200 protein-coding genes and 5 pseudogenes (2 of these 205 cut by a window edge) are annotated in these 230,686 nt (G+C 62.2%); 94 read left to right on the top strand and 111 right to left on the bottom strand.

What is annotated here, in order from left to right:
• From ACFPN2_RS31320 to ACFPN2_RS31310, 3 genes are all read right to left on the bottom strand, one after another.
• Window positions 1-324, bottom strand: the beginning of a protein-coding gene (locus tag ACFPN2_RS31320; protein ID WP_380604072.1) for a response regulator transcription factor. The gene continues 339 nt to the left of window position 1, outside the view; 324 of the gene's 663 nt are visible here — the first part of the coding sequence; it begins with the start codon at window positions 322-324; its stop codon lies off the left edge, out of view.
• 1 nt (window position 325) lies between these two features.
• The gene (locus tag ACFPN2_RS31315; protein WP_380604070.1) at window positions 326-1,216 is read right to left on the bottom strand and encodes a sensor histidine kinase; all 891 of its coding nucleotides are present in this window, start codon (window positions 1,214-1,216) and stop codon (window positions 326-328) included.
• Between the two features lie 135 nt (window positions 1,217-1,351).
• On the bottom strand, window positions 1,352-1,936 hold the full coding sequence (locus tag ACFPN2_RS31310; protein ID WP_380604068.1) for a hypothetical protein: 585 nt from the start codon (window positions 1,934-1,936) through the stop codon (window positions 1,352-1,354).
• 233 nt (window positions 1,937-2,169) lie between these two features.
• On the opposite strand from ACFPN2_RS31310, the gene ACFPN2_RS31305 reads away from it, so the two are divergent.
• Entirely contained in the window at window positions 2,170-2,568 is a 399-nt protein-coding gene (locus ACFPN2_RS31305; protein WP_380604066.1) for a hypothetical protein, read from the top strand.
• Here ACFPN2_RS31305 and ACFPN2_RS31300 read toward each other — a convergent pair whose 3' ends face one another.
• The 8 genes from ACFPN2_RS31300 to ACFPN2_RS31265 all read right to left on the bottom strand — a co-directional run bounded on the left by ACFPN2_RS31300 (window position 2,569) and on the right by ACFPN2_RS31265 (window position 8,688).
• Window positions 2,569-3,555, bottom strand: a complete 987-nt coding sequence (locus ACFPN2_RS31300; protein ID WP_380604064.1) for a formylglycine-generating enzyme family protein — start codon at window positions 3,553-3,555, stop codon at window positions 2,569-2,571.
• A gap of 3 nt (window positions 3,556-3,558) precedes the next feature.
• Complete coding sequence (locus ACFPN2_RS31295; protein WP_380604062.1) at window positions 3,559-4,554, bottom strand: HAD family hydrolase; 996 nt, start codon at window positions 4,552-4,554, stop codon at window positions 3,559-3,561.
• Between the two features lie 9 nt (window positions 4,555-4,563).
• Window positions 4,564-4,932 carry a DUF1622 domain-containing protein gene (locus ACFPN2_RS31290; RefSeq protein ID WP_380604060.1) on the bottom strand — a complete coding sequence of 123 codons (369 nt, stop codon included), beginning with the start codon at window positions 4,930-4,932 and terminating at the stop codon, window positions 4,564-4,566.
• A gap of 23 nt (window positions 4,933-4,955) precedes the next feature.
• Window positions 4,956-6,509: an arylsulfatase gene (locus ACFPN2_RS31285; RefSeq protein ID WP_380604058.1), complete on the bottom strand. Its 1,554-nt coding sequence runs from the start codon at window positions 6,507-6,509 to the stop codon at window positions 4,956-4,958.
• Between the two features lie 22 nt (window positions 6,510-6,531).
• Complete coding sequence (locus ACFPN2_RS31280; protein ID WP_380604056.1) at window positions 6,532-6,993, bottom strand: YidH family protein; 462 nt, start codon at window positions 6,991-6,993, stop codon at window positions 6,532-6,534.
• Window positions 6,990-7,418: a hypothetical protein gene (locus ACFPN2_RS31275; protein ID WP_380604054.1), complete on the bottom strand. Its 429-nt coding sequence runs from the start codon at window positions 7,416-7,418 to the stop codon at window positions 6,990-6,992. The genes ACFPN2_RS31280 and ACFPN2_RS31275 overlap by 4 nt, the downstream gene beginning before the upstream one ends.
• An 80-nt stretch (window positions 7,419-7,498) precedes the next feature.
• Complete coding sequence (locus ACFPN2_RS31270) at window positions 7,499-7,915, bottom strand: class D sortase (protein ID WP_380604052.1); 417 nt, start codon at window positions 7,913-7,915, stop codon at window positions 7,499-7,501.
• Window positions 7,912-8,688 carry a TonB-dependent receptor gene (locus tag ACFPN2_RS31265; protein WP_380604050.1) on the bottom strand — a complete coding sequence of 259 codons (777 nt, stop codon included), beginning with the start codon at window positions 8,686-8,688 and terminating at the stop codon, window positions 7,912-7,914. Before ACFPN2_RS31265 ends, ACFPN2_RS31270 begins: the two co-directional genes overlap by 4 nt.
• A gap of 100 nt (window positions 8,689-8,788) precedes the next feature.
• Between ACFPN2_RS31265 and ACFPN2_RS31260 the strand changes: the two genes are divergently transcribed.
• Window positions 8,789-9,682: an esterase/lipase family protein gene (locus ACFPN2_RS31260; RefSeq protein ID WP_380604048.1), complete on the top strand. Its 894-nt coding sequence runs from the start codon at window positions 8,789-8,791 to the stop codon at window positions 9,680-9,682.
• Window positions 9,679-11,046 carry a metal-dependent hydrolase family protein gene (locus ACFPN2_RS31255; RefSeq protein ID WP_380604046.1) on the top strand — a complete coding sequence of 456 codons (1,368 nt, stop codon included), beginning with the start codon at window positions 9,679-9,681 and terminating at the stop codon, window positions 11,044-11,046. The genes ACFPN2_RS31260 and ACFPN2_RS31255 overlap by 4 nt, the downstream gene beginning before the upstream one ends.
• Here the strand turns inward: ACFPN2_RS31255 and ACFPN2_RS31250 are convergent.
• Window positions 11,018-11,479, bottom strand: coding sequence for a winged helix-turn-helix transcriptional regulator (locus ACFPN2_RS31250; RefSeq protein WP_129777937.1), 462 nt, complete (start codon window positions 11,477-11,479; stop codon window positions 11,018-11,020). The genes ACFPN2_RS31255 and ACFPN2_RS31250 overlap by 29 nt on opposite strands.
• 230 nt (window positions 11,480-11,709) lie before the next feature.
• On the opposite strand from ACFPN2_RS31250, the gene ACFPN2_RS31245 reads away from it, so the two are divergent.
• The 5 genes from ACFPN2_RS31245 (at window position 11,710) to ACFPN2_RS31225 (ending at window position 15,728) form a co-directional block, all read left to right on the top strand.
• Window positions 11,710-13,011 (top strand): D-amino acid dehydrogenase, encoded by a 1,302-nt coding sequence (locus ACFPN2_RS31245; protein ID WP_380604044.1) that lies wholly within the window; start codon window positions 11,710-11,712, stop codon window positions 13,009-13,011.
• Window positions 13,008-14,117, top strand: a complete 1,110-nt coding sequence (gene alr / locus ACFPN2_RS31240) for an alanine racemase (protein WP_380604042.1) — start codon at window positions 13,008-13,010, stop codon at window positions 14,115-14,117. The genes ACFPN2_RS31245 and alr overlap by 4 nt, the downstream gene beginning before the upstream one ends.
• A 110-nt stretch (window positions 14,118-14,227) precedes the next feature.
• Entirely contained in the window at window positions 14,228-14,542 is a 315-nt protein-coding gene (gene sugE, locus ACFPN2_RS31235) for a quaternary ammonium compound efflux SMR transporter SugE (RefSeq protein ID WP_380604040.1), read from the top strand.
• Between the two features lie 15 nt (window positions 14,543-14,557).
• On the top strand, window positions 14,558-15,433 hold the full coding sequence (gene phhA / locus ACFPN2_RS31230; RefSeq protein WP_380604038.1) for a phenylalanine 4-monooxygenase: 876 nt from the start codon (window positions 14,558-14,560) through the stop codon (window positions 15,431-15,433).
• 7 nt (window positions 15,434-15,440) lie between these two features.
• Window positions 15,441-15,728: a 4a-hydroxytetrahydrobiopterin dehydratase gene (locus ACFPN2_RS31225; RefSeq protein ID WP_380604036.1), complete on the top strand. Its 288-nt coding sequence runs from the start codon at window positions 15,441-15,443 to the stop codon at window positions 15,726-15,728.
• On the opposite strand, the gene ACFPN2_RS31220 is transcribed toward ACFPN2_RS31225, so the two are convergent.
• From ACFPN2_RS31220 to ACFPN2_RS31210, 3 genes are all read right to left on the bottom strand, one after another.
• A complete protein-coding gene (locus tag ACFPN2_RS31220) occupies window positions 15,729-17,351 on the bottom strand; it encodes a phytoene desaturase family protein (protein ID WP_380604034.1) in 1,623 nt (540 codons plus the stop codon).
• Entirely contained in the window at window positions 17,335-18,483 is a 1,149-nt protein-coding gene (locus ACFPN2_RS31215; RefSeq protein WP_380604032.1) for an aromatic ring-hydroxylating oxygenase subunit alpha, read from the bottom strand. The genes ACFPN2_RS31220 and ACFPN2_RS31215 overlap by 17 nt, the downstream gene beginning before the upstream one ends.
• Before the next feature lie 72 nt (window positions 18,484-18,555).
• On the bottom strand, window positions 18,556-19,092 hold the full coding sequence (locus ACFPN2_RS31210; protein ID WP_380604030.1) for a TFIIB-type zinc ribbon-containing protein: 537 nt from the start codon (window positions 19,090-19,092) through the stop codon (window positions 18,556-18,558).
• Between the two features lie 145 nt (window positions 19,093-19,237).
• Here ACFPN2_RS31210 and ACFPN2_RS31205 point away from each other — a divergent pair, with 145 nt between their 5' ends.
• Entirely contained in the window at window positions 19,238-20,392 is a 1,155-nt protein-coding gene (locus ACFPN2_RS31205; protein WP_380604028.1) for a type IV pilus twitching motility protein PilT, read from the top strand.
• A gap of 106 nt (window positions 20,393-20,498) precedes the next feature.
• Here the strand turns inward: ACFPN2_RS31205 and ACFPN2_RS31200 are convergent, their stop codons facing one another.
• On the bottom strand, window positions 20,499-21,494 hold the full coding sequence (locus ACFPN2_RS31200) for an MBL fold metallo-hydrolase (RefSeq protein WP_380604026.1): 996 nt from the start codon (window positions 21,492-21,494) through the stop codon (window positions 20,499-20,501).
• A gap of 149 nt (window positions 21,495-21,643) precedes the next feature.
• Window positions 21,644-22,486 (bottom strand): hypothetical protein, encoded by an 843-nt coding sequence (locus ACFPN2_RS31195; RefSeq protein WP_380604024.1) that lies wholly within the window; start codon window positions 22,484-22,486, stop codon window positions 21,644-21,646.
• Between the two features lie 172 nt (window positions 22,487-22,658).
• Here ACFPN2_RS31195 and ACFPN2_RS31190 point away from each other — a divergent pair, with 172 nt between their 5' ends.
• From ACFPN2_RS31190 to ACFPN2_RS31165, 6 genes are all read left to right on the top strand, one after another.
• Window positions 22,659-23,333: a class D sortase gene (locus ACFPN2_RS31190; RefSeq protein WP_380604022.1), complete on the top strand. Its 675-nt coding sequence runs from the start codon at window positions 22,659-22,661 to the stop codon at window positions 23,331-23,333.
• Window positions 23,334-23,360: 27 nt separating this feature from the next.
• Window positions 23,361-23,960: a hypothetical protein gene (locus ACFPN2_RS31185; protein ID WP_380604020.1), complete on the top strand. Its 600-nt coding sequence runs from the start codon at window positions 23,361-23,363 to the stop codon at window positions 23,958-23,960.
• Between the two features lie 20 nt (window positions 23,961-23,980).
• Window positions 23,981-24,541 (top strand): hypothetical protein, encoded by a 561-nt coding sequence (locus ACFPN2_RS31180; RefSeq protein ID WP_380604018.1) that lies wholly within the window; start codon window positions 23,981-23,983, stop codon window positions 24,539-24,541.
• Window positions 24,542-24,806: 265 nt separating this feature from the next.
• Window positions 24,807-25,529, top strand: a complete 723-nt coding sequence (locus ACFPN2_RS31175) for a response regulator transcription factor (protein WP_380604017.1) — start codon at window positions 24,807-24,809, stop codon at window positions 25,527-25,529.
• A gap of 90 nt (window positions 25,530-25,619) precedes the next feature.
• A complete protein-coding gene (locus tag ACFPN2_RS31170) occupies window positions 25,620-27,080 on the top strand; it encodes a DcaP family trimeric outer membrane transporter (protein ID WP_380604015.1) in 1,461 nt (486 codons plus the stop codon).
• A 12-nt stretch (window positions 27,081-27,092) separates the two neighbouring features.
• Entirely contained in the window at window positions 27,093-28,079 is a 987-nt protein-coding gene (locus ACFPN2_RS31165) for an asparaginase (RefSeq protein ID WP_380604013.1), read from the top strand.
• Here the strand turns inward: ACFPN2_RS31165 and ACFPN2_RS31160 are convergent.
• The gene (locus tag ACFPN2_RS31160) at window positions 27,988-28,941 is read right to left on the bottom strand and encodes a YihY/virulence factor BrkB family protein (protein ID WP_380604011.1); all 954 of its coding nucleotides are present in this window, start codon (window positions 28,939-28,941) and stop codon (window positions 27,988-27,990) included. The two genes, ACFPN2_RS31165 and ACFPN2_RS31160, sit on opposite strands and share 92 nt — an antisense overlap.
• Before the next feature lie 117 nt (window positions 28,942-29,058).
• Here ACFPN2_RS31160 and ACFPN2_RS31155 point away from each other — a divergent pair, with 117 nt between their 5' ends.
• Together ACFPN2_RS31155 and ACFPN2_RS31150 are read left to right on the top strand one after the other, a co-directional pair.
• A complete protein-coding gene (locus tag ACFPN2_RS31155; RefSeq protein ID WP_380604009.1) occupies window positions 29,059-30,522 on the top strand; it encodes an aspartate ammonia-lyase in 1,464 nt (487 codons plus the stop codon).
• Between the two features lie 23 nt (window positions 30,523-30,545).
• Window positions 30,546-31,682, top strand: a complete 1,137-nt coding sequence (locus ACFPN2_RS31150) for a baeRF3 domain-containing protein (protein ID WP_380604007.1) — start codon at window positions 30,546-30,548, stop codon at window positions 31,680-31,682.
• Between the two features lies 1 nt (window position 31,683).
• Here the strand turns inward: ACFPN2_RS31150 and ACFPN2_RS31145 are convergent, their stop codons facing one another.
• Together ACFPN2_RS31145 and ACFPN2_RS31140 are read right to left on the bottom strand one after the other, a co-directional pair.
• Window positions 31,684-33,252, bottom strand: a complete 1,569-nt coding sequence (locus ACFPN2_RS31145; RefSeq protein ID WP_380604005.1) for an MFS transporter — start codon at window positions 33,250-33,252, stop codon at window positions 31,684-31,686.
• Window positions 33,249-34,934 carry an MFS transporter gene (locus tag ACFPN2_RS31140; protein ID WP_380604003.1) on the bottom strand — a complete coding sequence of 562 codons (1,686 nt, stop codon included), beginning with the start codon at window positions 34,932-34,934 and terminating at the stop codon, window positions 33,249-33,251. The genes ACFPN2_RS31145 and ACFPN2_RS31140 overlap by 4 nt, the downstream gene beginning before the upstream one ends.
• Before the next feature lie 111 nt (window positions 34,935-35,045).
• On the opposite strand from ACFPN2_RS31140, the gene ACFPN2_RS31135 reads away from it, so the two are divergent.
• The 6 genes from ACFPN2_RS31135 to ACFPN2_RS31110 all read left to right on the top strand — a co-directional run bounded on the left by ACFPN2_RS31135 (window position 35,046) and on the right by ACFPN2_RS31110 (window position 42,931).
• On the top strand, window positions 35,046-35,537 hold the full coding sequence (locus tag ACFPN2_RS31135; protein WP_380604001.1) for a DUF1269 domain-containing protein: 492 nt from the start codon (window positions 35,046-35,048) through the stop codon (window positions 35,535-35,537).
• Between the two features lie 45 nt (window positions 35,538-35,582).
• The gene (locus ACFPN2_RS31130; RefSeq protein WP_380603999.1) at window positions 35,583-37,184 is read left to right on the top strand and encodes an AbgT family transporter; all 1,602 of its coding nucleotides are present in this window, start codon (window positions 35,583-35,585) and stop codon (window positions 37,182-37,184) included.
• A gap of 98 nt (window positions 37,185-37,282) precedes the next feature.
• The gene (locus tag ACFPN2_RS31125; RefSeq protein WP_380606702.1) at window positions 37,283-38,788 is read left to right on the top strand and encodes a leucyl aminopeptidase; all 1,506 of its coding nucleotides are present in this window, start codon (window positions 37,283-37,285) and stop codon (window positions 38,786-38,788) included.
• 3 nt (window positions 38,789-38,791) lie between these two features.
• Window positions 38,792-39,796, top strand: a complete 1,005-nt coding sequence (locus ACFPN2_RS31120; RefSeq protein ID WP_380603997.1) for an Lnb N-terminal periplasmic domain-containing protein — start codon at window positions 38,792-38,794, stop codon at window positions 39,794-39,796.
• 85 nt (window positions 39,797-39,881) lie between these two features.
• Window positions 39,882-42,026, top strand: coding sequence for a hypothetical protein (locus ACFPN2_RS31115; protein WP_380603995.1), 2,145 nt, complete (start codon window positions 39,882-39,884; stop codon window positions 42,024-42,026).
• Window positions 42,027-42,124: 98 nt separating this feature from the next.
• Window positions 42,125-42,931 (top strand): hypothetical protein, encoded by an 807-nt coding sequence (locus ACFPN2_RS31110; RefSeq protein WP_380603993.1) that lies wholly within the window; start codon window positions 42,125-42,127, stop codon window positions 42,929-42,931.
• Here the strand turns inward: ACFPN2_RS31110 and ACFPN2_RS31105 are convergent.
• On the bottom strand, window positions 42,928-44,157 hold the full coding sequence (locus ACFPN2_RS31105) for a mechanosensitive ion channel family protein (RefSeq protein ID WP_380603991.1): 1,230 nt from the start codon (window positions 44,155-44,157) through the stop codon (window positions 42,928-42,930). The two genes, ACFPN2_RS31110 and ACFPN2_RS31105, sit on opposite strands and share 4 nt — an antisense overlap.
• A 7-nt stretch (window positions 44,158-44,164) precedes the next feature.
• The gene (locus ACFPN2_RS31100; protein WP_380606700.1) at window positions 44,165-45,037 is read right to left on the bottom strand and encodes a sensor histidine kinase; all 873 of its coding nucleotides are present in this window, start codon (window positions 45,035-45,037) and stop codon (window positions 44,165-44,167) included.
• 124 nt (window positions 45,038-45,161) lie between these two features.
• On the opposite strand from ACFPN2_RS31100, the gene ACFPN2_RS31095 reads away from it, so the two are divergent.
• Window positions 45,162-45,941 (top strand): EAL domain-containing protein, encoded by a 780-nt coding sequence (locus ACFPN2_RS31095; RefSeq protein WP_380603989.1) that lies wholly within the window; start codon window positions 45,162-45,164, stop codon window positions 45,939-45,941.
• 6 nt (window positions 45,942-45,947) lie between these two features.
• Here ACFPN2_RS31095 and ACFPN2_RS31090 read toward each other — a convergent pair whose 3' ends face one another.
• The 4 genes and pseudogenes from ACFPN2_RS31090 to ACFPN2_RS31075 all read right to left on the bottom strand — a co-directional run.
• Entirely contained in the window at window positions 45,948-46,403 is a 456-nt protein-coding gene (locus ACFPN2_RS31090) for a response regulator (RefSeq protein ID WP_380603987.1), read from the bottom strand.
• A 159-nt stretch (window positions 46,404-46,562) separates the two neighbouring features.
• A complete protein-coding gene (locus ACFPN2_RS31085) occupies window positions 46,563-49,028 on the bottom strand; it encodes an ATP-binding protein (RefSeq protein WP_380603985.1) in 2,466 nt (821 codons plus the stop codon).
• Between the two features lie 48 nt (window positions 49,029-49,076).
• Window positions 49,077-49,400 (bottom strand): annotated as a pseudogene (locus tag ACFPN2_RS31080) (sensor histidine kinase); the annotation flags it as partial.
• 108 nt (window positions 49,401-49,508) lie between these two features.
• Window positions 49,509-50,144: pseudogene (locus tag ACFPN2_RS31075) on the bottom strand (histidine kinase dimerization/phosphoacceptor domain -containing protein); the annotation flags it as partial.
• 340 nt (window positions 50,145-50,484) lie between these two features.
• On the opposite strand from ACFPN2_RS31075, the gene ACFPN2_RS31070 reads away from it, so the two are divergent.
• From ACFPN2_RS31070 to ACFPN2_RS31060, 3 genes are all read left to right on the top strand, one after another.
• On the top strand, window positions 50,485-52,167 hold the full coding sequence (locus ACFPN2_RS31070) for an ATP-binding protein (RefSeq protein ID WP_380603983.1): 1,683 nt from the start codon (window positions 50,485-50,487) through the stop codon (window positions 52,165-52,167).
• A gap of 160 nt (window positions 52,168-52,327) precedes the next feature.
• Window positions 52,328-56,245, top strand: coding sequence for a M48 family metalloprotease (locus tag ACFPN2_RS31065; RefSeq protein WP_380603981.1), 3,918 nt, complete (start codon window positions 52,328-52,330; stop codon window positions 56,243-56,245).
• 113 nt (window positions 56,246-56,358) lie between these two features.
• A complete protein-coding gene (locus ACFPN2_RS31060) occupies window positions 56,359-56,835 on the top strand; it encodes a chemotaxis protein CheW (RefSeq protein WP_380603980.1) in 477 nt (158 codons plus the stop codon).
• 9 nt (window positions 56,836-56,844) lie between these two features.
• On the opposite strand, the gene ACFPN2_RS31055 is transcribed toward ACFPN2_RS31060, so the two are convergent.
• Complete coding sequence (locus ACFPN2_RS31055; RefSeq protein ID WP_380603979.1) at window positions 56,845-57,489, bottom strand: DsbA family oxidoreductase; 645 nt, start codon at window positions 57,487-57,489, stop codon at window positions 56,845-56,847.
• A gap of 109 nt (window positions 57,490-57,598) precedes the next feature.
• Here ACFPN2_RS31055 and ACFPN2_RS31050 point away from each other — a divergent pair, with 109 nt between their 5' ends.
• Entirely contained in the window at window positions 57,599-58,222 is a 624-nt protein-coding gene (locus ACFPN2_RS31050; protein WP_380603977.1) for a WD40/YVTN/BNR-like repeat-containing protein, read from the top strand.
• Window positions 58,223-58,361: 139 nt separating this feature from the next.
• Here the strand turns inward: ACFPN2_RS31050 and ACFPN2_RS31045 are convergent, their stop codons facing one another.
• The 4 genes from ACFPN2_RS31045 to ku (ACFPN2_RS31030) all read right to left on the bottom strand — a co-directional run bounded on the left by ACFPN2_RS31045 (window position 58,362) and on the right by ku (ACFPN2_RS31030) (window position 61,772).
• Window positions 58,362-59,216: an LLM class F420-dependent oxidoreductase gene (locus ACFPN2_RS31045; RefSeq protein ID WP_380603975.1), complete on the bottom strand. Its 855-nt coding sequence runs from the start codon at window positions 59,214-59,216 to the stop codon at window positions 58,362-58,364.
• A 97-nt stretch (window positions 59,217-59,313) separates the two neighbouring features.
• Window positions 59,314-59,856 carry a thioredoxin family protein gene (locus tag ACFPN2_RS31040; protein ID WP_380603973.1) on the bottom strand — a complete coding sequence of 181 codons (543 nt, stop codon included), beginning with the start codon at window positions 59,854-59,856 and terminating at the stop codon, window positions 59,314-59,316.
• 136 nt (window positions 59,857-59,992) lie between these two features.
• Window positions 59,993-60,997 carry a non-homologous end joining protein Ku gene (gene ku, locus ACFPN2_RS31035; protein WP_380603971.1) on the bottom strand — a complete coding sequence of 335 codons (1,005 nt, stop codon included), beginning with the start codon at window positions 60,995-60,997 and terminating at the stop codon, window positions 59,993-59,995.
• On the bottom strand, window positions 60,990-61,772 hold the full coding sequence (ku, locus tag ACFPN2_RS31030) for a non-homologous end joining protein Ku (RefSeq protein WP_380603969.1): 783 nt from the start codon (window positions 61,770-61,772) through the stop codon (window positions 60,990-60,992). Before ku (ACFPN2_RS31030) ends, ku (ACFPN2_RS31035) begins: the two co-directional genes overlap by 8 nt.
• A 413-nt stretch (window positions 61,773-62,185) precedes the next feature.
• On the opposite strand from ku (ACFPN2_RS31030), the gene ACFPN2_RS31025 reads away from it, so the two are divergent.
• The 7 genes and pseudogenes from ACFPN2_RS31025 (at window position 62,186) to ACFPN2_RS30995 (ending at window position 69,309) form a co-directional block, all read left to right on the top strand.
• Entirely contained in the window at window positions 62,186-63,241 is a 1,056-nt protein-coding gene (locus ACFPN2_RS31025; protein WP_380603967.1) for an aldo/keto reductase, read from the top strand.
• Window positions 63,238-64,375, top strand: a pseudogene (locus ACFPN2_RS31020) (amidohydrolase family protein). The gene ACFPN2_RS31025 and the pseudogene ACFPN2_RS31020 overlap by 4 nt, the downstream one beginning before the upstream one ends.
• Window positions 64,372-65,574, top strand: a complete 1,203-nt coding sequence (locus ACFPN2_RS31015; protein ID WP_380603965.1) for a UxaA family hydrolase — start codon at window positions 64,372-64,374, stop codon at window positions 65,572-65,574. Before ACFPN2_RS31020 ends, ACFPN2_RS31015 begins: the two are co-directional and overlap by 4 nt.
• A gap of 15 nt (window positions 65,575-65,589) precedes the next feature.
• The gene (locus ACFPN2_RS31010; protein ID WP_380603963.1) at window positions 65,590-66,324 is read left to right on the top strand and encodes an SDR family oxidoreductase; all 735 of its coding nucleotides are present in this window, start codon (window positions 65,590-65,592) and stop codon (window positions 66,322-66,324) included.
• Between the two features lie 9 nt (window positions 66,325-66,333).
• The gene (locus tag ACFPN2_RS31005; protein WP_380603961.1) at window positions 66,334-67,179 is read left to right on the top strand and encodes a fumarylacetoacetate hydrolase family protein; all 846 of its coding nucleotides are present in this window, start codon (window positions 66,334-66,336) and stop codon (window positions 67,177-67,179) included.
• 24 nt (window positions 67,180-67,203) lie between these two features.
• Window positions 67,204-68,499 carry an L-fucose:H+ symporter permease gene (gene fucP / locus ACFPN2_RS31000; RefSeq protein ID WP_380603959.1) on the top strand — a complete coding sequence of 432 codons (1,296 nt, stop codon included), beginning with the start codon at window positions 67,204-67,206 and terminating at the stop codon, window positions 68,497-68,499.
• Between the two features lie 45 nt (window positions 68,500-68,544).
• Window positions 68,545-69,309: an IclR family transcriptional regulator gene (locus ACFPN2_RS30995; RefSeq protein ID WP_380603957.1), complete on the top strand. Its 765-nt coding sequence runs from the start codon at window positions 68,545-68,547 to the stop codon at window positions 69,307-69,309.
• Here ACFPN2_RS30995 and ACFPN2_RS30990 read toward each other — a convergent pair.
• Both ACFPN2_RS30990 and ACFPN2_RS30985 read right to left on the bottom strand, forming a co-directional pair.
• Window positions 69,296-71,767 carry a glycoside hydrolase family 95 protein gene (locus ACFPN2_RS30990; protein ID WP_380603955.1) on the bottom strand — a complete coding sequence of 824 codons (2,472 nt, stop codon included), beginning with the start codon at window positions 71,765-71,767 and terminating at the stop codon, window positions 69,296-69,298. The genes ACFPN2_RS30995 and ACFPN2_RS30990 overlap by 14 nt on opposite strands.
• Window positions 71,768-71,847: 80 nt before the next feature.
• Window positions 71,848-73,245: an aminotransferase-like domain-containing protein gene (locus tag ACFPN2_RS30985; RefSeq protein ID WP_380603953.1), complete on the bottom strand. Its 1,398-nt coding sequence runs from the start codon at window positions 73,243-73,245 to the stop codon at window positions 71,848-71,850.
• A gap of 68 nt (window positions 73,246-73,313) precedes the next feature.
• On the opposite strand from ACFPN2_RS30985, the gene ACFPN2_RS30980 reads away from it, so the two are divergent.
• Window positions 73,314-74,231: a DMT family transporter gene (locus tag ACFPN2_RS30980; protein ID WP_380603951.1), complete on the top strand. Its 918-nt coding sequence runs from the start codon at window positions 73,314-73,316 to the stop codon at window positions 74,229-74,231.
• 14 nt (window positions 74,232-74,245) lie between these two features.
• Here ACFPN2_RS30980 and ACFPN2_RS30975 read toward each other — a convergent pair.
• From ACFPN2_RS30975 to ACFPN2_RS30965, 3 genes and pseudogenes are all read right to left on the bottom strand, one after another.
• Window positions 74,246-78,145 (bottom strand): annotated as a pseudogene (locus ACFPN2_RS30975) (two-component regulator propeller domain-containing protein); the annotation flags it as partial.
• Between the two features lie 119 nt (window positions 78,146-78,264).
• A complete protein-coding gene (locus tag ACFPN2_RS30970) occupies window positions 78,265-80,115 on the bottom strand; it encodes a S8 family peptidase (RefSeq protein WP_380603949.1) in 1,851 nt (616 codons plus the stop codon).
• Between the two features lie 113 nt (window positions 80,116-80,228).
• Window positions 80,229-81,137, bottom strand: coding sequence for a response regulator (locus ACFPN2_RS30965; RefSeq protein WP_380603947.1), 909 nt, complete (start codon window positions 81,135-81,137; stop codon window positions 80,229-80,231).
• Window positions 81,138-81,219: 82 nt separating this feature from the next.
• Here ACFPN2_RS30965 and ACFPN2_RS30960 point away from each other — a divergent pair, with 82 nt between their 5' ends.
• Window positions 81,220-81,612: an Hpt domain-containing protein gene (locus ACFPN2_RS30960; RefSeq protein WP_380603945.1), complete on the top strand. Its 393-nt coding sequence runs from the start codon at window positions 81,220-81,222 to the stop codon at window positions 81,610-81,612.
• A gap of 42 nt (window positions 81,613-81,654) precedes the next feature.
• On the opposite strand, the gene ACFPN2_RS30955 is transcribed toward ACFPN2_RS30960, so the two are convergent.
• From ACFPN2_RS30955 to ACFPN2_RS30945, 3 genes are all read right to left on the bottom strand, one after another.
• Window positions 81,655-82,404 carry a response regulator gene (locus ACFPN2_RS30955; RefSeq protein WP_380603943.1) on the bottom strand — a complete coding sequence of 250 codons (750 nt, stop codon included), beginning with the start codon at window positions 82,402-82,404 and terminating at the stop codon, window positions 81,655-81,657.
• Window positions 82,405-82,512: 108 nt separating this feature from the next.
• Window positions 82,513-83,157 (bottom strand): Vgb family protein, encoded by a 645-nt coding sequence (locus ACFPN2_RS30950; RefSeq protein WP_380603941.1) that lies wholly within the window; start codon window positions 83,155-83,157, stop codon window positions 82,513-82,515.
• A 9-nt stretch (window positions 83,158-83,166) separates the two neighbouring features.
• Window positions 83,167-84,387, bottom strand: a complete 1,221-nt coding sequence (locus tag ACFPN2_RS30945) for a helix-turn-helix domain-containing protein (protein ID WP_380603939.1) — start codon at window positions 84,385-84,387, stop codon at window positions 83,167-83,169.
• A gap of 89 nt (window positions 84,388-84,476) precedes the next feature.
• On the opposite strand from ACFPN2_RS30945, the gene ACFPN2_RS30940 reads away from it, so the two are divergent.
• From ACFPN2_RS30940 to ACFPN2_RS30930, 3 genes are all read left to right on the top strand, one after another.
• Complete coding sequence (locus ACFPN2_RS30940; RefSeq protein WP_380603937.1) at window positions 84,477-85,250, top strand: DUF899 domain-containing protein; 774 nt, start codon at window positions 84,477-84,479, stop codon at window positions 85,248-85,250.
• Window positions 85,251-85,253: 3 nt separating this feature from the next.
• Window positions 85,254-86,030, top strand: a complete 777-nt coding sequence (locus ACFPN2_RS30935) for a DUF2182 domain-containing protein (protein ID WP_380603935.1) — start codon at window positions 85,254-85,256, stop codon at window positions 86,028-86,030.
• 67 nt (window positions 86,031-86,097) lie between these two features.
• Entirely contained in the window at window positions 86,098-86,724 is a 627-nt protein-coding gene (locus ACFPN2_RS30930) for a glutathione S-transferase family protein (RefSeq protein ID WP_380603933.1), read from the top strand.
• A 2-nt stretch (window positions 86,725-86,726) separates the two neighbouring features.
• Here ACFPN2_RS30930 and ACFPN2_RS30925 read toward each other — a convergent pair whose 3' ends face one another.
• The 3 genes from ACFPN2_RS30925 to ACFPN2_RS30915 all read right to left on the bottom strand — a co-directional run bounded on the left by ACFPN2_RS30925 (window position 86,727) and on the right by ACFPN2_RS30915 (window position 91,021).
• Window positions 86,727-87,467, bottom strand: coding sequence for an SDR family oxidoreductase (locus ACFPN2_RS30925; RefSeq protein ID WP_380603931.1), 741 nt, complete (start codon window positions 87,465-87,467; stop codon window positions 86,727-86,729).
• A gap of 95 nt (window positions 87,468-87,562) precedes the next feature.
• The gene (locus ACFPN2_RS30920) at window positions 87,563-89,653 is read right to left on the bottom strand and encodes a TonB-dependent receptor plug domain-containing protein (RefSeq protein ID WP_380603929.1); all 2,091 of its coding nucleotides are present in this window, start codon (window positions 89,651-89,653) and stop codon (window positions 87,563-87,565) included.
• Between the two features lie 189 nt (window positions 89,654-89,842).
• Entirely contained in the window at window positions 89,843-91,021 is a 1,179-nt protein-coding gene (locus tag ACFPN2_RS30915; RefSeq protein ID WP_380603927.1) for an acyltransferase family protein, read from the bottom strand.
• Window positions 91,022-91,158: 137 nt separating this feature from the next.
• Between ACFPN2_RS30915 and bla the strand changes: the two genes are divergently transcribed.
• The gene (gene bla, locus ACFPN2_RS30910) at window positions 91,159-92,046 is read left to right on the top strand and encodes a subclass B3 metallo-beta-lactamase (RefSeq protein WP_380603924.1); all 888 of its coding nucleotides are present in this window, start codon (window positions 91,159-91,161) and stop codon (window positions 92,044-92,046) included.
• A gap of 78 nt (window positions 92,047-92,124) precedes the next feature.
• Here bla and ACFPN2_RS30905 read toward each other — a convergent pair whose 3' ends face one another.
• Entirely contained in the window at window positions 92,125-92,568 is a 444-nt protein-coding gene (locus ACFPN2_RS30905) for a helix-turn-helix domain-containing protein (protein ID WP_380603922.1), read from the bottom strand.
• Between the two features lie 71 nt (window positions 92,569-92,639).
• On the opposite strand from ACFPN2_RS30905, the gene ACFPN2_RS30900 reads away from it, so the two are divergent.
• The gene (locus tag ACFPN2_RS30900; RefSeq protein ID WP_380603920.1) at window positions 92,640-93,494 is read left to right on the top strand and encodes a class I SAM-dependent methyltransferase; all 855 of its coding nucleotides are present in this window, start codon (window positions 92,640-92,642) and stop codon (window positions 93,492-93,494) included.
• Between the two features lie 125 nt (window positions 93,495-93,619).
• A complete protein-coding gene (locus ACFPN2_RS30895) occupies window positions 93,620-94,039 on the top strand; it encodes an ExbD/TolR family protein (RefSeq protein ID WP_380603918.1) in 420 nt (139 codons plus the stop codon).
• Window positions 94,040-94,042: 3 nt separating this feature from the next.
• On the opposite strand, the gene ACFPN2_RS30890 is transcribed toward ACFPN2_RS30895, so the two are convergent.
• Window positions 94,043-94,423, bottom strand: coding sequence for a VOC family protein (locus ACFPN2_RS30890; RefSeq protein WP_380603916.1), 381 nt, complete (start codon window positions 94,421-94,423; stop codon window positions 94,043-94,045).
• A 275-nt stretch (window positions 94,424-94,698) separates the two neighbouring features.
• Between ACFPN2_RS30890 and ACFPN2_RS30885 the strand changes: the two genes are divergently transcribed.
• Window positions 94,699-96,912, top strand: coding sequence for a TonB-dependent receptor (locus ACFPN2_RS30885; RefSeq protein WP_380603914.1), 2,214 nt, complete (start codon window positions 94,699-94,701; stop codon window positions 96,910-96,912).
• A gap of 53 nt (window positions 96,913-96,965) precedes the next feature.
• Here the strand turns inward: ACFPN2_RS30885 and ACFPN2_RS30880 are convergent, their stop codons facing one another.
• Window positions 96,966-97,442 (bottom strand): Lrp/AsnC family transcriptional regulator, encoded by a 477-nt coding sequence (locus tag ACFPN2_RS30880; protein WP_129777873.1) that lies wholly within the window; start codon window positions 97,440-97,442, stop codon window positions 96,966-96,968.
• A gap of 128 nt (window positions 97,443-97,570) precedes the next feature.
• On the opposite strand from ACFPN2_RS30880, the gene ACFPN2_RS30875 reads away from it, so the two are divergent.
• Complete coding sequence (locus tag ACFPN2_RS30875; protein WP_380603911.1) at window positions 97,571-98,701, top strand: pyridoxal phosphate-dependent aminotransferase; 1,131 nt, start codon at window positions 97,571-97,573, stop codon at window positions 98,699-98,701.
• The gene (locus ACFPN2_RS30870) at window positions 98,694-100,049 is read left to right on the top strand and encodes an MFS transporter (protein WP_380603909.1); all 1,356 of its coding nucleotides are present in this window, start codon (window positions 98,694-98,696) and stop codon (window positions 100,047-100,049) included. The genes ACFPN2_RS30875 and ACFPN2_RS30870 overlap by 8 nt, the downstream gene beginning before the upstream one ends.
• A 44-nt stretch (window positions 100,050-100,093) precedes the next feature.
• On the opposite strand, the gene ACFPN2_RS30865 is transcribed toward ACFPN2_RS30870, so the two are convergent.
• The 4 genes from ACFPN2_RS30865 to ACFPN2_RS30850 all read right to left on the bottom strand — a co-directional run bounded on the left by ACFPN2_RS30865 (window position 100,094) and on the right by ACFPN2_RS30850 (window position 105,076).
• Window positions 100,094-101,284, bottom strand: coding sequence for an amino acid aminotransferase (locus ACFPN2_RS30865; protein ID WP_380603907.1), 1,191 nt, complete (start codon window positions 101,282-101,284; stop codon window positions 100,094-100,096).
• A gap of 76 nt (window positions 101,285-101,360) precedes the next feature.
• Window positions 101,361-103,235, bottom strand: coding sequence for a LamG-like jellyroll fold domain-containing protein (locus ACFPN2_RS30860; RefSeq protein ID WP_380603905.1), 1,875 nt, complete (start codon window positions 103,233-103,235; stop codon window positions 101,361-101,363).
• 107 nt (window positions 103,236-103,342) lie between these two features.
• On the bottom strand, window positions 103,343-104,443 hold the full coding sequence (locus tag ACFPN2_RS30855) for an HPP family protein (protein WP_380606698.1): 1,101 nt from the start codon (window positions 104,441-104,443) through the stop codon (window positions 103,343-103,345).
• A 156-nt stretch (window positions 104,444-104,599) separates the two neighbouring features.
• On the bottom strand, window positions 104,600-105,076 hold the full coding sequence (locus tag ACFPN2_RS30850) for a cytochrome P460 family protein (protein ID WP_380603903.1): 477 nt from the start codon (window positions 105,074-105,076) through the stop codon (window positions 104,600-104,602).
• A 106-nt stretch (window positions 105,077-105,182) separates the two neighbouring features.
• Between ACFPN2_RS30850 and ACFPN2_RS30845 the strand changes: the two genes are divergently transcribed.
• Window positions 105,183-105,506 carry a winged helix-turn-helix transcriptional regulator gene (locus ACFPN2_RS30845; protein WP_380603901.1) on the top strand — a complete coding sequence of 108 codons (324 nt, stop codon included), beginning with the start codon at window positions 105,183-105,185 and terminating at the stop codon, window positions 105,504-105,506.
• Between the two features lies 1 nt (window position 105,507).
• Here ACFPN2_RS30845 and ACFPN2_RS30840 read toward each other — a convergent pair whose 3' ends face one another.
• Together ACFPN2_RS30840 and ACFPN2_RS30835 are read right to left on the bottom strand one after the other, a co-directional pair.
• Window positions 105,508-107,070: a sodium/sugar symporter gene (locus ACFPN2_RS30840; protein WP_380603899.1), complete on the bottom strand. Its 1,563-nt coding sequence runs from the start codon at window positions 107,068-107,070 to the stop codon at window positions 105,508-105,510.
• A gap of 59 nt (window positions 107,071-107,129) precedes the next feature.
• On the bottom strand, window positions 107,130-108,056 hold the full coding sequence (locus tag ACFPN2_RS30835; protein ID WP_380603897.1) for a Gfo/Idh/MocA family protein: 927 nt from the start codon (window positions 108,054-108,056) through the stop codon (window positions 107,130-107,132).
• A gap of 166 nt (window positions 108,057-108,222) precedes the next feature.
• Here ACFPN2_RS30835 and ACFPN2_RS30830 point away from each other — a divergent pair, with 166 nt between their 5' ends.
• Genes ACFPN2_RS30830 through ACFPN2_RS30820 form a run of 3 tightly spaced genes read left to right on the top strand, consistent with a single transcriptional unit; the run spans window position 108,223 to window position 112,374 of the window.
• The gene (locus ACFPN2_RS30830; RefSeq protein ID WP_380603895.1) at window positions 108,223-110,028 is read left to right on the top strand and encodes an IlvD/Edd family dehydratase; all 1,806 of its coding nucleotides are present in this window, start codon (window positions 108,223-108,225) and stop codon (window positions 110,026-110,028) included.
• Window positions 110,029-110,071: 43 nt separating this feature from the next.
• The gene (locus tag ACFPN2_RS30825) at window positions 110,072-111,229 is read left to right on the top strand and encodes an aldose epimerase family protein (RefSeq protein WP_380603893.1); all 1,158 of its coding nucleotides are present in this window, start codon (window positions 110,072-110,074) and stop codon (window positions 111,227-111,229) included.
• Window positions 111,226-112,374 carry an endo-1,4-beta-xylanase gene (locus tag ACFPN2_RS30820; protein ID WP_380603891.1) on the top strand — a complete coding sequence of 383 codons (1,149 nt, stop codon included), beginning with the start codon at window positions 111,226-111,228 and terminating at the stop codon, window positions 112,372-112,374. The genes ACFPN2_RS30825 and ACFPN2_RS30820 overlap by 4 nt, the downstream gene beginning before the upstream one ends.
• Window positions 112,375-112,423: 49 nt before the next feature.
• Here the strand turns inward: ACFPN2_RS30820 and ACFPN2_RS30815 are convergent, their stop codons facing one another.
• Window positions 112,424-113,170, bottom strand: a complete 747-nt coding sequence (locus ACFPN2_RS30815) for a FadR/GntR family transcriptional regulator (RefSeq protein WP_380606696.1) — start codon at window positions 113,168-113,170, stop codon at window positions 112,424-112,426.
• A gap of 130 nt (window positions 113,171-113,300) precedes the next feature.
• The gene (locus tag ACFPN2_RS30810; RefSeq protein WP_380603889.1) at window positions 113,301-114,938 is read right to left on the bottom strand and encodes a catalase; all 1,638 of its coding nucleotides are present in this window, start codon (window positions 114,936-114,938) and stop codon (window positions 113,301-113,303) included.
• Between the two features lie 136 nt (window positions 114,939-115,074).
• Here ACFPN2_RS30810 and ACFPN2_RS30805 point away from each other — a divergent pair, with 136 nt between their 5' ends.
• From ACFPN2_RS30805 to ACFPN2_RS30790, 4 genes are all read left to right on the top strand, one after another.
• Window positions 115,075-115,614, top strand: a complete 540-nt coding sequence (locus tag ACFPN2_RS30805) for an SRPBCC family protein (protein WP_380603887.1) — start codon at window positions 115,075-115,077, stop codon at window positions 115,612-115,614.
• A 107-nt stretch (window positions 115,615-115,721) separates the two neighbouring features.
• The gene (locus ACFPN2_RS30800) at window positions 115,722-117,773 is read left to right on the top strand and encodes a methyl-accepting chemotaxis protein (RefSeq protein WP_380603885.1); all 2,052 of its coding nucleotides are present in this window, start codon (window positions 115,722-115,724) and stop codon (window positions 117,771-117,773) included.
• Window positions 117,774-117,823: 50 nt separating this feature from the next.
• Window positions 117,824-118,591 (top strand): metallophosphoesterase, encoded by a 768-nt coding sequence (locus tag ACFPN2_RS30795; RefSeq protein ID WP_380603883.1) that lies wholly within the window; start codon window positions 117,824-117,826, stop codon window positions 118,589-118,591.
• Window positions 118,588-119,400, top strand: a complete 813-nt coding sequence (locus ACFPN2_RS30790) for a 4'-phosphopantetheinyl transferase family protein (RefSeq protein WP_380603881.1) — start codon at window positions 118,588-118,590, stop codon at window positions 119,398-119,400. Before ACFPN2_RS30795 ends, ACFPN2_RS30790 begins: the two co-directional genes overlap by 4 nt.
• On the opposite strand, the gene ACFPN2_RS30785 is transcribed toward ACFPN2_RS30790, so the two are convergent.
• The 13 genes from ACFPN2_RS30785 to ACFPN2_RS30725 all read right to left on the bottom strand — a co-directional run bounded on the left by ACFPN2_RS30785 (window position 119,381) and on the right by ACFPN2_RS30725 (window position 131,013).
• On the bottom strand, window positions 119,381-120,346 hold the full coding sequence (locus ACFPN2_RS30785) for a type II secretion system F family protein (protein WP_380603879.1): 966 nt from the start codon (window positions 120,344-120,346) through the stop codon (window positions 119,381-119,383). The genes ACFPN2_RS30790 and ACFPN2_RS30785 overlap by 20 nt on opposite strands.
• A gap of 9 nt (window positions 120,347-120,355) precedes the next feature.
• On the bottom strand, window positions 120,356-121,330 hold the full coding sequence (locus tag ACFPN2_RS30780; RefSeq protein WP_380603877.1) for a type II secretion system F family protein: 975 nt from the start codon (window positions 121,328-121,330) through the stop codon (window positions 120,356-120,358).
• 3 nt (window positions 121,331-121,333) lie between these two features.
• Window positions 121,334-122,635 carry a CpaF family protein gene (locus ACFPN2_RS30775; RefSeq protein ID WP_380606694.1) on the bottom strand — a complete coding sequence of 434 codons (1,302 nt, stop codon included), beginning with the start codon at window positions 122,633-122,635 and terminating at the stop codon, window positions 121,334-121,336.
• Window positions 122,636-122,703: 68 nt separating this feature from the next.
• The gene (locus ACFPN2_RS30770) at window positions 122,704-123,897 is read right to left on the bottom strand and encodes a CpaE/TadZ family protein (RefSeq protein ID WP_380603875.1); all 1,194 of its coding nucleotides are present in this window, start codon (window positions 123,895-123,897) and stop codon (window positions 122,704-122,706) included.
• A gap of 3 nt (window positions 123,898-123,900) precedes the next feature.
• Window positions 123,901-124,380 (bottom strand): TadE/TadG family type IV pilus assembly protein, encoded by a 480-nt coding sequence (locus ACFPN2_RS30765; protein WP_380606692.1) that lies wholly within the window; start codon window positions 124,378-124,380, stop codon window positions 123,901-123,903.
• Window positions 124,380-124,862: a TadE/TadG family type IV pilus assembly protein gene (locus tag ACFPN2_RS30760; RefSeq protein ID WP_380603873.1), complete on the bottom strand. Its 483-nt coding sequence runs from the start codon at window positions 124,860-124,862 to the stop codon at window positions 124,380-124,382. Before ACFPN2_RS30760 ends, ACFPN2_RS30765 begins: the two co-directional genes overlap by 1 nt.
• Window positions 124,859-126,133: a pilus assembly protein TadG-related protein gene (locus tag ACFPN2_RS30755; RefSeq protein ID WP_380603871.1), complete on the bottom strand. Its 1,275-nt coding sequence runs from the start codon at window positions 126,131-126,133 to the stop codon at window positions 124,859-124,861. Before ACFPN2_RS30755 ends, ACFPN2_RS30760 begins: the two co-directional genes overlap by 4 nt.
• 36 nt (window positions 126,134-126,169) lie before the next feature.
• The gene (locus ACFPN2_RS30750; RefSeq protein ID WP_380603869.1) at window positions 126,170-126,448 is read right to left on the bottom strand and encodes a hypothetical protein; all 279 of its coding nucleotides are present in this window, start codon (window positions 126,446-126,448) and stop codon (window positions 126,170-126,172) included.
• Window positions 126,449-126,480: 32 nt separating this feature from the next.
• A complete protein-coding gene (locus ACFPN2_RS30745; protein ID WP_380603867.1) occupies window positions 126,481-128,022 on the bottom strand; it encodes a type II and III secretion system protein family protein in 1,542 nt (513 codons plus the stop codon).
• Window positions 128,023-128,079: 57 nt separating this feature from the next.
• Window positions 128,080-128,874 carry a Flp pilus assembly protein CpaB gene (cpaB, locus tag ACFPN2_RS30740; protein ID WP_380603865.1) on the bottom strand — a complete coding sequence of 265 codons (795 nt, stop codon included), beginning with the start codon at window positions 128,872-128,874 and terminating at the stop codon, window positions 128,080-128,082.
• Complete coding sequence (locus tag ACFPN2_RS30735; protein ID WP_380603863.1) at window positions 128,874-130,217, bottom strand: AAA family ATPase; 1,344 nt, start codon at window positions 130,215-130,217, stop codon at window positions 128,874-128,876. The genes cpaB and ACFPN2_RS30735 overlap by 1 nt, the downstream gene beginning before the upstream one ends.
• Window positions 130,218-130,244: 27 nt before the next feature.
• On the bottom strand, window positions 130,245-130,769 hold the full coding sequence (locus tag ACFPN2_RS30730; protein WP_380603861.1) for an A24 family peptidase: 525 nt from the start codon (window positions 130,767-130,769) through the stop codon (window positions 130,245-130,247).
• Window positions 130,770-130,836: 67 nt separating this feature from the next.
• A complete protein-coding gene (locus ACFPN2_RS30725) occupies window positions 130,837-131,013 on the bottom strand; it encodes a Flp family type IVb pilin (protein WP_380603859.1) in 177 nt (58 codons plus the stop codon).
• 429 nt (window positions 131,014-131,442) lie between these two features.
• On the opposite strand from ACFPN2_RS30725, the gene ACFPN2_RS30720 reads away from it, so the two are divergent.
• Window positions 131,443-132,156 carry a helix-turn-helix domain-containing protein gene (locus ACFPN2_RS30720; RefSeq protein ID WP_380603857.1) on the top strand — a complete coding sequence of 238 codons (714 nt, stop codon included), beginning with the start codon at window positions 131,443-131,445 and terminating at the stop codon, window positions 132,154-132,156.
• A 44-nt stretch (window positions 132,157-132,200) separates the two neighbouring features.
• On the opposite strand, the gene ACFPN2_RS30715 is transcribed toward ACFPN2_RS30720, so the two are convergent.
• The gene (locus ACFPN2_RS30715; RefSeq protein ID WP_380603855.1) at window positions 132,201-133,181 is read right to left on the bottom strand and encodes an alpha/beta fold hydrolase; all 981 of its coding nucleotides are present in this window, start codon (window positions 133,179-133,181) and stop codon (window positions 132,201-132,203) included.
• Window positions 133,182-133,308: 127 nt separating this feature from the next.
• Between ACFPN2_RS30715 and ACFPN2_RS30710 the strand changes: the two genes are divergently transcribed.
• Window positions 133,309-133,902 (top strand): CGNR zinc finger domain-containing protein, encoded by a 594-nt coding sequence (locus tag ACFPN2_RS30710; protein ID WP_380603853.1) that lies wholly within the window; start codon window positions 133,309-133,311, stop codon window positions 133,900-133,902.
• Here the strand turns inward: ACFPN2_RS30710 and ACFPN2_RS30705 are convergent, their stop codons facing one another.
• Entirely contained in the window at window positions 133,903-134,766 is an 864-nt protein-coding gene (locus ACFPN2_RS30705; RefSeq protein WP_380603851.1) for a DUF4349 domain-containing protein, read from the bottom strand.
• Between the two features lie 239 nt (window positions 134,767-135,005).
• On the opposite strand from ACFPN2_RS30705, the gene ACFPN2_RS30700 reads away from it, so the two are divergent.
• A complete protein-coding gene (locus tag ACFPN2_RS30700; protein WP_380603849.1) occupies window positions 135,006-137,378 on the top strand; it encodes a DUF6351 family protein in 2,373 nt (790 codons plus the stop codon).
• 54 nt (window positions 137,379-137,432) lie between these two features.
• On the opposite strand, the gene ACFPN2_RS30695 is transcribed toward ACFPN2_RS30700, so the two are convergent.
• On the bottom strand, window positions 137,433-138,452 hold the full coding sequence (locus ACFPN2_RS30695; protein ID WP_380603847.1) for a zinc-dependent alcohol dehydrogenase family protein: 1,020 nt from the start codon (window positions 138,450-138,452) through the stop codon (window positions 137,433-137,435).
• A gap of 137 nt (window positions 138,453-138,589) precedes the next feature.
• On the opposite strand from ACFPN2_RS30695, the gene ACFPN2_RS30690 reads away from it, so the two are divergent.
• The gene (locus ACFPN2_RS30690; RefSeq protein ID WP_380603845.1) at window positions 138,590-139,495 is read left to right on the top strand and encodes a LysR substrate-binding domain-containing protein; all 906 of its coding nucleotides are present in this window, start codon (window positions 138,590-138,592) and stop codon (window positions 139,493-139,495) included.
• 19 nt (window positions 139,496-139,514) lie between these two features.
• Entirely contained in the window at window positions 139,515-140,123 is a 609-nt protein-coding gene (locus tag ACFPN2_RS30685; RefSeq protein WP_380603843.1) for a putative quinol monooxygenase, read from the top strand.
• A gap of 2 nt (window positions 140,124-140,125) precedes the next feature.
• Here the strand turns inward: ACFPN2_RS30685 and ACFPN2_RS30680 are convergent, their stop codons facing one another.
• On the bottom strand, window positions 140,126-142,609 hold the full coding sequence (locus ACFPN2_RS30680) for a PQQ-dependent sugar dehydrogenase (protein ID WP_380603841.1): 2,484 nt from the start codon (window positions 142,607-142,609) through the stop codon (window positions 140,126-140,128).
• Window positions 142,610-142,872: 263 nt separating this feature from the next.
• On the opposite strand from ACFPN2_RS30680, the gene cls reads away from it, so the two are divergent.
• Window positions 142,873-144,150 (top strand): cardiolipin synthase, encoded by a 1,278-nt coding sequence (gene cls, locus ACFPN2_RS30675; RefSeq protein ID WP_380603839.1) that lies wholly within the window; start codon window positions 142,873-142,875, stop codon window positions 144,148-144,150.
• Here the strand turns inward: cls and ACFPN2_RS30670 are convergent.
• The 13 genes from ACFPN2_RS30670 to ACFPN2_RS30610 all read right to left on the bottom strand — a co-directional run bounded on the left by ACFPN2_RS30670 (window position 144,138) and on the right by ACFPN2_RS30610 (window position 159,705).
• Complete coding sequence (locus tag ACFPN2_RS30670) at window positions 144,138-145,160, bottom strand: ribonuclease Z (RefSeq protein WP_380603837.1); 1,023 nt, start codon at window positions 145,158-145,160, stop codon at window positions 144,138-144,140. The two genes, cls and ACFPN2_RS30670, sit on opposite strands and share 13 nt — an antisense overlap.
• 43 nt (window positions 145,161-145,203) lie before the next feature.
• Window positions 145,204-147,030 carry a monovalent cation:proton antiporter-2 (CPA2) family protein gene (locus tag ACFPN2_RS30665; RefSeq protein ID WP_380603835.1) on the bottom strand — a complete coding sequence of 609 codons (1,827 nt, stop codon included), beginning with the start codon at window positions 147,028-147,030 and terminating at the stop codon, window positions 145,204-145,206.
• A 199-nt stretch (window positions 147,031-147,229) separates the two neighbouring features.
• A complete protein-coding gene (locus ACFPN2_RS30660; protein ID WP_380603833.1) occupies window positions 147,230-149,329 on the bottom strand; it encodes a putative bifunctional diguanylate cyclase/phosphodiesterase in 2,100 nt (699 codons plus the stop codon).
• On the bottom strand, window positions 149,326-150,132 hold the full coding sequence (locus tag ACFPN2_RS30655) for a hypothetical protein (RefSeq protein WP_380603831.1): 807 nt from the start codon (window positions 150,130-150,132) through the stop codon (window positions 149,326-149,328). Before ACFPN2_RS30655 ends, ACFPN2_RS30660 begins: the two co-directional genes overlap by 4 nt.
• Entirely contained in the window at window positions 150,129-151,544 is a 1,416-nt protein-coding gene (locus ACFPN2_RS30650; RefSeq protein WP_380603829.1) for a nitrogen regulation protein NR(II), read from the bottom strand. The genes ACFPN2_RS30655 and ACFPN2_RS30650 overlap by 4 nt, the downstream gene beginning before the upstream one ends.
• Window positions 151,541-152,794 (bottom strand): right-handed parallel beta-helix repeat-containing protein, encoded by a 1,254-nt coding sequence (locus ACFPN2_RS30645; protein ID WP_380603827.1) that lies wholly within the window; start codon window positions 152,792-152,794, stop codon window positions 151,541-151,543. The genes ACFPN2_RS30650 and ACFPN2_RS30645 overlap by 4 nt, the downstream gene beginning before the upstream one ends.
• Window positions 152,784-153,605 carry an SAM-dependent methyltransferase gene (locus ACFPN2_RS30640; protein ID WP_380603825.1) on the bottom strand — a complete coding sequence of 274 codons (822 nt, stop codon included), beginning with the start codon at window positions 153,603-153,605 and terminating at the stop codon, window positions 152,784-152,786. Before ACFPN2_RS30640 ends, ACFPN2_RS30645 begins: the two co-directional genes overlap by 11 nt.
• Window positions 153,602-155,044: a glycosyltransferase family 2 protein gene (locus ACFPN2_RS30635; RefSeq protein ID WP_380603823.1), complete on the bottom strand. Its 1,443-nt coding sequence runs from the start codon at window positions 155,042-155,044 to the stop codon at window positions 153,602-153,604. The genes ACFPN2_RS30640 and ACFPN2_RS30635 overlap by 4 nt, the downstream gene beginning before the upstream one ends.
• On the bottom strand, window positions 155,041-156,642 hold the full coding sequence (locus tag ACFPN2_RS30630) for a B12-binding domain-containing radical SAM protein (protein ID WP_380603821.1): 1,602 nt from the start codon (window positions 156,640-156,642) through the stop codon (window positions 155,041-155,043). The genes ACFPN2_RS30635 and ACFPN2_RS30630 overlap by 4 nt, the downstream gene beginning before the upstream one ends.
• A gap of 147 nt (window positions 156,643-156,789) precedes the next feature.
• A complete protein-coding gene (locus ACFPN2_RS30625) occupies window positions 156,790-158,001 on the bottom strand; it encodes a tetratricopeptide repeat protein (RefSeq protein WP_380603819.1) in 1,212 nt (403 codons plus the stop codon).
• Between the two features lie 31 nt (window positions 158,002-158,032).
• Window positions 158,033-158,431, bottom strand: coding sequence for a hypothetical protein (locus tag ACFPN2_RS30620; protein ID WP_380603817.1), 399 nt, complete (start codon window positions 158,429-158,431; stop codon window positions 158,033-158,035).
• Window positions 158,432-158,520: 89 nt separating this feature from the next.
• Window positions 158,521-159,057 (bottom strand): hypothetical protein, encoded by a 537-nt coding sequence (locus tag ACFPN2_RS30615; protein ID WP_380603815.1) that lies wholly within the window; start codon window positions 159,055-159,057, stop codon window positions 158,521-158,523.
• A gap of 42 nt (window positions 159,058-159,099) precedes the next feature.
• Window positions 159,100-159,705 (bottom strand): RNA polymerase sigma factor, encoded by a 606-nt coding sequence (locus ACFPN2_RS30610; RefSeq protein ID WP_380603813.1) that lies wholly within the window; start codon window positions 159,703-159,705, stop codon window positions 159,100-159,102.
• Between the two features lie 118 nt (window positions 159,706-159,823).
• On the opposite strand from ACFPN2_RS30610, the gene ACFPN2_RS30605 reads away from it, so the two are divergent.
• Complete coding sequence (locus ACFPN2_RS30605) at window positions 159,824-160,792, top strand: DUF4382 domain-containing protein (protein ID WP_380603811.1); 969 nt, start codon at window positions 159,824-159,826, stop codon at window positions 160,790-160,792.
• Between the two features lie 101 nt (window positions 160,793-160,893).
• Here the strand turns inward: ACFPN2_RS30605 and ACFPN2_RS30600 are convergent, their stop codons facing one another.
• The gene (locus ACFPN2_RS30600; protein ID WP_380603809.1) at window positions 160,894-161,496 is read right to left on the bottom strand and encodes a type 1 glutamine amidotransferase domain-containing protein; all 603 of its coding nucleotides are present in this window, start codon (window positions 161,494-161,496) and stop codon (window positions 160,894-160,896) included.
• Between the two features lie 181 nt (window positions 161,497-161,677).
• Between ACFPN2_RS30600 and ACFPN2_RS30595 the strand changes: the two genes are divergently transcribed.
• Complete coding sequence (locus tag ACFPN2_RS30595) at window positions 161,678-162,265, top strand: peroxiredoxin (protein ID WP_380603807.1); 588 nt, start codon at window positions 161,678-161,680, stop codon at window positions 162,263-162,265.
• A 92-nt stretch (window positions 162,266-162,357) separates the two neighbouring features.
• On the opposite strand, the gene ACFPN2_RS30590 is transcribed toward ACFPN2_RS30595, so the two are convergent.
• The 12 genes and pseudogenes from ACFPN2_RS30590 to ACFPN2_RS30535 all read right to left on the bottom strand — a co-directional run bounded on the left by ACFPN2_RS30590 (window position 162,358) and on the right by ACFPN2_RS30535 (window position 173,404).
• A complete protein-coding gene (locus ACFPN2_RS30590) occupies window positions 162,358-162,534 on the bottom strand; it encodes a hypothetical protein (protein ID WP_380603805.1) in 177 nt (58 codons plus the stop codon).
• Window positions 162,535-162,552: 18 nt separating this feature from the next.
• A complete protein-coding gene (locus tag ACFPN2_RS30585) occupies window positions 162,553-162,882 on the bottom strand; it encodes a hypothetical protein (protein ID WP_380603803.1) in 330 nt (109 codons plus the stop codon).
• 7 nt (window positions 162,883-162,889) lie between these two features.
• Entirely contained in the window at window positions 162,890-163,510 is a 621-nt protein-coding gene (locus ACFPN2_RS30580; protein ID WP_380603801.1) for a helix-turn-helix domain-containing protein, read from the bottom strand.
• A gap of 3 nt (window positions 163,511-163,513) precedes the next feature.
• Window positions 163,514-163,699 carry a hypothetical protein gene (locus ACFPN2_RS30575; protein ID WP_380603799.1) on the bottom strand — a complete coding sequence of 62 codons (186 nt, stop codon included), beginning with the start codon at window positions 163,697-163,699 and terminating at the stop codon, window positions 163,514-163,516.
• A 211-nt stretch (window positions 163,700-163,910) separates the two neighbouring features.
• On the bottom strand, window positions 163,911-164,351 hold the full coding sequence (locus tag ACFPN2_RS30570; protein WP_380603797.1) for a DUF2780 domain-containing protein: 441 nt from the start codon (window positions 164,349-164,351) through the stop codon (window positions 163,911-163,913).
• Complete coding sequence (locus ACFPN2_RS30565; protein ID WP_380603795.1) at window positions 164,348-165,286, bottom strand: DUF2950 domain-containing protein; 939 nt, start codon at window positions 165,284-165,286, stop codon at window positions 164,348-164,350. Before ACFPN2_RS30565 ends, ACFPN2_RS30570 begins: the two co-directional genes overlap by 4 nt.
• Entirely contained in the window at window positions 165,283-166,782 is a 1,500-nt protein-coding gene (locus ACFPN2_RS30560) for a DUF3300 domain-containing protein (RefSeq protein ID WP_380603793.1), read from the bottom strand. Before ACFPN2_RS30560 ends, ACFPN2_RS30565 begins: the two co-directional genes overlap by 4 nt.
• Window positions 166,783-166,835: 53 nt before the next feature.
• Window positions 166,836-167,828 (bottom strand): isopenicillin N synthase family dioxygenase, encoded by a 993-nt coding sequence (locus ACFPN2_RS30555; RefSeq protein ID WP_380603791.1) that lies wholly within the window; start codon window positions 167,826-167,828, stop codon window positions 166,836-166,838.
• 5 nt (window positions 167,829-167,833) lie between these two features.
• Window positions 167,834-168,375: pseudogene (locus ACFPN2_RS30550) on the bottom strand (pyridoxal-phosphate dependent enzyme).
• A gap of 464 nt (window positions 168,376-168,839) precedes the next feature.
• Entirely contained in the window at window positions 168,840-171,365 is a 2,526-nt protein-coding gene (locus ACFPN2_RS30545) for a TonB-dependent receptor (RefSeq protein ID WP_380603789.1), read from the bottom strand.
• A gap of 63 nt (window positions 171,366-171,428) precedes the next feature.
• Window positions 171,429-172,061, bottom strand: coding sequence for a response regulator (locus ACFPN2_RS30540; protein WP_380603787.1), 633 nt, complete (start codon window positions 172,059-172,061; stop codon window positions 171,429-171,431).
• On the bottom strand, window positions 172,058-173,404 hold the full coding sequence (locus ACFPN2_RS30535) for an ATP-binding protein (RefSeq protein WP_380603785.1): 1,347 nt from the start codon (window positions 173,402-173,404) through the stop codon (window positions 172,058-172,060). Before ACFPN2_RS30535 ends, ACFPN2_RS30540 begins: the two co-directional genes overlap by 4 nt.
• 155 nt (window positions 173,405-173,559) lie before the next feature.
• Between ACFPN2_RS30535 and pqqA the strand changes: the two genes are divergently transcribed.
• The 5 genes from pqqA to pqqE are packed head-to-tail and all read left to right on the top strand — an operon-like array spanning window position 173,560 to window position 176,683.
• Entirely contained in the window at window positions 173,560-173,634 is a 75-nt protein-coding gene (gene pqqA, locus ACFPN2_RS30530) for a pyrroloquinoline quinone precursor peptide PqqA (RefSeq protein ID WP_129645968.1), read from the top strand.
• 52 nt (window positions 173,635-173,686) lie between these two features.
• Window positions 173,687-174,592 carry a pyrroloquinoline quinone biosynthesis protein PqqB gene (pqqB, locus tag ACFPN2_RS30525; RefSeq protein WP_380603783.1) on the top strand — a complete coding sequence of 302 codons (906 nt, stop codon included), beginning with the start codon at window positions 173,687-173,689 and terminating at the stop codon, window positions 174,590-174,592.
• Entirely contained in the window at window positions 174,589-175,290 is a 702-nt protein-coding gene (pqqC, locus tag ACFPN2_RS30520) for a pyrroloquinoline-quinone synthase PqqC (protein ID WP_380603781.1), read from the top strand. The genes pqqB and pqqC overlap by 4 nt, the downstream gene beginning before the upstream one ends.
• Window positions 175,287-175,559, top strand: coding sequence for a pyrroloquinoline quinone biosynthesis peptide chaperone PqqD (pqqD, locus tag ACFPN2_RS30515; protein WP_380603779.1), 273 nt, complete (start codon window positions 175,287-175,289; stop codon window positions 175,557-175,559). The genes pqqC and pqqD overlap by 4 nt, the downstream gene beginning before the upstream one ends.
• Complete coding sequence (gene pqqE / locus ACFPN2_RS30510; RefSeq protein WP_380603777.1) at window positions 175,556-176,683, top strand: pyrroloquinoline quinone biosynthesis protein PqqE; 1,128 nt, start codon at window positions 175,556-175,558, stop codon at window positions 176,681-176,683. The genes pqqD and pqqE overlap by 4 nt, the downstream gene beginning before the upstream one ends.
• On the opposite strand, the gene ACFPN2_RS30505 is transcribed toward pqqE, so the two are convergent.
• The 5 genes from ACFPN2_RS30505 to ACFPN2_RS30485 all read right to left on the bottom strand — a co-directional run bounded on the left by ACFPN2_RS30505 (window position 176,680) and on the right by ACFPN2_RS30485 (window position 187,058).
• A complete protein-coding gene (locus tag ACFPN2_RS30505) occupies window positions 176,680-178,113 on the bottom strand; it encodes an efflux transporter outer membrane subunit (protein WP_380603775.1) in 1,434 nt (477 codons plus the stop codon). The genes pqqE and ACFPN2_RS30505 overlap by 4 nt on opposite strands.
• Window positions 178,106-181,258, bottom strand: coding sequence for a multidrug efflux RND transporter permease subunit (locus tag ACFPN2_RS30500; protein WP_380603773.1), 3,153 nt, complete (start codon window positions 181,256-181,258; stop codon window positions 178,106-178,108). The genes ACFPN2_RS30505 and ACFPN2_RS30500 overlap by 8 nt, the downstream gene beginning before the upstream one ends.
• A gap of 3 nt (window positions 181,259-181,261) precedes the next feature.
• Entirely contained in the window at window positions 181,262-182,314 is a 1,053-nt protein-coding gene (locus ACFPN2_RS30495; protein WP_380603771.1) for an efflux RND transporter periplasmic adaptor subunit, read from the bottom strand.
• A gap of 229 nt (window positions 182,315-182,543) precedes the next feature.
• Complete coding sequence (locus ACFPN2_RS30490) at window positions 182,544-185,039, bottom strand: TonB-dependent receptor (RefSeq protein ID WP_380603769.1); 2,496 nt, start codon at window positions 185,037-185,039, stop codon at window positions 182,544-182,546.
• 36 nt (window positions 185,040-185,075) lie between these two features.
• Entirely contained in the window at window positions 185,076-187,058 is a 1,983-nt protein-coding gene (locus ACFPN2_RS30485; RefSeq protein WP_380603767.1) for a sigma-54-dependent Fis family transcriptional regulator, read from the bottom strand.
• 216 nt (window positions 187,059-187,274) lie between these two features.
• Here ACFPN2_RS30485 and ACFPN2_RS30480 point away from each other — a divergent pair, with 216 nt between their 5' ends.
• Window positions 187,275-188,345 (top strand): cytochrome D1 domain-containing protein, encoded by a 1,071-nt coding sequence (locus ACFPN2_RS30480; RefSeq protein WP_380603765.1) that lies wholly within the window; start codon window positions 187,275-187,277, stop codon window positions 188,343-188,345.
• Window positions 188,346-188,350: 5 nt separating this feature from the next.
• Here the strand turns inward: ACFPN2_RS30480 and ACFPN2_RS30475 are convergent, their stop codons facing one another.
• Window positions 188,351-188,737: a hypothetical protein gene (locus ACFPN2_RS30475; protein ID WP_380603763.1), complete on the bottom strand. Its 387-nt coding sequence runs from the start codon at window positions 188,735-188,737 to the stop codon at window positions 188,351-188,353.
• A 105-nt stretch (window positions 188,738-188,842) separates the two neighbouring features.
• Between ACFPN2_RS30475 and ACFPN2_RS30470 the strand changes: the two genes are divergently transcribed.
• The 5 genes from ACFPN2_RS30470 to gfa are packed head-to-tail and all read left to right on the top strand — an operon-like array spanning window position 188,843 to window position 193,689.
• Window positions 188,843-190,669 (top strand): methanol/ethanol family PQQ-dependent dehydrogenase, encoded by a 1,827-nt coding sequence (locus ACFPN2_RS30470; RefSeq protein ID WP_380603761.1) that lies wholly within the window; start codon window positions 188,843-188,845, stop codon window positions 190,667-190,669.
• An 11-nt stretch (window positions 190,670-190,680) separates the two neighbouring features.
• Window positions 190,681-191,100 (top strand): c-type cytochrome, encoded by a 420-nt coding sequence (locus ACFPN2_RS30465; protein ID WP_380603759.1) that lies wholly within the window; start codon window positions 190,681-190,683, stop codon window positions 191,098-191,100.
• Window positions 191,060-191,959, top strand: a complete 900-nt coding sequence (locus tag ACFPN2_RS30460; RefSeq protein ID WP_380603757.1) for a substrate-binding domain-containing protein — start codon at window positions 191,060-191,062, stop codon at window positions 191,957-191,959. Before ACFPN2_RS30465 ends, ACFPN2_RS30460 begins: the two co-directional genes overlap by 41 nt.
• An 18-nt stretch (window positions 191,960-191,977) precedes the next feature.
• The gene (locus tag ACFPN2_RS30455) at window positions 191,978-193,087 is read left to right on the top strand and encodes an S-(hydroxymethyl)glutathione dehydrogenase/class III alcohol dehydrogenase (protein ID WP_380603754.1); all 1,110 of its coding nucleotides are present in this window, start codon (window positions 191,978-191,980) and stop codon (window positions 193,085-193,087) included.
• A gap of 26 nt (window positions 193,088-193,113) precedes the next feature.
• The gene (gene gfa / locus ACFPN2_RS30450) at window positions 193,114-193,689 is read left to right on the top strand and encodes an S-(hydroxymethyl)glutathione synthase (RefSeq protein ID WP_380603752.1); all 576 of its coding nucleotides are present in this window, start codon (window positions 193,114-193,116) and stop codon (window positions 193,687-193,689) included.
• 66 nt (window positions 193,690-193,755) lie between these two features.
• Here the strand turns inward: gfa and ACFPN2_RS30445 are convergent, their stop codons facing one another.
• From ACFPN2_RS30445 to ACFPN2_RS30425, 5 genes are all read right to left on the bottom strand, one after another.
• Window positions 193,756-196,578, bottom strand: a complete 2,823-nt coding sequence (locus ACFPN2_RS30445) for a CARDB domain-containing protein (protein WP_380603750.1) — start codon at window positions 196,576-196,578, stop codon at window positions 193,756-193,758.
• A 99-nt stretch (window positions 196,579-196,677) separates the two neighbouring features.
• A complete protein-coding gene (locus ACFPN2_RS30440; RefSeq protein WP_380603748.1) occupies window positions 196,678-197,688 on the bottom strand; it encodes a YihY/virulence factor BrkB family protein in 1,011 nt (336 codons plus the stop codon).
• A 73-nt stretch (window positions 197,689-197,761) separates the two neighbouring features.
• Window positions 197,762-199,165 (bottom strand): glycosyltransferase family 39 protein, encoded by a 1,404-nt coding sequence (locus ACFPN2_RS30435; protein ID WP_380603746.1) that lies wholly within the window; start codon window positions 199,163-199,165, stop codon window positions 197,762-197,764.
• A complete protein-coding gene (locus ACFPN2_RS30430) occupies window positions 199,137-199,916 on the bottom strand; it encodes a D-alanyl-D-alanine carboxypeptidase family protein (RefSeq protein ID WP_380603744.1) in 780 nt (259 codons plus the stop codon). The genes ACFPN2_RS30435 and ACFPN2_RS30430 overlap by 29 nt, the downstream gene beginning before the upstream one ends.
• Before the next feature lie 55 nt (window positions 199,917-199,971).
• On the bottom strand, window positions 199,972-201,018 hold the full coding sequence (locus ACFPN2_RS30425) for a DUF3617 domain-containing protein (protein WP_380603742.1): 1,047 nt from the start codon (window positions 201,016-201,018) through the stop codon (window positions 199,972-199,974).
• 185 nt (window positions 201,019-201,203) lie between these two features.
• Here ACFPN2_RS30425 and ACFPN2_RS30420 point away from each other — a divergent pair, with 185 nt between their 5' ends.
• From ACFPN2_RS30420 to ACFPN2_RS30390, 7 genes are all read left to right on the top strand, one after another.
• Window positions 201,204-201,557, top strand: coding sequence for a DUF1428 domain-containing protein (locus ACFPN2_RS30420; RefSeq protein ID WP_380603740.1), 354 nt, complete (start codon window positions 201,204-201,206; stop codon window positions 201,555-201,557).
• A gap of 35 nt (window positions 201,558-201,592) precedes the next feature.
• The gene (locus tag ACFPN2_RS30415; protein WP_380603738.1) at window positions 201,593-201,877 is read left to right on the top strand and encodes a DUF2277 domain-containing protein; all 285 of its coding nucleotides are present in this window, start codon (window positions 201,593-201,595) and stop codon (window positions 201,875-201,877) included.
• 234 nt (window positions 201,878-202,111) lie between these two features.
• Complete coding sequence (locus tag ACFPN2_RS30410) at window positions 202,112-203,722, top strand: GH35 family beta-galactosidase (protein ID WP_380603736.1); 1,611 nt, start codon at window positions 202,112-202,114, stop codon at window positions 203,720-203,722.
• A 97-nt stretch (window positions 203,723-203,819) separates the two neighbouring features.
• Window positions 203,820-206,720: a TonB-dependent receptor gene (locus ACFPN2_RS30405; RefSeq protein WP_380603734.1), complete on the top strand. Its 2,901-nt coding sequence runs from the start codon at window positions 203,820-203,822 to the stop codon at window positions 206,718-206,720.
• 50 nt (window positions 206,721-206,770) lie between these two features.
• Window positions 206,771-208,438, top strand: a complete 1,668-nt coding sequence (locus tag ACFPN2_RS30400; RefSeq protein ID WP_380603732.1) for a glycoside hydrolase family 43 protein — start codon at window positions 206,771-206,773, stop codon at window positions 208,436-208,438.
• Window positions 208,439-208,511: 73 nt separating this feature from the next.
• On the top strand, window positions 208,512-209,273 hold the full coding sequence (locus ACFPN2_RS30395; RefSeq protein WP_380603730.1) for a DNA-formamidopyrimidine glycosylase family protein: 762 nt from the start codon (window positions 208,512-208,514) through the stop codon (window positions 209,271-209,273).
• 90 nt (window positions 209,274-209,363) lie between these two features.
• Complete coding sequence (locus ACFPN2_RS30390; protein WP_380603728.1) at window positions 209,364-211,259, top strand: SurA N-terminal domain-containing protein; 1,896 nt, start codon at window positions 209,364-209,366, stop codon at window positions 211,257-211,259.
• A gap of 192 nt (window positions 211,260-211,451) precedes the next feature.
• Here ACFPN2_RS30390 and ACFPN2_RS30385 read toward each other — a convergent pair whose 3' ends face one another.
• The 3 genes from ACFPN2_RS30385 to gloB all read right to left on the bottom strand — a co-directional run bounded on the left by ACFPN2_RS30385 (window position 211,452) and on the right by gloB (window position 214,944).
• A complete protein-coding gene (locus ACFPN2_RS30385) occupies window positions 211,452-212,240 on the bottom strand; it encodes an enoyl-ACP reductase FabI (protein WP_380603726.1) in 789 nt (262 codons plus the stop codon).
• 49 nt (window positions 212,241-212,289) lie between these two features.
• Window positions 212,290-213,981: a LysM peptidoglycan-binding domain-containing protein gene (locus ACFPN2_RS30380; RefSeq protein ID WP_380603725.1), complete on the bottom strand. Its 1,692-nt coding sequence runs from the start codon at window positions 213,979-213,981 to the stop codon at window positions 212,290-212,292.
• 183 nt (window positions 213,982-214,164) lie between these two features.
• Entirely contained in the window at window positions 214,165-214,944 is a 780-nt protein-coding gene (gene gloB / locus ACFPN2_RS30375; RefSeq protein ID WP_380603723.1) for a hydroxyacylglutathione hydrolase, read from the bottom strand.
• A 120-nt stretch (window positions 214,945-215,064) separates the two neighbouring features.
• Between gloB and ACFPN2_RS30370 the strand changes: the two genes are divergently transcribed.
• The 6 genes from ACFPN2_RS30370 (at window position 215,065) to tviB (ending at window position 221,181) form a co-directional block, all read left to right on the top strand.
• Window positions 215,065-215,814 (top strand): class I SAM-dependent methyltransferase, encoded by a 750-nt coding sequence (locus tag ACFPN2_RS30370; protein WP_380603721.1) that lies wholly within the window; start codon window positions 215,065-215,067, stop codon window positions 215,812-215,814.
• Between the two features lie 20 nt (window positions 215,815-215,834).
• Window positions 215,835-216,287 carry a ribonuclease HI gene (gene rnhA / locus ACFPN2_RS30365; protein WP_380603719.1) on the top strand — a complete coding sequence of 151 codons (453 nt, stop codon included), beginning with the start codon at window positions 215,835-215,837 and terminating at the stop codon, window positions 216,285-216,287.
• 81 nt (window positions 216,288-216,368) lie between these two features.
• Window positions 216,369-217,493, top strand: a complete 1,125-nt coding sequence (locus ACFPN2_RS30360) for a DegT/DnrJ/EryC1/StrS family aminotransferase (RefSeq protein ID WP_380606690.1) — start codon at window positions 216,369-216,371, stop codon at window positions 217,491-217,493.
• A gap of 6 nt (window positions 217,494-217,499) precedes the next feature.
• Window positions 217,500-218,273, top strand: a complete 774-nt coding sequence (dnaQ, locus tag ACFPN2_RS30355) for a DNA polymerase III subunit epsilon (protein ID WP_380603717.1) — start codon at window positions 217,500-217,502, stop codon at window positions 218,271-218,273.
• Window positions 218,274-218,286: 13 nt separating this feature from the next.
• Complete coding sequence (gene nhaB, locus ACFPN2_RS30350) at window positions 218,287-219,786, top strand: sodium/proton antiporter NhaB (RefSeq protein WP_380603715.1); 1,500 nt, start codon at window positions 218,287-218,289, stop codon at window positions 219,784-219,786.
• A gap of 111 nt (window positions 219,787-219,897) precedes the next feature.
• Complete coding sequence (gene tviB / locus ACFPN2_RS30345) at window positions 219,898-221,181, top strand: Vi polysaccharide biosynthesis UDP-N-acetylglucosamine C-6 dehydrogenase TviB (RefSeq protein WP_380603713.1); 1,284 nt, start codon at window positions 219,898-219,900, stop codon at window positions 221,179-221,181.
• An 8-nt stretch (window positions 221,182-221,189) separates the two neighbouring features.
• Here the strand turns inward: tviB and ACFPN2_RS30340 are convergent, their stop codons facing one another.
• Complete coding sequence (locus ACFPN2_RS30340; RefSeq protein WP_380603712.1) at window positions 221,190-221,588, bottom strand: four helix bundle protein; 399 nt, start codon at window positions 221,586-221,588, stop codon at window positions 221,190-221,192.
• A gap of 103 nt (window positions 221,589-221,691) precedes the next feature.
• On the opposite strand from ACFPN2_RS30340, the gene ACFPN2_RS30335 reads away from it, so the two are divergent.
• The 8 genes from ACFPN2_RS30335 to ACFPN2_RS30300 all read left to right on the top strand — a co-directional run.
• Window positions 221,692-222,699, top strand: coding sequence for an NAD-dependent epimerase (locus ACFPN2_RS30335; protein WP_380603710.1), 1,008 nt, complete (start codon window positions 221,692-221,694; stop codon window positions 222,697-222,699).
• Between the two features lie 111 nt (window positions 222,700-222,810).
• Entirely contained in the window at window positions 222,811-224,457 is a 1,647-nt protein-coding gene (gene pgi, locus ACFPN2_RS30330; RefSeq protein ID WP_380603708.1) for a glucose-6-phosphate isomerase, read from the top strand.
• A gap of 27 nt (window positions 224,458-224,484) precedes the next feature.
• Window positions 224,485-225,570, top strand: coding sequence for a GDP-mannose 4,6-dehydratase (gene gmd, locus ACFPN2_RS30325; RefSeq protein WP_380603706.1), 1,086 nt, complete (start codon window positions 224,485-224,487; stop codon window positions 225,568-225,570).
• Window positions 225,563-226,507, top strand: a complete 945-nt coding sequence (gene fcl, locus ACFPN2_RS30320; protein ID WP_380603704.1) for a GDP-L-fucose synthase — start codon at window positions 225,563-225,565, stop codon at window positions 226,505-226,507. Before gmd ends, fcl begins: the two co-directional genes overlap by 8 nt.
• Before the next feature lie 73 nt (window positions 226,508-226,580).
• Window positions 226,581-229,508: a polysaccharide biosynthesis/export family protein gene (locus tag ACFPN2_RS30315; protein ID WP_380603702.1), complete on the top strand. Its 2,928-nt coding sequence runs from the start codon at window positions 226,581-226,583 to the stop codon at window positions 229,506-229,508.
• 104 nt (window positions 229,509-229,612) lie between these two features.
• On the top strand, window positions 229,613-230,131 hold the full coding sequence (locus ACFPN2_RS30310) for a transcription termination/antitermination NusG family protein (RefSeq protein WP_380603700.1): 519 nt from the start codon (window positions 229,613-229,615) through the stop codon (window positions 230,129-230,131).
• A complete protein-coding gene (locus ACFPN2_RS30305; protein WP_380603698.1) occupies window positions 230,128-230,475 on the top strand; it encodes a MarR family EPS-associated transcriptional regulator in 348 nt (115 codons plus the stop codon). The genes ACFPN2_RS30310 and ACFPN2_RS30305 overlap by 4 nt, the downstream gene beginning before the upstream one ends.
• A gap of 139 nt (window positions 230,476-230,614) precedes the next feature.
• On the top strand, window positions 230,615-230,686 hold the start of the coding sequence (locus ACFPN2_RS30300; RefSeq protein WP_380603696.1) for a Wzz/FepE/Etk N-terminal domain-containing protein. 756 nt of this gene lie beyond the right edge of the window; the window shows 72 of its 828 coding nt (coding positions 1-72); the start codon lies at window positions 230,615-230,617; the stop codon falls past the right edge of the window.

The raw sequence follows: 230,686 nt of genomic DNA, 5'->3' as shown, positions 1-230,686 counted from the left end.
CGAGTCCATGGCGCCGGCCTTCATGGCCTGCACAGTGGCGGGAATGTCATTGAACGCCGTAACGAAAATCACGGGCGGCGCGTGTCTCTGATTGGCGAGCGAGGCGAGCAATTCCAGCCCGCTCGGTCCCGGCATCAGCATGTCGAGCACGATACAGCTCGGACAGTCGGGATGATCGACCAATAGGTAATCGCCGACACTCCGGCAGGGCACGGGAGACATTCCCGCGGTGCTGAGCAGTCGAGTGAGACTGCCGCGGAAACTGTCGTCATCGTCGACGATATAAATACGGTGCTCGCAGGCGGGTGGCTCGTACAGCTGCATATCAACCTCCAGGGCTCGTCAGCTGGGGGATACCAACTCTGGCTATTCGTTGGCGTTGTGGTAGCGGCAATCTAAGCGCGAAGACCGAACCGCCGCCGCGGGCGCGTTCGGCCCAGATCGTGCCGCCGTGGGCCTGCACGATCGAGCGGGCAATGGACAGCCCGAGTCCCATGCCGCCTTCCTTGGTGGTGAAGAACGATTCGAACAGACGACCGGCGTGTGCCGGATCGATGCCATGACCGTTGTCTCGAACGGTGATTTCCACCGCCGAGCCGGCGCGCAAGCGGGTGCGCACATACAGACAGCGGGCCGGCGGCGGCGTCTTGATCATTGCATCCATGCCGTTGACCAGCAGATTCAGCAGCACCTGTTGCATATGAACCGGATCGGCGGCCACCGGCGGCAGATCGGGCTCGAGCTCGGCGCGGAGCTGCACCAGTCGCCGGCCGGCATCGGCCCGAACCAGCATCACTGCGCTGCTCACGAGGGCGTTGATGTCCATGGGCTCGAGCTTCAGCTCGCGCTTACGCAACAGGGCGCGTAGGCGATTGACCACTTCGTTGGCCCGCAGATCGTCGCGTTTGATATCGGCGAGGATCGGGCTGAGCGATTCCGCATCCGCGCGGCCCGCGGATTGCTTGAGAATCAGCTCGGCCGTTTCGACATTGTTGAGAATGGCGCTGAGCGGCTGGGCGATCTCGTGCGCGATGGACGCCGTCAGCTCGCCGGCGAGCGCGAGGCGGGCGTTATGCGTCACTTCGGCGCCCAGATTGTCCGCGTGGCGCTGCGGATTGCCGTGCCGATCGTAGGCGAGGATGATCGCAACCAGCGCCAGCTGTGCGAGCAGGACGATTCCAATCAGATAGGCGTAGCTGAGAAAGTCACCCGTCATGAGCGGCTAACGTCCAAGGGCCAGGGTTGGAAGAATTAAAATTGCATGGCCCACCCCGGCGGGCCAGTTGGACCAAGGGCCAACTAGAGTGCGACGCGGCCAGCCGGCCCGATTGCTACAGAGGAAACTGCAGATTCAGCCCGGCGTATATCTGAAATTCGGGCAGGCCGTCGCCATCGTGCGCGACCGTCCACTGCGGCTCGACGAAGAAGTCGCTGTCGCCGACGAACGAGTGTTGCCAGGTGATGAGTCCGCCCACGAGTCCCACTGTCTCGGACTCACTACGAGCGCGGCGAGGCCCGCTTGCCATTTGCCGGTGCCTGTTTCATCCCGGCCGGCGGTGGGCGCGGTGAGTTGCGGTCCCAAGCCCAGTTCGAACTGCCCGCGCTTGGTCAGCAGGATGTCGAAAAGATTCAGATCGCCGACGTCGGTCTTTTGCTCCAGCGGGGGCAGATCCGGCGACGTGACGATCGGCAAGGTCGCCCGCAGGAGCTGCGGCCTGCCGAAAAGCTTGTGAGGCACGGCGGCGCGTAACAAAGCGCTGTTGCTATCGGCATCGCCGGCGCCGTAGTAACTATCGATGTAATAGTTCTGCAGGTTGAGGCCCAGCGCCGGTTGCAGCGGATTATTCGCTGCATTCATTTCTTCGTTGGATTGCGCGAACGAGGTGGAGCTGGTGGCGATACAGAGTAACCACAGGGGAGCAGATCCAGCCTTCATTTTGTTCCTTCCAAAAAATCGCGCCGCCGGTGCGCTTCGGGCGAAGTGCGAGCCGGCGGCGTTGAGGCCAGGAGATGCGCTATAGCACGGGGAGTCAGCGCCACGGCCTCCAGGGGGACGAGACAGCGCCATCATCGCGTTTTGAAGCGCGGCAGCAATAAGTGCGAAGGGCGCATGCCCGGGCCCGATACTCGCACTGGCTTCATTCCCACACGTGTAACAGAGTTTCTTATATGAGATATCTCACGCGCGCTCTGCTTGGAACGATCGTCGCCGTAGCCATGCCCGGTGCGGTCTCGGCGTTGCCCACCGATATTCTCGGTAACAGTCCGTTACTGCATATGAGCGATGCCGATAAGAAACTGCAGTACGACGCCGTGATGGAGGTGCTCAGGAGCAGCGATGCTCGCGCCGTGCGCGAATGGAAGAACGATAAGACGGGCTTCACCGGTCGGGTCGAGGCGCAGGGTGATATGACTTCGTCGGAAGGCTTGCAGTGCCGGCGCTTGCAGCTGCGAACTCAAGTGCGAGGCCTGCAGAGTCAGTTTGCATTCCCGTTCTGCAAAGATCCCAAAGGTCAGTGGTTCATTGCGTCGGGCATGAAGTTCAGCGACGACGCGGCCCCGCGTTGATCAGGCGATCTCGCGGGCCGCCGGCTCGCTCGCGACGCTGTGAGTCGACAACTTTCTCACGACGCAACGGAAGCCGATGTGACAGGTCGACGAGTCGATGGGCTGCGCGTGACGTGCGGCCGGACGATAGCGTCGACAATAGTTCGGCGCGCACAGGAACGAGCCGCCCTTGAGGACTTTGCGGGGAATCATGATGTGCGGCTGGCAAGGATCGTAGCTTCCGCGTTCCAGCCCGCCGCGAGGGTTCTGAGGAATACAGCACGGCTTGGTCGCGTCTGGCGGATGGTTCGCGGCAAACCAATCATCGGTCCATTCCCAGACGTTACCTATCATGTCGTAGATGCCGTACGGATTGGGCGGAAAGGCTTTCACAGGAGAAGTGCGTGGATACCCGTCGGTGGCGAGATTCTGATAAGGGAACTCGCCTTGCCAGGTGTTGGCGAGATGATGATTGCGAGGCGTGAGCTCGTCGCCCCACGCGAATTCCGCGCCCGCCAGCCCGCCGCGAGCGGCGAACTCCCATTCCGCTTCCGTCGGCAGTTCTTTGCCGCGCCAACGAGCGTATGCGAGCGCGTCCTGATAGGTGACGTGCACGACGGGATGATCGCTCAAGTGACGATTGGACGCGGCGCGTCCGTAAGGGCTACGCCAGTTCGCACCGAACTTGAAGCGCCACCACGCCTGCCAGTTGCGCAGGTCGACCCGATGTTTGGGCGGCGTGAATACCAGCGAGCCGGGCTTCAACATGTGAGGCAGCGCGCCGGGATACATTTTCGGATCGGGCGGCAGCTCCGCCTGAGTGACGTAGCCGGTAGCGTCGACGAATTCGCGGAACTGCCGGTTGGTCACGGGCGTGACATCGATCCAGAAGCCGTCGACGGTGACGTGATGCGCGGGCGCTTCTTCGGGGTAGTGGCGGTCCGACCCCATGAGATAAGTGCCGCCCCGAACGAATACCATACCCCTCAACGCAGTCACCACGGTCATGCGTTACTCTCCGTTATCGGCGAAGATGCGTCGCCAATCGTGTTTCATATCGATGATGAGCCAGCGTTGCCGTTGCGCCTCATCGAGCGCCTTGTCGAGCTTGCCGACTTGCGAGTCGCGGTCGTAGGCGTACTCGCGATCGGTGTCGGTGTGATGGACCAATGCGACGAAGCGCGGTCCCGCGCCACCGGCCGTCCATTGCAACATCTGCAGATCGCCATCCGAGTTGCCGACGGCGAGGATGGGACGGCGACCGATGAATCGATCGATCCCCGACGGCTTGCCCGGCCCGTCGTCGATGAAGTCGATCTGCGGCTCTTTGATCAGCGCCGGCTTGCCGTTCGTGCCCACGGCGACGAACTTGGTGACGGCCGATGAGCCGATGACTTGTTCGGGAGGTATGCCGTACACCTGTTCGGCGAACACCCGCATGAACTCCACGCCGCCGCCCGAAACGATGAATGTTTTAAAGTCCTGACTGCGCAAGTAGTCGAGCAGCTCCAGCATCGGCTGATAGGCCAGCTCGGTGTAGGGCCGCTCGAATCGCGGATGTTTGGCGGTGGCCAGCCACGAGCCGACGATGGTGTCGAAATCCTCGGTGGTGATCCCGCTGTGCGAGGCGGCGATGACCTGCAGCAACCCTTTCTGGCCCGATGCGACCAACGCTCGAGTGTCGCCGCTCAACACGTCCTTGAACGGCGCGGTGCTGCGCCACTCGGGATGCACGGACGACAATGTCTTCACGCGGTCGAGTGCAAACGCGAACTGAAAATAGATCGGCTGCTCGGCCCACAAGGTACCGTCATTGTCGAACACCGCGATCCGCTCTCGAGGCGCGACGTAGTCGGCGCTGTCTTCGCGAGAGATGCGCGCGACAAATTCGACGATGGCTCTTTTGCTGACGCCGTCTTCCCACGAAGGTAGTGGTTCGGCAGAGGCGACTGCCGCCGCGGCAATCAGCGGCGCCACCAGCAATGTTCGAGTAGAGGCGTGATGCACGAGATCACCTCAAGGTTGTATCGACGCGGCCTCGGCGCGAGCGGCATCCCGCTCGCGGACTTCGGCGATATCGCGCTCGAGGAAATAATTCAGGAACGTGCGGATCGCGGCAATTGCGCCCAGCCGGCCGACCGCATCCCAGCTCTCCACGACGGTCGACTCGATGATGTCGGCGGCGAGCTGGAAGGTCAGTCCCGCCACCAGCCAGCGCGCGTACCCGATCCAGATCAGCCGCCGCTCGTGACCGGCCATCGGCGAACGCATGACGCGAAGCATGGCGACGAACGCGTTGGCGGTGCCGATCAGAACGATCAGCACCGCAATCGCATCGATGACGCTCACTGCGACGTGGGTTGCCTCTATCAACCAGGTCTTCACGTTGGCGCACGCTCGGGCCCCGGCTAATCGCCGCTGGGCACTTCGCGCATCTTCGACAGTGCCTGATCGACGGTGAAGCTGCCGGGCCGTTGCGCTGGCGGGAAGTCCTTGAAGGTCTCGGAGAACTTCGCCGCCGCAGCCTGCGCCGCGTATAGAAAGTAAGCGTTGTGAAGCATCCAGTCGTAGTAGCTGTTCGAGGTGATGTCGGCGCGCTCGAACGGGTCGGTGCGCAGGTTGAAAAACTTCGGCAGCCGCAACCGGGTGAATGGCTCGGCCCACACCTGCAACGTGCCGTGACAGCGCTGCTCCATGAACACGATCTTCCAATTGTCGTAGCGCAGGCCGAGCACGTCGCCGTCATCGCTGAAATAGAAAAAGAAGTTGCGCGGACTCTTCGGCTGCTCGCCGGTGAGATAGGGCAGCAGGTTCATGCCGTCAATGTGATTCTTGTACTCGCGCCCGATGGCCTGGTAACCGGCCTTGAGCTTGGTGACGACCTCGGTGTCGCCGGCCATCGCGAGGAACGTGGGCAGCCAGTCGTGATGCTGGACAATTTCATTGGAGATCGAGCCGGCCTTGATCTTGCCCGGCCAGCGCACCAGCATCGGCACACGGAACGCGCCTTCCCAATTGGTGTTCTTCTCGCTACGGAACGGGGTCATGGCGCCGTCGGGCCAGGAGTTCATGTGCGGCCCGTTGTCGGTGGAGTACATCACGAACGTGTTCTCGGCGATGCCGAGCTCATCGAGCAGATCGAGCAGCTGACCGACATGGCGGTCGTGATCGATCATGGTGTCGTGATACGGGGACTGCCAGCGGCCAGCCTGGCCCAGGCTTTCTTTCCTGGTGTGAGTGAACAGATGCATGTGGGTTGTGTTGACCCAGGCGAAGAACGGCGTGCCGGCCTTGGTCTGGCGCGTAATGAAATCCTTCGCGGCCGCGACGAATTCGTCGTCGCAGGTTTCCATGCGCTTCTTGGTCAGCGGTCCAGTGTCCTCGATCTTCTGCTTGCCGACGCGGCCCCAGCGGGGCTCCTCGGTGGCATCGTCCTTGTCGGTCGCCCAGGAACGGATCACGCCGCGCGGGCCGAATTGTTTGCGGAAGTTGGGGAAGTCCTTCTCGTTGGGATAGTTCGCCATCTCCGGCTCTTCCTCGGCATTCAAGTGATACAGATTGCCGAAGAACTCATCGAAGCCGTGCGCGGTGGGCAAATGCCGGTTCAGGTCGCCCAGATGATTCTTGCCGAACTGACCGGTGGCGTAGCCCTGATTCTTCAACAGCGCCGCGATGGTCACGATGCTGTCGGGCATGCCGACTGGCGAGGCCGGAATGCCCACCTTCGACAGGCCCGTGCGGTACACGCTCTGCCCGGTGATGAACGATGAGCGGCCGGCCGTGCATGACTGTTCGCCATACGAGTCGGTGAACATCATGCCTTCGCGCGCCACACGATCGATGTTCGGCGTCTGATAGCCCATCAATCCGTGCGTGTAACAACTCAGATTGGCGATGCCGATGTCATCGCCCCAGATGACCAGGATGTTGGGCCGGTCGGATTGCTTGGCCTGACGTGCCATGGGTGCTCCTAGATTTGTTCGATCAACCAAAAGGCCCGACGCGAAACGTCATGCTCACGATCGCCGCGATGCCGAGGATCAGCAGCGCGATGGCGGTGAGCAGCGTGAGCGACACCGGGAAATGACTTTCCGCGTGCACCAGTCCTTCCTCTTTCATTTGCTTGCGCTCGTGGCGCAGGCCGAACATGAACTGCGCGTGGAACAGGATGCCCAGCGCCAGCATGCCGATGCCGATCCACACCAACGTGATGCCGAACGCGCGGGTCGAGTGCGCTGTGGCCACGACGTTGTTCTCGGCGAGCTTCTGAAAGAACTGGAAGATGGTGAAGCCGAAACTGATCAGCGACAGCGAGGTGCGGATGATGGACATGAGCGTTCGATCCGCGGCCATGCGCGTGCGTTGGAACGACATTCCCGTGCGACGCGACGACAGCTCGACCGAGATATCGTCCGATGTCGAAGGCGATGTGGTGATGGCCTTCATCGGTGCGCGGCTCTGTGATGAGCGTCGTGCCGGGACAGCCACCACCGCGACACTCTCGCGGCCGGTCCACGGATGATGAAGTAGGGCACGACGGCGAGGACCGCCGCGACGACGACTGCCTCGAGCGGATAAAACGCCTTCAACACGACGAACTGATAGATGGCATCCATCGCCAGTCCGAGCAGAAAGATTCTGCCGGTGGCCGACAGGCCTTCGTGCAAACGGGCGGCGCGTTCGCCGGGCTCGGTCCACAGCGCGAGAAAGTAGGGCGAGCGGCCGGTGCGCCCATCGACGATGCCGGCGCGGATCGCCGCGATGGCCGCCATCGTCGGCTGCAGCAGGAAACGAAACGCGAACGGACCGCTCGGTCGTGCGAGCAGGTCGTGCCAGAAGCGGGTGAAGGTTTCCTGCAGGAGATCGAGCATTGTGGAGGACCGAGCGCGCATGCTGTTCGGAACGAACATATGAAACCTCGATCCCCAGGCAGACCATACGCAGATGGTGGTCAGCGCTGTGCCCGGGCCAGCCGCACTTCGTCGTCCATCGCTGCGCGCGTGGCTCGTACGATGAATCGCTGCGGCGCCGAGCCGACGTAATAGAAGGGATAGCACGTCACCAATGTGATGGTCGGCTCATTCATCGGGCCGAGCACGCTCGTTTCCGAAGGATCGATGACGCGCGTGTTCACGATTTTGTAGGTGAGCGTGATCTCCGGCAGTTCCACCTGCAGGACTGCGCCGACTTTCACGTGACGAAGCGCTCGGAAGAAGCCGTCGCGATGGGCGGCGATGCGAGTCGGCGACCACGCGGACATGTCGACGACCTGATCGGCGACGGAGTCCTCGCCTGCTATTGCGTCGGGGCCAGCCCATGACACGACGGCGAGCAGCCAGATCGCGAGTTCGAGACGTCGTGTGTTCATGGGCCGAAGTTGTAGCGCAGCCCGAGCAGCGGGCCGGCGACCAGCATGTTGAACTTGAAACGCTCATCGCCCGAGCCGGTGCTGTAATCGGTGTCCAGGGCGCGATAGCCGAACACCAGTCCGAAATTCTCGGAAAGACTCCAGTCGGCGACGGCCAGCGCGCTCCAGGTCAAGTCGGAGCCGACGCCGAAGCCGCCGATGTCGGCGCGTGCAATCAGCGTCCACGCCTGCCCGAGCGGCCAGGCCGCGCGTGCACCGATGACGGGATCGAAGAAGCTCTTGGTTTTGTCCGCCGCGCCGCTGGTGCCGTCGGGCCGCTTGATGGAGAGATCGACCGACAACGATTGATAGCGTCCGCCCACAAACAATTCGTAGCGCTCGTCCAGGCGCCACGACCAGGCGAGCTCGACCATATCCTGTGTGACATCGAGATCGTAGAAGTTGCCGTTCTTCGCCGCCGCGTCCGCACTGAGTCCAGTGAACACCGCGTTGAGGGCGAGCGCAAAGCGGTCCGTCTCGCTGCGCACGGCCATCATGCCGGCCATGTCGAGATGATCGAACAATTCGCTGGCACTCACGCTGACATCGGTGCGGTTTCCATCCACCACCGTGTAGCCATCCATGTTCGCGCCCTGTGCGTAGATCGTGCCGGTGGTTCGCCACCCCTCGGCGTGTCCTGTTGCCGCGAACGCAGTGAGAACCAGAGCTAAGACGCCGATATGAAAGTGAGCTTGTCTCAAGACGGCCGCCGTCGCGATGTCCAGGGTGTTCATCGTGCGGGGCTGTGTCCATCGAAAAATCGGCATCGCGGGCGCAGCCCTGTGCCCTAGCTACGAATGGCTGATACGGGAGGATTGCCCTGATGTAGCGGCCATGCGCGGAGTTATCGCAGTGCTCATCAACGCGATCGTGCTGATGTTCACGGCGGGCTGTTCGCTCACGCCCGGGATTCGTGACGACGACATCAAAGGTCTGGAGAAGGTTCGTTTCCCACCCGCGTCGATCAAGCAAGGGATGTGGTCGCCCGATGAGTTCGAGCGCGCCGCGCGCGGCGGCATCTTTTTTCTGGATGCGCCGGTCGCCAGGCGCACGGCGGTGCTGTTCATCCACGGTTTCAACGGATCGCCGCTCGATTTCAAATTCCTGATCGCACATCTGGATCGCAGCCGCTTTCAGCCGTGCGTCTTTTTTTATGCCTCGGGCGCGAGCTTGAGTCAGAGCGGTCGCGATCTGTCCGCGGCCATCGGGGAAGTGCACCGTCGATATGATGTCGAGTCGGTGATCATCGTCGCGCACAGCATCGGCGGCTTGATCGCACGTGACGTGGTGCTGAATCAATCGGCGCATGCCGGCGTCGACATTCCGGTGTTGATTACGATGTCCGCCCCGTGGGGCGGAGTGCCCAGTGCCGGCATCGGCGTTCGCCTATCGCCGGTGGTTGTCGACTCCTGGCGCGACATTGCCGTCGGCAGTGCGTATCTGAATTCGCTGTTCGTCGATGCTGACGGAAGAGCCCGGCAGTTGCCGGCGGCGACTCGTCACTATTTGTTGTTCTCTTATCGCAAGAGCTGGTCGTCCTTCGGATTGTCGGGGGATGCCGTGACCAGTGTCGCCAGCCAACTGGACCGGACCGCACAAGAGCAGGCTTACCGGGTGTACGGCTTCGATGTTTCTCACTCGGAAATCCTTCGCAGTCGCGGCGTCGCCGACTTGCTCGACGAGGCGCTGCGTTCGACGTTACTCGCACGTGCCGAGGTCGCACCATGATGAAGTTCGTCCGCCACTGCCTCTGGATGTTGCTGGCTTTCATCTCGGCAAGCCACGCCGCATCGGAGCCTCCCGCGAGCCTCCTGTTCGAAAACGTTCGTGTGTTCGACGGCAAGTCATCGCGCGTGTCGGGCCCGACGAACGTGTTGATCGTCGGTCCGGTGATCAAAAGCATCTCGAGCGCGCCCATCGGGAACGTCGAGGCCGAGGGCAACGTGATGCGCATCGACGGCGGCGGTCGGGTGCTCATGCCCGGCCTCATCGATGCCCATTGGCACAGCATGTTTCTTGCGACCACGCCGCTAGTGGGACTGATGAGCGATGTCGGTTATCTGAACTTGCTCGCGGCGGCCCAGGCGAGGGCGACGTTGATGCGAGGCTTCACGACCGTCCGCGACATGGGCGGACCGGCGTTCTCATTGAAGCAGGCCATCGACGAAGGGTTCGCTGTCGGGCCGCGCATTTATCCCTCGGGTGCGATGATCTCGGTCACGAGCGGTCACGGCGACTTCCGACAGATGTATGAGATCCCGCGCACCATCGGCGGACCGCCGACTCGTATGGAACAGATCGGAGCCAGCGCGATTGCCGACACGCCGGATGAGGTGAGAATTCGCGTGCGTGAGCAACTGATGCAAGGCGCGTCACAGATCAAATTGACTGCGGGCGGCGGCGTCGCGTCACCTCACAGTCCGCTCGACGTGTCGACCTTCACGTTGCCCGAGTTGCGAGCGGCGGTCGAAGCGGCGGAGAACTGGGGCACGTATGTTGCAGTCCACGCGTACACGCCGCGAGCGATTCGAACCGCGCTCGATGCCGGTGTGAAATGTATCGACCATGGTCACCTGGCCGATGACGCCACCGCGAAGCTGATGGCCGAGAAGTCGGTGTGGTGGAGCTTGCAACCGTTTCTGAATGAGGGCCCGAGTCAATTTCCAGAAGGCTCGCAGGAGGCGGCCAAGAAGAAGGAAGTGGCGGAGGGCACCGACCGGGCGTATCAGCTGGCGAAGAAGTACAAGATCAAGACCGCCTGGGGCACGGACATTCTGTTTTCGCCCCAGCTCACGCAGCGACAGAATGCGATGTTGACGGTGATGACCCGCTGGTACACGCCCGCTGAAGTGCTGATCATGGCGACCAGCACCAACGCGCAATTGCTGGCGATGTCCGGCAAGCGCAATCCGTATCCAGGCAAACTGGGCGTCGTCGAAGAGGGCGCGCTCGCGGATCTGCTGTTGGTGGACGGCAATCCGCTCGAGGACATTCACTTGATCGACGACCCGGCGAAAAACCTGGTGGTCATCGTCAAGAACGGCGCGATCGCCAGGAACTCACTCACGCCTGCAAATAGAACGTCTCCTTGATCTCTTCCATGACCACATAGCTGCGCGACTGCGCGGACGAAGGCAACCGTTGCAGGATGTCTCCGAGCAGCGTGCGGTAGTTGTGCATGTCGGGGATGCGCGCCTTGATCAAATAATCGAAGTCGCCGGACACCAGATGACATTCCATGACGTCGGGAATGTTGTGCAGCTCGTTCTTGATCTTCTCGAACACCTCGTCCGATTTCACCGCCAGCTTGATCTCCAGGAACACCAGCAGATTCCGGCCGACGTCCTTGGGCGACAGACGCGCGTGGTAGCCGGTGATCACGCCGGTCCGTTCAAGGCGTCGGACGCGGTCGGCGCACGGGGTCGCCGACAGGCCGACTTGCTGGGCCAGATCGGTGATGGAGATGCGGCCGTCCCGCTGAAGAATGTCCAGAATCTTGCGGTCGATGCGGTCGAACTGTTGCATGTCAGGGGCGGATGACGGAGGGACAGGCCCCATAGATTACGTTCAGGTTTTGCCCGATGCCAGTGTTCTGGGCTGGGTTTCGGGGCGAGGGATAGTGAATTTCACTGGGTTGGCCGGTTTATGTCTGCCCAGGGCAGGGGAAACCGCTGCCAAACGCGCCACTTCGAAGGAAGTCACTGGCGGGGTGTCCATAGAATTGCTGACGCGTTCGACGGATGGATGGAGAGTTCATGCGCGTAGTGGTTCTGGGTGGTGGCGTCATCGGCGTGGCAAGTGCGTGGTATCTCGCGCGTCGGGGTGCCCAGGTCACGGTGATCGATCGGCAGATGTCGGTGGCGGCGGAGACCAGCTTCGCGAATGCCGGCCAGGTCTCGCCCGGTTATTCGACGCCGTGGGCGGCGCCCGGCATTCCGCTCAAAGCGCTGAAGTGGATGTTCCAGAAACACGCGCCGCTGTCGATCAGCCTCGACGGCAGTCTGCATCAGTTGAAGTGGATGGCGCAGATGTTGGTCAACTGCTCGCCCGAGCGTTACGACATCAATAAGGAGCGCATGCTCCGCCTCGCCGAATACAGCCGCGATTGTTTGCGAACCCTGCGCGCCGAAACCGGCATTCAATATGAGCAGCGCACCGGCGGCACGCTGCAGTTGTTCCGTACCCGCAAGCAGTTCGAAGCCGCGCGTCAGGACATCCGCGTGCTCGAACGTTGCAATGTTCCCTACGAATTGCTCGAAGAGCACCAGCTGGCTTCCGCTGAGCCGGCGCTTGCGCATGTGAAAGGCAAGCTCACCGGTGGTCTGCGGTTGCCGAATGACGAGACGGGCGATTGCAATCTGTTCACCAAGCGTCTGGCGGAAGCCGCGGAGAAGCTGGGTGTGACGTTCCGTTTCGGGGCGCATGTGACTGCGATCGATTCGAGCAACGGGCGTATTACCGGCGTGCGCCTCGGCGAAGAGCGCATCACGGCGGATGCTTACGTTCTGGCGTGCGGCAGCTACTCGCGCAAGCTGGCGTTGCCGCTCGACATCGATCTGCCGGTGTATCCGGTGAAGGGATACTCGCTGACGCTGCCCATCGTGAATGAGTCCTCGGCGCCGGTGTCGACGGTGCTCGATGAGACTTACAAAGTCGCCGTGACCCGCTTCGACGATCGCATTCGGGTCGGCGGCATGGCTGAGCTGTCGGGCTTCGATCTGCAGCTGTTGCCGCAGCGTCGTCAGACGCTCGAGCTGGTGGTCAACGATTTGTACGGTGGCGCGGGCGATTTGCAGAAGGGCGAGTTCTGGACCGGCCTGCGACCGATGACTCCGGACAGCACGCCCATCGTCGGCGCGAGCGAGTACCGCAATCTGTTCATCAACACCGGCCACGGCACGCTCGGCTGGACGATGGCGTGCGGCTCGGGACAGCTCATTGCCGATCTCGTGACCGGCTATCGGCCGGCGATTCGCACCGACGGTCTCGACGTGTCGCGCTATCAGAAGGTGAGCTCACCTCGGCCGCGACTGGTCACGGGTGAGGAGACGGCGTGACGCGTCCGACCCGTGTTCGAATCGATTTGGCGGCGCTTCGAAACAACTACCTCTACGCACGCGGCGTGCACGGCGGTCGTGCGCTCGCGGTGCTCAAGGCCAACGCTTATGGCCATGGCGCATTGGCGTCGGCGCATTCGCTTGCATCGGTCGCTGACGGATTTGCCGTTGCGTTCCTCGATGAAGCGTGTGTGTTGCGCGAAGGCGGGGTTCGTAATCCCATCCTCGTGCTGGAAGGGTGTTTCAACGCGTCCGAGCTGAAGATCGCCAATGAGCTGGATCTTTGGGTGGTCGTGCATCAGGAAGAGCAGATCCGTCTGATCGAGGAGAGCAAGACCGGGGCGCGCTTCAACGTCTGGTTGAAGATCGATACCGGGATGAGCCGGGCGGGCTTTCGTCGCAGCGACGCCGCGCCTGCGTATCAACGGTTGATGAGCACGGGCAAGGTCAGCTCGATCACGTTGATGACCCACTTCGCGCGTGCCGATGAGCCGGGTGAGCCGATGACGGCGCAGCAGATCGAAGCGTTCGACGCGGCGACCGCGATGCTCCGAGGCGAACGAAGCTTGTGTAATTCGGCCGGTTTGCTGGCCTGGCCGTCGGCTCGTCGCGATTGGGCGCGGCCGGGATTGATGTTGTACGGTGCGACGACGCATGGGCTCGATGTGCCCGAGCTGCGGCCGGTCATGACGTTTGAAAGCCGCGTGTTCAATGTTCGCACGCTCGAAGCTGGCGAGCCGCTGGGCTACGGTGCGACGTTCGTCGCTTCTCAACGCACGCGCGTCGGACTGGTGTGTGCCGGTTATGCCGATGGATATCCGCAGACCGCAGCGACGGGAACGCCGATTGCGGTGGATGGTCAGGCGACGACGTTGATCGGTCGAGTCTCGATGGATATGTTGACCGTCGATCTCACTGACTTGCCGGATGCCGGCGTCGGCAGCTCTGTCGAGTTGTGGGGACCGCGCGTTCCTGTGGCGGCGGTCGCCAAGGGCGCAAGTCGCAGTCCTTACGAATTGCTGTGCTCGGTGAAGCGTGCGCCGCTGGTGCACGAGAACGCCGGACAGGGCAGTGGCGAGCTGCTGCGGATGACGGGAACTCGCTGAGCGACTGCGGTCTAATGCTCATGCCGGGAGGGACGACCCTCCCGCGCTTTTTACTCTTCCGGGGACGACCCCTCTAACAGCGCCAACGCCGGCGCACCCCGGAGGTAGTCATGGCATGGGTTCTTCTCGTGATCGCCGGTCTGTTCGAGATCGGCTGGGCCATTGGCCTGAAATACACCCACGGCTTTTCGCGCCTGTGGCCGACCGTCGGCACGGTCACCGCGATGATCATCAGCATCACTCTGCTGGGCTGGGCGATGCGCTCGCTGCCGGTGGGGACGGCTTATGCCGTGTGGACCGGAATTGGTGCAGTCGGCACCGTACTTCTGGGCATTGTGCTGTTCGGCGAAGCAATGACAATGGCGCGGCTGACCTGTGTCGCCCTCATTGTGACGGGCATCCTGGGTCTGAAACTGACCTCGTGAGCTAATACCCGCACTATGGCAGACGCATCACTTCAGCGGCCCGAGGGCACGGCTGAGGACTGGACGATCCCACAGGATTGGGATCGTTACAGTCCCGCGGAGCATGCCATGTGGGATCACCTGTTCGAGCGGCAGGCCGGCATGCTGCCTGCCCGCGTGGTGCCCGAATTCATGGAAGGGCTGAAGGTGCTGCGCATGACGCGGCCCGGCATCCCGCATTTCGATGAGCTGTCCGAGCGGTTGATGAAAGCCACGGGCTGGCAGGTGGTCGCCGTGCCCGGGCTGGTGCCGGAAAGCGTGTTCTTCGACCATCTCGCCAATCGACGCTTCGTCGCGGGCCGGTTCATTCGCACGCCCGAGCAGCGCGACTATCTGCAAGAGCCGGACATCTTCCACGATGTGTTCGGTCACGTGCCGTTGCTCGCCAATCCGGTGTTCGCCGATTACATGCAAGCCTATGGAAAGGGCGGGTTGCGGGCGCACGGCTTTGGATCGCTCGATTCGCTGGCGCGCTTGTATTGGTACACGGTTGAGTTCGGTCTGATCCGTCAGGGCGACGCGCTCAAGCTGTATGGCGCGGGCATCGTTTCCTCGTACGGCGAATCGATCTTTGCCCTCGACGATCCGTCGCCGAATCGACTCGGCTTCGATCTCGAGCGCGTGATGCGGACTCACTATCGCATCGACGATTATCAGCAGACGTATTTCGTGATCGACAGCTTCGAGGATCTGCTGCGTCAAACGGTCGAGACCGATTTCGCACCGCTGTACCCGCGCCTCAGGAACGAGCCGGAGCTGGCGACCGACGCGGTCCTGCCGAGCGACCGTGTTTACACTCACGGCACACAGGCGCATGCTCGCGCTAAGTCAGCCAGATCAGCGAGCAGGTAAGAACGTCATGGTGGCACCTCTGACGACCGAGCAGCGCACCGACGCGCTTGCTTCGTTACCCCATTGGATTTATGACGCCCATCGCCGGGCGTTCTATCGGCGCATCCTCCTGAAAGATTTCTCGGCGGCGATCGGGTTGATGATGCGGGTGGCGCTCGAAGCGGAGAAGGCCGACCACCATCCCGAGTGGACCAATGTTTATAACAAGCTCGACATCTGGCTCACCACCCACGACGCCGGCGACGTGAGCGAGCGCGATGTGAACCTGGCGAAGGTGATCGACGCGCTGGTCTGATCAGCTCACCCGCCGCACCACTTTCCGGCGGAAGTCGCTGATGATTTCGTGAGCGGAGTTGTGTCCGGGCGCACCCGTGACACCGCCGCCGGGATGAGTCCCGGACCCACACATATATAAGCCGGGCAACGGGCCGCGATAGTTGCCGTGACCGAGCATCGGCCGGGCCGAGAACATCTGATCCAGACTCAGCTGGCCGTGAAAGATGTCGCCGCCGATCAGGCCGAACGTTCGTTCCAGATCGAGCGGGCTGTTGATCTGCCGGCCGAGCACAGCCGCTTTGAAGTTCGGTGCGTACGCGTTGACGGTCTCGATCATCAGATCCGCGACTTTGTCCCGATGCGTGTCCCAGGACTCGCCGTTCGGCAAGGTCGGCGCGACGTGCTGGCAGAACATGCTCGCGACGTGTTGGCCGGCAGGGGCGAGGCTGTTGTCGAGCGTCGAGGGAATCAGGATCTCGACGATCGGTTGTTTCGACCAGCCCTGCGTGCGCGCATCGAAGTAGGCGCGTTCCATATATCCAAGCGTCGGCGCGACGATGATGCCCGCGGTGTGATGAGGCGCGCGTTCCTTGCCGGGCAGGCAAGTAAAGTCCGGGAGCTCGGACAGCGCGACGTTCATGCGGAACGTGCCCGAGCCGCAGCGCCATTGGCTGATGCGCTGGCGGAATTCGGTCGGTAGCGCGGCCGCATCGATCAGGCTCGTGTACAGCAACTTGGGATTCAAGTTCGACACGACGGCGGCCGCGCGGAATGTTTCTCCCGATTCGGTGACGGCGCCGACAGCCTTGCCGTTCTCGACGATGATCTCGCGCACGCCGGCGTTGACGCGGATGTCTACGCCGCGACTGGCTGCCGATTTCGCCATCGCTTGCGTGATCGCGCCCATGCCGCCGATGGCGTGACCCCAGGCGCCTTTCTTGCCATTCACTTCGCCGAACACGTGATGTAACAACACGTAAGCCGAGCCGGGCGAGTAGGGGCTGGCGTAGTTGCCCACGACGCCATCGAAACCGTAGACGGCTTTGATCGGCGCGCTTTCGAACCAGCCGTCGAGATAGTCGCCGGCCGAGGTGACGAACAGGCTGAGCAGTTCCTGCCGCATGTTCATGTCGAGCTTGCTGAAACGTTTGCCGAGGGCGGCGGCATGCACCAACTGCGGCAACGCTGCCCGCCAGCCGCCGTCGACCACATTGGGCGGCGTTTGCAGGACCAGATCGCGCAACAGATCGGCGATGATGTCGAGTCGGTCGCCGTAGGCGTCGAGCCGATCCGCATCCTTTTGCGAGAACTTCGCGACTTCACGCTTGGTGCGGTCGCCGCCCGTCGCGAGGTAACGTCCGTCTTCGGTCGGCAAGAAGTTGGACACCTCGCGCTCGACGACACGAAGGCCGTGTGCGTGCAGATCCAGATCCCGAATGACTTTCGGATTGAGCAGCGACACCGTGTACGACGCGACGGAATTGCGGAAGCCCGGATGAAACACCTCAGTCACTGCCGCGCCACCGACCACGTGACGGCGCTCGAGCACCGTGACTTTCAGTCCTGCCGCGGCGAGATACGCAGCGCAGACGAGTCCGTTGTGGCCACCGCCGACGATCAGAACATCAGACTTTGCGGGCACTGCGGCTCTCCGGAATCATTTCATGCATGCGACGCGTGAAGTTGCGCAGACACACTTCGCCTTCACTCAACGGCCCGACGGTGTAGCTGCTCGACTCCATGCCGGCCTGCACGCGCGCGATGAGGGTCGTATCTTCTTTGTTGACTTGACGGTTGATGCGCCAGTTCAGATAACGCGCGGCGCGCATCTCGCGTCGGTTGTCGGGATGCACGTAGGCGATCTCGCGGATCATGGTCTCGGTCGGTGAGACTGGAATGAACTGCATGAAATCGATCTGGTCGGGATAGATGTCGAACGCGACGTTCGGCCACAGCTTGAAGTAAGTCCACAGCCGTTGCCGCTCCGGCGGCAGATGCTCAACCTGAGGCAGCAGTTGCTGATAACGCCGCTCGGACCAGTTGCTGCTCGGCTTGTCTTGCAGAACGCCCCACATCTTATCGACCCAGGGCTGCGCTTCGATGCCATAGCTGTTGCCGAACAGTCTCGACAAGCCGGGATGCGCGACATCGATGTGCATGCCGTCGGAATAATTGTCCGCGACGTTTTTCCAGTTCACGGTGCGCGGGCGAAGTGTGACCCGTCCTTGAGGCACGAGCTCCTCGAGGCGATAGGCGGCCAGCTCATGAGCATAGGGAGCGAGCATTTCGCGCACGCTTGGCAGACCGGGCTCCAGGCGCACGAAAATGAAGCCCATGAAGATTTCCTGCTCCAGCGGCACCAGACCGTGCAGCTCCGGCTTCAGATCGCGAAACGTTTCCCGGTGCGGGACGCCGATCAGCCGGCCGTCGAGCGAGTAGGTCCACGCGTGATAGGGACAGGTGATGCGCCCTCCGCAGTGACCCTTCGGCCCGTCGAGCAGTCGCGACGCCCGGTGACGGCACACATTGTGGAAGCTGCGGATCTCACCGTCGCGGCCGCGGACCGAGACGATGGATTCGCCGAGCATATCGAAGCTGTGATAGTCGCCGGGATTCGGCATATCGCTGCCGTGACACACCAGCTGCCAGCTGGTGCGAAAAATCGTGCGCTTCTCCAGCTCGAAGAAGTCGGGATCGCGATAAATCCAGGCCGGCAGCCCCACCGCCGGATCGGCGGTGGATTGCGATGAAACGGGTCGGGCAGCGGCGGACATGGCGCCATCCTCAGACCGGGAAGATGCCGCCAGCATTGCCTCACTGGCGGCGGATGTCCAGCCTGACGAAAGTCAGTCGCGATACAGATAAGTGAGAATCGTGCTCTTCGCCGGATGATCCTTGAGCCATTCGCGAATCGTCTCGACCTTGGTCGCATCGGCCGCGCCCAGGTCCCGGCGCAGGATTTCCTGCCGGGTGCGCTCGCTGTTTTCGCTGCGGATTTTGCGCTGCCAAGTGTCGCTGAATACCGCGGGCAACTTGTCGCTCAGATGCAGCTGTTCGAGCAACTGCCACTCGCCGCCGTCGAGCCAGGCTTCGTCGCAGAGCGAGCACACATCCAGGCGGTTGGCGACGGTGCCGGTCAGCCGATATTTGGTCATGATCCGCTCGCACTTCGGGCAGCGCAGGGCGTTGGTCGAATCCGCCGGCAATTCCGAGACCGTGGCGGGCTCGCTGGCCTCCGACGAGGGCTTGTGCTGCTCGGCCCAATGTCGGTAGTACAGCAACGCAACCAACGATCCCTTGCAGTTGTCACAGCCCATCGAGGGCAACAGGTCCTCGATCATCGTGGGCCGCAGCTCGGGCGTTTTGCATACAGGACACTTCATTCAGCTTCTCCGCGCGAGGAACGGCGCGAATGATACGACCTGACGGCGCTACAATCGACCTGGATCGCAGCGATCGCGCTCAATCCGACCAGCCCGGACGGCAGCGGTCTCGCGGAGCCGGAACAGCATTGATGGAGAGACGCCAATGATCCTCGCCGAATGGGTGTTGAAGGCGCGGGCGCTCGGTGCGAGCGACGTGCATGTGCAGGCGGGAACGCCAGTCGTGGTGCGGGTCAGGGGAGAGTTGTCCACGATCAGTGAAGTGTTGCCAGCGGCGCGAGTGGCCGAGATGGGCAGAGAACTGCTCAATAACGAACAGTGGGAGCAGTTTCGCTCGCGGGGCTCAGCGGATCTGTCGATCAACGTTGCCGGCACGCGCTGTCGGCTGAATCTGTTTCAGACCATTCGCGGCGTGGCGTTGGCGGTGCGCTTGCTCACATCGTCAACGAACACGTTGAAGGGTTGCAACCTGCATCCGGATCTCGCCAAGCTCACCGAAGCGCAGACCGGGCTGGTGATTGTTTCTGGACCGACCGGTTGCGGCAAGTCCACGACGCTGGCGGCGCTGATCGAAGAGGTCAATGCGTCGCGCGCGAAAAACATCATCACGCTCGAAAGCCCCATCGAATATCTGTACACGAACAATCGCTCGTTCATTCGTCAGCGCGAAGTGCCGACGCATTCGCCGAGTTATGAGCAGGCGATCGTCGATGCCCTGCGCGAGAATCCAGATGTGCTGGTGATCGGCGAGATGCGCACGGCCGAGGCAATGAGACTCACATTGAATGCCGCCGAGACCGGCCATCTGGTGCTGGCCACGATGCATTCATCGACCTGCGCCGAAGCGCTCAATCGGATGTGCATGTCGTTCGCCGCCGAAATTCAGGGCAGCATTCGTGCGCAGATCGCGGACTGTCTGGTCGCGGTGGTGTGTCAACGTCTGGAATACCTGCAGGACTATCATCTGCGAGTGCCGCTGTGCGAAGTGCTGATGGCGAACTCGAATGCCAAAGGAACGATCCGCAGCGGCGCGTTCAGCCAGCTGGCCACGGTCATTCAGTCCGGTGGCGAGGATGGCATGTGGAGCTTCGACCGCTATCGTCGCTGGATGGAACAAAAGCGGGACTGGGTGATGCCGTCGCGGCAGATCGCGAATCCGTCGGCCGATGCCAGCATCGACACCACGCCACCGCCGCTTCCCGCGGCGAAGGCCAAAGCGGAAGCGCCCATCGACATCTCCATCGACGAGAGTGCCGACCTGGCCGAGCTGGCGCGCAAGATCGACGAGAAGATTCGCTGACGATCAGGGATCGACGTGCGATGCCAGCCTGAGCAGGTCGGAGCGGCTGCGTGCAGTGACGTTCAACTGCACGCAGCCCTCACTCGACTAACAAATGTTGATGGCGTTACAGCGTCTCGGCGACCCAGACGAAGCCGTCGCCGCGGCGCTCGAACTTGCCCAGGCCAGGGTAGGGGAAGTGCACAGCGTAGATGCGCTGGCCGCTCTCGGCGCTCTTGGTGAGCACGTCGATGCGATTCTTTTCTCCAGCCGCCGCATCGTTATCGAATGCGACCGTCCACTCAGGCTTCTGCACCGAGACGATGTAGTTGTGCAGAGAGTCGCCGATGTACAGCAGCGAGTCGGCGCCCGAGCTGATCAGATAACCGGAGTGACCCGGTGTGTGACCGTGCAGGTCGACAGCTTTGACGACCCCCGGCACCAGGTCCGCGCCCGGTGCGAACGCGTCGATCTTCGGCGTGAGCGCGGTGACCAGCGCGGCATAGTTGGTGGCACCGATGGCGGCGGCCTTTTCGGCGTTCAGTCCTTTCAGGAACTCCCAATCGGCGGCGCCCATATGAACGGTCGCGTTCGGAAATGCCAGCGCGCCTTCGGCATTCAACAGACCGCCGATGTGATCGCCATGCGGATGGGAGATGAAAATATCGGTGACGCTGGCCGCCTCGACGCCGGCATCCGCCAGCGACTTGCCGAGCTGACCGCCCGCCGGACCGAAGTTCGAGCCGGCACCGGTATCGAACAACAATACGCGCTCCGCGCTCTTCACCAGCAGCGGTTGAATCGACACGCTCAGCTTGTCTGCGGGCACACCGGCGGCCGTCAGCACGGCGGCGACGTCCTCGGGAGTTTTGCCAACGCCGAAGATTTTGTTGTCGTTCGGAAACTCGAACGCGCCGTCGCGAAGTGCCACGGCGGACAGCTGGCCGATGGTGAAGCTGCCAGCGGGCGCAGGCGCGGTCTGCGCCGGAGCGGCTGTTTCCTGCGTGGGCTCTTTGGGAGCCTCGGATTTCGGCGAGCACGCCGCGAGCGTCATGCAGACGGTCAGAGCGAGCGCAAGTGAGTTTGTTTTCATCGAGAACGCTTCAGTGAATGGGGGGCGCATCCTAGCATCGTCACAAATCGTTCACACGGTGCTTCCTATGATCGCGGCCTTCGGCTGGCACGGGACCTTCCAGTCCTGCATCTAATTTCATAATGAACGATGAGCGAGACCGCGTGGCGGTCCGGGTAGCCCGGGAAATACTCGAACGATTACTGTTGTTGTGGGGCGGACTCGGCTGGGGGCGGTTCCGCCGGCGCACCGCCGCCGTTCTTCTTCATCTTCTCCGGATCCGGCATGGGCAACAGCTTGCCCGTCGGCAGCAGCGCCTCGACATTCATCTGCGGGGGGATATGGGTCGACTCGCCTCGACCGCAGCTGGCGGTCCGGCGGGTGACTTTTACATCGAGCTTACGAAACAGCTGAGTGTTCATCTGCTCGAGCAGGTCGCAGTCCTCGGGTTGCAGCTTGACCGTGCGGGACGACAACGTCACTTCCTGCCGTTGCGCCTCGAACACAATCGGATCGTTCATCGCCGCTCCAGGATTGCGGGTGACGCGCGACACCAGCTCCCGGCGCGACTTGTCCTTCTCGATCTCCTTCAGCACCGCCGGCGTCATTTCCACTGGCATTTGCAGCTGAATGCGAATGTGCGCCGATTGCCGACGCTGGTTGGCGGAATTGCCAAAGGGGGACGAGTTGCGATTGAACGGGTCGTTGCGCTCGAACGGATCGCCGCGATTGAAGGGGTCGGAGCTGGCGCGCCCGGGCAGCGGATCCATCATGTCGTCATCGCCGATGACGTACGCATCGCAGTTGCGGACATCGACCTTGATGTCATCGCGGGCGCCGATCGCGACCAGGATGGCGGCGACGCGCTGCTGCAGCTCGTGACATGCCTGGAACTGCCGGGGCAGCTGGTAGTGAAAGGACAGCTCTTTGACTTTATAAACCGCTGTGACCGGCGGCGTATCGGCCAGTGCCGTGCCGGCGAGCATCACGGCTGCGGCTGACAGCAGTTTCAAGACAACCGTCGCATTCACTTTCGCCGTCATGGGGGCACTCTCCGCTGCTGACCTCATGCGATTTTCTGTCAGTCTAGGCCCGCTGCGGCGTCACGTCGAGCCGCCTCGCGAGCCAATCCTGCAATGGTGGACCTAGGGCTAATTGTCGCTCCTCCGGTCAGAGCCGACGCTGTTCGCCCCAGAAGCAATCAGAGCTTCGAACATGGAGCGAGCGAGCGCGAGTGGCGTGGCCAGGGTGATAGAGCGTGCGTGCTGGGCCCTGGCGTGCATGTTCATCGTCTTATATGTCGCGGCACGAACGGATGCGGCGATCAACGGCGGCGCCGACCTGGCCAAGGCGACCTCGCTGACTTCTGGCACACCGGCAACAACAGCGAATGTCACTCCGGCTGCACAGCTCGCCAGCACAGCGCCACCTGTCATCGCCGCCACGGATCCGCGGGGCTTGCTGGAGATCCCATCGCTCGGTTTGCGCGCTCCACTGTACTCGGACACGAGTGAGGTCAATCTCAATCGGGGTGCCGGCCTGATCCCCGGCATGGCCGGCCCGGGCGAGGGCGGCAATCTTGGAGTGGCGGCGCATCGCGACGGCACGTTCCGACCGCTGGAGAACATCCAGGTCGGGGCCACCATCGAGGTGCGCACTGCCGACTTTCATTACATCTATCACGTCACTTCGATCGTAGTTGTCGATCGCACCGACGCCGCGCTCCTGCGGCACACCGACGCACCCGCCATCACGCTGGTGACCTGTTACCCCTTCCGCTTCGTAGGGCCTGCGCCACGACGTTTCGTGGTGCGCGGCCTGCTCGATTCGACTCACGAGGCCGTCGCGCCCGTAACGCCGCCGCTTCGGGAGAAAACCGCGGCCATTTAAACCATCTGAAACAATTGGGAGAAGATCATGGGTATTCGTGTTCGCGTGACCTTGGGCGCGACTCTTGCGCTCGCCAGCGCTGCGGCGCTGGCGCAAAACCCGGCAGGGTGCGCCTCGGTGAAGTTCAGCGACGATGTGCTGGCCCGATTTCCACGGGCGCAGGAGGCTTGTCTCGATGTGATATCCCGAGGCGGCCAGGATTATGCGGTGTTCAACGCGCGCCTCTCGGAGGTGCGAGGGAACACCATGCGGGTGCGCTTCCAGCTTCCCGACGGCACGTTCGGCCCGACGCAATCGGTGACTCCGCCCCGCGATTTCCGCGTGCTCATCAACGGCACGCCGACGCGCGTCGCCGACCTGGCACCGAATCAGGAATTGAAAGCTTATGTGGAAGTCAGTCGGCCGGTGCTGGCACTGGAGCCGGCCGATACCGGACAACAGATGGTGATCGTGCCTCTGGTCGCGGAAGAGGCGGTGGAAGAAGAACGCGTGGCGGCGAACCCGGCGATGCCCGCCACCGCCGGACCGGCACCCATCTTCGCGACCTTCGGTGTGTTGCTGGCCTGCGCCGCGCTGAGCTTGCGAGCGGTGTTCCGCCTGCGTGCGCTCCGACGCTCGTTTAAATAATTCTATCGAGGAGTCGAATCATGATCAGGAACATTGTGGTTGTTTCTCTGGCCTGCGTGCCTTTGCTGGGATGGGCGGCTGAGCCGAAACAGGTCTCGCAGGAGAATGTCACCAAAGCGACCGCGACGGTGCAGTCCGTGGACCACGACACACGCTCGCTGGTGCTGCGCACGGCCGACGGAGTCGATACATTGATCGTAGCCGGGCCCGAAGTCCGCAACTTCGACCAGATCGAGGCGGGCGACACCATCCAGGCGACCTATAAAGAAGCGCTGCTGGCGCAAGTGTTGCCGAAAGGATCGGCGTCCAGCGAGCCGCGCACGTCCATCTCCAAGAGTCGATCCGAGCCCGGCGAAATGCCGGCAGCATCGGTGACGGCCTCGGTGTCCACCGACGTCGTCATCCAGTCCGTTGATCAGTCATTCGACACCGTGACCTTCAAGCGTGCCGACGGAATTGTCCGGACAGTGGCCGTAGAGGATCCGAAGGCCACCCAGTTCCTGCAGAAGCTCAAAGCGGGTGACGAAGTGCGTGTCACCTACACTGAAGCCACCGCGATCCAGCTCTCCAAAGCGGAGTGATGCTGCACAGTGGATGCGCGAGTGACCGGGACTTTGCCGATATATACAAATGGACACAGCGAAAATGAGTTTCGATTCGGCAAATCCCGATCTACTCGCGTAAGCCGCTGCCGCATGATCAGCGCGGAAGTCCTTGACTGCACAGGTTCGCCGCAACGTCGACGTGACAGGCAGGTTACAGGACCGCGCTCCGAGGATGTGGCCACGTTTTGGAGCGCGCGAAATACATCGAAATGTATCGTCGGGTGCACTAGCGGGAGTTTCAGTGAGCAGGACACCACCTACCGTGTTCATCGTCGATGACGATGCCGATGTGCGACGGGCTCTGGCTCGTCTGTTATGCGCGGCCCGATATGTCACGCGCTCGTTTGGATCCGCGGGCGAGTTTCTCGCGCATCACGATCCAACCGTGCCCGGCTGTCTGCTGCTCGATCTGGCCATGCCCGATAAGAGCGGCCTCGATGTACAGTCAACGCTGGCCGATTCCGACTGTCATCGTCCGATTATTTTCCTGAGCGGTCATGGCAGCATCGCCGAGAGCGTGATTGCCATGCGCGCCGGCGCGGTGAACTTTCTCACCAAGCCGGTGGAGAACGAAGAGTTGCTCGGCGCCGTCGAAGAAGCGATTCGCATGGATGAAGAGCAGCGGCGCGCGACCGGCTTGAAACAAATCGTGCAAGAGAGAATCGCGACACTCACGCCGCGCGAACGTGAAGTGCTCGCACACGTCGTCGAAGGTCGCATGAACAAACAAATCGCCGGCGACCTCGGCACCGTGCTGAAGACCATCAAAGTCCATCGCGCGCGAGTGATGCACAAGATGCGCGTGCGCTCGCTGGCTCAGCTGGTGAAATTGATCGCGGCATCGGGCGTGGTGCTGGATCGGCCGGAGCGCAACAGCGAGTTGCCGCACGATGTGAAATACAGCGGGCCGATGGCGCCCTCGGGCGGCAGTCACTCCATCGGCAGCGGAGTGGCGCATTGGTGAGTTAGATCGCCCTTGGTCCAATAGCGAATCCAGTTCGTGGGTGTAACGTCGTCCCGATAGAGACGATCGCGCCCCGCGACTGGATTGGACATGCAAAAGATACCGAAGACGATCGGTTTGTGCTTCTTTGTGCTGATCTGCGGCGCGAGCCCGCTCTCCGCCCAGGAAACAAGGACAACTCAGGAAGAAGCGATCCGTCAACTCAACGCCAGAATGGATGAGCTCAAGGCTCAGATGGCGAAGATTCAGGCCGAGCTCGACGCGATCCATCCGGAGAAGCTGCCCCAGCCCGGCTCGATCGTGAGCGCGCAACCGCCGTCGCCGGAAAAGCTGACTTCGCAGCAACAGGAAGAAGCGATCGGCGAAGCGACTCAACATCATCAGACGTTTGCGCAGGATGAGGAGGATGCGCCGCGCCTCTACAACGCGCCAACGGATCCCACGTATCCGGGATTCTTTCTTCTGCCAGGCACGCACACTCTGTTGCGGATCAACGGATCGGCGCGAGCCGATTTGATCTATGACCCGAGAATATCCACGATGGGCGACGGCTTTGTGCCCTCGACGATTCCGATCGCATCGGGCTCCGATCATTCGAATTTCAACGGCAGCATTCGGGGCAGCCGTTTCATGGCGGACTTTCGTATCCCGGTAGGCGAGAGCGGGTCCGCGAGAACTTTCGTTCAATACGATTTCTTCGGTCCCAACGGGACGACCGCACCCCGGCTGCGTCATTTCTATGCTCAGCTGAACAATGTTCTGGTCGGCCAGACATTCACCAACTTCATGGATCCCGATGCGTTCGGCGACGAGCTGGACAACCAGGGAGTCAACGCGGCGGTCAGCGTGCGTTTGCCACAGGCCCGATACAGCTTCGGACTGGGCGGGGGCTTAAGCGCTTCTGTCTCTGTCGAGGATCCGGACTCCTCCATTGATTTCTCGATCGACGGCTCACCGGTCACGCCGCTCACGGCCTCGCCGGACGTCACACTCAAACTTAGAAACGAATGGGACCTCGGGCATCTGCAGCTGGCGAGTGTCTTCAGAGACCTCGGGGTGGAGTTGCCGGACGGAGCGCGCAAGTCGACCTTTGGCTGGGGCGTGAACGCGACTGGCGGGATCGAAGTCTTCGGCCGCGATTCCATTGTCCTGGGAGTTGCTTATGGCCATGGCATCGCACGCTATGTGGGCGACACCGCGGGCTTGGGACTGGATGCAGCTCCCGAATCGCTGACAGACCTATCTTTGAAAGCGCTGCCGCTCACGGCAGCGTATGGCAGTTATCAGCATTACTGGAATCCGAGGATGCGATCGAGCCTGACGGTCGGTCATGTGAACGTGGATAACACAAGTTTCCAGCTGCCCGACACCTATCACAAGAGTACTTACTCAGGCCTCAATCTGATCTGGAATCCGATCGGCAGTCTGGATGTGGGCGCGGAGTTCGTCTACGGCTGGGTGGAGGATAAGAGCGGGGCAAAGGCCGATGCCCCGCGTTTTCGAATCACCGCGAGGTACAACTTCGTGAAGTTGCACCCGACGGAGGAATAGGAGCGCGCAGCCATGGCGAGAGTGCACATTCTGGCGACCGGCGGCACCATTGCGGGACGAGGCGCGACGGATACCTCGTCTGCATATCGTCCAGGCTCGGTCATGATCGAACAGCTGATCGACAGCGTGCCGGGGCTGGCATCGCTGGCTGAAGTGACGGGCGAGCAGTTCGCACAGATCAGCAGTCAGGATATGAACGAGCTGCTGTGGCGCGGGCTCGCGAATCGGATCAATGAGCTCTTCGAGGGCGACGCGGCGGACGGTGTCGTCGTTACGCATGGCACCGATACCGCCGAAGAGACCGGCTACTTCCTGCATCTCACGGTGACATCGGAACGACCCGTCGTGCTCACCGGCTCGATGCGTCCCGCGACTTCATTGAGCGCGGATGGACCGCTCAATTTATATAACGCGGTCTCGGTCGCGGCGGACCGCGATGCACGCAATCGCGGAGTGATGCTGGCGATCAACGACGATTTGCACAGTGCGCGCGATGTGACGAAGTCGAGCACGACGGATGTGCAGACGTTCATATCGCCTGGACCGGGATTGCTGGGCACGGCGCGACTGGGGCGCATTCGTTACTTCCGTCGTCCGGTGCGACGGCATACGACTCAGTCGGGCTTTTCGGCGGACGGCGAGCGTCGCATGCCCCGAGTCGACGTCTTGTTCTCACACGCCGGCATGCACGCCGATTTGGTGCGCGCGAGTGTGTCGCTTGGCGCACGCGGGATCGTGATCGCTGGCGTGGGCAACGGCAATGTGCCGGGGCCCGTGGTGAATTCGCTGGCAGAGGCAGTGAAATCCGGCGTGATCGTGGTCCGCGCCACTCGTGTTGGCAGCGGCGATGTCGAGCGAGGCGTCGAGCTCAACGATGACGATCTCGGCTTCGTGGTCGCCGATCAGCTCAGTCCGCAGAAGAGCCGGATACTGCTGCAGCTGTGCCTCGCTCACGAGCTGGATCGCAAGGCAGTGCAGGACGCGTTCTATCAATACTAGTCCGGGCCAGATGAGTCACCTTGCTGAGCTCGGCGCCGAAGAACAGCATCTTGCTGATGGCGTGCACCCATAACATCACGATCAGAATGCCGCCGATGGCGCCGTAGGCGCTCCACTTCCTGGCGGCATGGGCGGCATACACCGACAGGACTTCGGCACCGAAGATCCAGGTGAGCCCCAGCAGGATCGCCGTCAACCGGACATCAGTCCAACTCAGCTGTTCGGGCGGCAGCGCTCGCAACAGCAATGCGAATGTGAGCGGCGCAATGACGAGCGAGCCGAGCAGAGGCAGCAGCCAGCTCAACGTATCTCCAAGCAACGGCACTTCGCCTGGCAGCGCTGCGAGCCATTGCAAGGTGCCGATGATCGCGAGCAACGCCAACAGCAGGGCGCCACCGCCGCACATGATGCCGAAGGCGATGACGCGCTCCGTGACTTTCATCTGTATGGCACGAAGCAACGAGCCGGACGCAAGCGGCGGCGCTCGTTTCCAGATTGCACGGAAGGTCATGCGAAGGTGAGCGAACAGGGCCGAGGAGGTGAGCAACAATCCGACGAGGCCGATGAGTGTGGCGAGGATCGAGCCGCGTTGCAGGTGTTCGGACACTTGCTCGACGGCGACGCGCAAGTCGGCACCGAACGCGATCTCGACTGTGTTGAGCAGTTGATGCTCCAGATCCGTCGCGAATGGCGACAGGCGCAACAGCCATCCCAACGCCGCCATCAACAGCACGAGCAACGGCACCAGCGACAGCAGCGCGTAGTAAACCATCGCACCGGCGAAGTAGTGCGCGTAGTCGCGTACGTACTCGCTGGCAGCTGCGCGAAGCAAGTTGGAATGGACAAACGTGGAGCGGCTCACCGCCCGCGACTCTGGGCGCGGAGCCCGAGGCGAACAGTTGGACCTTGGTCCTACGCTGGGCCCTTGGCAGGTGAGATAGGGTCCTCGCAAAAGGCAACGGACCACCGAGGGCGAACCATGAGCGATCCTCAAGCGGACGAGGCATTTCGCAGGAGTATCTGTACGCAGCCGCAGGGCAGCGGCCGCGTACGCGCGGAGATGGACAGCCTCGGCGAGAGAGAGGTGCCGGCCGATGCCTACTGGGGTGTGAATGTCTCGCGGGCGCTCGAGAATTTCGCTATCAGCGGTCGTCCGATCTCTGTGTACTCCGATTTCATTTATGGCTACGCGTGCGTCAAGCAGGCCGCGGCCCGGGCGAATGCGGATGTCGGCGCGCTCGAGCGATGGAAAGCGGAGTTGATCGATCGGGCCTGCAATGAGATCCGCGACGGCTCGCTGCGAGATCAATTCGTCGTCGACATCATGCAAGGCGGCGCCGGCACGTCGACCAACATGAACTTCAACGAAGTGATCGCGAATCGCGCGCTGGAGATGGGCGGGTACCCGAAAGGCGACTACCAGCGCATCGACCCGAACGACGACGTGAACTGTTCCCAGAGCACCAACGACACGTATCCGACCGCGTTGAAGGTCGGCTTGCATCTGGCGCTGGAGCGCTTGCAAGTCGAGCTGGTGTCGCTGGCGACGGCCTTCCATTCCAAGGGCACCGAGTTCTCCGGCATCGTGAAGATCGGCCGGACCCAACTGCAGGACGCGGCGCCCATGACCTTGGGTCAGGAGTTTCAAGCCTTCGCGATCGCGCTCGCCGAGGAATGCCTCGGCTTCGAGCATGTGATGAATCAGTTGTGCGAGATCAACCTCGGCGCGACCGCTATCGGCACGGGCATCGCGGCGCACGCGAAGTTCGGAGACGCGGCTCGACAGCACCTCGCCGAGATCACCGGCTACGGGCTGCGAACCTCGCCCGATTTGATCGAAGCCACGACCGACGTCGGGTGTTTCATGGATCTGTCCGGCGCATTGAAGAAGTGCGCCATGAAGCTCTCCAAGATCTGCAACGATCTGCGACTGCTGAGTTCCGGCCCGCAGGCAGGTTTCGGCGAGATTAAATTGCCGCCGCGTCAAGCGGGCTCGAGCATCATGCCGGGCAAGGTGAATCCGGTGATCCCCGAGGCGGTGAATCAAGTGGCCTTTGTCGTTGCCGGCGGCGATGTGACATTGACCATGGCGGCGGAGGCGGGACAGCTGCAGCTCAACGCGTTCGTGCCGGTCATGGCGCACGTACTGTTCGAGAACCTGAAATATTTGACAGCGGCGGTCACGACACTGCGCGAGCATTGCGTGATCGGCGTGCAAGCGAACGTGGGCCGGCTCGAGGAGAGCTCGCGCTCATTCGTCGGCGTGATCACCGCGCTGATTCCTTATATCGGCTACGAGCCCGCGGCGCGGCTGGCGAAACAAGCGTTGGCGGACGGCGGCGATATCGTCGACGTGGTCGTCGCCTCCGGGTTGTTGTCGCGCGAAGAGGTCTCGTCGTTGCTTACGGCCGAACGCCTGACGGGCGAGCAACGCAGACACTGAGCGCATCGTGAAGAGGGGGCGTCATGCGGCAATTCTCGACTCATCAATTACTCTCGTTACTGGACAAACATGGCCCACCCTGTATCTCGCTCTATCAGTTCACCCATCGGCATCACCCGGACAGCCTGCAAGACCCGATCCGCTATCGGAACCTGCTGCGAGAGATGGAAGGCTCATTGCTGCAGAAGTACGAGAAGCGCGACGTGCGCTCGCTGCTGGAGAAGTTCCAGCCGCTGAGCCACGACGGCGAGTTCTGGAATCATCGCACCGACGGCCTGGCGATGCTGGCCGCGCCCGATATGTTCGAGGTAATCGAGCTGCAGCGGCCGGTGCAGGAGAATCTGATCGTCGCCGACACGTTTTATCTGAAGCCGTTGCTGCGCATCTCGCAGTCGGCGGACCGCTATCAGATCTTGTGCCTGACCCGCGATCGGGCGCAGCTGTTCGAGGGCAATCGCGATGCGCTCGATCCGGTCGAGCTCATCGACACGCCGTCGAGCATCACCGAGGCGCTGGGTACCGAGCTGACCGATCAGCATCAATCGGTGCGCTCCGCGTCGGGTCAAACGCCCATCTATCACGGCGTCGGCCAGAAGAAGGAGGAGGTGGATGGCGATCGCGACCGCTTCTTCCGCGCGGTCGATCGGGGCGTGATGGAGCATCACTCCAAGCCGACCGGGCTGCCGTTGATGCTGGTGGCGTTGAAGGAATATCACACGCCCTTCCGTAACCTGAGCCGTAATCCGCATCTATTGAGCATGGGTGTGGACGTCGATCCCGGCGCTATCGGCCTGGATGATTTGCGTGCGCTCGCCTGGGAGCAGATGGAGCCGCTGTATCTCGAGCGCCTGGCACTGCTGGTGCGGGAATTTGAAGTCGCCAAGGCACGTGATCTCGGCTATGACGATCTCGCCGAGGTGGCGGGGGCGACGGTCGCGGGCCGCGTGCAGAACCTGCTCGTCGAGGCCGATCGGCAGATCCCGGGCCGCGTCAATCCTCAGACCGGCCAGATCGAGCGCGGCGTGCTGAGCGATCCCGAGGTCGGCGATGTTTTGAGCGATCTCGCGGGTATGGTGTTGCGAATGAAGGGCGAGGTCGTCATCGTGCCGAAGGAACGAATGCCGACCGACACCGGCGCCGCTGCGACCTGTCGCTTCTGAATTAGCGATCTCGTGCGTGCGGCAGGAAACCGACGAACGTCAGCCCGGCAAGCGCGAAGAACGACAGCTTGAGCGCGAACAGTCGTGCGTCCGTGTTGATCTGCACGGCATTCGCGATGTGCTCCGGTGTGAGCGCCGCTTGCTCCAACACCTGCTGCAACCGGTCGTTGCTGATGAAGGCTACGCGGTTCAAGTCGAGGTGAGCGCGGAGTTCAGTGCCGATGGCCGGATCGCTGGCCAGATGACGATTCACGTTGAGACTGAGGACGCCGATGACGAGCGCACCGGCGATGGCTGCTCCGACGGCCGCTGCAAAGTGACTGGTCGCCGAGCACAGCGGCTCGACATCTTCCGACACCTCCAGCGGGGCAACGGCCGCGAGCGTTTTGAAAAGCAACGTTGCCAGCGCGCCTTCGCCGAGACCTATGGCCGCGAGGCTGAGCACGACCGACGCGTCGCTCCAATCGTTGCGCACGATCGCTCCGAGTAACACGAGGCCCGTGCCCACCGCGAGAAACGCATATCGAGTGGCGTTCCGCATGGCCACGGGCGTGCCGAAGCGGCTGACGAACAAGGCGCCGACGAAGCTGGCAATGGTGAAGGGCACGAGTGCATAGGCGGTAGCCAGGCTGCTGCGCCCCTGCACGATCTCTATATACAAAGGAATGAGAAAGGTGACGCCGGAGCTGACCGCGGCGATGGTGAAGATCGACAGCAACATGGATCGTTGCATTGGCGTGTTCAGCAACTGCATCACGCCCAGGCAGCCGCCCACGTGTCGTCTGCCCATCCACACCAGCACCAGCTTGATGAGGGCCGCGCCGAGCAGCATGCCGATCAGCGCCGGCGAGAGACTGAGCAGACTGAACGGTGCGCCCGGACGCGCTCTCACCATGCCCCAGTTGGTGATGTTGTCGGTGGACAGACCGATGAGCAACATGGCGAGCCCGACGGCGGCGAGCCCCGCGATTTCCGTGCTGGTGATTTTCACATTGGGCAGCAAGCCTCGATCGTGTCGCAGATACAAACTACAGAAGTACACGCCGGCCGCCAGGACCAATAGCAGCATGAACGTGATACGCCAGTCATTCCAGGTTGCGATGGCGCCGGCAATCAGAAACGCCGGTGCCAGGCTCAGGCTGCGTGTCGCACTCAGGCGGCCGAGGGCGATGGCTCGCTGTTCTCCGGGATAGTGATTTGCAATCAATTGCACCGACGCGGGTGTCAGCACCGCCGCCGCGGCGCCGGCAATCATCTGTGCGAGCACCAGCACGCTTGCGTTGGGACTCCAGGCCATGGCGGCCATCGCGAGACCGAAGAGTGCAATCGACGCGCGAAAGATGCGACGCGCGCCGATGATGATGGCGAGACGGGTGCTGGCCAGAATGCTGGCCGCGACCACCAGTGAGTACATGATGATCGCGGTCTTCACCATCCCGGAACCCGTCTCGAACGCGGTGACGATGCCCTCGATGGAGATTTTCAAGGTCGCGATGTTGAAGACCAGCAACACTTGAGCGCTCGCCAGGATCGCCAGCGGCAGCCAATTGAAGCGTACCTTGTCGATCACGCGGGCGACGATGCGGTGGGATGGTGGTGCTCGTCCTTGACGCTGGACGCGCCGCGCTTCGTCGAATCGCGAACATAACCAGGCAGCGCACCGGCGGGGAAGAACGCCAGCAGCGCACAGCCTGCCAACGCAAAGAACGTCGCTTTCAATGCCAGCAGGCGCGCCTCGGTGTTGATACGAACGGCTTCGGCGACGTGCTCCGGGGCGGCGTCGGTGTCTGCGAGCACTCGCTCCAGTCGGGCATTGCTGACGAACGAGATGCTGTCCAGATCCACCTGCGCGGTGACTTCGTCGGGCAGTTCCGTCGTATGGACGAGCTCGTAGTGAACGCTGCCTTCGAGCAGACTGATCAGCAGCGTGGCCGCCAGAGCTGTGCCCACGGCCGTTGCGAGATTGTTGGTGATGCCGCGCACCGAGCCCACGTCAGCTGCCAGCTCTCTGGGGGAGGCCGTGACCAATACATTAAATAGGAGTGTGACCAATGCGCCTTCGCCGAAGCCCGCGACCGCCATGCCGAAGATCACCATCGAATGACTCCAGTCATTGCGAATCGTCGCGCCGAGCAGGGCCAGGCCGAGCGTCACCAATAGAAACGAATAGCGGCCGATGTGCGCGGGGCTGAGGCGTCCCTTCAGACGAACCACCATCACGGCCGCGATGAAACTGGCCACGGAGAACGGAATGACGCTCAGCGCGGTCTCGAAACTGCCGCGGCCTTGGACGACTTGAATATAGAGCGGGATCAAAAACGTGATGGCGGAGGCGAGCGCACTCACGATGAAAATCGAAAACATCGCGGCTCGCTCGGACGTGCCGGCGACCACTTCGAGCGCGACCAGCGAATCCTGTCCCAACTCGCGCCGCCGTCGCGACCAGGAGATGAACGCCTGCAATAGAAAGACACCGATCAGAACCATCAGCGGCGCGGGCGATAGATCGAGGATGGAGAAGGGCGCGTCGGGTCGCGCCAGCAAGGTGCCCCACGAGGAAAGATGGCTGGTGCCCAGGCTGATGAGCACGACGGCGGTGCCGGCCAGCGCCGCCCCGATCCAATCGATGTCGACGTGCATCGGTTTGCGCTCGGCGCTGAGTTTGTTACTGAATTGCAGCAGCGCGATGGCGAGCGCCGCCAACAATCCGAACATCGCTCGCCAGCCCACCCAGCCGGTCAGCGTTCCTGCGAGCAGGAACGCAAGCACGATGCCCATCGCCGGTGCGCCGCCGAGCCAACCGAGCGCCTTCGCCTGCTGATGTCCTCGATAGTTATCTGCGACCAGCACAACGAGGGTCGGTACCAGCATGGCTGCGGCCATGCCGGCGATGACCTGCGCGACGATCATCAATGTCACATCGAAGCTCGCCGCCATGACGACCATGCCGATGCCGAACAAGCCCACCGACGCGCGAAATACGCGACGCGATCCAATCAACTGTGCGACGCGCGCACCCGGCAATATCAGCGCGGCGACCACGAGTGCGTAAGTGACGATTGCGGTGCCGAGCGTCGTCGCCGCTGTCCCGAGACTGCGGGCGATGGCATCCATCGACACCTGCAAGGTCGAGATGTTGAAGATCATCATGATCTGCGCGAGCACGATCACGATCATCGGGGTCCACGAGGCGGCGCGGGTCCCGTCCTGAATGGAAGCGTCGATGTCGTCGGTGCCGGATGACGCGTGCATGCAAAAGCTTGATACCGCCAAGCGCGCTTGCGCTGCGTTGGGCCTTGGCCCAATAGACTGTTCACCGTCGCGCTTCGATGCTCCCCCGCGCCCCCACCAAGGAGACGCGCGATGAGCAAGCTGATAGCTGTTGTGTTCGACGACCCGACCACGGCGTTCGAGATGCGCACCTCGCTGTTGAAGATGCAGAAGGAGTATCTGATCGATCTGGAGGATTCGGTGGTCGTCACCAAGACCGAGTCCGGCAAGACCAAGCTCGATCAGGCCACCAGCCTGACCTCGGCGGGCGCTATCGGCGGCGGGTTCTGGGGCATGCTCATCGGCTTGATCTTTCTCAATCCTTTGCTGGGCGCGGCGATCGGCGCGACCGCCGGCGCGGTGACGGGCAAGTTCACCGACATCGGGCTCAACGATCAAATGATGAAAGAGATCGCTGCGTCCTTCAAACCCGGCTCGTCGGCGCTGTTCGTGCTGGTGCGTCGTGCGACTGTGGACAAAGTGGTGGCCGGGCTGAAGGAATTCGCCGGTAAGGGCAAGGTGTATCAGACCTCGCTGGATAAGGACACCGAACAGACGCTGCGCGATGCGCTCGAAGCTGCTTGATGGTTCGAGGTTCGCGCACGGCGCACGCGCGCCGTAGAGGTGGCTATGGCGAAGCGCTCTCACACATTGAGTCCCCACGATCTCGGGGACGTGCACGATGACCGGAATCATCGCCGCTCATCGCACCCGTCAGGCAAATCAGGATTCGAGCGGTTCCTCGACGTCGTCGAGCGGGTGGGCAACAAGGTGCCGCATCCGGTCGTCATCTTCGTCCTGTTGATCGCGCTGGTGATCGTGCTCTCGCACGTCTTCTACATGCTGGGTGCCAGCGCCACGTATCAATCCATCAATGCCGATACCGGCGAAGTCGAAGAGCTCACCACCACGGCGCAGAGCCTGCTGACCGCCGACGGCTTTCGTTTCATGTTCGAAGGCGTGGTGCAGAACTTCATGAACTTCAACGCCGTCGGCGTGATCATCGTCGCGATGCTCGGTGTCGGCGTGGCCGAGGAGTCCGGCCTGATCAAAGCGTTGATCCATAAGCTGGTGAACGTCGCGCCGCCGGCGGCGATGACGTACATCTTGGTGTTCATCGGCATCCTCTCCAGCATCGCCGCGGATGCTGGCTATCTGGTGCTGATTCCGCTCGCGGCGGCGGCGTTCCTTAGTCTCGGCAGGCATCCCCTCGCTGGCCTGGCCGCGTCATTCGCGGGCGTCGCCGCCGTTTTCACGGCCAACATTCTGATCAAGCCGTTGGACGGCATTCTCACCGGCATCACCAACGATGCCATTCATTTGCTCAATCCCAACTTGTCCATCGATCTCACCGCGAACTTCTGGTTCTCAGCGGCGTCGGTGCTGCTGCTGACCGTCGCGGTGGCGCTGATCACGGAGAAGATTGTCGAGCCGCGGCTCGGCGCATACACCAGCAACGAGACGGTGGTCGAACGTAGCGAGATGACGCCGGAGGAAACGCGGGGATTGCGTTACTCCGGGATCGCCATTTTCGTGGTGCTGGCAGTGTTCATGGCGCTGAGCTTGCCGAGCGGCGCGCCGTTGCGAAATCCAGATACCGGCGATCTCATTGGCGACTCGCCGTTCATGAATGGCTTGATCGTGTTCATCATGATTCTGTTTCTTGCCGCGGGCTGGGCCTATGGCAAGGGCGCTGGCACGATGAAGAGCACGGTCGATGTCGTCAATGCGATGGAGAAGGCGATCCGCAGTCTGGCGAGCCTGTTGTTTCTATTGTTCGTCATCAGTCAGTTTCTCGCGTTCTTCAACTACAGCAACATGGCGACGCTCGCCGCCGTGAATCTCGGCGACTGGCTGGAGGAGGCCGGTCTCGGTCCGCTCACGCTGCTGATCGGGTTCGTCGTGGTGGTCGCCGTGCTCGATCTGATCATGACGGGCGCCATTCCCAAGTGGGCCATCTTCGCCCCGGTGTTCGTGCCGCTGCTGATGCGGCTCAATGTGGATCCCGAAGCCGTGCTCGCGGCCTATCGCGTCGGTGATGCTCCATTCAATGCGGTGACGCCGCTCAATGCTTACTTCGCGCTGATCGTGACGTTCGCACAAAAGTACGACCCCAAGGCCGGCGTCGGCACGGTCATCGCCCTGATGCTGCCCTACGTGATCATCGTCTTCGTGTTGTGGATTCTGTTGCTCGCGGCCTGGCACTTGTTCGGGATTCCGTGGGGCCTGTGAATCGACGAGGAGGAGCTGAAATGTCCGCGACTGCAAAGGCGAACGGTTCATCGCATGCCAAACCGGCCGAGCTGGTGCGTCGGCGTGAGCCCTTACAGATGACCCTGCGGCCGGCTTCGCAAACCGGCAAGGGAGAGTTGCTGGTGCTCGGCGTGTATGCGGACGGCTCGTTGCCACGCGCGGCACAGTCATTCGACGCTGTGTTGGACGGGCGCTTGCAGGAGCTTGCGAAGCAAGCGGAGTTGCCGCCGAAGATCGGCGAGACGCTGCTGTTGTACTACGCCTCGGGAGATACGACTCGACGTGTGTTGCTGGTCAGCCTCGGTCCCCGAAACGAGTTCGACGGCAAGGCTTATCTGAACGCGCTCGCGGCGGTAGCGCGTGCGCTCGCCTCGAGCACGACTCGGAGTATCGATCTGCCGTTGCCCGATGTGGCCGACATGGATCGTTCGGATGCATGGTGCGTACAGCAGGCGAGTCGTGTCCTCGCGGACGGCTACTACAAGTTCGCGGCGCCGTTGCTGGCCTCGAAGGAAAACTCGAAGAACAGCACCGCGACGCCTCAGCTGTCGCTGTTGGTCGACGAGGATGTGACTCCTGAGCTCGAATATGCCGTGCGCAGCGGCCGGGCGATTGCCGAAGGCATGGCGCTCACCAAGGATTTAGGGAATCTGCCGGGTAACGTCTGCAATCCAGGGTATCTCGCAGATGCCGCCCGCGCCTTGGGTAAGGAATTTGGTTTTCCGGTCGAGGTGCTCGAGCGCGAGGACATGGCGAAGCTGGGCATGGAGTCCGCGCTGTCAGTCGGCCGCGCCTCCGATCAGCCGTGCCGGGTCATCGTGATGAAGTACTTCGGCAGCGAAGCGGAGGAAAAGCCCATCGTGCTGATCGGCAAGGGCGTGACGTTCGATACCGGCGGTGTCTCGCTCAAGCCGGGCGACGATCTGGACATGATGAAGTACGACATGTGTGGCGCGGCCAGCGTCTTCGGCGCGTTGAAGATGGTGGCGCGTCTGGCGCTACCGCTCAACGTGATCGGCATTGTCGGCGCGGTCGAGAACATGCCTGGCGGCAATGCGAGCCGTCCGGGCGATGTGGTCACGTCGATGTCCGGCCAGACCATCGAAATTTTGAACACGGACGCGGAGGGCCGATTGGTTCTGTGCGACGTGATGACTTACGCCGAACGATTCCAGCCCGCCTGCGTCATCGATATCGCAACGCTCACCGGTGCGTGTGTGATTGCGCTGGGCTCGCAGACCAGCGGTCTGTTCGCCAACGACGATGCGCTTGCCGACGAGTTGTATTCGTGCGGCACCGACACCGGCGATCGCGCGTGGCGCATGCCGCTGTGGGATGAGTATCAGGATCAGTTGAAGAGCAACTTCGCGGACATGAGCAACCTGGGCGGCCGCCCGGCAGGTGCGGTCACCGCCGCTTGTTTCCTGTCCCGCTTTGCGAAGGGCTATCGATGGGCGCATCTGGATATCGCCGGGACCGCATCGGTCGGCGGCGAGCGCAAGGGAGCGACCGGTCGGCCAGTGCCGTTGCTCTCGGCTTTCCTGTTGAAGCGCGCGGAGCATACGACGCCTGCCCAGAGATAGTCGGTGCTGCTTCGGACGCGATTGGCTCTGCGATGGCTCGCGCATGCGACCGGCCACCTGATCCAGGCGCTGCTGGTCATCTGGGCGGCGCTCGCCCTCTGGTTCTGGCCGACACAGTGGGTGGGTTTACGGCTCGCATTGGCGATCGCGTTCGCGGCTTTCGGGATCTGGGCGTTCTGGTTCACGCGCTCACGACGCGTGTGGCTCACCTTCGCGGCGCTCTACATGGTGGTGATCGTCGGCTGGAGCGCCATCAAGCCGAAGCTGGATCGCGACTGGCGGCCTGAAGTGGCGGTCCTGCCTCGGGCCGTGGTTTCGGGCGATCAGGTGCGCCTGCTCGGGGTCCGCGATTTCAAGTACCGCAGCACCGACGATTTCACACCGCGCTATCGGGAGCGCACGGTCTACCTGTCGCGTCTGACCGGCGTCGATTTCTATATCTCTTATTGGATGCCGGGCCCGATCGGCCACACCTTCCTGAGCTTCGTGTTCGACGACGCCGAGCCGATCAGCATTTCCATCGAGGCGCGGCCCGAGGCGCACGAGGGGTTCGCACCGGTCGGCTCGTTGTTCAAGCAGTTCGAGCTGATCTACGTGGTGGGCGAGGAGCGGGACATCGTCGGGGTGCGCACCAACTATCGTGCCGAGGATGTATATCTGTATCGAATCAGCACCACACCGGAGAATGCACGCCGCTTGTTTATGATCTATCTGGAGCGCATCAACGAGCTGGCGGAGCGGCCCGAGTTCTATCATTTGTTGAGCAACAACTGCACGCTCAACATCGTGCGCTATGCCAACAGCATCGGCCCGGGCTCGCGCTTCGACATTCGTCATTATCTGAACGGCCTGTTCGACAGCTACCTCTATCACCGTCAGCTGCTGGACAGCTCGTTACCCTTCGAAGAGCTGCGTCGCCAGGCCCACATCAACAAGGCGGCCCAGGCCGCGGACTCCGGCGAGGACTTTTCTCAGCGCATCCGCGCACAGCTCGGCAAACGAAGTTGAATGTTGGACCAAGGGTAAATTGCCGGTTCTCGCGCCTCGCGGCCAAAGTCGTCGCTCAACGCGGGAGCCAACGGGGAGAGCACCGATGACCGCAGAGCATGGCCGTCTGCGCGAGGCCAACGAACGAGGCGTGCCATGGCGCAAGTGGGGCCCGTACTTGCGTGACAGCGCCCGGCCTGGCACTCGGGCGCGTTCCGACAACGAAGCACCGGCGGTCGCGCCGGGTCAACTGCGCTCGTGGGCGTATGAATGCAGCGACGACGGCCCGGTAGGCATCTGCGACGAACAAATGCGGCTATGCTTCGCCATTGCCATTCGAAGCGGCGGCGACAGTAGCTTGCAGGAACGTCCACTCGCCGTACCGGTGCAGTATTCGAGACGTTGTACTCAGGCCGACAACCTGCCGACGCATTCTTATCTGCGTGCTCACTACAGATATCGCGAGCGGGAGCGGCCTTCGAGCCATCGTGAGACGGCGTGCTTCGATGTAATGGTCGAGTACGCGAAGTCGGGCCCCGAGGAGATCCTGATCCAGATTGAGATCAAGAACACCGGCTGTGAAACCGCGACCTTGCAGGTCTTGCCGCAACTCTGGTTCCGGCAGGACGCGGGGGCGCTCGTCGATCCGCGAATCGTGATCGAGCGCGCCGTCGGCCGGGCCGATGTGCCGTGTCTGGTCGCGCGCCATCCGGAATTGGGCGCTTACTATCTGCATTGTGAGCTGGCTGGCGCGTTCTTATTTACGGGCTGTACGCAGCCGGTGGATCTGAATCGCGGCGGCACGCGAGCCGCGGCTCACTATCTCGTGATCCTCGCGCCACGCGCGGTCCAGCGCGTTCGCATGTTGCTCACGTCGACGATACCGGCGGTCGGCAAGCCCTCGTTGGAAAAGCTCTTCGCCAGCTTGAAACAACACCGCCACGACGCGAACGAGTTCTTCTCCGTGATCACCTATGCCTGCGAGAGCCCGGTCGGGGCTTTCGACGTGCGGCGGGCCTTCTGCAATATGCTTTGGAACAAAGCCGTGTGGGTCTCGGCCGTCACAGGCTGGCTCTATGACCGGCGCTCGAACTCCGCCGTGCCGGGCGAAGTGCACGAACCGGCCGCGTTTCGCTTGAAGGTCGCTCAAGTGGTCGCGCCACCTCACAAGCGGGAATGTCCGCATCTGGAATCGCCCGCGTGGTTGTTGCACACACTGGCTTTGGCCTGTGTCGATGCGGATCTCGCCGCTCATCAGCTGCGCTTGCTGCTCAAGGGCGAGCTGAAGAATCGCAGTAATCGCCTCAGTCCCGTGCATCACGAGTGGCAGGCGCTCAAGCCGTGGGCGGCGCTATTGATGTATCGATTGCAGCGGCCGCGTCGCCCGAAAGATGCGCGTAGCGATTTGATCGAGAACTTTGAGGCCTTGTCGACGCAAACCGCCGGCGGCGGATGGGCGGCGATACGCGCGCAGAGCATGCTCGAGATGGCGTTGGAGCTGGCGGCTCACGACACGCGCTACGAGCAACGCGCGATCGAATGTTACGTGTCTTTGATCGCTGCCATCGCCGCTTTGGACTGTGAAGCGTCGATGCTCGACGGGCGGGCCGAAGAGCTCGACGAAGAGCCTGGCTTCCGGCTGATCATCAGCGATCGCATGCAGTTCCAGGTGTTGTCTTCGGTCGGCCTGCTTGCGCTGAGTGGCGCGGTGGCGTTCCGTGCGGGAGCGCTCGCGGGATTGCCGGGGTTCTGCGAGCAAGTGCGTTTCGTTCATCGCGAGCATGCGGATCGAATCTGCAAGCCCGAGCATTTGCGCGCCGTGCTGGATCGGCTCTTCGGCGGCGAGAACAACGCCGCCTGGGCAACGCTGCCCGCGGGCATGTTGCTGGTCCGGGCATTGTCACAGATCGAGGCATTGTATGGTTCCGCGATTCGAATCCGGTGTCCGCTGGCGGGCTCGATATTGAGTGCGGCGGAGCTGAGTCGCTGGATCGTTCATCAGCATGTCGCGGTCCGCGTGACGGCGGCCAATCGTCCCAAGCTGCTGGAATTCTGCGAATACGTCTATATGCGAGGCGCCGCGAACGCCGGACAGCACACCGGCTGGGCCGGCCGGGTCGCCGCGATGATTTGTGCTTCGTGGAATTATTCGCCCTTCGAGGACGGCGTCGAGCCGCCTGCGCTGATCGAACGCACGGGTACTCGAGAAGCCAGATCGCAACTGCCGAGCCTCCGGCTCACGCGGCGTTAGCCCAAGGTCCATCTTACGTTCGTAACCTGGCCGAGTAGCATCTTTTCGGGCCTGGCGTGTTGCGGGCGCGGCATTGTTCAAATCCTAAGGAGACCTGCATGAACTCTCTGGCACGATCGATCGTCGGCGCCGCGGTCACGGCCGCGGCCGTATATTTTCTGGATCCGGTGAACGGGCGCTCACGTCGCGTCCTGTTACAGGATCGGTGCAGGCGCGCGGCTCGACGCATCGATTGGAGCACTCGCGATCTGCGGCGGGGCGCATCCGAACGCTACTTTGCATCGCGCCCGAAGGCCACGTTCCGTCCGCACTCCGACAGGAAAGTGAGCAGGTCGGTGTGCGGTGCTGTCCGTCATTCGGTGTCGCATCCGGAATCCATCGACGTGGCGGTGGATCACGGACATGTAATTCTTCGCGGTCACCTACAACCGCAAGAGCATCAGCGGGTGCTCGACGAAGTGCGCCGTCAGCCCGGCGTGTTCATCGTGACCGATCATCTGAGCGAGCATCGCGGCAACGGTGAATATGCCGTCGACGAGGGACGCGCGTTCAGGTCGGCACGGGGTGCCAGCGGCTGGAGCATCACCGGTCGCGTGCTCGCGGGTTGCGCGGGCAGCGCGCTGGTGTTTTGGGGAATCCGCGAGCGCAAGGCGTTAGGTGAGTTCGGTTCGGCGATCGCCGAGGAATTTCAGCGCGCGATGGAACGAAATCTGCGCGAAGGTTTCGATGCCGATGACGCGAGCGATGCGGTCGATGCAGCCAAAGAAGGCGTCGGCGACGTCGCGGAAGCCGCAGGAAAAAAAGCCGAGGAGGGAATGGAGTGGGCCGAGTCGGCCAGCTCTGATGTCATCGAGGAGTATGCGCAGAAGCGGCGTCGCTCGAACGTGGCGGACGCGACTCACTAGACGGGTTCTGTATCCAGGCGCGACCTGGGTCGCGCTTTGGGTTCCATGCTCGGCTGTTGAAACACCCGCAGGCCGAACTCCGGAAGGATCGATAGCAAGTGCTCGAAGATCTCGGCCTGCACGGTTTCGTAGCGTTGCCAGTCGGTCGCGGTGTAACAGTAGACCTCGAGCGGTAACCCGCTCGGCGCAGGCTGCAGCTGCCGTACCTGGATCGGCATGTCCTGCCGGACATGGGGATGCGCTCGCAGATAAGCGCGCACATAGACACGAAACATTCCCGCATTGGTCGAGCGACGCACGTTGACTGGATCCAGGTCCGCCGCCATCACGAACTCCGCACGCTTGTGCGCCAGGTGTTCGTCGATGAGCGCGAAGCGGCGCAGTCCTTCCCATTCCTCGGCGCCGAGAAAATGAATCGAGGTTTGATCCAGCACCAGCGCACGCTGAATGAGTCGGGCGCCGGAGTCGAACATGCCGCGCCAGTTGCGAAAGCTTTCGCTGAACAGGCGCCAGGTGGGAATGGACGTGATGGAGTTGTCCATGTTCTGCACCTTCACCGTGTGCAGCGACAGGTCGATGGCGTGACCGTCGGCTTTCACTTGCGGCATCTCGATCCAGTCGCCGACGCGTAGCATGTCGTTGGCGGAGATCTGCAGGCCGGCGACGAACGACTGAATGGTGTCCTTGAAGATGAGCATCAACACCGCGGTCATCGCGCCCAGGCCCGACAGAATCAACAACGGGTCGCGATCGAACAGCGCCGCGGCGACGAAGATGGCGGCCACCAAGCCCACGATGATCTTACCGAGCTGCAGATAGCTCTTGATTGGATGTACGCGTGCTCGTTGCGGATCGTAGCGTTCATAGGCCGCGCCGATGGCTGTGAGCAGACTCATGATCGCGGTGGTGATGGCCAGCACCAGATAGATGCTCACGCCACGACGCAAGGCGGGAAGCACGGCGTTTGGAATGGACGGCAGCAGCGTGGAGCCGTAATAAACAACCAGCGCAGGCACCACTTGCGCCAGCCTGGGAATCACGCCCGGGCCCAGGATGGCATCGTCGAAGCGTGTCCCGGTCACGCGAGCTGCACGACTGAGGATACGAACCAGCAGCGTGCGCGTGATCAGATACGAGACGAGAACGGCGAGAATCAACAGCAAGATCTGCAGCGCCAGCCAGGCGATGGGATGATCCCGCACGCTGGCTAGCAGGTCCTCGAACATCGATGACTCAAGTGGTGACTGCGCGCTGCCGGTGTGCAGCGGTCTCGGTCTTCTGCGATAGCGGCACGGTAAAGATGAAAGCAGCGCCGCCTGAGGGGCGCGTCTCTGCCCAGAGATCTCCGCCATGCATGTGCACGATGGCTCGTGCCATCGACAAGCCCAGGCCCAATCGATCGCTCTTGGTGGTGTAGAACGAATCGAACAGCCGATCCGTGTGCGTGGGATCCACGCCGGGGCCATTGTCGAGCACGGCGATCCTCACGTTTTCATCGTCCTGCGCCTCGGTGCAGACCTGCAAGTGGCGCGACCTGGCAGGCGTGTCGTCCATCGCGTCGAGTGCGTTGTCGACCAGATTCAATAACACCTGCTGTAGATGTAAGCGATCGGCGGGAATGCGGGGCAAGCCAGGCTCGAGCGTGCTTTGAACCGCGACTTTGCGACGCATGGCATCCGGCAGCACGATCGACAGAACTTCCGCGGTCAGCTCGTTCACATCGACGCGCTCCAGGTGCAGCTCGTGCTTGCGCAGAGGCAAGCGCATGCTCTCGACAAATCTGTTGGCGCGCAGATCCTCCTTGCGCACATCGGCAAGAATGTCGCGAACGGCGGCCAGATCCGGTTCCTTGCGACTCAATATCAGCTGCGCGGTCTCGATGTCGGCAAGGATGGAGCTGAGCGGCTGCGTAACTTTGTGCGCGACCGACGCGGTGATCTCCGAGGCCAGCGCGAGACGGGCGACGTGGGCGATTTCCGTATAGTCGCGTCGTGCTTTGGTTCGCGTCGTACGATGACGTATCCAGCTCTGCACGCCGAGCACGATGAGGATGACGATCTGCACGGCCAGCAGAATCGCGAAGTACCTGTCCGCCTCAGAAAACATCTGCAAGCAGCTCCCTGGATCGCGGGTAGCTTTGGTAACAGGTAAAGCCGGTCGTCCGCATTGGCCCTAGTGCTCATGGCGTCGGCCGCGGCTCGAGGCTTACATTCGGCTCGCGGATCGCACAATGACGGAACGTGTAGTGAATGCGGACACGATAACAACCGAAGATGTGCGCGGCGCCATGGATCGAGGCGAGCTGTTCGTCGAATACCAACCTATTGTTTCGCTAGTGACGCGCCGGAGTGTCGGCGCGGAAGCGCTGGTGCGCTGGCGGCGCAATGACACGGTGTTGCCCGCGAGCAAATTCGTCACCCAGATCGAGAACACGCCGCTGTCGGGCCGACTCACTTACTGGGTCATCGAAACCATTGCACGAGAACTCGGCGATTGGCTGACCCGCCATTCCGATATTTATATCAGCATCAATGTGCCGCCCGAGATTCTCGGGCGTGGTGGCTTGGAGTACGCAGCTGTGCGCTCAGGACTACGCGCGCATGTGAGTCAGGTGTTACTCGAGATCACTGAGCGCGGCGTGCCGGATCAGCTGGGATTGAATGCGCTCAACATGATGGCCGAGCAGGGCGTGCGGCTGGCGCTGGACGATGTGTTTCTCACCGGTGCGAATCTGGCGGTGCTGTCGCGCGGTCGCTTCGAGGTGATCAAGATCGATCGCAAGCTCATCTCACAACTGGTCGAGCACGCACCGGAGCCCGCATGGCTGCCGGGATTGCGCTCGCTGCTACTTCATTCTCAGCTGCAGGTGATCGCCGAGGGCGTGGAGTCGCATTATCAGGCGGAAGTGTTGACGCAGGCGGGCGTGCAGATGGGGCAGGGATTTTTGTTTTCGGCGTCGCTCACCGCGCGAGCGCTGATGCAGTTCCAAGCACAGGATCACGCTTCGTAGTGCGTGTCAGTGCTTGCTTCGTTGTAACGCGTCCGTCAGCGCCCGTTCGAGATCTTCAGCGGCGCAGGGTTTTTCCAGAATCGTATGAAACAAAGAAATGGTTTCGTCGTCGCGGGGTGGAGTGGCGGTCAACGCAATGATGGGCGTATCGCCGAACTCCGGATGGCCGCGCAATAGTCGCGCGATGTCGACGCCGCTGTGCTCGGGCATGTGCAGGTCGGTGACCACCACGTCGGGACGGTGATCGGCGGTGAGCTCCAGCGCGGTTTCCCAATCGGACGCCTCGACGACGTCATAGGACAGCACGCGTAGCAGCCGGCCGAGGCTGTTGCGAATTCGCCGATCGTCGTCGATCAGGAGAACCACGCTCATCTGCGCTTCCGGAATCCGTCGCTCTTGCGCTCGGGCCTGTTCATCGGCCAATTCATCCAGGTACACCTTTCGAAGGCTGTTCTGATTCATTGAGCCAGGTCGTGCTCATCCCTCCGCAGCACATTCGCGAGACAACGTCTCAACTGCGGCAGTGTTCCAAAATGGGATGTACGCGTTATCGCGACTTGCCGCAACAACCTAGGGCCCGGCACGTAGAAAATATCGGAAATACGTTGTGATTATGTGAGATCAGTTCAGTCTTGCGCTGTACCGGTCGGTGTCGTCGCGACCCGACAGCATCACCTTGGAGCCGAGACTGTCTATTTGGAAGATCAAGGTGGCGCCAGCCCCGTCCGCATTGTTTTCGGCCCAGATGCGTCCGCCGTGCGCCTCGACGATGGAGCGGGCGATGGCCAGACCCAGCCCCATGCCTTGTGCTTTGCTGGTGAAAAAAGAATCGAACATTTTCGGCAACGTCGCCGGGTCGATCCCGCAGCCCCGATCCGCAACTTCCACCTGAATGCGCGTGGCGCCGACGCGGGCGGTCCGGATTGCGATTCGTCGGCACGCCTCGGGCTGGCCGGCCATGGCGTCCATGCCGTTCAGGATCAGGTTCAGCAATACCTGTTGTAGCCGGCCATAGTCGCCGAGCACGGTGGGCAACTCGCTGCATTGAGTTTCCAGCTGCACGTGGCGCTGCCGGGACTCGACCCGCATCAGCTTGACGACGTCCCGGATCACATCGTTCACGTCGATGGGATCGAGTCGCAACTCGTGATCGTGCAGCAGCTCGCGCAGCCGCGTGACCAGATCGCTCGCCCGGCGATTGTCGCGGCGGATGTCGTCGAAGATTTCCTGGAACTCGTCCTTGTCGTAGTTATCGCGATTCAGAAACAGCAGGCCGGCTTCGGCGTTGTAACGAATCGCGCCGAGCGGTTGATTGATTTCGTGCGCGATCGAGGCGGTGATCTGGCCGACCATGGCGAGGCGGGCGAAACGCTCCAGCGTGCGATTGGCTTCTTCCAGGTTCTTGCGATCGCTGCGATCGGTGATCGCCCCGATCATGCGGACCGCTTTGCCGTTCCGATCGCGAACGATGTAGGCACGGTGACGCACCCAACGCGGCGGACCGCCGCGCCCGATGTATAGATATTCGGCTTCCCAGGTCGTCGCCGAGCCGCGTAATGCCACTCGGCAGTCGCGAGCCACACGATCTCGATCGACCGGATGGACGCAGTTGCCCCACGTCTCGACACTCAAGTGTCGGACGCTCGGCGCACATTCGTTGCGCTCGCCGCCGGAGCTGGACCACAGCTCGCCGCGGACGATGTCCCATTCGTAAATCAGATCGCACGCGGCCCGCGCGATGAACGAAAGCCGCTCATCGTTCTGTCGCAAGGCCAGCTCCGCCCGGGCGAGCTCGGTGATGTCGCGGCCCGTGCCTTGAAATTCGACCAGCCGCTGCTCGGAATCGAAGATGGCCGTGTTGGTCCATTCGTGCCAGCCGGTGCGCCCGTCGGGCAGGGTTACCGGATGTTTCAGCATGAACGTGGGATTTTCCGGCGTGGCGCGACCGAGCGCCTGTCGCAATTCGCCGCGCGTGTCGCTGGGGACGAACTGCAGCCATTGCACCCCGAGCACTTTCTCTCTGGGCATGCCGAAGTAACGACAGATCGCCGCGTTGGCGAAGGTCAGCGTGGTGTCGGGCAGGCTGCGGCAGACGAAGTCGGTTTGACTGTCCACGATGGCGCGATAACGGGCGTCGCTTTCGGCGGCGGCCTGCGCCACGCGTCGGCGCTCTTCGACCACGATGGCGATCACCACCGCGATCAGTGTCATCACGATCAGGAATATTTGCAGATCGATGGTGGCCGCCTGCGGAGCATCGCGCAGGCGCACGCTATGAGGGATGTGCTCCGCCGAGCTTGCCAGGGTGGCGATGAGCGTGACCGCCATGGCGGCCGCGTCGACGCCGAAGCGCACCGATTGCCATAGCAAGGGAATGAAAAACAGATACAGCGCGGCGTGATGCTCGGCGTCGCTGATGAAAGTCAGCTGGAAACAAGCCAGCAGCGCGGCGGCGATCGTCAATGCCTCGACATATTGTTTCGGCGTGCGCTTTTGCAACCAGCCGGGTTGGGGCAGCAACGCCAGATAAATCCATGACGACCAGGTCAGGATTGCGAGCGCGCTGGCCACGGTGCCGGTTTGCCAGTGGGCGAGGGCCTGCTCGCGATTGCCGGCGATCCAGGCCAGCGCCACGCTCGGAGAGAAAATAGTCAACAGCGCCGGGCCGGCGATCACGCCCGTGACCACGTACAGCGAGAAGTCCTGCAAATTGTCGAAGGGACTGCGTTGCCCGAGCAACAGTCGCAACGCTGTGCCGATCGACGTGGAGAGACCGAGACTAAAGAGCGCCTGCCAGGCGAGCTGCCCGACCGGTAGACCGGTGCTCCAGTAGGCGATGAGGTGAGCAGGAAGCACGGCGGCGGCGAGCGCCCACCAGCGTTCGTAGGGAGTCACCATCAACAGTGCGATCAGCACGCCGTGTTGTGGAGACAGCACTGGCACAGCATCCGGCCCGCGCAGCGCCAGGTCCAGACTTGCGGCCAGGTAATAAAGCAGCCCGCATAACGGCGCCAGGATCGCCGCAGAGTCGCCGCGCAAAGCGGCGGCGCTTGCGTGGCTCGCAGTCCACGTCGCGATCCTGGTCAACGTTGGTCTCCCCTCGGACGTCGGTCGCCAACAGATCAATGCGCTCGATCAAATCACTCGCGTCAGATCGGCGGGCACGCTCCGGGCCAGATCCCGTGGCGCATCCTTGGGCATGCGCACGCGAAAATGCGCCCCCGGCGCGCGTGCTTCGATCTGCAGCTCGCCGCTCAGTTGCGCGATCAAGCCTTGAACGATCCTCATCCCCAGACCGGTTCCGCCGCGAGGATCGAAATCTTCGGGCAGCCCGCGGCCGTCATCGTCGACCTGTAACACCAGCTGGCGCTGTGAGCCGCTGACCGTGATGCGCACCGAACCTTTGTCGCCACTCGGGTAGGCGTGCTTCAAGGAGTTGGTGATCAACTCGGTCGTCATCAGCAACAGCGCCACGCCGCGATCCGTCGCCATGGTCAATCCCTGCGGACAGGAAATGCTCACGGCAATATGATCTTCCACGCCCAAGGCTGCAATGGCCTCGCGGGCAATCTCGGCCATCGACGGACACAATTCGAGTCGTTCGTTGCCCCGGCCATGCTGGAGCCGGCGATGGATGCACGCCACCGCCTGGATTCTGGACTGTGCTTGTTGCAATGAGGCGCGTACCGTTTCGTTACCGCTGTAGCGGGCCTGCAAAGCCAAGGCGCCGGCGATGCCCGCCAGATGATTCTTGACCCGATGGCTGGCCTCGACCATCAACAGTTCCTTGGAGGCGATCTCCTGTTGCAGCGAGCGCTCGGCCTGTTTGAGCTCGGTCACGTCGCGACAGACACAAAACATTTGTGAAGGTACGCCGCGCGCGTCGAAGATAGGGTTGGCGGCGATGTCCCACCAGCGGGGCAGGCCGCTGGCGGTCGGCCGGCAGGCCATGAAACGGCATTGATGTCCGGAGCGGGCCTCGTCAATGCTGTATTCGGCGAGGTCGTGATTTTCCGGCGACCACAGCTCCGACCACGATACGCGCTGCCGTGGCGGACGGCCATCCAGGCCCATCAGATAGGAGCCCGGCAGGTTCATGTAGACGATCATGCCCTGCATATCGACGACTGCGATGCAGTCGTGACTGTTCTCGAAAGCGTGCTCGATCACGCTCGCGTCGGGGGATAACGGAATGTCGGCCATGAGATGACCTGCCTCTTCGTCCGTGGGCGAATCGCAGCCGCTGTCGCAGCGGATCAGGGATAGGGGAGCCCGAGCCAATGGCGATTGCATGCTCATCCGCACCTCCTGCAGGTGAAGTCGCTCAGCCCAAGTTGCTCAGCATGGGAAGGGCACGATTAAATCGTGTCCGCTTGGCGCTGCATCTTGGCCCTAGGGCTAATTGTCTTGACGGGCGTGCGCGCCGGCTTGCAAAGGTGTCATCGACCATCGGTCAGCGAATCAGATATCTTGGCGGTCGCTCTGATCGGTCGCGCCGGCGACAACAATCATTTTGCTGAAATGTCGCAGCGAGGATCGCGGCTTGCATGATCGGACGGATGATTCCATTCGGCGCGATCCGCCGATGATCAATCAAGGCACGTGGGCCAGAATCGCTGTCGGGCCTGCGGTCACGGCGCTCGCGTATCTGTTGGGCGCGGCGCTCGGCGAAGCGCTGGCTTTTCCTTCGGCGCCGGTGTCGGCGTTGTGGGCACCGAATGCCATTCTGTTTGCTGCGTTGCTGTTGGCTCCGGTGAACCGCTGGTGGCTGTATCTCGCAGCGATCCTTCCTTGCCATGTCCTCGCTCAGATCTCCGACGCGCCGTTCTCGCAGATCGGCATTCAATATATCGTCAATAGCGCCGAGGCCATCATCAGCGCCGCGGCTTTGTTACAACTCGAAGCCGAACCGCGGCGACTCGGTCAGTTGAGCGCCATGACCAATCTGGTGCTGATCGGCGGCATCGGGGCGCCTTTCATCACCAGCGTTGCCATGGCAATGGCGTTCGTTCCGCTCGGACTGACCGACGATTTCTGGTTGACGGTCATCGCGCGCACCAGCACGAACACGTTCGCCACCATCACGCTGGTGCCGCTCATCGTTCACTTCGCCGAGCCGGCGGACCGCGGCTGGCGGATGCCGAAGCGGAGCGTGCTGCTCGAAACCTCTTGCATCGGCCTGTGCCTGGCGCTCGTCAGTGTCTATGTCTTCATCTGGCCCGGCGTCTACGACGAGCGGGCGCCGGCGCTATTGTATGCGCCGTTGCCGTTGCTGATCTGGGCGACGGTTCGTTACGAGATCGTCGGTGTGTGCGCCTCGGTGCTGCTGGTCGGTGCGTGCGCGACCTGGGGAGTGGTGCACGAGGTGGGGCCGTTCGTCGTGCACTCGCCGGTGCGTAACGCGCTCACCACCGTGTTGTTTCTAAACGTGATCTGTATTCCTTTGCTGATGCTGGCGGCGGTCCTGCAAGAACGCAAGGCCACCGTTGCCGAGGCTGCGCGCAGGGATCAGCAACTGGCCCATTTGTCGCGAGTGGCGACGTTAGGTGAGATTTCGGGCGCGGTGGCTCACGAGATCCGGCAGCCCCTGGCATCGATGCTGGCCAATGCCGAGGCCGCCGCAGCCCTGCTCCAGAGCGGCAAGGCCGATATGGCGAGCGTCAAGCCGATCGTCGCGGACATCATCGCAGACAATCGCCGGGCTGCGCAGGTCATCCGACGCATGCAGTCCATGCTTCGTTTCAGTCAGATGGACCGCAAGCCCGAGCAGTTGAACGATCTGGTGATGGAGACGCTGGCCTTGTCCCGAGGCGATCTGCATCGCCGGCAGGTGGTCGCCATCCAGAGCCTGGGCGACGACTTGCCGCGCGTGATGGCCGATCGGGTGCAGATTCAACAGGTGATTCTGAACCTGATCGTCAATGCCTGCGATGCCATGGAGGGCGTCGCGCCGGACCAGCGGCGCCTTTGGATCACCACGTCGGCGAATCCTCATCTCGGCGTCGAGCTGACGGTGCGCGACTCCGGGCCGGGGCTCGACGAGACCATGCTCCAGCGGATCTTCGATCCTTTCGTCAGCACCAAGTCCACCGGCCTCGGGCTGGGCCTCTCGATCTCACAGAAGATCATCGCCTCCCATGGCGGGCGGTTGTGGGCGGAGCGTAGCGACACAGGCGGCGCCATCTTCCGCCTCAGCTTGCCGGCGGCGACTCGTCCGAAGCGCTGAGCTGAACGCCGGGCCCCGATTTTTGCCGTAAACGCAGGCGTCGCCGGCCGGCGCGGCGACCTTTGTGAAGCCAATCATTCCCAATGCGGCGCCGCTCTGTTTCAATCCGCGCCGACGACGAAAGATAAATCGGGCGGGATATCAAATTGAGAGCGGCGTCATGACAACGGATCACGTCTACCCGGCAGGTCCCAGCTCCGTGCCTTCGGGCCTGACTCGCAGCACCCAGACCTATCGTCTACATGCCTGGCTCGCCATGGGCGGGCTGGCGCTGTTCGTGGCCTTGTATCTGGGCCTGACGGCCTGGTTCACCTGGACCGCCTATCGACTGATCGTCGGCATGACTCATGGCGGCGATGTCTTCATGGGCCTGGTGGCGGGCGCCTGCTCGGGGTTCCTGGCGATTTTCATGTGGAAGGCGTTGTTCTTCGTCCAGCACCGGCACGAGATCGACGACATCGAAGTGACCGCCGAAGAACAGCCGCGCCTGTTTGCATTCATCAACCGACTGGCGGACGAGGCGGGGGCGCCCCGGGCGCATCGCGTGTTTCTTTCGCCGCGGGTCAACGCGGCGGTGTTCTACGACCTGACCGTGCTCAATCTGCTGTTTCCTTCGCGCAAGAATCTGGAGATCGGTCTGGCGCTGGTCAACACGCTCACGCTCGGCGAGTTCAAGGCGGTGCTGGCGCATGAGTTCGGCCATTTCGCCCAGCGCAGTATGGCGGTGGGACGATGGGTGTACGTGGCCCAGCAGATCGCCGCTCATATCATTTCCAAGCGCGATGCCCTGGACAGTTTCCTGCGCGGCCTGTCCCGGTTCGATCTGCGCATCGCCTGGGTGGGCTGGCTGTTGTCGCTCATCATCTGGTCGATCCGTTCGATGATGGAAACGGTGTTTCGAGTCGTGTTGCTCGCGCAGCGGGCGTTGTCGCGTGAAATGGAATTGCAGGCGGACTTGGTGGCGGTGTCGCTCACCGGCAGCGACGCGTTGATTCATGCGCTCCATAAGCTGGGTGCCGCGGACGACGCGTGGAGCAGGGCGGTCGCGTTCGCCGACTCCGAGCTGCGAGAGAAGCGCCGCGTGACCGATCTGTTCGCTGTGCAGAAACATGTCACCAACAAGCTGCGGGACATCCTCGACAATCCCGCCTACGGCGAGGTCGATCCGCTGCCGGCGGCGAATCGCGAACAGCACCGGGTCTTCAAAACATCGCTCGGCCAGCCGCCGCGCATGTGGAGCACCCACCCGGAAAATTCCGAGCGCGAGCAGAACGCCAAGCGAACTTATATTGCCGCGACCATCGACGAGCGCAGCGCCTGGGAGTTGTTCGACGACGTGCCCGGGATGAAAGAGCGCATGACGGCGCATGTGTTCCGGTCCGCGACCGAAGCGCAGCCCGTGACCGTGGAGGAGTCGCTGGTCAAGCTGGATGAGAAATTCAACCGCGCTTACTACGATCGCTCCTATCGAGGCGCGTACCTCGGCCGCTCGCTCACCAACCACTCTCAGAACACCGGTGAGCTGTATGGCGTGACGTTGCGCGACGAGCACATCATCGCCGAGCTGGATTCCATCTATCCCGACACCCTGGCGAAACAGCTGGAACAGCTGCGCTCGCTCGAAGAAGAGCACGGCGCGCTGCGAGCGTTGAAGGACGGCTTTCTCACCGCGCCGGGCGGCATCATTCGCCATCGTGGTAAGGAATTGCGTCGCGCCGATCTACAGCAGGCCATCGATGAAACCCAGGAAGAGCTGGAGAAGGTGCGCACGGCGGTGCTGGCGCATGACAAGCGCTGCCGGAGCGTGCATCTGTCGGCGGCCAAGCAACTGGGCAACGGCTGGGAAGATTATCTGAAGGGATTGCTGGCCGTTCTGCATTACGCCGAGCACAACGAGGCGAACCTCGACGACGCGTACGGCGCGATGCGTAACGTGCTCTCCATCGTCACGGCCGACGGGCGCGTGTCCGGCAAGGAACGTCAGCGTCTGATCAATGCCTGTGCCGACGTTCATAACGCGCTTCGTCACATTTACGACGACGAAGGACAAAAGATCCAGCTCGACCGCACGCTGTTGCGTCGATTGAAAGTGGACCACTGGCAGGTGGCGCTCGGCGAATTCAAGCTGCCGCTGGCGGACGATAACAATCTGGGCGATTGGATCCAGGCCATCGACAGCTGGGTGGGAAGTGCGATGTCGGCGCTGTCCGCGCTCCGGCAGGCGGCGCTCGAGCAGTTGCTGCTGGTCGAGAGTCAGGTGGCGCGCTTCGTTCGAACCAAACTGCAGCCGGGCGCGGCGCCGGAAGCGAGTTTCATTCCTCCGCAATATCCAGTGTTCGTGCCCGGCCACAGCGAGCGGCCGCGACAGAAGAAGCTGGATTTGTGGGATCGTTTCCATGTCGCCGATGGTCTCGTGCCCACGCTGGCGCGATTGACCGTGGCCTGCGGCATCATCGCCGCCGTGCTCAGCGTCGGAACGACAGTGGGCTCGACCATCGTGAATATTTATAACGGCCTGGGCCGGACGGTCACGGTCGACGTCGGCGGCACTTCGACCCGTCTCACGCCGTTCTCGCATGCCAAGCTGACGGTGAGCGATAAGGAACACTACGCCATCAAGACCACGACCGATGGCGGTCAGGTGATCGAGCAGTTCGACGTGGATATTCCTTACGGCTCGCATCAGAGCGTTTACAACGTCGGCGGCGCCAGCATGCTGGTGGAATGGACTGCGACTTACGGCAGTGTCCGTGCGCCGGAGGAGCGCGTCGTCGGTCCGGTGCGCTGGACCACGTCGAATGCGAACTTCATTTTCGAAGAGCCGCCGGAGTCGATCAGCACCAGCCGCCATAGCGACGGCGGCACGCGCACGGTGATGGGCGCCTTCGGTCACGACAGTCCGTCGACGTTGCTTCGGGTCATGAAGGACGAGAAGCAGATTCAGAGCGTGGTCGCCATGCATGCGGTGTGGGACTCGAGCGATGCCCGTCATACCGTGGAATGGCTGGCAGCGGCGTCGCGCCTGCCGGGCTTCGATGAAACATTGCGGGCTCGACTGGCTTTGCAGCCGGGCGACGTGCTGACGATGCGAGCCGAGCAGGACTACTCGGGTGAAGATAAGCATGCCGCGGTCTGCGAGCGTCATCGTTCGATGGCGCAAGGGCAGCCCGCAAATGTCGATTTGCAGTATCTGGCCGCGCGCTGCCTGGATACGGAAGCGCAACGGAACCAGGCCTTCGCAGATCTGTTTGCAAAGTCGCCGGAGCACGGCTGGCTGGCGGCCGCCGTCGCTTACACTCATATGGACGAGAGTCATTGGCAGCAGGCCGCCGACATTTTCGACGTGGCGTTGAAGAAGATGGCGCCCGCGGTCAGCGAGCATGTCGCGATCGATTCGTTACGCGTGCGTCGTATGCTGAGTGCCGATGGCAACGTGCCGGTGGCCGGCCTCTGGAAACGCTCGCCGACGTTGCAGTATCTCGCTGCGCTCGAGACCGGCGGACAGCAGCTGCAGCCTGGCAACGAGAAGGCTTACTATCATTTGAGTCGCGGCGCTCCGAATCTCGCCGTCAGTGAATTGAAACATGCCGAGGAGCCCGACCGGCGCGTCCTGCGTCTGGCCGCTGCGTCCGATGGAGCGGATCCCGAAGTGATCGAAGCCGCGTTGGCATTGCCTGCCACTGAAGCTCAGGATGACGACACGATGCTGGTCTCACTGGCACTCGCGTTGAGAGAGCGTCGCAACCCAGATGCCTACATCGCCGCCTTCCGTGACAGCTCGACAGCGGGCGCTCAGCAAGCGTTGGATTTCATTTCCACGATTCGTCAGGGCGGCAGCGCCAAAGAGGCGGACCGGTTGCTGGAGGGCGTGGATTACAGACTGCGATCCCGCGCTTACGCCGCTGCCCTGGTGTTGATGGGCAAGCGTGCGCCGAAGGACTGGCGGACCAGCGCCACGCGTCTGCTGTTTGTCTTCGAGCGGCCGTACTTCGATTTATTGGACCGTCGCGGCCCGGCCCCGACCGAGGCTAACAGCGAGCCCGGTGTGGTCCGAACCCCGCCGCGGCTGGCGTACTAGCTCGATCGGACATCAGGCGGCGCCTGAATCGACGATCGCTGGCTCAAGTGGGTATCCGGCGTGACGATTTAGCTCCTTGTCAGAATGCGGGGACCACTGCGGAAAAACCAATCATGAGCTCTATCTTCAGTCCCGCGCCGGCGCAGATTCTCACATTTCATCTCGACCAGCAGGTGTTCGGGGTGGACATCCTGCGGGTTCGTGAGATTCGCGGCTGGACGCCGGTGACGGCGGTGCCGGAAACGCCGGCGCACATCCTGGGCGTTCTGAATCTGCGTGGCGCCATCGTTCCGGTGATCGATTTGCGCGTGCGTCTTGGGTTGCCGGCCGTGGCCGGTACCGCGACCACGGTCATCGTCGTGCTCACCGTCATCGGCAAGAACGGCCGCCGCGACTTCGGTCTGGTCGTCGATGCGGTGTCCGATGTGAGTCACTTGAGCGAGAAGGACATTCAGGAGACGCCGTCCGGGATCACCGTGTCCGATCGGAACTGCGTACCCGCGCTCGCCACGCTGGGCGAGCGCATGATTCTATTGCTCGACATCGACGGCATGCTGGCCGCCGACGAGGGAGTGGCCCTCGACGCGTAACGGTCGACGTTACTCGGTGGCGATCTTACGCAGCGCCTGTTCGAACACGGCGACCGGCTGACCGCCCTGGATCAAATATTTGTCGTTCACGATGACCGACGGTACGGCGCGAATCCCGAGTTGGCTGAACAGCTGCTCGCGTTGACGGACGTCGGCGGCATAACGATCCGATGCCAGAATGTCTCGCGCCTGTTGCGCATCGAGACCGACTCGCGAGGCGACGTCGATCAGCACTTCATGGTCGCTGGGATTGCGGCCGTCCGTGAAATACGCCTCGAACAAGGCGCGCTTCAATTCGAGCTGTCGACCTTCCAGCTCCGCCCAATGCAACAGTCGATGCGCATCGAAGGTGTTGTAGATCCGGCCGCGCTTTTCCATGTTGAACGTGAAGCCCAGCTCCGCGCCCCGCGCGCGAATGCCTTCGCGACTGGCGGCCATTTGCTCGGGCGTCGAGCCGTATTTCTTGCCGATGTGCTCGATTATGTCTTCGCCCTCGGGCGCCATCTGCGGATTCAACTCAAAGGGCTGGAAATGAATGTTGGCGGTCACGTCGGAACCGATCTGCGCGAGCGCCTGCTCGAGCGACTTCAGCCCGATCACGCACCACGGACAGGAGACATCGGACACGAAATCGATCTTGAGAGGGGCATTCATGTGAGCGGGTCCCGGGAAGTGAGCTGACATATTATCAATGAAGCCCCCAATGGGGCCGAAAGTCGACGCTACAAGGGTCTGTCTGTGGTCACTGTCCCACGCCCTGTGTATGCTCCGGCGGACAAATATTCAGCGGACGCCGGCAGGCGCGGAACATGGGAAGTTTCATCGAACCGCCTCGAACATCGTCTACATGGGCGCGGCGGGGCACTTCTACCGTTCGACCGACAGCGGTGCGTCGTGGCAACGGACCACTTCCGTCAGCGACAACAGCGCGATCGACGACATCGCCGTCGACCCGCTCAACTCCGGGCGGGTGTATGCGGCCACCGGCACCAGCGTCCTGGTCAGTCAGGACGGCGGTTTGACGTTCACCCCCGTGGCTCTGCCAAACCGCCAGGGCAGTGTGTGGCGGATCGACTGCGGCGTGGACGGCGCGATTTATGTTCCCGACGGCGCCAAGATGTATCGCAGTAACGACCAGGGCCGCACCTGGCAGGTCGCGGGCACGTTCCCGCAATCCAATGTGGATGCTTACTCGCTGGTTGCGGCGGATCCCGCCGATGCACGCGTGGTTTATGTATCGGTGCTCGGTCGCGGCGCTTTTGTGAGTCGCGATGCCGGCGCGAGCTGGCAGGCGCTGGATTCGGAGCCGCAGCTGTCGATGACCCTGCGCCGAGCAACGGTACGTTCACCGTGCAAGCATCGACAGCTGCCGCGGAAGCGGACGTGAATACCAATAACAACTCCGCAACGTCGCAGGTGAGTGTGTCACAGCCCAGCACGGGCGGTGGCGGAGGAGGCAGTGGTGGCTCGATGTCGCTGCTGATGTTGTTCGCGGTCGCCGCCCTTGGCAGGCGTCGGATCGCTATTCAGCCGGCATCGTAAAGGCGCTTCACCTCTGCGATGTAATCGATATGGGCGTCGATGTTATTGCCCAACCCTTTGTCCATCGACGGCACGCAACCGTGCGTGCCGCCGGCGTCACGCCAGATCTTGAGATGATCCGCCGCTTCGCGCGCGTCGCGAGCAAAGATGGTCAGTAGCTCACGACCATAGTTGTCTTCGGTGCGGCCGCAGGCCTGGAGATGATGTTTCACCCGCGACCATGCCTCGACCGCGTCGGGTCCATTGGCTGCGAAGATGAATCCATCGCCCAGACGCGCGCCTCGTGCATAGGCGGGCTCGGAATGTCCGCCGATCCAGAGCGGAATGGGGCGGCGCGGTCGAGGGTTGATGCCGGCTCGATCGATGCGGTCGAAGCGACCTTCGAAACTCACAATCGGGGTCTGCCAAAGCTGTCGGAGCAGGCCCAGCTGTTCCTCAAATCGAGGGGCGCGCGTGCCGAAGTCCTGGCCGAGCGCTTGATACTCGACGTAGTTCCAGCCGATGCCCACGCCGAGACGCAGCCGTTCGCGCGATAGCAGATCGACGTCCGCCGCCTGCTGTGCGACCAATGCCGTCTGACGTTGTGGAAGCACGAGCACGCCCGTGACGAACTCGAGGCGGTCCGTCACCCCGGCAGCGAAGCCAAACAACACGAACGGATCGTGAAATGTATGTTTGTCGGTGTAAGGGCCGGTCAGCTTGGGCTCACGATGTTCGTGCGGCGCTTTGACGACGTGATCGTACGCCATCAGATGCCGGTACCCCAGCTGCTCGGCCGCCGCGATGAACTTGCGAATCGCCGCCGGATCTCCAGCGACCTCCGTGGTGGGGTAGGACACGCCAACTCGCATCGAACGACTCCTGTACGGGCCAGTCGCCAGTTCTAGAGGCCGTCGCTCCGGCCGTCTTGATCTGGCGCGACCCGCGACAGGATTTTCAGCGCTTGGCGAGCAACTGCTGAATCTGCGCTTCCGTCTCGGCGTAGCTGCCTTCGCCGTAATGCCGATAGACCACGCGGCCCTGGCCATCGATCAGATACAGCGCCGGCCAGAACTGATTGCTGTAGGCATTCCAGGTTTCGTAGTCGTTGTCGAGCGCGATCGGATAGTCGAGGCCGAACTTCTCGACAGTCGCCTGCACGTTGGCCGGCACCTTCTCGTGCTCGTACTCGGGGGTGTGCACGCCGATGACCGTGAGGCCTTGATCGCGATAACGCTCATGCCATTCCTTGATGTGTGGCATGACGTGAATGCAGTTGATGCAATCACGGGTCCAGAACTCTACCAGCACGACGGAGCCGCGCAGTTGTGACAAGGTCAGCGGCTCGCTGTTGAGCCACTGTTTGATGCCTCTGAATTCCGGCGCCAGCGGTGCGGCGGATCGATTCATCGCCGGCGGAACGGGCTCCGCGCTCGAATCGCCGGCGGTGCAGGCCGCCGAGAGCAGGCACATGGACAAAGCGACGACTTGTTTCAACATGATTTGACCTCCGAGGAAGAACGCGTGCAGTGTTCATCCACGATGTAGTCAGGGCATGTCGTATCAACTCGCTCCTGTAAGCGTGGGTGTAGAGAGAGCTCGCCGATACATTGCGATACAAATCGCTCGGGCGAGCTCAGCTGCGCCGGGCTCGCTTCCGAGGTGCCTTGCGCTTTGCTTTGGCGGTCGATGATTTCTTCTTGGTTGCGGTCGAGCGGGCATCGCGTTGGGCGCGACGTTCCGCGAGATCGATGGGCGCGCTCGCTTCGGCTGTCCGCACGACGGCGCTCTTGGAAAGGCTTTTGCGAAGCACCTCCATCAGGTCGATAACCTTCGCGCCTTCGCCGCCCTCGGTATCTTCGGCGGCTTCCGCGCCCTTCGGGTGGATCACGTCGTCGTGCTCTTTCTGCTTGGATTCCACCAGCGACTGCAGTTCCTTGGCTTCCTGGTCCTGGAGCTCGGCGACATCGATTTCTTTGTGAGTGAGCGCTTCGATCTCCTTGGAGAATTGGGTCACCTTGGCCGCCGCCGGTTTCGAGTGTTTGGGCAGGCCGATCGACTCGGGGCTGCGAATCTCATCGGCATAGCGAAGCGTGTCGAGGCGCAGGACGCCATTGTCCGGAACGATGGCGACCAGATATTCATGACCGCGCATGACGAAGCTGCCAATCGCGACTCGTCCCGTGCGCTGCATGGTCTCCCCGAGCAGCACATAGGCTTTCGCGGATTTGCCGGCGGGCGCGAGGAAGTAGGGCTTCTGAAAGTACAGCGCCGGGACCTGCTCGATCGGCACGAAGCTGCGCAGCTCGATGTCCGCTGACATTTCCGGCGCCACTGACTCGAACTCTTTGTCGGTGATCACCACCATCTTGCCGTCGTCGGTTTCATAACCGCGCACCAGATCGTCATAGTTGAGCTTCTTGCCTTCCTTCGAGCAGTGATACTGCCGACCCAGCGCGTGTCCTTCGGTATCGACCAGTTTCATCGCGGTCTGGCGCGGGCGCACGGCGGTCAGCAGATCGACCGGAATGCTCACCAGGCCGAACGTGATGGTGCCGGACCAAAGCGAGCGCACGCGGGCGCCTGCGCTTTGCTCCTCGACTTGCGCTTCGGGTTCGCGTTTACGCTTGCGACTAGGCAACTTTCTTCTCCCGGGCGGCGGCAATGCTGGCCTTCAGGCTGTCGGCGAGACTGCCTTCGGGGCGTTTCTTCTTGACGGCCATCGGTTCGATCTTTTCGCCGCGCGCCTTGGCCTCGATCAGCTTGAACAGGCGCTCGCGATATTCGTTCTGCCACTGTTGCGGATCGAAATCCGCCTCGATGGACTTGACCAGCTGCTCCGCGAGCTTCAGCTCATTCGCTTGCGGCGTGGCTGATTTCGCGGGCTCGACGCCGGAGAAGCTTAGTACCTGTTCCGCACGGCGCAGGGTGGTCATGACCAGATAGCCGTCGAGCACGCTGATCGCGCCGAGGTAACGTTTCTTACGCATGACCCAGCGTGCGACGCCGATGACTTCTTTCCGGGACAGCGCTTCGCCAAACGCGAAGTAATCGTCGGTATGACCGTCGGGGCCGAGAAAGTAGGGGCGCTCGTACCACTGATCGCCAATCGCATCGGCAGGCACGAAGCGAAGCACCTCGATGTCGCGGGATTCCGGCGGCACCAGTTCTTCGAGCTCATCGGGTTGCAGGATCACGGCGGTGTTCGGGCCGACCGCGAACGCCTTGCGCATTTCTTCCCTCGGCACATCCTTGCCGGTGTCCTTGCGAACGATGTGCTGTTCGACGGGCGCATTGTCCTTCTCGTGGAGCAGGTGGAAACGCACGCTGCGATCTTCGATGGCGGAGAAGAATTTCACGCCGACGTTGTGCTTGCCGAGCTTGAGCTCGCCTTTCCAGATGGCTCTAGCCGCCATGGGTGTCTCCCGTTGTCGGCTCGGTACACGAGACACAAACCCAGCGGCCGTCGGAGTGGCGCCGTCGGCAATGGATGCAGGTCGTCGTTTCACACTCCGGGCAGCGAAACTCCATCTCATAGATATAGAGATGGCCGCAGCTCGGACACTCCTCGTCTCCCTCCATCAGCCACCAGGGAGTGGCGGGACCTGCGGCAGGCACTTTGGCTTTGGCCATGAAACTCCTCATCCAGTCGGCGTTCGCTGTAGGGAAACGAAGCAGCACCGTGCCTGTTCCAGGTTCGGGCAATTTCTGACACAAACCGGCAGCACTTCTTGTCGGAATAGAGCATGCGCCTGGGGGTCGCCGGTTCTATAGATAAAAGCAAAATCATATGTGAGAATATGGCCACAGTTGGCCAGGTTGCCCGTCGATGAGCGCGCATCACGCCCTGATTCAGAATGGCCTGCCGCGCCGTCCCCTCGGGCGCACCCGGCTGCAAGTGTCCGAGCTGGGGCTGGGGGCGGCGGCCCTGGGGAATTTGTACCGTCCGCTCTCGGATGCGGAAGCGGATCAGACGCTTGCCGCCGCGTTCGACGCAGGCATGAGCTACGTCGATTGCGCGCCGTATTACGGATTTGGCTTGTGCGAGCAGCGGGTTGGCGCGGGCTTGCGCGGGCGCGAAGGCATCGTGGTGTCTTCGAAGGTCGGTCGGCTGCTGGAACCCGCGCCGGAAGTCAGCGACGACTCGGAGCGCTTCGGCTTCCGTTCCGCCCTGCCGTTCACGCCGGTGTTCGACTATTCCTATGACGGCGTGATGCAGTCCTGGGAATCGAGCTTGCAACGGCTCGGTCTCGAGCGGATCGATGTTCTGTATGTGCACGACATCGGGCGGATGACGCATGGCTATCGTCATCCGGAGCGCATGTACCAGCTGATTCATGGCGGCGGGCTGCGTGCACTGACCAAATTGCGCGCCGAAGGCCAGGTCGATGCGATCGGCATCGGGGTCAATGAGATTCCGATCTGTCTGGAGTTGCTGGAGGAGATCGATCTCGACGTGATCCTGCTGGCCGGGCGTTACACATTGCTCGAGCAGAAGCCGCTCGACGCCTTGTTTCCTGAATGTGCGCGCCGCGGGACGTCGATCGTCATCGGCGGGCCTTATAACTCTGGAATTCTCGCGACCGGCACGCGGGGCCATGCCATCCCGCGGTTCAACTATGAGGTTGCCGCAACCGACGTGGTGTTTCGAGTGCGACGCCTGGAGCGCGTGTGTCGCGAGTTCAATGTGCCGCTGCCCGCCGCGGCATTGCAGTTTCCTTTGGCGCATCCTCAAGTCGCATCGGTCATTCCCGGGCTGGGCGGGCGCGAGCAGGTCGAGCAGACCCTGGCGTTCTACCGGACCCGAATTCCGGCCGAGTTCTGGCAAGAGCTGCGCTCGCAAAGTTTGATTCACGAGGCGGCGCCGGCGACAGACAAGGTATGACTGCAATCATCGACGCGCACGTTCATCTGTGGGATCCCGAAAGAGCCGACTACGGCTGGCTGACCCCGGCGCTGCCCGGGCTGTTTCGCCGCATCGACGAACAGGAGCTGTATTCGCATCTGACGCGCGCGGGCGTTGACGGAGCCGTGCTCGTGCAAGCGGCGCCCACCGCGGCGGAGTCGGATTATTTGTTATCGATCGCCGAGCGCACGGCGTGGATTCGGGGTGTGGTCGGTTGGGTGGACTTCGATGCGCCGGACGTTGAGCAACAGATTGCGAAACGAGCTGCGCACCCGAAGTTCCTCGGTGTGCGGCCCATGCTTCAGGACATCGGCGATGCCGATTGGATTCTCGATCCAGATCGCGGACGCGCGCTGAAGGCGCTCGCATCGCACGGGCTGGTGTTCGATGCGCTCATCAAGCCGGTTCATATGAGTCGCATCGAGAAGATCGCACGCCGGCATCCGGATCTGGCCATCGTGATCGACCACGCGGCGAAGCCAACCATTGGCCATTCGGTGGACCGCGCCTGGCGGGAAGGGCTGCGCGCATTGGCGTCGTGCCCAAACGTTACATGCAAGTTATCGGGCCTGCTGACCGAGCTGGCACCAGGCGTGAAACCGGCGGAGGTGCTGGAGTATGCCGAGGCGGTCCTGCAACTGTTCGGACCCTCCCGTGTTCTGGGGGAGCGACTGGCCGGTGCTGACGCTGGCATCGACCTATGAGCAATGGTACGCACTGACGCAACGAGCCTTGAGCTCGCTGTCCGAGACGGAGCGCAGTGCTGTGACAGGGGCCAACGCTACGCGTATCTATCAAATGAAGACTCATCAAGCTGCGCCCGCGATTCTCTTGCATCCGGATGACAACGTGCTCGTGTGTTGTCGGGCCGTGCGTGCCGGGGAGCAATTCAACATCAGCTCAGATGAAAGAGTTCACGTGCTTCAGGACACCGACCTCGGGCACAAACTGGCCCGGCGGGCCGTGGCGGCGGGCGAGAAAGTCATCAAATACGGCGCGCCGATCGGCTCGATGACGGCTGCTGTGCAGGCGGGAGGCTGGATTCATTTGCACAACATGAAGAGCGACTACATCAGCGCGCACACCCGCGCTGCGCGGGTGGATGCGACATGAGCTTTCAAGGCTATCTGCGTCAGGACGGGCGCAAAGGCATTCGCAACGTCGTCGCCGTTGCATATCTGGTCGAGTGCGCACACCACGTCGCGCGCCGCATCGTCGATCGTTGCGACGATCCCGACGTGCATTTGATTGGCTTTCCCGGCTGCTATCCCAACGAATATGCATTGTGCATGATGAAGGCGCTGACGACCCATCCCAACGTCGGCGCGGTGGTGTTGGTGTCGCTGGGCTGCGAGTCGTTCAATCGTGAAGCGCTGGCCGCGCATGTGGCGGCGAGCGATCGACCCGTCGAGACCATTGTGATTCAGAAAGCCGGCGGCACGCGGAGTGCGATAGACCGCGGCGTGGCGGCTGCCAAAGCGATGAAACAACAGATTGCGGACGCGGCCGTTCGAGTGCCGATGCAGCTGAGCGAGCTCGTGGTCGGCACGATCTGCGGCGGCTCCGATGGCACCAGTGGTATCACTGCAAATCCGGCTGTCGGCCGCGCATTCGATCGGTTGGTGACGGCCGGTGCGACCTGCATCTTCGAGGAAACTGGCGAGATGATCGGCTGCGAAGGCCCGATGGCGGTGCGAGCCAGTACGCCCGCAGTGGGCGAGGCCATCGTCGCCTCGATTGCCAAGGCCGAAACATATTATCGAGCCATGGGCTTCGGCAGCTTCGCGCCGGGCAACGCCGAGGGCGGGCTCAGCTCGCAGGAAGAGAAGTCGGCGGGGGCGTATGTGAAGTCGGGCTCGGCGCCCATCGTCGGGGTGATCAAGCCGGCCGAAATTCCCGAAGCGCCGGGCCTGTATTTGCTCGACGTGGTGCCCGATGGCCCACCGAAGTTTGGCTTTCCCAACATCTCGGACAACGCGGAGATCGTCGAGCTCATGGCGTGCGGCGCGCATCTCACGCTATTCACGACGGGGCGGGGCTCGGTGGTGGGGTCGGCGATTGCGCCCGTCATCAAAGTCACGGGCAATCCCGAGACCTACCGGCGCATGACCGAGGACATGGATGTAAATGCCGGCCGCATTCTGGAAGGCGTGAGCGACTTGGATGAAGTGGCCGATGAGATCGTTGCGCTGGTTGAGGCCGTCGCGGGCGGGCAGTTCACCAAGTCCGAGGACATGGGTCATCGCGAGTTCATTCTCACGTACAAGTCGTTCGAGCCCAGCGGCCCCGGCTGTTTCCCACGCACCGCCTGATCCTGGAGGGGGCTCATGTCGACACAGCGACTGACGGGCAAGACCGCTCTGATCACGGCGGCGGGTCAAGGCATCGGGCGCGCCATTGCGGAGATGTTCGCAAAGCAGGGTGCGTCGGTGATCGCGACCGACATCAACGAGCGCGCGTTGGCGGAATTGAAGGGATGTAGCACGCGACGGCTGGATGTGCGCAATCTCGCCGACATCGCAGCGGTCACCAAAGACGTGGGCGCCGTGGATGTGCTGGTCAATTGCGCCGGCATCGTGGCCAACGGCAGCATCCTCGACAGCACCGAGGAGGATTGGGCGACCTCGTTCGATATCAACGTCACATCGATGTTCCGGCTGATCCGCGCGACCCTGCCCGGCATGCTCGAGCGCGGCGGCGGCAGCGTCATCAACATCTCGTCGGTGGCCAGCTCCATCAAGGGCGTGCCGAACCGTTGCATCTATGGCGCGACCAAGGCGGCCATCATCGGGTTGACCAAGTCGGTCGCGGCTGATTTCATTTCGCGGGGGATTCGCTGTAACGCCATTTGCCCCGGCACCGTCGCGACGCCATCGCTGGACGCGCGATTGCGGGCGACGGGTGACTACGCCGCGGCGAAAGCAGCGTTCATTCAGCGGCAACCGATGGGCAGATTGGGCGAGGCCTGCGAAGTGGCGGCGCTGGCCGTGTATCTGGCATCGGATGAATCGGCATTCACGACCGGCCAATGTCACATCATCGACGGCGGCTGGACCAACTGAGCACAGGCTATGAAATTAGTTCGATATGGTCAGCCCGGCGCCGAGCGTCCTGGCATTCTGGATCGTGATGGCGCGATCCGCGATCTCAGCGGTGTCATCCGTGACATCGACGGCTCGGTGCTCACGCCTCAGCGGCTGAGCGAGTTGAAGAATGTGCAGGTCGACACGCTGCCTTTGGTTCAAGGGCCGGTTCGATTCGGTCCCTGCGTCGCGAGACCCGGCAAGTTTCTTTGCATCGGGCTGAACTTCGCCGATCACGCCGCCGAGACGGGCGCGGCCATTCCGAGCGAGCCCATCATTTTCATGAAGGCGACCAGTGCGCTGTCGGGACCGAACGACGCGGTTATACAGCCACGCAACTCCAAGAAGCTCGATTGGGAAGTGGAGCTTGCATTCGTGATCGGCACTGAGTGTCGCTATGTCGATGAAGCGGCCGGCGCGGCGGCGATCGCGGGCTACTTCGTCTGCAATGACGTGTCCGAGCGCGAGTTCCAGCTGGAGCGCGGCGGGCAATGGGACAAAGGCAAAGGCTGCGACAGCTTCGGCCCGATCGGCCCGTGGCTGGTGACGAGCGATGAGGTGGGCGACGTGAACAATCTGGCGATGTGGCTGGAGGTCAACGGTCACCGCTATCAGGACGGCTCGACGCGCACCATGATTTTCAAGCCGGCGTTTCTCGTGTCCTATTTGAGTCAGTTCATGAGTCTGCAGCCCGGCGACATCGTCACCACCGGCACGCCGCCGGGTGTGGGGTTGGGGCAGAAGCCGCCGGTGTATCTTAAGGTGGGCGATGAGATCCGCCTGGGGATCCAGGGTCTCGGCGAACAGCGCCAGAGGGTGATCGCCTTCGACTGATAAAAGTATCGCTTCGGGGGATGGATGAACAATAAGACAGGCACCGCGCTCGCGCCCTTGGTCCTCATCGTGACCCTGTTCTTTCTGTGGGGCGTGGCGAACAATTTGAACGACGTGCTGATGCCTCATCTGCGCAAGGCGTTCTTTCTGAGCGACTTCCAATCGAGCCTGGTGCAGTCGGCGTTCTATCTGGGCTATTTCTTTCTGGCGCTGCCGGCGGGCTGGGTGATTCAGCGCTACGGATACAAGGTCACCGTGCTGGTCGGGCTGGTGACCTTCGGCGTCGGGGCCCTGATGTTCTATCCCGCCGCCGAGCTGCTTCAGTACGGCTGGTTTCTGACGGCGTTGTTCGTGATCGCCGCGGGGCTGTCGTTCCTGGAAACATCGGCCAATCCTCTCATCACGGTGCTGGGCGATCCGGCGCGGGCCGAGCAACGATTGAATCTGGCGCAGGCGTTCAATCCGCTCGGCGCCATCACCGGCGTGCTGATCGGGCGCGAGTTCATTCTTTCGGGCGTCGAGCCGACGAAGGCCGAGCTGGCGGCGATGAGTCAGGCGCAGCTGGCTGCGTTTCAGACCGGCGAGGCGCAGTCGGTGCAGACGCCATATCTCATCGTTGCTGCCGTGGTCCTCTCGTGGGCGGCGCTGGTTGCGATCACGAAGTTTCCGCCTCAGGCACGAGCGCCGACACCGGACGATCCCGATCGACTCACGATGCGTCAGTCGATCGCCGAGTTGCTGACCCGCGGGCATTTCCTCTTTGGTGTCGTCGCTCAGTTCTTTTATGTGGGTGCGCAGGTCGGCGTGTGGAGTTTCATGATTCGTTATGCGCAGGCCGAGGTGCCGGGCATGGGCGAGAAAACGGCGGCGGGTTATCTGACCGCGTCGTTGGTGGGCTTCATGATCGGGCGCTTCGTCGGCACGGCGCTGATGAGTCGGTTCAGTCCGACGCGGCTCATGGCAATCTTTGCGACCATCAACATTTGTCTGACGCTCGTCGCTGTGTTCGTCGGCGGTCAGCTGGGGCTGTACGCGCTGGCGGCGACCAGTCTGTTCATGTCGATCATGTTCCCAACGATTTTCGCCAATTCGTTGCGCGAGCTGGGGCCGCTTACCAAGACGGCGTCGTCGTTCCTGGTCATGGCCATCATCGGTGGGGCAGTGCTCACCGCCGTGATGGGCGTGGTGTCGGACGCGAGTGGGATCAACTACGCCATCCTGGTACCGACGGTCTGTTTCATGGTGATCGGCGGGTTTGCATGGTCGGCCGGACGGCAGCCGGCTGGCGCGTTGCAGCCGATTCCTGCGCCAGTTCATTGATTCCCCGCTGACGCACCGGGCGACGGCTGTTTATAATCCGTCGCCATGGCTGCCCGCGAAGACGAAGAACGCAAATACAGCGCGCCCGCTCTGGAAAAGGGCCTGGACGTGCTCGAGCTGCTGGCTGCCCGCGGCACGCCGCTCACCATGTCGCAGATCGCCACGGAGCTCGGTCGCTCCGTCAGCGAGCTGTTTCGGATGGTGGATGCACTGGTTCATCGCGGTTACGTCACTCAATCCGAATCCGGCGAGGGCTTCGAGCTGACGAACAAGTTGTTCGCGCTCGGCGTCGCGCGTGCCCCGACCAAGAGCTTGCTCGAGGACGCGCTGCCCGAGATGAGGAAGCTCAGCCGTGTGATCGGGCAGTCTTGTCATCTCGCGGTCGTGAGCGAGGAGCAGATGGTCGTGGTGGCGCGCATCGAAGCGCCGGGCAATCAAGGCTTCTCGGTGCGGGTCGGTTACCGGCGGCCGCTGATCGATTCCACTTCCGGCCTGGTGCTGTATGCCTTTCAGCCCGAGGAGGTTCGGGCGGACTGGCGCACCCGGCTAGCGCCCACGGTCTCACAAAAGATCTGGAAGAGCTTCGACGAACGCGCCGCGCTGGCTCGCACGCAAAAGTATGTAAAGGCGGATAGCGATGTGACTCGTCACATCCTCGATCTGTCGGCGCCGGTGATGGGGGCCGACGGCGCGGCCGCCGCGCTCACGTGTCCATACATCGAAACGCCCATGGCGATCTCGGTGAAAGACACTATCGCGGCGATCCGGCACTCGGCCGGCGAGATCTCGAAGAAGATCAGCTCGAACTGAGCACTCCCTCACTCAGCCTGATCGTCTGGCTGCGCCCGGCCTTCATCGACACGGGCAACGACGAGTTGCCGCTTCGAAGTATCCAGCTGCCATCGCGGACTGCGCTCAGGCGACATTCCTGTAACGATCCGCCGCGCCAGTTCAAATCTACCCGCAGTCCGCCGCGGGCTCGCAAACCCGTGACGGAGCCTTGAGGCCATGCTTTGGGCAAGGCGGGGAGCAACCAGACTTCATCGTCGCCCTTCGGGGACTTGAGGCTTTGTAACAGCATCTCGGTCATGCCGCTGGTGCCGCCGAAGTTGCCGTCGATCTGGAAGGGGGGATGCGCGTCGAACAGATTCGGATACGTGCGCTCCGGTCCAAGTAGCAACTTGAGGACTTGATACGCGTGCTCGCCGTCGCGCAAGCGCGCCCAGAGATTCAGCCGCCAGCCGATGCCCCAGCCGGTGGCGTTGTCGCCGCGAATCTCCAACGACTTACGCACGGCTTGTGCCAGCTTCGGCGTGTAGTCGACGCTGATCTGACCGGACGGGTGCAGGCCGTAAAGATGCGACACGTGACGGTGGTGGATATCGGGGACCTGCGCGTCCCAATCCTCCAGCCATTCTTGCAGCTGTCCTTGCGCGCCGATCTGCTCGGGCGGCAGGCGTTTGCGAGTGGCTTCCAGCGATGCGACGAATTCCTGGTCCCGATTGAGGATGCCCGCGGCCTTCGCGGTATTCGCAAACAGATCCCGCAGAATCTGGTTGTCCATGGTGGGACCCGCGGCGATGGAAACATCGGGCCGATGATTGTTCTCCGGCGACATGGACGGGTTGGTGACCAGCCATTGGCCGTTGGGATGCTCGACCAGCGTGTCGAGGAAGAACTCGGCCGCCGATTTTAGAATCGGATACACCGATTCGAGATAGCGGACATCGCGGCTGTAGTCATAGCGATCCCACAAGTGCTGGCACAGCCACGCGCCGCCCATGGGCCACATGCCGTATTTGGCGCCGTCGATGGGGCCGGTCGCTCGCCATAGATCGGTGTTGTGATGAGTCACCCAGCCGCGTGCGCCATACATCGTCTTCGCTGTTCTCGCCCCTGTGACCGACAGGTCTTTCAACATCGCGATCAACGGCTCGACGCACTCGCCGAGATCGGTGGGCTCGGCCGGCCAGTAGTTCATCTCGGTGTTGATGTTGATGGTGTACTTGCTGCCCCAGGGCGGGTTCGACATGTCGTTCCAGATGCCCTGCAGATTCGCGGGTTGCGAGCCGGGCCGTGAGCTCGCGATCAACAGATAACGACCGTACTGATAGTAGAGCGCCGCGAGGGCCGGATCGTCGCCGGTCATCGACGTTCGCACTCGCTCGTCGGTGGGGCGATCGGCGGCGGCGGTCTGGCCCAGGTCGAGTTGGACGCGACGGAACAGGCGCCGATGATCGGTCTGATGGCGGCTGAGCAGTTCGTTGAAGGAACGAGCAGCGGCACGATCGAGCGAAGCTTTATTGAGCGCGGCGGGATCGCCGTCGACGCGTTGGTAGTCACGATAGCTGGTGGCCATGGCGATGAGCAGGATCACACTGTCGGCGCCACGAACGCTCACGCTCGATTCGTTCGATTGTTTCTTGCCACCGGTAACAATCAGACGCGCGCGTGCTTCGTAGGTCAGCGCGCCCGCGACTCCCAATTGAGCCGAGTTGCGACCTTGCATGATCAGGTCGCCATCGGGTAGCGCGCGTAATACCAGGCCGGCAGGCGCCGGCACGCTGTTGTCGAAACTGACGGACCCCGGGCCTCCACTCTGCTGCTTGCGTTCTTTCAACTTATCGCCGGGCGGATCGGCGGGGCGTGAGGGCACGGGCCAACGAAAAGTCACATCCACATCGACACTGCGGGGCTTGTCTGCGCCGAGGCGTAGCACGAGCACGTTGTCCGGTGCGCTCGCGAAGACCTCGCGTATATGCTTCACGCCGTTGCTCGTGAAGCGAGTCGTCGCGAGGGCGCCGTCGAGATTCAGATCGCGGCGATAGTCGGTTGCGGTCTCGATCCCCGGGAAGGTGAGCCGCAGATCGCCGACGCTTTGATACGACATCTGACGCCCGGGCTTCGCCATGACTCTGGCGTTCACGAGCTCGGTCGCCTTCGCATACTCGCCCGCGAAGACCAGCTTGCGAACTTCGGGCAACGCTTCACGCGCTTCGGGGTTCGCTGGATCGTAGGGACCGCCGCCCCAGAGCGTGTCTTCGTTCAGCTGCAATCGTTCTTGCCCGGTGCCGCCGAAGATCATGGCGCCGATGCGTCCATTGCCGATGGGTAAAGCTTCCACCCATTCCTGCGCGGTGCGCGTGTACCACAGAACGTTGCTGGCGTTGGGCGGCTGTGCGGGCGTGCTGGCCGAGTGAGCGAAGCGGGAGTTCAGCAGCGTCGTCGCGGCTGCCGCTTGTAATACCGTGCGTCGGCTGAGTCTCATGCGCAAACGTCCCTATGGATGGGGCGGCGCCTAGCAGACCACAGGTTATTCAGATGCGCAATAAATTTTATAAATGAAAGTCAGCTGAGGGCGCGACGGAGCGCGGCGTAGACCTTGTCGCCCTCCATCTGCGTGACATTGAATCTCACGAAGCCGGTGGCCGCGCCACTCACACTGAAAGCGTTGCCCGGTGCCAAGATGACGTTCTCCGCCAGTGCACGTCGGGCAACGTCGGCCGCATCGGCGCCGTCGGGCAGCTCGCACCAAAGAAACATTCCTCCGCCGGGCTCGGTCCAGGGCACGATGCCGAGCCTGGCGAGCTTGGTCTTCACGATCTGTCGTTGTTGCGCGAGACGCGTGCGGATGCGCTCGACGTGACGTCGATAGGAGCCGTCCACCAGCATCGACTCCACCAGCTCGGCATTGAGCGGACTCGAGGCCATGCCTGTGACCATGCGTAAATCGGCGAGGCCGCGGATCCAGTCGGAGCGGCAAGCGATGTAGCCACAGCGCACGGAAGCGGACAGCGTTTTCGAAAAACTACTGACACGCACGACTCGATCCAGGCCGTCGAAGGCTGCGAGCCGCGGTGAGGGTTGTTCCTCGAAGTCGCCGAAGATGTCGTCCTCGACGATCACGAGTCCGTGGGGCTCGGAGAGTTTCAACAACCGATGCGCGACCGGTGCGGTCAAGCTCGCGCCGGTCGGATTCTGCAGGCCCGAGTTGGTGATATAGATGCGCGGCCGATGCGCTTCCAACAGGGCAGCAAATACCGACAGGTCGGGACCGTTCGATGTGAACGGCACGCCAACGACATTCGCGCGGTGAGCGCGCAGCAGCGCCTTGAAGTTGAAGTAACAAGGATCGTCGACCAGTACGGTCTCGCCGGGCTCCAGCAGGAATCGACACACCAGATCGATGGCCTGCGTGCACGAGTCGGTGATCATCACCTGATCCGGCACGGCGTCCACACCTTGCTCCAGCAGTCGTCGCGTGATGAGTCCTCGCAGCGAGTCGGCACCGAGTGCCGGGCCATATTCAAACAGCGTCGGTCCAGAGCCGTCGCGAGCGGCGGAGCGCAGGGCTTTGCGCATCATCTCGTGCGGCATCCAGCTGTCCGGCAACCAGCCGCAACCGGGGCGCAAGCTTTCTTCGCCAGGTCGTAGCGACTGGCGCATGACCCACAGTGGATCGACGGTCGGATCGGTATCCGGGCTCAGCTCGGCGAGATTCAGCGGTGCGAGCGGCGCGGCCACATAGAAGCCCGAGCCGAGCCGGGGCTGCACGATGCCTTCGGCGACCAAGCGGCCGTAAGCCTCGACCACGGTGGACTTCGAAACTCCCATGGAATCGGCCATGGCGCGCACCGAGGGGATGCGGGCACCGGGCGTGTATTGGCGTCGATCGATGCGCGTCTGGATCAGGCGCATGACTTGACCGACGAGGGTGGGCTCTAACTGTTCGGGGGCTTCGACCATGACAGTTCACTTATATCGTACTGGACTGTCCTTGGCCATTGTCCGACGAGTTGGCCAAGATCCGGCCCATGAAAAATCGCGATCATGGGCTGACATTGGGATTGATTGGGGTGGTGATCTTCAGCGGCTCGCTGCCGGCGACGCGCGCCGCCGTCGCGGGATTCGAGCCGGTGTTCCTGACCGCCGCCCGAGCGCTGCTTGCGACATTGGGTGCCATCGTCGCGCTGGTCATGTTCGCGGATAACCGGCCGCGACGGAGTGAATTGCTGTCGTTGATGGTCGTCGCGGCGTCGGTCGTGGTTGGTTATCCACTGTTGAGCGGGATCGCGATGACCGAGATCAGCTCGGCGCGCGGCTTGCTGTTCACGGGGCTCCTTCCATTGTCCACAGCAACCTGGGCGGTGGTTCGTGGCGGCGAGCGTCCGCATCCCGCGTTCTGGTTGTTCGCCATTGCGGGTTCAGGGTTGCTCGCGACTTACGCGTTGATGAACGGCGGCGGCGAGGGCGTGTTCACTGCCGACAGTCTGATGCTGGTGGCGATCGTTGTTTGTGGGCTCGGTTATGCGGAAGGCGCGGTGCTCTCGCGGCGGCTCGGCGGTTGGCAAGTGATCTGCTGGGCGCTCGTGATTGCCGCGCCGGCCATGCTCGCGGTCGCGGCTTTTACCTGGCCCGCGGGATGGCCGAGCTTCGATTCGAGCGCGTGGCTCGGGCTCGGCTACATCGCGGTGTTCTCGATGCTGATCGGATTCTTCTTCTGGTATCGCGCGCTGGCGGTCGGTGGCTCGTCGCGCGTCGGGCAGCTTCAGTTGCTCCAGCCGCTGATCGGGATGGGATTGTCCGCCGCGCTCTTGGATGAGCGAGTGGCGTGGTCGCTGGTCGCCACGGCTATCGGTGTGCTCGGCTGCGTGGCCGGCGCGTCTCGACTGGGAATCCAGCGTGCCAGTGCCGCGCGTAACGTTGCACGGCTGAATGGCTTGCCGAGATAGTCATCCATGCCGGCGACGAGACAGGCTTCGCGAGCGGCGCTGGTGGTATCGGCGGTGAGCGCGATCACTGGAATGCGCGGGCCGCTGCCTTCGCGCCGGCGTAACTCGGTCGTCGCCGCGTAGCCGTCCATCACGGGCATTCGGCAATCCATCAACACCACGTCATAGCGTGTGCGAGCAAGCATCTCGAGCGCGTGACTGCCATCGTGCGCAGTATCGACTTCCAGTCCCAGTGCCTTGAGCATGCCCTCGGCGACATCTCTATTGAGAGATTGATCTTCGACGACGAGGACGCGGGCACCTTCCGGCAACACCAGCGGAGGCACGGGCTGCGACACCGTTGTAGATGTGTCGGGGGTTGTGTCGCCCGTGAGGGTTCGATGCAGCTGTGAAAGGCGCACAGGCTTTGTGATCTCGGCATCGAAGCACTGCAGATCCGCGCCTTCGGTCTGCGCGAGATTGACGAAGCTCGCGAGGCGGATGACGCGCGGTCGAACCGCCCGGTCCGCGACGACCGACTGCAGTTCACCTGCGACCGCGCAATCGAGCAGGGAATGATCGATGATCACGGCGTTGTAAGGCGTGGCGCGCAGCTCGCGTAACACTTCGGGCATGCTGCCCACATCGACCGGGTGCGCGCCCCACTGATCGAGTGCGTGCATGATGAGGCGACGAACCGCGGCGTTGTCGTCAGCGACGAGAATGCGCAAGCCGAGTAGATCCGTGGGCTGGGGGCGCTGCTCAGCGGTGGGATCGGCGAGTTGCAGCGTTAGATCGACACTGAATGTCGAGCCCACCCCGGGCGAGCTCACCAGTGACAGCTGACCGCCCATCAATTCCACGAGTTGTCGCGCGATGGCGAGGCCGAGGCCCGTGCCGCCGTAGCGACGCGTCGTCGACGCATCTTCTTGGACGAACTCTTCAAAGATGCGCGACTGATTCACGGGCTCGATGCCGATGCCGGTGTCGCTGACTTCGAGCTTCACGCGCAGCTTATCGCCTTGGATTTCGGGCGGCGTCACGCGCAATGTCACTTCACCGTGCTCGGTGAACTTCACGGCGTTGCCGCCGAGGTTGACGAGCACCTGACGCAGCCGGACGACGTCCGCGCGGACGCGAGGCACGGGGCGGGCAGGGGAGTCGCAGAGGAGCTCGATGTTCTTCCCCGACGCGCGGGCCGCGAGCATTTCCGCCGTTTGCTCCACCAGTTCGACCAGATCGCATTCGATGGGGGCGAGCTGCAGTCGCCCGGCCTCGAGCTTGGAAAAATCGAGCACGTCGTCCACGATGGCGAGCAGAGAATCGGCGGAACGGTGAATGCCTTCGCCGAAACGACGCTGCACGGGATCGAGATGAGTGTCGAGCAGCAGCTCGCTCATGCCGAGCACGCCATTCATCGGGGTGCGCAGCTCGTGATTCATGCGGGCGACGAAATCGCTTTTCGCGCGGCTCATCTCTTGTAGCTGATGATTGCGCTCCTCCAGTTCGTGCGTGCGGACACGCACCATCTGCTCCAGCTCGCGGTTGTAGTCGAGCTCACGTTGCCGCTTGATCCGTTGCAGGCGCCAGAGGAAGCCAAGGATCAGAAGCCCCGTCGCCGCGTAGATCATGCGCGCGGTCAGTGTGTTCCATGGCGCGGCGGCGACATGCACGGGAATGGTGAGGTCCTCCCGATTCCAAACGCCGTCGGCATTGGTCGCGCGCACTCGGAACACATAGTTGCCCGCGTCGAGGTTGGTATAAGTCGCCCGATGCATCCGTCCCGCTTGCACCCAGTCCGGATCGAAGCCCTCGAGCCGATAGAGGTAACGATTGTTGGTGGGAGAAACGAAATCCAGTGCCGCGAACTCGAACGTTACCAAGCGGTCATCGTGCTCCAGTGCGAGCGGCCGGTCCGACGAGGGCAGCTTCGCAAACGGCAGCTGTTGATTGAGAACCGCGACCGACGTGAGCGCGAGGCGCGGCGGCGGCGCGCTTGCCGATGAGATGTCGGGCTGAAAAGCGTTGAAGCCGCCGTTGCCGCCGAAGTACAGCGTACCGTCGCGGCCGCGGTAGTGCGCATTGAAGTTGAACTCGTCGGCCTGCAAGCCATGCGGCTCGCGGAGCAGTCGACTCTCGCCGGTGCTCGGATCCAGACGCACCAGGCCGTTGTTCGTGCTGAGCCAGAGGCCGCCTTGTTGGTCGGACTCGATGCCATACACCACCTGGCTCGGCATGTCTCCGAGCCGCGTGTCGCTCTGGAATCGAATCGCATCGGGTTGCTCGGAGCTTCCTATGACCCTATCGAGTCCGCCGCCCGCAGTGCCGACCCACACGTTGCCGTTCGGATCTACATGCAACGCATAGATGGTGTCGTCGCTCAGGCTGCTCGGATCGCGGTCGTTCCGACGGAACGCGTGGAAGCGGCCGGTGCCACGCTCCAGCAGGTTCAGACCGCCGCCGATGGTGCCGATCCAAAGATTGCCGCGCAGGTCCTCGGCGATGGCACTGGCGCGCGGGCTGCTGAGTGCGTTCTCGTCGGTGCTGTGAGGATAGCGAGTGAGTTTTCCGGTCGCGCGATCGATGCGCGCAATGCCGCCGCCAAATGTTCCTATCCATATATCGCCCCCGCGATCTTCATATAAGCTCATGACGCCGTCCGCTGGCAGCGTGGACGGATCGTCTGCGTTGTTACGATAGGAGCGCAGCGAGCGTCGCTGCGGATCCAACTGCGCCAGGCCGCCGCTCATCGTGCCGATCCACAGCGCTCCGTCGCGGTCGTACAGCAATGCCATCACGCTGTTGTCCGCGAGGCGCAGCGGGCCTTCGGACTCGCGCGTGAAGTGACGTTCGTGCCGTTCGCGAGTGTTGATCTCGACCAGACCGTCCCTCGTGCCAATCCAGACCGTGTCCTCGCCGTCGTCGGCGAAGCTATTCACGGCAGTGTTGTCGAACAGCCTGCTGCGATAGTGGCCGAGTGCCCAGCTCTGTGGACTCCAGTGACTGGCGCCGCCCGCGCGCGTGCCGACCCAGATCACGCCACTGCGATCCTGATACAACGACATCACATCGTCATCGCGCAGACTGTGCGGATTGTTCGCTTCGCTGCCATAGCGGACGAAGCTCTCGGACGTGCGATTGAACAGGTTGAGACCGTCGGAGGTCGCGACCCAAAGCCGACGCGCGTCGTCTTCCATGATCGCGCGCACTCGATCGTTGCTGAGCGAGCGCGGGTTGTTGGCGTCGTGGCGGAACGATGTGACTTTCTTTGTTTGCGGGTCGAGGCGGTACAAGCCGTTATCGAACGTTCCAATCCACAGCGCGCCAGCGTGATCTTCGATGATCGCGCGTACCCTCGCGCCGTCGAGCGCGCCGGCTTCCGCGACATTGTTGTTGAAGTCGTCGCTGCCCGGCTCGTAACGACTCAAGCCTTTGTCGGTGCCGATCCACAGGCGGCCGGCGCGATCGGAATAGAGTGCGAAGACCGCGTCGGCCGACAGCGAGCGCGGATTTCCTTCTATATGATGGAAGTGGCGTGCGCGGCCCGTTTGCGGATCGAGGATATCGAGACCGTGGCGCTCAGTCGCCGCCCACACCTGACCCTTCGCGTCGATGTGCAGCGTGCGAATTGCATCGCTAGCCAGAGAGTAGGGATCAGCGGGATCGTGTCGGAACTGTTGGAAGTGATCGTTGCGGCGGTCCCAGCGCGCGACACCGCCGCCGATCGTCGCGAGCCACAGATCTCCGCGCGCGTCTTCGGCAACCTTCCAGACATAGTCGCTCGCGAGACCGTTCTTATTGCCACGTTCGCGGCGGTATTCGCGAATCGAGTAACCGTCGTAACGGTCGAGGCCGCTCTCGGTTGCCAGCCACAGAAAGCCTTGCGAGTCCTGCAGGATGCTCATCACCGTGCTTTGCGACAGGCCGTCGCGCATGGTGAGGTGCTCGAAGTACATCGGACGCACTTCGGGCACGGGTGTTGCCGCCTGCGCGGTCATCACCGCGCAGGCGACCAGAGCAACCACCCACTTGTGACGCACGGTGATTCTGCTTGCTATTCCTGAGGCGCGGGCTCGATACCGGAGCTGCTCGGCGCGGAGGTGTTGCTCCAGGTGTAGCCGTTACTCCACGTATAGCCGTTGCTCCAGGTGTAACCGTTGCTCCAGGTGTAGCCATTGCTCCAGGTGTAGCCGCCGCTCCAGGTCACGCTGTCGTCGGAAGGCGGGCTGCCGTCCCACAACAGACCGTCGAGGGTCGTAGCGAGGCCGACCAGCAGTTGGCCGAGCAACGGCAGGCTGCCGAGCGGGCTCAACAAGGTCGTCAGCAGACCCATCGGCTCATCGACTTCCATGATGTAGAAGTTGCCGTTGGCATCCTGATTCGCGCGGCCGCCGTAGTGCTGGATGCCGGCGAGATCGGCCGCGACATTCAAGCCTTGGTTGGCGCAGTTCGATGCCGTGCTGTAGAGCGAATCCTGCGCGTTCACGAGGCCCGAGCCCTGTTGGAACACGGAGTAGGCGAGGTGCCCATCGGATCGCACGGCCGGGCGTGCGCCGTCCATGAGTCGGCATTTCACATTGTTGGGTGACAGCAGGGGATTTGCTTCGAGCATCAGCGCGACGACGCCGCTGGTGACCGCCGCTGCTTGCGATGTGCCCGACATGGTCATGTCCGGGTAACGAAGATCCAGCCACTGCGGGAACTGCTGCGCGAGTACGCCGTCGTTCGGCGCGTACGCGCGGATGTGACCGCCCATGGCGACGACTTCAGGCTTCACGAAGCCTTCGTACGTCGGACCTGCGGAAGAGAATGTCGCGAGCTTGTACTTGGCGGGTTCGTACGGATGATAGGCGTCAGTGACCGCGCCGACGGAAATGACATACGGGTTGTTGGCGGGCACGCCGATGGTCATCGGCGCCGGGCCCGCGTTGCCCGCGGCCACAACCACGACGATGCCCGAGCCCCACGCGGCCATCACGGCCTGATTGAGCGGATCGTCCCAATAGTGAGATTGCACCGGCGCGCTCAACGACAGGTTGATCACGCGAATGCCATACGCGAGCCGTTGGTTCATGGCCCACTGAATGCCGGCGATGACATCGAAGTAACGGCCCATGCCGTTGCGGTCGAGCACGCGCACCGAGACCAGATTCACGCCGGGCGCGACGCCTTGATATTTACCTGTCGAGGCAATGCCGCTGCTGGCGATGATGGACGAGATATGAGTGCCGTGGCCGTTGGGATCGTCGATGTCGCGGCTGTATTTGTTTAGCGATAGCAGCGGATACGCGCTCGGGTTCTCACGCGCAAGAATCACATCGTATTGAGCGAGCACGCGCGGATTGCGGCCCGACGATGACTGTTGCAGCGGGCCTTTCTCTTGCCACACGCCCGTGTCGAGCACGGCGACCGTGACACCGCGCCCTGTAATACCTCCAGTGTGCAGCGGGCTCGCGCCGACCTGCGTTGGATAATAGGTTTCGGGCAGAGCCGCGGCGGCGCTGGAAGTGACGGCTGCGTCGTCATAGACGCGCAGGCCAGCGACGGGGTCGGTCCACAGGGCGGCGAGCTCACGCTCGTCCAACTCTGCGCCCACCGCGCGGATGATCGTGAGATCTCCGGTGATGACGCCACCCGCGCGCGTCACGGCGCCGCGAGCCAACTCCGCGCTCGAAGCCTGCACGATATAACGTTGCCGAATGCCCACCGGTGCCTGCTGTTCCTTGGGCGCGGTTGCCAGACGCGTCACTGGCGCCGGTTGTGGAGCGGGATCGGACGTCCGAGGTGCGGCGGGAGCCGGCGTTTCGGATGTTTGTTCACGCGGTGCCAGTACAAACAAAGTGAGCGCAGCACCGAGTGCGCCAGCTCCCAGGAGCCAGCGCTTGCGCCGAACGATCTTCCCCATCGCGTCCTCCGTTTCTATGTCGGTCGTGATTTACGCGCCGGCCGTGTTTCTACCGAACACGCTTCACTACAACAAGCGAGACTTACATCAATCTGACGTATACGTCGCAATCGCTACGTACGCGGGGCAACCGCGGCCGCGAGCTCTTTGGCGACTTGTTCCAAATAATGTTCGAGTGCGGCGCGGCACTCGGACGCGAGCACGACAAAGTCGCGACGCGCGTCCATGGGATCGGGGTTGCGCAGGATGTGGCCCGCTTTAACCAGCTCTCGGATCCTGCGTAGTGCTGTTGTCGGCGAGATATGAGGCACGGAGATGCTCAATGCCGAAACGGAAATGCGCTGAGCGGTCTTATCCGCGCGCAGTAGCTCGAGCAGTAGATCCCACGCGACATCATCCAATTCACCGAGCGGTTCCAGCGCTTGACGGGGACGACGCAAGCGATCGAGACCGACGGTTGTGAGATCGCCGCGGCTTGCTTCAACTGGCTGCGCGGCCGGCTCGGTTTGCGGTTGTTTCCACACGCTGAGTGCCGCGGCCAGGGCTTCGGCTTGTTGTGCCAGCATCGCGGCCTGATCGGTCAACTGCATGGCTACGCGGCTTTGGTCCATGCGCTCGACCGCGTTTCGTACCGCATTTAGCAGCTCCTGCGGACGAACGGGTTTGACGAGGAAGTCGACCGCGCCGAGACGTAGCGCCTGAACCGCGAAGTCCACTTCGGGATACGCGGTGAGAAAGATGAAGCGGGGCACCGAGGCGGCGCCGTTGAGCGAGCCGAGGCTCTTCAGCAAACTGATGCCGTCCATTCCCGGCATGTGGATATCACTGATTGCCACCAGCACGTCGGGTGTCGTGCGCAGGATCGCGAGCGCTTCCTCGCCGCTCAGGGCCGTGCGGACGTCATAGCCTTCGGTCTGCAGAACCGAACGGACCCACAGCACCATCGAGGAATCGTTGTCGATGACCAGGACGCGGCTGTTCGCCGCATCTTCGTTAGTACGCATGCCAGAATGCGGTTTCATCCGTGGTCTCGTAACGTACCGGCCCACAGGTGGGCCGCGTGCAATGTAACCTATCCTGACCCGCGACTGTCACCACTTACATATGTCACATTCCGCAGACGCCCGGCCAGGTAGCGCCATCTCGAGCGACGTACTCGACGCCGCCGTGTTTCAGGATCTACTCGAAAGCCTCGGCGCGCCACTCGCGGTTGCCGCGATCTATCGTAAATTCATCGGTAATGCGGCCACTTTCATTCAAGAGCTACCCACCCAGGACGCCGCCGCGCGAGTCGAGACGATGCATACGTTGAAAGGTAGCGCGGCGATGCTCGGAGCGACCCGGCTGTCGACGCTAGCAGCTCAACGCCAGAAAGATTTACATGGTTCCCTCGTTCAGGTTGAAAGTGTCGCGCGCGAACTCGAAGAGGAGCTCGCGAAGTTTCGCTCGGTGGCGGCGGAACGTTTAATCGCCGCGGGCGTCACACTCGACCCTTGAGTCAGCGCCAATTTGACGCAGGTTGCGGCCCGCGTCGAGGCGTCAAAATTCTGTCGGCCCGATGCGAGTGGCTACGGCTTCCACCAGTGTGTCGTGGAAGGTGCCCTTGATGACGTAGTAGGTCGCGCCGGCGTCGAAGCCGCGCCATCGTTGCTGTACGTTGTCTTTATCGCAGGCGACCAGCACCGGCAGCCGCTTGAAGCGCGGGTCCTTCCTGATACGGCGGGTCAGCTGAATGCCATCCAGCAGCGGCATGTCGATATCCGTTAGAACGAGATCGATATTTCCACTCAGGACCGCGTACCAGGCTTCGAGGCCGTCGGCCGCGGTCACCACGTCGTAGCCGCGAAAGCGGAGCAGTTTCCGCTCGAGCTCGCGAGTCTCCATGCTGTCATCGACCACCAGCACTACCGGCTTGTGCTTATCGGGTCGGGTCTCGGTTCGCTCCGCAACCGTTGTCGACGGCGACAGGGGCGCAATGGGCGTGGTCCGCGGCAGCTTGGCCATCGAGTCGAGCAGGTCGACGGCCTGTAGCATCATTCCGATGAGCTGCTGTTGAAGCTCGATGTCGCCGCGCCGGACCGCGGCCAGGCACTCTTCCATCGAGCGCGCCAGCTCGGCGCCCGCTTCGAGTCCGACCATATGCGCGGTCGCCTCGAAGGAGCGCGCCGCCGAGGCGCACGCGTTGAGTTGATCGGGGGAGAGCGGATCGCGCGCCAGCGCGACCACGCAGTCGGTTAGCAGTTGAACTTGGGTCTGCGCCTGTACACGAAGCAGTTCGAGCATCACCATGGCTCTGTTTCTTTTGCAGCTTTCCAGCTAGGTGAGCTGGATTCTGCTTGCGCCATGGTGAGCGGCGGCGCTTTGTCTGCGCCAGTTTGGTGACGACTCCGAGTTTAGTTAAGCCGCATCCCGCTTCGGTCGGCGCACGGCGCGGACCTTGCCGCTCTTGCCGCCGCCACAGAAGAATTGATCCTTGCCGTTGGACTCGAGGCCCGAGACGCCGATGCCCGCCGGCATTTCGATACTCTCCAGCACCTGGCCGGTGCTCGGATCGAGGCGACGGAGCTCGCTTTCGTCGGCTTCCCAGGTCGCGTGCCATAGCTCGCCTTCGACCCACGTGACACCGGTGACGAAACGATTCGACTCGATAGTGCGCAGGACCGCGCCGTTCTCGGGATCGACTTGATAGATCTTCCGTTCGCGATAGTGGCCCACCCACAAGGTGCCCTCGGCCCACGCGAGTCCCGAGTCGCCGCCATTGCCGGGAGCGGGGATAATCGCGAGCACTCGACCGGTCTTAGGGTCAAGCTTCTGAATTTTATTTTCGGCGATCTGAAACAGATGTTTGCCGTCGAACGCGGTGCCGGCATGCGCGGCGACGTCGAGCGAGCGCACGGTCTTGCCGCTGGCCGGGTCCAGGGCATTCAACTTGTCGCCAGAGGCGAACCAGACTTGCTGGCCGTCATAGGTGACTCCGTGCACGCCATCGACACCCGGGAAGGGGCCATATTCACGAACGATGTGGGCTGAGGTGCGTTTCATGGGGTCATCCTAGTCGCTGGGGAGCGGAGCAGGGAGTAACAAGGTCGTCGCGAATCCGGGTACCGGCGGGGTCATCCAGCGACGCGCTCGGCCGCGGCCGAATGACTGCACTTTGCCGCTCGCCGACAGCGAATCGAGCGCGCGTTGAACGGTGCGTTGACTCGCGCCCAGTCCGAGCGCCAGTGCCGAGCTGGACCACGACTCGCCGTCGGCGAGCAGGGCCAGCACCGATGCATGTTCCTCTTCGACCGGACGCGCGAGCACGACGACATCGCGCGCGAGCTTGGGCTCCAACGAGAAGCCACGATCCGTCGCACTCACATTCGCGATGGATCGAAGCTTGGAACGAAGCCGTCCCATCTCGACGCGCAACCGCGCTCGATGCGACTCATCGGCGATCTTGGCTCGGAAGGCTCGCGCGATGAGCGCGCCTCTCGGAACATCGTCTGGCCACGCTTCAGCCAGGGCTCGTGCCAGCGTGAACAACACCGGGCGCGTCGCAAGCGGGATGGTCGAACGTCCGCTGCGAACGACATGACGACAGGCGTCGACCACGAGCGCCTTGGAAGCCAGCACTGTTTCAACTTCGTCGAGCAACAGCGGGCGCACTTCGCCGCGCGCGATCAATCGAGCTGCGGGCGTGTTCAACACTTGCGATGCGTTCTCGACCTCGGAGTGGAGCGCCGGAATCCTCGCATCTCGTGCGGCACGTCCGGCGCGAGTCAACGCGGCGCGAGCTGTTTTGGAATCGACGCGTTTCATCGCGATGCCTGCAACGATGAGCTCGTGTGCCGCTCTCAGCGCGGGCGGCATGGCGGCGAAGTTCAGATGAGCGAGCAGGCTCTCGGCCGCATCGACACGTCCGATCAGTAGCAAGCGACGGATTTCCAGATAGCGGGCGAGAGCGGCGTTGGCTGTGTCGCCGTGTTCTTCGAGGGTCACACGAGCCGCATCGAGTGCCTTCTGTGGCCAGTGCAAGTCGCGCGAGGCGAGCGCGATTTCGGCTTCGGCGACCGCGCATCGAGCGCGGGCCATTGTCTCTTTCGGGCCAAACGAGCGCGATGCGCTGCGCACCAGCGCCCGGGCTTTCACAAAATCTCCGAGCTGCGCCATGGCGATGCCTCGTAGGGCCAGGGCGGGCGCATCGTCACGTAGGGCCACGCGTTTCAACGCACCGAGTGGATCGCCCGCCGCGAGCGCCCGCGCGGCGGCGGTGATCATTGAATCCATCGGAATCCCGTCAAATTTGTCACTCCCACCGCCGGCGGCCGGGTGCTTACCCTGTTCAGCAGTGAAGCATACCAATGGAGCAAAGGCCCATGACCACCCATCCGACCGGAACGCGACAGGAATGGCTGACAGCCCGGCTGAATCTGCTCGAGGCGGAGAAGGAGCTCACGCGCCGCAGTGACGAGCTCGCGCGACAGCGCCAGGCGCTGCCCTGGGTGCGAATCGACAAGGATTATGCGTTCGAGACCGGTGCCGGCGCGGCCTCGCTCGCGGATCTGTTCCAGGGGCGCTCGCAGCTGCTCGTTTACCATTTCATGTTCGGCCCGGACTATCAGGCGGGCTGTCCGTCCTGCTCGATGATCGCCGATGGCTTCAACGGTTTCGCGGAGCACCTCGCCAATCACGACGTGATGTTGTGGGCCGTCAGTCGCGCGCCACTCGCCAAGTTGCAGGCGTTTCAACGTCGAATGGGTTGGACGTTTCCGTGGGCCTCGTCGGGGTCGTCGGATTTCAATCACGACTTCAATGTCTGGTTCACCGAGGAGGAACGTCAGCGGGAGGGCGCCATCGAATACAACTACGAGCGTCGGCCCGTGCCGCAGCCGGAAGTTCGGGACAATGGCGACGTGGCGGACAGATTCGCGCGCATGTGTGGCACCGACCGGCCCACCTATGTGCGCGATCTCCCCGGCATGAGCGCCTTCGTACGCGAGGACGAGGTCATTTATCACACGTACTCGGCGTATGCGCGTGGGCTGGATGCTCTGTGGGGCGCCTATCAATGGCTCGACCGCGCGCCAAAGGGACGCAACGAGAGCGGCGGCCTGTGGTGGCGTCATCGCGATCAATATCCGAAGGGTTGAGTCATGACGTCCGCACGAGCCTTCCATGGTGTGTCGGCGCTGCTGTTCCTCATCAGCGCGACGGTGACCGTTCTCTGGTGTGCGTCCATGGCATCGATGAGCCGAATGTCCATGCCCGGGGGCTGGACGATGTCGATGGCCTGGATGCGAATGCCCGGGCAGACGTGGACGGGCGCTGCTGTGTCGTTCGTCGGCATGTGGATGGTGATGATGGTGGCGATGATGCTGCCATCTCTGGTGCCGATGCTGACTCGATATCGATGTGCCGTTGCACGATCAGATGAAGCGCGCTTGGGTCGCCTGACCGCTCTGGTGGGTGCGGGCTATTTCTTCGTGTGGACGCTGCTGGGCCTGGTCGCGTTTCCTGTCGGCGTGATGGTGGCCTCGATCGAAATGCAGGTACCGTCGCTTGCGCGTGCCGTTCCCGCCGCCATCGGCGTGATTGTCATGGTCGCGGGCGCACTTCAGTTCACCGCTTGGAAAGCTCGTCATCTGGCGTGTTGTCGCCACTCGTCGAGTTGCGGTGGCTCGATACGGCCGGATGCTGCGACGGCCTGGCGACATGGCATCCGTCTTGGAATCCACTGCACGCACTGCTGTGCAGGTCTGACGGCAATTCTGCTGGTCGTCGGCGTGATGGATTTGCGGGCGATGGCGGCGGTGACGGTGGCGATCACGCTGGAACGGCTCGCGCCCGGCGGGCAGCGTGTCGCCCGGCTTATCGGTATCTTCTTGGTCGGTATCGGATCGTTGCTACTCACGCACGAGTTCTGCAATTAATGCGTCGCTGCCGTGTCTGTTTCGGTCGTTACGGTTCGTCCTTGGGATATCTTCCAGGAGAGGCGCCATGAAACTGTACGAGCTTGCACCGACCCGTTCGATTCGTGCCCGCTGGGCATTGCAGGAGCTGGACATCCCGTTCGAGTCCGTCGTCGTCAAACTCAACGAAGGCGCCGGGCAGACGCCGGAGTATCTGGCGATCAATCCGGCCGGCAAGGTGCCGACGCTGGTCGACGGCGATTTCGTGGTGACCGAGTCGGTCGCCATCGCGGTCTATCTGGCCGAGAAATATCCGCAGAAGGGCTTGCTGCCGACCGACCTGAAGCTGCGCACGCAGCTCAATCGTTGGATGTTGTTCGTGGTCACCGAGCTCGAGCAGCCGTTGTGGCGAATCGCGAAAAACTCATTCCTGTATCCGGAAGAGAAGCGCCAGGCCACGGACATCGAGCTTGCGAAAGAGGATTTTCGGGCCATGGCCCAGGTGCTCGAGAAGCACATGCGAGGTCGTGAGTATCTGGTCGGCGATCGCGTGAGCATCGGCGATTTCGTGACCGCATACACGCTCGATTGGGGCAACGAAATCGGCCTGCTCGATCAGTGCCCGACGCTGCTCGCTTATATGAAGCGGATGTATGACCGCCCGAAAGCGGCGATGCGCATCAAAGATGCAATGGCGAGCCTCAATGCGGCTTAGATTTAAAGCGTGCTGACGCCGCCGTCCACCAGCAGCTCGCCGCCCAGCATGAAACGAGACTCGTCGGAGGCCAGGAAGACCGCGGCCTTCGCGAGCTCCAGCGGCGTGCCCATGCGGCCGGCTGGGACCATTTTCCGAATCTGAGCGCGCAGGGTGTCTTGCTCCGGCCCGAGCTTGGTGAATGCCGATGTTTCAGTCGGCCCCGGCGTCAGGGCGTTGACTCGGATGCCGCGAGATTTGAGCTCGCCGGAGAGCGTGCGTGCCAGCGATAACAAGCCCGCCTTGCTGGCCGCATAAACGCTCGATTGTGGCAGGCCGATATGGGCGGCGACCGAGCTGCAAAGAACGATCGATGCGGGATTGGCGAAGAAGGGCAGCAACGCGCGGATCAGAAAGAACGGACCTTTGAGGTTCGTCGCCAGCAGTGCGTCGAACGCGGCTTCATCCCAATCTGCGAGCGACCGATGGGTCATGTCGGCGGCATTCACAAACAAAGCATCGAGCTGCGGCCAGTGCTCGCGCAACGTGGTCGCCACGGAATCCTGATGAGCGGCATCGCCCGCGTCGCTGCGAATCGTGAGAACTCTGCCGCCGAGCTCTTGCTTCGCGGCTTCGAGTCCTGACGTCGAGCGGCCAGTAATTGCGACGGTGGCGCCTTCACTTAGAAACTGGCGCGCAGCTTCCAAACCGATGCCGCCGGTGCCGCCAGTGATCAGCGCGTATTTGCCTTGAAGTCGTGACACGTCTTCGACTCTCCGCGGATGCTCGGAGAGTCAGTCTCACGCCAATGGCCCGGCCTTGTACAGTGGCGCCGGGCATTTCATTAGTCGAAGATTTGTTAGAACGACTTGCGGACTTGCAGCTGCACGAAGCGGAGCGCGTCGATGTGACGATCTTCGTGATAAAGGATGTCGCCGCTGGCGCGCGTGCCGTCATAAACCGTGCGCCAACGGCTCTTCGGACGGCCGGTGAAATTGTTGAACATCAGACGGACCACAGTGTCGGCCTTCGGGGTCCAGTCCCAATACAACCGCAGGAAATGATCCCAGTGATCGGTGCGGACTTCGGCGATCCGGAAGTAGGTCTCGCGCTTGCTATAGGAGTTCTCGAGCGACAGTGTCGAGCCGAGCGACGGGAACTCCTTCGTGATCAGCACGTCGCCGCCGACCGGCGCGTGCTTGGTGATGCGTCGTGACTCATGAGTGACTGGATCGTCGACCTTCGACCAGTTCCAGTCGCCATTGAAGCGGAGCAGGGTGCCCGACATGCCGATCCGTTCCAGCGGCAGCGATAAGCCGAACGTGATCTTTTCGCGCGTGCCGCTGCCGAGGTTGCCCGGAGCATCGAACTGACCGACCGGGACCAGATCGACCACGTCGCTGACCTTGGAATACATGTAGCTGAGCACGATGGCGCCGCTGCCCCAGAAACGATTTTCGATGCCCCCTTCGAATTCCCACGCATTCTCGGGGCGCAACTCGGCGTTGCCGCCGTTGATGGTGCCGGCATCGAGCGACGCTTGCGAGGCGAAGTCGCGGAATTCGAGTTGGCTGACCGTGCGTTCGACACGGCCGCGCAATTGAATGTCGGGGTTCAAATCGAACCGCACCGTCATGCGAGGCTTCGGGTAGCTCAACGTGCGCTTGGCCTGATGATCGCCGGACTGGCTGATCGTCGATCGCTCATAGCGCATGCCGATGTCGCTCGCGAGGCGTGGCGTGACTTTCCAACGCACGTCGACGTACGCCTCGCCACGACGCTCTTCGATCTTCACGTTGTCGGCGGGCAGCTCCACGGCCGCGCCGTTACGAGTGAGGCGGGCGTCCACCTCCAGAAAGTTGTAGGCGCCTTCGAGACCGCTCTCGACGGTCACGGCGGGCGAAGCGCGATAGGTGGCCGAGCTGCGCAGGATGGACTCGCCTCGAAAGGCCTCGTCCTCGGAGCGTTGCAGATTCACAGCGTCGATCGAATCGGCTGTGATGACCTTCTTTTCCAACGTCTGCAGCACCAGCATGCGACCGGTGAGCGCGTCACTGATCGAATGTTCGTAGTCGACGCCGGCTTCGCCTTGATCGAGGCTGATATCGGTGACGACGCGCGAGTCGAATGTCTGGGGTACCCCGGACCGTGGCGTGAGAATGTCGAACTGCTTGTTGTCCTGGCTGGTGCCGCCCACGTTGATACGTAGCAGGCCGGCGTCACCCTGGTATTCGGCCGCGCCGTTGGCCTGGAGTTGACGTTGACGCCAGTCAGTCTCGAAGTCGCTCGCGAGAATGATTTCCCGGTTGGCATTGCGACGGATCAGTTCGCCGGTGCCGGAGTCGCCGTATTTCTGCTCGTCGCGCAAGTTCAGCGTGCCGTTGAGCGAGAGCCGATCGATGTTGCTGGCCGACTCCAGTCGCAACCCGACGCCCGGCTCGTGATCGGTTGCGAACAGGCCCGTGACTTCGGCCGCGTGCGTGCTCATGTCGCCGCTGAGGCGCACGACGTTCGCGACCACCGATTGACCTTGCATGTTGATGCCAGGCGCGCCGCCGCGAATCACTTCGATGGCGGCGACACCGGCCACGGGAATGCGACGAAGCACATCTTCGAGCAGCACCGCCTTCGAGGTCGGACGCTGACCATCGATCAGCACGTTGCCCAGCGCGCCTGCGAATCCACGGACGGTCGTGTCGCCTGGCTCGAACGCGAAGCCCGGCAGACGCTTCACCATGTCCAGGGCCGTGGTCGGCTGGAACTCAGTGAAGAAGCTCGACTCGTAGCGAATGACGCCGGAGCCCGCATTCACCGGCACGGCGGGTGACTCTTCGGGATCGCTGGCTGTTATCGGCTCAGCTGCAAACGCCGCTGCAAAGGGAATGCACGCGACCAGTCCATAGCCGCCGCGGACGCGACGGGACCTGACGAGAGATGGAATATCCCGCATGCATGAATTCCGCTGTTTTGTGGTTATCGCGGCGGCTGCCAGAGGCCGCAGTAGTTAAACGGAATTTTAGGTAACGGCAGCGGAGAGGTTCATGCCATTCGCGCGCCAAACGACGGGCCGCTTGCAACGATCAAGCGGCCCAGGGCGGAGCAGTGGAAGAATGTCTGCGCGAGGCGATTTGCGCGACTTTTAGCCGGCGTCGCGCACGCCGGAGGTGCTGCTCGTGGACTGCCAGCGAGCGCGGAGGGTATCGAAGAGAGCTCGCGTCGATTTCTGGAGCGCCGGCTCCGGGACTTTGGAAATCCACCAGCTGAGCGCCAGCACGACCGCGATGGTGCCGGCCAGCGCCACTCGGGAGGGAATGCCCCATTCGATGAAGGCACCCAACAAGGCGCCGCCGGTCACGTTGTGGAGCAGATACAGCGGATAGGTCATCAAGCCCAGTCGTCGCAGGAGCTGCAAACACCAATCCGGCAACTGCTGTGCCCGTGCGTTGTTGGCGACGGCGATCCAGAAGAACAGCATCGCGCTCAGCCAGATCACACACGGCGTGAGCGGCGAAAAGGACAGGCCGGTCTTTTCCAGTTTCAGCACGCTCTCGCCGGCGATCTGCAAACAGCCTCCCATAGCGAACAGTACGAGCCAGGCGAGCTCGCCGCGCGAGGACTTCTTCGAGAAGTGCGACCAGAGCAGCACGCCGAACGCAAAGAACACGCCGTGCTGGATCAGCAGCAGCTGCGCGAACCTCGACCATTGCACCTGGCTGAACAGCTCGAACAGCTCGCTGTTCCGGTCTTGAGCGGCGAAGGTGTAGCCGATCCAGAACAGGGTGCTGATCAGCCCGATGCCGCACATGATGGGCTTGATCCAGCGTTGCCGGCTGGTCAGCAGCAACACGAACATCAGCGCGTAGAAACAAATCTCGACCCCGAGCGTCCAGTAGACGCTATCGATCCAGGCGCCTTTCGGGAAGAACGCGACGCTGCGGACGTACATCGCGAACAACGACAGCGGTCGGGTGCCGACATCGACCAGCAGCCAGGCCAGCAGGGCGATGGTGGCGCAGATCCAGACGCCCGGCACCAGTCGCGTGAACCGGCTCACGAAGAACTTATAGGCGGAGCTGCGCTCGGCCGAAACCACGATGACGAACCCGGAGATCACGAAAAAGATCTGCACGCCGGCCCAGCCGAACGGCGCGAGCGTGGTCCAGTCTTTGAAATTCGCCACGCCGTGCGAGGCGATCGCGACTTGCCCGGTGGGGAAGGCCCACGACCAGAAGGCCAGATGGAACACCATGACGATGCAAGCGGCAAAGAACCGCAGCAGGTCCAGTCCCGGGACGTATTGAGCTTGGTGGGCTTTCATCAGCTGAACGCGAAGATTAACAGCGCAGGCTCGCAGGCGCAGTTGTCGCGATCCGCGAACACTGGAGGCGCTGCCACAATTGATCACGATCGGCGCGCGTCACATCGCTAAGCTCGCCAGATCAAGGAGAAAATACCATGTCACGCGTCTGGATGTTCGGTCTCGCTGCTGCCTTGTCGCTGGTCGGCCATGTAAATGCTGCAGCGATCGAGTGCTCTCACTGCGAAGCCTGGAATAAGGAGCAAGCGCCGTTTCAGCTCTACGGCAACACTTATTATGTCGGGCCGCGGGGCTTGAGCTCGGTATTGCTCACGTCCCCGCAGGGACACGTGTTGATCGACGGCGCGTTGCCTCAGTCGGCGCCGTTGATTGCGAAGCATGTCGAGCAGCTGGGCTTCAAGATGACCGATGTGAAGGTCATCCTCAATTCACACACTCACTACGATCATGCGGGCGGCATCGCCGAGTTGCAGAAGCTGACCGGCGCGAGAGTGATTGCAAGCGACAAGGCCGCGCCGGTGTTGCGTGGTGGGCGCGTGGGGCCCGACGATCCGCAGGTCGGGCATTTGCTGCCGTTCCCCGCGGTTGCCAATGTCGTCGGGATTGGGCGCGGACAGTCGGTTGAGGTGGGGCCCTTGAAGTTGAGCCTGATCCACACGCCAGGGCACGCGCCGGGCGGCACGTCGTGGCGTTGGCAGTCGTGCGAAGCGGGTCGCTGCGTGAACATAGTGTACAGCGATAGCTTGAACGCGGTCTCGGACGATGCATTCAAATACAGCGGCGATCCGCGTTACCCCGCTGCGGCGAGCGATCTGACCTCGAGCATCCAGGCAATTAGCGCCGCGCCTTGCGATGTGCTGATCACGGCGCATCCGGAGCTGTCGGGCCTGTGGGACGTGATCGATGAGAACGGCAAGGGCGATCGAGCCAAGCTGATCGATGCGACGGCTTGCCAACGTTATGCCGAAGGCGCGAAGCAGAGACTCGGCCAGCGCCTGGCCAGCGAGAAGGGCGATAAGAAGTAGCGTTTGCTGCTGCCGGCGTGGAAGCACGGCGCCTCGCGTGTGCGAGGCTCACACGGGCGATTCAGAGTGATGCGGCTCTCAACGGCGCATTGGCGCGCGGCGGGTTCGTTTCTCGGGCTCGGGGTCCAGTCGGCCGGAGCCGGCCAGCTTCACCAAATGACGAAAGCGCGGACACTCCATGTGATGTCGCGCCTTGCAGGCCGCCGCGTGACGCAGGCCGTCGCGCATCGCGGTCAGGCGATGAATGACCTGATCCAGCTCTTCGGCCTTGGCCGTCAGCCGCGAACGGTCGATCTGGATCCCGCCGTTCGGCGAGAAGGTCTTGGCGATCTCCTGCAAGGAGAAGCCGGCCCAGCGGCCGAGCGCGATGATGGCCAGCTGCTCCAGCACTGTGGCTTCGAACAGGCGTCGCAGTCCGCGACGCCCTACCGAGTTAATCAGCCCTTCCTGCTCGTAATAACGCAGGGTCGAGGCGGGCACGCCGGAGCGTTGCGCCACTTGCGCGATGTCCAGGAGTTTCACACTTGACCTCAAGTCGACTTGAGCTTGTACAGTGGCATCCCATCGTAGAGCGACGCAAGCCGGGAGTCAGCATGAGCGAGACACGCGAGGTCAATCAGGATCAGGTGGCGCTGTGGAATGAGGCGTCCGGGCGCACCTGGGTGGAAATGCAACAGGTGCTCGATCGCATGCTTGCGCCGTTCGAGGTGCCATTGCTCGACGCGGCCTTTCCCGGGCAAGGCGGGCAGGTGCTCGATATCGGTTGCGGCGCCGGCGCGACGACGTTGGCGATGGCCCAACGATTGGGAGCGAGCGGGCGCTGTGTCGGTGCCGATATTTCCGAGCCCCTGCTCACTGCCGCGAAGGCTCGCGCCGCTGCCGAAGGAATCAACACGGCGATGTTTGTACAAGCGGACGCGCAGACCCATGCGTTCGATCCCCACAGCTTCGACGCAGTGATCTCCCGGTTCGGCGTGATGTTCTTCGACGACTCGGAAGCAGCGTTCAAGAACATCCGTCGCGCGGTGCGTCCCGGTGGGAAGCTCGCGTTCGTCGCATGGAGAAGCCCCGCACAGAATCCGTTTATGACGACGGCCAAGCGCGCGGCGGAACCGTTACTAACAAACATGCCGGCACCCGATCCCAACGCGCCCGGTCAGTTTGCATTCGCGGACGGCGATCGCGTCCGACGCATCCTGGAAGCGAGCGGCTGGAGCGATATCACCCTGGAGCGGCTGGATGTGGAGGGCACCGCCGACGAAGCGGAGTTGCTGGCCTATGTGACAAAACTCGGCCCGGTCGGGCTGGCCTTGAGAGAAATGAACGACGAGACGCTGCGAGCCCGCGTCACTGAAGTCGTGCACGCGGCCTTCCGGCCTTATATAAAGAACGGCGTCGCCCGTTTCGGGATGGCGACCTGGAGGGTGACGGCGACGAGCAAACAATAAGGGAACTTATATCGACCGGTATTAACAAAGGAAGTTCAGGTGGCTTCTACCGGCTTTACGCGCAGGCGCGCCGCGATACTTTGCAACAGCTTGAGTCGATAGCTTCCACAGAAAGGAGTTACGTCATGGCGATGAGCATTTCCGCGAGTGGTAACAACGAGCCGATGGTCGACATGAACACGACGCCGTTGATCGACGTCATGCTCGTGTTACTGATCATGTTCATCATCACGTTGCCGGTGATGACCAACAACATCAAGCTCGATATGCCGATATCCGACGGCGGCAGGACCCAGCCCGAGGTGATCAAGCTCGGCATCGAATCCGACGGTACGATTGTCTGGAACGGCACCGTCGTCGAGAGTCTGGCGCACTTGGAGCAGTTCTTCCGCGCCGAGGCGGCCAAGCCGAATCAGCCTGAGCTGCATGTCCGGCCCGACAAGCGCGCGAAGTACGATCAGGTGGCTCAGGTGCTCGGCAGCGCTCAGCGCAACGGCATGAAGCGCATCGGCTTCGAGGGCCAGGAGCAATATTTGAAAGAGTGATCGTTACTCGGCCGCGTTGATCACGGCCTCGATCCGATAACCATCGGGGTCGATGACGAACGCGGCGTAGTACTGCGGGCCGTAGTCGGGGCGCAGCCCCGGCTGCCCGTTGTCACGTCCGCCGTGTCGAAGCGCGGCGGCGTGAAACTGATCGACTTGATCGCGATGACTGGCGGCGAGCGCCAGATGAAAGCCCGGCCCGGGAATCGCGATCCCTTCGGTCACCAGTTTCAGCGCCAGCTTGTCGCCGCCACCGGGATAGCCATACCCGACCGCGGTGTCGTCGCTCCACACCCGCACGAACCCCAAGGACGCCAACACGGCGTCGTAGAAAGAAGCCGCACGCTCGAGATCCCGAACGGCGAAGGAAAGGTGGTGGAGCATGGCGGTCCTCAAAGTGGATTCGGGCGCAATCATTGGGATTTCCCCTAGGGCTGTCCAGAAATTTCGCCGAACCGAGGGTTCGCGTGAAAAATCCACGCGACTCTCCAGATTCCCGGCCAAGAAAGCACATTAAGAACAGCCGACCCGCTATAGAGTTTTTACGCGAATCGAGGCCCTGGCCTCGCGGGGGCGCCTCCAATTCCGGTCGGTGCCGAGTTCACTCTCAAATAAGGCGACGCCAAGGCATGCGTCAGCCGTCGGGGAATGCCAATCGTATGCGTGATCAATCGACTCTCTGGGCCAGCGGCGTTCTGTGCAGCCTCGCGATGACACCGGTCATGGCGCAGACGCAGACCGAACCTGCCGTCAACGATCTGGAGGAAGTGATCGTCACTGCGCAGAAGCGCTCCGAGCGTCTGCAGGACGTGCCGGTCGCGATCTCGGTGCTCGACGCCGGCAAGATGTCGGAGCAGGGCTCGGTCGAGTTGCGCGACTACTTCGCGCAAGTCCCGGGCTTGAGCATGAATGCCCGCGGCGCCGGTCGCACTCAGCTCATCCTTCGCGGTATCTCCACCGGCACGGGCGGTAACCCGACGGTCGGTATCAGCATCGGCGATTCGCCGTTCGGCTCGTCGAGCTCGCGCGGCGGTGGCGACTTCATGGTGCCGGATCTGGATCCGTCCGATCTTCAGCACATCGAAGTGTTGCGCGGTCCGCAGGGTACGCTCTACGGCGCGAGCAGCATGGGCGGCCTGGTCAAATATGTGATGGCCGAGCCCGACACCAACGAATACAGCTCGCGCGTGCAGGTCGATGGTTCCACCGTTGCTCACGGCGGCGAAGGCTACGGCGTGCGCGTCGGCACGAATCTCCCGATCATCTCCGACAAACTCGGCGTGAAGCTCAGCGCGTTCCAGCGTGAAGACGCGGGCTACATCGACAATACGCTGTCGGGCGCCAAAGACGTCAACGAAGCGCGCGTTCGCGGTGGTCGCGTGGCGGCGCTGTGGAATGTGACGGATAAGATCAAGGTGCAATCGTCCGCGTTGTTTCAGGACGCACGCGCCGGCGCGACTCCGAACGAAGACGTGACGTTCAACTACACGCCGCTCGCCCGCGAGTACACGCACGAGCGTCTGCCGCAGACCGACGGCTTCGAGGGCGACATTCGCTTCTTCGATACGACCGTGACCGCCGATCTGAATTGGGCGACCCTCGACTCGATCACCTCGTACGGCAAGATCAATCATGACGGTCCGCAGGACGTGACCGGCACGTTCGGTCAGTTCACTGCGATCTTCGCCGGCCGCCCCGGCCTCGGCGTGGTGATCGATAACAAGCTGCAGACCGAGAAGTTCTCGCAGGAATTCCGACTCGCGTCGCCGGAAGACGGTCGCGCGTTCGGCTGGTTGGTCGGCGCCTTCTACACCAAGGAAGACAGCGAAGGTTATCAGCGCCTGCGCATGGTCGATCCGCAGAGCGGCGACAATCTCGGCCTCGCGCCCTTGTACGACGGCACCACGCCGAGCACGTTCAAGGAGAAGGCCGTGTTCGCGAACCTTTCTTATAAGTTCACCGATCGCTTCGACGTACAGATTGGCGGTCGTTACAGCGAGAACGAAGAGAACTACAGCGAGCACATCACCGGTCCGCTCAACAACGGCGAGAGCCACGACAGCGGCGGTTCCGACGAGAACGTGTTCACGTACTCGTTCAATCCGCGCTATCGCATCAGCGATCACTTGATGTCGTACGTGCGCATTGCGTCGGGCTATCGCGCCGGCGGTCAGAATCAGCAGCTCGGCATCTCGACCACCACGATTCCGCCGACCTTCGGTTCCGACGAACTGGTCAGCTACGAGCTGGGCTTGAAGGGTGACTTCTTCTCGCGCGCCCTTACGATGGATATCGCGGCGTTCTACATCGACTGGAGCGACATTCAGTTGCGCCAGGTCGATCAGAGCACCGGCGAATCGTTCATCGCCAACGGCGGCGAGGCGAAGAGTCAGGGTGTGGAGTTGAGCTTCGTCTGGTCGATCCTCGACGGCCTGACTTTGAATGGTAACGGCGCGTACACCGATGCCGTGCTCACCGAGAACGCGCCGGAAGGCACGTACGGTTTGAGTGGCGATCGCCTGCCGTACTCGGCCGAGTGGACCGGTACCCTGTTCTTGACGCAGGAGTTCCCGGTGACCAGCAGCCTCGACGGCTTCGTCAGCGGCGGTGTCACTTACTTGGGCGATCGTCTCGCGCCGTTCAACGCTGCGGCCACGACGCCTCGCTTCGTGATGCCCAGCTACACGACGTTCGATCTGCGCGCCGGTGTGAGCTCGGGCGCGTGGGACCTGACGCTCTACGTCAAGAACCTGACCGACGAGAAGGGCTACTTGAGCGCCACTCCGCGTAACTCGACCACTGGGTTGAGTGCGTACGGTGTCGGTGTGATGCAGCCTCGCGCGATCGGCATGTCGCTCGCGATGAAGTTCTAACGGCAGGCCTACGTGCGGATCATCTGAGCGCAAGCCCGGATGATCCGCCGTACTCAGGCCGGGCGCGTGGTCGCGTAGACGGGCAGGGCAGAAGTGTTCTTCACGTCGTCGATCACGATGACCGACTTGAGCGTGCCGACGATCTCGACGCCCGACAGCTGACCGAGCAAATCCCGCAAGTGTTGCAGGTCACGCACATACGCTTTCAGCAGGAAGTCGCCGTCGCCGGTCACCATGCAGCACTCGAGAATCTCCGGCGCGTTGGTGACCAGCGTGTGGAATTCGGAGGCGACCTGCGAGTGCTGTTTGAGCGTGACGGTGATGTACACCTTCAAGCCCAGCCCGAGCGCTCGCGGATCGAGAATGGCGGCGAAGCGCTGAATCAAGCCGGTGTCGCGCAGATGTTTGACCCGTCGGGAGCACTGGGAGTGCGACAGAAAAACGCGCTCGGCCAGCTCGGCCATGGTCAGGTCGCCCTGCTTTTGCAGAGCTTCCAGAATGCGCACATCGAACGAATCCAACTCGACCATCGGGCTCACCTGGCCACACTGCCGGCGCGGCGGAACTGCCGTGTGAAAAATAGACGCTCTTTCGCGAGTATTTGCAAGCTTTTCGCGCGGGATTCAATATCCATGCGCGCTATTGATTTCCAAGTTTCATGGACACGTTGAACTCTCACGACTACTCCAAATGGTGCCGACGCATCGTCGAGGAGTCGCAGTCGCATGCCGACGCCAACCTGCTGTTCGACAGCTCGATCGCCGAGCCGACCGAGTTGTTGCGCGAACAGATCAATCGGTGCTTCGGCGGCGCGCTCACGTCGCGCTATCGCAGTACCTTTGGCAACGGCAATCCCTATGTGCTGGATTCGCTGGCGGCGCGTTATGGCGTGCCTCGCGACTCGATTACCTGCACGACGGGCGCGAGCAGTGGGCTCGCAATCATCTTCAATGCTTATGTCGAGCCGGGCAGTCACGTGATCGTGGAGCGGCCGTACTTCGATTTTTTGCCTGCGCTGGCGCTGAATCACGGGGCGCAAGTGAGCTTCATCGAGCGACGCGCGCCGGATTATTCAATCGACCCGGAAGAGCTTGAGGCGTTGATTCGTCCCAACACGCGGCTGATTGTACTCACGAACTTGAACAACCCCACCGGCGCTCATCTGACCGATGCGCAGTTGCGCAAGCTCGCGACCGTCGCAGAGCGCGCGGGAGTGAAGATTGTCGTCGATGAGGTGTACGGAGACTTCGTGAGTCTCGACACCGCCGCGAAACTCTCGCCGGCGTTCATCAGCGTCAACAGTCTGACCAAGGTCTATGGGCTGTTCTCGCTCAAGTGCGGGTGGATCATTGCCAGCGAAGAGGCAAGAGCCAGAATCAATGCGGTCTATGAGCGATTCGAGTTCGGGCTGTCGAAGGTGGCGCACACCGTCGCGGCCGTCGTGCTCGAGGATATGCGCCCGTTCGAGTCGCACTGGCGTGGGATCTTGTCGGCCTCGCAGCCGGTCGTGCTGATGCAGGCGGAGGCGTTGGCGCGTGCGGGCTTGTTGACGGGAGATGTGCCGGCGTTCGGTTGCATGTATTTTCCGCGCCTGACCTTCAACGTCGACGATGTCGCCCTGACCGACTGGCTCTGGCTGCATCACGACATCGCGGTCGCGCCCGGCAGCTACTTTGGCAGCCCGGGTCATCTGCGCATCGGCTTCGGTCGTAACGCACAGGATGTGGCCAACGGCATGGAACGGCTGCGCCTCGGTCTTCTTCAATATCGCGAGCTTCACAATGTCTGAGACAGCACAGCTCACGTGGACCGCCAAGCTCGGCTGGGCCTTCGGCCAGTCGGCCATCGCCAGTCACATGGCGATCATCAGCGTCTATCTGCTGTTCTTTCTCACTGAAGCGCATCACGTGCCGGCCGCGCTCGCCGGGGCGGTGCTGCTCATTCCTCGAATCTGGAACGTGGTCACTGATCCTCTGGTCGGCGCGATCTCGGATCGCACGCGCTCGCGCTGGGGGCGCCGCCGACCTTACTTGCTGTTCGGCTCGTTGCTGTGGGGCGCGGCGTTCATCGCGATGTTCTGTATGCCGCGATTCGATAGCCCCACGACCGCGGCCATGTTGTTCTGTGCGATGTTTCTAGCCGTGAACACGGGCGTGAGTTTGTATCACGTGCCGTACTCGGCGATGGCGCCCGAAATGGTCAGCGACTATCGCGGCCGGCTGTCACTCGTGGGCTACAAGGAAATGGCTGCGCGCATCGCGGTGCTGGCGGCGATCTCCATTGCACCGTTGCTGATTGCCGCTGCCCCCGATCAGCTGGCCGGGTATCGCTACGTTGGAATTGCGTTCGGTGGGCTGATCATGCTCAGCGGCCTCGTTGCTTTCGTGACCACGGCGAACGCGCCTTGTGTGGCGTTCGAGCCGCAGGCCATGTCGTTGCGGGATCAGTTACAAACATTGAAGCAGAACCGGCCGCTCGCGCAGTTGAGCATTGCGTACCTGATCGCGAACATTGCCGACGCGGCTTTCGCTGGCATGTTGATTTACTTCGTCACGGTCGTCGCGAAGCAAAGCCCGGCGGTGATGGGTGTGTTGTATCCGCTGGGCGCCGTGACGAGTGTGTTCATGACGCCAGTGTGGGCCAAGCTGGGTGCGCGCTTCGGCAAGCGTGAGGCTTGTATCGCCGCTTATATCGGGCTCGGCCTGTGCTGGCTCGCGCTGCTGGTGTTGCCGGCGGGACAGTGGTGGTTGTTGTATCCGCTGATGATCGTGTTCGGCTTCTTCAATGCCGGCGAACAGCTGTTGCCCAACGCGATGGTGCCGGATACGGTCGAATACGATGAGATGATCAGCGGTGCGCGCCGTGAAGGCACGATCTACGGAGCCTGGGTCTTCGTGCAGCAGACCGGCATGGCATTCGGCAGCTTCCTGGTCGGTGTGCTGCTGTCGACGATTGGATTTACCGGCGTGGAATCGGCAGATGAAGGCGTCGCGCAGGGCGTTCGCTATACCATTGCAGTGCTGCCGGCACTGTGCGTGTTTGTCGGCGTGCTGATTATCAGGCGCTATCCGTTGAGCGTCTCGGAGTTCGCACGGATTCAAACCATTTTGGTGGAACGGCGCGCCGCGAGTAACTAGAGATCTCGCTCCTCATTGCAAGGAGCGAGATCTTCGGACTGATCTCAGACGACGGCGCCGATCGCCTTGGCGATATAGTCGACTGATTCCAGACTGACGCCCGCGATGTTCATACGACCATCGCGTGTCATGTAGATATGATGCTGCGTGCGCAGAGCATCGGCCGCTTCAGGCGTTACGGGAATGGTCGAGAACATGCCACGCTGCTTCTCGATCACCGAAGCCATCTCGGCTCCGCAAGTCTTCGCCAGTGCAGCTGAGAGTGCGCGACGGAGGGTGAGCATGCGCTCGCGCATCGCGTTGACCTCGTTACGCCAATCTTCGCTGAGCTTCTCATCGCTCAGAATGCGAGCAACGATTGCCGCGCCGTGATCCGGCGGCATCGACCAGATACCCCGCGCGATCTTGCGAAGGTGGCTCGCGGCCGCGTTCGTCTGCGCGCTGGATTCGGTGAGCACCATGAGCGCGCCCACGCGTTCACGATACAAACCGAAGTTCTTCGAGCACGAGACAGCGATCAGCGCTTCGGGCACCGACGCCGCAACCAAACGTGCGCCTTCGGCGTCCGCGACAATGCCTTCGCCCAGGCCCTGATACGCGATATCGACGTACGGCACGAGGCGACGCTGCACCAGGACCTCGGTGATCTTGCGCCACTGATCCATCGACAGATCCGCACCCGTCGGGTTGTGACAGCAGCCGTGCAACAACACGACATCGCCGGCCGGCAGCGTGTTCAAGCGCTCCAGCATCGCATCGAACTTGACTGTGCCGGTGCGGGCCTCGAAGTAGGGATAGCGCTCGAGCTTCAGGCCGGCATTGCTCAGCAGCGGCACGTGATTGGCCCAGGTCGGATCGCTGACGTGCACGGTCGGACGATGGCTGCCGACCATCAGCAGCTCAGCGCCCAGACGCAAGGCACCGCAGCCGCCCGGTGCCTGCAGGGCACGCACACGACCGCTGGTCAGGGCTGGATGTTTGCTGCCCAGAACCAGTTCGACCATGAGCGCGTTGAACTGCTCGTTGCCGGCCGGGCCGGTGTAGGTCTTGGTCTGCTGGTCGGCGAGCACGGCCTGCTCGGCGGCGCGGACGGCGCGCAGCACCGGCGTTTTGCCGTGCTCGTCTTTATAAACACCGACACCCAGATCGATCTTCGTGGCGGCCGTATCGGCGCGAAAGGCCGCCATCAAGCCGAGGATGGGATCCTCGGGAAGCGCTTGCAGGTTCTCGAACAAGGGGGCAACTCCGTGATAAGCGGGCGGCGACTGGCGGTCGCGCCGGGTAAATATGACCCGCCTATCTTAAAGCCGCCTAGCGCCGCTTGTCTCCCAGCATGAATTCCCGGGCCTGCAGCGGGCGGTTGACGATGCGCACGTCGCCAATCCAGCCGTAGAACGAGTGCTCGACCGTGCGCCCATAGTGATTGGCGCCGATCATCCAATACTCGCCGGTGGTCAGCAGACCGTTGCCGATGCGCTGCGGATTGCGCTGGTCCAGCGAGCCGTTGATGTACATCAGGGTCTGCTTGCCATCGTTCACCAGCGCGACGTGATACCAGTTCAGCGTCGGCACCCGGAAGCTCCAGTTGGTGAGCAGGCCCGGATCGGTGAAGGTCGCGACCGCCCACTGAAATTCCCGACTCGGCGAGACGGTCAGCGTGGCGAGCGGTTCATCCGGATCGTCTTCAGTGCGACCGAGATCGCCGCCGCGGCCCATGCGCGACAGGACGCCCATCCACGCGTGCCGATCTTCGCAGCAGTACTCCGGCAGCTTCACGAACGCTTCGATGGTGTAGCCGTTCTTGAAGGTCATGCCATTGATGGGCGCGCCATCGACAGTGCGCAGATAAGCGCCGCCGAAGGAAGGATTGTTCTTGGAGCCATTCACGAACAGGCTGCCGCGACTCGGTTGCTGAGGATGAAACTCGCTGGTCCAGGTGAGATCGCTGGCCGTGCCGTTACGCAGTGTCACGCGAGTGAGATCGTTGCCACGACCGGAAAGATCGCGGGCCACGACTGCGCCTTCGGGCAGCGGGCTGCCGTTCTGTCCTTCAAAGCGCCAGTACGCCATCGTGCCGTCGATCAGCAAACGGTCGGGAGAGACTGGCGGCGTCGGCTTCACCGGACGCTCGGCGGCGAAACGTTCCTTGAAGTCGATTTCCATCGTGAACTTGTTTGCTGAATCCTCGAGACGGACTTCATCCTTCGCGAGCGGCGGCAGCGTGCCCTTGTGCGCGAGCCAGTAGGGCGAGAAGGTCTGCACGTCGACGGTGTTCGCGCGCAGATCGAATTCATACAGACGGATCATGCCGCTGCCGCTGAAGTAGCGATCCTGATAGTTCACCAGGTGCATATACACTTCGCGATCCGCCAGGTCCTTCATCGTCACCGCGCCTGCCGGCCAGTTGTGACCGTTCAGGGTCATGAAGATCTGGCTGTTGGCTTTGATCAGGCGATCCCACAGCGTCTGGCCGTAGCCCGACAGCACGGCGGCGTCGTTCACGGTCTGGCCGTTGGAGGAGGTGAGAATTTCGTGAGTCGCGATGATGGTGGGCACGCCGGAGAACTGCTGCAGCTTCGACTTGGCCCAGGCAATCGTGGCGTCGGAGGCGCGCCAGTCCAGGGCGAGCAGCAGGAATCGTTGATTGCCGCCGCTGAAGGTGTAGCAGTTGTTATAACCGTCATCGCTCGAGCCGCAGTAGGAGCGATTGCTGGCGGTGCGCGACGGGCCGAAGTAATCGAGATACGTGGTGTGGCCGCGCTGGTCGTCCCAGCCGCCGGGAATGTCGTGATTGCCGGCGACGACGCCGTACTGAATGTCGCTGCGGTCGAAGATCTTGAACACGTCGCTCGCTTGCGCCAGCTCGGTGTTGCCCCAGCGGGCGCTGCCGCCGTTGTTCACGATGTCGCCGAGGTGCACGGTGAACACGATGTTCTTTTCGCGGCTGTGCTCGACGATCCACTGCAGCGATTTCTCGACGACGGCGCGGTTGCCGCGGTCCTCGTCGAACAGATACTGCGTGTCAGGGATGACGGCGATGGTGAATTTGCCAGACGGGCCGCGCGAGCCGTCGTAGTCGTAGTCGCGGTCCTTGTCGCCAGCGTGAGCGGGCGCCAGTGTCTGGAGAACGACGGCTGCTGAAGCCAGCAGACGCAGAAAGAATGCGTTGGCAGATTTTAACGTCATCGCACGAGTCCACGAACCAGATTGCCGTGGATGCTCGCAAAGGAATATGACGAGACTGTTTTAAATGTCGGTCAAATCGACTCGTTCGTACGACACGCGGAGCACGTTCAGGGTCGAACGCCGCCCGAGCGATACAACGCACGCACGAAGTCCGACTGGGTGATGATTCCAGCCAGGCGATGGTTCCCGTCGATGACCGGGATGTGGTGATGGCCGTGCTCGGAGAAGATCGACATCAGCTCGCCGACCGACCGGTTCGCGCTGATGACTCGCACCTTGTGACACATGATCTGGCCGACGGCTTCGGGCTTGGTCGTGTGCGAGTTGCCGCTGCGCTTGATCAGAAGATTCAGTCGCTCGCGCATCCCATCGCTGCGGTCCACCTCGGCATGACGCATGAAGTCCGCGAGAGAGATGATGCCGATGATGCGTCGCTGCCGGTCGACCACCGGCAGGGCTTTCACCCGATGGCGGCGCATGAGCTCCCACGCGTCTTGCAGATCCGTGCCGTATTCGACGGTGAAGACGTCGCGCGTCATGATGTCTTCGCAGCGAAGCTCGCTCATGCGACGTTCCATGGCGTTCATTTCCGCCATGTGCAGGATGTCTTCCAGCTCGTCGCGGCTCACGTCCAGCACCTGGTTGTAACGTTTCAGGACGGCGTCGAGATCGGCGGAGCTGAAGCGGCTGGTGGGAACGTTGGTACGTTCGACCAGCTGACTGTGAGGATAACGGCGGCCAGTTGCAGTGTTGTAGATGATGCCGACGAGGACCAGCAGCACGCTGTTGACCAGCACGGGGAAGAACACGAAGTCCAGCGAGCTGGCATGCGTGAGCACGGCCAGTAGCGCGGCGGCGCCTCCAGGGGGATGCAAGCAACGAAGTGCAAACATCGCCACGATGGCTGCGGCGACCGCGACACCCGCGGCGAGCGCGGGATCATCGATGAGGTGCACACAAAGCACGCCCATCAATGCGGAGACGGTGTTGCCGCCGACGACGGACCAGGGTTGCGCGAGAGGACTGGCAGGAACTGCAAACACCAGCACCGCACTCGCGCCGAGCGGGGCGACCAACCAAACGGCTGTTGTATCGGCACAGAGGCGGCACAGGATCGCTGTGATCACGATGCCCAGCAGCGCTCCCACGATGGCGCGCCACCGCTCAGACGTGCCGACGATGAGCGGGGCGGGCCGGAAGCCTTTCAGCCAGGTCGAAACGCTTTCTTGCCAGGTCGGATTACGAGGGGTCGCGTCGGCGCGCGGCGGATCGAAAGGCTGCACAAATACCGGGGGGCGAGGACACAAAGGCCGCGCAATATACGGGCGCGCCCGGGCCCTGTCACGGATCGCCCGGGCATACCGTTATTCCCGATAGCTGCTGAACACGTACTCCTGCTGCTTCCGGGCAATATGACAGGTGAAGCAGGCGGTGGCCGCCTTGTCGCCGACGACTCGTTCGGTCTGACTGTCGCCCGCAAACCCTTCGAAGCCCCAGCCGCCGGTCGCGGCGTACTTCTTGGCGTCCCTGACCATGACGCCGACAACTTTGCGCTTACCTTCAGTGATCGCGGAGTCGGCCGTGTTGACGTCGAGCAGATCGAACACGATCACCGAGCCGTCGGGGAACTTACCCGTGCGATAGCCCGTCCGGGCTTTGTCGTTCGCATACAAGTGATGAATGCCGCCGAACGACGCATGCAACGGATGACCCGGCTGGATGACCATGGACTTGACGTGTTGCCACTGTCGGTAGCCTTGCGGATACGGGATGGCATCGGTCGCGGCGTCCACCGCGACGACGGCGGCGAAGAACAAGACGATAGCGATGGAGAGCTTCACGAAACACCTCGGTGCTGCAATGTCGGTGAAGGGCAGCGTAGGATGGGCGCGAAGCCCCGGGAAGCAGGCTCCAAACGGTGGCTTGGTTACTTTTTGGTGTACATCGATGCCAGCGTTGAAAAAGAAAATTACCAAGCCGCCCACAGCCGCTCGCATGGTCGAGGACATCATCGGCTGCAAATGGTCGCTGACGGTGTTATCGCTGGTTCGCTCCGGGGTGAAGCGGCCGGGCGCCATGCAGCGGCGAGTGGAAGGACTGACGGCGAAGGTGCTGAACGAGCGGCTGCGCAAGCTGCTGCGCTATGAAATCATCGAGCGGGAGGTGTTCGCCGAAGTGCCGCCGCGAGTGGAGTATCGATTGACCGAGTTCGGTAACCGCTTCGGCGCCGTGATCGATCAGATCACGGCGCTCGATGAGGAACGTTCCTGAATTACCACCACACCGTGTAGAGCGCGACCAGAATCGCGACCACGCCGAGCGAGCACACGTTGAAGCTCGGCGAGGTCTTGTAACTCACATCGGAAGTGTTGACCCGATTCGCCGCCGCCGTCGCCGGCTGCCACAGCGAGAATACGACGGCGAGGGCCAGCGCCAGCAGGAACACGACCATCATGCGATCCATGAAGGGCAGGCCAGGCCACAGCGTCTTGATCGCGATGGACAGTGCGAACGAGCCGACGGTCGCGGCGAGGGCGCCGGCTTCGGTGGCGCGCTTCCAGAACAGGCCGAGCATGAAGATCACGACGATGCCTGGCGTGAAGAAGCCGGTGTACTCCTGAATGTATTGGAACGCTTGATCGAAGCTGCCGAGCAGCGGACGCGCGGTCACGATTGCAAGCAGGATGGCGACCACGGCGGTGATGCGGCCGACGAGCACCAGCTGCTTCTCGGGCTTCGGCTGACCCATCTTGTTGTAGATATCCAGCGTGAAGATGGTCGCGATGGAATTGATCTTCGACGCCGTGGACGCAATGATCGCCGCAATCAGCGCCGCGAACACCAAACCGGCGATGCCCGTGGGCAACAGACGCATCATCGTCGGATACGCTTCATCGGGCTTGGCCAGCGTCGGCGCGAGAATGACGGCGGCGATGCCGGGCAGCACGATGATCACCGGCATGAGCAGCTTCAGGAAGGCCGCGAAGATCACGCCCTTCTGCGCTTCCGGCAAGCTCTTCGCCGCCAGGGCGCGCTGGATGATGTATTGATTGAAGCCCCAGTAGCTGAGGTTCGCGATCCACATGCCGCCGATCAGCACCGACAGGCCGGGCAGGTCTTTGTAATAGGGATGCGCGGCGTCGAGGATCATATGGAAATGACCGGGCGCGCGTTCCAGCAACGTGCCGAAGCCAGCCACCACGCCGTTGCCGCCGCTGATCTCATTCAGCGTCAGATACGAAACCAGCAGTCCGCCGAGGACGAGCAAGGTCACTTGTACGATGTCGGTCATGGCAACCGCACGCAAGCCGCCGCGCAGCTGATAAACGAGCGCGAACACGCCCAATCCCACCAGCGCCCAGGTCTGATCGACGCCTGCGACCTTGGCCACGGCGATCGAGCCCAGCCAGATGATGGAAGTGAGATTCACGAACACATACAGACCGAGCCAGAACACCGCCATCAAGGTGCGGATGCGCGTGCCATACCGCTGTTCCAGGAACTGCGGCATGGTGTAGATCTTGTTCTCCAGGAAAATCGGCAGGAACCATTTGCCGACGATCAGCAGGGTCAGCGCCGCCATCCATTCATAGGAGGCGATGGCCAGGCCGATCGCATAACCCGAGCCGGACATGCCGACGATCTGCTCAGCCGAGATGTTTGCGGCGATCAGCGAGGCGCCGATGGCCCACCAGGGCAGCGTCTTGGACGCCAGGAAGTATTCGGCGGAATCTTTTTCCTGGCCGCCTCGTTCGCGGGACACCCACTGAGCGAGGCCGAACAGGCCGATGGCATAAATGACAATGATGATCAGATCGAGCGTGGCTAGCTGCATGTCTTTATGTTCTCTATCCGTGTCCTCGGGGCCTGACGCGTTCGTTCAGCGAGGGCGCTTTAGAAATGGAAAGCGGCGCTTTGCTGGCGGTGGCCGAGCTTGAAGGCGTCCGCGACGAGTTGCAATGGTGTCGAGTCGACGTCGCTGTCGCCGGCCGCGATCAGCTCCGAGAACCGCCGGTAGAGTCGCGCGTATTCCTGGTCGGCGGCGGCGAGGTACGGCGTCTCATTGATGTATAGACGGCTGCCGCCATCGGACAGCCGCAGCGTTTCCTGGTCGGTGAGCACTTCGATATCCCAGCACGGCGTACCGGCATACAGAAAATCGAAGGAGGCATCGACGCGCGAGGACTGATGCGACATCGCGATCTCCGCCGCGATGGGCGATTCCCAGTTGCTGGGAAATTCCAGTGTCGCCGAGCGCATCGTCAACTGGCCGGGCAGGATGCGCGTCAGGATCGAGAGCGCATTGATGCCTGGATCGAACACGCCCATGCCGCCGGCCTGCAGAATCCAATGCTGGCCGGGATGCCAGACCCGGATGTCTTCCTTCCACGTGACTCGAACGCTTTCAATCGAGCGTTGACTCAACCACTCACGCGCCGGCTCGACGCCCGCGGCCTCGCGCGAATGCCAGGTCGTAAAAAGAGTGCGTCCGCATTGATGGGCGCGTTGCTCCAGATCGTTTACTTCCTCGACGGTTGCGGCCGGCGGCTTTTCCAGCATTACGTGAAGTCCGGCGTCGATCGCCTCGCGTGCGAGCTCGTGACGACAAGCCGGGGGTGTGCACAGGGACACGGCGTCTACTTGAATGCCCGACGCCAGCATCGACTTGATGTCAGCGAAGGTGGACACGTGGGTGAGGGGGCCGTCGCGATTCACCGCGGCCACGAGCTGGAACGCATCGCTGCGCGCGAGCGCCGGCAGGTGCTGGTCGCGCGCGATTTTACCTACCCCCACGAGCGCCAGTCGTATCGCTGATCCCACCGCTTGTTCCTCATCGGGCCGGATCGGTCAGCCCAAGGCGCTGGCATTTGCGGGCGCTTGCGGCTATCTTCGTCGCGGCAAAAGTGATTTATATGATATATAGGCTTTATAGACTGCGACACCGCCAATAGCAACAGCGGCGGCGCCTCAAGCCCAGGGGATTTGCATGATCGATGCTGCTCGAGAACGTCACGGCCGGAAATTGCGCTCACGGTCCTGGTTCGACAATCCGTCCAATCCGGACATGACCGCGCTCTATATAGAGAAGTACCTGAACTATGGCCTGTCCATCGAGGAGCTGCAGAGCGACCGGCCCATCATCGGCATCGCCCAGACCGGCAGCGACCTGACGCCCTGTAATCGCCAGCACCTGATCCTCGCCGAGCGCGTGAAGGCCGGCATCCGCGAAGCCGGCGGCATTCCGCTCGAGTTTCCGCTGCATCCGATTCAGGAGACCGGCAAGCGGCCGACCGCGGGCCTGGATCGCAATCTGGCGTATCTGAGCCTGGTCGAGACGCTGTTCGGCTATCCGCTCGACGGCGTGGTGCTGACCATTGGCTGCGACAAGACCACGCCGGCCTGCTTGATGGCGGCCGCGACCGTGAATCTGCCGGCCATCGCGTTGTCGGTGGGGCCAATGCTCAATGGCTTCTACGAAGGCAAGCGGGTCGGTTCGGGCACCATCGTGTGGAAAGCGCGCAGCATGCTCGCGGCGGGCGAGATCGACTATCAAGGCTTCGTGCGCCTGGTGGCGTCGTCGGCGCCGTCCACCGGCTTCTGCAACACCATGGGCACGGCGACGACCATGAACTCGCTGACCGAAGCGCTCGGCATGTCGCTGCCGGGATCGGCGGCGATTCCCGCGCCTTATCGCGATCGACAGGAATGTGCCTACCGCACGGGCCTGGCCGTTGTCGACCTGGTGAATCAGGACCGCAAGCCTTCGGACATACTTACGCGCGACGCGTTTCTAAATGCGATCCGCGTGAACTCGGCACTCGGCGGTTCGACCAATGCGCCCATTCATCTCAATGCCATCGCGCGTCATGTCGGTGTGGAGCTGACGCTCGAAGATTGGGAGAAGCACGGACGCGACGTGCCGCTGCTCGTGAATCTGCAGCCGGCCGGTGAATATCTGGGTGAGGATTTCTATCGCGCAGGCGGCGTGCCTGCGGTGGTGGGAGAGTTGCTGCGTCAGGGCCTGATCGCGGGCGACGCGTTGACGGTGAATGGCAAGACCATCGGCGAGAACTGCGGGACTGCCCGCATCCTCGATGAGCACGTCATTCGTCCTTATGCGAAGCCGCTGAAGCCCACGGCCGGCCTGACCGTGCTCAGAGGCAATCTGTTCGATTCGGCGATCATGAAGACCAGCGTGATCTCGCCAGACTTCCGTGCGCGCTATCTGTCCGATCCGAAGGATCCGGATGCGTTCGAAGGGAGGGTGGTCGTGTTCGACGGTCCCGAGGATTATCACTCGCGCATCGATGATCCCGCGCTCGGCATCGATGATCGCTCGATTCTCGTGATCCGCGGCACGGGCCCTATCGGTTATCCAGGTGGCGCGGAAGTCGTGAACATGCGGCCGCCCGCCGCGTTGATTCGCGCTGGCGTTGATGCGCTGCCTTGTATCGGCGATGGCCGTCAGTCAGGCACGTCGGGCTCGCCATCGATTCTCAATGCGTCGCCCGAAGCGGCGGTCGGCGGCGGTCTGTCGCTGCTGCGTACCGGCGATCGCGTGCGTATCGATCTGCGGCGTCGTGAAGTTCGTGTGTTGGTCGAGGATCAAGAGCTCGCGGCACGTCGCAAGGAAGTCGAGGCGGCGGGGCCGACGTATCCGAATTCACAAACGCCGTGGCAGGAAATCCATCGGTCGCTGACCGGGCAGTTCGAGACCGGCGCGGTGCTCGAGATGGCCGTGAAGTATCAGCGCCTGGCGCAGACCGTGGACAACCTGCGCGACAGTCACTAGTCACAACCGAGTCGATGGGGGCAGTTTGATGTCGAGACGTACGATGAGCGCGATGCTGACCAGCGTCGCGCCGCTCAGTCTGATGTGCGCCATGTCGCTGGCACCTGCGGTCACGCAGGCCGCCGACTATGCGCGAGCTTCGTTCGGCAAGCTTGCCGATGGTCGCGCAGTTGAAGCGATCACTTTGCGTAACGCCAAGGGCGTGCGAGCCGCGGTCATCAACTATGGCGCGGCGTTGCAATCGCTGGTGATGCCGGATCGCAATGGCACGTTGGCCGATGTGACCTTGGGATATGCCTCGCTCGATGGCTATCTCACCAAGCCGGAATATTTCGGCGGGACGGTGGGCCGATTTGCCAACCGGCTGGCGGACGGCAAGTTCACGCTGGACGGCAAGGTATATCAGACGCCGCGCAACGATCATGGCAACTCGCTGCATGGGGGCGAGCGCGGCTTCGACAAAGTGCTTTGGGAAGTCGTCGAAGTGAAGCGTGGCGATACGGCGTCGGTCCGCATGCGCTATGTCAGCAAGGATGGCGATCAGGGCTATCCGGGAACGCTGACCGTGTTCGCGACCTATTCGTTGAATGAAGCCAACGAGCTGCGCATGGAGTACACGGCGACCACCGATAAGCCGACCATTGCGAATATCACCAATCACGCTTACTGGAATCTGGCGGGCGAGGGTGCCGCTGTGGGAGCCATGGGACATGTGCTCACCATCCCGGCCGAGCACTACACGCCGGTGAACGACAAACTGATTCCGACGGGCGAGTTGCAGCCGGTCGCGGACACTGTGTTCGATTTCCGTTCGCCGAAGCCGATCGGTGCTCGTGTGCGTGAAGCGCGCGACCGGCAGATCGTGTTCGGCAAAGGCTACGATCACAACTTCATGATCGCTCGCGACGTGGCCAAGGAGCCGCGCTTGCTGGCGCGGGTCGAGGAGCCGACCACCGGTCGTGGCTTCGAGTTGTTGTCCAATCAGCCGGCGCTGCAGTTCTACTCGGGCAATTTCCTGGACGGCACCGTCATCGGCAAGTCCGGTCGGGCCTATCGCCAAGGCGATGCCCTGGTGCTCGAGCCGCAGTTGCCGCCGGATGTCCCCAATCAGCCGAAGCTGGGCTCGGCGCGGCTCGAGCCGGGCGCGACGTACCGGAACGTCATCGTCTATCGCTTGTTTGTAAACGGAGTCTCCCCATGATCAAACCCCGCTCCACCGCGCTCGTTGCCCTGATGCAGCTAGCGGTGCTGTTGTCGATCTCGTCCGCTGCCTCGGCGGCCGAACGATGGACGGAGCAGCAGGCGCATGAGTGGTACAACCGCCAGGCCTGGCTGGTCGGTGCCAATTACATTCCGGCCAATGCCATCAACCAGCTGGAAATGTGGCAGGCCGACAGCTTCGATCCGGCGACCATCGACAAGGAACTGGGCTGGGCGCAGTCCATCGGCATGAACACGATGCGCGTCTACTTGCACAATCTGCTGTGGGAACAGGACGCGAAGGGCTTCAAGCAGCGCATCGATGAGTTCCTCAAGATCGCGGCCAAGCACAACATCAAGCCCATTTTCGTGCTGTTCGACAGCTGCTGGGATCCGGAGCCGAAGCTCGGTCCGCAGCGTCCGCCGATTCCGGGCGTGCACAACCCGGGTTGGGTGCAGGCGCCTGGCCGTGCGCGATTGGAAGATGCGTCCGGTTATCCGAAGCTGCGCGAGTACGTGCAGGGTGTCGTCGGCGCGTTCGCGAAGGACTCGCGCATCCTGGCGTGGGATGTTTGGAACGAGCCGGATAACGACGGCGGCGGTAACTACAAGAAGCACGTCGACAAGCAGAAGTACGTCGAGCTGCTGCTGGGGCAGGTGTTCGACTGGGCCCGCTCGCAGAAGCCGACGCAGCCGTTGACCAGCGGCGTGTGGCATCACGAGGACTGGTCGTCGCTGGACAAGCTGAACCCGATCGAGAAGATCCAGATCACTCAGTCCGATGTGATTTCCTTCCACGACTACAGCTGGCCCGAAGTGTTCGAGCGTCGCGTGAAGCAGTTGCAGGCCTATGGTCGCCCGCTGCTGTGCACGGAATATATGGCGCGCGGTAACGGGTCGACGTTCGACAACTCACTGCCGCTCGGCAAGCGTTACAACGTCGCGATGGTCAACTGGGGCCTGGTCGACGGCAAGACGCAGACGCGCATGCCGTGGGATTCGTGGAAGAAGCCGTACACGCTGGAAGAGCCGACCATTTGGTTCCACGACGTGTTCCGTGCCGACGGCACGCCGTACCGTGCCGCTGAAACGGAGCTGATCAAGCGTCTCACCAGCTCGCCGCGCGAGGCCGCTGGCACTCGCTGATTTGGATGATCTCCCCGGAGGCGAGGCCAAGGAAGGCTTCGTCTCCGTTCTACTTCCGCTTCGGCTTGCCGTTCTTCGGCTCCGGCTCGACGGTATCGATGAGGTCGAGCACGTCGCTGACCAGCTTCTTCATGGCCGCTCGAGCCTTGTCCGGCTGACGCTTGATGATGGCCTGGGCCACGGCAGCATGATCCGGAATGCTGGCGGTGTGTCCCTTGATGCGGTTCGTGAATTGAATCGAGCTGCGTAGCGCGGTGGCCACGACATCCTGGAACTGCGCGAAGAAGGGATTCTTCGAGCCCTTCAATACTGCGACGTGAAACGCGATGTCGGCGTCGAGAATCTGATCGCCGCCGGTCTCGGCCGCTTTCATTCGCTCCAGACCGGCGTTGATCGCCGCCAGTTCGCTGTCATCGGCGAGCACGGCGGCTAGCGCGGCCGCTTCCGGTTCGATGGCGGCGCGCAGTTGATTGAATTGTCTGAGTAGCTCCAACGAGAACTTTCTATTCAACAACCAGCGCAGCACGTCGGTATCGAACAGATTCCACGACGAGCGCGGCTGCACGATGGTGCCCTGGCGGGGGCGGGCGCTGACCAGTCCCTTCGCGGTGAGCATCTTCACCGCTTCGCGCGTCACCGATCGGCTCACGCCATGTTGTTTCGCCAGTTCCGCTTCGGTGGGAAACGGACCGTCGTCATATTGGCCAGTGACGATCGCACGGCCCAGCGCGTCGAGCAGGCCATGGGTGAGGTTCCGGCCAAGGTTGAGCCGCAGCTCCGCAGGAGTGGTATCGATCACGGCGATGACTTGAATGTCCTATTCATCATATAAATGAACAGTACCATTCAGCGACGCCCGCTGCTACAGCGCGTCGACCGATCCCGCTCCGCGGAGCCGCAATACTCTGCGTATTTCGATCAAGCGGTCATCGGTGGCGCATATCCCGTCCGGTGCCGCCGCCTTTCTTGGCCGGCCGGGCCGCGACATTTGCTTCCGGGGTATCGTCCTCGGACGCGCCATCCGTGTACGTCGGGCCTTGCCGATCTTTGCCTGGCAGCGGCTTGCCACCGAGCGGCCGCAGCTCCTTGGCCTTTTCCAGATCGATGCCGGCGCCTTTGGCGACGCGCGTGCCGTAGTCCGGATCACAGTGCCAGAAGTGCCACACCATGCGCAGCTGGATGGCTTCCGGGCATTGCTTGAGATCGGTCGCGAGGTTGTTGATCAGATCGTCGCGCTCCCAGTCCTCGAACGAGCGATAGCGCTCGCCGGCCTGTTTGTAATCGTCGCCGGTCTTGGTGGTTTGATAGCGCCCCAGATGGCCTTCGACATATTGATGATAGTCCGGGCCCGTGACCGCGGCTTCGACCAGACCGCCCATGTTGCTCGGCTCGTAGTTGACGTGCGGGTTCTCGCCGCCGCCGTCGACGATATAAGCCATCTGACCGTCGCGTTGATTGGTCGTGGCGGCTTTCGCCGGCGCGTTCACCGGCAGTTGCAGATAGTTGGGGCCGACCCGATAGCGCTGCGTGTCCGAATAGGAGAGCGTGCGACCTTGTAACATCTTGTCGTCCGAGAAATCGATGCCGTCGACCAGCACGCCGGTGCCGAAGGCCGACTGCTCCGTGTCCGCGAACACGTTCGATGGATTGCGATCCAGCACCATCCGGCCGACCGGCAGCAATGGAAATTTATCTTCTGGCCAGCGCTTGGTGTCATCCAGCGGATCGAAGTCGAGCTCGGGATGCTCGCCGTCCGCCATGAGCTGCACGCACATCTCCCATTCGGGATAGTCCTTGCGCTCGATGGCGTCGTACAGATCGCGGGTCGCGTGCCCGACGTCTCTCGCCTGGATCTCGGCGGCTTGCTGGCTGGTGAGATTCACCACGCCGAGCTTGGGCTCGAACGAGAACTTGCACAGTACCGCCTTGCCGTTGGCATCGATGAGCTTGTATGTATTCACGCTGGAGCCTTGCATGTGGCGATAGTCGCCGGGAATGCCCCACGGGCTCTTCACCCAAGTGACCATGTGCAGCGCTTCGGGATGTAACGAGACGAAATCGTAGAAGCGCCACGGCTCCTGCCGGTTCGTCACCGGGTCGGGCTTGAACGCATGAATCATGTCCGGAAACTTGATGGCGTCGCGGATGAAAAACACTTTCAGATTGTTGCCGACCAGATCCCAGTTGCCGGCGACGGTCTTGAACTTGATGGCGAAGCCGCGCGGATCGCGCGCCGTCTCGGGCGATTCCTTGCCGCCGATCACGGTGGAGAAGCGGACGAACACCGGCGTCTTGATGCCGGTCTGTGTCAGCACTTTCGCACGCGTGTATTTGGACGCGGGTTCCTTGCCGATTTTTCCGTACGCCTCAAAATAGCCATGAGCACCTGTGCCGCGGGCATGCACGACGCGCTCGGGAATGCGTTCGCGATCGAAGTGCGTGATCTTCTCGATGAACTGATAGTTCTCGAGTGTCGCGGGTCCACGCTCGCCGACGGAGCGCAGACTCTGGTTGTCGGTGACTGGATGACCCTGACGGGTCGTCAGCGTGCGATGTTCGGCCATGAGAAGCTCCTTCGGTGAGCAGTGAGCGAGGGACGTCTCGTGGGAATCGCTGCTGGGCGGGCCCCGTTCCTTAGCCCTATCCGTAATGCCGACCGCTTCGTCAATGCGATATCCTGGGCGAAAGCGAGGGGACTGCGTGAACGATCAGCGATCGGCCGACGACGAAGACGAGCCGCGCGAGTACAGCTCGCCCGCGTGCTATCTGCATGAGTTCGAGTCCCACAACCGGATTGACTCTGCGTCCCGAGTCATTCGTGCGACTCCGGAGAAAATCTATCGCGCCCACCTGGACCCACAGGCACTGATGGCCTGGTTGCCGCCGGAGGGCATGACCGGGCGCGTCGAGCAATTCGAGCCACGCGTCGGCGGCACTTATCGAATGGTGCTCACTTATGAGCAACCGTCGACCGCGGCCAAGACCACCGAGAATTCCGACTTGGTGAAAGGACGGTTTGTCGAACTCGTGCCCGGCCGACTGATTGCGCAGATCGTCACATTCGATTCCGACGATGCGGCGTTCGCAGGTGAGATGAAGATCACATGGACCTTCATGCCGGTGCCCGAGGGCACGCGAGTGGAGGTTCGGTGCGAGAACGTGCCCAGCGGTATCCGCCCCGAAGATCACGCCGCCGGCCTTGCGTCATCACTGGCCAATCTGGCGAAATTTTGCGAATGAGTCGAATCCCCTAAAGGTCGAGCCCCCACGCGCCGTTATTTGGTGCGAGTGCCGAAGGCGGGCGCTCGTGCGCGGGTTTTTACCCGCGACCAATCAGGGGTTATCTCATGTCGGCTGCCAAGAAGATGAGCCTGCGCGCACGCATGCTGGGCGTCATCGTGTTGTTTGTTTTGACGGGGTTCGCGGTTACGGTCTCAGTGCTGACCTACCAGGCGAGCGACATGCAACGTCGCTCGGCACTCCAGTATGCGGGAGAGCTCGCCACCAGCCACTCGCGCAAAGTCGAGTCGGAGCTGGAGGCGGCGCTCAATGCGGCTCGTGGTGTCGCGCAGGCTTTGTCGGGTCTCAAGGCCGCCGGCCTGACCGATCGCGAACGTGCCGACGCCATTCTCAAGAGCGTGCTCGCCGACAATCCCAAGCTGCTCGGTGTATGGACCGGGTGGGAGCCGAACGCATTCGACGGCAAGGACGCGGAGTACGTCGGCAAGACCGGCACCGACGCGTCAGGTCGCTACGTTCCTTATTGGAACCGTGGCACCGGAACGATCAGTCTCGAAGCCCTGGTCGACTATGACAAGGACGGCGCCGGCGATTACTACCAGATCGCCAAGAAGAGCCGCGCGGAGTCCATCCTCGAGCCGTATGTTTATAGCGTCGGCGGCAAAGACGTGTTGATGACCAGTCTGGCCGTGCCGATCGTCGTCGGTGGCCAGCTCGTCGGTGTCGCCGGCGTCGACGTCGCGCTGTCTCAGTTGCAAGAATCCATCGGTGCCATTCGTGTTTACGACACAGGCTTCGCGAGCCTGTTCTCGAGCCGCGGCACTTACGTGAGCGATAAGGATGCGAAGAATGTCGGTCAGGCGCTCAGCTCCTCGACTGCGAAGGATGCGCTCGATGCCGTCACTGGCGGACACGCCCTGAGCCGCAGCGTGTTCAGCGATGCGCTGAAGACGCAGGTCACTCAGCTGTTCGTGCCGGTGAACATTGGCGAGGTGAAGGCGCCGTGGTCGTTCTCGATCACCGTTCCTGAAGATCGCATGCTCGCCGAAGTTCGTAAGCTGCGTAACGTCGCCATGCTGCTCGGATTGCTCAGCATCGCGCTCGTGTCGATTGGCATGGGATACATGTTGAATCGACTGGTCATTCGTCCGCTTGGCGGTGAGCCGCAACACGCGGCGGAAGTTGCCGGTCGGGTCGCGCAGGGTGATCTCACATTCCGCATCGATGTGGCGCATGGAGATAACAGCAGCTTGATGGCTGCATTGCGTGATATGCAGCGTCAGTTGAGCGGTATCGTCTCGGGTGTCCGGGACGGCGCGACGCAAGTGGCTGCGGCCAGCCGTCAGATCGCGCAGGGCAATGACGATCTGTCACGTCGCACTCAGGAACAGGCGTCCGCGCTGGAAGAGACCGCGGCCAGCATGGAAGAAATGACCTCCTCCGTGAAGCAGACGGCGGATAACGCGGCTCAAGCGAATCAGCTCGCGATCAACACGCGTCAGCTTGCCGATAACGGTGGCTCAGTGGTCGCCGATGCAGTCGCTGCGATGAGCGCCATCAACAGCGCGAGCAATCGTATCGGCGAGATCATCAGCGTGATCGACGAGATCGCGTTCCAAACCAACTTGCTCGCACTCAACGCGGCCGTCGAAGCCGCTCGCGCGGGCGAGATGGGGCGCGGCTTCGCCGTCGTCGCATCGGAAGTCCGCACGCTCGCACAGCGCAGTGCCAGCGCGGCGAAAGAAACAAAGGATCTGATCAACGACTCCGTCGCCAAGGTCGGCGCGGGCTGCGAGCTGGTCGATCGCACCGGCAAGGTGCTCGGGCAGATCGTCGACAGCGTCAAGAAACTCACCGACGTGGTGCACGAGATTTCCGCGGCGAGCACGGAGCAGGCCAGCGGCATCGAGCAGGTCGGTAACGCGATCGCTCAGCTCGACCGTAGTACGCAGGAGAATGCGGCATTGGTCGAGGAGAGCGCCGCCGCGGCGGAAACGCTCAGCCGGCAGTCGGCGGAGATGGTCCAGGCCGCCGCCGTGTTCAAGCTGGCGGACGACGGGCGTGCCCGGCATTCCATGAGCGATCATGACGGCGGCGCGCCTGTGCAGCCGTCGTGGCACGAGCGTCCGACGGAGCATTCGACCCGTATCGCCGCCTGACGACACTCGGGGGTGTCGACAGAGCCAGGGCCGTGGCCCATGCTCTGTCGATGGCCACCCGAGTCTTCGCCCTGTCGGATATTCACGTCGACTACGACGTTAATTTCCAATGGGTGCAGAACCTGTCGTGCGCCGATTATCGCGATGACATCCTGATCCTGGCCGGCGACCTCACTCACAAGCTGGCGCAGCTGGCGAGCTGCCTGAGCGAGTTCGCGACCCGCTTCGCGAAGGTGCTGTTCGTTCCGGGCAACCACGATGTGTGGGTGCTGGGCGAGGCCCCGGAGCGAACCTCGTTGCAGAAGTTTGCCGACGTGGCTGCAACGGTCGAGCGCAGCGGCGCGTCCATGCAGCCTCACCGGCAGAGCGACGTGCTATTCGCACCTTTGCTAAGCTGGTACGACTATTCGTTTGGCGAGCCCAGCGCCGACTTGTACGGCATATGGATGGACTTCCACGCCTGTCGTTGGCCTCGGGGCTTTGGGCCGAAGGACGTCGCGAAGCATTTCATGGATCAGAACCAGCGACTGTCAGCCGAGGGTGCGGCCAAGGTCATTACGTTCTCTCATTTCCTGCCGCGCATCGATCTGATCCCCGCGCACGTCTCGAGCCGCCATCGGCTGCTCGATCCCGTGCTCGGTAGCACACGAATCGAGCAACAGCTGCGGCACCTCGGATCGAGCATTCACGTATATGGCCACAGCCATATCAATCGCCGCATCGACATCGACGGTGTAACGTACATCAACAACGCTCTTGGCTATCCTGGCGAGGAACGCATCACCGCGCGCCAGCTCCTTTGCATCGACGAGCTATGACCCCATCGCACCGAGATCCCCTGGTCGCAAGTGAGCGCCACATCGATGTGTGGCTGGCTTATTACAACGACATCGCCGACCCGCGGCTGCACGAGGAATATCGCTCGCTGCTGACCGAAGAGGAGCGCGGCAAGGAGTTTCGTTTCTATTTCGCCGACGACCAGCGGCGCTATCTCGTCACTCGCGCCCTGGTTCGAACCGTGCTGTCGCGCTATTTGCACGTTCGCCCGACCGACTGGCGCTTCGCGAACAATCACTACGGCCGACCGGAGATCTCGAACCTGAGCCGCGACGAATGCGGCCTGCGCTTCAACATCTCCCACACCAAGGGGTTGATCGCGTTGGGCGTTACGCATGGCCGCGAATTGGGCGTGGACGTGGAGAACCTGCGAACTCGCGAAGTGTCCCTCGATATCGCCGATCGTTTCTTTGCCAAGCCCGAGGTGGATGAGCTCGCGACCGTACCCCCGGAGCGACAACAGGATCGCTTCTTCGAGTACTGGACGTTCAAGGAGTCCTACATCAAAGCGCGCGGTATGGGCCTGTCGATTCCACTCGGACAATTCAGCTTTCACTATCCGCACGAGCGGGCCGTGAATATCGCCATCGAGCCCGCGTTGGGCGATGACGCGAACCGGTGGAGCTTCTGGCAGTACCGGCCGACGGCGGACTATTTGATGGCGGTGTGCGCGGAGCGCCGGGTGGGCGGTGCGCCGTCGGTGAGGTTGAGGAGGGTGGTGCCGTTGGTGAGGGAAGAGGTGGTGGAGGTGGAGTTGCTGAAGACCTCAACTACTTCCCAATCTGACTGAACACCTCGATCAAGCCGATCACCGCCGGGCCGATGACTACCAGGAAGAAAGACGGAAATATGAACAGCACCAGGGGAAAGATCATCTTGGTGCCGATCTTTGCGGCCTGCTCCTCGGCAGCTTGAGTGCGCTTGTCACGAAACTCTTCCGAGTAAACCCGCAAGGCATCGGCGATGCTCGTACCGAAGCGCATCGTTTGCACCAGCAGAGCGGTCATGCCGCGAATGTCTTCCAGTCCAGTTCGCTCGGACAAGTTCTTGAGTGCTACACCGCGCTCGACGCCGGCGCGCATCTCCGCGTTCACCAGAGCAAGCTCGTCTCCTAGCGCCGGATGGCTTACCGCCAACTCGTCGGCGACTCGCGCCAATGCGGGGGCCAGGCCCAATCCGGATTCTACGCACACGACCAGCAGATCCAGGGCGTCGGGAAATGCCGCGCGCAATGCGCGCTGGCGATTGGCGACCTGTCGATCGAGCCACATGGAACAAGCGACCCAGCCCAGATAGCCCGCGGCTGCCGCGAACAGCATCAGTCGATTGGTAGTGATCCTTGGAAGCAGCGGCGATGCCAGCAGGACTGCCATCGGCAGGATCATGACCACCAGCGCCTTGACGCCGTAGTACAAGGTGCGCGCACTCGGGGAGCGATAGCCGGCATGAATGAGCAAACGTTCGACGCGCTGCCGCTCGCGATCCGAGCGGGGCGTGACGAACGCTGCGAAGCTGCTCAAGCTATCGGCCATCGTTGTCGCCGCTGACGGGCGTTCGTTGCTACCCGAGCCGAGCTGTCCGAGTCGACGTCGCACAGGATCGAGCAGCCCCAGGACGAATGCGGACAGCCCCATGCTCAGCGCGAAAGCGGCGGCAGCCGCCAGTGCCATGAACAGAATTCCGGCAGCGCCGCTGTCGCCGAGGAAGTCCTGCAAGGCAATCAGTATTGAGTCCATGGGAGGCTCCTAGACTTCGATGCGGACCAGGCGGCGAATCCAGAGAATGCCGATCGTGCCCATCACGATCGAGCAGGTGATCAGCTTCGGCCCCATCGCGTGCTGAGTCAGGTGGCCCATATATTCCGGATGGGTGATCCAGAGCACTCCAAACAGCACCAACGGGATCAACGATAGAATCCATCCCGATAATCGTCCTTCCGCGGATAGGGTTTTTACGCGACGTTGAAAGCGAAACCGGCCGCGAATCACGCTGCTGATTTTGGCGAGGTTCTCGGCGAGATTGCCGCCGGCCTCACGTTGCACGATCACGGCCGTGATCAGTGCCGTGACAGAAACACTAGGCACCCGCTGCAGCAGACCTAACAGTGCGCGGCGCGGATCGTTGCCGAAGCTGAGATCGGCGAACGTCAGCTCGAACTCGCGGGAAATGGGTTCCTCCATATCCTCAGCCACCAGCTTCAAACAATGACCGAAGGGATGTCCTGCTTTGAGCGCACGCTGAATCATGTCGATCGCGTCGGGCATCTGCTCTTCGAAGCGCGCCATGCGCTGCATACGCTGGCGCAAGACGATGAAGAATGGAGCGACCAAGCCGATGAAGCAGGTCGCGAGCGCCACGGGCCACAAGCGTGACATGAGCCAGCCGCCGAGCATGCCGACGATCGACAGGCAGATAGCGAGCAGGACGACGCGATAGGCTGGAGTGTCCCGTCCCGCTTGTTCGAGAATGCGAGCGAAACGTTCCATACCGGGCAAAGACTCGAGCATGCGCTCGAACGAGGACAGGTCGCGCAGGTACTTTTCCCGGAGCAGGGAGGTGAGCTCCGGTCCGCCCGACGCGTCGGCGAACCGTTGCAAGCGCGCCTGGATCCGCTTGCTCATCTTCCGGGATTCGCTGAACACCGGAACGATCGTTCCCTGGAACAGCAGCACGACGGTGAAGAACACCAGCAGAGCGAACAACCAGATGCCGTTGGACATGGGCTATCTCCGCATGAACGGCGAGGCGGCAGCCTCGGTTCGGAACAGATCGATCGGCAGCTCGATCCCACGGGCATGCACCTCGCGCAGGAAGGCGGGAACGATGCCTGTGGGTTTCAACTCACCGAGGACGTTGCCGTTGGCATCGACACCGCGGCGCTCGAACGCGAACAGCTCTGTCGAAGTGATGATGTCGCCCTCCATGCCATTGATCTCCTGCAAGCTGACCACGCGTCGCCGGCCGTCTTCCATTCGTTCGACTTGAATCACGATGTCGATGGCCGAGGCGATCTGCGAACGCAATGCTTTGGTCGGAAAACTGATGCCGGTCATCGATACCATGTTCTCGATTCGGCCCAGGGCGTCGCGCGGAGTGTTGGCATGAATGGTGGTCAGTGAGCCGTCGTGGCCGGTATTCATTGCCTGCAGCATGTCCATCGCTTCGCCACCGCGCACTTCGCCGAGCACGATCCGATCGGGCCGCATACGCAGGCTGTTTCTGACCAGATCGCGCTGAGTGACGGCGCCTCGGCCCTCGATGTTGGGCGGGCGTGTTTCCAGGCGCACGACGTGCGGTTGTTGTAACTGCAGCTCGGCGGAGTCTTCGATTGTGACGATACGATCGGTGTCCGGAATGAAACCCGACATGAGGTTGAGCAGCGTGGTTTTGCCCGCGCCCGTGCCGCCCGATACCACCACATTCAAGCGCGTCTTCACGATGGCATTCATCACCTGCGCCAGCGCCGATGTGAGGCTGCCGAGCCGGATCAGATCGTCGATGCTCAGCAACTCGACGGCGAATCGCCGGATCGACAACGTCGGCCCATCGATGGCCAAGGGCGGAATGATGGCATTGACGCGCGAGCCATCCTTCAGTCGTGCGTCCACCATGGGCGAGGACTCATCGATACGACGACCTACCGCCGACACGATGCGGTCGATGATGTTCAACAAATGAGCGTCATTGGTGAAGGTGATGTTGGTGAGCTCGAGCTTGCCGCGCCGCTCGATATAGACCTGACGGGCGCCGTTCACCAAAATGTCCGACACCGATTTATCGGCGAGCAGCGGCTCGAGCGGCCCGAGGCCGAGCACTTCGTCTTCGATGCGACGAATGATGCGTTGACGAGATGCAATGCTGAGCGGTGCGTGCTCTTCGGCGATGAGGTTTTCGCAGACGTCGCGAATCTGTCGTCGGGCGTCCTTGTCCTCGACGCCGCCCAGCAGCGACAGGTCGAGCACTTTGAGCAGGCGCTGATAAGTGATTTCCTTCCATTCCCGCTCGGCCGGCGACAGCGGTTGCATGCGATCGTCGACATCGACAGCTTCGCCTGCGGCGATCGGACGCTTGGCAGCGATATTGGACTCCGCGCTCATCGGGATCTCCCGGGTATCAAGCTGGAAAAGGTGCGCGCGATAACGCCGGAGCGCGGCTGAGCGGAGACGCCGCCCAAACGCGTTTCCAAAGTCATCACCGCGCGCGTAATCGAGGCGGTGCCGGCGTAGTCGAGCAGGGCCGTGCCGCTGTTGATGCATTCCGACACGGTCTTGAAGTCATTCGGGACCAGGGTCGGCGCATTGCAGGCCAGTGTTTTCTGTATGTCCTCGACGGTGACGTCAGAGCCCTTTTCGTGGCGATTGACGACGACGCACAGTTGATCCTTGACGACACCGACGTCCGAGCGCAGCCACTGGATGAGCCGCGTCGCGTCTCGCAAGGCGGTGACCGATTGCTGGAGCACGATGACGATCTGGGTGGCCCGCTGCATGACGGCCATCGTCACGGCGTCGACGCAGCGTGGCATGTCGACCACGACGTGCTCATGATTGCGCAGCGTTATTTCAAACAATTGCGTGACACCGGCGGCCGAGATGGTACCGGGGGCGAGTGGCTCGTCCGCGCCGTGGCTCAGTACGTTCAAGCCCGAAGCGTGTTTCGCGAAATAACCCTCCAGCGCGACTTCATCGAGCTGCCTCAGATTTTCCAGTGCCTGCGCGATGCCGCGCTTCGGATACAGATCCAGGTACAGCGGCGCTGCGCCGAATTGCAGATCGAGGTCGAGCAGGGCAGTGCGTTGTTTTGATTTCGCCGCCAGCACGTGCGCGACGTTACAAGCCAGCATCGTCGCGCCGCAGCCGCCTTTGGCATTCATGAATACTGAGACTCGGCCGGCTGTCGCCGGCGTTGGCCGACGGCGCTCCTCCTGAGCTCTGCGGACCGCCTGTAGCAGATCGTCTTTGTGAATCGGATCCGGAATGAGGTCTCGCGCACCGGCCTGCATCGCCAGGCGCATCACGTTCATGTCGCTGGCCGGGCCGACGACGATCAGGGCAGGTCTGCGGTCGGCCGGGCGAGCCGCGATGGCTTCCAGTTCTTCACGCCACAAGTGGCTCAGATGCAGGATGATCAGATCCGGCAGGGACTGCACGGCGTGCAGCGGGTCGACGTGGCCGTTGTTATTGAGTTGACGTGACGCACTGAAGTCCGCGGCTGCCAGCGTCTGCTCGAGATAATCGAGCAGGTCCTTGCGGCGCGAGACCAGCAGAATGTCGAGCGAATGGGGCATGCTTTACACCGCTGGGCAAGGAAGAAATGCTTGTTGCGTGGGCGAATAGCCGAGGCTTTCTCTCGGCAGCGTCGCGGTGAATGCCGGCAACACGAATTGAGGCATCACAAATGGAATGAGCAATTGCATCGTGTAGTTGGCGATGCTGACCCGCACGTACTGGATCTGGTTGTAGTTACCGGCTGGGTTGGCGATCGGCGTGCCCGCCTGGTTGAGGTACGACACGACGACATTGGCCGTCGTGAGGTTGGGAGCGATCCGACTGGTGCCGCCGGCGTTGGCGAATATCGCGACCTGAGCCGGTGCCGGATCGCCGACCGGACAGATCGCGGCGACTCTGGCGCCGCGCCGGGTACTTTCAGTCAGCGCATTGGCAATGAACAGCGCCCGTCCGAACTCGATGACGCCGAATATCACCATGAACAACACCGCGGCCACGATGGCGAACTCGACGCACGTGACACCTTGCTCAAGACGGCGCATCACAGGGCCCTCATGACGACGGTGGCGGCCAGCGTTCTGGAAAGATTGATGGGCTGGCCGAATCCGAAGGTCGGCAAAGTCGCACCCAGCATCGGCGTGTAGGTGTAGTTGGCTGCGACCGAAATGAAGCCGTTGCCGGCGTCTGTCACGGTGACATTGTTCACCGTCAGGCCGGGTAGCAGCGCTGTCCCTGTCCCGGCGATGTTGCCGGTGACCACCAGATTGCGTGTTTCGTTACGTCGCGCCGCGGTGATGTTCACGACTCGCGTGGTGCCGACCGACGCGTTGTTTACTACGTAGCGCGCTCCGTCCCGCACCGCTTTGACCAGCGTGTTGTACTGGAACAGGGCGCGACCGACCTCTGCTGTCGCGAGCATCAGGAAGAACAGAACCGGGGCGCAGATCGCGAACTCGACCGTTGCAATCCCGAGGTGCCTGCGGGCATTGGTGCGCGGGGTGTGCATGTGAGTTCCCGCCTTCATGAATCGCTGCTGTTGGGATCGTCGTAGAGCTGAATGATATGCGGGCCGTTGCCCGCGACCGGGCTCGGTCCCGGGGTGCCGTTCACCGAGCAGTCGGAGATGAACTGGCCGTATACGAACGAGTCGTTACCCTGTTGCTCCGCGGGCTGCAGCAGGAAGAAACATGCGAAGCCGAGCAACGGGACCGAGCCTTGACCATTGGTCGTGCCGGTGCAGTTGCCGACAGGCACCGCCAGCACGCGGCGCTCGAATGCGCCGGTCCCGCCTTCGTTGATGGGTTGGTAGTCGTAACTGGCGGGATTCATCAGGTCATGCAAGTAGTCTTGATAGTCATAGAGCAGCTGATTGATGTTTGCAGCGGTGACTTGCGTGTTGCCCTGATAAACGTTGTAGGTCTGGCCGGACTGGACCGCCCGCAATGCCGGGTTTTGGGCATCGACAATTACGTCGGGCGGATACGTCGACTCTGTGCCGTGCATCGGACCGTTGTACTGACCGAAACGTGTGTTGAGACCTTGTGCGACCGGACCGGCTTCGTTGCCCGTCTGCGTTTGAATGGTGCTGCCGCCAGTGATGCACGCGTCGTAGCTGCCCGCCATGTTTTCGCGAACGACCGCGGCGCCGGAACCGCCGAGCTGAATCAACTGGAAGTTGCCAGGCCCTACCGGAGATTGGCCACCGGGCGTGGATTTCTTGAGCACGACGGGGGCGTTGAGCGTGTAGCCCCACATGTTGGGTGCGGCGGCATTGCCACAGACCATCATGGGTGCGACGTTACATACGGTGCTGCCGACATTGAGGGTGCGTGGCCCGGCGACAGCGGTTGCGGCAACTGTCTTCTGAAAGATGCCGCCGATGCGTACCAGCCAAGCCGGCATCGTAAAGCCGGTCGCGCGCACTCGAACGTAGGGCCCTGACGGCGCGCCGGCTGCGAATGGCGGCAGCGTGGTCGAATATTCAATCGTGACTTGGAGACTGCCAGCGCCACCGCCGTAGGCAGTCGACAACTCACGATTGCCTGTCGCCGCCGCGTTGTTTCCAAATGCCTGCTGGGCCTCGGCCGTCGCGAGTGCTGTGTTCCCTGTGTCGTCGAGTGTCCTGGCGGCAGCGAGCGCGGCGGCATCCACCACGTTTTGCAGCCGCGTCTTGTTGAGGAAGACGTGCCCCATGTCGAGCGCCAATCCCGCTGTCAGGATCAACGCGCCCATGGCAATGGCGATGAGCACCGCGACCGCGCCTCGTTGAGCTGTGCGTGACTTGATTGACTGCATGACAAGCCTCACTGCGGGATTAGTGCCAGATCGCGATTAGCGCCTGCCGACTTCGAAGATCACCGGTTGCTTCACCTCCGTGTTGCCTTTAGCCACATCCTTGCGATAGACATCGAGCGCATTTTCGAGCCGGGCGCCGTCCGTTATCTGTGGCGCCAGCTCGGGCGGATTGCTGGCTGCGATTGGATCGAGCGTTTGTGCTTGCAACATCTGGTTGACGGAGCTGCCGTAGTCGGCGTCCGCTATTGGTGTGTCGGCGCAGCCTGCGATCGCAACGGAAGCAACGACGACGGCGGAGGGTTTGGAAATGTTCATGAGCGGTTCCTGACGAGTTGGCGATGTCGGGGTCACTTGCTCGGCGGCGCCGCCGGCTTGCTGCCTTCGATTTTTCCACCGAGGAAGAACTGGGCGCTGGTCGGATCGGTGACCGCGTCGGTCGGCAATTTGATCTGCGCCGGGGGAATCGGCTTAGCGAGTCGCGGCGTCACCAGGATCACCAGCTCGGTCTCGCCTTTCTGATAGCTCTGGCTGCGGAACAAGTAGCCGAGAATCGGGATGTCGCCGAGGCCCGGGAATTTGTTGATGGCCGAGCGCATGTTTTCATTCATCAGGCCAGCGATGCCGATGGTTTGACCGTCGCTCAACTCCACCGTCGACGCCGCACGTCGCTCGGTCAGCGAAGGAATGGTAAACACGGCCGACGTGCCGATCGGTCGCAGCGACACCGAGTTGCTGTTGTCCAGCTCGCTGACGCTGACATTGAGTTTCAGGTTGATGCGCGAGCGATCGACGATCAGCGGCATGAAAGACAGCTTCACGCCAAAGTCCTTGAACTCGATGCTGATCGAGCCGTTGTCCTGGGACACGGGAATCGGAAAGCTGCCGCCGGACAGGAACTGTGCGTCCTGTCCGGACAGCGTGGTGAGAGTCGGCTCGGCAAGGATCTTCGCCAGGCCGCGGGTTTGATAAGCATCCAGCACCACGTTGGCGAGAAAGTCGTTGCTCAGGAAGCTGGCAAACAGACCGGTGCTGTTGATCGCCGGCGTGTTCGGTGCGAATTCGTCGAACACCGGACCGATCGGATTGCCGTTGGCGTTGGTGCCGTTGCCGAAAATCGGGATGCGCACGTCGCCAGGCTGGAACAAGGCATCGGGGAAGGTCGCGCCGCCATTGACGCCGCCCACGACCCACTTGCCAGTGTTCTGGAGTGCGTTGAACTGCGCATTGAGGTTGCGGATGGCCTCGCGATTCACTTCCGCGATCCTCACTTGCAGCATCACTTGGTGAGAGCCACCGACAGTCATCAGATTGATCACCTCGCCGGACTTCTTGTCGGGCTGCTCGCCGCCCATGGCCGCCTGCTGTTTGAACATGATTTTTTCCTTGGCGGTGGCCATCTGCTCCAGATAGCCCTTGGCAACCTGCAAAGCGGCGTCCATCTTGGCCGCGCTCGACACCTGGCCCGACAGCACGATGTTTCGCTGCGCGCTCCACATATCGATGTTTTCACCGGGCAGCACCGCGGCGACTTGTTTCTTCAAGCTGTCCAGGTCGTGCGTGACTGTAATGTTGAGCGCGGCCACCAGCCGGTCTTCGCGATCCCACAACATCACGTTGGTGGCGCCCAGGTCCTTGCCGAGCACGTACAGACCGTCGTCACCCAGCAGCAGCACGTCGGCGATATCGGGGTTACCGATGGAAACTCGCTTGACGGGCCCCGGCAGGTCGACGATGCGGCTCTTATAGATAGGTAGGGAGAACGTGGTGCTGCGGGTGGCGCGGATGACCTGATCGGCCGCCTCCTGTGCCGGTGCCTGGACTGAGGCCGTGACGGCGGTCAAGCCGATCAGCAGTGCACAAACAGTCGATCTCGGGCTTGATTGACGCATATGAAGAAAGATCCGTTCCTGAAAGTGGAGTGAGTGACAGATTCAAAGGCGGCTCATTCAAGTGCGGGTCTCGCCGCTGTCGACCAGCGTGCCGCGGATGATCGTCACACCCGGGGCTTTCGGAGGCGGCGCACGACGCACCGGCTTGGCCACGGGCGGGGGCGGCGGAGGCTCAGGCGTTGCAGCGAGTTGCGGCCGGAGCTCATCCGTTGGGTTGCGCAATGTGAGCTGGATGCGACCTTCCTCTCGAGCGCGCACCAGAATCTCGGCCTCTTGCGGCGTCATCTCGAGCGTGACGGCGCGCACGACCACTGGCTCGTTCTTGTCCTGAGTCGATGTTTGATCGACCGCCAGCACATTGATGTTCATCAGAATGGTCTCGGTGGTGGCGCGGTCGTTGACCTTGCGGGCGGCGACCACATCGACTCGATTTCCAGGCAGAAGGAAACCTGCGACACCCACCACGTCATCGACGCGCACGGTGACGGCGCGCATGTCCGGTTTGATGAGCGCGGCCAGCGTGCTGCCGGCGCCGCTCTTGGTGAAACGTTCCTTCAGCAACACTTCGCCGTTGAGCACCTTTTGCGAGGCGATCAGGCCTTCGACTTCCTTGACGGTGCTGAAGTGATTGCCCAGTGCCGTGCCGGTAGGGACGGTGATGACTCTCACATGACGGCCTTCCATCACCGTGCCATAGGGCACTTCCATCGCTGCGACGACGACTGAGGATCCTGCGTCCGTAACGTTGCTGGCGTGGATGCGCTGTTCCACCCAATTCTTTGCCGACCATGCCGCCGCCGCTCCGAACACCAGCGACAGCATTACCATCAATGCGCCTCGACGCTTCATCATTACGATCTCCGCAGTTCTGCCTCGGTGTCACCGTTGGACCCTGGCGTGGTTACGAAATAGTTGTCCCAGGCCCACTGCAACGCTTCGGCGGTCAGACCGACCCAATCGTCCAGATAGATGGCACGGTCCAACGCCATGCCGATCAGATCGCGTGGATGGCAGGGAAGCAGGGGAGTGGCAGTCGGCTTGTAGAGCGCGTCGATTACGAACTGACACAACAGAGCGTCGTAGCGCACGCTCCGCGCCTCGCAGGCGCGCTGCCAGATCATGTGATATTGCCGGGGATTCAACGCATGGAAGCCGATCTTGTAACCAATCCGGCGCAGGAAGGCGTCATCGACCAGATCCCGCGGCTGCAGGTTCGTCGAGAACACCAGGATCACGTCGAACGGGGTGCGGAAATGCTGGCCGGTATTCATGCTCAGATAGTCGACGCCTTCTTCCATGGGAAGAATCCAGCGGTTCAACACCGTGGTGGGCGCTATGCGCTGGCGACCGAGATCATCGAGAATCAACATGCCGCCGTTCGCCTTGACCTGCAGCGGCGCACGATATTGTCGAGTCGCGGGATCGAACTGCACTTCGAGCATGTCGGCGGTCAGCTCGCCGCCGGTAATCACCAGCGGTCGTTGGCAAAGCACGTAACGCGGGTCGTGGCCGCGCGTCAGCATCACGACGGGTGAATTGTCCTGGGACTGACGATGCACGCTGGGGTCGAAGACACGGACTACGGTGTCGCCGATCGAGATGGCGTGCGGAATGAGACAGGTGTCGTCGAACAAGCGCGCCAGTCGCTGCGTAATGAATGTTTTGCCGGTGCCAGGCGCGCCATACACGAAGATCGCCTTGCCGGAATTCATCGCCGGTCCGAGGCGGTCCAGTAACGCAGGATCGAGGACCGTGTCCTCGAATGCGGCGATCATCCGCTCGCGCGTTACGTTGCGCCCTCGAACGGATTGAGCCAGAACGACCTGGTTGTAGTAATCCAGCGGCACTGGCGTGGGGCCGATGTAACCGCTGGCCATCAGCGAGGCCATCGCGGAGCCGCGACCGCGCTCGGTCAGCGCATAACCCAGTCCCTGGTTCTCGCCATGCTGAGCCCGAACTTCGATGCGACCTTCCTGGCGGAGAAAGCTGAGCAGCTCTTCCAGCAGACGACCCGATAGGGCAGTACGGCTGACCAGATCGCGCATCGACAGCACGCCGCCCTCGAACAGATGTTTCTCCACCAGGTCGCCGAGAAAGGCCGAGGTCAATCCCGTCGCCTCGATCGTCTGAGGACGAGGCGCGACGCGTGCCGCATCCTTGGTCAATTCATCGGTGGGCGGAGTCTTGTTGTACATGACTTTTTAGTTGTCCCGATCTGCAGCTCAGTGGCTCACGATCAACAGTGCGGCAGCGGTGCCGCAAGCAATGGCTACGCCATAGGGGAATCGCTCTGATTCCGTCGTCGCTGCCTGGCGCGAGGCACGCATGCTGGCGATGGGAGAGACGAACAGTCCCATCAGCCGATGCAATGTTGCGTTTGCCGTCATCGGTCTGAGCAACAGCACGGCCAGACCGAGCACCGCTCCGACAATCAGAGTCATGCCGACGGCGACCATGGTGGTGCGCATATCGAGGAAGAGGCCAACCGTGGCCATCGCTTTGACATCGCCTGCACCGAAGGCACGCAGCGCATAAAAGGGTAGAAACATGGCGAAGCCGACTGCGGCGCCGGCTAGACCGGTTAGCAGTCCGTCTTCGCTATGCATCCACATTTGAGAGCTGAGTGCGATGATTGCCGCGACCGCGCACAGGAGATTCGGAATGCGGTGCGTACGCCAGTCGACGATTGCGACGCAAATAACGAACAGGATCAGGGCGGTGTCGAGTTGGCTTTGGGTCGCGAGCATCTGGAAGTTTCCGAGCGGACGTGGTGGCGAGGAGAGCACCCGAGGGCGATGCTCTCCGGCGTTCCTGTTACCCGCCTACGGCAGTCACCAGTTCCTGGATGCGGTCGGCGACAGCACCACCCAAATCGGTGAACGCCTGGACCACAGCCAACCCAACCAGCCCGCCGGCGATCGCATATTCGACCGCGGTCAACCCTTCCTCTTCGCGAATGAAATCCATCACTGCCTGTTTCAGATTGATCATTGCTTGACTCCTCAACGTTGCGAACCACCCGAAACTTCGGGCCGGGTGCAGAGCCCTTCTTCCCCCGCTGCCGCGGTGAGCAGGACTCTCCGGTAAGTGCGTTGCGCGAGGCGCGGATGTTCTTGCGATTGGCCAGGACGTTTTTGCTGATACGAGCGGCTCGCGTGCTGGAATTCACAGTGTCTACGTGTTCGCCACACTGACTAATTGAGTCTCGATGCGGAATAAATGTGGCCAGCCGCAGGCGCTGAAAAGAAAGTGATCAAGATCACTAAAGGAATAATTCTCGGCGCGTAGTCTCGGGATCGTTCGTGTCTGCGGACTGTTTGGGAGGACAATCGGGTCATGCTGCTCTGGGTGGACAGGTGCTGCGGTGCGCGCGTATCGGCATCGGCAGAGGAATTTTCCCGCCATTGCCAGGTACGGCCCATGGATCAACAACATCTGTGGGCGGCGCTCTCGCTCGGCGGCGATGCGGATGTCATTTGTTTCGATTTCGAGCATCCGGACATGAGCTGTCTGAAGTTCATGACCGATACCAAGGCGCGCTTTCCGTCCGTGCCCATCATTATGTTGATGTCCCAACAGTCGGCGGACATGGTGCTGTGGGCGTTGCGGGCCCGGATCTTCGACGTTCTGTTAAAACCGCTGACGCCGCGCGACGTGCTGCGTTGTGTGGAGCGTCTTTCGCCGGTCCTGGAGGCGCGCCGGACTCAGCAGACGCGCGCCAACGCGACCGGGGCCGAGGCGATTCCGGATGAGGCTCGCTATCACGCCAAGCGCAATTCCCGGGGCAAGCTGGACAGCGTGCTGGGATATATAGAGAAGAACTATGCCCAGCCGATCAGCGAGCAGGAGGTGGCGAAGGAGTGCGGGCTGTCACCGTTCGAGTTCAGCCGTGCGTTCCGGGCCGCGCATGGCATCACGTTTCGGGACTATCTCGCCGAGTGTCGTCTGGTGCAATCCAAGCGGCTGCTGGGCATCTCGCAAGTTCCCGTGAGCGATGTGGCGGCCATGGCGGGATTCAATGATCCGTCCTATTTCGCTCGACTGTTTCGCAAACGAACCGGTATTTCGCCCAGCGCCTATCGCGCGTCGCTGCTGACCGCGCCGAAGGTCGTCGACGCTGAGGCGATTGGCTGACGAGCATGGACACTCATTCGAGAGTGTCCATGCAGATTGAAGCGTTACCGGCCCGACAGGTGTCGATTCAGGAAGCTCAACATCAACGACGCGATCTCCTGGCCCCGGTCCTCGAGCGCGAAATGACCTGAGTCGAGCAGGTGCAGCTCCGCTTTGGGTAAGTCGCGCAGATAGGCCTGGGCGCCTTCGGCGGGGAAGATCTTATCGTTGCGCCCCCACACGATCAGCGTTGGTGGCTGTCGATTCCGAAAGAATTCGTGGAATTTCGGATACAGCTCGACGTTGGTGCGGTAGTCGTAGAACAGATCCAGTTGGATTTCAGCGTTGCCCGGACGATCCAGCAGCGCCTGATCGACCAGCCAGGTCGTCGGGTCGACGCGCGAGGGATCTTTCACTCCATCCAGATATTGCTCGCGCGTGGCCGCCAGCGTCGTCGCTCCGCGCAGCGCCTCTCGATCGGCTTTCGAGCCGCTTGCCCAGTAGGCTTTGATGGGATTCCAGAACTCCTTCAGTCCCTCGGTATATGCGTTGCCGTTCTGGACGACCAGGGCGGTCACCCGCTCGGGATGTTTCAACGCGAGGCGATAGCCCACCGGTGCGCCGTAATCCATCACATAGAGCGCATACCGGTCGGCGCGCAGCTCGGTCAGGAGGCGATCGGTGAGATCGGCGAAGTGCGCGAAGGTGTATTCGAACTGGTCCCGCGGCGGGACCGCGCTGTGTCCGAAGCCCGGATAGTCCGGTGCGATGACCCGATACTTCCCGGCGAGCGCCGGAATCAAGTCGCGGTACATGTTCGACGAAGTCGGAAAGCCGTGGAGCAATACGATGGTCGGAGCGTTGGCGGGCCCAGCCTCGCGATAGAACAGTTCGACGCCGTCGATGCGCTTGGTGCGATAGCGCACGGTGTTTTCCGTAGTCGTTACGACGGAAGGCGGGTCGCTGACCTGGTCCGCGAACACGGGGCTGGTCGTGGCCAAGGCGAGGACGGCGGCCGCGATGGGTTTCAACAAAGGGTGGTTCATGGCGAATCTCTCTCGGGAAAAGGAGGGTGTAACCTTCATGCGCGCGGTTAATACGTTACGGACCGATGCCGTAACTTGTCAATACAGTTTTTAAAGGTTACTATGCCGCCGCGTTCATGAGGTGGATATGCAGCCCCTGTTCATTGGCAGCCATCTGGCGGCGGATTTTTTGAACACGGCGTTCGAGCCGTACGGCGAGCACGTCGAGGTCATTGGCGACGGCAAGGCGCTGCTGGAGTGGGTGCAGGCCGCCAGCGTGATGGATGCCGAGCAGTCGGCACGATTTGCGCGAAAGCTCGGCGTGAAAGGACTCGACGCGGCGGCCGCCGAGGTTAGAAAGCTGCGGGAGTGGGCGCGTGCGTGGCTGTCACGTTGGCGGACCGCACCCGGGCGCGACTACAGCGCCGAACTTCGACATCTCAACGAACTGTTGGAAGGTCTCAACGTCCGGCACGAAGTGACGCGGACGAAAGAAGGGCTGGAGCGCCTGACGCACTTCGAGATCGAGTCGGCGGATGAAATGCTCGCCGTCCTTGCGTCCGCGATCGGCGATCTCGTGACCGAAGAAGATCCCGGTCTGCTCAAGTCCTGCTCCGGCGACGGCTGCACGCTGTGGTTCCTCGATCGCACCAAAGCGCATCGGCGTATGTTTTGTAGTGCCGCCGGCTGCGGCAATCGTGCCAAAGTCGCTGCTTTCCGAGAGCGCCAGAGAGACCAGTAACTAAGCGGCTGGCTGCCGGCGCGCGAGCTTGCGACCGATCCATTGCCAGAACAGTCGCAAGAAGAACAGGCCGGGCAGGATCACGATCAGCCAGGGCAACAGCACTGCGAAGAAGCTAATCACCATGGCGACGGCTTCCCGGAAGTTGCTACCGAAGGAGCGGAGCGCATCCTTCACCGGACTCTGCTCGGACAGATAGGTCTGCCGCGGCAATGAGAGATTGATCGTCAGCAATTCGGTGTCGATACGACGGCGCAGGTTCGCCCGCTGCGTGCTCAATGAATCGAGCTGCGACTGCACGGTCGCCAGTTCCTTCGACACCGTGATGAGTTGCTCGATCTTGATGTCCTTGTTCTTCATGAACTCGGTGAGACGATCCCGATGCAGCGTCATCAGCGCGATCTGTCGCTCGGTGTCGGCGACAGGCTCCGCCAGATCTTCGGCACTGGTATTTCGTGAGGTGACCTCGCCGTCCTTGCTGGCCAGAGTAATGATCGGCTCGACGCCGTCAGGCGCCAGTCGCATACGAATGTGGCCGCTGGGCAGGTCCTGATTCGACTGCAATGTGACTTCCAGCACGGTGCAGTTCGAGGCGCGATCGGCATTGCATGCTGCTTCGATTTCCCGGACTCGAGCGGGCAGCACCTCGCGACTCGTTTCGATGGAGATCGAATGTTCGTATGCCAGCGTGCCAAGCTGACGGCCGCCCTGTGCGGCCGGTGCGAACTCGCTGATCAGGCGCGTCTCCATTGGAGCTGACGCGGGGCTCACGCCAGCCATTTCTTTGCTACAGCCAGAGATGAGCACCAGGCAGCAAGCCACGATGAACGATGAAAGGCCGAGTCGCGCGTTGTTATAGCTCATGATGCCTCGACGTTGCAGATCCCGCTGACGGGCCGATGATAATGGAACATCGGTACGCGTGAGCATGATCAATTGTGGCAACGTCAATGCGCTGTCAATGAAGCGTCAATGTTTTGTGATTGCAATCCCAAGAGGCCGGGAGTATTTCTAGATCACGCGCCATCGGGCTTAGATCACGGTGCGCGAAATCTACAAACCTCGGCCGCGGTTCGAGGGAAACATCAGACGGGGGATATTTCATGACGACGGATCATCGTCGATGGGTATGGGCAACGATTGCGTTGCTCGGCTCCGCGCTCAGTCAGGCTCACGATAGGGACGAGCACGATTGGGGCGGCAAGGGCAAATCGGTTGAGTTACGAGTGCTTTCCAGTCCAGCTCGATATGTTTCGGGCGGCGATGCCCGGATCGAGGTGCGCGTGCCGCCCGGCCTGCAGAACAAGGTCGAGCTGTATCTGAACGGCCGCCGTCTGCAGGCGGATCTCAAACCTGTTAGCAAGGACAGTGTACAAGGCGTGATCACCGGGCTCGCACCGGGTGAGAACCGGCTGGAGGCCTTGATCAAAGGGCGCTGGGAGCGCGACGCGCTCAAGCTGACCAACTATCCGATCACCGGCCCCATGTTTTCGGGGCCACAACAGTATCCGTTCGTTTGCACGACCACGCAGAGCGGCGTCGGTCAGCAGCCTGTTATCGAGACTGCGACGCCGCCGGGCACGCGCGTGTTCGACAGTGCCGGCAACGTCATTGGATACAGTCGCGATTGTTCGGTCCAGACCGTTGTTACTTATCTCTATCGCACGACGGGTAATGCGTGGGCCGCTCTGCCGGCCGATGGCAGGCGCCCGGCGGATCTGGCGCAAGTCACATTGCCCGATGGCCGCGTCGTCGACTTCATCGTGCGTCGTGAAATCGGCTCCATCAATCGGTTCCTCTACAGCTTCGCGATGCTCGCGCCGGCCGGCGAAAAGCCGGGCAAGCCCGACCTGAGTCGCTGGAACGGGCGTTTGCTCTATTGGTTCCAGGGCGGTGTCGCCATCGGTCATTCGCAAGGCACGGTCCACAGCGGCTCGCTGAACCCGGACATTCTGCGGCTCGGCTACGCCATCGCGCACTCGAGCGGCAATAACACCGGCACGCATTACAACCTGCAGCTGGCCGGCGAGACCATGATGATGACCAAGGAGCGCTTCATCGAGCGCTACGGCGTGCCGACCTACACCGTCGGCCTCGGCGGTTCGGGTGGTGCGATTCAACAATACATTCTCGGCCAGAATCAGCCCGGGCTGCTCGATGCGTTGCTGCCCGTGCAGTCCTATCCGGACATGGTGACGCAGACCATCCATGTCGGCGATTGCGAGCTGCTCGAGTACTACATGGATGCGACCGATCGCGCGAATCCGAAGTGGCGTGTCACCAAGAATCGCAGCTGGCTGGTCGGCATGAATGCGGAAGAAGGGTTCGACAAGGTGAACGACCCGCTGGCGCAACTGAAGGTCGCGCTCGGCTACAGCACGGCGCTCGGCACTACCGAATGCGTGCCGGCGTGGCGTGGGCTATCGCCGCTGGCGATGAACCCGTGGTACGGACAAGCGCCGAACCAACAGAACTTCGAGCCTCAGTCCGACATCGCCGCGATCCGTTGGACGCACTGGGATGATCTGCGGAATATCTATGGCGTCGATGAGACGGGCGCGGCGCGGCCGACGTGGGACAACGTCGGCGTGCAGTACGGCTTGCGCTCGTTGCAGGAGGGCAAGATCACGTTCGAGGAGTTCCTGAATCTGAATTGGAACATCGGTGGCTGGAAGCAGCCGAGCGAGATGGTGCAGGAAGGCTTTCCGTTCTTCGGCACCTCGGCGACCGAGATCAACAAAGCGCTCACCGTGCCGGGTTACTTCGACCCATGGAGTCGGCGCAATATGAATGTCAGCACCGATCCGGCAAAGCCGGCGCCGCGGACCAACGGCGACCTTCGCGCGGTTCGCAATGCTTATAAGTCAGGCATGGTGTTTCATGGACAGCTCGATCGGCCGACGATCGATCATCGTCAGTACATGGAGCGCGAGCTCGACATGCACAACGTGCATCAGAGCTTCGCCGTGCGTCAGCGCGTTCTGGAAAGAATGGGCAACAGCGACATGCTGGTGATCTGGTTCACCGACACGATGCCCGGCGTACCGAAGGCCAGCCAATCCCTGGAGGCCATCGGCGTGATGGAAGAATGGATGCGAAACATTCAGAAGAATCCGAGCAAGGGCATTCGTCGCAACCGGCCGGCACGCGCCGTCGATAGCTGCTTCGATGTCACGGGCAAGTTGATTTACGCGGGCGACGACGCTTGGAACGGCATCCTCGACGACAAACCCGCCGGTCCATGCACGCAACGCTTCCCGATCTACTCCACGTCGCGCATCGTCGCCGGTGCGCCCATCGAAGGCGGCATTTATAAGTGCGCGCTGAAGCCGGTGGACAAGGCGGTCAAGCAGGGCGTGTATGCGCCGTGGGCGCCGACGCCGGAGCAAGTCCAGAAATTGAAACTGATCTTCCCTGACGGCGTCTGCGATTACAGCCGGCCGGATCAGGGACGACCCTGGAAGAAGTGGGATTGACGAGCAGGTGAGGTGGGCGCCCTCTTTTCAGGAGGGCGCCACACTTTATCTGGTTCAGCTCGCGACTCGAATCACGAGCTTGCCGAAGTGCCGTCCGGCCTTCAGATGCTCGTAGGCCTGCGGGGCATCATCGAAGGTGAACTCGCGATCGACCACGGGGCGGATCTGAGTCGCTGCCATGAAGCGCAGCAGATCTTCGAGCATCACACGGCTGCCGACCATGAAGCCGCTCAGTCGAATGTAGTTGCGCAGTAGCGCGATTGGCTCGATCGGCGTGCCGCCGAAACCCGCAAGGCCGCCAATCACCGAGACCGTGCCACCCATGCGAGTGGCGATCAACGAGCGTGCTAATGTGCCAGTGCCGCCGACTTCGACGGTCAAATCGACGCCGCGTCCATCGGTCAGGCGCCGCGCCTCATCCTGCCACTCCGGCTGCTTGCGATAGTTGATAGTCGCATCGGCGCCCAACGCGCGGGCGCGTTCCAACTTCTCGTCGCTGGAAGACGTGATGATCGTTCGCAGTCCCGCGGCCTTTGCCAATTGCAGAGCGATGATGGACACGCCTCCCGTACCTTGTAACAGCACGGTTGCGCCTGGCTTCAGTCCGCCGTCGATGAAGAGCGCGTTCCACGCGGTCGTGCCCGCGCACGACAACGTCGCGGCCTCGGCGTAGCTGAGATATGAAGGAATGCGAACCACCGCGTCTTCGTGTGCGACGAACGATTCCGCCAGCGCGCCGTTGATGTGCGTTCCGAACGTGTGCGCCGTCTTGACGGGATCCGGTGCACCATCGATCCAGCCAGGGAAGTAGCTGTGGGTCACGCGATCGCCTGGTTTGAAGCGCGTGACACGAGCGCCCACCGCGACGACTTCGCCAGCGCCATCGCCCAGCGGCACCAGGGGCGCGTCTTTGAGATTGATGTAGTCACCGCGCGCAAACATCAGATCGCGGTAGTTGAGCGAAGCCGCGTGAGTCTTGATGAGTACTTCGTGGGGCGCGGGCACGGGGGTCGGAATCTCAGCGACCCGTAGGTTCGGGATCCCGTCACCGGGACGCAGTTGATAAGCCTTCATCGGATTTTCCTGGAGTGAGCGACGTAGCCGCCGTGAGTTGCTACGATATCGGAGCGTTTTCGTCCCCATTGCGGAGAAAGCGTCCTTGGATTGGTGCCTGCATGGCGCCAATGGGGTGAGTCTCGGGAGATCCGGTCGTGAACGAGCGGTTGAATGGCGTGGGTGTGTTCGTTGCCGTCGTGGAGGCAGGCAGCTTCGCGGTGGCCGCTCAGCGCCTCGGGGTCACACGCTCGGCGGTCGCGAAGACCATTGCGAGATTGGAGCGGCGTTTGAAGGTGCGGCTTTTCAATCGCACCACTCGCAAACAAAGTCTCACCGACGACGGGCACGCGTACTACGAGCGTTGCGTTCGCGCGCTCGCCGAGTTGGAAGCTGCCGAGGAATGTTTCGAAAGCGGCCGGACGGAGCCGGCGGGCAAGTTACGCGTGACGGTGCCGGTGTTGTTCGGGCGGCATTGTGTGGCGCCCATCCTGCGGGCCTTGGGCGAGCGTCATCCTGAGTTGCAACTGGAAATCAGTTTCAACGATCGCGTCGTGGATCTGGTGGAGGAAGGATTCGATCTGGCGGTCCGCGTCGGCCCGTTATCCGATAGTTCACAACTGGTGGCGCGCCGACTCGGAGTGCAACGCATGGGCATTTGCGCCGCGCCGGAATATCTCGTTCGCCACGGCCGCCCCGCGAATGCGAGCGAGTTGAACGGTCATCTGCGCATCGCCTATCTCAGCGCCGGGCGCGCGGCGGCGTGGCGAGTGTACGGCGATGACGGGGAAGAATTGTTGCCTCAGGTCAAAATCCGACTCGGCTTCGATGATTTACAAGCCATTGCGGATGCCGCGATCGCCGGGGCCGGGCTGGCCTGGTTGCCTTGCTGGATGATGAGCCCGGAGGTCAAAGCGGGACGACTCGAGGTGGTCGTGAGCGGCGATCGCCTGCCCGGGACGGAGATTCACGCCGTCTGGCCGCGCATGACCCACCTACCGTTGAAAGTGCGTGTAGCGGTGGACGCGCTGGTGAGCGAGATTCCCCACATGCTGGGTCGGTAAGCTGCGCTGGAGGTGCCTCATGGCCACCGGACTCCTGGTTCGATTGGACGCTCAAGCCGGCAAGGAGCGCGAGGTTGAGCAGTTTTTGAAGTCGGCGTTGCCCCTCGTGGAGGAGGAGATCGGCACTCGCTCCTGGTTCGCGGTGCGCTTCGGGAAGGGCGAATACGGCATCTTCGATACCTTCCTGGATGACGCGGCTCGCGATGAGCATCTGCTGGGCCCGGTCGCCATGGCCTTGCAGCAGAGTACTGACTTGTTCGACAGCGAGCCTCGGGTGCAGAGGATCGAGGTGCTGGCGGACAAGATGCCGGTGAATCCGACGCCGCAGGACACGAAAGGCCTGTTGCTCACGTTCAAGGCCAAGGCCGGTCATGAGATCGAGGTGGAGCAGTTCCTGCGCGAAGCCCGGCCGATGGTGATGGAAGAGCCGAACACGACGGCCTGGTTCGCCATCCGCACCGAAGACGGCGACTATGGCATCTTCGACGTCTTTCCCGACAACGGTGCGCGCTTCATCCACCTGATGGGCCATGTGCCGCGCGAGCTGGCGAAACATTCCATGTCGATGCTCGGCTCGGTGCCCGAGCTGCACATGGTGAACGTGCAAGCCGAGAAGCTCGGCGTCTGACCTCAGTTCGCACGGACCGCCACGTCGTCGAAGCCCGCTTCGATGACAGTCCCGCCGTTGCTGGTGCTGTCTGCGGCTTCGAATCGCAGCGTGATGGTCTGCCCGGCGAATCGCGACAGATTGATGGATTGCGAGCGCCACACTGCGCCGACGTTGCTCGATGTCGCCGCCTTCTGAAACAGAGTCACCGGCACGCCATCGGATCCGACCGCACGCACACGGAAGTAGTCGGCGCTGGTCGCCGTATCGATGTGAGCGAGGAAATATCTGAAGGTCAAGGTCACCGTCCGGCCCGAGGGCAGCGCAATCGACGGCGACTGCATCGACGTCAGACCCTCATCGATATCGTTAACGCCAGCGTTCACGCTCGCAGTCAGTCCGGTGATCATGCAAGCGACACCGCCGGCGCAGTTGTCTGGCTGCAAGGTCACGCTGTTCTGCGTGGTCGGTTGCGGATCGCCTCGTTGCCACAGCCCACTGGTCGCGGTATTGGCGCCAGGCGTGCGAACCCAGCCGCGTGCCGATTCGAAGTCATCCTCGAACAACGCGGACTGTCCGCCACTCTGCAGCGTCGCGGTGTACGTCGTATCGTCAGTCGGCGTCACGATGTCGTGCGATTGAGAGCCGCTGTCGGACCACGATCCGAACTGGTAAGTCACACCGCCCGAGACTTGCGGGCTGACCGCCCCGATCGTGCGAACGATGCCTTCCACGCCGGTGAAGGTATGCGGCGCGGTCACGGGTACGCCATCAAGCGTCAGTTGCGCATTGGGAATATTGCTGGTGAGCGTGACGACCGACGTGCGCGGGTGAATGTCCACGAAAGTCGTATCGGTCAGTCCTTCAGAATCGCGCACGGTCAGGATGAGACGGTAGAAAACGTTCGCTGACGTTTCACCGCGATCGGCAATCGTAAACGACCCGTTCGCGATGCCGCTGGTCTCGGGCAGGTGCGGATGAGTGTGATCGTCGTGATGGAAGTCCACGCGCCACGTGAATGCGGAAGCGGGCAGGGCGCCGTCCTCTGGATCGGTGGCTGAGCCAGAGAACGTAAATGTTTGACCGCCACGATACAACGTTCCCGACACCGGCGAGATGATCGTTGCGTCCGGAACGCCGTTCGACAGCACAGTCAGCGTTGCGGTGTTGCTGGTCACCGAACCGTGGGGATTGGTGATGGTCACGGAGATCAGCGCGCCGTTATCGGCGGCTGTCGTAGACTGAATCGTGTACGAGGCCTGAGTCGCGCCCGAGATCGGGGCGCCATTGCGAAGCCACTGATAGGCCAATGGCTGCACGCCGGAGGCGGAAACCGTAAACGTCGCGGGCTGGCCGGCGGACACCGACACACTCACGGGCTGTTCTGAAATCGACGGCGCTGAGTTCGCCGTGTACTGCACTCGATACAACTCGCCGCCGTTGCCTCGGGCGAGGTAGTAGAGCGAGCCATCCTGGCCGGTCTCGATGTCGACCAATCCAGCGATGCCGGTCGCGAATCCCGTCGCGGCGCTGTAGGCCGGCGGGTTGAGTGTGCGGATGAAACCGCTGCAGTAGTCACCAAAGAAATAACGGCCCGCATACTCCGTGGGGAATTGCGAAGCGGTCGGCCGATAGAACGTCGCGCCAACAATTGCGCAATTGGAGCCCGCGTTTGCGTAAACGTAAGCCGGATAACGCACACCAGCGACACCGCCGGGTGCGAATCCTTCGGTTTGAGGCCAGCCGAAATTCGCACCGGCGACGACGTGATTCACTTCTTCCCACGCATCCTGGCCGACATCGTTCACATGAATGCGCCCGGTCGCGGGATCGACGGCGAAGGTGTATGGATTGCGCAAGCCGCGCGCCCAGATGGCTTGATTCACCCCTGTCGTCTGACCGAGGAAGGGATTGTCTTCTGGGATCGAGCCGTCCGGATTGATTCGCAGCAGCTTGCCATGCGTGACGTTCAGGCTCTGGGCGTTGGCTGAATCGGAGTTGTCGCCGGTGGCGATGTACAACTTGCCATCGTTGCCGAACGCGAGCGCGCCGCCGTTGTGAATGTACGCTGTGCTGAGTGGCGAGAGCTCGATCAACTGCAATTCGCTGCCCGCGGCGGCCACATCGGGATTGCTGGCGCTGGCAGTGACGCGGACGACGCGGTTGACCCGCGGCGGTGCTGTCGGGCTCGTGTAGTAGAGATAAACATACGGCGTGGTCGCGAAATTGGGATCGAGCGCCACACCGAGCAAGCCACGCTCGCCCAGGGTGTTCGTGCTCAATGTGACGAACGGCTGGCTGAGCAGCACGCCATCCCGGATGACTCGCAGCGCGCCGGTCTGCTGAGTGACGAAGATCCTGCCGTCGGGCGCGACGGCCATGGCGGTTGGGCCGGCGATGCCGCTGGCGACGCGTGTTTCCGTGAAGCCGGCTGGCAGCGTCGCTGCATGAGTGACTGCTGCCAGCGACAGGCTCGCAATAGCCGCGAGCGTTCGTCGAATCCCCATTTCGTCCTCCGCTGACGGGCCAGGCCACGTCCTTGCTGGAGGCGAAAATTAGGCAACCGAGGCCTGAGGCAACAATGCGTACAAGCCACCGGCGCAAGGAACTTTGCCGACAGGAATTTCGTTTCTGATACGTGTTGTCAGCAACGTACGTGAGGGCGGGGGCCACGGCGTCGAAGCGAGCTGCGTTCACGGCATCGCTACTAATTTCATTGGTGCTGTGTTCGGCGTGCGCGTCGAATCCTCGCGTCGAAAAACCTGAACAGATGCCGCCGATCGTCTCGAAACAGCGAGTGCTGTCGGAGGACGAGAGCGATCCGTTATTGAAAGCGGCGCTGGAGGAATACAAGGGCGACGCAGCCGTTCGCGAGCTGGTGACCGCGGTCCGTCAGAGCTCATCGATGCCGTTGACCAGCGGCAATCGCGTCGGCGCGCTCATCGACGGTCCGCAAACTTACGCCGCGATCGAAGCGGAGTTGAAAACGGCCAAACATCACATTCATCTCGAGACCTTCATCTTCGGCGCCGACGAGATCGGCCGGCGCTTCGGCGATTTGCTGGCGCAAAAGCGCAAGGAAGGTGTGGAGGTCCGTGTCCTCTACGACAGCATCGGCAGCATGGACACGCCGAAGGATTTCTTCGAGCAGCTGCGCAAGCAGGGCATCGAAGTGCGCGAGTTCAGGCCGATGAATCCGGTGAAGAACCCGCGCATCTGGGACATCAACAACCGCGACCATCGCAAGATCATCGTGGTCGACGGCAAGGTCGGCTTCGCCGGCGGCATCAACATCGACAGCACGTATTCCAGTCCGTCATCGAGTCGTCCAGGTCCGAAGCGCGGCATCGAGGACGGCTGGCGCGATACGCATATGCGCATTCAAGGTCCCGCGGTGAAGCAGCTGCAGACGCTGTTCCTGCAGTCGTGGGCCGAGGCGGGCGAGCCGCTGCAAGCGAAGGACGGCGATCAATATCTGCCGCCGCCGCGATCCGCGGGCGACACGTTGATCACCATCGTCAGCAACGACAGCGAATCGGACGATCGCTCGTTGTATGGCACTTATCTCGCGGCATTCACACACTCGAGCAGCCGGCTCTGGATCACCCACGCCTATTTCGCGCCCAATCCGGAGCTGTTGCAGGCACTGGAGGGGGCGTCGCGTCGCGGTGTCGATGTGAGACTCGTGGTCCCGGCATTTACCGACTCGCGGATCGTGCTCAACGCGACGCAAGCGACATTCACGCCGCTGCTGAAAGCGGGCGTGAAAATCTACGAGCTGAAGGACGCGCTCCTGCATGCCAAGACGGTTGTGATCGACGGCACCGTGTCCATCGTCGGCTCTGCGAACCTCGACATGCGCAGCTTCGTGCACAACGATGAGGTCAACGCCATCGTCGTCGATCGTGAGTTCGGGCAGCGCATGGAGGAGGTGTTCAAGCGCGACGAGCGCTCGTCGCGGCCGGTGACGTTGGAACGATGGGAGAAGCGGTCGCTGTGGCAGCGGATGAAAGAGTTCGGCGTGAAGCTGTTCGGTTACTGGATCTGAGCGCCTTGCCACGCTCGTAGGAACTCAGCTCGCTGGGTCGCTTCATCATCGTGATAGCGCGACGAGAAATGAAACGGCTGCGCTTCTTTGACGGAGGCGAGTCGTGCAATCGTTCCGGCTTGCGTGGTCGTAAGGTGGGACTTGCCGGCGGCCAGCGCCTCGTCCGCCTCCAGGAACACGGCTTCGATGAACAGCAGGTCGGCGTTGGCGACAAAGGGAATGACGCGGGCTCGATTGTTCTCTGTCCAGCCCGTGTCGGTCACGTAACAGACCTTCTGGCCGGGAACGAATTCCAGCACGTCGCGCTTCAGCTCTCCTAGCGAGAATGTCTTCTCGCGCGAGCCATCGCGCGTTCGCCATCTGACATTGACGGGCGTGTCGTCGGGCGCGCCGGCCCTTGCCAGCTTCTTCAGTTCGGTCAACCAGGGGCCGGTGGGAAGGCCACGGCTCTCCAGCTGATTCTTCCACACGTTGATGTGCGTGCTCTCCTCGAAACAGAAGGCGAGAGAGACGATATCGTGGTGCTCGAGCGCGACGGTGCGAACTCGAAACTGTTCGTCCTCCAATAACACACCGTCCTTCAGGACTGTCTCTGGCAGCGGCTCGCGGATGAATTTATCCCGGCTCCGAAAGCAGGCTCGAGCGACGCTGCCATCGGCGCGCAGTTCGTGCGCTTCGATGATGAAATCGACGCTGTAGTTCTGCACCAGATTCCAGGTGTACGCCGCAAGCTTGTGCTCGACCTGCGAGATGAAATTCGCCGGGCCGTACATGCGCACGCCGGTGTCCCGTCCCAGGCACACACGGAGCAGGTGATCGAACCCTGCGAAGTGATCCATGTGCGTATGACTGACGAACACATCGCTCACTCGCAGCAGGATGCGCGTGGAAAGCGATTGCACATCGCCAATATCGAACAGCAAAGCGCGCCGCTGAAACTTCAGGTCGATGCAAACGCCGGGATCGCCCCAAACCCCGTTGACCAGCTTGGCGTGGTAGATCGGCCGCATGCCCGGGCAACGCGGCCGCCACGGCGAAGTTCCTCAGGTCCGGTTATGTGGGACTCTCACTGGGCACTTCGTTGAGTGCCTTGCCTTCCGTGCGCGGTTTGCTGAATGGCGTCGGGCGCGATGGCGTCTGCGGTGTATTCCGTAGCAGCATGCCGAGGCCGGCTTCATAGCCGCCGCCTGCGATTTCGAGCGCGAAACGTTCCGAGTCGCGCTCCCGGATGCCGGCCAGAATGTCGGCGATCTCCGATTCGCTCACATCGAGCAGACGCAAGGCCGCGCCTCCGGCTTGTAGTGCCGACTCGAACGTCTCTCTGATCTGATAGTCGACGCCCGCGCCGACCAGCAGCCGCGCGTGCTCGCGATCGAAGGCACGCACCAGCAGCTTGGCTTGCGGAAACTCGGAGCGCACCAGCTCGACGATGCGATCGGCAGTGGCTCGATTCTCGACGCAGACTGCGATCTGGCGCGCCTTGCCGGCACCCGAGGCTCGCAAGACGTCGAGTCGCGTGCCGTCGCCGTAGTACACGGTGAAGCCGAACCCTTGAGCGGCACGGATCATTTCCACATCGGCATCGATGATGCTCACTTCGACACCGCGCGCGAGCAGCGCCTGACTGACGACCTGGCCGAAGCGTCCGAAGCCGATCATGAGCACGCTGCCTTCGAGTCCGTCCGCGATGGGAATGCCGTCCATCGACTGGCTCGCGGGCTTGAGGAAACGTCGGACCACGATCACGACCAGCGGCGTCAGCACCATCGAGAGCACGACGACCGCGGTCATATTGGCGTTCACGGTTTCATCGATGAGGCCGCTCGCCGCGGCTGCGCCGTACAGGACGAACGCGAACTCGCCACCTTGTGCCATCAGCACCGCACGATCCAGCGCTTCATGGTGTGAGCTGTGGGTCGCTCGCGCGACGAGATAAATACACAGCGCTTTCATCGCCATCATGGCCGGCACGGCGGCGGCGATCAGTGTCCAATTCTCCGATACCACTTTAAGGTCGAGGCTCATGCCGACGGCCAGGAAGAACAAGCCCAGCAACAAGCCACGGAACGGTTCCACATCCGCTTCGAGCTGATGACGGAAGGTCGATTCGGACAACAGGACGCCGGCGAGGAACGCACCCATCGCCATCGACAGCCCGCCCATTTCCATCAACAACGCCGAGCCCAGCACCACGAGCAGCGCGGCGGCCGACATCACTTCACGCGTGCGTGCCAGCGCCAGAATGCTGAAGAGAGGATTGAGCAACCACACGCCGGCGGCAATCAAGCCCGCGAGCGATGCGATGCCCGTCAACATGGAAATCCAATGCGGCGCGCTCGTTTCGGTCGCCGTGGTCGGCGACAGGAAACTGACCAGCGCCAGCAACGGCACGATCAACAAGTCTTCGAACAACAGCACCGACACCATCTTCTGTCCATGAGGGAGCGCGATGTCGCCGCGCTCGGCGAGCAGTTGCATGACGATAGCGGTGGAGGTGAGCACGAAGCCGGCGCCGCCGATGAAAGCAACCACCGGCGAAAACCCGAAAGCCATGCCGACGCCCGTGAGGCCGAGCGTACAAGCCGCGATCTGCAGCGTTCCCAGGCCGAAAATCTGTCGTCGCAGATGCCACAGATGCGACGGCCGCATCTCCAGGCCGATGATGAAAAGGAACATCACCACGCCGAGCTCAGCGAATTGCAGGATGGCGTGCGGGTCGGAGAACAGGCCCAGGCCGAAGGGACCGATCAACAGCCCCGCCGCGAGATAGCCCAGCACCGAGCCGAGGCCGAGCCGCCTGAACAGGGGCACGGCGATGACGGCGGCGCCCAGCAGGGCGACGGCGCTGACCAGCATGTTGGAATCGTGTTCGGGGGCCATGGGGAGCTCGAAGCGGAAAAGGGCGGATGATAGGCGTGTGCGGGATTTAGCGCGACTGTCCGGCCGCTGCGTGACGGCTCGAACGGCAGGACGTCGGGGCCCAGGACTCAAACGGCCCAAACAGAGCCGCGTTAAAGTCGCACGGTGATTCTAGACGCAGGCTGCGCCGTTGGCGTCGCGCTGGATTCGCGCGCCGGGTCTAGTGTTCTTGCGACGCCTTTTCCCGAAGCTGTTCCGCGACTTCATCGGCGGGCAGCATCAACGTTTCATCCGACAGCACGACGGCTTCGGAGATCGTCGGCGAGTTGTCGTCGGAGTCGCCGGCGGCGATGGCGGTCTTTGCTGCTGGCAGCGAGCTGTCGGCGTTCTTCAAAACCTGGAACGCTTCTTCGGCCTCCAGCGGCTCGCAATAGAAATATCCCTGTGCGTAGTCGCAGCCCATTCGTTGCAGGTCGTGAGCGGCGTCATCGGTCTCGACAATTTCGGCGACCGACTTCAGGCCGAGGCTGCTGGTCATCTGCACCAGGGCGGCGGCGATCGCGCTATTGGCGTGCGCCGAACCGGCGCGGTCGACGAACGGCCGGTCGATCTTCACATAGCTGAAGGGAAACAGCTGCAGATAGCTCAGCGACGAATACCCGGTGCCGAAGTCGTCGAGCATCATTTCGATGCCGAGATCGTGCAGCCCGTCGAGAATGTCGCGGGCCGCGCCGGGGTTGCTGATCAAGCCGCCTTCAGTGAGCTCCAGCTTCAGATACTCCGGCGGCACGCCCGTTTCTTTAAGCACGCGTGCGACGTAGGAGGTGAACTCGGGATCGCGAAGCGCGGCGGCCGACACGTTGACGGTCAAATAGAAGTCGCGATCGCGCGGCAAGCGATGACGCCATTCCGCCGCGAGCGAGCACACCTGCTGGATGGTCCAGCGAGTGATGGGCACGATCAAGCCGACTTCCTCGGCGAGGCCCAGAAACTTGTCCGGCGTTAGCAGGCCTTCGATCGGGTGACGCCACCGGAGCAGCGATTCGGCACCGGCCACGCAGTCATTGCGAAGATCGATGATGGGCTGATACATCAGATGCAGCTCACGGCGCTGGAGTGCGACGTGCAGGTCGGCTTCGAGACTGACCAGGCTCGCGGCACTGCTACCCATCGCAGGCTGATAGGCGACGGCCGTCGCCGAGTCGTGCCGTCTGGCCATCGACAGAGCGATATCCGCTTCACGCACCGCTTCTTCCGCACGCTGCAGTCCCGAATCGATACAAGTCACGCCCACGCGCGCGGCAACGTTGAGCTGATGTTTGCGCAGCTCGAACGGTTGTTGCAGCGTCTTCTGTAGCAGCCCCGCGATGTCGAGCGCGCCATCCGCCGAGGGAACGTCATAAACCAGCATGGCGAACTGGTCGCCGCTCCAACGCGCGAGCACGCATTCAAACTGCGCGGTTGCTTTTTGAAAGCGCCGTGCGGCCTGCACGATGACTTCGTCGCCGGCGGTGTGACCGAGCGAATCGTTGATCAGCTTGAAACGATCGATGTTGATCAGCAGGATCGCCAGCCGTTGCCGACGACGCGTTCGAACCTCACGCAGCGCGCGATCCAGCTGGTCCATGAAGTATCGACGGTTCGGCAGACCGGTGAACGCGTCGTGATAGCGCGAGTGCTCGAAGCTCTTCTGCAGGTTCTCGCGCTGCTCGATCTCGAGGGCAAGCTTGCGTTGAGTCGTTTGCAGCTGACGCCGCGAAAGTCCCAATGCGTCGCGCGCTCGATGCAGGCTGTGCACGAGATCGTGAGTTGCGAACGCCAGGAGCCACGCAACCACTGCCAGCAATGCGATGGCCGCAGCCAACTCGCGTGCCGGATACCAACCTGCTTTGGGGCGCAAGGCGAGCTGCACATAGCCACTTGGCAACTCCTTCGCATAACCTTCCGGCAAACGAATCCGACTGACGATGGGATCGTCGAGGCGGCCGATTCGACTGCTGACGAAGATCTGGGGCGCGCCGCCGGCGGCATCGATCTTGGACAGCTCGAAGTCATAGTCCGGATCGACGATACGATTCAATTGTAACTTCGAGAGCAGCTGATCCAGCTCGGCGCCGCGCTCGCGAGTGGCGAGCGTTTGCAGCTGTCGTTCGATCGAGCGGCTGTACGTCGTCACGAGCGTGCCCGCCGTGGCGCGCATCTGCTCGGCGCGTTCGTTGACGCTCAGTGAAATCAACCTGCCACCGGCGAGCACGACGACCGCCAGCACCAGCAAGGTGAGGGGCCATTGCGAGCCGCGTTTCAGGAAGGAGAGTTTCATTGGCCTCGCGAGCCCAGATATGCCGTGAAGCTCAGAGTTACGGTGTACTTCTCGCTGCCCGAGACGTCGAGGTAGTCGCCGAGCAGCGTTATTTCCGCGCGCTTGAAGGTCTTGCCGATGCCGACGAAGCCTTCTTTCGATTGGCTGGCGGGCAGCACGACACCGGGCTGCAAGACCAGCACCGCGGGGTTGGCGGTACCGGTGGAGCCACCGAGCAAAAAATTGACGTGCTTGCCGAAGTAGTCGAGGCGTGCACTGGTGAGCTCGGTGCCCAGATTGCCGCTCACCGACTTGGCATAGGCCACATTGGTCACAAAGCGCGGCGACCAGACGTAAGTCACGCCGAGCTTGGGCAGGTTGCCGTTGGTGGTGTCGATGTCGATCTCGCGCTCCTCGAGTTGAATCGAGAGCTTGCTGGTGAGCGCCTGACTGATGCCCAGCACCGCGACTTCGTAGTCGAATTTGCGGCCGTTATCGTCGCCTTCGCCGTTGTAATACTCGCCGACCACCGTGAATCGCGAGGCCGGTCCGCCGCGACCCCATGCCGCTCGCGCCGAGCCGTAAGTCAGTTTCGCCTGCTCGACATAGGTGTGATCGACACCCACGCCGGCGAGGAAGTCTGGTGTGAAATAGTGCAGATAGCCGAGCGAACCGCCGCCACCTTCGTCGTCGGTGTCCTTGAATGTCGACATGCTGCCGCTCAATGTCAGTTTATCGAAGGGACGTGCATCGACTTCGGCGGCGGTGGCCGACGCGGCGACTACCAATGACGACAGGCACAGGGCGGCGGATCCATATCTCATGGAGGTGTCACCAACGTTGAATTGGAAATGGCATTCTTTGGAGCGTCGGCGAGTTGCGCGGCCGCGGTGATATCGCCGCGATCGCCCAGAGCAGCGCGTCCCATGGGCAGGAACGCGACGATGTACAGGCGTTCGTCCTCGCCGGGCAGCGGCGAAGCGGAACAGGTCACTTGGTAAACGCGGGGACCGATCTCGATGTGCATCTTGCGACGACCGGTCAGTCCCGGTTCCCACCACCGCGGCGGCATTCCGCCAAGAGACAAGATCTTCGACGCGTCGGCATCCGTGGCGAGCGCTGCGAACAGCGCCTGCGCCGGCTTGTTGAATGAGAGCAAGCGACCTTGCGAATCGATGACCAGCATGGCTTGACCGCTGACATCGAGCGCCGCGTGCGCCGTGAATTCTTCGGTCTTGTCATGGATCACGACCAATGCGAAGCGGCGACCCGTTTGGGTCAGGTGTCGCACTTGAACTTCGGTGGCACGCAGCCGGTCGGCAACCTTGATCATGCTGAGCGGCACCACGCCGCCAGAGCCTGCGATCGCCTCCTGCACCATCTCGGGATAAGAGAAACGAACCACCTCGAACAGTGTGCGACCCTCGGTCGAATCCTGCTCGTGGAAGCGTTTGGCCCGCGCGCTGGCGCAGACAACCTGCAGCGTATCGCTATCGATCAGCAGGGCAGGGAACGGCATCGCCTCGATCAGCGTGGTCCAGAATTCCTGACCTCGCTCGGCTTCGGCGCGGGCAACGTCCACATGCGAATGCAAACGTTCGAAGATGGTGCCCAGGTATTCAGCGGCCACGGCGCATGCGAGCACCAGGATTGCAAATACTTGCAGCATCACGGCGTAGTACGCGGACGGCGCGTAGAAACCTGGAAACGTCGAGGCCGATCCTTGCTGGCCCAGGAGGGTCGCGAGCGATGCGCCAATGGCGTTGAGACCGGGCACATACCAACGCAACTCGGGCGCCTGCGCGAGCGCCACGACGCCGGCGACGACGATGGCGAGGATCGCCATCAAATAAGGCTGCCAGCGCGATAGAAAGATCGCACCGACGACGGGCAGCACGAAAACGATCAAGAAGGCCGGGTTCTGCAAGCCGCCGGCATTCAACCAAATGAACCCGACGACCACGATGCCCGCGATATGCAGCAGCGTGAGCACCAGGTGCCGCTCGCCAACGCGCGCGGGCTTGCCGACGACCGTGAATGAAATGTGGATGGCGCCGAGCGCGAGCAGCCCCAGGCAGGCGGCGACAAAGTTGATATTCAGCGAGCTCACCAGCCAGGGCACGACCGTGCCGAGCAGGATGGCGAAGATGGTCAGCAGCCAGGTGTCATCCAATAGATGGATGCGTGGGTCGGTCCACGTCGGCGCCGGAATGACTTGGGTGTCGCCGATGTTCATCTCTGCACGGCGCCGCGTGACGGCTTGGCATCGCCCGCCGCGACCGTTGCGGCACCGATGCTGAAGTTGTTGCCTTCAAGGAATGGGGTAGAGCGGACGCGCTCGCCGCCGCCCTCGGGTTGATAGTCGACGACCTTCAACGCCAGGGCGCGCGGCCGCATGACTTGATTGCCGCGCAGGATGGGCGAGTCGCCGATCACATCGATGCCGTTGAACTTCGGCTCGATGATGGTGTTGTCGATGGCGCTGCTGGGACTGCGCTGGTTGCCAAGCACGAACGCGAGGCCATAGCCACTGTTGTGAATGCGATTGCCACGGATCACGGTGTCGGCCGAGCTCTTCAACATGACACCGTACGCTTCGAGGCCGTCGAATTCGTTGTCCTCGATGACCGCGGCTTGCGCGTTCTCGGCGACGATGCCCATGGCCGGCCCGCGGCTGATGCGGTTGCCTCGTGCGACAGCCCCGGTGCCCATCAATTGCATCGCCGCTTCCTGAGAGTCGAGCAGCTCGTTGCGCTCCATGATCACTGAAACATTGGCGGTGAGTATGCCGATGCGCTCTTTGTTGAAGCGATTGTCCCGGACGCTGATCGAGCCGCCGCGGTTGTCGGGCTCGCTGCGGACGGCCCAGATGCCGGCGTCGCGATGTTCGGAGAACTCGTTCTTCACGACCATCGCATTCTTGTTGGAGGCGGCGAAGCGCACGCCGATGCGATTCCTGGCAAAGCGGTTGCGCTCGAGCATGAGCTGATCGGCGTTCTCCGCGACATCGATGCCCACATCGCAGCCTTCAATCGATGTCGTCTGCAACTTGAAGCGTTCGGCTCGCAGCACGATGCCAGTGGCCTTGCAATTGAGAATGTGCACGCCTTCGATGTCGACGTTCGCTCCCGACACATCCAACACGGCGCCGCCCGGCAAGGCGCTCGCGTCGATCTCCGTGCCTTTGTCACCTGCGACCATGCGAATGCCCTGTGCATTGACGAAGGGCGGCAGGGCGGTGGCGAGTGTGATTTTCGGTACCCGCAGCGAGATGGTCACCTCGGTGGTGGCGGCCGTCGCCTTGAAGAGGGCTTCGCGCAACGAGCCGGGGCCGCGATCGTTGCCGCTCGTCACATTGATCGAGGTGTTGTTCGCGACCTGTCCTGGCTTGACCTTATGGGACTGATACCAGTACCCGAGCCCGACGAACACGCCGAGCATGATGAATACGACAATAGAAACGGTGGAGCGGCGGCTAAGCGGCATTGGCGCCTCCGTTACGCTGCAAGACGAATACCGCATGCCACGAGCGCTGTACGGCGATCCGCCCGAACAAGACGTCGATCGGCGTCGAAGCGAACGTTACCGCTGCCAAAGCTGACATGCCCAGCGGGCGCGGCAACCGCCGCAGATGTGGCAGCAGCCAAGTCTTGAACGGCGCGGGATCGACACCGCTGATCGCACGCAGCTCGAGCCCTTCTTCAGCAAACAAGTCGAGATAGACCTGGCGTTGCCGGGCGCGAAACACCGTCGTGTCGCAATGTTCGGCGATGCTCGCGGGCGCCGCTTCCAGTAACACCATGCGTCCGCCGGGGGCCAGATGGTCTGACATTCGACGAACGGCCGAGCGGAGCGACTCGGGATCCAGAATGTGCTGGAGCACTGTGACGCCGAGAATCAAATCGAACGGCCCGCCGGCATCGAGCCGCGCCAGATCCTGAACGATGAATCGGGTGCGGCTCGACACGTTCTGCAACTCGGCGCGGCGTCGCGCTTCCGCGATCATCGTCGGGCTCAGATCCGCGCCTGTGACAATGCCGAGGCGTCCAGCGAGCAGCGTGCTCCAGCGCCCAACGCCGCAACCTACATCGAGCACGCGCGTGCCGGGTTGGATGTCGAGCCAAGGCCGTAGCGCCAGGTACTGACTCCAATGGATCATCCGGTTGTAAAACTCCGGCATGCCATACGAGCAGACGGCCGCGAGCCCCGACCCTTCCGCCGCGAATCGGCGTGCGCGGTCTTCCCAATAGTGATGGGGCAGGTATTGTTCGGGAGCCGGTGCGCCGCGTGCGTTCATGAAGCCTTCCGCATGAGACTGGTTTTCTCCTCCAGCGGCAGCGTCGTGCTGGCGCTCGGCAGCGGCTCGTAGTGATCGCGATAGACGCGACGACCCCAGAGCTTCATTGCCATCCAGTTGACGTAGCCGACGGTCATTGGAGCGATGTGGGTAATGGCGTAGAACAGATACAAAGGCACGATGGGCGCGATGTAGGCGCGCTCCTGTTTCGGCACGACGGTGAACAGCGCGAATACGCCGAGCGCAAGGTAGCTGCCGATGGCCGCCATGAAGTAGCTCGGATTGATCAGCGCGTTGCGTGGAAAGATATTCGCAAGGAACAGGTTGTCGAAGCCGCTGATGAAGCTCAGCACGAGCAGCACGGCGCTGATGATCTTCAACGGATGCACGATCAGCGACAGGCCGCCGAGATAGACCACGAAGTGATACATGGCGAATGGCGTGCGACGGGCGATGCGCCAGACTTCGCTGAAGCGCTCGATGTACACCTTGAGCAGTCCGTAGTACCAGCCGACCCGCTGTGAGAACCAGCGCCGCACGTTACCCGGGCCTTCGGTGCTGACGACCAGCCGCCCGTCGTAATAGATACGTTCGCCGTGGCTGAGCAGAATCAGTGCGTTCTGCAAATCTTCGGCGTAGACGGATTGCGAGTGCTCCGAGAGCGCGAATTCCAAGGCGTCGCGTCGATAGCAGGACACACCGGACGTGATGCTGTAGTCCGCCAGGCTCTCGCGCCCGATCCGAAACGCCAGCGCATATTCGAACGCCTGGAAGCGGGCGAGGAAGCCGTCGGGCTCGATCATCACTCGCGGGCAGACGGCCGCGGCGCCGGACTGCTGGAAGTCGCGAATGAATCGTTCGAAGTCGATGCGGCTGCCGCCGTTCTTGCCACGGATGCGGATGTCCGGGTCGACGACCATCACGGTTTCGATGTGCGGTGGCAGTTTTTCCAGCAGGCGTTTGACCGCGCCCGGTTTGCGTCGATTCACGCCTTCGTCGAAACATCGCCAGCCCGCGTGACGCAGCCGGAGCACGGTGGCGTCCGTCGAGGCGTCGCTGATCAACCAGACTTTGTCGCGATACGCCGCGAACGCATCCATGAACTCATCGAGCAGCGGCTCCAGGTTGTGAATGGAGGCGATGATCGCGTACGGCCGCGTCGGCACGAGCTGCCGCGAGCCAGTCGGGAAGGCGGCGGACAGATCGATCGAAAGGTGACGATTCTCTTCCGTCGGCGCCGTGGCGATATGACGACGACGGACATGCAGGCGCAGGATGAAGTCGAGCGCGTCGGTGTAGACGATCAGATTCGCGAGCCCGTAAACGAGCAGCGAGAAGCTCGCCGTTTGCAGATTCGCAGCCGACAGCGCAATCCATCCCGCCAGCAGTGCGCAGACCCCGAGCGGGGCCAGCAGACTCCAGGGGGTATTGAACTTCACGCCATCGCGACGGCGCGTCTGGCCGTCGCCCTCCGGGCCTGAGGCAAGCGGGACTCGAGCTCGGCACGCACCTCCTGCTCGGGGGCAACGACGATGCCGTGCTCGGCCAGGACCGGGACACCGACCAGAATCCAGATCAACGAGCGGACCCGCGAAGGTAGATGCGCCGCGCGCGTTTGCAGCTCCATCAGCTTGGCTTCGAAGCGGCGCTCGATCTCCAGAATGACTTCGCGGACCGTGGGATCGATGGGCAGGATCTTCGCCGCCTGATCCCACTCGATACTGGTGCCGTCAACGTGTCGATGCGTGAACTGGGTGTGCGGAATCAGCTCGGGATCGCGCGCGAACGCGGCCCCCGAGAACGGGATGACGTAGGGATACATGCCAATCTCACATCCTTGTCGTAGCCAGCGGTACGCTTCGCGCAATGTCTCCGCGACGTCATCGAGCGACGCCCGCGGCGAGCTCAGAATCAGGTCGAGGAAAGGCGTGATGCCGAGCTCGAGGGTCGCGCTCAACATCGGCTCGATGTGCCGATGAATCTGACCCTTGTTGAATTCGTTCAGCACGTTGGGCGAGAAGTTCTCGATACCAAAGCCGAGCACGCGGAAGCCGGCGCGTCGCATGGCGCTGAGTCGTTCCGGCGTCATGGCATCGATCCGATTCGTGCTGATGAACTGCAGGTCTTGCGGTAACTCGCCGGTTTCTTTGGCGGCAACGATGCCTTCGCACAACGGCAGGACGCGCCGGTCCCTGGTGAATACGAAGATGTCGTCTTGAAAGATGATGGTCCGCACGCGCGGATGGGTCGCGACGATGCGTTTGATCATCGCGAGACATTCCTCGTGATCCAAGCGTGCGATCGAGGCCACGCTGCCCTGGGCCTCGTGCAGGAAGTTGGTCGAGGAGCAGAACGTGCAGCCCATGGGGCAGTAGTTCAGCGTGATCAGTCGTACCGAACGGATCTCGGCCAACGCGGCTTCGCGCGCGGCTTTCGTGGGCAAGCTGCCCACGCGATACGCGGCCTCGAGGCGATCCCAATAAGCCTCGTACGGCATGTTCTCGTAAGGAGTCGAGAAGATCGCGGCACGCAGCTGGTCGTGATTCATCGCGGCTTGCGGCATGCGAAGCAGCGTGCCGTCCGCACGACGCTCCACTGTGCCCACGATACCTACCAGCGGCTGTTCCGAGCGGATGCGTGTTGCCAGCTCAACGAGCGGGCGTTCGCCTTCGCCGAGAATGACTCGATCGAACGGGCCGAGCTCGAACATGAGCTCGGGCCGGAAGGTCGCTTCCATGCCGCCAGCGACCATCAGCGCCTTCGGCGCGAGGCGGCGGGCGAGATGCGCCAGCTCCAGATCGAACTTCAATGTCATGCCCGTGGTGGACAGGCCGATCACGTCCCACGTATCGCGCAATATTTCTTTTTCCAGCGCGCGTTCGGGCGGGCCGATGCAACAGTTCGGATCGAAGACTTTTACTTCGACACCTTGCTCGGCCAGAACTCCCGCCAGTCGCCAGACACCTAACGGTGGCGCCAGGAAGGTATATTCCCCACAGTGTGGATCGTAGGGACCCACTAATAGAAATTTGGGCAAGTTCGCACCCGAACTTCTGACTTGTAAATTGTGCGAGTTGTGAACGCGCAAGCCAGCCTGCGCGTTCCGGCGTAGGAGCTATTTTGATTGGGTACGGGATGAACGCGGACGATGCGTTCGCATCGCCTGGCGCAACGCTAACCTATGTTAGAGCGTCGCTTCGATGCCGGCAGTCAGTCGGTTGCCGGTGTAGTCGAACTCGGACGCGTCGGCGTCATTGTTTGTATAGGCGTAGCGCAGGAAGGCTTGCCAGCGGGAAGTGAGCGTGCGGGTTAATGCCACGCCGAGCTCGGTGCGCTGTTCCTTCCCATTGGTGTTGTCGTCGTAACTGCTGTGGCGTCGTGAGGCTTCGAACAGAATGGTCCAGTCCCTGGCGAATTCGCTTTCGGCATCGAAACTCAATTCGTGACGGGTGGCGGACAGCGTGTTGTCGTCGTAGTCGCCGATCTCGAGCAGATAGCCAAAGCGGAAGTCCCAGGCCGCTTGCATCCAGTCGAGGGCGGCGCTGAGCTCGTGGCGTCGGCCGCTCAAGCCGCGAAATTCGTCATGACCGTCGATGTCGTTGAATCGGTAGCGACCGTGCAGCGTCAGATCGGAGCGCAGGGTCCGACGTGTCTGTACGAATAAAGCGCGGCGGCTTTCGAAGCTCGAGCCGTCGAGCAGGGTGTGGGCGACCTGCACGCCGGCGTCGTTGATCCAGTCGCCGACGTTCCAACGATAACGGCCGCCTACCTGTGCGCCGAGCTGATCGAAGCTGTCCAGGTCCTGATAGTCGACGGCGTTGACGTTGCCATCGATGCGCCAGACGTCGCCGAGGGGCATGCTCAGGGCGAATTGCGCTTCGGCGAAGTTGTCGGCGCTGTCGCTGATGCCGAGCACGTCGGAGTTGGAGACGAGTGCCACGTTATCGTCGTGACCGATGCCGAAGCCGGCGTAACCGAACCAGGTACGTGCGGTCGCCGGTGACTCGACTTCACCGAGCTGGACGGCGGCGAGTTGCCGCAGCTTTGCGTCCTGAGTCGCTGCCTCGACGCGGGCGAACCAGCGGGTCGCTGCGTCCGGATCGTTGCGCTTCAGTTCGACCAGACCGAGGTTGTAATAAGCCAGCCCGGCCATGGCCGGTGTGTTCGCGACTTCTTTGAATGCCGCTTCCGCCCGGCCGTAATTGCCGGCGCGATACGCGGCCACGCCGATATTGAAGTGCAGGGCGGGGCCGGACATTCCTTGCGCCAGTGCGGACTCGAAGGCGGCCAGCGCTTTGGAGTAATCGCCGGCTTGGAACGCGGTGCTGCCCGCTCGAAATTGGCGGCCGGCCTCGTCGCTGTAGGCGGACGCGGTACCGGAGCAAACAAACAGCAATGCCAGGACGGCGGGCGCGAGGCGCAGCGAATCAGCGAGGCTGTTGACCTGGAGCGTTGGGGTTGCCGCGCGGAGGGCGGTTCTCCTTTTCGCGTTCGCGCTCTTCGGCACGAGCGCGTCGAGCGGCCTCGCGTTGTTCGGCAGCCTCTTCCTTGGCGGCCTGGCTAGCCTCTTTAGCCAGTTCCTTAGCTTCGCGAGCGGCTTGCTTGCTTTCGGCCGCGGCGGCCTTGGCAGCCTTTTTGTCGGCAGCGGCCCCGGAAGACTCGGCGGACTTGCGCTCTGGCAGCGGGATTCGGCGGACGACTTCGTCAGGCAGCTTGGCATCAGGATCCACGATGATCTGCATGGTCACGTCGAGATCGTCCTGCCCCTGCTTGGACTCAGGCTTGGAATCGGATTGCTGTTGCGCCAGTGCGCCGTGCGCCAGCAAGCACAGGGCCAGGATCGTTACGTGCTTCACTCGTGGCTGAATGATCGTCGTCTGTCGCGAACCTGGCAAGCTCCTATGTGTGATCGGCATCATGTCTTCGATGCCTCGGGGGCGCGCACCGTGAGGTTGACGGTCACCCGTCGCGTGCGACCCTCGTGCTCGATGACCGCGACCAGCCGGCCGGCGCCTGTTGATCGAGCCACCACTGGCAGCGACAGCATGTTGCTGCCTCGTTCGAGATGCGTTTGCCAGTCGATCTGGCGCTCGTTGTCGAAGCCGTCGAGCACGACACTGCCGCTGGCGACGATGCGGATGGTGGCGCCGTCGAGCGCGCGTTCCGAATCGATCAACACATCGATGTCGCGCATCTCATTCAACGCGAGTGTGATGCCGGGCTCGCGTGTCATCATCGGCAACACCACCAGCATGAACAGAACAGCGACGGCCGCGCCGATGCCCACGCCGATCCAAGTTTCCCAACGACCGATTAAATGAGTGAAGCGGCTGCGCGCCGGCGGTGCCTCGCGAGTGGCGGCGGCAAAGGCACGATCGATGAATCCCGGACGCGGCTCCGGCGCGGGAAGGCGCTGAAGCGCCCGGCGCAGAATGTCGGCGTCTTTGTTCACGATGCTTGCCCAGCCTGAAGGAGCGTGCAGTTCATACACGTTTCATACACGATCCAGGGACGACATTCGTTCCGTTGCCAGCAGTCCCTTCAGTTTCGCCCGCGCGCGATGCAGCCGGGATTTCAGAGTGCCCACCGGTACGTCCATGATCTGCGCCAGCTCCGGCAGGCTGTAATCCTCGATGTCATGCATCGACAATACCACGCGATGTTCTTCACCTAATCTGTCCCACGCCGCCAGCACCCGTGCCTGAGTGAGTTCGCGTTCGAGCAGTTCGGCGGGTCCGGCGGAGGGGTCGATCCGGTCCTGCGCTTCTTCTTCATCGATATCTTCGGGAGGCTCGGTACCGAACTGCACCGGCGAGCTGCGTTCGCGACGCACCTGATCGACGAAGATCCGATACATAACGCGGAGCGCCCAGGGCCGGATGCGATCCAGGCCGCGCAGCTCGTCGAGCTTGGGATACAAACGAACCAGCAGCTCCTGCACCAGATCCTCGGCGCGATCCGCCGTACCGGTCCAGCGATAGGCCGAGCGGTACAGGGCAGGGACGTGCTCCCGCAGCAAATGGTCGAACTCGGCTGCCGCGTTGGCATGCGACGGACGGGCGCGCTTCGGCAGGACCATGATCTCCATTAAGCCTGACACGAGACAGCCTGTCGAATGGTTCCGTCGGCATTCCCCTGGAACCGTTTGCTCGCGAGCCTCGTGTCAGGGCCGAGGGCGCATGAAACGGGTGGCGCCCGATCCTGGGAGAAGGGCGCGGATGCTCGATGAGAATCAAGTGCGGGTGACCGGTTCGATTGTTCTCGGTCTGATCTGGACGCTGCTGGTGAGCACGTTGTTGTTCGCTTTGTCTGGATGCGGGGGCGGCGACGGTGCGCCGGGCGAAGGCCGGGTCAAGGTGTCCATCACCGATGCACCGCTCGACGACGCGTCGAGTGTGGTGGTGCAGTTCAGCGGTGTGGCCTTCAAGCGGGAAGGCGAGGCGGCCGAGATCGTCCGCAATCTTTCGCCCTCGATGCGACAGCTCGATCTGCTGGCCTATCAGGAAGGCCGTGCCGCCTTGCTGCTGGACAACGTGACGTTGCCGGCCGGCCGTTACGAGTGGATCCGCTTGATCGTCGACAACGAGCCCAGCGTGCGTGACTCCTATATCGAGCTGACCAATGGTCAGGAGTGCGAGCTGCGGGTGCCGAGCGGCGCCGAGTCGGGCCTGAAGCTCAATCGCGGCTTCACGCTGCCCGAAGACGGCAGCGCCGCGCTGACCATCGATTTCGATCTGCGTAAGTCAGTGCACGCGCCGCCGGGGCAGCGCGGCTCGACGCCGGATTGCACGCAGGCCTATCTGCTGCGGCCGACGCTGCGTGTCGTCGATGACGCCAACGTCGGAGCGATCGCGGGCACGGTCGACAGCGCACTGGTGCCGGACGATTGTTTGCCGAAGGTTTATGTGTATTCCGGCAGCGGCATCGCACCGGACGATATCGAAGAAACAACGGTGAGCGGCGATGTCGATCCGTTATTGGTCGCGAACGTCGCGATCCAGAACGGTGATACCGACTATCGATACCGAGCTGCCTTTCTGCCGCCGGGTTCGTACACCGTGGCGTTCACCTGTAGCGACGATGATCCGACCGACGACGATGCGCTGACCTTCTTCGCGCCGAAGTCGGTGACCGTACAAGCAAACCTGATCGCCGCCGCCGACTTCGCGCCGGCGGCGGCACCTTGAGTCGGCACTGGCCGCGGAGGTTGTAACTGAGTTCAAAGGGCGAGCCGTGGGGACGATGTCGTCGGGGCAAGGGCTTGCCCCGGCGACATCATTTTCCTGGATCAATGCACTCCGGGACGCGGTTCGTTCTTCGCCGTCCGCGCGGTCTGACGCTGGCCGGCGTGACTGCCTTCCTCGATCTCCTCGATGATCTTCGCCGAGAAGGCGTCCAGGTCGCCCGGGTTGCGACTGGTGATGATGCCCTGGTCGGTCACCACGGCACGATCCACCCATTTACCGCCGGCATTGATCACATCGGTCTTGATCGAGTGATACGACGTCACTTGCCGGTCGCGTACGGCGTTCAATTCCACCAGCAGCCACGGTGCATGACAGATCGCGGCGACGATCTTCCCTGAATCCAGAAACGCGCGGATCAATTGCAACGCCTGTGGATTCACTCGCAGCAGGTCCGGATTGATCTGGCCTCCGGGTAGGACGATGGCGTCGTAGTCGTTGGCATTGGCATCGTCGAGCGACTTGTCCACCGCGACACTCTCACCCCAGTCCTTCATCTTCCAGCCGCGGATCTTGCCTTTCTCGGGCGACACCACGTCGACCTGCGCGCCGGCTTCTTGCAACTTACGTTGCGGCACCATCAACTCATCCTGCTCGAAGCCGTGTGTGGCGAGAATGAGGACCTTCGCTTTGCTGATTTCGGGCATGACACATCTCCTTCGACAGGTAACGTTAATGAGGCAGCGCTGGCTGAGTTCCGACGCTCGCGCTCATGCGCGCCCGAGGTGTTTTTTGGAAGATATCGACGCCCACAGCGCTGTCAGATGACGCGTACTCGCCAGAGGAGATACGATGCGGCTCTTTCGTCCATCGTCTGCTGGAGTCGTCATGAACACGCGTTCGAAGGGTTTGCTCTTGACCGGTCTGCTGGCATTAGGCACGGCGTTGCCGGCACTGGCGGCGTTACAGGAAGGGGCCCCGGCGCCCGAGTTCACCGCGCAGGCGTCGCTGGCCGGTAAGCCGTTTACGTATTCGCTCAAAGACGCGCTGAAGAAGGGCCCGGTCGTGGTCTATTTCTATCCGTCGGCATATACCGGCGGCTGCAACGTGCAAGCCCGTACGTTCGCGGTCAACAAGGACAAGTTCGCCGCCGCCGGCGCCAGCATCATCGGCGTCTCGCTCGACAGCATCGAGCGGCTCAACGATTTCTCCAAGGACCCGGAATATTGCGCGGGCAAGTTCCCGACCGCTTCGGATGTGGACGGGAAGATCGCGAAATCCTACGAGCTCCAGGTGCGTGAAGCCGATACCGGCAAGAAAGACACGCGCGGCCAGGAGATCGATCATGGCTTCGCCGAGCGCACCACCTTCATCGTCACGCCGGACGGCAAGGTCGCGGCCACGGTCGGCGGCCTCAACCCGGTCGAGAACGTCAACAAGTCCCTGGAAATCGTGCAGAAACTGAAGGGCGGCTGAGCTTGCCCGCAGTGACGAACGGCCGTCCGCAGTAGCGGCCGTTCGTCCGCTATCTAAGAAGAAATAACAGGCGAATCATAGAGTTGCCTGTTTTAGAACCGCTGGCTATGATGCCCTCCGATTCGGTTATATAACCGTTCTGCGACCGCCCCCGAGGAGAGCCCCATGAGCGCACAGATGTCCATGCCGATGACCGGCCCGATGATGAATCCCATGTCCGGCATGCCGGCCATGCCCATGGCCATGATGATGCCCATGAACTGCCGCATGACCTGCGAGATGAATGCTCAGGGAATGATGTGCATGATGATGCCGGGCGAAGGCATGACCATGGACATGATGAAGGACATGTGCACGATGCTCACGTCCATGATGGCGAACGGCATGTCCTGCATGATGAGCTGCGCCGGCATGCCGATGATGAGCTGCTGTGGCATGGCCATGATGCCGACCATGAAGTGCGAAATGACCGCCAAAGGCATGAGCTGCACGATGATGCCGACCGGCATGATGAGCATGGACATGCTCAAGATGTGCTGCGACATGATGACCAAGATGATGAACTGCGGCATGCCCATGACCATGATGTGCGGCACGATGCCGATGATGGTCTGCACCCGCTGATCAGTAGCTGATGCTCTCCGGATAGGTCATCACCAGATAGGCGATGGCCTCGAGCGCGCCCCCGTTGCGGTAGCCGTGGGGCGCGTCGGCGGAGAAGAAGATCGCATCTCCCGCCGCCAATCGGTGCACTTCGGCGCCGACACTCACTTCCAGCTCGCCTTGCGCCACCACCAGATTTTCGCTGGTGCCGGAGGCGTGCGCTTCGCTGCTTTCGTCGCAGCCCGGCGCGAGTCGTAACTCGTAGAACTCCACGCGGCGACTGCCGATGAATGGAAACAAAGCGCGCGTGACGAACGCGCCGTCCGCCGAGTGCAATAACTTGGCATCGCTCGCCGGCAGAAAAGTCACATTGGGCTCGCTACGATCGCCGACGAACGCGGTGATGGGCAGTGAGAATGCGTCGGCGATGCGGGCGAGCACGGTGACCGTCGGCACGCTTTGACCGAGCTCGATCTGACCGAGCATCGCGCGACTCACACCCGCGGCGCGAGCCAGCTTTTCCAGCGAGAGGTTGTTTTGAGAGCGCAGCCGGCGCAGGTTGGCGCCGATGATCCGGGCGAACTGCTTGTCGTCGGGCGTCTTATCGGCATCCGCCGTGGACAGGGGACTGGAGTCGGTCACAAATCACATCGACTCCGGTCCGCGCACGGTACGCAGCGGGCGGATCGACGCGGGCGCGTTCGGCGCCGAGGCGACGAAGCCCACGTTCGGATACCACATCACGTAGGGGCGCGAGCGACGCTGGCTGGCCTGGCGCGCGAAGCGATAGGGCGCGAGGGCGATCACGTTGTTGGGCCGTTCGGTAGACATGATGGATTCGTTGCCGTTCACAGTGAGGAGCAGCGTAGGGCATGCCCGACCAACTCAGAAGGAATGAATCCGAATGTCGCCATAACGGGCGACGATATAACCGCTCTGTAACGGCTTGGGAGAGGTGGCTAACTGCCGGCTGCGATTGGTGTTTTCAGGGCAGTGTGAAGCAGGTATCACTTGGCCGGCGGGGAGGTGTCCTGCTTCACGGTTACCGCAGTATGCCCATCAGGATGTCCCGCTCGTGGTCGAATCCGGCGGCACCGAGATATTGAATGACGGCGGGCGCGATCTGCGAAGCCAGCGGCTGTCCGATGCCCAGGCTCGCCAGCGATTCTTCGTAATCGCTGATCGTATCGAGCGGCCGCGTCACCACGCCCTGCAATTTCACGGCTTGCATGATCTGGTCGGCGTTGGGGATACGAGTGGCCAGCAGATCGAAGTCTGGTTTGGGCAGTTGCTCGCGCGCATATACCAATAGCGCGCCGAGCGCACCGCGCGCCTGGGCATCGTTGAGGCCGAACTGGCTCTGCAAGTAAGTCACGGCGTTCTGCCCTGGCGTGGCTGCTTGCACGAATTCAAGCGCCAGCAAACATGCGAACAGGCTGACGAGCGTTACTAGCGAGGTGCTGCGGGCATGTCGAATAGTCATGGGGTGACCTCGGTGGCGACTTCGTTCCGCCAGGTCGAGTCGGGATCGAATGTTTGGATCGCCCGCGCCGCGGTGGGCGTATCCGGACCGAGGTCTTTCGAATAAACGATGCCATCGTGATTCACGATGAACGTCATTACGCCGCTGCGACCGTACTCGGCGGGCGTGGCGATCAGCGCGAAGCCGCCGATCATTTTTCCGTCGACCAGATAATTGTAAGCACCCCCTCGGGCATTGGGCCCTTGTGCCGTGAGCAACCGATAGATATAGCCGCGCAACGGCTCGTTCTTCGACGGTCCGTTTTGGAAATAGCCTTCGCCTTGCGCGCGTGCGAACCCTTCGCCGAGCGGGCTCGGTGGCTCATCGCCCGTGGTTGGCCAGTACAGGCCGTCCTTCTGTCCTTTCGAGCTCACCAGCTTTTGTGAAAACTGTAACAACGGGGCTCGTTGCGGGTTGCGCATGTAGTACTCGCGCTGGGCGTCGACGAATGCGAGGCAGGACTGGATCGTCGCCAGCTCGTTGGCGCCGACGCGGCGATTCACGATTTCGTCCGTGCCGGCCGCGCTGTCGAAGTGCCAGCGTCCCTTGGTTTGAACCAGCGGAAAAGGAAATGGCCACTGGTCGGTACCGACCAGCAACGTTGCTGCACCGTCGGCGCCGCGACTCAATGTATGTTCCGCTTCGTAGGCCCGCACGAAGCGCCCGCGGGCATTTCGGTCCTGGACCGGATCGCCGGATGCGACGGCCGGCTCGGCTTCGCTGCCGAGCACTCTCACCAGTGCGCGCGTATCGTCCGAGCGGGCCGCCGCGATCAGAGCTGCTACGGCGTCGTCGATCGATGCGAAATCTCTCTGCGTGGTCGCGCGGTTACACGCAGCCAGGGCTATCAGTAGCAGGACTGCGAAGACTCGCATGGATGTGATTTGTTGTTTCATCTGCGCCGTCCGCCACCCCGCGACATGCCACCTCGACTCGCCGCGCCACGACTGCTGTGCGCTCGCGTGCGAGCGCCACTGTCGACGCCGCGAAATGCATCCGAGGATCTGCCGCCGCCACCGCGATCGAAGTCGCGAGAGGCAGAGTTCAGATCTCTGTTCTCTGCGCCGCCACCGAGGTCGCGATATTCATTGGTGCGATTGGCGAGATCACGGTTTTCACCGCCGCCGCCGAGATTCGGATTCTCATTGGTGCGACCACCTAGATCCCGCGATTCGTTGCCGCCGCCGAGGTTTGGATTTTCGTTCGTGCGGCCGCCGAGATCCCGAGATTCGTTACCGCCGCCGAGGTTGGGGTTTTCATTCGTGCGACCGCCCAGATCCCGAGATTCGTTACCGCCGCCGAGGTTGGGGTTTTCATTCGTGCGGCCGCCCAGGTCGCGAGATTCGTTGCCGCCGCCGAGATTGCGATTTTCGTTCGCGCCGCCGCCCAGATCGCGGTTCTGCTGACCGGCGCGGTCGCCTGTGCCTAGTTGGCTGTTCTCGCGGCCGCGAAAGTTCTCGCGCGCCTGCAGCGCTTCTTGGCTGCTGCCCCGGCCATACCTCTGTTGAGTCGCGGAGTCGCGATAGCCGACGCCCTGGCGATGCGCCGAGTTGTGCTCCCAGCGATTGCTGACGTTGGTGCGGTTGACGTTGTTGACATTGGTGCGGTTGAAATTGTTGTAGCGATTGACGTTGATATCGATGTCGCTGTGGCCCCAATTGAATCCGCCCCAGAGCGCACCGCCGACAATCACGCCCGCGCTGAAAGAAAAGAACGCCGCGCCGGCCGCATAACCTGGCGGATAGTAGTAATAGGGCGGATACGCCGGATACGGCCAAGCACCGTAAACGACGGTCGGGTTATACGTCGGAACGTAAACGACTTCGGGACTGGGCGACTCGATGACGATGACCTGCGGAGCAGACGAGCCCGCGGGCGCGGCTTCGGTCTTGACCGTTTGTTCCTTGCTGCTCTTCAAATTGCCAGCGTCTTTCGCCTTGACGCGCAATCGCTGAACGGCGTCCATGACATCCTTACGTTGGGCGAGCACCGCGTCGCCGAGCTTCTGGGTCCAGTCGAGCTTCTCGTTCATCATCTTGAGCACGTCTGGGAACGCGACCATGGACTTGACGCTCGCATCCCAAGTCTCGTTCTCCACCGCCTTCGCAACTGCATCGCCTTTAACATCGGGATGCTCTGCGGCCCAGCGCGCGGCGAGCACGATCTCGAGCGGATAGGTCGATGCCATGAGAACTTGCGCGAGCAGCGCGTCCGGATAGAGCGCGATGGGCGCGACGATCTGCTCCAGCTCTTCGGGCTTGAAGGGCTGCGCCTTCGCCTGATCCTCGGCAGAAGGCGTCGTCGGTGCAGCTTGTTGCGAATCGACCGCCTGCTGGCCCAGAGCCAGCAGGCTCGCGAGCATCAACGAGCAAAGAAGCAACGATCGGTTCATCCCGCGCATGATGCGCGGTGGGGTCGGTTCGATCAGTACGCGGCGCGGGAGGCTTACAACGCCTTCTCACGCAGCCAGGGGAAGACCCGGCCGACTTTGCTGAGCAGGTATTCTCCGTACGTTTGCTGGACGGCGTGCGGATCGAGATCGTCCCATCGTACTTGCGTGTGTGGGCTGTAGCTGTCCGGAGCAACGGTCTCGATAGGTGTGAGCGCGGCATCGAAGGCGGGATCGAAGAATAGCGCCATCGACAGACGATCGGATCGCGCCGAGCTACGCACTCGATGCAAGGCCGACAAGTAACGGCCGCGGGTCAGACGCTCCAGCATGTCGCCCACATTGCAAACAAATGAATCTGGCACGTCGGGCACCTCGAGCCAGCCATCGCGATGGCGTACCTGTAAACCGCCGACCGTGTCCTGCTTCAACAAAGTAATGAAGCCGTAGTCGGTGTGCTCCCCGACGCCCCAGCCGTCCGTCGGGTCCGCGACGCGAGGGTAGTTGAAGATTCGAAACAGGATGGTCGGATCGCCCGTGTAGCGCTCGCGGAAGAACGTCTCTTTCAGGCTGAGCCCGAGCGCCAGCAACGCCATCAGCTGATGACCGACGCGAGTGATCTCTTCCATATAATCGAGCACGGCGCCGCGCAGCTCGGGTGTGGATGGAAACACGTTCCTGCCATGTAGAGGTGTGCCGGCTTGCACGCGGGGGTCTGACTCATCCAGCTCGGTGCCGAAGTACAGGCCTTCCTTGCCATCCGGGCGTCCGGAGGTCAGCTCCTCGCCGAGTTGGAAATAGCCCCGCCACGCGCGGCCGCCCTTCGACATGTGGATGGAGCGCTTGGCGTCCAGAGGGGCATCGAAAAACGCTCGCGCCGAAGCCATCAGCGCCTGCACTTGCCTCGTTTGCACGCCGTGGCCGACCAGATAGAAAAAGCCGAACTGACGACACGCCGCATCGAGTTCTCTCGCAAGCTCCAGCCGCGCGGCTGCTCCGTCGTGCATCGAGGAGAGATCGACGACTGGCAACTGCAGCGATGCGCTCATGGCAATCAGCGGTATTTCAGGCCAGTGCCCGTATTGAATACGACGACACGATCTTGCTCGCGAATCGCACCCGACGCACGCAATGTTTGTAACGCCGACCACGCCGCGCCGCCTTCGGGGCAGACATCGATGCCGGTGCGGCTCGCGAGTCGTCGGGTTGCCGCGTCGGCGTCTTCGTCCGTAACCATGACGGCAGTGCCGTTCGATTCACGCAGCACGCGAACACAAATGAATCCGCCGATCGGGCTCGGCACGCGCAAGCCATAGGCATGCGTGTGCGGATTGGGCCAGGGCTCGGTGCGGTGCCGCCGCCGGTGGGATAGATCACGACCTCGGGAATCTCGCCATCGAATTGCTCGACCAGCTCGAACGCCATCGTCTTCTTGCCTTCGATGCGATACGGCTCTTTCAAGGTGGACACATCGAAGGCGTCCTTCGGTCCGTGCTCGCGAAGGAATTTGCCGGCATCGGCGATCGTGCCTTGAACTCGATGGATGGTGGCGCCGTAGAGCTCGCACTCGTCGAAGAATGCTTTCGGCGTGTCCACGAGCCGGTGGGATTACGCGACTCGTCCTTCACCCAGACATTGGTTTCGACTTGCAGTAATGGGGTCAGTCCCTCGACCAGCGAGACCTCATCGCCGGGCAGGAGCGGCAAAAGTTCGCGATACCGCCACAGGCTGGGCTCGCGCGATTGCAGATCCCGCAGCGACAACTTCAGTGAAGAGAGGTTGTAGTCCACTCTTAGCGGCAAGCCACACGCGCGACAGACAGTCAGCAGCTGCTGCGGGTCGTGGGACGTCTCGCAGGCGAAACACCGAATGCCAGCGAGATTCGGCGAGAGGGCGACCGTCATTCAGTCTCCGGATGTTGTCCTTTGGTTCGAGCATACCGCACCGTCATTGAATCGAGGGACGGCTCATTGGACCACGGACCCGGGACTGAATTCGGTACGGGAGCAGTTATGTTTCGGTTAGATCCTCGAGGGTGTACGCAATCTTCCCGCCCGGGATCAGCGCCCGCTGTAGCGGAATGTCAGCCCGAACGTACGCGGGCGCGAGGTCGAGGTGATGTAGCCATACGGCGGGCCGTAATCGACGGTGTCGAGTACGGGGCGCTCGTCGAACACGTTGTCGACCGACACGGTCACCGCCAGTCGCTCGGTCAAGTCCATGCCGAAGCGCATGTTGACCAGCTCATACGAAGGTTGCACGACCGGCAGCCCTTCCTGTGAGAAGAAATCCGAGATGGACTTGTCGACGTACTGAGCATCGGCACGTACGTGAGCCGATCGACCGCCGATGATCGAGAAGCGGTATTGCACGGAGGCTGACGCCGTCCACTGCGGCACGATGGGGAAGGGATCGCCCGCCATCACGCCGGCTTCCAGATTGGTCTTCGTGTACTGCGCATCGGTGTAGCCGGCGCTGGCGCTGAGATCGAGGCCGTTGATCGGCGTCGCGGCGAATTCCACTTCGGCGCCTTTGCTTTCCGCCGCACCGATGTTGCCGATGAAGCTGAAGCCGCAATTGAACATCTGCACGGTCTTCTGCACGTCCTTCCAATCGATGAAGTACGCCGAAGTGTTCAGACGTACGCGACGATCCGCGAGCTCCGCCTTCCAGCCCAACTCATAGCTCGTGAGCTCGTCCGCGTTGAAATCCGACGGCGCGTGCGTGAGTCCGAGTTCCGCGAGACCATCGACGCAGGCCTGGTCATCCAGCGGCACGATGTTGTTGGCACCGCCAGGGCGGAACCCTTTGGCACCGGAGACGTACAGCATATTGTCTTCGTTCACGTGGTAGTCGACCTGCAGTTTCGGCGACACCGCCGAGTCCGAGCCGCGACCGAACTGAGGACTATGGTCGTAATTGGTGAGTTGGCGCTGCTTGCCATCGAACCAACGAGCGCCCGCCGTGACGCGCACGGCGTCTGTCACATTCATGCTCGCTTCGCCGAACACCGCGACCTGTTGCTCGTCGTTGTTCTGCGTGCCGGTGAACAGGCTGGTCAGGTCCGGGTAGATGTCGGCCATGTCGCCCACCGGGAAGTCTTGCCAGAAGTCGCGATCTTCATCGAGATAGAACGCGCCGATCACGCCGCCCCAATTGTCACTGCGATAGCTCAAGCGGACTTCTTCGGAGAAGCGCTTGTTCTCGATCTCCGTGAACGCCCAGGTGGTGCGAGGCGTGCCATCCGGCGCCGGTCCGTAGTAGGCCGTGTTGCCGTAAGTGAGATCTTCGGTCACGAGCGTGAGCGATTCGAAGTAGGACGTGGCGGAGAACAGCTCGAAGCCATTGCCGAAGTCATATTTCACTTCCACTGCGGACAAGGTGAAGTTGTTGGACTGCTCTTCGGGAATCTCGCGCGCCAGCAAGCGCAGGTCGCCCATGTCCTCGAGATACGACGGCGTGCCTTCGATGTCTGTTTCCTGGCGGAACACGCTTGGGGTGATGGTCAGCTGGTCGGTGGCCTGAATCGTGGCCGCGAGGCGGGCGCCCCAGCTGCGCTCGGTGTTGATGTCACGTTGTACGTTGACGCGGGTGGTCGAGGGTTCCAGGCTGAGCACGTTGTCGATGTAGCCGCCTTCGTCGCGATAAAACATCACGCCGCGCAGTGCGACTTTGTCTTCGATCAGCGGCGCATTGACCATCGAGTTCACGCGATAGCCTTCATCGCCGTGCGCGGTGGCGGAGGCGGTGACCTCGGCGTCGTAGAAATAATCATCGAGCCGCGGCTTGTTCAGCACGACGCGCACCGTGCCGCCCATCGAGTTCGCGCCATACAAGGTGCCCTGCGGGCCGCGCAGGACTTCGATGCGCTCGACATCGAACAGCTTCGGATCCATCACAGGCACGGGCGCTTCATCAAGGTAGAAGGCAGTCGTCGGCACACTGTCGAAGCCGGATTCGATACCTCGAATGTTCACGCGACGACCGCCGCGCAGATCGTCACGTCCGCCGGCGGGAGAGGTGATCTTGAAACCCACGCCCGGCACGCTGCGAGCGTAGTCGAGGAAGTTGTCCATGCCGGCCTGCACGATCGTTTCCTGGCTGAGCGCCGTGATACTGACGGGCACGTCTTGCAAACGTTCCTCACCGCGCTTGCCGGCGGTGACCGTCACTTCTTCCAGGATGGGCGACTCGTCTGATTTTGCCTGTGGGGCCGGGGCTGCTGCTGCCGCGAGTCGATGCGGAGCCGGTGTCACTGCGGCCGCGGTTCGCATCGACGGCGGGATCGCGACGATGGCAATGCCGCCGTCCGGTGCCTTCTTATATGAAAGGCCCGAGCCCTGGAGCAGGCGTTGGAGCGCAACTTCTCCGCAGCGCTCGCCCCGCAGCGGTTCGGACAAGCGATTGCGGGCCAGATCGGCCGGGACCGTGATCGTGATCCCGCACATGGTGGCGAAGTTCATCAAGGCGTGGTTCAGCGGCGCCGCTTCCAGGTTGATGGTGTCGGCCGCCTGGCTGGTCTGAGCGGTGGCGGCCAGCAGGGCCCCGCACAGGACAGTCGAGATCGTATCGCGCAGTGATCGCATTAGCCGTCTCTCTTATTGGTCTCCCTGCGTTTATGACGAAGCGGCCCATGTAATCGACACTTTCTAGCGTTCGATCAGCCCGGCCCGGAGCGCGATCAGGGTCAGCTCGGCCTGATTCCCGGCATGCAATTTTTGTTTGATGTTATAGAGATGGGTACCGACCGTGGAGGTGGACAGGTTCAGCTCGGCGGCGATTTTCGGGACGGCGGCGCCGTTCGCCAGGCGCAGGAACACTTCGAACTCCCGTTCAGACAACGCATCGACCAGGGTAGTGGTCCCGCCGACCTCGGCCAAGGCGATTTCCTGGGCGAGCTTGGGGTCGATGTAGCGTTGTCCGGCAGCGACCATCCGCACCGCCTCGAGCAATGTTTCCGGGGCCGTGCGTTTAGACAAGAAGCCCAAGGCGCCTTGTTTTAGTGCGCGCCGGGCGTGAATGGCGTCGTCGTGCGCGGACAAGGCCAGGGTTTTCACATCCTTATCCCGGGCGCGCAGGCGACGGATGGTCTCCAGGCCGCCCATGCCCGGCATGGAAAGATCGAGCACGACCACGTCGGGTTTGTCTTCATCGAAACGGACACAGGCCATTTCACCGCTGTCGGCTTCGGCAGTCACGCGCACATCGCTGACAGTCTCCAGCAGCAGCCGGAAGCCGGTGCGCACCACGGTGTGATCGTCCACGAGCAGCACTTTGATCATGCGTGCTCTCCCAGCGGAATCTCGGCCGTCAGGTCCACGCCATGCGGCTCGTGATTCTTCAAAGTGAGGGTGCCCCCCAACATCGCCATTCGCTCCTGCAAGCCGCGCAGTCCGAAATGCCCCGGACGCGACCAGTCTTCGGGCAGGCCGATACCGTTGTCGGTTACGCGAACTCGAACATGCGAGTCGGAGTGAACGACACTGACCTCGACTTGCGTCGGACGGGCATGGCGCACGGCATTGATCACTGCTTCCTGAACGACACGATACACCGCGATGGTGGCACTGGTGCCCAGTTCGGTGGGCAACGCGAAGTGCAGCGAGAATCGAATCGCGGGATGGCGGCTTTGCCATTGCTTGATGAAGCCATCCAACGTTTCCGCCAGTCCGAAGGTATCGAGCGTGAGCGGCGCGAGGCGGGGAATCAAACCGTGCATGGCGTCGTACAGTTGCGCCGCCTCGCTCGAGATCAGGCGAGCAACTTCGGCGGTCTGCGATTCGGCGGGATGTTGATTCGCGATCACCACTGCGAAACTGCGAATGGCGGTCACCGACTGCGCGAACTCATCGTGCAGCTCGCGCGCGATGACGCGTCGTTCTTCATCCAGCCGTTGCTCGATGAGCTGGTCGAGCTCGCGACGTTGTTGCAGCCGTTGTTCGGCTTCGACGGCCTTGCGATCGCTGAGCAATTTTTCCTCGAGTGACACCGCCATGCGGTTGAAGGTCGAGCCGATCATGTTGGCCTCGTAACCTTTCAACTCGGGCAGCCGATGCCGCAGATCGCCTTGTTCGATGCGGCTGAGCCCGTCGACGATGACGGGCCAGGGTGCCACCGCACGACCGACCAGCCAGAACACCGCGGCGTTGAGCACCGCGAACGCAATGCCGCCGACCAACATCAGATGTTTGAAATCGTCCCAGCCGTCGAGAATGGCGCGCGAGGCATTCGCTTCGATCCGCACTTCCGAGCCGTTCGCGAGCGGAAAGATGTGCACCGGAGTCGTGGGCAGAATGATGGAGGCATACCAGGCGGGCGCCTCGCGTCCCGCCTTGTAGGGTGAGGGCGGGGACTCATAAATCACTTTCTGCTCGGCGTTGCGCACTGTGATCTCGTGAGCCCGCACCCGGCCGAGGTGCTGCAGGAAAATCAATAGCGCCTCATCGTCGTGCTGGTCATAGCTGATCAGGATCCGGCTCAGCAGCTGGGTGGCCACCACGTTGGCGCCGGCGATCTCTTCGCCCACCGCCCGACGGGTGCCGTCGAATTGCAGCCACGCCGCGAGGATCACGAAGGCCGCGCTCAGGCTGGCGACGATCAGATTGACGTGGGTGCGGAGTTTCAACGGTCCTTCCTTGCGGGCGGCAGGGCGCGAAGTATGACGGAGGCCGCGCTCATGAAAATCATGAGTCGCGAATCATGATTGTCGCGTAGCGGCGGCGGGTGCGATGGCGTCATGGTGGCGTCGGGACTGCAGTTAGTCCCTACAAGGAGTCCACCATGATTTGGGAAACCCCTGTGGCCATCGATCTGCGTCTGGGCATGGAAATCACCATGTATGCCGAGCACCGTTGATCGTTGAAAAGAGGGCGGGGCTGCCGGGGTGGCCCGGAGCCTCGCCTTGCCCATGCACATACGAATTCTAGGCGCTGCCGCCGGCGGTGGCTTTCCTCAATGGAACTGTAACTGCCCCAATTGCGGCGGCGTACGTCGGGGGGAGCTGAACGCCCGCCCGCGCACCCAGTCGTCCATTGCCATCCGCGGCGCGGATGAAACGGCCTGGACGCTGGTCAATGCATCGCCCGACATCCTGGCGCAGTTGCAGGCCAATCCCCAATTGCAGCCCGGTCGCGCCTATCGCGATACCGGCATCCGCAATATCGTCCTGACCGACTCGCAGATCGATCACACCACCGGATTGTTGATGCTGCGCGAGGCCACCAAGCCGTGGCCGCTTTGGTGTACGGACAATGCCTTCGCCGATCTCACTACGTCGAATCCCATTCTGCAGGTCCTGCAGCGGTACTGCGGCATCGACCGGCAGCGCATCGTGACGGGTGAGTGGTTCGCGGTCGGCGGCAACGAGGATTTGCGCTGGCAGGCATTCGCCTTGCCCGGCAAGCCGCCGCCGTATTCGCCACGCCCGCCGGAGCTGGGCGATGTCATCGGACTGATCGTCGAGGATGTCAGCACCGAGATGCGGCTGTGTTATGCGCCCGGCGTTGCGAACATCGATTCGTGGTTGTTCGAGTTGATGTCGAGCGCGCAGTGCGTGCTGGTCGACGGTACGTTCTGGACCGATGATGAGATGTTGCGGTTGGGCGTCGCTCACAAGCGAGCTGCGGACATGGGGCACCTGTCGCAAACGGGTGGGATGATCCAATGGCTCGACCGGCTGCCGGCGACCACGCGCCGCGTGCTGATTCACATCAATAACACCAACCCGATCCTGGTCGAGGACTCGCCAGAGCGCGCGTTGTTGAACCAGCACAGTATCGAGGTTGCTTACGACGGCATGGAGATCGTGCTGTGAGCGGCGACGTTCCTTGGGATGAGGCGGAGTTCGAGCGGCAGCTGCGAGAGCAGGGCCAGGCGTATCACATCTATCACCCGTTCAACGTGATGCTGAACACGGGCAAGGCCAGTCGTGAGCAGATCCAGGGCTGGGTCGCCAATCGTTTCTATTATCAGATCAGCATCCCGCGTAAGGACGCGGCCATTCTCGCGAACTGTCCGGATCGGGACGTGCGACGACGCTGGGTCGAGCGCATTCTGGATCACGACGGTCATGGCGATGATCCGGGCGGCATCGAAGCGTGGTTGCGTCTCGCCGAAGCCGTCGGCTTGGAACGAACCGAAGTGGAAGGATTGCAGCGGCTGATTCCGGGCGTGCGCTTCGCGGTCGACGCCTATGTGAATTTCGCCCGACAGGCACCGTGGCAGGAAGCGGTGTGCTCGTCGTTGACCGAACTGTTTGCACCGGCCATTCATCGGCAACGCTTGTCGTCGTGGCCAGAGCACTATCCGTGGATCGAGCAGGGCGGGCTGCAATACTTCCGCAGTCGTGTCTCACTTGCCCAGCGCGATGTGAATCACGGGCTGGCGGTGACACTCGCTTACTTCAAGACGCGCGAGCAGCAGCAGCGGGCGTTGCAGGTCTTGAAGTTCAAGCTCGACATTCTTTGGGCGATGAACGACGCCATGGCCCAGCATTACGGAGTCCAGTCATGACCGACGCTGATCGGCCCAGCATTCGTTCCGGCCTGCGGCTGCAGTGGGAGGAAGTGCAGAACGCGTACGTGCTGCTGTATCCGGAAGGCATGGTGAAGTTGAACACCAGCGCTGCGGAGATTCTCCGCCGTTGCGACGGCGTGCGCAGTGTCGATGAGATCGTGGCGGACCTGGAGTCGGCGTTCAATCGCACGGGGCTGCAGGATGAGATCGTGCGGTTTCTCGAACTGGCGAGAGCGCAGGGCTGGATCGGCGCGGCGGCCTCATGAACGCGGCAGTCACATCCTCGCACCCGGTCGGGCCGCCTCTGTGGCTGCTGTTCGAACTGACGTATCGATGCCCGCTGCAATGTGTCTTTTGTTACAACCCGATCGACTTCGCGAAGGTCGAGAACGAGTTGACGACGGAAGAATGGTTGCGAGTGCTGCGCGAGGCACGGGCGCTCGGGTCGGTGCAGTTGGGATTGTCGGGCGGCGAGCCGTTGGTGCGCGATGACGTTGAGGAGATCGCAGCCGAAGCCCATCGGTTGGGGTACTACACGAATCTGATTACCTCGGGCGTTGGCTTGAGCCGGGAACGGCTGACCGAGTTGAAACGAGTCGGACTGGATCACATCCAGCTGTCGTTTCAGGACTCCACGCGAGAGATGAATGACTTCCTGTCGCACACCAAAACCTTCGAGCTGAAGAAGCGTTGCGCCGACTGGATCAAGTCGCAGGGTTATCCGATGGTGGTGAACTGTGTGATCCACCGGCTCAACATCGATCACCTCGACACCATCATCGATATGGCCGTCCGGATGGGGGCGGATTATCTGGAGCTGGCGAACACCCAGTACTACTCGTGGGCTCACTTGAATCGCGAGCATCTGTTGCCGTCGCGCGAGCAGCTGCAGAAGGCGGAGCAGACGATGCTCGCCTGGCGCGAGCGGATGAAAGGGAAGATGAAGATCTTCTTCGTGGTGCCGGACTACTACGAGCAGCGGCCGAAGAAGTGTGTGAATGGCTGGGGAACGACACTCGCGACCATCGCGCCGGATGGGACGGCGCTGCCTTGTCACACCGCGAGGATGTTGCCGGGGCTGAGCTTTCCGAATGTGCGAGAGCAGGGCATGAAGGAGATCTGGTTCCAGTCCGAGGCCTTCAATAAGTTTCGCGGCTTCGGGTGGATGAAAGAGCCGTGCGCGAGTTGTGAGGAACGGGAGAAGGACTTCGGTGGGTGTCGGTGTCAGGCGTACCTGTTGGCGCACGACTCGGCAGCGGCGGATCCAGTGTGCTCGAAGAGCCCACAGCATCATGTGGTCGTGACGGCTCTCGAAGAAGCGCAGCGGCCGCGCGTGCCGGAAGCGCCGTTGATCTTCAGGCGCCGTGAGAATTCGACTCGTCTTTCCTAACGCGACTCGATCTGTCCGCCGCCCAGCGCGATATATAAGCTCACGAGATTGGAGACCTCGGCGCGACGGACTTGCAGGAGCGCCTGCTCGGCCGAGAACAGATTGCGCTCCGCATCCAGAACCTCGAGATAGCTGACGACGCCCTCGTTGTAGCGACGATGCGCCAGCTCAGCGAGTTGCCGCTGAGCCTTCGTTCCGCGCTCCTGCGCGCTCACTTGCTCGGCAAGGAACTTGCGACCGGCGAGCGCATCCGACACTTCCTGAAAGCTTGTTTGAATGGTGCGCTCGTAGTCGGCGATCGCGATGTTCTGGCGCGCCTCGGCAACAGTGAGGTTGGCGCGACGTGCGCCAAAGTCGAAGATCGGCAGCGAGATCGACGGCCCGTACGACCAGGTGCGTCGATCGTTGCCGACCAACGCGTCCAGTTGTGTCGACGCGAACCCATAGCTGCCGGTCAGTGTGATCGAAGGAAAGAACGCCGCTCGCGCCGCGCCGATGTTCGCACGAGCGCCGCGCAGCCGATGCTCTGCGGCCAGGATATCCGGTCGGTTCACCAGCAGGTCGGAAGGCATGCCGGCCGCCAATGTTTCCATTCGTGCCTGGTCCGCAAGCGGCAAGGGTTCGGGCAGCGGCTCGGCGATGGCACGGCCGACCAGGGTCGCGAGCAGGTTCTCGTTCTGTGCTTTCGTGAAGCGCAATGACGCAAGCTCGGTTTCCGCTTGAGTCAGCAGCGTTTCGGCCTGCCGAAAATCCAGAGCGGAGGTCACACCGGCATCCAGACGCTTCTGCGCGATACGCAATCCTTCGCGGCGGCTGTTGACGGTGGCCTCGGCCAACTCCAGTCGCTCGCGCGCTTCGAGCGATGCGAAATACGCGGACGCGACATCCCGGATCAGCGAAAGTTGAAACGCTCGAGCCGCCTCGACCGTGGCGAGGTACTCGGTACGTGCGGCGCGCGTTAGATTGCGAACACGACCCCAGAAGTCCAGCTCGAAGGACGCGACACCCGCGCCGAGAAAGTATTGAGTGAACGTTTCGCTGGTGCCCAGCGGTGTCGCGCCGGACAGTCCCGTGCTCTCCGGACCGACGCCGTTGCGGGTGGCCTCGGCGTTGACGGCGATTGCCGGCAGTAGCTCGGATCGTTGCACGCGATACAGGCCGCGGGCTTCCTCGATCTGCGCGACCGCGATCGTCAGGTCGCGATTGTTTTTCAGCGCCGTCGCGATCAGGACTTCCAGCCGCGGATCGGCAAAGAAATCTCGCCATCCAAACTCAATGGCTCGTGTGCCGGCTGCAGGATCGTCGACATAGCCTTCCTCGTATCGCTCCGCAGTCGGCAGCGGAGGGCGTTCGTCGCGAGGCGCAAACGAGCACGCGGAGAGAAACATTCCGAGGCTGGCCGCGAGGAGTGCGTTGGAGAGATTATTCATGGGCTGTCTTCAACTTTCCGCGCGACAGCCAGCGTCGCACAGACAGATAAAGCACCGGGATGAAGAAGATGCCCAGCACCGTCGCGGCGATCATGCCACCCATGACGCCGGTGCCGACCGCGATACGACTGGCCGCGCCCGCGCCGGCCGACAGCACCAAGGGCACCATGCCGAGGATGAACGCGAGCGAGGTCATGATGATGGGGCGCAAGCGCAGCTTCACTGCGTTCATGGTGGCATCGTAGGTCGATTTGCCGGTCGCTTCTTCTTCGAGCGCGAATTCGACGATGAGAATGGCGTTCTTGGCGGCCAGACCGATGATCGCGATCAGGCCGACGTTGAAATAAACATCCGCAGGCAAGCCGCGTAGCATCGTGAACAGCACCGCGCCCAGCACGCCGAGCGGCACGACCAGCAGCACCGCGAGCGGCACCGTCCAGCTTTCATACAAAGCGGCGAGCAGCAGGAACACGACGATCAGCGACAAGCCCAGCAACGCGCCCACCTGGCCACCGGCCTGTTGTTCCTCGAAGGAAATCCCCGTCCATTCGAAATCGAAGCCTTCCGGCAGCTGCGCGGCAAGTCGCGCCATTTCGTTCATCGCTTCGCCGCTGGAGCGACCGGGAGCCGGCGATCCTGAGATCGTCATTGCCGGATAGCCGTTGTAGCGATCCGTTTGCGGCGGACCGGCGGTCCACTCGGTGGTCGTGAACGCGCCGAACGGCACCATCTCTCCTTGCGTGTTTCTTACTCGAAGCGCGAGAACGTCCGAGGGTGTCATGCGATAGGGAGCATCGGCTTGCAGCAGCACGCGCAGGATGCGTCCTTCGCGGCTGAAGTCGTTGGCGTAGGCACTGCCAAAGGCGATGGCGAGTGTCGCGTTCACGTCGGCAATCGACAGTCCCAACGCTCGTGCTTTGACCCGGTCGATGAGCACGCGCAGCTGCGGCGAGTCCGCCTGACCTTCCGGTCGGACCGCGGTGAGCAGCGGGCTTTTACTGGCTGCCATCAGTATTTGATTGCGCGCGTTGACCAGAGCTTGCTGTCCGTGACCGGCGCGATCCTGCAGTTTGAACGTGAAGCCCGCGGCGACACCGAGCGACGGAATGGACGGCGGGTTGAGCGTAAAGATCAACGCTTGTTTCACTTGCGACAGCATCGCGTTGGCCTTGCCCACCAGGGTCAGCGCGTTGTTCTGTTCGCCTGGGCGCTCGTCCCACGGGGTCAACGAAACAAAGGCCATGGCGTTCGACTGACCCTGGCCGAAGAAGCTGAAGCCTCGGATGAAGATGATGCTTCGGGTCTGCGGTTGGGCTCGATAGAAAGTGCGGACCTGATCGATGGCTTCGTCGGTGCGATCGATCGTCGCGCCCGGCGGTGCCTGCACGACGGTGATGATGGCGCCCTGATCTTCGGCGGGCAGAAAGCTGCCGGGCAGACGCGAGAACAACAGCAGTGCGAGCCCCACCAACAATACAAAGATCGCGAGGAAGCGCAGCGATCTGCCGAGGATGCCGCCCACCAGCCCTTGATAACGGTGCGTTACACGACCGAACCAGTCATTGAAGCCGCCGAAGAAGCGTGCGGACCATCGGCCGAGCCGGCTGGTGGTTTTCTCGGCATCCGCACGGCAATGCAGTGGCTCGGACTTGAGCAGCGTCGCGCACAAAGCAGGTGTTAGTGTGAGTGCCAGCAAAGCGGAGAACGCGATCGACAAGGTGAGCGTCAGTGAGAACTGCCGATAGATGCCGCCAGTGGAGCCGGGGAAGAAAGCCATCGGCACGAACACCGCGACCAGCACCAGTGTGATGCCGATGATCGCGGAGGTGATTTGCGTCATCGCTTTCACGGTCGCCTCACGAGGCGGCAGGCCTTCTTCCGTCATGATGCGCTCGACGTTCTCGACCACCACGATGGCGTCGTCGACCAGAATGCCGATGGCGAGCACCATGCCGAACAACGTCAGCACGTTGATGGAGAAGCCAAGCACCCACAATCCCAGACAGGCGCCGGCCAGGGCGATCGGCACCACGATGGTGGGAATGAGGGTCGCGCGCCAGTTCTGCAGAAACAGAAACATGACCAGGAACACCAGCACCATCGCTTCGACGAGAGTCTTCACCACTTCATCGATGGAAATGCTGATGAACGGCGTGGTGTCGTACGGCACGGCCCAGGTGATGTCCTCGGGGAAGGAGTGCTCGAGTTGTGCCAGACGCGCTTTGACCCCGGTCGCGGTGGCGAGCGCATTCGCGCCGGTCGAGAGCTGGATGCCCATGCCGGCGGCAGGCTTGCCGTTCAGCTCCATGTCGGAAAGATAACTTTGCGCACCTAACTCCACTCGTCCCACATCGCCGACTCGCACGGTCGAGCCGTCGGGGTTGGCCCGCAGGATGATCGATGCGAATTGCTCGGGCGTCGTGAATCGGTTCTGCGTCAGGATGGGTGCGTTCAACTCGGTCCGGTTCGCGAGCGGTCGATCGCCGAGCTGGCCGCCGGGCGACTGCGTGTTTTGTTCCTGGACTGCGGCCAGCACTTCGGCGGCCGAAAGACTGTAGGTCGTGAGACGATCCGGATCGAGCCACACGCGCATCGCGTACTCGGAGGAGAACGAGCGAATGTCGCCGACGCCGGGCACGCGGCGCAGTTCGTCGATCACGCGGGTGGCCGCAAAGTTGCCGAGCTCGAGCGAGGGCGTCGCGCCGGTTTTCGACTGGAGCGCCACGATCATCAGAAAGCTCGACGACGCCTCATTCACCAGCACGCCTTGACGGCGAACTTCCTCGGGCAGTCGCTGCTCGATGGCGCGCAGCTTGTTCTGAACGTCCATTTGCGCGACGTCGATGTCCGTGCCCGAGTCGAAGGTCACCGTGATCGACGCGGTGCCGTTCGAGCGGCTGGTCGAGGCCATATATAAAAAGCCTTCGACGCCGTTCAGCTCCTGCTCGATGACCTGTGTGACATTGGTTTCCAGGGTCGCGGCGTCGGCGCCGGGATAGGTGACTGCGATCGTCAAGGAGGGCGGGGCGATGGCGGGGTACTGCTCGATGGGCAGCGACCGCAACGCCAGGGTGCCGGCGAGCAGAATGCCGAGCGCGATCACCCACGAGAAGATCGGGCGATCGATGAAGAAGCGCGGCGACACGCTTCAGTGCTCCGTGGGCTTGGCGGCGTTTGCAGCGGGCTCGTCCGCATTGATCACGCGGACATGGGCGCCGGGCTGAATTTTCTGCAAGCCGTCCACGACGACCCGATCTCCATCGTGCAGCCCTTCGAGCACGATCCATTGATCGCCGCGTTGATCGCCGAGCTTCACGGGGCGAGGTGCAATCGTGTCACCTTCGGCGATCGTCATCACCGCGGCGCCCGACGTGCTCAGTAGAATGGCGCGCTGAGGAATCGCATATCCATGCGGCCGGATGCCGACCTCGATGCGTGCGCGCACGAACTGCCCGGGCAGCAGGATGCGCTCCGGATTGGGAAACTCGGCGCGGACCGCCGCGGTGCCGGTCGCTTGATCGATGGAGAGATCCAGAAAATTCAGATGACCGGGGTGCGGGTAGGTGCTGCCGTCCTCGAGCATCAGGGTGACCGCCACTTTGCCCAACTCGGGCACCTTCAGCGTGCCAGCCGCCATCTCGCGTCGTATGGCCAGCAAATAAGCGCTCGACTGCGAGAAATTCACATAGATCGGCTCGAGCTGCTCGATGGTGGTGAGCAAGGTCGCCGAAGCGGCGCTGACCAGGGCGCCTTCGGTGACCTGCGCGCGTCCGGCGCGACCTGCAATCGGGGCGCTCACCGTTGTGTAACTCAGATTGAGCTTGGCGCTTTCGAGCTGTGCTTGAGTTTGTTCCACGTCCGCGTCAGCGGTGCGTAGGCGTGCCATCGCGGCGTCGAACTCTTGCTGACTGATCGCTTGTTCCTTGACCAGCCCTTTGTAACGTTCGACGTCTTGTCGAGCATTCGCCGCGGTTGCCTGAGCGCGTGTTAGCGTGGCACCGACGGCGCTCACATTGGCTCGATACTCACGCGGGTCGATGACGAACAGTGTCTGGCCTGCTTTGACGTCGGTGCCTTCGTCATAAAGCCGCCGTTCGACGATGCCGTCCACACGGGCACGCACCTGCGAGGTGCGAACGGCCTGCACGCGGCCGGGAACCTCGGTGATGTTTTCGATGGATTGCGCTTTCGCGGTGACCACGCGCACTTCGGGCGGTGGCGGCGCGGGTGGCGCCTTGCTAGTGCACGAACACAGCAACACCAAGCAAAGGGCGCCGCCGCCTCTGGCCAGCTGCAGCATGAGGTTTGTTACTCACCGCCATGGCCTCCCTGCCGCGAGATTGTTTGTGACCGTCGTGCTCGTATAGCGCCGGCCCTGCAGAAACACAATATGGAGGAGTGGTAAGTAACAAGTGCAGGTCGGTTGCCTCTTAGCGTTTGGCCGCGCCGGCGAACGAAAAACGCGCGCCCAGCCAGAAGGTGCGCGGCGCGCCCGGCGCTAGAAACGTCGAACCCAGCAGCGGGCGCTCGCCATCGACGACCGGGCCCGCGAACGGCCGAGCCACAAACTCACCCTGGGCATTGAACCCGGTCGAGCCCAGCTGCGCCCCGGTGTAGTACTCCCGATCCAGAACATTGTTGAGTTGCGCGAACAGCGTCAGTGCCTGCATCGGGCGGTACTCCACGCCCAGATTGAAAACCGTGTAGCCGCCGATCTCTCCCGACCCCAGGTAGTAAGGCGCTTCCGCCTGGTGCTCGTTGTTCTCGTTGCCGCGCGCGTAGGAGCTTCCGATGTTGATGGCATCGAGGCTGAGCGAGATTTGCTCGGTCACATCCCAGGCGGCGAACGCCTTCAAGATATGGCGGGGGACGAGGGGAATCCGGTCGCCGGGCTCGATGTCAATGGTGCCTTCGAAGCCGGGGCCTTCTTCGTTGCTGCTGTTACCTTCGCCGAGCACTTCTTCAGGGCTTCGATACGTCGCATCCAGATAGGTGTAGTTCGCACCCACATACACCGGGCCGAGCTGACTGTTGACGCCGAGCTCGACGCCTTGTCGTCGGGTTTTGCCGAAGTTCTTGAAGTAGCCGAAGCCCGAGGTGTCGTCGGCAACAAACAGAATGTCGTCGCGATTGTCGGCGCGGAACACGCCGATGTTCCATGCGAGTCGCTTGGCCAGCAAGCCACGAGCGCCGGCTTCAACGGTGCGTGTGACGACTTGATCGAGCGGCGGATCGCCGGCCATCGCGTTCGGCAGTCGGCAGGGATTCTCGGGATCGGCGCAGCCCAATTCGATCGATGATGGCGCCCGGCTGCCTTCGCTGTAGCCGAGGTAAGCCGAGACCGCTTCGCTGGGATTGAACGTCACACCCAGCGCCGGATTGAAACGACTGAAGCGATGTTTCGCGGTGAGCGAACCGGGTTCGCCGGCATCGGTGATGCCGTCGACGTTGTCGACGGTCGTGCGGTCGTAGCGGCCGGACAAGGTGAGTTGCATCAAGCGGGACAGCTCAACTGTATCGGTGAAGTACACGCTGCTCGTGGTCGTGTCGCCGTCGAGAGCGACGCGGGAGTCGAAGGCGTTCTCGGATTCCTGACTGCCATCGGCAAACGCGCCGGGTCCGTCCACGCCCTGGATGCTTCGGTCCGGCAACAGATAGCCGAACTGCGAGGACTGTTCGAACGTCGCGTTGCTCTTCAATCCGGACACGCCGACGATGAACTGGTTGTTGCGCGACGCTATCGGCGTCGTGAAGGTCGCTTGCAGCGACACGCCGGCATCGTGTTGTTTGCTGTGCGTCCGATTGATCAGGCCGTTGCATTTCTCGTTCGGCTCCTCGTTCGTCAGCACGTTGGCGATACAGCGCCAGAACGGGAAGGGCGTATTCGCCTGAGTCTCGCCGCTCGTGGGAAAGCCCGTGTAGCCCGCTTCCTCGAGCGCTTCACGCTCGTCGGCGCTGGGTTGATACAACGATTCGCCGAGCGAGTCGTCGTTGATGTCGCCGTTGAAGGTGTGGGTCTCGATGTTTCGATAGTGCGCGTTGCCGGACAGCGCGAACGTGTCGCTGACCTTGTGAGTCACGACTAGATTTACCAGATACGACTCGTTCTTGGTCTCGTCGGGCTTGGTGTAGACGCTCCTGTAGTCCTGGCTCAGCAGCTGCACATCCTGCAGACCGTTGCCGGTCAGTTCAGTGTCCGCATACGAGCCGCTGACCGAGATGTCTGTGGCCTCGTTGCGCCAGCCGAGCTTGCCGAAGAACTGTCGCGCCTTCGTGGGCGAATCGTCGCGCCAGCCGTCGTCGCGTAAGTCGTTGCCCGTGACGAACCAATGAAGGCCGCTGTCGCCATGAGAGGCGGCGGTCGCCGCGACTCGGCGGCGCTCGTGCGAGCCATAATTAACTTCGACGCCGTAGCCTGGATAGCTGTAGCCATCCTTCGTCTGCAGCGCCAGCGCGCCGCCCAGCGTGTTCGAACCAAATACAGGATTCGAGCCGGGGATGAGTGTCATCGACGACAACGCTTCTTTGGGCAGCAAATCCCAGCTCACCACATCGCCGAAGGGTTGGTTGAGCCGCATGCCGTCGAGATACACCGAGAGTCCCTGCGGCGTGCCGAGTAACGGCGAAGCGGTGTAGCCGCGATAGTTGATGTCGGGTTGCAGCGAGTTGTTCTGGATGTCGTTGACGTAGACGCTGCCGACCTGCCGGTTCATATAGGCGGTGACATCGAGCGCATGGGAGCGTTCGATCTGACCGGAGGTGGCTGTTTGAACGGGCGCCGCGATCCGGTTGCGGTCGACTTGCGAGCCGATCAGCGGAGTGACGCCGATGACCGTGACTGTATCGATGATGTCATCGGCGTGCGCGAACGTGGCCAGCAAAGTCAGTGCCGACAACGTAGCCGTGCCATGTATTGCTGGTCGCATCCCGCTGACTCCTCCCATCCCTGGGCCTTTGTTAGCTCACACGATTCCGCGCGAGTGCTGTAAAGGAATGTCCAGTCGCTTGCAACGACGATACAGCGTGTTTCTGCTCACGCCCAGTTTTTCGGCGGCTCGCGACATGTTGCCGTCGCAGGCGCGGATACATTGAACCAGCTCTTCGCGCTCGATCGAGGGGGCGACGTCGCTGGCGTCGTCGCATCGGCTCTGACACAGGCGTACTTCGCTGGGCAGGTCGACCATGCGGATCACGTCGCTGTCACAAATCGCGAGAATGGTTCGGATCACGTTGCGCAGCTCGCGCACGTTGCCGGGCCAGCTGTAATCGAGCAGCCGTTGGAACGCATCCAGCTCGATGGAGACCGGGCGGCCGTCGCAGCTTTCGGTGGCGAAGAATTCGCGGATCAGTCGTTCCTTATCGGTGCGCTGGGCGAGGGGCGGCAGCTCGATGGTGATACCGTTGAGCCGATAGTAAAGATCTTCGCGAAAGGCGCCGCGCGCAATCATGGCTCGCAGGTTCTGGTGCGAGGCGCACATCACGCGCAGGTCGACTTTGATCGGCGTCTCCGTTCCCAACGGCATGACCTCTTGTTCCTCCAGGACGCGCAACAGGCGGGTCTGCAAGCTCAGCTGCATGTCGCCGATCTCGTCGAGGAACAGCGTGCCTCCCGACGACTGCAGGATCTTGCCTTTCATGCCGCCCTTGCGGGCCCCGGTGAACGCGCCGGCCGCGTACCCGAATAACTCGCTTTCGATGAGCGTCTCGGGAATGGCGGCGCAGTTCAGGGCCACGAAGGACCGCGCGGCTCGATCACTCGCAGCATGCAAAGCGCGTGCAAACATCTCTTTGCCGGCGCCGGTCGGGCCTTGAATCATGACCGGTACGCGCGAGTTCGCGATGCGCCGGGCACTCCTTATATTACGAGCCATCTGCGGGTCGTCGCCGGCAAGATCCTCGAGCGAGAGAATGGGCTTGCGCGTGACGGTCGAGGACAGCTGCAGAATCTCGCGCGACGGCGGCGGGCCGGTGAGCGAGCGAGTGGTGCCGGCATCCTGATCCAGGCTGAGGAAGAAATGGCGGCCGAACAACATGTCGCGCACCGGGCGTAACGACAGCTGTGTCCGGAACGCCGGCTCGATCAGCTCCGCCGCGTTCACCTCGAAAATTTCATCGATGCCGCGACCGACCAGCGTGTCTCGACTCTTCGCGCGCAACAGCCACAGCGCTGTCTCGTCGACCGCCACCACTTTGCCGTTGTGAGAGACGGCGATCGCGCCGCTGTGCTGTAGGTTCACGAACTCGGGACGAGCATGAAAGCGGAACACGTTCTCGGCCTGGAACTGCTGCAGGAACAGGCATTTCTCGATCAGCTGCGCCGACAGGCTCACCAGTGCCATGGTGTGTGCGAGGCTGGCTCGCGTGTCACGCGCATTCAATGTGGAAGCGTCGAGAACCGCGAGCAGTCGGCCGGACGGATCGCGAATCGGCGCGCCCGAGCACGACAGGCCGATGTGACAGGCGCGAAAGTGTTCTTCGCGATACACGATCACCGGTCGATTCTCGGCGATGCAGGTGCCGATGCCATTGGTGCCTTCTTCGCGTTCGCTCCAGTCGGCGCCCACTGTCAGGCCGGCGGAGCGGAACACATCGACGAGTGTGGTATCGGTCTTCTCGTACAGCACGATGCCACTCGCGTCGGTGAGGACCAGCGCGTAGCCGGAGCCGGCGATGTGCTCGTACAACCAATCGATTTCGGCAGAAGCGATTTGCAACAAATCGGCATGTTGCACCAGGCGCTCGGCGAGGATGGCCGAGTCGATGACGCTCGGTGCGTAAGTGCGGCGGCCGGGATCGATGGAATAGTCGATGGCGCAGCGACGCCACGAACCGGCAATCGCGGGATGTAAAGTCAGCGGCGGGCCGACCGTCAGCGCCCGCTGTCCCGCCTGAGGCTCGCGCACGAAGTCGAGCACGTTCCCCGCATGCACTGCAGTTGCGTCCATGAATTCTCCTGGGTTCATCCTGTTGTGGCGGTGTGTCAACTGTCCCGTGACAGTGTCACGGTCTGTATCGCCCCTGACACACTCCGCCGCGGATTGATTTATCTCACCGCATCCGATGCAGTGTCGTCGCAGCCAGCAAGACGAAGTTTAACCAAGATACAACCCGCTGGCATACGGCGTGCTAAACCGGTGTTAATGAATCAACGAGGACTTCGCATGAGATCTGTAGCTTGGCGGCCACTACTGGTGATGATCGCGTGCGGTGTCTGCGGATACATATTCGAAGTTGCCGCAGCCTCCAGTCAGGCGGCCAGCGCCCGGGCCTATGTTTCCAACGAAGACGGCGAATCGGTATCGGTATTGGATACACAGAGCGCGACCAATATCGCTACGATCGATGTGGGTAAGCGGCCGCGCGGCTTGAAATTATCTCGCGACGGCTCGCGACTGTTCGTGGCCGTGAGCGGTTTGCCGAAATGTCCGCCCACGGTGCCCGACGAGGAATGCGCCAAGCTCGAACGCGATTTGAAGGCCGACGGCATTGCCATCGTCGACACCTCGTCGCACAAGGTCGTCAAAGTGCTGGCGGCGGGCTCCGATCCCGAGCAGTTCGCTATGAGCAACGACGGCAAGCGTCTGTTCGTCGCGAACGAGGACACCGGGACGCTGTCGGTCGTCGATGTGGCCGCCGGCAAAGTCATCGAGCGCATCAAGGTGGGCCTGGAGCCCGAGGGTGTGGCGTTGACACCGAATGGGCGGTGGGTGCTGGTCACCAACGAGTCGGACAACTCCGTTTCTGTCGTCGATACGACGACGCTGAAAGTGACCAAGACCGTGCCGGTCGGCAAACGACCCCGAGACATGGCGTTCACGCCCGACGGCAACACGGCTTATGTGTCGGGCGAGATGGATGCGTCGCTGTATCGGATGTCTGTCACGGGTGACGCTCCAGTGCAACGCCTGTTACAGCTGCGCGAGGAGGCGCGACCGATGGCGGTCATCCTGGATCCGCCGCGTAACCGTTTATATTTGAGTACAGGGCGGGGCGGCACAGTCGCGGTCGTCGATATGAAGGGCGCTCCGCAGGAAGCGAAGCTCATCAAGGAGATCCCGGTCGGGAAGCGTCCCTGGGGCATGGCGCTCTCCGCCGACGGACATTATTTGTATACGGCGAACGGGCCATCGAACGACGTGAGCGTCGTCGATACCAAGACCCTCACCGAAGTGAAGCGCATCCCGGTGGGCAAATCGCCTTGGGGCATCGTGCTCGGGCCGGCACCGCCCTGATCAATTCACGACTTGATCAGACCGCATTCGCGCTGCGCCTGGGTTTCCAGCTCGCGAAAACGTTTGGCGGTGGCGCGGGCCTGATCGGAATCTCGAAAGATCCCACCCCCTTCGCCGGGCAAGCCGGAGTAGCGGGCGAAGGTAATCGCGTTCACGAACTCGTCGTAGTTCAAAACGTTGGCGATGCGATCGATGGTGCAAGAGCATTGATACATGTTCGCCAGACTGTCCTCGTGCTTCGCGATGCATTCATTCACATATTCGACGCGCGCCTGCGTGGGGTAGTTGTACACCGGCGCATCCTCATCGCCGCTGGCCGGCAAACTGAATATCGCTAAAGCGCACGACACCAGCCCGAGAGTGGATTGCTGGCACAGGCGTTGCATCGTCATGGTCGCCTCGCGGAGGTGGAATGAAGTTGGCGTCAAGCATGATTGTGCATGCGGCGCGCCAACGGCCGCCAACAAAAAATTTCGGTCAGTCTCGGGGGATTGAACATGAAACGTCAGCAAAGCTTGATCCTGCTAGTGGCTGCCACGTCCACCGTTTCATTGGCTTCGGCCGCGGACTTGGAACAGGCCATGAGCAAGTCGTCGAACTGGGCCGCCCAGGCCGGTGACTATGCCAATCATCGATACAGCGAATTGAAACAGATCAACGCCAGTAACGTCGGTCGCATGCAAGTGGCATGGACGATGTCCACTGGAGTGTTGCGTGGCCATGAGGGCTCGCCTCTGGTCATCGGCGACACGATGTACATCCACACGCCATTTCCGAACAACGTGTTCGCCGTGAATCTGAAGGATCAATCCTACAAGTGGAAGTACGAGCCCAAGCAGGACACATCGGTTGTCCCAGTGATGTGCTGTGACACTGTCAACCGCGGTCTCGCGTATGGCGACGGCAAGATCTTCCTGCAACAGGCGGACACGACGCTGGTCGCGCTCGATGCAAACACCGGCAAGGTCCTCTGGAGCGCGAAGAACGGCGATCCGAAGATCGGCGAGACCAACACCAACGCGCCGCACGTGTTCAAGGACACGGTGATCACCGGTATCTCCGGCGGTGAGTTCGGTGTGCGCGGTCGCTTGATCGCGTATGACATGGCCACCGGCAAGAAGAAATGGACCGCGTGGAGCATCGGTCCGGATAAAGAGATCCTGGTCGACCCGGCCAAGACCATGACCTGGACCAACGGCAAGATGGCCCCGGTCGGCGCGGATTCCTCGCTCAAGACCTGGAAGGGCGATCAATGGAAGCTGGGCGGCGGCACCACCTGGGGCTGGTATGCCTATGACCCGAAGTTGAATCTGGTCTATTACGGCAGCGGCAACCCGGGCACGTGGAATCCGGCGCAGCGCCCCGGCGACAACAAATGGTCCATGACCATTTTCGCTCGCGATCTGAACACCGGCATGGCCAAGTGGGTGTATCAGATGACGCCGCACGACGAGTGGGACTATGACGGCATCAACGAGATGCTGCTGGTCGATCTCAACATGAAAGGCAAGACGGTGCCGGCGGTGGTGCACTTCGACCGCAACGGCTTCGGCTACACCTTGAACCGCGACACCGGCGAGCTGCTGGTTGCAGAGAAATACGATCCGACGGTGAACTGGGCCACCAAGGTCGACATGAAGACCGGCCGGCCGATCGTCGATAAGAAATTCTCGCCGGGCACCACTGGACCGGATGTGAATGTGAAAGACATTTGCCCGGCCGCGCTCGGTACCAAAGACCAGCAGCCCGCCAGCTACGATCGCAAGAGCGGTTTGATCATGGTGCCGACCAACCACGTCTGCATGACGTACGAGCCGTTCCAAGTCGAGTACACCGCGGGTCAGCCGTTCGTCGGCGCGACCTTGACCATGTATCCGACGCCGAACAGTCACGGCGGCATGGGCAACTTCATCGCGTGGGATGCGGCTCAAGGCAAGATCATCTGGTCGAAGCCGGAACGTTTCTCGGTGTGGTCGGGCGCGTTGACGACCGCCGGCGACGTGGTGTTCTACGGCACGCTGGAAGGTTATATCAAGGCGGTTTCGCCGAAGGATGGTAAGGAGCTGTGGAAGTTCAAGACACCCTCCGGAATCATCGGCAACGTGTTCACGTATGAGTACGGCGGCAAGCAGTACGTCGGCGTGTACTCGGGCATCGGCGGTTGGGCCGGCATCGGCATGGCCGCGGGTCTGACCGAATCCACCGAAGGTCTCGGTGCGGTGGGCGGTTACAAGGATCTGGCGAAATACACGACGCTCGGCGGCTCGTTGTTTATCTTCGGCCTGCCGGAGAGCACGGGCTCGGCGACCACAGCGCTGAAGTGAGCTCATTGAAAATGAGCTCAGCGAAAGTGAGGGTCGCGCAGTGGTCGATTGGGTTCCTGGCTTTGAGCATCGCCGCGGTGTGCATAAGTGCCAACGACGCACCCGCGGCGGATGCTCCTTACCAGGTGAAAGACGGCAACAAGGTCGATGCAAAAACATTGGACGGCTGGAAGACGTGGCGGGCGCTCGCGTGCGAGCGCTGCCACGGCCCCAATCAGGAAGGTCTGGTGGGGCCGTCGCTGGTGGAGTCGTTGAAGAAGCTGAGCAAGGAAGACTTCCACACCACCATCATGAACGGCCGGCCAGAAAAGGGCATGCCGCCGTTTAGCGGCAGCGCCATGGTCAACAAGAACTGGGAAGGCCTGTACGCGTACTTGAAAGGTCGCTCCGATGGCAAGATCCAGCCTGGTCACGTGTATCCGATGGAATAGATGGCTCACGGGCACGACCGGGCTGGTCTGTCTCCTGCTGTCACTCGTCGCGACGAGTGGGGTGGCGGCCGATCAGCCCGACTCCGTGCTGCGGGTCTGCGCCGATCCGGACAACCTGCCGTTGTCCAATCAGCGCGGCGAGGGCTATGAGAACAAGATCGCCGAAGCGCTGGCGAGCGATCTGGGCCGTCGCATCGAATACACCTTTTTTCCCCAGCGCATGGGCTTTGTCCGCAACACGCTGCGTCAACGCGACGAAGCCACTCAACAATTCAAGTGCGATGTGATCATCGGCGTGCCGAAGGGCTATGAGCTCACGGCCACGACGCGGCCTTACATGCGCTCGACGTATGCATTGTTGTTCGCCGATCCTGCCAAGCAGGGCGGGGTGCAGACTGCGGACGATCTATTGAAGCTGCCGCCGGAGAAATTGAAGGCGCTGCGCTTCGGCGTGTTCGGCCGTTCGCCCGGGTCGGACTGGCTGTTGCGTCATGGCTTGATCGAACAAGCGATCGCGTACGCGCCCCAGAGCGGCGACGTTCACGAGAATCCAGCAAACATCATCGAACGGGACCTGAGCGAGGGAAAAATCGACGTCGCCATTCTGTGGGGCCCGATGGCTGCGTATCTGGTACAGCGACACACGGCGTCGCCACAACAGGCTGAGTGGCGCGCCGTGCCTTTTTTACCGGACCCGCAGATCCGCTTCGATTATGAGATCGCCATGGGCGTGCGCTTTGGCGAGAAACAATGGCAGGGGGTGCTCGATAACTGGATCGACACGCACCAGGCCAGGATCGACGAGATCCTGACGAGTTATCGCGTGCCGCTGCTGGACGCCAGCGGCAAGGTCAAATGAATTCGCCTGGGAGAATGTATGAAAGTCAAAGCTGCAATTGCATATGCCGCCGGCAAGCCGCTCGAGGTCACCACCGTGGATCTCGACGGGCCACGCGCCGGCGAAGTGCTGGTGGAGATCAAGGCCACCGGTATTTGTCACACCGATGAGTTCACGCGCTCGGGCGCGGATCCCGAGGGTTTGTTTCCGGTGATTTTCGGCCACGAAGGCGCCGGCATCGTGGTCGACGTCGGGCCCGGAGTGACCACCTTGAAGAAGGGCGATCACGTCATTCCGCTGTACACGCCCGAATGCCGTCAATGCAAATCGTGCCTGTCCCAAAAGACCAACTTGTGCACGGCGATTCGCGCCACGCAGGGCAAGGGCGTGATGCCCGACGGCACCAGTCGTTTCTCGATCGGTAAGGAGATGATCCATCACTACATGGGTTGCTCCACGTTCGCCAACTTCACGGTGTTGCCCGAGATTGCGCTGGCGAAGATCCGCGAGGACGCGCCTTTCGACAAGGTTTGTTACATCGGCTGCGGTGTCACGACCGGCATCGGTGCCGTCATCAACACGGCCAAGGTCCGACCGGGCGACAACGTCGTCGTGTTCGGCCTGGGCGGCATCGGCTTGAATGTGATTCAAGGCGCGCGGCTCGCGGGGGCTAACAAAATTGTCGGCGTGGACATCAATCCCGGCCGCGTGAAGCTCGCCGAAGCTTTCGGCATGACACATTTTGTGAATCCGAAAGAAGTCGGCGGCGACCTGGTGGCACATCTGGTGAATGTCACCGATGGCGGCGCCGATTACAGCTTCGAGTGCGTCGGCAACGTCGACCTGATGCGTCAGGCGCTGGAGTGCTGTCATCGCGGCTGGGGCGTGTCGGTGATCATCGGCGTGGCGGGAGCCGGGCAGGAGATCCGCACGCGTCCGTTCCAACTGGTGACCGGTCGGGTGTGGAAAGGCACGGCGTTCGGCGGCGCGCGGGGTCGCACCGACGTGCCGAAGATCGTCGACTGGTACATGGACGGCAAGATCAAGATCGACGAGCTGATCACGCACCAGATGCCCATCGAGCGCATCAACGATGCGTTCGATCTGATGCACAAGGGCGAGTCGATTCGTAGCGTCGCGATCTTCTGAGGATCGATCAACAAGAGGGTATGACCATGAGCGCTTTGAAAATTCACCCGTCCGTGGATGGCGGCGTACAAGCCGGCAAGGCGGGTTTCTCGGGGGGCACTTTGGTTTGCAAGTGCAAGGACAATCAGGTGACGGTGCAGCTGGCGGGCGACGTTGCCTTCAATCACGTCTGCGGCTGCACCAAGTGCTGGAAGCCGCAAGGCGCGACCTTCTCGATGGTCGCGGTCATTCCGCGCGACAAGCTGAAAGTCACGGCCAATGCGCAGAAGCTGAAGATCGTCGATGAGTCGGCGGCGATTCAACGCTATGCATGCACGGGCTGCGGCGTGCACATGTACGGGCGCATCGAAAACAAGAACCATCCGTTCTATGGCTTCGACTTCGTGCACACCGAGCTGTCCAGCGATCAGGGCTGGGCGGCGCCGGAGTTCGCGGCGTTCGTATCGTCCATCATCGAATCGGGCTACAAGCCGGATGGTATGGGCGAGGTCCGCTCGCGCTTGAACGAGCTGGGCCTGACACCGTACGACTGCCTGTCGCCGACATTGATGGATCTGATCGCGACTCACACCGCGAAAGCCAAAGGCGTGCTGGCGGCGTAGCCCGCTACTCTCGAAACAACAGGGTGAACACGCCGCGAAGGCATTTGTTCGCGGCGTCGTGACCGATTACGCGCGCGTCGAGCGCCGGCGGACGAAGAGCAGAAGTAATCCGCCGAGTAGCGTCGCGAGATTCATCGCGCCACCACCGCCACCGCCGCTGCGACCGCCGCCGCCGGTGTTACCACCGCTCGAGGGAGCGCTCGTTGCGGTGACCGAGCTGGTCGCAACATTGTCTGCGGGATTGGTGTCGGCCGTGGTTGGGCCGAAGGTCACATTGGCGGTTGCTTCAACCGAGCCGGTGTTGGTTGCCACGGCGGTGAATGTGAATACTTGAGATGCGCCTGGTGCAAGCGTCCCCAGACTGCAGGTCGCTCCGCCCGTAGCCGCGGTACACCCGCTGGGCAGGGCGCTCAACGTGAAGCCCGAGCCCAGACGAAAATCGAGCGTGCCTTCGGTCGAAGCGGTCGAGCCGTGATTCGTTACCGTGACTGTGTAAGTGACATTGCTTCCCTGCGTAACACTGGTGGTTGACGAGGCGATGGCAATGCCGAGATCGCCGGCGTCACCTGTGACGGCTGATGCTTGAGCCGAGTTGTCACTCGCGACGGCGTCGTTCTCATGTGCTGCCACGGTCGCGGTCACCGGAATGAAGAGGGCAGCGGTGGGCGTCGTGTATCTCACAACCGCGTTGACTGCTTCACCGACTCGGAGCGCGGGTACCGTGCAAGTCGTCGACGCGCACGTGCCGCGATCGGCGGTGATGCTCACGTTCGTCAAACCGGCCGGCAACGTGGCCGAGAGTTTCACGACCGTTGCGCTATAGGGACCGTTGTTCACGGCGCGCAGGTTGAAGGTGGACTCTTCGCCTCGGGGCCGGGTGCCGCTGTGATCGCTGATCTCGACACGCAGGTCCGGGGCGATTTCCAACGTGGCCGCGCCACGGAGGCTGGTGCCGGCGTAGATCAACGAGGGGTGACCAGGATCGAGCGCGAGTTGGTCGACATACCACGGCCCGCCCGCATCTGAGGCGCTACGAAGCACTTCCCAGGTATCGCCTGCATCCACCGAGCGAAGAATCCAGGACGACTCCTTCACGCCTGGCGAGTAAGGGTCGAGGCTCGCGACGTAGAGCGTCGTCGGCACCACCGGATCGATGACGACGTTGTTCGCCGATTTATTGGTGATGGCGCTGAACGCCGTGTTCGAGAAAAAAGAATTGCCGCCATCGTTGCTGACCCGCAGGCCAACTTCCGTCGCAACGTACATGCGCGCGGAGTTGGACGGATCGATCGCCATGCTGTTCACGTCCCGGCCGTTGAACGATTGGGTCCAGGTGAGGCCGCGATCGGTCGAGCGATACAGACCGCCGGGGCTGCCCGGCTGGTTCCCTTGCGAAACACTGAGAAACATCCGCGTGGGATCGGCGGGATCGATCTGAAAGTCCGTGCTGAGCAGATCGGAGGCCAGGTTGGTGCTATGAGCTGACCAGGTCGCACCGCCATCGGCGCTGCGATAGATGCCCGCGGCCGGTACCGATGACGCTTTGGAAACGCTGACGTACATCGTGTTCGCATCCTGCGGATCGAAGGCGAACACTTTGGAAGCAAAGCCGGCGAGGTCCGTGTTCGGCGCGGTCCACGATTGACCGCCGTCCGCCGATCGGAACACGCCTCGATTGAATACGCCGAAAAAGATTGAGTCCGGCGCGCCGGGCTTGACCGCGAGGCTGGCCTCGCCGAATTCGGCGCTCGGATTCAATGCTTGCGCCGCTGCCAGATTCAAACGCTGCCAACCGGCATCGCCGCTGGTTGCAAACATTCCGCCGCCCGTATTGGCGGTATAGGTGTAGACCTTGGAGTTCGCGGCGGCCGTCGTGACGAATTGCGTCGGATGGGAGGCGGCCGGCGAGAGCGCCGCTTCGGTCCAGTTCAGCGCATTGTCGTTTGTATATAACGCACCCTGCTGGCCGAGGATGACGATATGTGACGGCGTGTTGGCGGCAAAACTCACGCCTTCGAATCGAAGGACGGGAAGGTTGCCGAAGGTCGTCCACGTCGCGCCGTAGTCAGTCGTTAGTTGCAACGGTGCGGTGGTGCGGCTCGTAGCGACGGCTCGGCCCGGCGTCGATGGATCGACGGCGATGGCAATGAAGGAGCCGCTGGCGGTGCGGGTCCAGGTGTCGCCGCGATCGTTCGAAATATACAAGCCGTCGTTGGCGGCGACGATGAGTTGCGTCGCCGACAAGCGCGCGATGTCGTAGATCTTGGTGGTGGAGGAGCCCGGATTGACCTCGGCTTCCGACCAGCTGATGCCGCCATCGATACTGCGAGCGGCTTTGGGCTCGCCGAAGGTGTAGACCACGTCGCCGTTTTGCGGATCGACGATGAACTTGCTCGGCGTGTACGCCAGCGGGCTCATGGCCGGCGTCATCAACGACCAGGACTGGCCGCGATCCACGCTGCGATAGACCTGGTTCTGCATCGCGTAGTAGGTGGTCGCGCCATTGGTGCCCACGCCCCACATGCCGGAGCCGGGCGCCGCCACTTGCACGAAACTCTGGCCGCGGTTGTCGGAGCGAAACAGGCCGTCGTCGATCACCGCAACGTACAGGCGATTGCCGTCGGTGGGATCGACCGCGATGGTATTGGCCTGGCTGGCGAAATCTCGAAGGGTGGTCCAGGTGACACCGCCGTCGGTGGAGCCGTGCACGCTGCTGCCGTAGGTCGCATAGAAGACGTTGGCGTCGCTCGAACTGGCGCGAACGTCGTGGAAAATGCCCCCTGGCGGACCCTTGACGGTCCAGGTATTGATACCGGCCTGGCTGCTATTGGCCAGCATGGCGAGCGAGGCGCCCCACAGCGCCCGGCTCAATCGCGAATCGGAGCTCACCCGCTTTCCCTTCATCGTCGTTATTCGAGTCGGGCGGGAGCATAGCAGGTTGGCCGCCAGCCGGGCGGCTACGGCACATTACATATCGTCATTGACCATTCAATGCCTGGAGGCGCGCTTCCATTCCCACCCGCGCGGACCGACGGTGTCCGCCGAGAACGCGCCGCGTTCGCCGATGGGTTTGACGGGACCGATGGTCGTGTCGTGGACCGTCTGTCGCTCGAGCTCGGAGTTGATCTCCGCGCCGAGAATCACGACGTACGCCGACACATAGAACCACATCAACATCACCACCACGCCGCCGATCGCGCCGTACGCTTCGCCGAACGAATCGAAGTTACGAACATAGATCGCGAACACGGCGCCACCGAGCAGCCACAGGGTCGCCGCGATGACGGAACCGGCGTTGACCCATTCCCAACGCGGCCGCGTCCGATGGGGCGCGAAACGATACAACACCGAAAGCGCAAACACCGCGATCAACCAGAGCAACAGCCAGCGCACGCCGAGCAGGACCCACTGCGTCGCTGTGCCTAAAGGAATGAATGCGAGCGCGATGGGCACGGCGACGCCGATCAACACCATCAGCACGAACCCGAGCACACCACAGACCGTAAACGTGAACGACAGCAGCAAGCGCTTCAGGAACGAGCGGCGGTCGTGCTCGTTGTAGGCCACGTTCACAGCGGTGATCAGCGCGACCATGCCTTTGCGTGCGCTCCACATCGCGACCACGATGCCGATGATCACGCCGATGCTGAGAGTGTCGTTGCGCTGACTGACCAGGTTCTGCAACTGGTTCTGCAGAATTTCCAGGGTCGCGGGCGGCAGCATGCCGCTGAACGTCTGGATTTGCGCGGCGATCGCTTCCGGCGAGGCCACCATGCCGTAAATGGCGACGGCGGCGGCGAGGCTCGGAAAGACGGCCAGCAATGCAAACAATGCGAGCCCGCCGGCAACGATGGACACGTTGTCGGCATCCAGCTGAGCTTGCACTCGCCAGATCACGTCCCACCAGCCGCGCCACGCGATTTCCACGGGGCGCTGCGCCAGGCGTCCCCGATTCGCTTCGGAACTGGCGATCTCGTTGGGATCGACGGACGGAGGCATTGCCAACCCTTGCTTCGGCGCGCTCGTGAACAGAGCAATGACGCAAATACGCGGCGGGAGGTTCCCGGCGCCGTCAGTTGTAGGTCGCGTGCCGGCAGCGTTTGCGATCCACGCCGGGCAGGAGTCCCTTACGCAGCAGGATCAGGTTGATGCGTGAGTAATAGTCGTCCGGGCTCAATCCGACGGCCCGCTCGAATTCGGCTTCGGCATCCTGGAAGCGGCACTCGATCGCGTAGGCCATGCCGAGGTTGTTCGCCGCTCTGGAGTTCTCGGGATTGCGAGCAGCGGTGTCTTCCCAGAAGGCCACCTCGGTCTGGTAAATCTGGTTGCGTTGATGGGTGGCCCAGCTCAGCGCGATGAGTACTGACGCAATCAAGGCTGGACGAAGCAGGGCTCGCGAGGGATGCCAGGAAGTGGCGCGAACAGCAAGCCACCAGGCCGGGCCGATCATCGCCAGATACAACTGACGATCGTTGGCCACATCGAGGCGCGGCAAGAGCGAGTTCGTCGGTGCGAGCCACAGCAAGAACCACAGCACCGCGAATGAGCTCACTGGTTTCTTGCGAACGTTGAGCAATGCCCAGACCACGATGCCGGCCCAGGCGACGCAAAGCGTCGCGCTCAGCCAATCCAATGAACTGACGACCGGCAGCTGCGGGTCGGCGTTGCCGTTTGTGATGCGGATCAGCTGGCCGGCCAGATAGAAGAGGGCGCGCGATTGTGTCAGCAGATTCTCGCCGATCGTTCGCGTGTCCAAGCTCACGCCTAGCAAGCGTCGATACGTGGGCAGGCTCAATGCGACAACCAACATCACCGCCATGAGCAGGATCAAGGGCATCAGTCGCTTCAACGTTTGCGACCGTGGACGGTCGGCGGAGTAGAGCAGCAATGCGAATGGGAGAACCAGCGCCGTTTCCTTGGTCGCGACGGCAAGTGCAAAACACCCACAGCAACTCGCGAGCCACGCGGTCGCTCGCTCACTGTCCTCGCTACGAACCCAGCAATACAGACTGAGCAAACAGAAACAGGCCGCGAGCGAGCTGGACCGTCCGGAGATATAAGTGACAGCTTCGGTTTGCACCGGATGCAAGGCGAACAGGAGTGCTGCCAACAAGGCTGCCTGCGATGCGGTTGCCTCGGACAAGCCCGCACGAAGTCCGCGAGTACGAAGCAGCGACCCTACGAGCGCCGCGCTGAGCGCGTGAATCAGGATGTTCACAACGCGGAAGCCGATGGGATTTGAATCGACAGTGTGATTCAACGCGTAGCTGAGTTTCAGCAGCGGTCGGATGCCCGGCATCGACTGCCACCACGCGGCCAGCGAGTGCACGCGCGGCTCGTTGACGATGACGTTCCAATCGTCGAATTGAAAGCTCGCGGAGAGGGACGGCCACCACACCGCCGCCACCACCAGGGCCGGCAGCAGCGCGAGCCAGAAAACGTTCGTGTTAGTGCGCACCGATGGAGCCGAACGCATCTTCGATCATTCCATGCGCCAGCCACCATCGCTCCGTGCCGCCCAGCATGACCAGCCAGACGTCATGATTCTGTCGGCGCACATAAGCGATCAAACATTGCCCGGCTTGCGAGGTGTTGCCGGTCTTCAGTCCTTCGGTGCCGTCGAGGCGTCCGAGTAGCGCATTGGTGCTCAGAAACTTGATCGTGCGTCCGGCGCGCGTGGTGAGCTGCGCTTCGGGAAGCGCGGTGAGATGTGCAACGAGAGGCAGCGATCGGGCGGCGCGGGCAAGCTTCAGCAAATCATTGGCCGTGGTGAATTGACCAGGCGCGTCGAAACCGCACGGGTCGAGGAAGTTTGAATTGCTCATGCCGAGGCGGGCGGCACGCGCCTTCATGCGCGACCTGAATGCCGTGAGATCGGAAGTGACGCTTTCGACGAGGGCGCGACACGCGTCGTTGGCGGAGCGAATCAGCATTGCGGCCAGCGCAGCGCCCGCGGTGATTTGCTCGCCTTCTTTCAAACCCAGGCGTGAAGGAGGAACGCTGGCTGCGTACTTGCTGACTGTGATCCAGCGTTCCGCATTCCAATCCGAGTCGAGCACGACGAGCGCAGTGAGTAGTTTCGCGAGCGAGGCGGGTTGCAGCCGCTGGGTCGGCGCTCGTTGCCACAACAGTTGCTGATCCAGGACGACCAGATAACTGCGGGCCGCTGAGGGATAGGGATCCGGTGCCTCGGCATGAAGAGGCGAGATGAGCGTCAATAACAACACGCCGACCACGAAGGCAAAGGCTTGCCTCCATGATCGGCGCGCGTGCTGACGATTATTAATTCGAGAACAAGCCACCCAGCGCCTTCTTGCCCTTGTTGAACAGACCCTTGGCCTTGTCGCCGGTGGTCTGGGGCTGCTCCTGATCCTGCGGCTGTTCTTCCTGCGCCTGTTGCTCGGTCGGATCCATGCGCCCGGCCTGGCCCGACGACTGGCGCGACTGCCGCTGCTGCTCGTCCTGCTGACTGGCGTATTCAGAGCAGAAGCTGCGATAGCGTGCATTGATCGCGGTGTAGCGACGACCGGCACACTGTTGGGCGGCGAGACCGGCAGCCATCGACGGACATTCGGTCGCGATGAAGTTCAGATCGTTCTTCTGCTCGGCCAGTTTGCACATCGAGTCGCGTTCCTGCTCGAGCGAGAAGCCGCAGATGCGTGCCGATTCGGTCAGCGGCTTATTGCTGGGATCGTTCGGAATGCTGGAAATGCGGGCTCTGCGGCGTTCGTCCTGCGCGAGGCGACGGAAGTTCTCCGGCTTACGCACGGCCTCGCAATAGGTGCGCTTGTCGGCCGGGTCTTTGCACTGGGTCAGGAAGAAAGGATCGTTCGCTTGGGCGGCCATTTCGTGACAGCGCTGAATCTGCTGTTGCTCGATCTGCTTCTGGGTTCGTTCGGCGTCGGCCATCATTTTCTTGGCGACGAAGTTCACTTCGCTGCCGTCGCACTTGCCGAGCTTCTGGCCTTCGTAATTCATCACCATGGTCTCGCCCTCGGCGGTGATTTCCATCTTGCCCTTGTAGTGATCGGGGCCGAGATAGGTGAGCTGCGCGGAGCCTTCGGCTGCATTCTCGCCCGTGCAACGCATCTTGAAGCTTTGCACGTTGCCGATGCGCTTGTTGTCGTAGATCTTGCAGTCGCCGTCGGTCCGGACCGGCACCGAGTCGTCGCCCGGCTGCTTGCAGATTTCGGACGTCTGGCCCGGCATCGACATGCCGCCCATCTGCATCTGATTGGTGACTTTCCACTTCTCGCCTTCGATGCCTTGAGCATGGCCGAGCGAGGTGCCGGCACAGGTGAGCAGCAGCAATGCGCACACTTTCTTCATGGAGTTTCCTGCACTGGTAGTAGGATGCGCGCAGGCTCGCACGCGCTGTCCTTGTGGTCTATGTCCCGTCAAGGCAGTTGACTTTTGGCTGACAAAGGCGTGTCGCAACAAAATGTTAAAGCGGTTGTCGGAATGCTGGCGGTTGGTGCGTCCTTGGACCGTGTTTCACCGACAGGAGAGCCCCGATGGCTTATGTAGACGGTTTCGTAGTGCCGGTGCCGAAGGACCAGGTGCAGGTTTATAAAGAGAAGGCGCGCATTGCCGGCGATGTGTGGAAGAGTCACGGCGCCTTGAGTTACGTCGAATGCGTCGCCGACGATGTTCCTTACGGCGAGCTCACGTCGTTCCCGCGGGCCGTGCAGGTGAAGCCCGAGGAGACCGTGGTCTTCTCCTGGATCACTTACGAATCGCGGCAGAAGCGCGATGAGATCAATGCGAAAGTGATGGCCGATCCGCGCATGAAGGCTATGTTCAACGAAATGCCGATCGACGGAAAACGCATGATTTTCGGCGGTTTCGAGATGTTGTTCAGTTTGTGAGTCAGGGCGCTCGCGGGGCGCGGACGGAGTGAATCATGTGTCGGAACATCAAGACGTTGTTCAATTTCGAGCCGCCGGCAACGGACAGCGAGATTCACGACGCGTCACTGCAATTCGTTCGCAAGCTCAGCGGGTTCACGATTCCATCGAAGGCCAATGAAGCGGCCTTCGAGCGCGCGGTGGAGGAGGTTGCCGCCGCCGCGCGTACCTTGATGCAGTCGATGACCACCACGGCTGAGCCGAAGAATCGCGAGATCGAAGCGGAGCGGGCACGTGCACGCAACGCCGTCAGGTTCGGCGCCAAGCCTGAGAGAGTCTGAAAATGCGCTAATCGCGCATCGCCGGGCCGAGCCACCGCGTCAGCAGGTTTGACAAGGTGCGCTCGCTCGATGAATACTAAACTCATACAAAATCTGTCTTCGGTTTCTGTGTCGTTGGTTGAGGGGTCGATGGTGAGTGTCCAGCGCGCGTGGCGCGTTTTTTTTCAGCCACGTCTGGTAGCGCTATCAGGAAGCTCGCTACGAGCCCGGGACTTGCGGGTCATGGCGGCGCTCATGAGCCTGCTCACCGCATTCATCGTTGGCTCCGCCCAGGCCACGCCGCGTCTGGAACGACAGGGCAGCACGCTGCGCCTGATCGTGAACGACCAGCCCATGCTGCTGCTCGGTGGCGAGCTCGGTAATTCCAGCGCCACGAGCGCGGCGTACATGGCGCCGTATTGGCCCAAGCTCCAGCAAATGAACTTGAACACGGTGCTCGCGCCCGTGTCGTGGGAATTGATCGAGCCGGTCGAAGGAAAGTTCGATTGGAGCTCGTTCGATCGACTGCTCAAGGACGCGCGGGCTCATGACATGAAGCTCGTGCTGCTGTGGTTCGGCGCCTGGAAGAACAGCATGTCCACGTACGTGCCGTCGTGGGTGAAGCGCGATCAGAAGCGATTTCCTCGCGTGCAGCTGCCGAACGGTCAGAGCACGGAGATTCTTTCTGCGTTCTCGACGACGACGCGCGATGCGGACGCGCGTGCATTCGCCGCTCTCTTGAGTCACATCAAGGCGGTCGACTCGAAGCAAAGCACGGTCGTGATGGTGCAGGTCGAGAACGAGATCGGCATGTTGCCGGTCGCGCGTGAGTATGGCGCCGACGCCAATCGCTTGTTTGCCGAGCGTGTGCCGGTCGAGTTGATGCGTCATCTCGACGCTTCGCGTGCCAATCAGAGCGGGCTGCACAAGTTGTGGCTCGAGCAGGGCGGCAAGACTGACGGCACCTGGACCGAAGTGTTCGGTGAAGGCGATGCGGCCGCCGAAGCATTCACGGCATGGCATTACTCACGTTTCGTCGAAGCGGTGGTCGTCGCGGGCAAGGCCGCTTATCCGCTGCCAATGTATGTCAACGCCGCGCTCAATCGCATGAACAAGGCGCCGGGCGAATATCCGAGCGGCGGTCCGCTGCCGCATTTGCTGGATGTCTGGAAAGCCGGCGCGCCGTCGCTCGATCTGCTCGCGCCGGATATTTATTTTCCGAACTTCGTCGATCTGGCGGCGCGCTTTCGTCGGCCCGATAACGCGTTGTTCATTCCCGAAGCCAACAATTCCGACCAGCCCGAAGTGCCGGCGAACGCGTTCTATGCGTTCGGCAAGCTGGACGCGATCGGCTTCTCGCCATTTTCCATCGAATCCATCTCTGACCGAAAGCCCAACCCCCTAGCCGATGGCTATGCCGTGCTGAGGCAACTCAGTACGGCAATTCTTTCCGCGCAGGGACTCAACCGCATGTCCGGTTTCAAGCCGCGCATTCTCGAGGACGCTACCGTCATCGATATGCCGGTGACCGAGGACATCGGGAATTATCGTTTCACCGTATCGTTCATCGATCCGTGGACGCCCGTAGCGGAGCAGCGTACTGCCACGCACGGCGGACTGATCATTCAGACCGGCCTCGAGGATTATTTGATCGCGGGGCAGGGAATCGTCGTCACCGTCAAGCCGATCGGCGCAGGGCCACCGCTGGCGGGGATCGACCAGGCCTGGGAAGGCACATTCGACAAGCAAGGACGTTGGATGCCTGGGCGCCTGCTGAACGGCGACCAGACGCATCAGGGCCGCCACGTGCGACTGGCGCCAGGCCAGTTCCAGATTCAGCAAGTACGGTTTTATCGCTATCGATGATCCGACCCACCGGGCGCTAGCGCGTCCGAGCGGCATTGATAGCGTTACCACGAGACGGGTTTAGTCAGCACGGCAGTGCTGTGTGAGGAGAGGGGATATGAGTTTCAGCAAGCGTTTCATTCTGCGCACGGTGTTGCTTCCGTCCGCGACGGTTCTGAGTCTGGCGTCCGCGACCGTGCTCGCACAGGAAGTCACGCCGCAGGAATCGCAGAACACCGCGCCCGCCGGCAGCGAAGTCGAAGAGGTGGTGGTCACTGGCATTCGCCAGAGTCTGCAAAGCGCCACCGAAGCCAAGCGCGAGTCGGTGGCGTTCGGCGATTCGATCTATGCCGAAGACATCGGCAAGTTGCCGGCGACCAATCTCGCTGAAACGTTGAATCGTATTCCCGGCGTCAAACTGAATCGCGACATCAACGGCGAAGGCGTGCAGATCTCGGTGCGTGGCCTCGGCCCGAGCTTCTCCAAGGTGTTGCTGAACGGCTCGCAGATCGCGGTGGCCTCCGACGGCGGCACCAACGGCGGCAGCGCCAATCGCGAAGTCGACCTGGATTTCTTCCCCTCTGAATTGTTCACGCGCCTCGACGTCGCCAAGACGCCGGTCGCCTCGCAGTTGGAAGGCGGCATCGCCGGCACGGTGAACCTGCGTAACGCGCGTCCGTTCGATCGCGAAGGGGCGCATCTGACCGTCATCGGTCAGAGCCAGTACACCGACGCCAACGAGGAAATGAGCCCGCGCGGCGCCATCGTCGCCAGCAACACCTGGAACGATAAATTTGGCGTGCTGGTCGGCGTGTCCGGCGTGAAGACCAAGACGCGCATCGATGGTTTCGAGTCGGTGGGCTGGACCGATGGCGATCTGAGCCAATTGGGCGTGAGCGATCGCCCTTACGGCAACGGCTTCTTCTACGCAGCGACGATGCCGAACAACGTTCGTAACTTCACGCCCGGCACGGCGCTGAATGCAGCCGCGCTCGAGAACTTGTCCGGTGTGTCGAGCGACGTGCTGAAGAATGCATTGATCCCGCGCCTCGGACGCAACAGCTACACCATCGGCGATCGCTCGCGCGTGTCGGGTCTGATCTCGATGGAATATCGTCCCACGGACAATTTGAAGTTTGCGCTCGACACGATGTATGCCGAGTCGGATCGCGACTATCAGCGTTTGAATATGAACTGGTACGTGCGCAGCTCGGGCGGCACGGCGCCGGGACCGACACAGACCGGCGGCATGGTGCCGATCGATCTCACGGTCGACGGCAACGGCGTGGTCACCGACGGTACCTTCGCCAACTCCAGCTTCTTCCTCGAGAACGACATTTTCGATCAGTCGACCGAGTTCTATAACATCAATCCCAACATGGAGTGGCAGGTTGCGGACAACGTGCGCGTCAACGCGCAGTTGAACTACAGCAAGAGCGACTTCTTCCGCGAACAGCCGCAGTTCGACTTCCAGACCGCGCCGCAGTCGGGCGTCGAGGTGTATCTGCGCAATGGCGGCAGCGACCAGCCCGTCATCACGACCAACGTCGACCTCAACGATCCCAACCTCGGCTGGCAGTGGTATCGCGTCAACGTGCAGAACGTGAAGCGAAAGACCGAGACGCAGGGCGCGCACGTCGACACCATCATCGGCGACGACGATTCCAACTTCAAAGTCGGCGTGGCTTACGACAAGGCGGAGCGTTCGATCCGCGCGTTCGACAATAGCGCGGCTTTCCAGACCGCGGTGTGCGGCAATCCGTGCACGGGCGCGACCGGCTTGGTGCCGACCTCGGCCATCGGCCAGTACCTGCGACCGATGGATACCAATAACTTCGGTCATCTTGCCAGCGGCAGCGTCGGCTATTCGCGTTTCATCATGACACAGCTGGCGGCGTTGGAACGTGCCACCAACTATGCGTACTACCGCGATACCGCTCCGCAGGCGATCGGTGCGGTGACGGGCGGAGCGACCGGCGACATTGATGAAGAGACGGCCGGCGCCTATGTCGAAGCGAATCGTTTGTTCGTCGTGTTCGATCGCGACTTGCGCGTGAACGCGGGTGTGCGTTACTTCCACACCGATCAGTCGGTGACCAGCCCGGTGCAGACCGGCGCCGGTATCTTCGATCAGACGCTGGACAGCTCGTACGATGATTTCCTGCCGTCGTTCAACGCGGCGTTCGATGCGACCGATCGTTTGAAGCTGCGCTTCTCGGTGTCGCGGAGCATGACGCGTGCCGACGCGGGTCAGATTCTGCCGGGCACGACGTTCAGCGACACCTCCGGTCAGGTGGCCAGCGTCGGTAATCCGGAGCTCGAGCCGTACTACTCGACCAATTTCGATCTGGGTGGCGAGTTCTACACCGGCGGCCTGGGTTATATCGGCGTCGCGCTGTTCCGCAAGGACGTGGATGGCTTCACTGCCAACTCGCAGACGCAGGTGCCGTTCCTGAGCCTGGGCATTCCCTACGAGGACTTGACGCAGACCCAGCAAAATTCGATGGCATCGCGCGGCGGCCCGAACGCCACGGTGACCCTGAACAAGCCGGTGAATTTGAACAAGCTGACCTTGGAAGGCGCGGAAATCACCTGGGTGCAGCCGCTGGACTTCATCACCGACGGTCTGGGCTTCTCAGCGAACGGCACGCGCATCAAACAAAGTGCCTCGGGCAATCTGGTCGCCACCGGCATCGCGCCGTACAGCTACAACCTGCAGGCGTTCTATGAAAACTATGGCGTGTCGCTCAGCCTGAACTACGTGTGGAACGACGAGTCGATCGCCGCCAACGCTCCGCAGAACAACGTGCAGGTGCCGCTGCGTGCCGATGCGCGCGGACAACTCGACTTGTCCGCGGGCTACACGCTGCCGTTCCTCAACGATTCGATGCGTGTGACCCTGGATGCATTGAATCTCACGAACGAGCCGTTGCGCACGCAGTTCGGTTACGACAACTCGCCGTACTCGGTGTACTACCCGGGTCGGCAGGTGTTGCTCGGACTGCGCGCCACGTTCTGATGTAACTTTACGGGCGCCTGGATCGACCAGGCGCCCGATTGGGTTTCTATATGAGCAAACTGATAGGGAAGCGGTTACAGCTCGCAGCACTGTTGCTGGGCCCGTGGATTGCGGCCGGGGCGGCGCCCACCGTTTCATTCGATTGGTTCGAATACACGGGCAAGGATGCGGTGTTCGAAGCACCATTGCCGGCCGGCAGCTATCGCAATCCCATTCTCGCCGGTTTCTATCCCGATCCGAGCGTCACTCGGGTCGGCGACAAGTTTTATCTGGTGAATTCGACGTTCGCTTATTTCCCCGGCATTCCCGTGTTCGAAAGCAGCGATCTGGTGCACTGGCGCCTGCTGGGGCATGTGCTCGATCGTCCGTCACAACTGCGCTTCGACGGATTGGATATTTCTCGCGGCGTGTTCGCGCCGGCGATTCATCATCACAACGGCGTGTTCTATGTGCTGAACACGCTGGTGGATAGCGGCGGCAACTTCATCAGCACTGCGAAGAATCCCGCGGGGCCGTGGTCGGATCCGGTCTGGCTTCCGGAGATCGACGGGATCGATCCGTCATTGTTTGTGGATGCAGACGGCAAGGCGTATGTGCTCAACAATGGCGTGCCGCCGGAGCAGCCGCGATACGACGGGCATCGCGCGATCTGGATGCAGGAATTCGATCTGCAACAGATGAAGCTCATCGGGCCGCGCCGGGTGTTGTTGAACGGCGGGGTGGATATTTCCAAGCGACCTGTCTGGATCGAGGGGCCGCATCTGTTCAAGCGGGGAGAGTGGTACTACCTGATGTGCGCGGAAGGCGGCACGAGCGTAAATCACTCCGAAGTGATCCTGCGCTCCAAGGCAGTGTGGGGCCCGTATGTTCCATATGAGAACAATCCGATTCTGACGCAGCGGGATCTACCGAAGGATCGCGCCCATCCCATCATCAACGCCGGTCATGCCGATCTGGTGGAAACACCGGATGGCACGTGGTGGGCAACGTTTCTGGGCTCGCGGCCCTATGACGGCGTGAACTATCACACCGGTCGCGAGACTTATTTGTTGCCCGTGACTTGGAAGAACGATTGGCCCGTGATTCTGGAGCAGGGCACGCCTATTCCTTACGTCGCGACAGCGCCGAAGCTGCCGAATGCTCATCGAGAGGCCGCGCCTCTGAGCGGAAATTTCACCTGGCGCGATGAGTTCGATCGTCCCGAATTGAATTCAGCCTGGCTGCAGGTGCGTGCGCCGAAACAGCGATGGTTCGATCTCGCGGGCGCGCCGGGCCGACTCACTATCGTGCCCGCCGATGAGCGTCTCGATGGCAAAGGCAATCCGGCCTATTTGGGGCGACGCCAGCAACATCTCACGTTCGAAGCCAGCACGTCGCTGCGGTTACCGAAGGAGCCCGGTGTGGCCGCTGGCATCGCGGCGTTTCAAAACGGCCAGCATTGGTATTTTCTAGGGGCGCGCCGTGTCGGCGATGCCGTGCAAGTCTTCTTGGAAAAGCAGAGCGGCACGACGGCACAACAGATCGCGGCAGCGACTCTGAAGCCAGCTGCGGAGATCAAACTGAAGATCACCGGCCAAGGTCGCGACTATTCCTTCTACTACGACGCCGCGGGCTGGCAGCCACTGCTGAAGAACGACGACGGCTCCATTCTGAGCACCGAGGTTGCGGGTGGCTTTGTGGGGGCGACGCTCGGGCCCCACGCGCGCTTGGAGCGCTGAGCCAGCGACGCTTGCGGCAGTCCGCAATAGCGTGCTCGGAACCTTGGCGTGAGCGAGTGATTATTCAGAGGTCATGCCTGAAGGCCCATCGCTGATCATCCTGCGTGAGCAGGCGCAGATATTCAAAGGCAAGCGTGTGCTGGCCGCCGAGGGCAACTCGAAGATCGACAAGTCGCGCATCGTCGGTCAGCGCATCGTTTCGTTGCGCACCTGGGGCAAACATTTCCTGATCGAGTTCCCCGAGTTCACGATCCGCATCCATCTGCTGATGTTCGGGCGTTACTGCATCAACGAGCGCAAGCCGGACAAGCCGATTCGTCTGGGCTTGCGGTTCGCGCGCGGCCAGGAGCTGAACTTTTACAACTGCGCGGTCCGATACATCGAAGGCAGTCTCGACAACACCTACGATTGGAGCGGCGACGTGATGTCGGATTCATGGAGCGCCGCCGCCGCCCGCAAGAAGTTACGGGCCATGCCGCAGACCCTGGTCTGCGACGCGCTGCTGGATCAGAACGTGTTCGCCGGTGTCGGCAATATCATCAAGAACGAGGTGCTGTTTCGGATCCGCGTGCATCCTTGCTCCAAGGTCGGCGCGTTGTCGCCGGCCAAGCTGCGCCAGATGGTGGAGGAGGCGAGGATCTATAGCTTTCAGTTCCTGGAGTGGAAACGGGCGTTCGTGCTGAGGAAGCACTGGCTGGTGCACAACAAGGGCGTTTGCCCACGCTGCGAAATCAAGCTCCAACGCGCCTACCTGGGCGCGACCGACCGGCGCACTTTCTTTTGCGAGCGCTGTCAGATCCGCTATTCGCCGGCCCGCCGCTCCGCCCCTAAATAAAGTACGTGGTACTATCGCGGCCCCCGGCCGTATGGCGCGCCCGGCAAGTCGTTCGGAATCAATCGTTTAGGGACATATCCCGCTCCTCACATGCTACAAACCATCCGCGACAAGATCACCGGCTGGGTCGCCGGACTGTTCCTCGGCGCGATTGCCGTCGTGTTCGTGTTCTGGGGTATCGACTTCCAGTCGACCAACGCCGCGTTCGCGGCCAAGGTGGACGGCGAGCGCATCCCGGTCGAAACCGTGCGTCAGGCCTGGCAGCGCCGTCAGTCCCAGCTACAGCAGATGCTCCGTAACGAGCTGCCGCCGGAGATGGCCAAGTCTCAGCAGAAGGCCATTCTCGACCAGTACATCCAGCAGACGCTGCTCACGCAGCGGGCCAACAACTTCGGCTACAAGGTGAGCGACGAGACGCTGGCCCGGCGCGTGATGGAAATTCCCGAGTTCCAGGTCGACGGCAAGTTCAACGCGGACCGCTACAACGGCCTGCTCCGGCAGAACGGCCTGACCGAGGCGCGCTTCGAGTCGCAGCTGCAGGGCGATCTGCTGCTCGAGCAGTTGCAGAAGGGCGTGGTGGACTCGGCGTTCGCCGTGCCGTACGAGCTGAACCGGCGTTATGCGCTGGAGAAACAGCAGCGCGAAGTCGATTACGTGCTGATCGCGTCGAACGACTTCCTGCCGTCGGTGACCGTGACCGACGAGCAGATCCAGAAATACTACGAGCAGAACAGCAAGGACTTCCTGCTGCCCGAGACCGTGGACCTGCAGTACATCGAGCTGACGCGCGAGCAGGCGGAATCGAAGGTCGACGTCACCGAGCAGGCGTTGAAGGATCACTTCGAGCAGGTGAAGGACCGCTTCACCTCGCCCGAGCGTCGCAAGGGCCGGCACATCCTGATCACGGCGACCGATGGTTTGGACGACGCGGCCGCTCAGAAGAAGGCGCAGGAGCTGACCGACAAGGCCAAGGCCGGTGCCGATTTCGCACAGCTCGCCAAGGAAAATTCCAAGGACCCGGGCTCGGCCGCGCAGGGCGGCGATCTGGGTTGGGCGCAGAAGGGCATGTTCGTCGGCCCGTTCGAAGATGCGCTGTTCAGCATGAAGCCCGGTGAGATCCGTGGCCCGGTGAAGACGCAGTTCGGCTATCACGTGCTGCAGCTGGAGAACGTCGAAGCCGGTCGTCAGCAGACCTTCGAAGAGGCGCGTGCCGAAGTCGAAGCGGAATATCGCAAGGACAAGGCGCAGACGGCGTTCTACGATGATTCGCAGAAGATGGCCGACGCGGCGTTCGCGGCGCTGACCGAGCTCGACACCGTGGCGAAGTCGATGAACCTGCAGGTGCGCGACATCAAGGGCTTCACCCGCGAAGGCGGTGGCGAGTTCGGCGCCGACAAGGGCGTGATCGACGCGGCGTTCAGCGAAGACGTGCTGGAGCGCCGGCAGAACAGCCCGCTGGTCGCGGTGGGCGAAGATAAAGCCGTCGTATTGCGGGTCACTGCTCACAAAGAAGCTGAGCCGCGTCCGCTCGCGGAAGTTCGCAGCCAGATCGAATCGCGTCTGCGTGCGCAGGCGGCTCGCGAAGCTGCGGCTGCGAAGGGCGCGGACGCCGTGGCTCGTCTGCAGAAGGGCGAGAGCTGGGAGTCGTTGGGCGCGTTGGGCTTGAAGCCGGTCGGCAAGCGCTTCGTCACTCGCGATGATTCGATTGCGCCGCCGGCGGTGCTGCGCTCGGTGTTCCAGGCGTCGAAGTCGGAGTTTTCCGAGGCGAAGCCGTATGTCACCGGCGTCACCACCGACGATGGCAACTACGCTGTGCTGGCCGTTTCTCAGGTTCGTAGCGGTGAGGCGGACAAGGAGCCGGAGCAGGAACGCACGGCGCGTCGCCGTCAGGCCGAAGTGCGCGCGGGCAATGAAGAGTTGACGGCTTACGTCGATGAAGCTCAGCGCAACGCGGACATCGTGCGCAATGAGAAGGTGTTCGAATAACGCAGCCGCATTGGTTATTTAAACTAGGCTCGCCGGCTCGGAGAGGACAGGTCGCTTTCAATCCGATCGTCGGCTTGCAGAGGATGCGTTGCTAATTAGTCGGTCGCCGCGACGGAACGTCGCCGGCGATTCCAGGGCGAAAAAAAACGCCGCGGCCTCGCAGGAAGCCGCGGCGTTTTCATTTGCGAATGATCAATCGCCTTCCGGGAACGACATGCCGACCGTGCTGAAGCCGGCGTCGACATAGATGATCTCGCCGGTGATGCCGGCTGCGAGATCGGAGGCGAGGAATGCGGCGGTGTTGCCCACATCTTCGGTCGTGACATTCCGACGCAGCGGAGCGATCGACGCGACGTGACTCAGCATCTTCCGGAATCCGCCAATGCCGGCAGCCGCGAGCGTCTTGATCGGACCGGCGGAAATGCCGTTGACCCGAATGTTCTTGGGGCCAAGGTCCGCGGCGAGGAAACGCACGCCGGCTTCTAGGCTCGCCTTTGCCAGACCCATCACGTTGTAGCTCGGCAGTGAGCGCACGGCGCCGAGATACGTGAGGGTGAGGATCGAGCCCGCGCGACCTTCGAGCATCGGCTCGGCCGCTTTGATGACGGCGGTCAGGCTGTAGCTGGAGATGTCGTGCGCGATACGGAAGTTCTCGCGCGTCGTCGATTCGACGAAGCCGCCGCGAATCGCATCGGACGGCGCGAATGCCACGGCATGGACGATGATGTCGAGCTTGTCCCAGCTCTTCTTCAGGGCTTCGAAACCGGCGGCGATGCTCTCGTCGCTGGCCACGTCCATCTCGAACACGGAGGCCGCGCCGAACTCCTTGCCCATGCTCTCGACGCGATCCTTGAAGCGTTCCTGATAGCTGAACGCCAGTTCCGCGCCTTCACGCTTCATGGCCTGAGCGATGCCGTAGGCGATGGAACGCTCGGTCGCCAGTCCGATGATGAGGGCGCGCTTGCCTGCGAGGAATGCCATGAACCGCTCCAGTGAACAAAACTGGAGCGTAGTTTAACGGATACTGGCTTCAGATTCCGGCGCGGCGCCGGTCTTCGATGTACATCACCAGGCGCTGGCCGGGCTTGATCATGCTGCGCTTGGTCAGATTGTTCCAGCCGAGCAGGTCGGTGAGGCGCACGCGGAACTTGGTGGCGATGGTCGACAGAGTGTCGCCGCGGCGGACCACGTACGTGGTCGAACGAGCCACCGTGCTGCTGTCGGTGGTGGCCAGCTTGGCGGTACCGGGGATCGAGAGCTTCTGACCGACGCTCAGGGTGTCATCGCTGTCCAGGTTGTTGCTGTTGGCCAGCCGCTCCATGGGGACGCCATAAGTCTTGGCGATGCTCCACAGCGTGTCACCAGCGCGCACGACATGCTTGTCGGCAGCCGCCCGAGTACGTGCCGGGGTTGGTTCCTCATACGAGGCGAGCTGGGCCGCGCTTGGCAGCTTCACGCCCGTCGGCGCGGCCGCGATCAGCAGCTCCTGGCCCGGGTGAATCATGGTGCCGCGAATCTTGTTCGCGCTCTTGATCGCCGCGACCGACAGGCCGTACTTATCGGCGATGCCGCCCAGCGTGTCGCCACGGCGCACGCGGTGATACACAACCCGCACGCGCTCGGTCGGGGGCAGAGCGGCGATGCCTTCCTTGAATTTGTCGTGACGATCGATCGGCACCAGGATCTGATGCGGACCGTCCGGATCGGTGATCCAGTGATTGAACGCCGGGTTCAGCGCCAGGATCTCTTCCTTCGACATGTCGGCGAGTTCGGCGGCGACATGCAGGTCGAGCTGACCGCCGACATCGACCTTGACGAAATAGGGCGAGTTCGGAATCGGCGCGAACGCCAGCCCCTGGCTGGTCGGATCGCCGACGATACGGCGCATCGCGAGCAGCTTCGGCACATAAGCCTTGGTCTCGCGCGGCAGCTTCAGGCTGAAGTAATCGGTAGGCAGGCCGGCGCGCTGATTCTTTTCCAGCTCGCGAGCGACGCGGGCTTCGCCGCAGTTGTAAGCGGCGACGGCGAGCAGCCAGTCACCATCGAATTCGTCGTGCAGGAACTGCAGATAGTCCAGCGCGGCACTCGTGGAGGCGACCACGTCGCGGCGCCCGTCGTAGTACCAGTTCTGTTTCAAGCCATAACGACGGCCGGTCTCGGCGATGAATTGCCACAAGCCGGAGGCGCGGGCACGGGAGAAGGCGACGGGATTGAAGGCACTCTCGACCACCGGCAGCAGCGCCAGCTCGAGCGGCATGTTGCGGGCTTCGAGCTCACCGACGATGTAATGCAGATAGCGCTCGCCGCGCTTGAAGGTGCGATCCAGGTAATCCGGATGATTGACGAACCAGCGCAGCTCGACGTCGACGGCCGGATGATCGACATCGCTCAAGGTGTAACCCTTGCGGATGCGCTCGAACAGGTCGCCACCTTCGGGGAGCGGGGCGCCGTCCTGACCCAGCTCGCGCACCAGGCGCGGACCGGTGCCGTTCTGGTTGTCGAGGGCTTCGATGGCTTCCTCGATCTGCTCGGGACCGGACACGCCGATCGCGGCTTCATCGAGCTTGGTGATGGCGGGATCCAGCTCCACGAATTCGACCGAATCTTCGTCGTCTTCGTCGCCGTCGGCGTTCGAGCCCAGGTGGCTGCAGCCAGCCATCAGGACCGCGAAGGTCAAAGCAAAAATCGCCGGCAGTGCGGTTGCTGGTCGCCACTGAAACATCTGATCCCTCCACCTGCCTCACCCCTTATCGTTCGTAAGGAGGCAGGCGCCAAAACGAAAAATGGTCGGCCCTTGATACTCGGCGTCAGCCGAGCCGGCGGGCGACTCCCATCACACTCCGGTGCCCGTGCACCTTGCTTGAATACGTAAACGTAATACGCGCTGTGACCTTATGTCGGGACACTAGCGAAAACTGTCCTTCCACTGCCGGATGACAGCGAAGACTTCAGGTTGACTAGGTAACCCGCGACCGGCATAGGCTTCAGCGGCCTGTTTCACAGTCTGATCGTCACAACGCAAGAAAGGGTTCACATTCCTCTCCCGCCTGATGTCCGATGGAATCGTCGCCTCATCCCGGGCCCGTAATTCGCGGCACTGTGCCAGATAGCTCGCCGCGGCTTCGTTATCGGGCTGCACCGCCAGACCGAACTTCAAATTGCTCAGCGTGTACTCGTGGGCGCAGTACACCAACGTTTCGGCAGGCAGGGCCGCAAGCTTGGACAACGAATTGTGCATTTGTTCCGCTGTGCCCTCGAACAATCGACCACAGCCGGCGCTGAACAGGGTGTCGCCGCAGAACACGGCGCCGTGACCGACGTATGCAATGTGACCGGCGGTATGCCCGGGGACATCTAGCACGTCGAAGGCCAGTCCGAGCTCGGGGAAGAGGGCGCGATCGCCTTCACGTAACCGCTGCGGATGGCCGGGAATGACTTCGGTCGCCGGTCCGTAGATCGGAATTCCCCGGCGGTTTTGCAGCAGCTCGTCGACGCCGCCGACATGATCGCCGTGATGATGGGTGATCAGCAGTCCGGCGAGCGTGAGTTTGTGGGAGGCGAGGGCGCGTTCGACCGGTTTGGCATCGCCCGGATCGACGGCAACGACGCGCGAGGCGTCGCGTGGCGAATGAATCAGCCAGATGTAATTGTCAGTAAATGCCCGAACCGGGGTCACTTGCAGCATGTTGTGGACCGACCCCAGAAAGACCCGTACCAGGGGGTATTAAACATGCCATGTCGCTGAGCGGCAAGCATTAATCCATGTAACGAACCCGGGCCGCCGCCGATCCGTTATCCTTGCGTTATGACCGAACCTTCCGCCCTCGACCTGCAAGCCTGGCTGCGCTCGCCGCTCGGTCAGCGGGTCTATGCGCTCGAGCGCAAGCTGGCGGGCGAGGCGCTGGCGCAGGTGTTCGGTTGGCAGCTGCTGCAGATCGGCCAATGGGGCGACGACGACGGCTTGATGGCCGAGGCGCGCACTCAACGTAAAACGGTTCTGGCCTGGCACGGCGCGCGTTTGACGGGCGCCGCGAGCGCCATTCGCTCGCGAACCGACTCGCTTGCGATTCAATCGGATTCGGTCGATGCCGTTTTGTTACCGCACACCCTGGAGTACGAGCCCGAGCCGCACGAGATCGTGCGCGAGGTGGGGCGCATTCTGTCCGCCGAAGGCCATTTGATCGTGTTCGGGTTCCGGCCGTTTTCCAGCTGGGGCCTGCGGCACTGGTTCGCGAAGAATGGCTTTCCGCCCGGCATGGAGCGCTTGATCGGCGAAGGCCGGCTGCGTGACTGGCTCAAGCTGCTCGGGTTCGAGATCGTCGACTCGCGACGTTATTTGTTCAGCTTGCCGTTCAGTGCCAGCTCGCCGTCGTCGCAACGATTCTTCGAGCGCAGCGGCAATTATCTCTGGCCGATGTTCGCGGGCGGCTATCTGATCAAAGCTCGCAAACGCGTTTACACCTTGACGCCGATTCGCCCGCGCTGGCGGTTGCGTCCCAAAGTGGTCGGTGGCCTCATCGAGCCGAGCACGCCGCGTAACGCGAATCGCATGTGATTCACTACCAATATCAATAAATGGCTGCAGTCGAGATCTACACCGACGGTGCCTGCCGCGGCAATCCCGGGCCGGGCGGATGGGGCGCGATCCTGCGCTCGGGCGACCATGAGAAGGAGCTCAAGGGCAGTGAGCCGCTCACCACCAACAATCGCATGGAACTGACCGCGGCCATCCAGGCACTCGCGGCGTTGAAGCGCGGCTGCGAGGTGGTGCTGTACACCGACTCACAGTACGTGCGTAAAGGCATCCTCGAATGGATGGCGCAGTGGAAGCTGCGCGACTGGCGCACCGCCGACAAGAAGCCGGTAAAGAATGTCGATCTGTGGCAGGCGCTGGAACGTGAGATTGCGCGGCACAAGATCGAATGGCACTGGGTGAAGGGCCACGCCGGCGTGCCGGGCAACGAGCGCGCGGATCGGCTGGCGAATGAAGCCATTGATGAGATGCAAGCGCGACAGCCCGTCGGCTGACCCGCATCAGTCCAGATCAGCAACCGCGCACGCATGCGCTATCATGCGCGCCAGTTTGCGATCAAACAGCCGAGTTTCTCCATGGACTTCATCGATCTCAAAACCCAGTACCGCCGTGTGCAGGCTTCGGTCAATGCGCGCATCCAGGCGGTGCTCGAGCATGGCCAGTACATCCTGGGCGCGGAGACGGTCGAGCTGGAGAACAAGCTCGCCGAATACGTCGGCGCGAAACATTGCATTGGCGCATCGAGCGGCACGGACACGCTACTGATCGCACTGATGGCGTACGGCATCGGGCCGGGCGATGAAGTCATCACCTCGCCATTCACGTTCATCGCAACGGGTGAAATGATTGCGCTGGCCGGCGCCAAGCCCGTGTACGTCGACATCGATGCGCGCACTTACAACATCGATCCGAAGTTGATCGAAAAAGCGATCACGCCCAAGACCAAGGCCATCATGCCGGTGTCGCTGTACGGTCAGTGCGCCGATATGGACGCGATCAATGCGATCGCGCGCAAGCATCGCATTCCAGTCATCGAAGACGCGGCGCAGAGTTTCGGCGCGACCTACAAGGGCAAACGATCGGGCGCGGTCTCCGATGTCGGCTCGACCTCGTTCTTTCCGTCCAAGCCGCTGGGCGCCTACGGCGATGGCGGCGCGTTGTTTACTGACGATGACCAGCTCGCCAAGTTGATGCGTGAGATTCGTGTGCACGGCCAGGATCGTCGCTATCACCATCCGCGCCTCGGCATCAACGGCCGTCTCGACACGCTGCAAGCGGCGGTGTTGCTCGCGAAAATGGAAATCTTCCCCGACGAAGTCGAGGCCCGGATCAAGATCGGCGCCCGCTACTCGCAGCTGATCAACGAAGCGTTCGCGAAGGAAAGCGATCCTTCGCGCAAAGTCGTCACGCCGTACATCGCGCCCGACTGCACGAGCGTGTACGCGCAGTACACGGTCGAAGTGGGCGATCGAGCGAAGGTGGAGCAGGGCATGAAGGCGCGCGGCGTTCCGACGGCTGTGCACTACCCTGTGCCGTTACATTTGCAGCCGGTCTTCGCGAATCTCGGCCAAGGCGTTGGCACCTTCCCGGTTTCCGAAAGCGTGGGCAATCGGGTCATCAGTCTGCCCATGCACCCGTATCTGACCGAAGCACATCAAGTGCAGGTCGTGAATGCGCTCAAGGAATCGGTGTTGGGCTAACGACTGATGCGTCAAATCATCCTCGACACGGAAACCACTGGTCTCGAGCCCGAGCAGGGCCATCGCATCATCGAAATCGGCTGCGTCGAGATGGTGAACCGGCGCAAGACCGGTCGCACCTTCCATCGTTATCTGCGGCCGGATCGCGAAGTGGACCGCGGCGCCATCCAGGTGCACGGCCTCACCAACGAATTCCTGGCGCAGCAGCCGCGCTTCGCTGATGTGGTCGATGAGCTGATCGAGTTCATCACCGGCGCCGAGCTGATCATTCACAACGCGGCGTTCGACCTGGCCTTCCTCGACGCCGAGCTGAAGCGTCTGCCGGGGCCGCTGCGACAGACCCGCAAGATCTGCAACGTCATCGACACGTTGCCGCTCGCGCGTCAGATGCATCCGGGCCAGCGCAACAGCCTGGATGCGCTGTGTAAGCGCTACGAGATCGACAACTCGCATCGCGAGCTGCACGGCGCCTTGCTCGACGCGCAGATCCTGCTCGAGGTCTATCTGGCGATGACCGGCGGCCAGACCGCGCTGATCCTGGGTGAGGACGCCGCGACCAGCAAGGATGTCGCATTCGAGCCGGTGGCTGTGGTCATGCGGCCTCGTGGCGTGTTGCGTGTTCTGCGAGCGACCGAAGAGGAGCTGGTCGCCCACGAGCGCATGCTGACCGCGATCGACAAAAGCAGCGGCGGCAAAACCTTGTTCAAACAATTGGCGTTGCCTGAGATGACACCGGCACCCGTGCCGGCAGCAGCGCAACCCGTCGCGGCCCTGGCCTGATCCGCGACAGCTCATGCTGCACGCGTTTCGCAACTTGTTCCTGGGGCACGCGCCACGCTGGTACAAGCTGACCATCATCGCGTTCCTGCTGCTCAATCCACTAGTGTTGTGGTTGGGCGGCCAGTACGGCGCCACTGTCGCGGCGTGGCTCATCCTGTTGCAGTTCATCTTCACGCTGGCAATGGCGTTGAAGTGCTATCCATTGCAGCCCGGCGGCCTGCTGGCGCTGGAAGCGGTGCTGCTGGGGCTCACTCATCCCGACTCGGTGTATCAGCACACGCTCACCGCGTTCCCCATCATTCTGCTGCTGATCTTCATGGTGGCCGGCATTTACTTTCTGAAAGAAATGCTGGTGTTCTGTTTCACCAAGCTGCTGTTGAACGTACGCTCGAATCTGCTGCTGGCCTTTTTGTTTTGCCTGGTGCCGGCGGTGCTCGCGGCGTTTCTCGATGCGCTCACCGTGCTCGCGGTGATCATCACTGTCGCGATGGGCTTCTACGAGGTGTATCACAAGGTCGCCTCGGGCAAATCTCATCACGATCCGCACGACAGCTCGGCGGATGATCATGTCGGAGAGTTACATCGCTCGGATCTCGATGCGTTTCGTGCGGTGCTGCGCGGTCTGTTGATGCACGCCGGTGCCGGCACCGTCCTCGGTGGCGTGATGACGCCGGTGGGGCAGCCGCAAAACGTGCTGGTCGCCGAGCAGGCCGGTTGGAATTTCCTGGAATTCTTCTCGCAGGTCGCACCGGTCGCGCTGCCGGTGTTCGTGGTCGGGATTGCCACCTGCGTGCTGATCGAGCATATGAAATGGTTCGGGTATGGCACGCGCTTGCCAGACGCGGTCCGTCATGTCCTCGAAGCCTACGATCAACAGCAGCAGGCGCATCGCACGCAGCGCGATGTCGCCATCATCGTGGTGCAGGCCATCACCGCGTTGATTCTGGTGGTCGCACTTGCATTCCATCTCGCCTCGGTGGGATTGATCGGTCTGTTGGTGATTGTTCTGGCAACTGCGTTCACGGGCGTGACCGAGGAGCATCGGCTGGGCAAGGCGTTTGAGGCCGCGCTGCCGTTCACCGCACTGATCGTCGTGTTCTTTGTGATCGTGGCGCAGATCCACGACCAGCATTTGTTCGAGCCGGTGGTCGGTTGGGCCTTGCACCAGTCGGGGGAGGTGCGAGCGGCGATCTTCTACCTGGCGAGCGGGCTGTTGTCCGCGGTCAGCGACAATGTGTTCGTGGCCACGATCTACATCACGGAAGTGAAGGCCGCCTTTCTGGAGGGCACGATCACGGCTCCCGAATTCGGCCGGCTCGCGGTGGCCATCAACACCGGCACCAATATTCCTAGCATCGCCACGCCAAATGGCCAGGCGGCGCTGCTGTTCCTGCTCACATCGGCGGTGGCGCCGCTGATCCGCCTGTCCTATGGAAGGATGGTCTGGATGGCGTTGCCATACACCGTCACTTTGACGTTGAGCGGTCTTTGGGCGGTCCTTTACTTGCTGTGACAAGCAATCCGACAGCTGCGTCCTTTAGACCTATGTCTCTATTTTGGCTCCGGTTCTGTGGCATTCTTGCGCCCTTTGCGACCAACCCTCAGGTTTCGAACCCGGACAGTTATGTCTCAATTCAGTCTGCGCGATTGCAAGCTCGGCGTGATCGGTCTCGGCTATGTCGGGCTGCCGCTGGCGGTGGAGTTCGGTAAGTCCTTCAATACGGTCGGCTTCGACATCAAGGCGGCGCGGGTCGCCGAGCTGAAAAAGGGCAAGGACAGCACGCTGGAAGTGGAGCCTGCGGAGCTCAAATCCGCCAAGCGCCTCACGTACACGACGAACTTGAAAGATCTGCGCTCCTGCCAGGTCTACATCGTCACGGTGCCGACGCCGATCGACAGCTACAAGCGTCCGGACCTGACGCCCATCGAGAAAGCGAGCGAGCTGATCGGCCAGGTGCTGAAGAAGGGCGACATCGTGGTGTTCGAGTCCACCGTGTACCCCGGCTGCACCGAGGAAGTCGCGGTGCCCATTCTGGAGCGCCTGTCCGGCCTGACCTTCAACAAGGATTTCTTCGCCGGCTACAGCCCCGAGCGCATCAACCCGGGCGACAAGACCCATCGTCTGACCACCATCAAGAAAATCACTTCCGGCTCGACGCCCGAAGTGGCCAGCTTCGTCGACGCGCTCTACGGCAGCATCGTCAAGGCCGGCACGCACAAGGCCTCCAGCATTCGCGTCGCCGAAGCCGCCAAGGTGATCGAGAACACGCAGCGCGACGTGAACATCGCGCTGATCAACGAGCTGGCGCTGATTTTCAACCGGCTCGGCATCGATACCGAAGAAGTGCTCGAAGCGGCCGGAACCAAATGGAACTTCCTGCCGTTCCGTCCGGGCCTGGTCGGCGGTCATTGCATCGGCGTCGACCCGTACTACCTGACGCACAAAGCGCAGGAGATCGGTTATCACCCGGAAATGATCCTGGCCGGGCGTCGTATCAACGACAACATGGCGATCTACGTCGCCGAGCGCATCGCGCAGCTCATGATCAAGAAGCGCATCCACGTGAATGGCTCGCGCATTCTGGTGATGGGCCTGACGTTCAAGGAGAACTGCCCGGACCTGCGTAATTCCAAGGTCGCCGACGTGGTCGCCGAGCTGAAGAAGTACGGCGCCAAGGTCGACGTGTTCGATCCATGGATCGATGCCGAGGAGTGCGAGCACGAGTACGGCATCAAGCCGATCCGCAAGCCGGCCCCGGGCAAGTACGACGCCATCGTGATGGCGGTCGCACACAAGCAGTTCCGCGAGATGGGCATCGACGAGATCCGCTCGTTCGCGAAGAAGCCGCATGTGTTGTACGACATCAAGTATGTGTTTGATGCGGACGAGGTTGACGGCCGGTTGTAATCGGCGCCTCAGCGGGGCGGGGCGCAGGCTTTTGCGTGCGCCGCGCGATTGGATGAAACCAGACGGCGTATCAAGCCGTTAAGCAGGCGGCCAACCTCGGCGATCTCTTCCAACGTGGCTGCGGTGTCGTTGCCTGGCGCGAGTCGGCTCGCGATCAAGTACTGCGTTTCCAGCTCCGAGAGCGAGCAGCGCGACGCGTGAAGAGACTGGACGAATTGCGCGCGGCTCGGGCTGGCGGAGCCCTCGGCGATACGACTCGCGACGGCCACAGCGCTGCGTCTGAGCTGACTCTGCAGGCCGAAACGTTCGTCCCTGGGCAGTAACCGGCTCGCGGCGTAGACTTTGCACGCCAGGGCGACGGATTTTTGCCAGACGATCAGATCCTTGTGACTGACGATGGTGTCCATGCGGCGCATTGTCATGCGCCGGCAAAGTCGAAGTTGCGCGCGAAATGGCTGGTTCGCGAATTTATTCGCTGCCCTTTACTCATCGATATCGGTTAAGCGACATATGAAATTGCTTCTGACCGGCGCCGCCGGATTCATCGGTTTCACCACGGCCCAGATCCTGCTCGCGCGCGGCGACGAGGTGGTCGGTCTCGACAATCTCAACGACTACTACGATGTGACGTTGAAGCAGGCGCGGCTGGCGATCCTGCAGAAGTTTCCTAATTTCCGGTTCGTGAAAATGGACGTGGCCGATCGCGAAGGCATGGCCACGCTGTTCAAACAGGAGAAGTTTCAGCGCGTGATTCACCTGGCCGCGCAGGCCGGTGTGCGTTATTCGATTCAGAACCCGCTGGCGTACATCGACAGCAACGTGGTCGGCTTCGCCAACGTTCTGGAAGGCTGCCGGCACAACGGCGTCGAGCATCTGGTGTATGCCTCGACCAGCTCGGTGTATGGCGCGAATACGAAGATGCCGTTCTCGGTGCATCAGAACGTCGATCATCCGTTGTCGTTCTACGCCGCGACCAAGAAGGCGAACGAGCTGATGGCGCACACCTACGCGCATCTCTACAACCTGCCGGTCACGGGCCTGCGTTTCTTTACGGTGTACGGCCCGTGGGGCCGCCCGGACATGGCGTTGTTTCTTTTCACGAAGAATATCCTGGCCGGCAAGCCCATCGATGTCTTCAACTACGGCAACCATCGCCGCGACTTCACCTACGTCGACGACATCGCGCAGGGCGTGGTGCGCGCCATGGACCGTCCGGCGCAGCCGAATCCGAACTGGAACAGCGACGCGCCGGATCCGGCCACCAGCAAGGCGCCGTACCGGCTCTACAACATCGGCAACAACTCGCCGGTGGAGCTGATGAAGTACATCGAGTGCATCGAGACCAACCTCGGCAAGAAGGCACAAAAGAATCTGCTGCCGCTGCAGGCGGGCGACGTGCCCGACACCTCGGCCGACGTGGACGATCTGGTGCAGGACGTGGGCTACAAGCCGGCCACCCCGGTGGAAGAGGGCGTGCGTCGCTTCATCGAGTGGTACGTCGGCTACTACGGTAAGTAGGGGCGTCCGCCGGGCCTCGCGCCAGTCACAAAAGCTTCACCCTGCGCCGTCAGTGAGGTAGCCTCCGGCACCATTCCCGTGCCGATGAGCCACCCGCAGGAGGACTTTCCCATGACGCTAGCGAACACGACGCCTGAGTGGCAGGCGCTCGAATCTCACGCTGCGAGCATGCGGGGCCGGCATCTGCGCGATCTGTTCGCGAACGATCCGCAGCGCGCGGTGACGTTCTCGCGGACCTCCGAGCTCAACCTGCTGTTCGATTTCTCCAGACAGCGCGTCGACGCCGAGACCATGCGTCTGCTGCTGTCTCTCGCGAACGCGCGTGGCCTGCGCGGTCGGATCGACGCCATGTTCAATGGCGACAAAATCAACACCACCGAGAACCGCGCCGTACTGCACACAGCGCTGCGTAATCGCACCGACCGGCCGGTCCTGGTCGACGGGCAGGACGTCATGCCCGAAGTGCGTGCCAGCTTGCAGAAGATGCGGACCTTCGTCGAAGGCATTCACGGCGGTCGCATTCACGGCCACACCGGCAAGACCTTCACCGACATCGTCAATATCGGCATCGGCGGCTCCGACCTCGGCATCGTGATGGCGACCGAGGCGCTGGCGAAATATCGCAATCGGAATCTGCGGCTGCACTGCGTATCCAACATCGACGGCGTGCAGCTGGGCGACGTGCTGGAGAAAGTCGATGCCGCGCGCACGCTGTTCGTCGTCTGCTCGAAAACATTCTCGACGCTGGAAACGCTCACCAACGCGAAGCTGGCGCGCCAGTGGATCGTCGACCGTTTGGGCGAGGGCGCACCGGCGCGGCACTTTGCCGCTGTGTCGACCAATGCCAAGGCGATGGATGCTTTCTTAATTCCGCCACAAAACCGCTTTACGATGTGGGACTGGGTGGGCGGTCGCTATTCGGTGTGGTCGGCGGTGGGCCTGTCCGTGGCGCTGGCGCTGGGCATGGATCAGTTCGAGCTGATGCTGGACGGCGGCCACGAGATGGACGAGCACTTTCGTAACACGCCGTTCGAGAACAACCTGCCGGTGCTGATGGGATTGCTCGGCGTCTGGAATCGGAATTTCCTCGGCCTGGATTCGCTCGGGGTGCTGCCTTATGACCAGCGGCTGCATCGCTTCCCCGCGTATCTGCAGCAGTTGGAAATGGAATCCAACGGCAAGAGCGTGACGCTGGAAGGCACGCCGTTGCCGTATGACAGCGGCGCGGTGTTGTGGGGCGAGCCAGGCTCGAATGCCCAGCATTCGTTCTTTCAGTTGTTGCATCAGGGCACCGCGCAGGTGGCGCTGGATTTTCTCGCGCCGGTGAACGCGTCGAGCCCGTTCCAGCAACAGCAGAATCTGGCGCTGGCGAATTGTTTCGCGCAGGCGCAGGCGTTCGCGTTCGGTCAGACCGAGGCACAGGTGCGCCAGGATCTGGCGGCGAAGGGCACGAGCGACAGCGAGATCGCGCGGTTGATTCCGCACAAGCTGCATCCGGGCAACCGGCCGAGCACGGTGATTTTGTTCCCGCGCCTCGGGCCGAAGACGCTGGGGCGGCTGATTTCCCTGTACGAACACAAAGTGTTCACGCAGAGCGTGATCTGGGGCATCAACGCCTTCGATCAATGGGGCGTGGAGCTGGGCAAGAAACTGGCGGATTCGCTCACGCCGGCGCTGGAGAAGCCGGCCGACGCGGCGGCGGGCGCCGAGCCGTCGCTGAAGAATCTGTTGGAGCATGTGGCCCGCTGGCGTGGCTAGCGGGACGGTCGACGATGCGAGGATGCGGTGAAAAAAGCGCTGATTACCGGAATCACAGGCCAGGACGGCGCCTATCTTGCCGAGCTGTTGCTCGACAAGGGTTATGAAGTTCACGGCATCAAGCGACGCGCGTCGTCGTTCAACACCGATCGGATCGATCATTTGTATCAGGACCCGCACGAGCGCGGCGTCAAGCTGTTCCTGCACTATGGCGATCTGACCGACGCCACCAATCTGATCCGCATCATTCAGCAGGTGCAGCCGGACGAGATCTACAATCTCGCCGCGCAAAGTCACGTTCACGTTTCGTTCGAGACGCCGGAGTACACCGCGAACTCCGACGCGGTCGGCACGCTGCGCATCCTCGAAGCCATTCGCATCCTGGGGCTCGAGAAAAAGACGCGCTTCTATCAAGCCTCGACCTCGGAGATGTTCGGCAAGGTGCAAGAGGTGCCGCAGAAGGAAACGACGCCGTTCTATCCTCGCTCGCCTTATGGCGCGGCGAAGGTCTATGGATACTGGATCACGGTGAATTATCGCGAGGCGTACGGCATCTACGCCTGCAACGGTATCCTGTTCAATCACGAGTCGCCGATCCGCGGCGAAACCTTCGTGACTCGCAAGATCACGCGCGGCCTGGCGCGAATCAAGGAAGGCCTGCAGGACACGATCTATCTGGGCAATCTCGATTCGTTACGAGATTGGGGGCATGCGCGCGACTACGTAAAGGCGCAGTGGTTGATGTTGCAGCAGGAGCAAGCGGAAGATTTCGTCATCGCCACCGGCGAACAACATTCGGTGCGGGAGTTTGTTCAGCTCGCGGGCACCGCGCTCGGCATGCGGATCGAATGGCAGGGTGCAGGCGTGGACGAGCAGGGCATCGACGCCAGCTCCGGCCGTGCCGTCGTCAAAGTGGACAGCCGTTATTTCCGGCCCACCGAAGTCGACACGCTGCTTGGCGATCCGACCAAGGCCCGCCAGAAGCTCGGCTGGCAGGCCGAGACCAGCTTCAGCACGCTGGTGAATGAAATGGTCGAGGCCGATCTGGAAGCTGCCCGTCGTGATGCACTGGTGGCCCGGGAAGGCTTTCGGACTTATCAGCGACATGAATAAAGACGCGCGCGTTTTCGTCGCCGGTCACCGGGGACTGGTAGGCAGCGCCATCGTGCGCCGGCTGCAGGCGGAGGGCTATCGCAACCTGCTGCTGCGCTCGAGTGCCGAGCTCGATTTGCGCAATCAGGCGGCGGTCGACCGGTTCTTCGAGCAGGAGCGCCCGGAGTTCGTTTATCTGGCGGCCGCGAAGGTCGGCGGCATTCTGGCGAACGACAGTTATCCGGCCGACTTTATCCGCGACAACTTGCAGATCCAGACCAACGTCATCGATGCGGCGTACCGCTTCGGCGTGCGCAAGCTCGCGTTCCTGGGCTCCAGCTGCATTTATCCCAAGCATGCGCCCCAGCCCATGCCGGAGAGTTGCCTGCTCACCGGGCCGCTCGAGCCGACCAACGAGTGGTATGCGGTCGCAAAGATTGCTGGCGTGAAAATGTGCCAGGCGTACCGGAAGCAATACGGCTTCAACGCGATCTCGGTCATGCCGACCAATCTGTATGGACCTGGCGACAACTTCGATCTGAACAGCTCGCACGTGCTGCCGGCGCTGATCCGAAAGTTTCATGAAGCGAAGCAGCGGGGCGAGGGCGAAGTGGTGGTGTGGGGCACCGGCACGCCGCGCCGGGAATTCCTGCATGTCGACGACCTGGCCGATGCCTGCGTGTTTCTGCTGGAGCGCTACGACAGCCCCGAGCCGATCAACGTAGGCTGGGGCGAGGATATTTCTATTGCCGAGCTGGCCGCCCTGGTCGGCGCCGCGGTCGATTATTCCGGCAAGTTGCGTTTCGATACCAGCAAGCCGGATGGCACGCCTCGCAAATTGCTCGATGTCACCCGGTTGCGCGCCCTCGGCTGGGCGCCAAAAATTCAGTTACGGGACGGCGTGGCCGCCACTTATCGCTGGTTCACGTCTCAAGCCGGCGCGCGGGGCCAGAATTAATCGCATCCCTGCGGGGGTCTGTGTAAACTTCCGGCCCTTCGTCGCAGGGACCACCTACATCAAAGCGACCCGGATGCCCAGACTCAGTTTTTTCAGCCGTATTTTCAGGCTGACCGCCGTTATCCTTTGCGTATTCAGTTTCGGATTGCTCACGCAGGCCGAGGCGCAGACGCCCACCCCGGAACAGATTGAAATGTTCCGTAACCTGCCTGCCGACCAGCAGCAGGCCATTCTCGACTCCATGAATCGCGGCGGTGGCACTGGCGGCCTCAGTCTGCCTTCGGGCACCGATGTGCGCTCGGATCGCAAGGTTCAGTTTCCTCAGACCGTCAAGCCTCGCGGCGACGAGGAAGAGGAAGAAAAATTCGACGCGACCGGCGCGCCGGTCCTGCCGCGTTTCAAAGGCGGCGACACGCTGCTGTTGAATCTGGAGGTTCGCCAGTATCAGCGGCAGGCGCCCGAGGTCGAGGAGCGCGCTCGACGCGAAGCTCAGCAGAACTCGCAACCGAGGATCCCGGGGCGGCAGGCTGCGTCCACGACGCCACCGGCCGATGCAAACGCGCCCGCGCCAGCTGAACAGCAGCTGTTGGATCGCACTCCCGATGAAACCGCGCGCTTGGAAGAGTTCCGCGAGCGCATCCTCCGTCGCAATCCATACAAGCTGGACAAGTGGGGCATTCTGAACGTGCCCGAGCTGGGGCCGATCCCGTTGGCGGGCTTGTTGCCCGACGAAGCGACGCAGCGGGTGTCCGCCGAGCTGCGCCTCAAGGATTTCATCGTCGTCGTCACCCGGCTGCCGCTCAAGCCGACCGGTGCCGAAGCGCTGAAGCCGTTCGGTTATGACTTGTTCGCCGGTTCGCCGAGCACCTTCGCGCCCGCGACCGATGTGCCGGTGCCGGCCGAATACGTGGTGGGACCCGGCGATTCCATTCAAGTGCTGATGGTCGGCTCCAACAAGGGCCGCTACTCGCTGACGGTCGGTCGCGACGGCCGCATCAACTTCCCCGATCTCGGTCCGATCTCGGTGAGCGGCCGTCGCTTCGAAGAAGTGCGCGCCGATCTGGAAGAGCGGGTGCGCGACCAGATGATCGGCACGCAAGCCAGCATCAGCATCGGCGAGCTGCGCTCGATTCGCGTGTTCGTGCTGGGCGACGCCGAAGCGCCCGGCTCCTATACGGTCAGCGGCCTGTCGACCATGACCAACGCGCTGTTCTACAGCGGCGGCGTGAAGAAGATCGGCTCATTGCGCAATATTCAGTTGAAGCGCGCCGGGCGCACGGTCAGCACGCTCGACCTGTACGACCTGCTGCTGCGAGGCGATACCAGCGGCGATTTGCGGCTGTTGCCGGGCGACGTGATCTTCATTCCACCGGTCGGTGCCACGGTCGGGCTGTCCGGCGAAGTGCGTCGGCCCGCGATCTATGAATTAAAGAACGAGACCACGGCCGAGCAGCTGTTGGAGTTGGGCGGCGGCCTGTTGCCTGGCGCCGATCCCTCCATGGCCACCGTGGACCGGGTCAATGAGCAGCGGCAACGGATCACGCTCGATGTGAATCTGGCGAAAGCCGATGGCCGTCGCATGCTGTTGAGCAGTGGCGACCGGGTGCGTGTCCCGGCGATTCGTCCGGTGCTGGAAGAGTCGGTCGTGCTCAACGGTCATCTGCATCGCCCTGGCGAGTATCAATACAAGCCCGGCATGCGCATCGTGGACCTGATCCCGAGCCTGGACGAGCTCGAGCCGAACGCCGATCAGCAATACATCCTGGTCCGTCGCGAGCTGCCCAACGACCGGCGCGTCCGGATCTTCTCCGCAGACCTGGAGAAGGCGTTGGCGCAACCGCAGTCGGCGGCCAACTTCGAGCTGGCGCCGCGCGACCAGTTGTTTGTATTCGACCGTGAGTCGGGTCGCGATCGCATCATCGAGCCGCTGATGCGCGAGTTGCAGATGCAGTCGCGTATCGATGAGCCGACGCTGGAAGTAAGCGTCGCCGGCAAGGTGAAAGTGCCCGGCAAATATCCGCTCGAGCCCGGCATGCGGGTCAGCGACCTGGTGCGCGCCGGCGGCAGCCTCGATGAGGCGGCGTATAGCGGCCAGGCCGAACTGACTCGTTACGAAGTGGGGCCGAATGGCGCGCGTCAGGCCGAGCTGATCCAGATCGATCTGCGCAAGGCGCTCGACGGCGAGCCGGGCTCGAACCTGGCGCTCAAGCCGTTCGACTATCTGGTCATCAAGGAGACGCCGCTGTGGGCGTCCCAGGAAGAAGTGGAAATTCGCGGCGAAGTGAAATTCCCCGGTCGTTATCCCATCCATCGCGGCGAGACGCTGCGCTCGGTGATGGCGCGGGCCGGTGGCTTCACCGATCTGGCGTTCACCAAGGGCGCGGTCTTCACGCGCGAGGAATTGAAAGAACGCGAGCGTAAGCAACTGGCGACACTGGCGACCCGAATGGAATCGGATCTGGCGCAGATGTCGCTGATGTCCGCGCAAGAGGCGGGTCGCGATGCCAGCCAAGCGCTGACCATCGGTCGGTCGCTGCTTTCCAGCTTGCGCGACGCGAAGCCCGCGGGACGTCTGGTCATCGACCTGGACCGCTCCGTGGCTGCGCGTGAAGGCTCGGAACAGGACATCGTGCTCAAGGATGGCGATCGGCTGCTCGTGCCTCGAATCACGCAGGAAGTCACCGTCATCGGCGAAGTGCAGAGTGCCACGTCGCACTTGTATCGAACCGATGTGTCGCGAGATGAATACATCGCGCTCAGCGGCGGCTTGACGCCGCGTGCCGACGAAAATCGGGTCTATGTCGTACGTGCCGACGGCAGCGTCGTGGCGCGCGGCGGGAATTCCTGGTTCAGCGGCGGCGGCGTAGCCATCGAGAAGGGCGACACCATCGTCGCACCGCTGGATACCGAGCGTATGCGGCCGCTGCCGTTCTGGCAGGCCGTCACCAGCATCATCTATAACCTGGCGGTTGCCGCGGCCGCAGTCTCGTCCTTCCAGTAGGACAATTCAGGATAAAGCGTGAAGGGGCGTCGTTGACGCCCCGGTATCCCATCGCTAGACTGCCGCGCGTTCAATGACTGAACGCATCGGCTACGCACTAGAACATGTTGCGGTGGTATCTCATCCAGACCAAGCCCTCGGCCGAGCGGGTCGCTGAATGGAATCTGCAGCGACAAGGCTTTGAAACCTACTATCCGCTGGCCCTGACCTCGAGTCGCCGCCGCGGGCGGTCAACGCGCGAGCGCATCGCTGCGTTATTTCCTCGATATCTGTTTCTTCGGCTCGATGAAGGCGTGCAATGTCTCGCGCCGGTTCGTTCCACGGTCGGGGTTGCGTCGATCGTGCGGTTCGGCGCGCTTTATGCCGTCGTGCCGGATCGTCTCGTCGCTGATTTGCGTCAGCGGGCCGACGCCGAAACCGGTTTGCATCATGTGGGCGGCCACGCCGAGCTGTGCTGTGGCGAATCGGTGCAGATCACCGACGGGCCGTTGCAAGGGCTGGAAGGAATATTCGAGCGTGAAGCCGGCGCCGATCGCGTCGTTGTGCTGTTGAAGCTGCTCGGCCAGACCGCGCGGGTGCAAGTGCCGCTCGACTACGTCATCGCCGCGGGTTCCGCGGCATGAGACCTCCGATGCTCAGCGATGAGATGCGCTACAAGCTGATGCGCTTGCTGGAAGAGAATCCAGGCATGAGCCAACGCGACGTTGCGCGCGAGCTCGGCATCAGCCTCGGCAAGGTCAACTACTGCCTGCAGGCGCTGATGCGCAAGGGCTGGATCAAGGCGACCAATTTCAAGAACAGCCAGAACAAGGCGGCCTACATGTATCTGCTCACGCCACGTGGCGTGGAGCAGAAGGCGAACCTCGCTCTGGAGTATCTGCAGATCAAGATGCGCGAGTACGAGAACCTGCGCGCCGAGATCGAGCAGATCCGCAAGGAAGCTGGGCAGTACGAGCAACAGGCCTGATCGGTCGCGATCGGGTCCATGACGGTGGAATGCGAAGGACGAATGTCCCTTGCAGGCGGTAGCGTGCCCGAGGCGCGACTATAATGTTTCATTCAACAACGGCGAGCAGGTGAACTGGGTGGTAACTTCCAGCGAGCGCATGAGCACGGTTCAAGATGACGAGATCGCACTCGTCGATCTGTTTCGTGCCATCTGGGACTACAAGATCCTG

Origin of the sequence: Steroidobacter flavus, assembly GCF_042651805.1 — a bacterium.
Lineage (GTDB): Bacteria > Pseudomonadota > Gammaproteobacteria > Steroidobacterales > Steroidobacteraceae > Steroidobacter > Steroidobacter flavus.
Note: the sequence above shows the minus strand (reverse complement) of the source record. Positions and strands in the feature narration are given on the sequence as shown.

Coding starts and splice junctions, on each gene's coding strand:
- ACFPN2_RS31315 (WP_380604070.1), bottom strand. CDS start 1,216: ATGACGGGTGACTTTCTCAGCTACGCCTATCTGATTGGAATCGTCCTG.
- ACFPN2_RS31310 (WP_380604068.1), bottom strand. CDS start 1,936: ATGAAGGCTGGATCTGCTCCCCTGTGGTTACTCTGTATCGCCACCAGC.
- ACFPN2_RS31305 (WP_380604066.1), top strand. CDS start 2,170: ATGAGATATCTCACGCGCGCTCTGCTTGGAACGATCGTCGCCGTAGCC.
- ACFPN2_RS31300 (WP_380604064.1), bottom strand. CDS start 3,555: ATGACCGTGGTGACTGCGTTGAGGGGTATGGTATTCGTTCGGGGCGGC.
- ACFPN2_RS31285 (WP_380604058.1), bottom strand. CDS start 6,509: ATGGCACGTCAGGCCAAGCAATCCGACCGGCCCAACATCCTGGTCATC.
- ACFPN2_RS31280 (WP_380604056.1), bottom strand. CDS start 6,993: ATGAAGGCCATCACCACATCGCCTTCGACATCGGACGATATCTCGGTC.
- ACFPN2_RS31275 (WP_380604054.1), bottom strand. CDS start 7,418: ATGCTCGATCTCCTGCAGGAAACCTTCACCCGCTTCTGGCACGACCTG.
- ACFPN2_RS31270 (WP_380604052.1), bottom strand. CDS start 7,915: ATGAACACACGACGTCTCGAACTCGCGATCTGGCTGCTCGCCGTCGTG.
- ACFPN2_RS31265 (WP_380604050.1), bottom strand. CDS start 8,688: ATGAACACCCTGGACATCGCGACGGCGGCCGTCTTGAGACAAGCTCAC.
- ACFPN2_RS31260 (WP_380604048.1), top strand. CDS start 8,789: ATGCGCGGAGTTATCGCAGTGCTCATCAACGCGATCGTGCTGATGTTC.
- ACFPN2_RS31255 (WP_380604046.1), top strand. CDS start 9,679: ATGATGAAGTTCGTCCGCCACTGCCTCTGGATGTTGCTGGCTTTCATC.
- ACFPN2_RS31250 (WP_129777937.1), bottom strand. CDS start 11,479: ATGCAACAGTTCGACCGCATCGACCGCAAGATTCTGGACATTCTTCAG.
- ACFPN2_RS31245 (WP_380604044.1), top strand. CDS start 11,710: ATGCGCGTAGTGGTTCTGGGTGGTGGCGTCATCGGCGTGGCAAGTGCG.
- sugE (WP_380604040.1), top strand. CDS start 14,228: ATGGCATGGGTTCTTCTCGTGATCGCCGGTCTGTTCGAGATCGGCTGG.
- phhA (WP_380604038.1), top strand. CDS start 14,558: ATGGCAGACGCATCACTTCAGCGGCCCGAGGGCACGGCTGAGGACTGG.
- ACFPN2_RS31225 (WP_380604036.1), top strand. CDS start 15,441: ATGGTGGCACCTCTGACGACCGAGCAGCGCACCGACGCGCTTGCTTCG.
- ACFPN2_RS31215 (WP_380604032.1), bottom strand. CDS start 18,483: ATGTCCGCCGCTGCCCGACCCGTTTCATCGCAATCCACCGCCGATCCG.
- ACFPN2_RS31210 (WP_380604030.1), bottom strand. CDS start 19,092: ATGAAGTGTCCTGTATGCAAAACGCCCGAGCTGCGGCCCACGATGATC.
- ACFPN2_RS31205 (WP_380604028.1), top strand. CDS start 19,238: ATGATCCTCGCCGAATGGGTGTTGAAGGCGCGGGCGCTCGGTGCGAGC.
- ACFPN2_RS31200 (WP_380604026.1), bottom strand. CDS start 21,494: ATGCGCCCCCCATTCACTGAAGCGTTCTCGATGAAAACAAACTCACTT.
- ACFPN2_RS31195 (WP_380604024.1), bottom strand. CDS start 22,486: ATGACGGCGAAAGTGAATGCGACGGTTGTCTTGAAACTGCTGTCAGCC.
- ACFPN2_RS31190 (WP_380604022.1), top strand. CDS start 22,659: ATGGAGCGAGCGAGCGCGAGTGGCGTGGCCAGGGTGATAGAGCGTGCG.
- ACFPN2_RS31185 (WP_380604020.1), top strand. CDS start 23,361: ATGGGTATTCGTGTTCGCGTGACCTTGGGCGCGACTCTTGCGCTCGCC.
- ACFPN2_RS31180 (WP_380604018.1), top strand. CDS start 23,981: ATGATCAGGAACATTGTGGTTGTTTCTCTGGCCTGCGTGCCTTTGCTG.
- ACFPN2_RS31170 (WP_380604015.1), top strand. CDS start 25,620: ATGCAAAAGATACCGAAGACGATCGGTTTGTGCTTCTTTGTGCTGATC.
- ACFPN2_RS31165 (WP_380604013.1), top strand. CDS start 27,093: ATGGCGAGAGTGCACATTCTGGCGACCGGCGGCACCATTGCGGGACGA.
- ACFPN2_RS31155 (WP_380604009.1), top strand. CDS start 29,059: ATGAGCGATCCTCAAGCGGACGAGGCATTTCGCAGGAGTATCTGTACG.
- ACFPN2_RS31150 (WP_380604007.1), top strand. CDS start 30,546: ATGCGGCAATTCTCGACTCATCAATTACTCTCGTTACTGGACAAACAT.
- ACFPN2_RS31140 (WP_380604003.1), bottom strand. CDS start 34,934: ATGCACGCGTCATCCGGCACCGACGACATCGACGCTTCCATTCAGGAC.
- ACFPN2_RS31135 (WP_380604001.1), top strand. CDS start 35,046: ATGAGCAAGCTGATAGCTGTTGTGTTCGACGACCCGACCACGGCGTTC.
- ACFPN2_RS31130 (WP_380603999.1), top strand. CDS start 35,583: ATGGCGAAGCGCTCTCACACATTGAGTCCCCACGATCTCGGGGACGTG.
- ACFPN2_RS31125 (WP_380606702.1), top strand. CDS start 37,283: ATGACCCTGCGGCCGGCTTCGCAAACCGGCAAGGGAGAGTTGCTGGTG.
- ACFPN2_RS31115 (WP_380603995.1), top strand. CDS start 39,882: ATGACCGCAGAGCATGGCCGTCTGCGCGAGGCCAACGAACGAGGCGTG.
- ACFPN2_RS31110 (WP_380603993.1), top strand. CDS start 42,125: ATGAACTCTCTGGCACGATCGATCGTCGGCGCCGCGGTCACGGCCGCG.
- ACFPN2_RS31105 (WP_380603991.1), bottom strand. CDS start 44,157: ATGTTCGAGGACCTGCTAGCCAGCGTGCGGGATCATCCCATCGCCTGG.
- ACFPN2_RS31100 (WP_380606700.1), bottom strand. CDS start 45,037: ATGTTTTCTGAGGCGGACAGGTACTTCGCGATTCTGCTGGCCGTGCAG.
- ACFPN2_RS31095 (WP_380603989.1), top strand. CDS start 45,162: ATGACGGAACGTGTAGTGAATGCGGACACGATAACAACCGAAGATGTG.
- ACFPN2_RS31090 (WP_380603987.1), bottom strand. CDS start 46,403: ATGAATCAGAACAGCCTTCGAAAGGTGTACCTGGATGAATTGGCCGAT.
- ACFPN2_RS31065 (WP_380603981.1), top strand. CDS start 52,328: ATGACAACGGATCACGTCTACCCGGCAGGTCCCAGCTCCGTGCCTTCG.
- ACFPN2_RS31060 (WP_380603980.1), top strand. CDS start 56,359: ATGAGCTCTATCTTCAGTCCCGCGCCGGCGCAGATTCTCACATTTCAT.
- ACFPN2_RS31055 (WP_380603979.1), bottom strand. CDS start 57,489: ATGAATGCCCCTCTCAAGATCGATTTCGTGTCCGATGTCTCCTGTCCG.
- ACFPN2_RS31050 (WP_380603977.1), top strand. CDS start 57,599: ATGCTCCGGCGGACAAATATTCAGCGGACGCCGGCAGGCGCGGAACAT.
- ACFPN2_RS31040 (WP_380603973.1), bottom strand. CDS start 59,856: ATGTTGAAACAAGTCGTCGCTTTGTCCATGTGCCTGCTCTCGGCGGCC.
- ku (WP_380603969.1), bottom strand. CDS start 61,772: ATGGCGGCTAGAGCCATCTGGAAAGGCGAGCTCAAGCTCGGCAAGCAC.
- ACFPN2_RS31025 (WP_380603967.1), top strand. CDS start 62,186: ATGAGCGCGCATCACGCCCTGATTCAGAATGGCCTGCCGCGCCGTCCC.
- ACFPN2_RS31015 (WP_380603965.1), top strand. CDS start 64,372: ATGAGCTTTCAAGGCTATCTGCGTCAGGACGGGCGCAAAGGCATTCGC.
- ACFPN2_RS31010 (WP_380603963.1), top strand. CDS start 65,590: ATGTCGACACAGCGACTGACGGGCAAGACCGCTCTGATCACGGCGGCG.
- ACFPN2_RS31005 (WP_380603961.1), top strand. CDS start 66,334: ATGAAATTAGTTCGATATGGTCAGCCCGGCGCCGAGCGTCCTGGCATT.
- fucP (WP_380603959.1), top strand. CDS start 67,204: ATGAACAATAAGACAGGCACCGCGCTCGCGCCCTTGGTCCTCATCGTG.
- ACFPN2_RS30995 (WP_380603957.1), top strand. CDS start 68,545: ATGGCTGCCCGCGAAGACGAAGAACGCAAATACAGCGCGCCCGCTCTG.
- ACFPN2_RS30990 (WP_380603955.1), bottom strand. CDS start 71,767: ATGAGACTCAGCCGACGCACGGTATTACAAGCGGCAGCCGCGACGACG.
- ACFPN2_RS30985 (WP_380603953.1), bottom strand. CDS start 73,245: ATGGTCGAAGCCCCCGAACAGTTAGAGCCCACCCTCGTCGGTCAAGTC.
- ACFPN2_RS30980 (WP_380603951.1), top strand. CDS start 73,314: ATGAAAAATCGCGATCATGGGCTGACATTGGGATTGATTGGGGTGGTG.
- ACFPN2_RS30970 (WP_380603949.1), bottom strand. CDS start 80,115: ATGGGGAAGATCGTTCGGCGCAAGCGCTGGCTCCTGGGAGCTGGCGCA.
- ACFPN2_RS30965 (WP_380603947.1), bottom strand. CDS start 81,137: ATGAAACCGCATTCTGGCATGCGTACTAACGAAGATGCGGCGAACAGC.
- ACFPN2_RS30960 (WP_380603945.1), top strand. CDS start 81,220: ATGTCACATTCCGCAGACGCCCGGCCAGGTAGCGCCATCTCGAGCGAC.
- ACFPN2_RS30955 (WP_380603943.1), bottom strand. CDS start 82,404: ATGGTGATGCTCGAACTGCTTCGTGTACAGGCGCAGACCCAAGTTCAA.
- ACFPN2_RS30950 (WP_380603941.1), bottom strand. CDS start 83,157: ATGAAACGCACCTCAGCCCACATCGTTCGTGAATATGGCCCCTTCCCG.
- ACFPN2_RS30945 (WP_380603939.1), bottom strand. CDS start 84,387: ATGGATTCAATGATCACCGCCGCCGCGCGGGCGCTCGCGGCGGGCGAT.
- ACFPN2_RS30940 (WP_380603937.1), top strand. CDS start 84,477: ATGACCACCCATCCGACCGGAACGCGACAGGAATGGCTGACAGCCCGG.
- ACFPN2_RS30935 (WP_380603935.1), top strand. CDS start 85,254: ATGACGTCCGCACGAGCCTTCCATGGTGTGTCGGCGCTGCTGTTCCTC.
- ACFPN2_RS30930 (WP_380603933.1), top strand. CDS start 86,098: ATGAAACTGTACGAGCTTGCACCGACCCGTTCGATTCGTGCCCGCTGG.
- ACFPN2_RS30920 (WP_380603929.1), bottom strand. CDS start 89,653: ATGCGGGATATTCCATCTCTCGTCAGGTCCCGTCGCGTCCGCGGCGGC.
- ACFPN2_RS30915 (WP_380603927.1), bottom strand. CDS start 91,021: ATGAAAGCCCACCAAGCTCAATACGTCCCGGGACTGGACCTGCTGCGG.
- bla (WP_380603924.1), top strand. CDS start 91,159: ATGTCACGCGTCTGGATGTTCGGTCTCGCTGCTGCCTTGTCGCTGGTC.
- ACFPN2_RS30900 (WP_380603920.1), top strand. CDS start 92,640: ATGAGCGAGACACGCGAGGTCAATCAGGATCAGGTGGCGCTGTGGAAT.
- ACFPN2_RS30895 (WP_380603918.1), top strand. CDS start 93,620: ATGGCGATGAGCATTTCCGCGAGTGGTAACAACGAGCCGATGGTCGAC.
- ACFPN2_RS30890 (WP_380603916.1), bottom strand. CDS start 94,423: ATGCTCCACCACCTTTCCTTCGCCGTTCGGGATCTCGAGCGTGCGGCT.
- ACFPN2_RS30885 (WP_380603914.1), top strand. CDS start 94,699: ATGCGTGATCAATCGACTCTCTGGGCCAGCGGCGTTCTGTGCAGCCTC.
- ACFPN2_RS30880 (WP_129777873.1), bottom strand. CDS start 97,442: ATGGTCGAGTTGGATTCGTTCGATGTGCGCATTCTGGAAGCTCTGCAA.
- ACFPN2_RS30875 (WP_380603911.1), top strand. CDS start 97,571: ATGGACACGTTGAACTCTCACGACTACTCCAAATGGTGCCGACGCATC.
- ACFPN2_RS30870 (WP_380603909.1), top strand. CDS start 98,694: ATGTCTGAGACAGCACAGCTCACGTGGACCGCCAAGCTCGGCTGGGCC.
- ACFPN2_RS30860 (WP_380603905.1), bottom strand. CDS start 103,235: ATGACGTTAAAATCTGCCAACGCATTCTTTCTGCGTCTGCTGGCTTCA.
- ACFPN2_RS30845 (WP_380603901.1), top strand. CDS start 105,183: ATGCCAGCGTTGAAAAAGAAAATTACCAAGCCGCCCACAGCCGCTCGC.
- ACFPN2_RS30840 (WP_380603899.1), bottom strand. CDS start 107,070: ATGCAGCTAGCCACGCTCGATCTGATCATCATTGTCATTTATGCCATC.
- ACFPN2_RS30830 (WP_380603895.1), top strand. CDS start 108,223: ATGATCGATGCTGCTCGAGAACGTCACGGCCGGAAATTGCGCTCACGG.
- ACFPN2_RS30825 (WP_380603893.1), top strand. CDS start 110,072: ATGAGCGCGATGCTGACCAGCGTCGCGCCGCTCAGTCTGATGTGCGCC.
- ACFPN2_RS30820 (WP_380603891.1), top strand. CDS start 111,226: ATGATCAAACCCCGCTCCACCGCGCTCGTTGCCCTGATGCAGCTAGCG.
- ACFPN2_RS30810 (WP_380603889.1), bottom strand. CDS start 114,938: ATGGCCGAACATCGCACGCTGACGACCCGTCAGGGTCATCCAGTCACC.
- ACFPN2_RS30800 (WP_380603885.1), top strand. CDS start 115,722: ATGTCGGCTGCCAAGAAGATGAGCCTGCGCGCACGCATGCTGGGCGTC.
- ACFPN2_RS30795 (WP_380603883.1), top strand. CDS start 117,824: ATGGCCACCCGAGTCTTCGCCCTGTCGGATATTCACGTCGACTACGAC.
- ACFPN2_RS30790 (WP_380603881.1), top strand. CDS start 118,588: ATGACCCCATCGCACCGAGATCCCCTGGTCGCAAGTGAGCGCCACATC.
- ACFPN2_RS30785 (WP_380603879.1), bottom strand. CDS start 120,346: ATGGACTCAATACTGATTGCCTTGCAGGACTTCCTCGGCGACAGCGGC.
- ACFPN2_RS30780 (WP_380603877.1), bottom strand. CDS start 121,330: ATGTCCAACGGCATCTGGTTGTTCGCTCTGCTGGTGTTCTTCACCGTC.
- ACFPN2_RS30775 (WP_380606694.1), bottom strand. CDS start 122,635: ATGCAACCGCTGTCGCCGGCCGAGCGGGAATGGAAGGAAATCACTTAT.
- ACFPN2_RS30770 (WP_380603875.1), bottom strand. CDS start 123,897: ATGCCCCATTCGCTCGACATTCTGCTGGTCTCGCGCCGCAAGGACCTG.
- ACFPN2_RS30765 (WP_380606692.1), bottom strand. CDS start 124,380: ATGCGCCGTCTTGAGCAAGGTGTCACGTGCGTCGAGTTCGCCATCGTG.
- ACFPN2_RS30760 (WP_380603873.1), bottom strand. CDS start 124,862: ATGAAGGCGGGAACTCACATGCACACCCCGCGCACCAATGCCCGCAGG.
- ACFPN2_RS30755 (WP_380603871.1), bottom strand. CDS start 126,133: ATGCAGTCAATCAAGTCACGCACAGCTCAACGAGGCGCGGTCGCGGTG.
- ACFPN2_RS30750 (WP_380603869.1), bottom strand. CDS start 126,448: ATGAACATTTCCAAACCCTCCGCCGTCGTCGTTGCTTCCGTTGCGATC.
- ACFPN2_RS30745 (WP_380603867.1), bottom strand. CDS start 128,022: ATGCGTCAATCAAGCCCGAGATCGACTGTTTGTGCACTGCTGATCGGC.
- cpaB (WP_380603865.1), bottom strand. CDS start 128,874: ATGATGAAGCGTCGAGGCGCATTGATGGTAATGCTGTCGCTGGTGTTC.
- ACFPN2_RS30735 (WP_380603863.1), bottom strand. CDS start 130,217: ATGTACAACAAGACTCCGCCCACCGATGAATTGACCAAGGATGCGGCA.
- ACFPN2_RS30730 (WP_380603861.1), bottom strand. CDS start 130,769: ATGCTCGCGACCCAAAGCCAACTCGACACCGCCCTGATCCTGTTCGTT.
- ACFPN2_RS30725 (WP_380603859.1), bottom strand. CDS start 131,013: ATGATCAATCTGAAACAGGCAGTGATGGATTTCATTCGCGAAGAGGAA.
- ACFPN2_RS30720 (WP_380603857.1), top strand. CDS start 131,443: ATGGATCAACAACATCTGTGGGCGGCGCTCTCGCTCGGCGGCGATGCG.
- ACFPN2_RS30715 (WP_380603855.1), bottom strand. CDS start 133,181: ATGAACCACCCTTTGTTGAAACCCATCGCGGCCGCCGTCCTCGCCTTG.
- ACFPN2_RS30710 (WP_380603853.1), top strand. CDS start 133,309: ATGCAGCCCCTGTTCATTGGCAGCCATCTGGCGGCGGATTTTTTGAAC.
- ACFPN2_RS30705 (WP_380603851.1), bottom strand. CDS start 134,766: ATGAGCTATAACAACGCGCGACTCGGCCTTTCATCGTTCATCGTGGCT.
- ACFPN2_RS30700 (WP_380603849.1), top strand. CDS start 135,006: ATGACGACGGATCATCGTCGATGGGTATGGGCAACGATTGCGTTGCTC.
- ACFPN2_RS30695 (WP_380603847.1), bottom strand. CDS start 138,452: ATGAAGGCTTATCAACTGCGTCCCGGTGACGGGATCCCGAACCTACGG.
- ACFPN2_RS30685 (WP_380603843.1), top strand. CDS start 139,515: ATGGCCACCGGACTCCTGGTTCGATTGGACGCTCAAGCCGGCAAGGAG.
- ACFPN2_RS30680 (WP_380603841.1), bottom strand. CDS start 142,609: ATGGGGATTCGACGAACGCTCGCGGCTATTGCGAGCCTGTCGCTGGCA.
- cls (WP_380603839.1), top strand. CDS start 142,873: ATGCCGCCGATCGTCTCGAAACAGCGAGTGCTGTCGGAGGACGAGAGC.
- ACFPN2_RS30670 (WP_380603837.1), bottom strand. CDS start 145,160: ATGCGGCCGATCTACCACGCCAAGCTGGTCAACGGGGTTTGGGGCGAT.
- ACFPN2_RS30665 (WP_380603835.1), bottom strand. CDS start 147,030: ATGGCCCCCGAACACGATTCCAACATGCTGGTCAGCGCCGTCGCCCTG.
- ACFPN2_RS30660 (WP_380603833.1), bottom strand. CDS start 149,329: ATGAAACTCTCCTTCCTGAAACGCGGCTCGCAATGGCCCCTCACCTTG.
- ACFPN2_RS30655 (WP_380603831.1), bottom strand. CDS start 150,132: ATGAGATATGGATCCGCCGCCCTGTGCCTGTCGTCATTGGTAGTCGCC.
- ACFPN2_RS30650 (WP_380603829.1), bottom strand. CDS start 151,544: ATGAACATCGGCGACACCCAAGTCATTCCGGCGCCGACGTGGACCGAC.
- ACFPN2_RS30645 (WP_380603827.1), bottom strand. CDS start 152,794: ATGCCGCTTAGCCGCCGCTCCACCGTTTCTATTGTCGTATTCATCATG.
- ACFPN2_RS30640 (WP_380603825.1), bottom strand. CDS start 153,605: ATGAACGCACGCGGCGCACCGGCTCCCGAACAATACCTGCCCCATCAC.
- ACFPN2_RS30605 (WP_380603811.1), top strand. CDS start 159,824: ATGCTCGATGAGAATCAAGTGCGGGTGACCGGTTCGATTGTTCTCGGT.
- ACFPN2_RS30600 (WP_380603809.1), bottom strand. CDS start 161,496: ATGCCCGAAATCAGCAAAGCGAAGGTCCTCATTCTCGCCACACACGGC.
- ACFPN2_RS30595 (WP_380603807.1), top strand. CDS start 161,678: ATGAACACGCGTTCGAAGGGTTTGCTCTTGACCGGTCTGCTGGCATTA.
- ACFPN2_RS30590 (WP_380603805.1), bottom strand. CDS start 162,534: ATGCGGCAGTTCATGGGCATCATCATGGCCATGGGCATGGCCGGCATG.
- ACFPN2_RS30575 (WP_380603799.1), bottom strand. CDS start 163,699: ATGTCTACCGAACGGCCCAACAACGTGATCGCCCTCGCGCCCTATCGC.
- ACFPN2_RS30570 (WP_380603797.1), bottom strand. CDS start 164,351: ATGACTATTCGACATGCCCGCAGCACCTCGCTAGTAACGCTCGTCAGC.
- ACFPN2_RS30565 (WP_380603795.1), bottom strand. CDS start 165,286: ATGAAACAACAAATCACATCCATGCGAGTCTTCGCAGTCCTGCTACTG.
- ACFPN2_RS30560 (WP_380603793.1), bottom strand. CDS start 166,782: ATGAACCGATCGTTGCTTCTTTGCTCGTTGATGCTCGCGAGCCTGCTG.
- ACFPN2_RS30555 (WP_380603791.1), bottom strand. CDS start 167,828: ATGAGCGCATCGCTGCAGTTGCCAGTCGTCGATCTCTCCTCGATGCAC.
- ACFPN2_RS30545 (WP_380603789.1), bottom strand. CDS start 171,365: ATGCGATCACTGCGCGATACGATCTCGACTGTCCTGTGCGGGGCCCTG.
- ACFPN2_RS30540 (WP_380603787.1), bottom strand. CDS start 172,061: ATGATCAAAGTGCTGCTCGTGGACGATCACACCGTGGTGCGCACCGGC.
- pqqB (WP_380603783.1), top strand. CDS start 173,687: ATGCACATACGAATTCTAGGCGCTGCCGCCGGCGGTGGCTTTCCTCAA.
- pqqD (WP_380603779.1), top strand. CDS start 175,287: ATGACCGACGCTGATCGGCCCAGCATTCGTTCCGGCCTGCGGCTGCAG.
- pqqE (WP_380603777.1), top strand. CDS start 175,556: ATGAACGCGGCAGTCACATCCTCGCACCCGGTCGGGCCGCCTCTGTGG.
- ACFPN2_RS30505 (WP_380603775.1), bottom strand. CDS start 178,113: ATGAATAATCTCTCCAACGCACTCCTCGCGGCCAGCCTCGGAATGTTT.
- ACFPN2_RS30490 (WP_380603769.1), bottom strand. CDS start 185,039: ATGCGACCAGCAATACATGGCACGGCTACGTTGTCGGCACTGACTTTG.
- ACFPN2_RS30485 (WP_380603767.1), bottom strand. CDS start 187,058: ATGGACGCAACTGCAGTGCATGCGGGGAACGTGCTCGACTTCGTGCGC.
- ACFPN2_RS30480 (WP_380603765.1), top strand. CDS start 187,275: ATGAGATCTGTAGCTTGGCGGCCACTACTGGTGATGATCGCGTGCGGT.
- ACFPN2_RS30475 (WP_380603763.1), bottom strand. CDS start 188,737: ATGACGATGCAACGCCTGTGCCAGCAATCCACTCTCGGGCTGGTGTCG.
- ACFPN2_RS30470 (WP_380603761.1), top strand. CDS start 188,843: ATGAAACGTCAGCAAAGCTTGATCCTGCTAGTGGCTGCCACGTCCACC.
- ACFPN2_RS30465 (WP_380603759.1), top strand. CDS start 190,681: ATGAGCTCAGCGAAAGTGAGGGTCGCGCAGTGGTCGATTGGGTTCCTG.
- ACFPN2_RS30460 (WP_380603757.1), top strand. CDS start 191,060: ATGGCAAGATCCAGCCTGGTCACGTGTATCCGATGGAATAGATGGCTC.
- ACFPN2_RS30455 (WP_380603754.1), top strand. CDS start 191,978: ATGAAAGTCAAAGCTGCAATTGCATATGCCGCCGGCAAGCCGCTCGAG.
- gfa (WP_380603752.1), top strand. CDS start 193,114: ATGAGCGCTTTGAAAATTCACCCGTCCGTGGATGGCGGCGTACAAGCC.
- ACFPN2_RS30440 (WP_380603748.1), bottom strand. CDS start 197,688: ATGCCTCCGTCCGTCGATCCCAACGAGATCGCCAGTTCCGAAGCGAAT.
- ACFPN2_RS30435 (WP_380603746.1), bottom strand. CDS start 199,165: ATGCGTTCGGCTCCATCGGTGCGCACTAACACGAACGTTTTCTGGCTC.
- ACFPN2_RS30425 (WP_380603742.1), bottom strand. CDS start 201,018: ATGAAGAAAGTGTGCGCATTGCTGCTGCTCACCTGTGCCGGCACCTCG.
- ACFPN2_RS30420 (WP_380603740.1), top strand. CDS start 201,204: ATGGCTTATGTAGACGGTTTCGTAGTGCCGGTGCCGAAGGACCAGGTG.
- ACFPN2_RS30415 (WP_380603738.1), top strand. CDS start 201,593: ATGTGTCGGAACATCAAGACGTTGTTCAATTTCGAGCCGCCGGCAACG.
- ACFPN2_RS30410 (WP_380603736.1), top strand. CDS start 202,112: ATGAGCCTGCTCACCGCATTCATCGTTGGCTCCGCCCAGGCCACGCCG.
- ACFPN2_RS30405 (WP_380603734.1), top strand. CDS start 203,820: ATGAGTTTCAGCAAGCGTTTCATTCTGCGCACGGTGTTGCTTCCGTCC.
- ACFPN2_RS30400 (WP_380603732.1), top strand. CDS start 206,771: ATGAGCAAACTGATAGGGAAGCGGTTACAGCTCGCAGCACTGTTGCTG.
- ACFPN2_RS30395 (WP_380603730.1), top strand. CDS start 208,512: ATGCCTGAAGGCCCATCGCTGATCATCCTGCGTGAGCAGGCGCAGATA.
- ACFPN2_RS30390 (WP_380603728.1), top strand. CDS start 209,364: ATGCTACAAACCATCCGCGACAAGATCACCGGCTGGGTCGCCGGACTG.
- ACFPN2_RS30385 (WP_380603726.1), bottom strand. CDS start 212,240: ATGGCATTCCTCGCAGGCAAGCGCGCCCTCATCATCGGACTGGCGACC.
- ACFPN2_RS30380 (WP_380603725.1), bottom strand. CDS start 213,981: ATGTTTCAGTGGCGACCAGCAACCGCACTGCCGGCGATTTTTGCTTTG.
- gloB (WP_380603723.1), bottom strand. CDS start 214,944: ATGCTGCAAGTGACCCCGGTTCGGGCATTTACTGACAATTACATCTGG.
- ACFPN2_RS30370 (WP_380603721.1), top strand. CDS start 215,065: ATGACCGAACCTTCCGCCCTCGACCTGCAAGCCTGGCTGCGCTCGCCG.
- rnhA (WP_380603719.1), top strand. CDS start 215,835: ATGGCTGCAGTCGAGATCTACACCGACGGTGCCTGCCGCGGCAATCCC.
- ACFPN2_RS30360 (WP_380606690.1), top strand. CDS start 216,369: ATGGACTTCATCGATCTCAAAACCCAGTACCGCCGTGTGCAGGCTTCG.
- dnaQ (WP_380603717.1), top strand. CDS start 217,500: ATGCGTCAAATCATCCTCGACACGGAAACCACTGGTCTCGAGCCCGAG.
- nhaB (WP_380603715.1), top strand. CDS start 218,287: ATGCTGCACGCGTTTCGCAACTTGTTCCTGGGGCACGCGCCACGCTGG.
- tviB (WP_380603713.1), top strand. CDS start 219,898: ATGTCTCAATTCAGTCTGCGCGATTGCAAGCTCGGCGTGATCGGTCTC.
- ACFPN2_RS30340 (WP_380603712.1), bottom strand. CDS start 221,588: ATGGACACCATCGTCAGTCACAAGGATCTGATCGTCTGGCAAAAATCC.
- ACFPN2_RS30335 (WP_380603710.1), top strand. CDS start 221,692: ATGAAATTGCTTCTGACCGGCGCCGCCGGATTCATCGGTTTCACCACG.
- pgi (WP_380603708.1), top strand. CDS start 222,811: ATGACGCTAGCGAACACGACGCCTGAGTGGCAGGCGCTCGAATCTCAC.
- fcl (WP_380603704.1), top strand. CDS start 225,563: ATGAATAAAGACGCGCGCGTTTTCGTCGCCGGTCACCGGGGACTGGTA.
- ACFPN2_RS30315 (WP_380603702.1), top strand. CDS start 226,581: ATGCCCAGACTCAGTTTTTTCAGCCGTATTTTCAGGCTGACCGCCGTT.
- ACFPN2_RS30310 (WP_380603700.1), top strand. CDS start 229,613: ATGTTGCGGTGGTATCTCATCCAGACCAAGCCCTCGGCCGAGCGGGTC.
- ACFPN2_RS30305 (WP_380603698.1), top strand. CDS start 230,128: ATGAGACCTCCGATGCTCAGCGATGAGATGCGCTACAAGCTGATGCGC.